Origin of the sequence: Moraxella sp. CTOTU47616, from assembly GCF_032017465.1 — a bacterium.
GTDB lineage: Bacteria > Pseudomonadota > Gammaproteobacteria > Pseudomonadales > Moraxellaceae > Faucicola > Faucicola tetraodonis.
This window is the reverse complement of sequence record NZ_DALZPU010000001.1, coordinates 230,685-461,370: the sequence shown is the minus strand read 5'-3', so window position 1 is coordinate 461,370 and position 230,686 is coordinate 230,685. Positions and strand designations below refer to the sequence as shown.

Here is a 230,686-nt window from a genome sequence, read left to right as displayed (position 1 = left end):
GAAAGCGTAGCAACAGCTAGCGCAAGAGAAGAAATTTTAAATGACATGTGAAGCTCCCTGTTTGATTTTAATCCTCACGTCTAACAGCTAATTTAACAAAAACTTATCAATAAATTAGAATTGACGTAGTACCTTCCTTTGGTTAGGTAAAGAATAATCAAAATTTTAACAATTGACAACCGTATAATCACATTTTTGTAAGAATTTATTGACCTGAGCAGTCACGAAAAAAAGAGGGTGTTAACTCAATGAGTTAACACCCTCTTTTTACTGACTATATCTAGCTAAACAACTATCGACCGCGGTAAGTAATACGTCCTTTCGATAAGTCGTAAGGTGTCATTTCAACTTTAACTTTATCGCCTGTTAAGATACGAATATAGTTTTTACGCATTTTTCCAGAAATATGCGCAATAATTTCATGCCCATTTTCTAAACGCACTTTAAATAATGTGTTAGGTAAAGTATCGACCACTTCGCCTTCAAATTCAATTACATCGTCTTTTTTTGCCATAATACCTATATCTATGAGTCAAATGTATAAATGCAGATTATACGCTGATGCGTGTGTTATCGCAACTTTTAAGCCCTAAATCAATCAATTGAAAAAAACAGCTAAAAGATTTGCGCGCATCGCGCCCTTATTCAGGCAAATTTAGCCAAATAGGGGATAGCCTTGTTGCCGGTAACAGTGATTGAAATTGGGGTGGATATAGCGCGTTGATAAAGTACAGCCCATCGGCAGAAGCCGTCGCTGCCGCAAGTGACCGATTTTTGCTAAGTAGCAATGTCTCAATCCATGCGACTGGCTTTTCACTGCGCCCAATTTCAAATAACGTACCCATAATATTTCGCACCATGTGATGCAAAAAACCATCGGCTTGGATATCCAGTACCAATAGCTCACCATGCTGAATCAATTTGGCAAAATGGACATGGCGCACAGGCTGGTTAGATTGACAGGAAGCGGCACGAAAACTGGTAAAATCATGGGTGCCTTCGAGATAGGTCGCTGCCTGCTGCATCAGTTGGACATTAAGCGGGGCGTATTCATGGGTAATTTGCTGATTGAGTATCGCAGGTCGAAAGGGATGGTTGAGGGTAATATAGCGGTAGCGTCGAGCAATGGCAGAAAAGCGCGCATGAAACTCAGCAGGCATCACTTGTATCCAGCGCACCGCGATATCATCAGGTAGTAGAGAATTTGCGGCACGCAGCCAATTATAAGGCTGACGTTTGGCACTGGTTTGAAAATGGGCAATCATATTTGACGCATGGACGCCGGCATCAGTACGACCCGCAGCGATGACTTCTATGGGTTCATTGGCTATCTTTGATAACGCTGCTTCAACATGCTGCTGAATACTATCAACTTCTTGTTGTCGTTGCCAGCCGCGATAGCGAGTACCAATAAATTCGATGCTGATCGCATAAGTATTTACAGTCATAAAAAAGCCAAATTTGCCAAAACCTACGATAAAAAAGCCTAGTATAACAACTAATCAGTTATTAGGCGACGGTGTGAGTATCTTTTAGACAATGCGCCCAGCGCTGACGGCGGCGAGCAGGGGTATCATAACTGCCAATCAACCAAAGCAGACGAGCAAATATCGCAGGTAAGGTCAATCGTCCCGTCATCAAAACTTCACACTGAGCCAGCCATGCCCCCGCTTCATACGCTTGGCTGACGCCGCCATACGCGCATTGGGTGGTCACTGCGACCAGACAGCCTTGTTTTTTCGCCTGTAATAATTGGTTTTTGATGGATTCGGCATACGGCACATTGCCTGCACCAAATGCCAAAATAATGATGGCATCAGGTTTTTCAGACAATAAATTACCCAAGCGAGCAGCGAGCAAATGCGTATCCACTGGCGTTAAATAGAGTGTGGCAATATTGGCATGGGACAAGCTGTCAAAGACTTGCGGCAATTGACTCAACCGATCTTCTAGCCAAAGTTGATGCTGAGCCTCGGTGATTTTTGAGGTATAGCTATTGGCGGGATAACCAGCACGGTGGTGCCCCACAAACGCCATTAAATCATGGCTATGAATTTTTTGCACCGTTTGGGCAGGCCAATCTTCACCAGAAAAACACACCCGCACCCCAGGCTCACCATGACGGGCTAGTTTACAGGCATCAAATAAATTCTGTGTGGCATCGCTCTGCGCGTCGATAAGGTAATCGGTTAACACATTGCTATCAAGCAAAGGTCTCATCGCCCCTGTCACCACAATACTGATATGACTACCCGCAAAACACTCTGCCAAAAAAGCCGCGAGGTAGCTGAGCGTATCGGTGCCTGTTAGCACCACAAATTGGCGAAGCCCTTGTCCAATGGCTTGTAGTATCAATTGATAAAAATGCGCAAAATCGGCAGGTGTTAACTGGCTACTGTCTTTAATGACATCATTATCCAATATCCGCCAATCCACAGGGTCGTGTGCATGGTTTGGGTAGGTGGCAAAATGGGTCTGTAGTATCTGTGATAACACAGGTAAAAAAATATCAGCATCTAAGCTAGCAAGCGGTTTGCCATAACTGCCAAAAGTGCCGCCCGCGTAGATGATGCCAATACCTGATTTGCTGATAGATTTACTCAATTGAAATTTTACTCATAAGGGTTGGCAATGGATAACTTATCAAGGACAGCGATTTCAATCGCTTCCATTTCATCTTGCTCAGCTTGCCCAAGTTCATGGTCAAAACCCAGTAAATGCAGCATCCCATGCACCAGCAAATGGGTTAGATGCTGCTCTACTGTTTTGCCTTGTTCAGCGGCTTGACTAACCACCACCGCATGGCAAATCACTAGTTCACCTAGCGGCAGTGCGGGCAGTAATTCTAGCACAGCTTCAGGCAATTCACTGGCATAGGATAAAATATTGGTAGCGTAGTCTTTGCCACGCGCATCTAAATTGATGGCGCGAGCTTCCACAGGCTCCGTGACATAAATTTCTAATTCAACCGTTTTTTGAAAGATAAATTCACCCAGTTGACTAGGTATCTCAGTAGTGTCTTGATGGGTTTCAAAATACTGCAGAACTTGTTGCAAAATAGCGACAATCTTGTCTTGTTGGTACAAGGCTTCAAGTTCGCCAAAAGTTGGCAGTTCAAGTAAGTCTTCGGCAAAACTAATTATCACTTGACTCATCGGTACTTGACTCATCGGCGCTTGCGGCAAAGCGCCAGCTAAATCACCTGCTAAATCAATTTGGGTTGGTAAAGCTGATGACATAAGCTACTCCGCGATACCTATATCAATGGGTGCGTTATCAATCGGGGCTTTATCAATCGGGGCGTTGTTATCCGTTACCCCGATAGCCGAGCTTGCGGCTTGTGACTGTGCTTGGCTTTGTTCAAGTAGGCGCGATTGCTTTTTGGCTTCTTTAATCGCTTCTTGCGCTTCATCGTATTTATCGTAGGCTTGCACGATTTTTTGAACCAATTGATGGCGTACCACATCTTTGCTATCAAACCGCGTCACATGAATTTCTTCAATATCCGCCAAGATTTCTAGCGAATGCCGCAAGCCTGACTTGGTGCCGCGAGGTAAGTCGACCTGTGACATATCGCCCGTGATGACCGCACGTGAGCCAAAACCCAAACGAGTCAAGAACATTTTCATCTGTTCAGGGGTGGTGTTTTGTGCTTCATCCAAAATCACAAATGAGTTATTTAAGGTACGACCGCGCATGTAGGCGAGGGGTGCCACTTCAATGACTTGTTTTTCAATCAGTTTTGCCACTTTTTCAAACCCTAGCATTTCATATAAAGCGTCATAAAGAGGGCGTAAATAAGGGTCGATTTTTTGGGTCAAATCCCCCGGTAGAAAGCCCAGTTTTTCCCCTGCTTCTACCGCCGGGCGCACAAGCAAAATACGCTCAATCTCATTGCGCTCTAGCATATCCACCGCACAAGCCACCGCCAAGTAAGTCTTACCCGTCCCTGCAGGCCCTACGCCAAACGAAACATCAGAGAGTAAGATTTTTTTGACATATTGCTGTTGGTTGTAACCGCGGGGGATAATTTTTCCTTTACGGGTTCTCAAACTAATCGGGGTGAATTCAGTGCTATCTGCGCGCTCGCTGCCATTTTCGCTAGCGGCATCATTTTCTAGCGCTAAATCTTGCTCGCGGCTAAAACTGGTTTGCACGAGCAGATGCAAATCTTCTGGCGAGATGACGTCGTTGCTTTGTGCTTCATCGGCAAGCTGTACCAAGATACGCTCAGCACGCGTGACTGAATCGAGTTCACCTGAAATCACAAAATCGGTTTTGCGTTGGTGAATGTGGACTGACAGACGATGTTCAAGGTACTTAATGTGGTTATTGTATTCGCCAAGTAAGGTTTTGAGTTGGTGGGCTTTTAGAGATGATAAATCGACCGTTCTGCTGATGGTATCGCTCAAGAGTGCTTCCTTTTATGGGTTTTTATAGTTGTGATAAATCATAAGGTTGAGAGATTAGGGGAGTATGACAGTAACCAATATAATATTTTGGCACGTTGATACTATTATGGTAAATATATGCAAAAATTCAAGTGACGTTAACGGGTTTTTGTCATTTCAAGTGATTTTGAGGTCGACACGGAGCCAATGCTCAGCCACGACGGGCAAAAAATTAAATTTTGAGAAAATGAAAAAAAATGTGACAAAATGCTTGACGACATAAGGTTAAATACGCATAATATGCACCCCATGACAGGCAAGAAATACTTTCAAAATTGTGCCTAAATCCTGCAAATTTGCCAAACATGGCGATGTAGCTCAGCTGGTTAGAGCGCACGACTCATAATCGTGAGGTCAAGAGTTCAAGTCTCTTCATCGCCACCATATATCCCGCTTATAGCAACGGTTTGCGAAGTGTGTAGCCCACGAAGGTGATTTTCATGGGCTGAGTGGTTTTAGCATAGTTAATAATAACCGTTGGTATATAAGACCTCGCGCTGTTTTTGCAGTTGTGAGGTTTTTGCGTTTATATGGGCTGTAATATGGTCAAAAAATTAAGCCACTCGTTTTGAGTGGCTTTTTTTGTGTGGTGAAATTATTGCAGGGCGTTGGCTAGGTTTTTTATGATGTGGTTTGCATCCTTGGGAATAAATTTGCCATAGTGACGGTGAATCATATCAGTGTTGGTATGTCCAAGCTGATTGGCAAGCCATTCTGCTGTCACTGCACCTGTCGATAGCACTTGGCTTGCATAGGTGTGCCTGCCATTATTGACAGGTCGGTATCTAACCCCACAGGAGTCAAGATGGGCAGTCCATCGTCTTGATAACTGGCTATATGTAAAATGGCTGATCTCATCATACCAAAGCCAAGTGAGCGATTGTGATTTTATCCTTTTGTTGTCGCGGTCTGTGATAGCGATTGTATTTTTGGGATTGTTTTTGACTTGGTTGATTTGTGATTGTAAGGCGTCGATAACTTCGGGCAATAAATCAACTTGGCGTTTGCGGCGGCGGTTTTTTGTTACGCGGTATTGGTCACGAACAAAACTGCGATTGACGAATAAGCAGCCTTTTTCTAGGTCTAAATCTTCGACCGCCAAACTTATCAGTTCGTGGAATGACAATCCGCTCCACAGCATGACTGTATAAAGGTTATGCAGGGTAGGGGTTGTTGGGTGGTTTAATATCCTTGTTATTTCGTCGCGGTCAAATGGGTCGATATCATCTGGGTCAGTTTGTCCTAGTGATATGTACTTGGTTGGGTCGTTGACGGTTTTTTGATGTCTTGCCCAGTAGCTGTAAATTTTTCGCCATAACATTATTATTTCTTTGACTGTTTTGGTCGATAGTTTTTGTAATAGTACGTTATAAACCCATTCCTCTATATCTTCTACCCCAATCTTAGCGATAGGTTTCATGCCCCAATATGGTTCGATGTGGGTTTTGACTTTGCTGTCGTAGGTGTCAAATGATATTTTGGCGACTTTGTTGGTCTCAACTTTTCGCCATTGGTGGATATAGTATCCAAAATAGCGGTCAGCTCTCTTCGATGAGTCGGGGAATACGGTATCACGGTCAAAAATACCCATGCGTAGTTGCTGGGCTATCATGTCGGCAGTGGCTTTGGCGGCGGCAAGGTTGGCATCGGTGGGTGGGCTGTTATGTATAGTTTCGCGGTGACGCTCACCGTCGATTTTCCACCAGATTCTGATGGCGGTTTTGAGTGGTTCAATGCCTGATGATATTTTTTGCATGAGGTATCCTTAATTTCAGATTTGGATAGGTCTTTTTACGCTCGTTTTTGGGACAAACGAAGGGTTAAAAACACGGCTTTTTTGCCGTGTTTCTACCGTGTTTTTTTGGTGGTAAAAAATAAAGGTGATTTGGTGATATTTTTACTATCTTTGGGTTAAAGCGTGCGCGATTGCCCAATCTGCGTGTGATTGCCAATTGGTGATTTTATGGTGATTGCTGGGTGATTTTGGGGTGATACGATACGCCAACGGCAGTTTTAGATAGTATTTTTTATCTTCACGCTGGATGTGTACTTCCATTTTATCTGTGATTCTCTTAATCGCTGTCATGAATTGCTGTTTGGTGTAGTCTTTGGCGTAATCATCGTAAGCAAGGATAGTCTGACCTTCAGCTATTTTGTCGATAAAAATATGCAATAGGGTTCTAGTCTTATCGGCGACAACAGGCACAATTTTGCCTTTAACCCGTATTGATAAATCGTCACCGAAGGTAAAGCCTTCATTACGAGCTTTGTTTTGGTAATAACGGTTTAAGTCGTGTAGGTCAAACAGTCTGCCGTCCATACGAATTAAGGTCTCGCGATCTAATTGCTCAACGCTTTTGAGTGTGCCTGGTTCTGAGATGGCGTTGATGTGGCTGACAACATTTTTGATATTGGCACTTAAAAAGATGTCGCTATGGGATTTGAAGAGCTGCATTTTCATGATGGGTGTCCTGTGAAAGTTTTACTTGGCATTGGTCACAAATAACGCCAATGCCTTGTTGATAGATACAAATATTAGCAGGTCTATAATCGTGACAAACGTCACATTGGCATGGTTGAAACTTTTTATATTCTTTGTCGCCATGCCAGATACTTTTGGGTCTCATTGCCATAACAATGACCATCGCTGTCTTTTGTCAAAGTACTGTTGGCAATCTATACAGCGAGTTACGCCGCCTAATTTTTGACGTTCTGGTGGGATTGGTTCGCCACAGTCTTTACATTCTGTTAACGATGGGCGATTGAATTTTGGGGCGTTGGCAATGGCTCGCTCGATGGATTGTTGGGCGACGTCATTGGCTTGGTCGATAATGTCGGTCATCGTATTTTTCCTATTCAGTGGATTACTTCGGGCATAGCCCTTGTCTTGCGAACGGGCAAAGCGGTGCTTTGCTTATCCGTTCTCAGGTTTAGTAAAAATCCAGCACTTCATGGTTTTAAAGCCATCAATTACTGACATAACGCTGATATTGCTATCAACGAATTTATAACGGCTGCTATTTTTGAGCAGGCGTTTCATTTGGGTGATGTCTGGTAAGTCTTGGTAATTTTCCCTTGCTACCTTATAAAAATGGTTGAGATTGATACCGATTTTTCGACTTTGGTCGTTTATGTTGGTATGACAAACAAACTTGCCTGTTGACATCAAAAACTCGAAGACGCTCCAGAATTTATCAACGTCTGGGTGGTCGGCTTGTAAGCGTTGAACTCGGGTTTGCGCCATTTCAAATAATGCTTGCTTGGCTTGTTCCGCTTGTTGGTCCGTCATCAATCCAGACAGTACATGTGTTTGCAGACAGTCAATCATGGCGGCTATTTGTGCATGATTGAGGGCAATACGAGTATGGGTAACACCAAACTCGTGATAGCGTGCCTCATACATACGGATTCGCTGTTGGTAAGTTTCTAAAATCGCTTGTTCATTTTTCAGTGCATGCGCCATAAAACGACTGGTTAGCTCGATGGGTAACCGGTCAAGGCTGTCGACGATGTGCTTGGTCTCTAGCGTCTGACCATCCCGTGTCAATTTGACATGGATAATACGGGTTAGCATCGCCTCACTGGCTTGGATTTCCTCATTTTGGCTAATCATCACGGCGGCACGAAATGGCGGACTGTAAGTGTCATTGCCATTGTTTTTGACGCCTTTAGAGCGGATGGAGCGACCATTAAACGCGTCTTTGAGTGAGTCCCACTCAAAGGTTTTAAACGACTTGGCTTTGCCGTCTTCGTCGTTACGGTCGCCTTCGATTAGGGCGATAGGTAGGTTTGCGACTTGGGCAAAGTTGCGGTACACCGCCACGCTTGTAGATTTTGATGGGTCGAAACCTTCGTAGTCTTCTCGACCTGAGAGTTTCCACATAAATTCAAGCAGACGTGATTTACCCGCACCTGCTTGTCCTACCAATTCAAAAAACGGATATGAGCGATCAAGTCCGCGGATTTGCTCGGCGAAGTAAGTGCCAAGCCACCAAGCCATGACGATGGTGCCATAAGCACCGCGAACGCGATGAAAGTTATGCCACCAACTAAAATCAGGCTTATCTTTGGTGTTAATGTGCAATACAGGGTCATTGGCCAATGATTTGATTTCAAGGCGACCGATTTTGTAATAGTCTTGGCTGTTTTTGGCGACGACTTTGCCTTTGGATATTGCCACATCATTAAAGATATAGGCTTGGTGCTCTTTGGCGTAACCAATAAAGTCCGTGGTTTTGACTTCTTTTAGCCCCTCCATTTGGTGCTTGGCGATGATATCTAATTGCATAGCTGATCCTGTCCAAAGTACACCCGCAAAAACCGATAACAAACGCGGTTTTAATTTACTGGGACTAGATAACTGGTCGCCTGTGATAGTGGTTTGCTTGTCGCCTTTGTTGGTGGTGACTCGGGTGAAGTACCAGGATTCGTCTGTGACGTCGTTTCGCTGAAAATACAGAGCTTCGAGTTTGGCATTTAAAATCTCATGGGTGGTCGATGTCTGGCGAACAAACTTTGCCATCTGCTCATCTTCCCCTTGAATATCCCCTAACATATCTTCAATCTCATGGGCTTCAACATCAATGAGTTTGGATAGTTTGGCGGTGTCAAGCTCAAACCAGTAAGTGCGATTACCATGCTCAAAGTAAAATTGTGATAGCTTGGTGTGCATATAGCGGATGACCGCTGCGTCGGTCGGTGATTTTGCGGTAAGCAAGTCACCAAAGTAACGGTATTTTTTGAGATACTCGTCTGTTAGTTGCCCGAGTTCGTGCAGGTCGTTCCAGTCAAGCTTTTTGTGTTTGTCATACGGCGGTTGGGCAGCGACACTCTCAAATCCGATTTTTTTGGCTTGTTCGATAAATTGCTTGGTGTAGCGTTGCCCTGCGGCGTCATTGTCAAAAGCCCATACAAGAGTTGGTAATGTTTGGCGTTTTTCATCGTATTTTGCCTTTAATTCGTATAATGAATTTTCTGGGAAATTAACGCAGCTTAGTGGGCTGACAGTGGCAAGCCCATGCTCTGCTAATGCGATAGCATCAAAGATACCTTCACAAATCCATATTTCTTTTGGCATCAAAGCGTTTGATGGGTGCCACCACCAGTAGCCATTAATTTTGTAGCCATATTTGAAGTTGGCTTTTTTGTCAAAACGGTCTACTTGGTCGATAAAACGCTCCCACCAGCCACCGTTGGGTAAGGCAAAACGCACCGTGGCAGTGCCTTGGTTTAGCGAATTACTAAAGTAAGATTCTTGGCTATAGCTACCTTTAATTTTGCTGATATCCAAGCCTCTGCCTTCTTTAAGGTAGGCATCGGCGGCTGCGTTGGGGTTGGTTTCAGTGCGGACGTAGGTTTTTGACCAGTCTTTGAATAGATCGTCAAATAGTTCCTTAACATGGATTTCCAAACCGCATTTATTGAGCCGCCCGCATTTGACGACGCGGGGGCTATGGGCATGGGTGAAAAGTGACTTTTTGCTACAGTCTGGGCATACGCCTTCACGTAGCCATTCGCCGACTTGTTTAAAGCCGTACTCGGATTTCAGACGCGAGACGACTTGGTCATTAATACTCATCGTGGTTGTCCTTTTAGGAGCTGCCCTGTTATTTCAGGTTTTGGGGCAAGGCTTGGTTGGATTTGTCTTGCTATCTCGACATAGACGCTGGCGCTAAATAAGCAATCTGCATTGCGACAAGTGGCTGTCAGTTCTTTTAATAGTTCATTCATCTGACGGTGCCGTGCGGTAGTCATTTTGCTACCGCAATGCGGACATCTGATATATGCCGTTGACATACGACCTCTATTGCTTGGTTGGGTTTAGCACGGTAAAACCACCGTGTGGCAGGTGATATTTCACCGTTTGTTTCATCGCTGACTGTGGGTTATTCTTACGGTGCTCGGCGATGATTTGTTGGCTTCTCTCCACAATCATCTGACGTGCTGCTTTACCCTGGATGGCTAAATCTTGGATGCGCATGGCTTCTAAAAAGTCATTAAGTTCTTTTTGATTGAGGTAGGCATAGATACGATGGTCGCGGATATTTTGATACTGTCTATACGCCACGAGACACCTCCCCATCTTGGGTGATTGATGCCAATGCGGTAAGGGAGTCAGTGACCAAGTCATTAAGAGCGCCTTGGTATTCTGGGTCTTTTGCTTGATGGTCAGCTAGTATCTCATTGACCAATTCTTGGATGCTTGAGCCTTTTTTGTAGGCTGTGACTTTGAGGTAGGTGTGCATGCTTTCAGGGGTACGCACCGCCAACATTTTGGTTGTCATCGTGATTGTCCTTTTTATAAAGGGTTGGTTGGAAAAGGTGTTAAAATGTTTTTGCTAGATTTTTAACAATTTAACAAGGTTTATTTTGACTTATAAAAATGTTTAAGTCAATAAGGTATTTATAAAAATGTTAAACAACGAAATTATAAGTGAGCGACTACGCTCCGAAAGATTGCGACTCGGCTTGAAACAAACGGATGTATTAAAATCGATTGATGTCGCTATTGCCACGCTTTCCAACTATGAAACAGGTAAGCGTTCACCCGACCTTGAATTTTTGCTCAAGTTAGGGGGTTTGGGCTATGACGTAGGTTATGTGGTGACCGGTCAACGGGTCGAAGGTGGGGCAGTGGTATTGCCTCCAGACGAGAACGAATGGCTGGAAATTTATCGTGGGCTTGGCGTTGATGACCGTGAGCGACTTATGAAAATGGCGAAGTCACTGTTGTAAAAAACCCCTGTCAAGTGACAAGGGTTTTTCTGGAACTAACTATTTAGTTGCCTGTTTGAGATGGCATTGGTGGCTTATCATAATTATCGACGAATGGGCAATCATTGTTAATGATGTTTTGCATCTCTGCGTATGCCCAACCTGTGACGTTGGCAATGTCGGCAAAGATGGCTTGTAGTTGGGCGGTGTCAATATCCGCCTTTAAGCCTTGGTTTGCCAGTTTTGCCATGACGGCGGTGTAATTAGTGATGCGGTTAAGCTCGTGACTTACGGTGTGTAATTGCTGGGTCATGATTTAATTCCTTGTATAAAATCGGTGATTTGGTGGATAACATCCCAGACAATTTTGTTTAGATCGTTTGATTGTGCCGTCGTTGGTTGCTCTGTGTTTGATTGGGTCGCCGTCGCTTTTTGTGACATCAGGTCTGCGTATCTGGCTAGTAGTATTTGGGTTGAGCTTAAGGTTAAGGCAATTTCATGTCGTTTGGCGTTGTACGTCCAGTCGATGTTGTCTCTAAATTTACCCTCTTTAATCATATCTTTCAAGGTCTCGACCAATTCATCACGACAGGATTTGTCGTAATCGGTCAGCTCTTCGAGGTGGTCAACAAGGTCAAACAGGTAAACGACAAAACGCCGTTTACCGTTGATTAAGGCTCGTTTGATGGGGAGCTTAGACATTGGCAAGCTCCTTTTCGTAGGCTTTAATGACCGCGTAGGCTTGCCACGGGTCAATCAGGCATTGGTGTTGGAGTGCCATTAAATAGCCGTCCATCATGGTACGTTTGTCACGGTTGTATTGGTCGTGAGCAAGGTAAGCTTTGAAACGATTGATTAAGGCTAAGGTTTCCTCTGACATTATGCCACCTCCGCTAATTGGGCTTTAACTATTGGTTGATTGAGGTTGATTAGCGTGGCGATGGGCAGACGGTAGGCAAGGCGTGGCTCACCTTGACCCGTGGTATCGATTGATTGCTCACTGATAATCTCTGCTTCGACACCACCCAATAAGGTCATGATGGTGCGAAATTCGAGGCTCGTTAAATCAGCTATGGGTAACGATACGTCGTCTAATAATCCACTAATGCGCTCAAATGATAGATAAAGTAAGCCTTGTTTAAGTTGGCTTGGTCGATCGGTAAGCGTAGTTAAATCTAATTGCCCTGCGATGATGGCGTTGTTGATGATGCGCCATAGCGTGCTAACTTGGATGGGTAATGGGGTGTGTAGCCGATTGGTCGGCTTGGTGAGCTGGTCAATGATGGTACGCTGAGACGCCTCGATGCGCTTGGCGGCGTGACGGCGTTGGGGGATGCCATAGATACGGCGTTTGATGTGGCTTAATAGATTTGGCTTGGTTGCCAAGGCGATTGTGGTCATGATGACCTCCTGTTTGTATTTTCTGAAATTTCCCCATTCTGATATGGGGTGCCAAGAGGTTCAGAAGCCGCAAACAGACGGCTGGGATTATTCCCCCGAAGGGTATTGTATTCTCCGCCCTCTCGACGTAAGGTTTTTGACCTGCGTCATTATATAAAATCTGTCATAGGATAAAAATGCAAATCTGAAAATTTCATTTAAGAAATTTTCCTTGCAATCCTAAAATTGCGATGCAATTTTGACGGATTTCAGGCGTAAAAATACCGCAATCTGTCGGGGGCGGTAGTCCGCTGTTTGTTAAGGTTCTGACACCTCTTAATTTCATAGTAAAACTTTCACTGGATTTTTGCAAGGGGTTTTGTTAAATTGTTGACAATTTAACAAGGGTAGATAAATGTGGGTAAATATTTAGTTCTCATTGGTTGTTTTCTATTAGTAGGCTGCGGGGATAAACCTAGTCCGCAAACATCTACAGCTTCTGCCCCTAACGATTATCATGATGATTCACAGACGACAAAATCAAACCCTGATATTGATAAATTGGTGGCGTCGATACCTAATCTTAAACAAGGTTTGAAAGAAAGCCACCTACAAGTTGAGAAAATAGAACACGGTCAATATACCGCTGATGATATAAAGTTGTCCCATGGCGAAATCAAAAAAGGTGATATTAGCTATAACTTCTACACCTCTGCACCCAGCGATAAGCTACCTTGCCCTTTATTGCGTACATTTATGATTGATAAACGAGGGGAGCAATGGTTTCCACGTAATAAAACCGCGAATTATTTAATGACAGGTAATTGTTCTTTACCACCAGAAAATTAAGGATACATAATGAATAAAATATTAATCTCTTTAGTTGCTTTGGTTGCATTTTCTGCCAATGCTCAAAATTATCCATGCTCTGGCAAAAAAGGTGGCGTGGCATCTTGTACCGCAGAAGGCAAATTTATGTGTAATAACGGTACTATTAGTCATTCAAAATTTACGTGTAGTGGGTATGGTGTAACAGGTAAAGTCACTAAAGCCACCCAATCAACTAAATCTACGAATAAAAAAACTGCAAAACCGCAAACTAAAACAAAGAATAATGTTAGTGTAGCGGACAATCCTTTTGCGAAATAATATTAATTTAATAAAAACCCTGCTCAATCGGCAGGGTTTTTTGATAAAAGAAAGCCACCGCTTAATCTGTCGCTAACAGTCAGAGGCGGCGGGCGCATTTTAAATAAAAAATCAAGGCTTGGGGCTGAAATCCGTACACGATGAGACGGCAGTCTTATTCGTCACCGCTACATCACGATGTAGCGGTACTTATCTCGACACACCCAAGCAAGGTTATTATACTATTTTTTTGTTTTTTCGTCTGTAGATTTATCAACAGGCTTTACCCCAAATTCAGCACTAATCGGCGCGGTCAAGTCAAGCTGCGTAGTCAATCCCTGCGATTTGCTATAGCTATGCGTGGCTTTGTCCACTGTCCATTTCAAACTATCAATTTCAACCTTGAACCCCTGAAGCTCAATGGGCGATTCAGTACTAATTGCTGGATAACCAAACGCACAGTTAATGCTAAATTTACCTTGTTCACCCTCGATGCGTTTTTTCTCAGCATTGGCGGCGGCGGTAGCAGTCTTTTCATCCTTAAAATTGCCTTTTAATCTTTTGGGTTTTTGCCCGTCCTTGTCGGTGTTGACCGTTACTTTTTTGGCTTGCTTGGCGTCATGGTAAGTGGCTTGTACGTTATCAACGTCACCTTGTCGGTCTTCAATACTGAAACGGAACTGGTCCCCCTTGTCACGTTTTAGTACAGTCAGCGTAAGCGGTTGCCCAGAGACGGTTTTGTTCTCGTAGGGCTGAAAGATAAGTAACTTACCGTGTTTGACGTTGACGACCGCCCCAAACTGCCAACAAAGCCGAGTTAGTAAGTGCAGGTCGGACTCATCGGTCTGATCGATGTGCCCGACTTCAATGTTCATCAAGTAGTCAGTCATAGCAAGTTCCAGCTCATGACGAGTGGCGACTTCTTTGGCAATTTCGCCCAACTTTTTATCATGATAGCTTTGGGTGCGTCCAGACTTAAGACTGCCTTTCATATCAGCTGATTTGGCTTTTACAGTGATGGTATCGGGTGTGCCACCCCATTCAACGCTATCGACCGTATATGTCCCCATGTCATGGACACCGGCATCGATGTAGCCCATCCAACATTGCAGTTTGACGCCTCGCTTTGGCATAGCAAGTTTGCCGTCGTGATCATCAAGGGTGAGAGAAAGCTCATCGGCATCGCCTGACTTGTTATCGGTAACGGATACATCCATCAAACGTGACATGATGGCGTCGTCGAGTGGCTCGTTGTCGGCTGTTAGGCGGATGATGGGGGTTCTTAGCATGATATCACCTTAATATTGCTGGCTTTCGGGAATATCGGATGATTTGTCCGCTTGGATGCGGTTGTCATCAACCCGTGTCAATTTGAGTGTGCCGTCAACTTTGCGCGGTACACCATTGATTGTCAAAAAGCTACGGTTATCATCGATGCTATCGATAGCAAATACCCCATAAATATAGCCACTGCCATCTATTAGCACATATCCTGCGCCTGTATCTGCCATCTCTGCCAAGTCATCCACGGATTGGCGATTGCCAAAGCCGTGTTCCTGGTATATCAAAAATGGGATAGAGATGGTTTCCTCACCGGTACCAGTAAACTGATATTGCGGGCGACCTTGGGCGATGTCATTGCTGGCGAATGACCAATTGCGCGTGCGCTGTATCTCATTAAACGTGAGCGTGTCGACGCTAAATACAAATTGTCCTAACGATAAAATCATTATGTCCAAGCCTGTGGTAAGTCATATAACGCGGTGTTATTTGTGGTTTGCCCTAGTTTTGCTTTAGCCAGTTCTTGGGCGACTAGCTGGGCAATGTCGGCAGGTGATTGAGTCGGAGCGGCATTCACAATAATAGTAATCGGTGCGGCTGCCTGTGCATTGGCATAACCACCGTTTGCCATTGATGCGGTAATTGGCTTACGGGTGTCAAATTTGATTTGACTGGTATCCATCGCGCTGCGCAAGTTATCTGAGGTTTTAATCATAGAGGCAATGGGCGAGTCATTGGCTAAAATACCTTGACTTAAGCCCTGCATCATAAAATCGCCGTAGCTGGCAAATACCCGAGAGGGCGAATGAATGCCCATCAGGCTAGTAAATGATGATTTGATTCGTGAAGCAGCAGACTGAATACTACCCACGACTGAATCGATGCGGCTTGCAATACCATTGCGTAAACCGTCCATGATTTGACCGCCTACAGTCATCATCTGACCTACCAGTCCACTAAAATAGGCGACAATTCTGCCGGGTATCCCTGCGACATAAGCAATCATATTGGTTGCGCCATTAACAATCGACTGCCACATACTAGATGCGCCTGCCGATATATTTGCCCAGAGTGCCGAAAATTTGGGTCCTAATGTACCCCAGTTCGCCCAAACGTATAAAGCGGCAGCCGCAATAAGCCCGATGATTGCTAAAATAGGGTTGGTCATAAATGCCATGCCTACGGCTCGGATAATCGGGATAAGCCCCATAAAGACGCGCCCAATTAGCCCTACCGCAGAAACCACAGCAGACCCGATAAAGGAAAATGCCGTGATAATGCCGCGCCCCAGGGTAAGTAACCCACTAATCATACCCGCGCCACTGGTCAACGTCGCAATAGATGCGCGAAGCAAGGCTAACGGACCCAATACTGATAAAACCACTGTGGCAATCGTCCCAAACACAGCAAACGCTACCACAATGGCGGTAATACCGATGGCTATGGCTTTGGTGGTGTTGGGGTATTGCTGCATCAGTTTGAGCATACCTTGCATGGCGGATGTGGCGGTCTGCAATGCGCTGGTATACATGGGCAAAATGGCCGTGCCAAGCTCTAGTAATGTATCGTGGAATTTTGCTTTGGCGTCTAGCTCTTGACCTGCTGCTGTGCCTTTGGCTTTGCCGTACAGCTGCTCAATGCCGTCGGCGCCTGCGTTTAATATGGCGTTTTTGTGGATTTGCGCACGCTGCATATACATTTGTGCAAACATGCTGGAGGCAGTCCGGTTGCTAAAGATACTGCCGATAGCGTCCATCACCGCGCTGTCTTCAGTGATGCCTTTGGCGTTGATGGCTGGAATTAGTACTTGTTCCATCCATTTAAACTGGTCTTTTTTAAATAACTCTGCCCCTTTGATGGCGCCAATATCTAAGTAGGCATTTTGCCCTACTTTATCTTCACGCGCCTTTGATTTATCTTTGATTAATCCAAAGCTATCAAGATTATTCATTGCCCGTTTGGTGGTGCGACCTTGATACAGGTTTTGGTAAGCGGACATCATCGCGGTACCAACACGAAAACCGCCCATTTCTTGAACCAGTGGCTCCATCGTGTAGTAAAAGGCTTTGTTGTCCATTTGTTTGGCGGCGACACCGCCAGTTTTAATCACGTTTAGCCATTCCTCGGCTTGAACGCGTCCACCGGTGGCGGTGATCACTTGCTGGATAATGTCGGCTTGTTCTTTAAACGCTTTGTCACTTTTTAAGCCGTTTCGCATTTCGATGACTTTGAGCATGTCCATGAATTTTTTTTCATTTTCATGCCCTTGGTCATTGCCATACATGGCTGCGTTGGCAAATTTCATCTTAGCCAGTAGTGGCGCGGCCATCTGTGCGTGATGTTCATCGGCGAATGCGGTCATGCCATCTCGTACCAACTGCAAGTTATCAAGCGTTGATGTGCCGTAAGTGTTCATGGCTTTGGCGTATTTTAAAGCATCCTTGGTAGCGGCATCACCCAAGCCGAGTGACGCGATACGGGCAGTTTCGGTCTGAAAATGTTTGGACTCGTTGACGGCTTTTGATATACCGTATGCGCCTATTACGCCATACATCGCCGCTGATTGCGCCGTGCCTTTGAGCGAGTTAATAGCAGCTTGTTCTTTAGCGGATTGGGCTTGGATTTTTCGCACGCGATCAAGCCGCTGTTGTTGCCGTGTGAGTTCTCGGTTTGCCTGGGCGATAGATGCGGCAAGGCGTACCTGTTCGCTGGATAACCGATTGGTATTAATACCCGCCGCCTGCATCGCCGCTTTCATTTCTTGGAGCTTGATTGCTTCGTTTTGGGCTTTTGAGCTGATTTTATCAAACGCGGCCTGTGCTCGTTGTAGCTGTGAAGCAAGCTTTTGCGTCGGTACACCGACTTGGTTAATGGTAGTTTTGAGTGAGTCGAGCTTGGCTTTTGCTTGTTGTACTTTTTGGTTGGTTTGCTCAAGTGAGCGTGTTAACTCTTGAAAAGCGGTGATGCGACCTTGTTTTCTTTCCAAGTCATTGAGTGCTGATTTGGCTTTTTTAAAGGCTTGACTGGCCTTGTCTACTTGGCTTTGGATGTTACGCAGCGGTGCAGACATACGGTCAATGAGTTGGAGGGTTGCGGATAAGTCTAAATTGCGCGCCATGTCTGCTCCGGCTGTTAAGTTTATTTTTTGGTTTCTGAGCGTTGTCTTGCTTTGTCATGCCACAGCATTAAGTCTTCAATACTCATGTGATTGCACACGTCAGGCGACCAATGAAACACCACTGCCAAGTCGGCAATGATGTCGTCTACGTCATGCGGTAGGGTTAGTGGTTCTCGGCTTGTGCTTGCTCTTTGATGCGCTCCGCCTTTGGTTGAAAAAAACCGATAATCGCCGAGGCAATATTAAGCAGGTCAACGGGGTCAAGGCTTGCGACCTCCGCTTCAGTCAAAATCGGGGTAGAGACACGTGGGGCAATCTTAATCACGGTATCGACGTCTGACTGTAATAAATCAAACAGTTTAACGTTGCGAAGGCGACCTGCATCGGGCTTGGTAATGGTCACAGTGGTGATGGTCTGCTCACCACGGATAATTGGGGTATCAAGCTCCACGGTTTCGGTGTTTGGGTCTTTAGGTAGTTCTTGCTTCATAGTTTTTTTCTCTGATTTTGATAGTTTATCGGCATGTTCTTGTAAGACTTTTCTGTTGTACTCATTAACTTCATCAACGTGTTCAGCAGAATAAGCTTTCATTAGATGTGGTTCTTGCATCATAAACCCTTATCTTTTCAACAATGGATTAAGGAAATGGGTGATTAATATTCTCTGTATTAATCTGACCATCGTTGCCTTGGTGAGCCATCACCTCACCAACTAGCTAATAGCCACGTTACCCACTGATTGATGATTTATAAGCCTAACAGGTTGTTAATTTCGCTGGTTTTGTCGACGCCGCCGACGTTAAAGATGCCATTGACAATATCAAGCTCTAATAATTCCACACCATCATCTACAACGCGTAAATAAGTGACACTGTAGGTCAAGTCTTGCTCATTGATGTTGCCAAGCTCCTGATCGCCAAGCTGTAGCTTAGTGACTGAACCGCGCATATAGACTTCGCGCACGACATGTTGACAGGTGTCTTGGCGTTCGTAGGCACCAACATAACGAATCGGTAAGGCATCTACAGCACATTCTGAGAGCTGGGCAAAATGGCGGGTATCGATGCCCGTGTAGGTGATTGTGGCTTCAAGCTTTTCAAAGCCCATATCCAAATCAATGCTACCGATCATCCCTGCGCCACGAAATTCCTCAGTGGTTTTTGCAATCTCGGGTAGTGAAAGTGTTTTTGCAACGCCTGCGTAGCTATCACCATCGACAAAGACGTTAAAATTCTTGAGTACGGCGGGAAGTTTTTTTGCCATGTTATATTCCTTAAATGGGCGTATTCGCAACGCCCTAATTTTGGGTTGAATGGTAGCTTATAGTTAAGCGGTTTGGGCGATAAGCTTGCTAAAATCCACCAAGTAGCGATCGGTGATACGCTGGTTCAAAAACAAGTTTTCTAGCGTTGGCACAGGGGTATAGTCGTAGTCGATATACATAAAGCCTTGGCTTAAATCTTGGGGGTTGTTAACCTCTTCGTTGTACCAGCCGCTTGCACCGATGAGCCAACCTTTGGCGACGAATTGACGTAACTTTGCGTTGATACTGTCGATGATGTCACGGGCTAAAATAGGCGTGAGCGGCTTGTCAACGAAGGGGAAACAGCCTGCAATGATGGTATCAAGCAAAAATTGGGCGGTGCGTGTGGTGGTCTCAAAGGCAAAGCGGGGGTCGTCGCTACAGGTGCGATTGCCCCAAAAGCGAAAGCCCTCGTGCTGGATGAGACTGGTGACTTCATTGGCGTTTAAGTAGCCGACTTCAGTGTCTGGGTCTTCCAAGTCCCATGTGCGTGGGTAACTGATGCCGTCCACCGTTGAGATGGCGACATTGCTGATTGACTTGGTAAATGAGGCTGGGTCGGTCTCATCAATTTTTGCCCGTAAGGCGAGGGCGGTAGCGATAATTGGGGTCATTTGGGCTCCTTGGTGTCAAACAAAAAACGGTTAGCAGTACCCATGCCGATTTTGACTAGCTGGGTTTTGGGTGGTAATTGGTGTAATGCGTGCTCGATGCCGTATCGCTCACGTTGATAGCGACAGCAAAGTTGGTCATTATTGATATATGCAAAAATCACATCAGAATTTGCGGTGTTAAAAGCGCGCTTGTCATCTAACGACACACGTGGATTTTGGACATTTGGAAAGTCGGTGATGGTTTGAGATTGACTCACCGTATCGTACCAATACAGTTTTGCAATACCACCTGATACATACGCCAATACAGGCCGCATATTTTGGTCAAAAGCTAAATCAATCTCGGTGATATCTGGCGCGGCTAGTAATGTTTTTGACGTATCTTTTGGCAAATCACTGCGCTGAATATAAATAGCCTTGCTATCCGTCCATGCGCGCCATGTATGCGAGACTAAGCCTTGACTGGTGTCGGATAAGCCAACACCGCCTTGTTCCCATGATTCGGTGAGCGGATAAGCTCTACTACGTGGCGACAGTAGGCTACCATTATCCGTTGACTCAACGGTTGCGAGATCAGTGGCTTGCGGCAACATTACAACGTACCCTCATAGCGACCCCATGAAAACTCGATAGGGATAGATAGTGTTTGGGTGTTAGTTTTGTTAATCGGGCTATCATCAGCGACAGAGCCAAAACGAATTTGCCAACAACCCGTGTATGCTGGCACTGTAATGGTTCTGATGGACTTATTCTCTTGGTCTATAGTTAAAGTTGTCCTAGCCTCCCTTTTATAACTGCCACTTATATAAGAATCTACTACTCTATCGAAAGTAACGTTATCCCCACTACCAGAGGGTTTTGTTGTAATAGCCGATAGGTCACCTGTATTAAAATAGATATAACGAGTGGAGTAATCAATGGGTGTATATCCCGTATTCTCTGGATACCAATAAATAGTAGCTACATTAGCAGGTCTTAGCTTCCAATTATAAGCAACATTACCACCAACACCATCTAAAAGATTAATCTGCCCAGTTTTATCTGTGGTATCGTATACCGCCCATAACTTATAATAAATTTCGAAAATTTCGCCACTTAAAACAGTGATAGTCGTAGGATTCCCTTGACTATCTTTAATTAATGCCCGAGTACAAAGATAATAAGTGGTCGCATTGCTATAAGTAGACGCCAAACCTAATTCGCTAACATTGACATTGTTCAAGCCAGTGAATGAGTATTTTCTTACTCTATTAACCTTATATAGATTCCCGTCGGTTGAGGCGTTGTAATCATATTTAGTTGAAACATTAGAACCACTAACCCCTTTGATAGCAGTATCTAATTTATTTTGCGTATAAACTGGTTGACTATTACCGCTACCAATGACGCAATACGCCATCATGTCCGTGCCGTTGCCATTGCCAAAGAAATCCAGTCCTTGATTTAAAATCAAATTCTTTTGATAACCTGTGTCAATCTTTGTACTGCCATCAGCTCGTTTCACTACAACACGAAATTCACCTGCCATACCCATATTTGCTTGCATAAAATGTCCTTAAACTGTTTTTAATGTGATATCTAGTGGCTTAACTGTTGGTTGATACGCATCACCATCGACACTGTTACTAACCACCACGCGTTTTAACGTGATATCTAGCGGTTTAACCATTGGTTGATAAGCGTCTTTATCATCAACATTCACCCTACTTACGATTGATTTAAGCGTGATATCTAGTGGTTTCACTGTCGGCTGATAAGCGTCTTTATCGTCAACCCGTTTACTTAGCACAATATCGCGCAGAGTGATATCTAACGGCTTAACTGTCGGCTGATAAGCGTCTTCACCATAGCCACGTTTTAAGATATCTTGAAGCGTTATGTCCAGCGGCTTAACTGTCGGCTGATACGCGTCTTCTTTTTCAATCAATGTTGGATAAAGACGGCTGGCATAGACAACACGCTTACCATCTGCTACTTTCCCAGCGGCTTACCCCACTGATTTTCAATCAAATGCAATTCACGGTCGCCAAAGGTATCGCGATATGCTGCAATCTCAGTTTTATCAGTAATCAATGTGCCGTCATCTTTGCGTGGCGACGCATAGACAAAAGCGCGGCGGCGCTTGGCAATGCTGACCAACTTACGCACCACAGCAGGGGTATCAATCTCAGGTGCACCTAGGATTTTTGGTATTACCCCTAAACGAGACTGACAAGCGAGCAGCTCATCTAACACATCGACGTTATCCGCATTACTCACACGCATGACAACCACGGTCGGGTTAGTGATATCACGGATGGTCTGCAATGATGTTTTGAGCGTGCCTTGGGTGCCTGCTTTATCAATATTGTCTTTGGTGATACCTGTTAGTAATACTGGGGTATCAGCTGGGTACATGGTGGCATCGGCATCGGTCGATGTGGCGATTAGACCGATGACGCTGATGTTGGCATTGCGCATGGGCAAAATGCCTTGGGTGAGTTCTTGGGCGGTGATGCCGTGGTGTAAAGCCATGTTAGCTCCTTTTTATGGTTGATAAGTTAATTTAACCGTATTGATTAAAGTGCCGTCGGGTATCAAGCCTTTTGCAAAATCATCAAACGCTTTTTGAGTTAAAACGGTAAACTCAGCTGTCCCTTCGGATGAACTATATCTAGTCATAGCGCATCCTGAGTAAGCATTAATTGGGTTTTGCTCAACAGTGAAGTAGCTAAATGGTTTTTGTAAATTTGAAGGTAAATTCGTCATCACAAGCCCCTGCTGCCCTTCGGTAACTAGGTCGCCTGCTCTGATGATGTAAGGCGAATTATTTTCAAGCACCTTTGGTTCTACTTTTATTTTCCCATTGTTATTTCTGATGTAGATTTGAAATTTTAAGCCGTTGTAATCCATAGTCGGCGCTGGCGGCGCATCACTGACTGTATTATTAATCGCAAGCGGTGCATTGATAGCTGTCTCGACATCGACAGTTGGGTCGTTTAAGACGAACCCCCAATTTAACGTGACAGGGTTATCTACACTGTAATTATCCTGTGGAATTGAGACGAGTAATGTTTTGCCATTATTAACGGTTTTTGGGTGGTTAATATTTGAATTGGTTAAGTGAATGGTGCCGCTTGCATCTGACAAGAAGCTGATTATTTGGATGGGTTGAGTGGCGTTTGTCACGTTTAACCATAGATAAATCGGCGTTTCTTCGCCAATAACTGTGACGCGGTTTAATCCTGCTTCGTCTGACGTGTAATACATATCAAACGTTGGAGCAATGTAGTCATTTGGCAAACGCTTCCAAAATTGCGCCACAATGGCTTTTTGATTCTCAATTTCTGAACCAATTTCAAAAACATTTCCCATCGTTTTGAATTTATTATCATCGGTAGCAATGGTTGAAAATCCAGCTAAAATTTTACTCTGGGCGTAAAGTGCCCAAACGCCATAGCCAAGGTCGGCGTGAACATCTTGACCGTTGGTGTAAAGTTTTGCAGTCGCGTAAATACCACCAACAGCAATCGCCTCAAAAATACGATTTTCAAGAGCAGTTAAGCGATCAAGCATATCCTGATGGTTATGACCAATGGCCGCAAAATTGGCATTGACCCACGACTGTGTGGCTGTGATAGCGTTGGTATCAACGACAATGGATACGCTCGGATTCTCAACCTGTACCACCGCTTTGAGTCGATAATCAACCGCGGCAGTGCTGGTAGCGTCTGGTTTTTGTACCTCTGGTAGACTGCCAACCCACACCAATACGCCATCACTATCAATCAATCCAAACTCACGAATGGTAAAACCACCTACGTCAACAGGGACGACACACACAATCTCGTACTTGTTTGGCGCGACAAGATTGACAGACTCGACCTTGCCTTGGTAACGCTTGGCGACCAAGGTTTGCTTATCCAGGCGTGTGCTGAAGTCGACATTAACGCCTTGTCCCACCGCAAAGTCAGTAATATGCAAGGGTGTCCCACCTGCATTACTGGCGGTAGCAATTTTGGCAGCGCCCGCGTTCGTTAAGAGTAATTGATAGCTCATAGTCGTATTAAGTCGGTTGATTAAACGGTTGGTAAGTCTAGGCCACGGTCACTGAGCACGTATTGACCATTTATCAAGCGCAGCTCAAGGTGGCGTTTTTCGCCAGCCTTGATGGTGAGTGGATAACTTGCGATAAAATAATTGGCTTTGTCTGCATTGGCTTTGGCAATATCAACAATCGGTTGTTTGGCGATATGGATATTGAGCGTAAGCTCTTCGCCACCAGTGTTGTCGACCGCAAATACCATGCTGTCTTGATGGGTGCGTAGAAGCCCGTCATTGACGACCAGTTCGGCAGTGCCTGAATGCCCTGTGCCGTCGATATTGACTAGATTTGGAATAGTCGTTTGTCCGTCTTCTTTGAACTCAATAGGATAAAAAGGCATAGCGGCAGCAAGTGCAACGGCTAAAATAACGCCTTGGGGTTGACATAAGTTTGACATAATAAAGTCCTTTAGTTAGGTGGAAACAGTAAGTTCAACGCCGACCACGGGGACGGCATAGGCAGCAATAACAGCGGGTAAGGTGTAACCTAGATAAACGTCGTAGTGAGCGGATAAGCGTTTGACCGCATCTATCATGGCTCGTATTTGTAAAATATTGTCAGCGATAATACCTGTCGTTGGGTGTACCTCGACGCTAAAAGTACCTGCTTTTCCACGGGGTGATTTTTGAAACCACTCAATGATGCTAGCGTCATAATTCATGGCTGCCAGTGAGCGTTTGACGGCACTAAGTGTTCCTTTACGCTCATGCACCCAAAGACTGTCACGGATGACTTGGCGTTTGGTCTCGGCCGTCCAGTTGTCGTTCCATTCGTCCACGCTCCATGCATAGGCAAGGTAAGGCAACAAACTATCGGGGGCGGTGTCTACGTCCCAGATAGTGTCAAACGGTACGGGTATTGGCTCAAGCTTGGCGGTTGCGCCTGCTAGCGCGTGCTCCAGTGGACGGCTATTGGCGGGGAGTAGCGATTGGTAGCGGTCATTGATAGCGATTGGTGGCTGGGTAGGGTCGGCGGTATAAATCATGTACCCTCCGATTTGGCAATGATGTTGTAGCCTGTGCAATGAGCCACTTCACCAATGGCGGTCATGACATCGGTTTTTGGTTCGTTGAGTTCAATGCGACTAACACCCATCACGTCTAAAGCCCCGATGATACGGCTAGTTGCCACGCGCGCGTTTGGTTTAAAATTGTCTGTCAAATATTGGCGTAATGCTGTCATGCCTTGGCTCAAAATCAACTGTGGGCTAATGCCGTTTTTGACATAGACGACAGCATCGATACGGTAGGCTTTGGCGGTAGCAGAGTTGACACGCACTAAATCCGTTAAAGGTCGCACATCATCGGCGACAAGTGCGTTATATACATCAGTCACCGCTTGGGCTGACACGCCTACAGTCTTGTTTGCTTGCACAAGTACGTCGCCATCAATTTGCCCAGCCAAATAAACATCCACTTCAGTAGGAGCAGGGCTATAGACGGTCACACTATGCACTTCGGCACTGGCTGACAAGGCGTGGAATTCGTAACTGCCTGCAGAACCTGCCATTGTCATCGCTTCAACTGATAGGGCTAGGCGGTAGCGGTAGTCGTCATCTGTCTCGTAAATCGCAGTTATTGGCGGAGTGGCGGTTTTGTCCTCGGCTTGTAATAATTTACGCTCGAGGCGGTAATAGGTTACGCCAATATGGTCAAGGTCTGACCCTATGGCGAATGCCAACATCAAGCTACGGGCTTTGCGATTAATTTCGCTAATCTTTAATACATAGCGGTAGGCGAGGACTTCGATAATTTTATTAATCGGCTCGGACTCTAGCGTTAACGCGGCTTGGATAGGGTGGTCATCGGCAAATTTGGCGGACAGCTCAGCGCGTAAGCGGGTGACTTCCGTCTCAAAGTCAATCGGCTCTAACACATTGGGTAAGGGCAAGCCTGCCAAGTTAATGGCATTATAAACGCTCATGATGCCCCCCGTGCCAGTGTCAAAGTGATAGGCAATTTCGTATTGTCGCTACGGCGCAAATCTAGTAATACGTTAACGCCTGTGTTGCCTGTGTCATTGGTAGCGTCCGCATTCATGGATAATTGGACTTGGCGGACTTTGACCCGTGGTTCCCATTTAACAATTGCAGTGGCAATGGCTGCCATGATTTTTAGCTTTGTAGCAGGGTTTGCGGGTTGGTCAATCAAAAACGGCAATAAACTACCATACTCACGGCGTAGCAGACGGCTACCGATAGGGGTCATCAAAATATCATTAATCGATTGGCGTAAATGCTCGGGGGGCGGTAATAATGCGCCTGTGGTACGGCTCATGCCCATAGCAAAATTGATATCCATCATTGCGGTGCTCCTGTGGTGGAGTTACCGCCCATGACTTTGCCGTGCAAGTGTTTTATAAGACTGATGACGCCAGCAACGATATCTTTTTTAGCATGGATGGATTCATCAACTTCCAAAGTTCCTGTCATCGTAACAGTTGGCGTATCAAGCGTGATACTACCTTCAGAAATGATGGTGGTATTGGTAATTTTGAGAGTAAGGTTGCTATCGTCTGTTTTGACACTGAGATAATCCTGGTCATTAAATTGGACGCGAATTTCGTTTTCATCTGTGCTTGGGCTTGGGTGTTGATTGCTGTAAAGCGATAAAACAGGAATGGCATTGGCAAGCTCACCACTTGGACTGACTAACAAAAATTGTTCACCAACGGATGGGCAACGCCATACACGCACTTGTCCAGCCGCCAAGGCAGGTATAGGCAACCAGTCGGTTTGGTTGTCGCCGACGTCTAGGCGCATGGTTTGGTCGTCTGGGTTGACGTCAAACACAGTGCCAATGGTGACAATGTTATGTAAGCGGCGTTGTTGTTCGGATAAAATTTGCGCAGTCATGGTCGTTTGCCTTGTGATTAGGCAAAGTGTGGCATGACAAACGTAAGGGTAAAATAAGCAAAAGACCGTAATAATAAATTACGGTCTTTCAAAAGTTAGGCGGCGATAAAATTTTGGCAGGTAATTTTATTGAGGCGATCAAGGTTATCTAAGTGTGTATCAATAATGAGCTGCTTAATACGTTCAGCTCTATCGTCATTACTTAATGATTGTGTGGCTACATAAAACAAAACGTCGTAAGTTGAAATGTACAGGTTTGAAAGGCTATAAGGCATTTTATTTTGATTGTGAGACATGGTCACGCTTGAACCATTAATATATAGGGTATATTCATCTGATTTTAAAATTTTCATCGTGTTTGTCCTTTTTTAGCGTCCGATTTCAGGCGGTTGCCGTTGGTTGGTGTAAGGACAGTATCGCTCTGGTGGCACACGATAGCGAGTATTATTTGCATAAAAAACGTGTCGCAACGGACACGTTTTTTATGGTCAAAGTGGGTTAGAAACGGTAAATCATATTGTCTTCATAAGCACGTTCATGATTGACATGGGCTTGAATAGTGACACGCTCAAAACAGCCAAGCCGTTCCCAGTCATCGCCATTTAGTTGTTTGAGATAATCCAAATAGTCCAATAACTCTGACTTGGTAGAACTGAAGAAAATGTACGGTGGACGAGTAAGGCTCATTAAATATAAAAAGTCGACCATTGCAAAATATTTATCTTGATGGTAAGCACCTTGTCCGGTGTAAAGATAAGGTGGGTCCAATAAAAATAGGGTTTTGGGTTTATCTTTATATTTGGCCATCAAAGTTGTGTATGACTCTGTAGTAATGATAAGCCCGTCAAGATAATGAGTAGCAGGTTCATAAGGGTTTTTACGTATGGTGTTGTAAAACGTATTTTGATATAGCTCGTCAAGCGTCTTAACCTGTTTGCCGCTAAACAACACCCAATTGGCGATACTGTGTACGTCGATAAAGCCGTCAAAGTTATTGATGATATCAATAACAGCCTGTTTATCCTGAGCTGATAACACTTTGTGACGAGGCAATGGTGCAAGCTTGGTAAAAATCTGTTGGCGTAACCGCTCGGTATCATCAATGTGGTTAAGCCGCTCGGTATAGCCATCAAAATCGTTGTAAATCACCGTAGCATTGGGCAATAGATGCTTGGCGTTGTGTGCCAATAAACCACTGCCGCCAAATACATCAATGATGGTCCAACCATTACCGTCATCATCAATATGGGTCTGGAGTACTTGTCGAAAAGCTTTGATAAAATTACGTTTTTGCCCGATAAATGATAATGGGGCTTTGCTATAAGGTTTTGTCATGATTTCGTCCAATTTTAGGGCGTTCTGGACGCTCAGGGTTTGGACGCTCGGTGGCATTCTGAAAAGTATTAATAGTCTTACATCGTGGACATTTAACGGCGACCACTGCCTCACCAGTCATGCGAAACAGGAGCTTTTCGCAGACATTGCAACGATAATCTTGCATGATTTTTCAAATATCCTTTTATAAATTCATAAAGAAATTCTCAACTTCTTTGATGATCAGCTGCTCATCCTCAGGGCTGATGCCAACCGTCTCACGCACTGGATAAGCCACGGCTCGCGCATTGGGTGATGGCTTGGCAACTTTACCGTATTGGTGGACTTCCATTACTTTTGCCGTATGGCCAGAGAACCCAACTTCGGCATGGGTAGATGAATACGCTGTCTTAATTAACCTGGGCAGTCGCTGAAACATGGCGCCACGGCGGATTGATCGCTTATGGTCACGTTTACGCGGGGTAAATCTTGCGCCGCTGGGTGCAACCTGTGATTTGATACGGCGTGCCATAGTCTGCTTGAGCCTAATAGCGATGCGCTGGGTTAAACGGCGTTTTTGGCTATCATTGAGTTGCTCATTGATACGTTTTATCCAAACGGCTAGCTCATTAAAATCACTCATAGCTCATCCTGAGCATCGCCAAACACGATTGAGGCTTTAACGAAGGTACCTGCTGTATCTGACCAAACAAGGTCATCGCATAGGTTGGCGGTGCCATCTTCAGCAAAATTAAGTTTGTCATCAAGGCTAATATCTATCTGTAAGTCATAGGTTTCTAAGTCTATAACATCACAATCAAATGCCAGCTTTGGTATAGGTTTACCGTGCTGCTCAAACCATTTACGAATATAGCCTAGTACATCAAACGGATGAGCTATACGGCAATTGAGCAAATAAAATCGGGCGATATAGTGTATGGTTGAGACCTCTTGGGGCAATTCACCATTGATGATTTGGAGCTGGGTGTTGTCGCCTGTTAGCTCGGGGAAACGGGCTAACAGGTCGTTTTTTAGATCGACTAGGTATTTCATGCGTTAAATTGTTTAAAAGCGGCGGCAAGTTTGCCATGATAATTATTGGCTCTGTAGCCTTTGCCATTGTAACCATAGGCAAACGCTGACCAGTCTTTGTTTTTGAGGGCATCAATAAGCTTATTTTGGCGGATAAATCGGCACATGGTGTCAAGTTGCGCGCCTTCATCTTTGTATTGGGCGTTGATAAAAGCTTGTAACGTTGGGTATCCCAAGTCTTTCCAATTAAATCCCATCACTTGCCCCAACCCCCAACTGGCAGACTCGAGCGCAGATTCACGGTGGTATTGACTGGCAGCGGTCAAGCGTTGGTGTTGATAGCTACCTTCAAGACCGTAGGACTTTGGTTTCCATTTTGGATAGCAAAGGTCTGGACGTTCTCGCATCACTTTTGCACGGATATCCAGCAAGCCTTTTTTGGTGAGCTGCTTATAAAAAATATGTGGCTCAAATAAAATCACAGGTTCACCCGTGGATAAAAACCCTTCGCCTTTGGATTCGACTTCATGCACAGCACGCATGGCGGCTAAGGGTATGCCAAGACTATCGGCACTGGCTTTGATTTGGGCTAGGGTTATTTTTTTGTGGGCAGGTGTGCTCATTGGCTCTCCTTAAAAATGTGATTGATACGGTCATTAAATCGCTGGCGACGATAATTTTTACGTTCGCAGTGCAGTAAAAACCATAACAATGCTAATGCCATGGTCAAGGTGGCAAAGCCAGAGCGAATCAAAATCAGGCTCAATGACATCGTAAACCCTGCATCCATGGCGTCATATGCCATATAAACAACGGCAATCAGACTATGGATCAACAAACAGCGCAGTGCCCACCAAAGGATGTCATCATAGCGGCGTGTCAGCCATAAAAACGCTGTTAAGATGGTCATGCTAAGTAGCATTAAGCCGACGTGTAATAGGTAAATCATTTATCCACCCCCATAAATTTGGCAAGCCAATCGGGCAAAATGGCTTTGATACGATCAGAATTGGCAACCGCGATTAATAAACGCAAAATAAAATATCCGCCGACAGCCCACAAAAAGCTAACGAACAAAACCACGTCTTCGCTTGAATTGTTCCGACCCATCAGCTCAAGACTGCCACGGGTAAAGAACAATCCTGCACCCAAACCTAAGAGAACGTGTCCTACGCTAGTGGCAGATGGGGGGAATTTTTTATCTTCGCCGAAGGCAAGGTAACCACCAATGGCACCAATGACAGTGGCAATAAGCATGGCATTGGTAATGGTAGAAATAGGTAATAGCTGTTTATACTCAGCAAATACGGGGTTAATCGTGGCAAGCAGCCAGAGAAAAGCAACAATACTCCATCCAAGCATACAGCCAATGATGTCGAAAATTAGGCTAGATTTTTTTAACATATCAATCCCAAAGTTTTAACCGTTGCTGCACGTTGGCGACGGTTGTCGTAAAAGGTAAAATCACGGTACTCCGCATAGGTAAAATAGCGAGCGGGGTAAATTGTGGGTTTAATTCAACGATTTTTGGTAAGTATGCGTTTGATTGATTACCAAAAAAGCGATAAGCAATAGCGTCGAGCGTGTCAAATTGTTGTGATGCTGTGGTGCGTTGTATTGTCATAACAACCTCACACGGTTACGGCTTTTGCCGGTCAAGTCAGCAATCGCATGGTTGACCAGGCGGCGCAGGGCGTCAGACTTGGTATTTTCGTTATTGCCGCGTGTGATGCCTTGACCAATGGTGTCAAAATCCATGTAGTTATCAGCCATGAGTGCGGCGGCTTCGTTGAGAACCGCGCGCTTATAAGTGCGTTGCCAGCGATGGTGAGTAACCAATTGGGTAAGCGATAAAAATCCGTCAGCCCAGCGGGGTAATATTGACCTGATATTCGATGATAATCGGTGGTGGTGGCTAATCAAAGCAGGGGCAGACTCCCAAACGCAGGTACCGCCCACGACAAAGCCAAACTGGTCGTCATCCAAGTAAGGGATTTGTGCATTAATATTGTCATAGGCATCACTGATGTAGCCTGCAATACGGTCGCTGCCCATTGTCTTATCAATACGCATCATTTGTACCAAGTCAGTCGTTGAGACCGATGGCAAGCCCTTAATCGGATTGGGTACTTCGGCATGATTGATTTGCTGATTGATAAGCATGGTTTACCCAGTTTATTTTTTGGTTTTGGAGCGTTTGCTATTTGAATATTTTTCTTGTGGTGGTTGCTGTTGCTGATATGGTTTTCCGATAGTTCCAATAGTTTGAGAAATACCACTAACACCCATTGAAGCGGCAAATAATGACATTAAAGCGAGTTTTCGATAGTTATTCATATTGGCGTCCAAAATAAAAAGGCGGTAGTTATTAAAAAGGTGCTGGTAAAAGTTAATTCACTTTTCAGACAAATTTAATAAGCCGCCTTACCCGTGGTGGGGTCTGTTAGCCTTGAGCGGCTTTAAGTTTTGATAAGTCGGTTTTGCAACCAACATCGGGGTAAATTGCAATTGCTTTTTCATAAGCAGCAATGGCGTCCGTTGGTTTGTCAGCTTTTAACGCATCACCATAAGCTCGATACAACTTGGCACGTACAGGGTCGGGCATATCGTGGTCGTTGGTGACTTCGATTGCTTTTGCCAGAATGTCAGTGTGTTCGCTTGGGTTATCCGCTTTTTTTGTCACTTCAGATGCCAATTGCTCGGCATATACGGTCGCAACGTCACGGGTAAATGGTTCTGGCATAGCCATGTCGTTGAGTAGCGCAAACTCTGCAATGCGGGTAGCGGTATCAAATTCATGGGTATCAAGCGCCCAGACCATGAGTTGAACTAGCATATCGTTTTGACCGCTCACACCTGCGGCTAGTGTGCCTTCAATCCAAGGTAGGTAAAAGGGTAAAAAGTCGGCTTTTAGTTCGTTCTTTTTGGCCTGCGATTGGATGCCTTGTAGCGACTGCCAGTCATTAAAAAACTTGAGTTCAATAGGGCTTCCTGCATCGGGGTTGTCGTCATCAAGCGGATATTCGCCATCAGGCTGCCCATCAAAAACAGGCTGATTTTGGCGGGTCATGGTGCTGCCTAATGGTCGGTTTAACTGACGACCGCGGGCAGATAGTCGGGGGTCGGAATTGGCTTGACGCGCCGCTTTTTCGGCACGCACGCGTTCAAAATGGTCTCGTAAGCTGCTCATGGGTTTCCTTATGCTTCAATCACTAGGTTTTCGATGTAGGCGCATTTGTCATAGTCTTCGATGACAAAACACTCATTCACTGATTGATAGTCAGAGGTGCGGTTCCATTCCGGCTCATCTTTAATCAGACGACGCATACTGCCACGTTGTTGGTAGATAGACAGATTGTCGTAGCTGGTAATCAACAAACCATTAGCTGGGAAATACGCAGGGGTATCGACTGGCAACGTACCAAGCTGTTTTTTCTGATACAAGGCATTGGCAGCCGCCTGCTCGGTTGGGGGTAAGGTTTGATTGATAAGGTTTTGGTATTTATCCGTGACCAGACCGCGCGAGGTAATGACAACCAAGTCGCTATTGTCGCGGAACTGTTCGGCGATTAGGTCATTGACTGCCATTTCAACCAGCGCATCAATATTTTTAAATTCATGGCTTGCGCCAATCGTCAAATTATCAATATGACGCTCGGGGGCAAAGGCACGAATTTTTTCTAACCAGCCAACGTTGACGTCTTGCAGTTTTGGATACAAGGTCTTGTTGGTGGTCTTCGCGCGGTGAGTACCATTAAAACCAATCATTTGCTTGTCTTGGGCGACCAATTTAATCGCTAAGTTTTGCAAGCGTTTTTGGAAATCGGGGAAAGCACCCCATTGGTCGATGACTGCCCATTGATAGGCGACGTCGTAGTCTGTTTGAGTACAGACGTAATCATCGATATGCTCAAGATTGCCAATCGGCGTCGGACGACGGGGCTGAATGCGGGTGTCGGTATTGCTGGCGACACGTTGGTCACTGCCTAACCCAAGTTTTTCACCTGTCGCTTGTTGCACAGTGACCATGTTGATACGTTTTAAAAAGTCTGTGACCTCTTGGTAACGCTCAATCAAGGTTTGTTGACGAGCAGGTTGCACTTCAATGGTGGTGGCAAAGTTTTCGGCACCGTTGATGGTAGCGATTTGTTGGGTGTATTGCTGTAAGGCGATACGAGTGGCAGCAGATAAAGCGTAACTTCCCATGGGTTTTCCTTGTGTGATTTTAAGGGTGATAAAATTGGGTTAGCAGTCGGCGAGGGCATGACTGACACCTGCAGGGGGTGTGGTCGTCATCGGTACAGGCTCGGTGGACAGCTTGGTTTGTAAGCTGGCAAAACTCTGGTTAAGCTGGTTCACCGTGGCGGTTAATTGGGTGACACTTTCAGCGATTTGGGCAGTGGTCTCGGCATTGGATTCGGCTTTTTCATTTAAGGTATTAAACCCTTGTAATACCATGTCCTGCTCATCTTTAGTCATGCCTGATGATTTGCTGGTAAACATATTTGCCATTTTTTGTAAAAAGCTATCTTCTGCTTTGTGTTGTTGTGGCTCAGCTGGTGGCTGTGGCGTTTGAGTTGGCACGGGCGCTTGTTCGATTGGATCTTGACCTTCGGTAGTAGCGGTGGTTGGTGTTTGGGTTTGGTTGGCTTGGGTAGTCATAAGGATGAGTTCCTGATGTTCAGAAAAAAGGGTGTTATTTGCGGTATTGTTAAATTTAAGCGGTTCTGTGCCACGACTTGCGGGAATGTCGGTCACTGCCAAACCAACTAAGTAAGCTCGGCCTGTTGCGGTAAATTTTGGGTAGAACTCAATGGAAGTAAAAAGTTTTTGGCCTTGTTTGTTGGCTTCGACAAGTTGAGGCAAGGCGGATAAAGTGGCGTATAAGCCCATTAATTGCACGTCTTTACCATCAACTTGATAAGTATCTAACTGTGCATCACAGGCAATCACATCGCCCAATGCAGGAATGGCTGTATTACCTAAAAAATTCCACCCACCCATGTGCTCAACATTGATGCGAGCAGTATATTCAACGGGATCATAGTCTTTTGCCATATCGATAATTTGTTGGCGAGTAATTTCTCTGCCATCAACAGTGACGCCTTCACGGGCGACACGAAAACGTTTAATTGTGCGTTGACCTGCTAAATCTGGCATAGGCATTCCAATAGATTAATCGGCGAAAATGTATCGGCTTATAAATTTGGTTAAGTAGCCCTTAGTTTGTTGGCTGTATAGGTTGTAAGCAATATTTAAAAGACCGCAATCAGCACTTGCGGTCTTTTGCTGTGTGGTGCGGTGGCTGACTGTCTATAAGCTATGCGTATGACTGATACCACCACCAATTCGACTCAAAATCAATCGCTAACTCAAAAACGTGAGCAAGCAAGGCTACTTTACGCCCAAGGCTTAGGCGTAACTCAAATTGCCCATCAGCTCGATGAAAAGCGGGCAACGGTTGCCAGTTGGAAAAAGCGTGATGGTTGGGTACGCGCGGACATTTTTACCGATGTCAATCTAGCCATGAAAGCGCGTTTGTTGTCGTTGATTGGAATGGATAAAAAGGGAAACGGGGAATATAAAGAAATTGACGAGCTGATGCGACAGCTTGAGCGAATCGCCAAAATCCAAAATTATAACGATAGTGGCAACGGGGCAGACCTTAACCCTAAACTGCGTGAGCGTTACAAGTCAGACCGTAAAGAAAAGGTCAAAAACTTATTTACTGAAGAAGAAATTGTGGCGTTGGAGGACGCCTTTAAAATTATGTTGTATCCATTTCAGCAGGAATGGATAGATATTCTTGATGGTAAAAAGGTTAATGGCAAAAAGAAATACGCACCCGCGCGTATTTTTATGATGCTAAAAAGCCGACAGATTGGGGCGACGTATGTCATTGCAATTTGGGCACTCATCAATGCGCTTCGCACCAAAAAAAATAAAATCTTTTTATCAGCATCAAAAGCTCAAGCTTATCAATTTATTGAATATATCAAAAACTTTATCTTTGAAGTACTTGGGAGGCAAATTGGTGGCGACCCGATTGTTATCTCATTCGAGGATAATACCCAAGTTAATTTTTATTACATGGGGACCAATGCATTAACTGCCCAAGGTCGACATGGTGATGTGGTTATTGATGAGTTCTTTTGGATTCGTAAATTCAAAGAATTTCGGGACGTGGCGTCAGGGATGGCATCGCAGAGTCAGTACCAACAGATTTACTTATCAACGCCTAGCTCTGTTATGCATGAGGCGTATAAATTCTGGACGGGTACCGATGGCGTTAATAAGCATGAGATTGATGTTAGCCATGCTACGCTAAAAACACCAACGCTTTGCATGGATGGTAAGTGGCGACTCATGGTTACTGTCCGCGACGCAATGCGGGGCGGTTATGACAAACTTGATATTGATCAGCTGCAACTTGAGTACACACCGGACCGATTTGATAATCTGTTTATGTGCGTGTTTTTGGATGACAGCTCAAGCTATTTCCCGCTATCCATCCTAAGTCCAAATATGATTGACAGCTGGGAGGTGTGGAAAGACTTTAAACCGCTTGGTTCAAATCCTTATAAAAAACCGGTTTGGGTTGGATACGACCCGTCATTTACTGGCGACCATCCAGCTTTGGCCGTTGTCGCACCACCAAGTCGACCGGGTCAACCTTATCGTGTTCTTGAGCGTAAGCACCTTGACCACATGTCACCGCTCATGCAAGCGCAATATATCCAAAAAATCTGTGATCGGTACCAAGTTGAATATCTGGGCATTGATACCACAGGGGCGGGTATTGCAGTCGCCGAACACGTCAAGGCGTTCTATCCTGCCTATACCCCGATTAACTATAGCATTGAAGTCAAAACCCGTATGGCGATGCGTGCCAAAGAATTGTTTGAACGTCGCAAGCTGCATTTCGACGCTGGCTATATTGATATTGTCAAAGCCTTTATTGCCATCAAAAAACAAGTCACCAACGGTGGGGGGCGTATGACATTTGTTTCAAAACGTTCACAAGAAACGGGTCATAGCGATGTTGCTTGGGCAATCATGCACGCTATTGACAATGCGCCGCTTGCTAGTACCGAAAATGTCACCGCCGCCACCAAATCTCGTATATCTGTCCACCGCTAAGGAATCCTATGGAAAACCAAGTATCTAATAAAATTATCATGAGTGGCTTTGGCGAACCCGAACCCGTGCTTGAGGGTCGCCGATTATTTGAGTATGACTATTGCCCCCAAGTCGGCGACTATTACGAATATCCGTATGACATCGCTGCCGTTGCAAGTCTCTACCGTGCCACCAGTCATCATACGTCTGCCCTGGTAACCAAGCGTAACGTACTGACCAGTTTATTTGTGCCAAGCGAAAAACTAAGCCGTCGTGATTTTGAGTCGTTGGTGCAAAATTTTCTGGTCTTTAATAATGGCTATCTGCAGGTACAACGCAGTCGAATGGGGAGTGTACTCAAAGCAACTGCGCGCCTGGCACGTCATACCCGGCGAGGTATTAATGGGAATTACTATCATGTCGATTATTATCACGGCAATCCCATTGAATTTCAGCCTGATGAGATTATCCAGGTTTTCAATCCAGACATTCAGCAGGATATGTATGGTATTCCAGATTATTTAAGTAGTGTTAATGCAATTTTGCTCAATGAAGCGGCTACACTGTTCCGCCGTAAATATTATAAAAACGGCGCTCACGCGGGCTACATCTTATATCTATCCGATGCTTTAACAACTCAGCAAGACGTTGAGAACTTGGAAGACGCAGTACGTGAATCAAAAGGGGCTGGCAACTTTAAGAACCTGTTTATGTATGTGCCCAACGGTAAGCCTGATGGGGTTAAGGTTATTCCACTCGCTGAAGTTGCCGCCAAAGATGAATTTATGAATATTAAAATCGCCAGCCGTGATGACCAGTTGGCAGGGCATCGAGTACCGCCCCAGCTGATGGGTATTGTCCCCAATAACACAGGTGGATTTGGTGATATTAAGAAAGCAGCTGAAGTGTTCTATTGGCACGAAATTTACCCGTTGCAGAACCTACTCATGGACATCAATAATCAAGTCGGCCAAGAGCTCATCACATTTAATGATTACTCACTGACTGCTATAACCGACTCATAAAAAATAAAAAAATATTTTTCTAAAACCGTTCTTGATGAGCGGTTTTTTTGTGTCAGGTGGTCGTCACGGCTCGCGCTCCCTCCCACGCGCATGCTTTATACATAAAAGGCTTATTTTTATGCAGTAAAAAACTAGCGGATGCCAAACAAATCAGCAGTTGTTGCTACTAATCATTGTTGCAGTTTGGTGCAGTTTGCTGCTTGAAATTATAGGAGTTTAAATAACGTAATGATTGATGGGTTGGTTAAAAAAAGGTAATAAGGTGATAAGTACTCAAAAAGTATAACTAAGTAATTGATTTAAATAATAAATTTTTATTACCTTTTAAAGGTGATTTCAGGTGATAAAAAAGGTGATAAAAATAAAAACTTATAAAAATTAATAAGTTGTGAAATAAAATTATCACCTTTTATAAGAGTGATAAATTACCTTAAAATCACTTTTTTATCACCTTTTTATTTTTAGTATTTTTTCATTAATATCATATATTTATATAAATTCTTATAAGATTATCACCTTATCACCTTTTTTTTTGATATGGGTCAAATTTTTGAAAATAGCAGTTTTATACTTAAAAATACTCAAATATTCCTGAAATTGTTTATATTGCGTGGGCTAACTATGGGACTAATTATCTTGGGTAATGTAATGTAAGTTATTGATTTTGATAGCTCATAAATAGAATTTCACTGAAAATAGAGAATTCAAGTCTCTTCATCGCCACCATTTGCAAATAACTTAACGCCCAGGATTTTGAAAAGTCCCGTATTTTGCTAAGCCAAGCATTTTGATGTTTGGCTTTTTTGTTGTTTGTCATTTGGTTGTTTGTCATTTGACAATAAAAAAATGAAAGAGAAAAAAAGGGCGATAGCTGTATCACCCTTTTGTCATTTAAATTGTCATTCAATATTAACGAGCTGCGTTGTAGGCTTTATCGGCATCATCAAAACGTGCCATGACTTTGTCAGACGCGGGCGTTAACAGCGACACCCCATAGATGGCAATCATGCCTAAGATAAAGCCGGGTACGATTTCATAAAGACTACTACCGGTTAATGGTTTCCAAGCGATGACCGTCAACGCGCCTACAAGCATACCCGCCAACGCACCTGTGCCAGTCATACGTCGCCAAAATAATGACATCAACACCACAGGACCAAACGCCGCGCCAAATCCTGCCCATGCATACGAGACCAATCCTAATACTTTGCTGTCTGGGTTTTGGGCGATGACAATGGCAATCGCTGAGACCAAAAGCACCATGAAGCGACCAATCCAAACCAGCTCTTTTTGCGTGGCAGTAGGGCGAATAAAACCTTTATAAAAATCTTCTGTAATCGCGCTTGAGCATACCAATAATTGACAGCTGAGGGTACTCATGACCGCCGCCAAAATAGCAGACAATACTACACCGACAATCCAAGGGTTAAATAACAATTGTGCCAAACCGATGAAGATACGCTCGTTGTTATCTTTTAAAATGGCAGTTTGTTCAGGATGCACCGTCATATAGGCAAGCCCAAAATAACCGACCGCTACCGCGCCTGCTAGGCATAAAATCATCCAAGTCATACCGATACGACGGGCATTATTTAGTGATTTGACCGAATTTGCCGCCATAAAACGCGCCAAAATATGCGGCTGACCGAAATAACCCAAGCCCCACGCAGCCGCACTGATGATACCGACCAATGACGTACCAAACAGCAAGTTACTGTAGTTTTTGTTATTTGCCTGTGCCGCCATACTGACCGCCGCATGGATTTCATCCATACCGCCTAAATTTAAATAAACCATGATGGGCGCGAATACCAGCGCAAAAATCATCAAACTTGCTTGAATAGTATCCGTCCAACTCACCGCCAAAAATCCCCCAATAAAGGTATAGATAATGGTGGCAAATGCCCCTAGCCACATAGCCGTGGTATAGTCAATTTCAAACAAGCTTTCAAATAGCCGCGCACCTGCGACAATGCCTGAGGCGCAATAAATGGTAAAGAAAAATAAAATAATCGCCGCTGAAACAATTTTAATCAATTGATTGTTGGCGCCAAAGCGGTGGTGAAAGTATTCAGGCAAAGTCAGCGCATTGTTATTAAACTCAGTATGCACTCGCAGTCGACCCGCCACTAAAAGCCAGTTAAAATACGCACCAATCACCAAGCCAATCGCAATCCAAGATTCACTCAACCCCGATACATAAATCGCCCCAGGTAACCCCATCAGCAGCCATCCTGACATATCTGACGCACCTGCCGACATTGCGGTCACGAAACTGCCTAGACTACGGCCACCCAAAATATAGTCATCAAAGTTACGCGTGGCAAAATATGCCGCAAACCCGATGCCCAATACCAAAATCAAATACAACGTAAATGTAATATAAACGGGTGTCATCCCATCACTCCTAAGGTCATCCCGATTCAAGGTAATAAAACCACTAAAAATTGATAGCAGTCATAGAGATTTTACGTGGCATCACACGCTAATCGACATCCTGATAGATACCATCTAATAACGAAAAGTCACATTGTAGAAAAATATCAGGCATAAAAAAAGGATAATCGCTTTGATTATCCTGTTTATGGCATAAAATTGTCAACGCGCTAAATTTTGCGATACATAATATCGTAAATAGCGCGACCTTCCTCCATACCGCGTTTTTCAAATTTAGTCAGGGGGCGAAAATCGGGACGTGGCAAAAAGTTACCTATACCTTCGCTGTTTTTGCCTTCGACATTTGCAAACGCGGTTAAACCATCCATGACTTCAATCATCCAGTGGGCATAATGTTCCCAATCGGTAGCAGCATGGAACATGCCGCCTTTTTTAAGCACCCGTTCCACCACCCTCATGCGATCAGCACTGACAAAACGGCGTTTGTAATGGCGCTTTTTTTGCCAAGGGTCGGGAAAATACAACTGCAGCGTGTCAATATGCGCCGCCGGTAATTGCTGCATCAGGGCAATGGCATCGCCACTGATGAGTTTGAGGTTATTTAGACCCAGTTCCCCTGCCAAAAATGCACAGTTACCCAGTCCTGCCTCATGCACTTCAATGCCGACAAAGTTTCGTGTTGGGTCATTTTTTGCCATTTCTACCAAGCTTGTGCCCATACCAAAGCCAATTTCCAGTGTCAAAGGCGCATCAGGGTTTGAAAATAGCTCACGCAAATTGGTTATACCACCGATATCCATTGCTTGTATTGCATCCAAATTGGGCTGGACAAAAAAATGGGCAAAGTCTGACTGTAACCCAGCTTCTGCCTTTTTGCCCACATGGGTTTTGCGCTTCATAAAAGTTTGAATGGCGCGATAGTGCGGGGATGAATCAGGGTTTTCATCATTCGGTTGTGGGCTAGTGGGGAGATTGGGAGAAAGCAATGGTGCATCGGGTTTAGCCGCATCGACTGTCTCAGAAGTTTGGGTATGTTGGGGTGTCATCATTTGCAAAAATCGTAGTTGGTGTGATAAAGGGTGGTTGTGATAAAATTCGGCTATTATAAGTGAAAACCCCAAAAAGTAAAAACCTCAGCAAGTGAAAACAACCAATGGATAATCCCTAATCGCCATGTTATTTCTTGAAAAAACATCACCGCCGCCATTTTGGCAGCCACAGCTAACCGATAAACAGCGTCTGATGTACGACAAAGCCTTTATCGGCAATCGTTCTCAGGCCTATTATCTCAAGCGTTTTGCCCAGTTTGATCAGGCAGGGCGATTGACGGCAAAGTGGCATTGGGCAGGGTTTTTGATGACGTTTCCTTGGCTGTTATACCGTAAGCGATTCTTAGATAGCATTGTCTATTCGGTGGCGGGATGGTCATTTATTCAGCTTAATGTCACCATCATTTTGGTGGCGATAGAGTACTTATTGATACGCAATCTTGATGAAGCAATTCGTATGCCGCTACGTATTGGCATTGGGCTTGCGATTTGGCTGTTTTGGTCGGTGATGGTGGCACGTTGGAGCGATGCTTATTATTATCGGATGGCGCGCCGTGAAATCGCCGATGCGATTGAAATGTATCCGCGGGATGAGGAAAAACAGCTGGCTCATATCCGCAGGCACGGCGGGGTGAGTTTGGTGGGTTTGGCGCTGGCGTTTGGCTTTTATGCGTTTTCTTTGTTTGTGATACAAGTGCAGTTTTTACCGATTTATGCCAAACAAAAAGCCAATGCCACGCTGTTTGAAGTGCTTGATATCGTAGAAAGCGCACAGGGACGAGTCGATGCCATCTACAAAGCCACCGGTCAATGTCCTGTCAATACACCGCTAAGCACAGATAACCAAAAAGTGGTGCTAAAAGTGCTCACGCAAGCAGAAAGCATCCCAACTGACAGTCATTGCATGATTCAAGCAACAGTACGAGGCGTGCCGTTTCCCAATCGCTGGCTTAATGGTCAGACGCTGACCATGTACCGCATTGGTGATAGTAAAGTCGATGGTAGTTGGGGCTGTATCACCTCACTCAATCGCAAGCAAATTCCCAAACAGTGTATGCTTGCCGAGCGCTGATAAAATAGTTGTCCTTACAACCACTAGCCGATGCGATGGCGGTGGTTTTCAAAAAAAACCGAAGCCTAACTAACAGCCTAGGCTTCGGTTTTTGTTTATCAGTTTAATTTTGAAGTCAGCAAAATAACTTACTTCATCAACAACGCATTGACGCGTTTTAGATAAGCGGCTGGGTCGTCTAATTGACCGCCTTCGGCAAGTAATGCTTGGTCAAAAATCACTTGCGCGAGGTCATCGAACTGCTCCGCGCTTTCCAATTTTTGAATGAGCGGATGGTTTGGGTTGACTTCCAAAATTGGTTTGCTCTCTGGCACAGGCTGACCCATTTGTTTGAGCATTTGCATCATCTGTGGCGATAGTTCGCCATCCGCAGTCACTAGCAGAGCAGGGCTATCAACAAGGCGATTTGATACTCGCACATCTTTAGCCCGGCTACCCAACACGCCTTTGAGTTTTTCTACCACAGGCTTGAAGGTTTCTTCTGCTTTTTTGGCTTCTTCTTTTTCCGCTTCATCGGTCAAATCGCCCAAGTCTACCGCGCCTTTGGCGATGTTTTGTAGCGGTGTGCCATCGTACTCAAACATAAAGTTCATTGCCCATTCATCAACCGGGTTGGTCATTAAGATGACTTCAATGCCTTTTTTCTTGAACACTTCAAGTTGCGGACTGGCTTTGGCGGCGGCAAGGTTTTCAGCTGTTAGATAATAAATCGCCTTTTGACCGTCTTTCATACGACCTTTATAGTCGTCAAAGCTGGTGACCACATTGTCATCAGTGGTAGTGGCATAGCGCAATAATTTGGCAATTTTATCCTTATTGCTTTGGTCTTCACCCAAGCCTTCTTTTAAGACGTTGCCAAATTCAGCATAAAACTGTCTATATTTTTCTTGTTTTTCGGCTTCATCGCTATTGGCTAGGCTAGCTAGCACAGTCAATATACGGCGAGCGTTACCATCGCGAATAGATTTGACATCGCGAGACTCTTGCAGGATTTCACGGCTGACATTGAGCGGTAAATCCGCGGTATCAATCACCCCTTTGACAAAACGCAGATACATCGGCAATAACTGCTCGGCATCATCCATGATAAATACACGTTTGACGTACAGTTTTAGACCGTGTTTTTGCTCACGTTGGTACAGGTCAAACGGCGCTTTTTTAGGGATATATAGCAGCTGGGTATATTGTAGACGCCCTTCGACACGGTTGTGCGTCCAAGTTAGCGGTTCATCATAGTCATAGGTAAGATTTTTATAAAATTCTTGATACTCTTCGTCTTCAATTTCTGAAGGTGAGCGCGTCCATAGGGCATTGGCTTGGTTGATGGTTTCCCATTCGTCAGTGGTTATCATTTGACCTTGGGGCATCTCATCTTTGGCAGTTTCGTCCCCTGCTTCTGAATTAGCAGTTTTTTGCGCGTCAGTGAGTTCTTCTTCTTGCCAAACTTCTTTGCGCATTTGGATGGGCAAGCTGATATGGTCAGAATATTTATTGACTAAAGATTTGATTTTTTGGCGGTCAAGGTATTCACTGTGTTCATCGGTGATATGCAAAATCACTGTCGTGCCACGGGTAGGCTTTTCGATGGTTTCGGTGGTGAATTCACCGGTACCGTCTGAAACCCAGCGTACGCCTTGGCTGGCAGGTTCACCTGCTTTACGAGATTCCACCGTGATGGTGTCCGCTACGATAAAACCTGAATAAAAACCCACCCCAAATTGACCAATCAAATTACCGTCTTGTTTTTGTGCATCGGATAATTTTTCTAAGAAAGCTTTGGTGCCGGACTTGGCAATAGTACCCAAATGTTCTACGGCATCGGCTTCATTCATACCGATACCATTGTCAATAAAGCTGATAGTTTTGGCATCTTTATCAATATCAATGCGAATGCGTAATTCACTGTCACCTTCATACAGCGCGTCGTTTTGATTGCCTTCAAAGCGCAACTTGTCACAGGCATCAGACGCATTTGACACTAGCTCACGCACAAAGATATCCGCATTTGAATAAAGCGAGTGGGTGACTAGATGTAATAGCTGCGCGACTTCAGCTTCAAAGCTATGTTTTTTTGGCTCAGGTTTGGTTGAATCTGCCATAATGAGTAACTCCTAAAAGTAAGAATAAAAATAAAAATAATTAACCCAATTTATGATGGTTCGTTGTCATAGTTAGGGTGAGTCTAAAACTATTTCAAGCACAAGCGGCACAATTTTTTAATTTTTAAAAAATGAAAACAATGATGCAAGCAGGGTTTAAATAACCAATAATTAAATGACCAATAAAAAGCCGAGCATACTTATACCCGGCTTTACTTGCCATCTATCCGATACTATATCTCTTTTAAATCTTGGATTCACTAGGATTAGACAGTTGGGGTGAGCGTAACGCTTTGGGCAAGCTAAAGGTCACGTTTTCCAAAATACCTGATAATTCTTCAGGTTTTTCGCCGCCCCAAGACTGTAAGGTATCTAATACTTCTTGAATCAATACTTCAGGCGCCGATGCACCTGCAGTCACACCCACCGTATCCACACCTGCAAACCAGTCTTTTTGCATTTCGCCGGCATTGTCAATTAAATACGCTTTGGCGCCCAAGCGCTCCGCGAGTTCACGCAAGCGGTTGGAGTTAGATGAGTTGGGTGAGCCCACCACTAACACCACTTGACAACGTGCCGCAAGTTCCTTGACCGCATCTTGACGATTTTGGGTGGCATAACAAATGTCATCTTTACGCGGCGCATGGATTTTTGGGAATTTATTTTTTAGCGCATCAATCACTTCTGCGGTGTCATCCATCGATAGGGTGGTTTGGGTGACAAATGCCAAATCAGTATCGGTCGGTAAATCAAGGTTGGCAACATCCACCACATCTTCAATTAAGTGAATACGTCCACCGTATTGTGGATCGAAGCGTCCCATCGTGCCTTCCACTTCTGGGTGACCGGCATGACCAATCAACACCGCATCTACACCTGTTTTGGCAAATTTATTGACTTCGATGTGGACTTTGGTAACCAGTGGGCAAGTGGCATCAAACACCGTCAAATCACGGCGTTCGGCTTCATCTTCCACGGCTTTGGAGACGCCATGCGCTGAAAAAATCACAATCGCCCCATCCGGCACTTCATCCAACTCTTCGACAAATACCGCACCGCGATTGGCAAGGTCTTCCACCACAAACTTGTTGTGTACCACTTCATGGCGCACATAAATAGGCGGTTCAAAGCGCTCAAGGCAGACATTAACGATTTCGATGGCTCTATCGACCCCAGCACAAAAACCACGGGGATTGGCGAGTAAAATTTTCATAACGCAGTTCTTCAGTCATTGATGATTCATGTGGCTAGTTTACCATGAGTTCATACACGCAAAATATGTTAAACGTAAAAAATCAGCGAATCGGTATTGAAGGGCTAAATTACGCAGAAATTGTTAGCAAAAATTGCTAAAATAGCCGATTCAAAAATGGCTACTACTTATTTAATCAAACCCCTAAGGATATGTCATGACCAAAGGCTCATTATTTATCATCACCGCAGCAAGCGGTACTGGCAAAACATCGCTGGTCAAACAGCTGATTGCAACGACCAATGACTTGGCGGTAAGTATCTCGCATTCGACTCGCCAGCCACGTCCTGGTGAGATTGATGGGCAGCATTATCACTTTGTCAGCCGCGAGATATTTGCTGATATGATTAAGCAAGGTGAGTTTTTGGAGCATGCCGAAGTGTTTGAAAACTACTATGGCACCGCCCAGTCCACAGTAGAATTTATGCTGAGCAATGGCTTAGACGTCATCTTAGAAATCGACTGGCAGGGCGCGCTGCAAGTGCAAAAATTACGTCCCGATGCCACGACCATTTTTATCCTACCGCCCGACCGCCAATCGCTGCGCCAGCGGCTTTCCAATCGCGGACAAGACAGTCAAGAAGTGATTGAAAAACGTCTTGCCGGTTCGGTCAATGAAATGTCGCAATACGTGAATTTTGATTATGTGGTGATTAATGACAATTTCGACGTGGCATTAGCGGAGTTAAAATCAATCATCATCGCCAATCGTTTGACACTGGCTAAACAGCAAGAGCGTCACGCTGGCCGTATTGAGCAGCTATTGTCTGAATAAATCATCAATAGCCTATAAATAATTATTAAGCGCAGCGAGCTAATGAAACGCACTAAAAATCTGCTGTCTTAGCCACCCATACAGCGGGTCAACGTGTTGTTGTTGGTGCCAATAGCCGTGTAACTCGATATGAGTCAACTCAATCGGCAAATCCAAAATCTGCCAGCCTTGGGCGGGTGGCAAAAATGTGGTGGCTAACTGGCGCGGCAAGGTGAGCAATAACTTATCTTGTTTTAGCAATTGAAAAGCAGTGGCATAATGTTGGCAACGGATTTTACTCTGCCGCTGCCAACCTGCTTTGGACAATAAACTATCTTCAATCGACAGACCTAGCCGCCGCGATGACACAGTTATATGTTGACTGGCAAAATACTGAGCTTGGGTGATAGTCGGTTCATTCGCCAATTCAGCGGCAAAATTTGGCGCATACAGTACCAACACAAACTCATCTCGCAACAAGGGTTGATGCACAATCTCACTATCCACCACCCGCGCCACATCAATGGCAAAATCCAGCTGTCCAACTTTTAGTTCGTGCGCAAGCGCTGAGCGATTGAGCCGGCTACTGGTGATTTGACAATTGGGCAGGATTTGATGAATTTGGCTGACCAATTTGTTAAACACAATCAATTCAATTTCATCGTGCATGGCAATCGTCAATGTGGCAAAGCTCTGCTGCGCCAGCTCGCCAAGTTTGCTGTCGCTCAATAAATGGTTAGTTTGAAATATTTGTTCGAGATTTTCAAAGCTTTGTTTGACGGTGGGATAAAGCCGTTTGGCATATAGCGTGGGGTGCAGCTCACCTTTTTCCCGATAAAAAAGTTCGTCCCCGAGCGCCTGACGAAGACGACCTAACGCATGGCTAATGGCAGATTGGCTCAAATGCAAAGCTTCTGCGGTATGGGTAAGGTTTTTAAGCTCAAAAATATAAATAAATAGCCTAAGCAAATTTAAATCAAGCTGCTTTAACGGGTTTTTATGCAACATTTGGATACCACTAGACATACCTCAGTTGTATGAATTTTATTCATGGTATTATACTAATTAAAATCATTTTATTCATGATAATAAATCCGTTAAGCTGATTCAATGATTGTTTTAGTCAAAAAAGGACAATGCCTAATGGAATTCCAACTTAGCGATAAAGCAAAAGATTACATCGCCCGTACTAAAGCATTTATTCAAACCGAAATCGAACCGATTGAAGCAGAATTTTGGCAAGCGGGGCATAAGCTTAATCCCACAGGCGATTGGACGACTTGGCAATGGCCTGCCAAACTTGAAGAATTAAAAACCAAAGCCCGTGCGCAAAATTTATGGAATATGTTTTTGCCAGATGAGCAGCTGGGTCAAGGATTAAGCGTGCAAGAATATGCCCATATTGCTGAGTTGTCTGGCAGAAGCCTCATTGCCCCACATGTGTTTAACTGTAATGCGCCAGATAGTGGCAATATGGAATTGATTTGGCGCTACGGTAACGACGCCCAAAAAGCGCAATGGTTAACGCCGTTATTGGCAGGCGAGATTCGCTCCGTGTTTGGCATGACAGAGCCTGCAGTAGCCAGTAGTGATGCCACCAATATGCAAGCCACAGCGATTGTCGAAGGCGATGAAATTGTGCTCAACGGTCGCAAATGGTGGTCATCCGGTTTGGGCGATCCAAACGCTAAACTCATTATTTTTATGGCACATACCCCAGATGAGAGTAAAGATCGCCACCATCAGCACACCATGGTACTGGTGCCTATAGATACCAAAGGCGTCAAGATTGAACGTATGCTCAAAGTGTTTAATGATTATGATGCACCGCATGGACATGGCGAAATGCGTTTTGACAACGTGCGTGTGCCGCTTAGCAATGTCATCGGCGGGGCAGGCGAGGGATTTGCGATTGCCCAAGGGCGCTTAGGACCGGGTCGGATTCACCACTGTATGCGTTGTATTGGTGCTGCAGAAAAATCGCTAGAGCTTGCCATCGATCGGGGGCTAAGCCGTAGCGCATTTGGCAAACCGCTGCTTGATTTAGGGGGCAACCGTGAACGTATCGCTGACGCCCGTGTCAAAATTGACCAAGCGCGTCTGTTAACCCTGTATGCTGCCTATAAAATGGATAAACTCGGTACCAAAGCGGCGTTGACCGAAATCTCAGCGATTAAAGTGGTCGCCCCAACCGTACTACAAGAAGTCGTCGATATGGCGATTCAGCTGCATGGGGGTATGGGTGTGAGCCAAGATACGCTGTTGCCGATGTTCTTTAACCAAGCCCGTAGCCTACGCCTTGCCGATGGACCTGACGAAGTGCATAAAGGCATGATTGCCAAACTGGAAGTGAAAAAACGCCAACAAGCGACGACCAAATAACTAGCAAATAACTAATAGCTAGTTAACAAAAAAGGTAGCTAGCTAACAAAAAAGGCGTAATGTCAGGTTGCGTCATTTTGCTATTTGACCTCGTTAACAATACAAGTTAAAAAACAAGATAAAAAACAAGGATGAAATTATGCTTGATACTGCGAACCCAGTACGCAAAGGCGAAGAGATTGACAGTGACGCGGTCACCGAGTATTTAATGAGCCAAGGCATCGCTTTGCAAGGTCGGCCAGAAGTCACCCAATTTTCAGGGGGCGCATCCAACTGGACATACCGCTTAAAATATGCCAACCGTGATTTGATTTTACGCCGCCCACCCAAAGGTACCAAAGCCAAATCCGCCCATGATATGGTGCGTGAGTACAAAGTGCAAAAAGCACTGCAATCACAATACCCACGCGTCCCCAATATGGTCGCCCTGTGTACCGATGACCGCGTGATTGGTTGTGATTTTTACGTCATGGATCGCATCGAAGGCATTATTCCCCGCGCCAATTTGCCCAAAGCGTTGACGTTAAGCGAACAGCAAGTCAGCGAGCTGTGCCGGCAGGTGGTTGATGCGCTGATTGATTTACACAAGGTCGATTACACCCAAAACCCTGATTTGGTGGCACTTGGCAAAGGCGAAGGCTACTGCGAGCGCCAGGTCATAGGGTGGGATAAGCGCTACGAGCAAGCCCGCACGCCTGATGTGCCTGATTTTGCCGATGTGCGCCAGTGGTTAACAGCCAACACCCCGACTGATGTCAAAACTAGCGTGATTCATAATGACTGGCGTTTTGACAACGTGATTTTAGACCCAAGCAATCCAACCAACATCATTGGCGTGCTCGACTGGGAAATGGCAACGATAGGCGATCCCTTGATGGATTTGGGCTGTGCGTTAGCTTACTGGATTCAAGCCGATGACAATGCGGTGATGAAAGCTACGCGCCGTCAGCCGACCAATCTGCCAGGCATGATGACCCGTGCCGAAGTGGTCGAATATTACCTGCAAAAAACAGGGCTGAAAGTGGACAACTGGCGCTTTTACGAAGTGTTTGGGGTATTTCGTTTGGCAGCGATTGCGCAGCAGATTTATTACCGCTATTATCATGGGCAGACGGATAATCCGGCGTTCAAAGATTTTGGCGTGATTGTCAACGCCTTGCACGACCGCTGTATCGAACTTATCGAAAAAAATAACAATAAATCATAGGGATTCTCATGAAACTCATCAGCCTTGTCCGTCATGGGCAAGCGTCATTTGGCGCAGACAATTATGACCAACTGTCCCCAAAAGGTGTCGCTCAAACCCAATGGCTTGGTGATAGTTTTCGCCAGTCAGGTCGGCAAGTGCACGCGCTGATGTCAGGCAGCATGGCGCGCCAAAAGGACAGTCTCAAGCATTTTTTAAGCCATTATTATGTGACCCGTGAAGGCATTGAACTGACCGAAATCACCCACCATGTGCAAAACGCTTTAAAAAATCAGGCAAATCCCAGTTTGACCATGCCGCTATTGTTGGGTGAAGATAGCAGTTTTAATGAGTTTAATCATGAGCAAATTCTTTATAAAGCGGGGTTGCCATTTGCGGATAAGGCCAGTTTTATGGCGTATTTGTCCAGTCAAACACACCCTGAAATTAGCTTTACTGAGATTTTTACCCAAGCCATGAGCCGTTGGCAAAGCGGTCAGTACGACAGTGATTATGATGAAAGTTGGCAACACTTTTTGCAGCGCACCTGGAACGGTTTTGAGCGTTTGATTGCGCAAACTGGCGAGCATGAACATGCGATGGTATTTACCTCAGGTGGCGTGATTGCCAGTATCATGCAGCAAGTGATGAAACTATCAGATGTCCAAGCTTTTGATTTGAACTGGCATATCGCCAACGCCAGTGTTCACCAATTTCGCGTGAGTGACCAAGGTGTTTTTTTACAGACCTTTAATGAGTTTAGCTATTTGTACCAACAAGGTGAGCAGATGGTGACTTGGCGCTAAGGTTTAGTTTAACGTTTGAAAAAATTTAATAAATAATTAAGGAAGAAACAATGCAAACACTACCGGAATTACTGCAGCAAGTTCAAACCACAATGACACCCCCGAACACTGACTTATCGCCTTTTATCGATAACCAAGTGGGCAAGGGTAAAACCATTTTGATTACTGGTGCAAGCTCAGGGCTGGGGGCAGGCATGGCGACCCATTTTGCTCGCATGGGCTATAATCTGGCAATTTGTGCGCGCCGTACCGAACGCCTGGAACAACTCAAAGCCAACTTATTAGCGGATAATCCGACGATTACAGTCAGTGTCAAGGCACTCGATGTGACTGATTATGCGCAGGTTTTTAAAGTGTTTCATGAATTTGCCCAAGAGTTTGGCAAGCTTGATCGTATCATCATCAATGCAGGGGTCGGTGAGGGTCGCCGTATTGGCAAGGGTAATTTTGAGATTAATCGCAAAACTGCCGAAATTAACTTTATTTCAGGTCTTGCCCAGTGTGAAGCGGCAATGGAAATTTTCCGTGCCCAAAATAGTGGTCATTTGGTGGTTATCTCAAGTATGTCGGCTTTCCGTGGTCTGCCAAAACACATGTCAGTTTACGCGGCAAGTAAATCAGCGATTGCCCAGCTTGCTGAAGGGATTCGCGCCGATATGCTGCTCTCTGAGTTACCGATTAAAGTGTCAACGATATATCCAGGGTATATACGCACTGAGATCAACGAAGGTGCTAAACCGTTACCCTTTGAAGTGAGTGAAGAAATCGGCACCAAAGCATTGGCAATCGCGATTGAAGGCGAGCCTGATGAAGCGTGTGTCCCTGAACAACCGTGGACACTGATGAGTGACTGGATGAAAAACGCCCCACTGACATGGGTCAATGGTTTGGCATAACCCAAAAATTTCTAAAACAACCCAAATGAGACTTTGCGCTGATTTGGGTTTTTTATTGTCTTCACATTGGGTGTCTTGATATAGGGCGTCCTAATATAGAGTATCTTAATATAGCATTGCCAACCTGTATATTTGCCTTTGGTGACAGATTTGACATCACCGAGTAGAAGTCTGTTATAAAAAATAGCGAGTATGAAGGGCTAACAAGTATGAAGGGCTAAATCGTATCAGTCATCATTAACCCTATTGCCATCCTTGTTTATGTTGTGTATTTAACGCCTATAGCGATATTTGCAGTAGGCTAGACAAGGGTCGTAGTGATAAAATCATCCCCTCTTTTATGATTTTTTATTTATTGTTACGAAAACTCAGTGGTACAGGCAACCAAACGATGAAAAAACTTGAAAACGCGCTACAAAAAATTGATAAATACGGTCAGTTTGTGATGAAAAAACTGGTCAATCGCCGCTCATTAGCAGAGCTACAAGGTATCGGTCAAGGCAAAACCGTATTGATTACCGGTGCCAGTTCAGGGATTGGCGCGATGATGGCACGCCGATTTGCTTATCTAGGCTATGATTTGGCAATTTGCGCCAGACGAGAAGAGCGATTAAATGCATTAAAGCAAGACATTGAAAGCAAGTACCCTGTCAAAGTCGCTGTCAAAACTTTGGATGTGACCGACTATAATCAGATTTTTACGGTATTTGATAGCTTTGTGAGTGACTGCAAAACCCGAGGGAAAACGATTGATAAAATTATCGTCAATGCAGGGGTGGGCGATAGCCGCGTCATTGGTCATGGACGCTTTGAGACCAATCGCCATACCGCTGAAGTCAATTTTATCGCAGCGATTGCCCAGTGTGAGGCGGCGATGAAGATTTTTCGCCAGCAAAACAGCGGTCAGTTGGTGGTCATCTCAAGTATGTCAGCGGTGCGCGGTTTACCCCGTCATCTTACCACCTATGCCGCTGCCAAAGCGGGACTGGCAAATCTAGCCGAAGGCATTCGCGCTGATATGATGCAGGAAAAACGTCCGATAACTGTCACCACGATTTACCCTGGGTATATCCGTACCGAGCTCAATATCGGTGCCAAATATTTGCCGTTTGAAAGTACAGAAGAAGAGGGCGTCGAGGCGATTGTCGAAGCGATTGAAGCCAAAGTGAATGAAGCCTTTGTCCCAGCATGGCCTTGGCTGCCGATTGGAATTGGTATGAAAATATTACCGCTCAGGGTGATGACCAAATTTTTATAAGCGCATTTTTAAAAAATTTTAAAGTCTCGGCATAATCAAAAACGCCTTATTAAAAACGCATTGGCAGCTGATGGCTTGTCAAAGCGTTTTTGATATCGTTACCAGTCAACGTGCTACCTAATTGACTGGCTATTTTACCAATGGCATAAGTGCGCCATAGCCTGCCGCTTGCATGTCTGCCAAAGCGATAAATTGTAGCGCATCGCCATTGATGCAGTAGCGTAATCCGCCTTTATCCTTGGGGCCATCATCAAACACATGCCCTAAATGTGAGTTGGCGACCCGCGAGCGCACTTCCGTTCGTGTCATGTTAAAACTGCTATCGGTTGAGGTGGTAATGACGTTTGCGCTAATGGGTTTGGTAAAACTCGGCCAGCCACACCCCGAATCATATTTATCGGTGGATAAAAACAACGGCTCGCCACTGACGATATCCACATATAAACCTTTAGCAAATAAATGGTCGTATTGATGACTAAAGGCGCGCTCAGTAGCTGCGTTTTGGGTGACATCATACTGCGCTTGGGTCAACCGACTTTTTACATTTTTATCGTAGTTTTGATAGCGGGTAGGATTGAGCGCCTCGGTGACCGTCGTGGCAGGCGCTAAGGCTTTGATAACGGGGATTTTTTGATTGGCAAGGCTAATATCAATATGGCAGTAGCCATTGGGATTTTTGCTTAGATAATCTTGGTGATAATTTTCTGCGTCATAAAAATTCGCCAAGGGTTTATTTTCTACCACAATTTTTTGCGGATATTTTTTTGCCAAATCGGCAAGGGTTTTATCAATGATTGGCTTATCATTGGCATCGGTATAATAAATGCCGGTACGATATTGCGCCCCGCGATCATTGCCTTGTTTGTTGAGACTGGTCGGGTCAATCACTCGCACGTAGTATGCCAAGAGGGTCGCAAGATTGGTTTTATCGATATCATAGATAACTTTGACGGTTTCTGCGTGCCCTGAGCCTGCTATCACCTGCTCATAGCTCGGGTTCGCGCTATTGCCATTGGCATAACCTGATATCGCATCGACCACGCCATCCACGCGCTCCATATAGGCCTCTAGCCCCCAAAAACAGCCACCCGCCAGATAGATAGTATGCGTGCGAATCGGGGTTTTACCATCTGCTTGATAATACACACCGTTATGGTTAATCGGAGCTAAGGCTTTGATGCTAGCGGCTTGTTTGCTAGCTTGGTTATTAGCCTGCTCATGAGCTTGGGCAGTCTGGCTATACGGAGTTTTTGCTTGATTCAGGGCTTTGAGTTCTGCAAAGTCGTTGCTAGCATTGTCTGACAAGGCTTGTATTTGTGTTGGGGTAAGATTGCCTTTGACCAGTTTTAATAAATTGCCTTGTTTATCCAAAATCGCAAAACTGGGATAGACTTGCACGCCAAATTGTTTAATCAGCTTGCCATTGTTATCCATAAGCACCGCTAGGTTAGCATAGTCTTTGGCAAGCACTGTGTACCAAGTTTGAAAATCTTGGGAGGATTTTTCACTCAAATGACCTGGACTGACCACGCTGATGACATTCATATCGGGATACTGCTTTGCCCATGCGTCGCTTTCTTGGAGCGTTGCCAAACACAGCGGGCACCAGCTTGCCCAAAATTTCACCACAGTTGGCTTGTTGGGGTCAATCACATGACGACCCATTTTGCCTAATTTTGGGTTGATTTGGCTCAAACCTTGTAAGGTTGCTAACGTATCAGTCGGCAATACATCCGATTTGCTAGCAGCACGCGCAGAGCCAGTGTTTTCTTTGGCATTCATTTTTTGACAACCCAGCAACAGCAGGCTGCTGATTAATAGGGTAATAGTTAAATTCTTAGCACTTTGAGGAAAATTGACCATGGTACATTTCTCATCTATTTGTAAAGCGTCAAAGATAGCTGTAAGTTGGCACTCCAATAAATTTTTGATTAAAAACATAAAGTGAGCCTTTATCTGATTGTAACTGAATCAGCAAATAAGCACACTTTAAAGTTTTAAAAATTAACATTAAAAAAATTATGCCATCATCCATAGGGTTTAAAGAGAAAACTTTTGGTGCATTTGTGGTTATCCTAGTATTGACTAGCCATTGATTTACTTTTGACACGTTAATTCGCTCAAAGTTCGCTCAAAGTTCGCTCAAAGTGCGGCTGCTTCATGCTAAAATCTTGTTTTATGGTTCGTCAAAAGTTTGCCCATGCATCAAGCCATCAACAACGTTGCAAAAGCCCCCATGATTGCTCGCTATACGTGGTTAGCTATTATGGTCGCCGCTATGATTTGTGCCGACCAATGGGGCGTTGCCAAACAGCAAATCAATCATCTACTCACGATTACCATTATGTATGGGGTCAGCGTTGAGCTGACTAAACGCTTAATGGTTATTCGACAATTCAACCCACAACAATATTGGGTCACATTGGCGGGATTTATCGGGGATTTACTGGCGTGGTCAGCCTTTATTTATTATTCGGGTGGCGCCGCTAATCCGTTGATTACCTTATTTTTGACGGTGATTGCAGTGGCGTCTATGGTGATGCGCACCGTGCACATCATCGGCTTGTCGATGCTGTCAGTTGGGCTGTATACGCTGTTATGGTATTGTTATGTGCCGCTGACCCTGAGCCACCATGATCATGCGGTGGGTCAAAAACTCCATTTACTGGGTATGTTTGGGGTGTTTATTTTTGCGGCAATCATGTTAACCGCCTTAACGGTTTATTTTAAACAAGCGATGAGCCGTAGTTATCAGGCGCTTGAGCAAGCGCAGCAAGCCATTCACCAACAACGTCGGTTGCTTGCTATCAGTAGTCTTGCTGCCAATATCGCCCATGAGATGAGCACGCCGATTGCGTCGATGCAATTACTGAGCGATGACATTGCCCAGCAATTAGATGAAGACGATGAGTTATTGGATGACATTAAACTGTTACAATCACAAATCGACGTCTGCCGACAATCGCTGCACAAGCTCAAATCACATATCCAATCCAATGCGCTGCCGCCAGCGCAATCAGAGCCATTGGCATGGGTAACGTCATCAAATTTACAAACGCTACTGCCCAAAATCATCAATGATTGGCAATTTATCAACCCTCATGTTGAAGTAGCACTCAATGTACCACCACAACCGATCGCTGTGCCCTTGAGTGAAGAACAGCTGTATTCTATTATGATGAATATGCTCAATAATGCCATGCAGGCACAAGCCACAAAGCTTGCTATTAGCCTACAGCTTGCTCAAAACGTAATGATTATTATTGAAGACAACGGACAGGGTATCGACAGTAGCATGGTACAGCGTATCCAACACCAAACCGCCATCGAATCTGATCATGGCTTAGGACTTGGCTTGACGATTGCCAAAACGGTTATAGAATATGTTGGCGGACACCTTGAGCTGACCAATAAGCAAAATTCACCCGTGAAAAAAAGGTTAGATGATTCAGGTACGTGCGTAAAGATAACTTTACCAGTAATCGATGCGCTCGCCAGTTTATTGTAGGAGAATAGGTTGCAACATTCACCCCTGTTAACAGAGACATGGCTTATCATTGATGATGATGAGGTGTTTTGCCGTATTTTAAAAAAGTCATTGGAAAAACAGGGCAATCAGGTATTGACTGCCAGCAATGCCGATAGCGCGCTACAACTGGCGAAGAAGCAGTCACCCAAGTTTATTATATTGGATCTCAACATCGGTGATGACAACGGCATTCATCTGATTGAGCCATTACTCGCTATTACGCCCACCGCCAAAATTTTAATGCTTACTGGCTATGCCAGCATTGCTACCGCCGTCAGTGCAGTCAAAATGGGCGCGTACCATTATTTGCCTAAGCCGTGTAGTCTGGACGAAATTTATAAAGTATTGGATATTGTAGCAGCCCCTACAAAGTCAATCGGTAATGCCACAGATGAACGTTTGTCACTTGAACATCACGAATGGGAATACATCCACCAAGTATTAGATGAATGCCAAGGCAATATCAGTGAAGCCGCGAGGGTACTAAAAATGCACCGGCGCACACTACAGCGCAAACTACAAAAAAAACGTAAAGTGGATGCGCAATAACCTTTTTTAACCGCACACAGCAGCCCACAAATTATCGGCCGAGGCAGCCAAAAAGTTGGGTGAGCAAAAGACACAAAAAAAGCGCTTATAATAAATAAGCGCTTTTTTGATAGCTATTTTCTGATATCTAGGCAAATGGCTAATCAATCAATGCAGCGTTATTCACGCCACGCGTTATCAAACCATTTACGATAGTAGGCTTAGCTAACCTTAGATAGCAACGATATTGCTAGCTTGATCGCCTTTTTGACCTTGGGTCACAACGAAAGATACGCGTTGACCTTCGCTCAATGTTTTGAAACCTGAGCTTGCGATTTGGCTATAATGTGCGAAAACGTCTTTGCCGCCATTGTCTTGTTCGATAAAGCCAAAGCCTTTTGATTCGTTAAACCATTTTACGGTGCCGTTTACAGTATTTGACATAGGATTGTCCTTGATTAGATAGATTTTAAAAGTGGTCATCTGACCCTAAAGCTGGAACTAAGCCACAACACGATTCTATTCAGTATGAAAGAATTGCGGCAGTTTTGATACACGATTGACTTAAAATCTAGGACACAAGCGTAATGGAAACGAACTTAGAATAGACTTAATGTAATGCGATTGAAACTTCTGACTGCTTTCTAGCTGTTGTCCAGTATATAGTAATACCGGCAGATAGCAAGGAATATCACAAGAGTTTTGTAAGTGAACGGTGTTAAACCCAACTTTATACCTTTATTTCATGCAAAGGCTGATTCTCATTTAAGCCGGAGGCTGATTCTCATTTAAGCCGGAGGCTGGTTTTCATTTAAGCCGAAGGCTGATTTTCTAAGCCCCTTAAAAAATGGGCAAACCCTTCCTCAGCGCGGGCATCAAGGCGACTGCTAGTCACCACGCGTACCAAATTACTCCAAATAATGGGTAAATTGGCTTGCTCAAATTTTTTCACCAAACCCACATCTTCATGGCAAGTTAATTCATCAAAACCACCCACCGCCAGATAATCTTGACTGGCAAAGCTCAAATTCGCCCCATGAATATGGCGATGATTCATACAATCTTGATAATGGGCGAGGTATTGCTGTTTGGTACTCTCTGACAACGCATCCCAACAATCGACACTCACTACGCCACATATCATAGCTGTGGGCATAGTTGTGGGTTCGGCTTTTAGGTGTTTGATTTGTGCAACTAACCAATCAGCTTCCACTATACTATCGGCATCGGTGCAAGCAATCCAATCAGCCCCTTGTTCAATCAAGTAGCGCACGCCCAAATCCCTGACTTTACCCACGCAGCGAAACTCACAGCGCAGCCAGTCTACGTGGGCGTTTTGCACTTTTGATAAGGTATCATCATCACAGCTATCTAGCACGACCACCGGTTGTACCGCTATGTCGCTTGATAGCTGAGCAATCGCCTGTTTTATCGCATCCAAACACGCGCTGATGCTGTCGGCTTCATTATGGGCAGGGATGACTATGCCGATTTTTTTGGGTAGCCGCTTTGGGGCGGTAGTATTTGCCATGATGCTTTTCTCAGTTATTCCACTAGATTTATTCCACTAGATTTTCTTGCGTGGCAAGGCTTTGGTGATTGGCTTGCCAAATGGTCAACAAAAAATCTTGGTCAATCACATGGCTTTGCTGACGGTAGTGCAGCTGTTGTTGTAAACAGTCGTGGACTGTTTCGCCTGTCAGTTGAAACCCGTCAATCGGATAGCGCCAATGACAAGCTAAAATCACACCATTGTCGGTTAATGCGCTGTTTAGCCAAGCGATGACTTCGGTCAGTGCGTCAGGCGCCAAGTAGTATAAAATCTCACTGACCACAATCAAATCAAATCGCTCACTGGGCAAATCCTGCGGTATCAAGCCTTGCATAACTTGCACATGCGCCTGGTTGTGCAGACGCTCACTGGCAAGTTCGACTGCCTCAAGCTGCCCATCCACACACCGTAAATAATCGCAGCGCTGGGCTAACTGCTCACTAAATACACCATTGCTACAGCCCAGTTCAATCGCCTTGGCAAAATGTGGGTAGGGCAACAATGACAAGCAAATCGCGCGTTTTCGCACTTCATACCAGCGTTTTTCATATTGCCAAGGGTCGCTACTATCGGCATAAATTTGGGCAAAATACGCTGACACATCAGTCATGAAGATATACCTCAAATGGTTGGCTAAGTCTGGTTAACGTGGTATCTGACAAAATAGGCGCTGTTCCCGTTGTTGGGTCAGCATAGATTTGGCTGCTAAAACAGCGCATGGCATAACTTTTTCGCTGCGCCTGCAATTCGCTTAAATCAAATCGCCATGCCTTGTGCCAGGGAATACGGCTATCGCCAGGTTTTGCCCAATGCCATGCCCAAATCAGCACTTGATAGCAGGCTAAATTTAGGCGACTTTTAAACTCATGGGCAAAACGCTGTACCACTTTCCCAGTGCCTTCATGATCGGGATGACCATCGTACGCAAATGGGGTAATTAAAATATCAGCGGGCTGAATCAGCGATGTTAACTTGTCAAAAAAATCCGCTTGTCGCCCAAAAACTTCGCCATCAGGAAAATTCAAATTAGTCATCGACACATTGGGCAAATCCAAACTGCTATCCAGCGTTTCAAGCGCAAGTTGGCTTTCAAGTGCTCGGATTTTTGCCAGTTTGTCGGTCGGATACAGCGCTGAGTTAGGGTGGCTTTTCTCGCCTTGGGTGACGCTAACAATCAATACCTGATTGCCTTGAGCCACTAACGCTTGCAGTAGCCCACCACAGCCCAAAATCTCATCATCTGGGTGCGGCGCAAAAATACACACGCGCCGATGTTTGGGAAAATGGGTCGATATATCCAGTCTGGTGAGACTGTCTAACCCTTGCCACGCTTGCCAGTCTTGTGCAGAGGTGCCGTCGCCTGCAATTAAACGGTCACCCACAATTGGATGCAGTGGGGCGTATTGGGAATCTACAGTTGCCATAATGCCCCTTGTGAATCGCCTAGCTGTTCTGCAGTCAATTTGCCAATCGCTTCACTGTCAAATGCGCCATGGGTTTGACGGATAAATACCGATAAATCTGCCGAAAGCCGTGCGAAATGGGCGTTTTTACAATAAGGCGTTGCGCCCAAAGCTTTACCCACTTTTTCAAGCACTAGCATGGCGGTAGCCTCCACTTGCGCTCTTAAGATACGGATGGCGAGTGCATGACTTTGGCTCGGCTCACTATCAATTAATTGCGCAACTTGATAAAAGTACGCTTGGGTGACACTGAGTGCTTGCGACACTTCGCCAAGATAAAGTGCTTTAAAGGCTTGGGGTTTTTGCTGATAACTGTCCAATAAAAACTGTGCCAACTGGGCTGCTGCGCCATACCAACAAGCCGCTACTCCTGCTGCACCCTGCCAAAATCCTGGGCGGTCGAGATAAGGACTGCTACCTTTGGCAATCGCATTTGATATGATTTGGGTGGCGTTAGCGCCTTTTAGATGGAGCGTGGCTGTCGCCGTGTAGGGCATACCTACCGCATACCAACCGCTGTCATCAATGGTGATTTGCGGTTGCTTCATGGTTAACATCAGCAATTGGGCGTTATTTTGGGCATCTCGGAAACTAACCAAACCATGATCGACAAAGGTCGCACCCGAACACCACAGTTTTTGTCCCGTACATGTTTTGCCATCAAAACGCAGTGGCTCATTACCGCCTTCTGCTGCCCATACGGCCCATAGGCCTTCAGCAATATCGTCCACGCCCAATTCTGCCAAAATCGCCAATGCATCAAGATGCGACTCAAAAAATTTGACCAAGTTCAAATCACAAGCGGCAACCTGTGCCAATACTTGCCAGCGCTGTAAAGTATGACCGTCAGCAGGCAAAGCAATTTGAGCGGACAAAAGCACCAACTGTGACAAAGTTTGCTTTAATTGTGTCACATAAGCGGCATCGCTTAGTTTAGGTGAGGTATCAACCGCTCTGCGAAAGTCTTGCAAAATAGCGGTAATTAATTTACCCAAGTCTGATTGGTGATAGTCGGTAGGTAAAGCATGATCCAACACTGGTGTCATTGTGAATTTCTCATTGGCTGTTTTGTTGTCTATTTTATTATCTGTTTTATTGGGTTATAGAATTTTATCCATGTGGGTCAAATCTGCCAAAAAATGCGCTCGCCACGTGTCAATATCGGTCTCATAAATGCCCTGTAGTAGCGATTGGTGATGTTGTTCCCGTTGTTGTTTGGTCATGGTTAATGCTTGGTATAATCCCTCTATCATGCTGTCGTTGTCAGTAGGGTCGACCAAGATAGCTTGCTGAAGTTGGTGCGCTGCCCCCGCATTTTTAGACAAAATTAAAATCCCTGCGTTTTGTTCATCCTGTGCGGCAATGTATTCTTTTGCCACCAAATTCATGCCGTCTTTTAGCGAATTAACCCAACAAATTTGGCATTGCCTAAATAACGGCATTAAATTGTCATGACTGACGGGGTCTTCTTGATAGATAATCGGTTGCCAACTGGCAGTAGCAAATTGGCTATTAATTTGCTCAACTAGGGTATGCACTTGTTGTCGTAACTGTTGATAAGTCTCAATATCAAGACGGGATGGGCAAGCAATTTGATACAGCTGAATCCGTTCAAGATATTGCGGATAACGCTGCAAAAAGGCGGCAAAAGCTTGTAAGCGTTCGGGAATACCTTTGGTGTAATCCAGTCGTTCCACCGCTACAATCGTGGTGATAGTTGAAGTGAGACTTTTTAACACAGCTAGGTCAGACAGCGGTTGACTGGCAAGCTTATGAATATAGACGGGATTGATACCAATCGGATAGGCTTGTATTAAGGTGGTATGATTGCCATGGGTAATCAGTGTACGCGCATTTGTTTGCGTAATCTGGATGGCGTGGGGGAGTAGCTGCTCAATCACCGCGACACAATTTTGAGCGTCTGGTTGGGTTTGTAATCCAACCACATCATAATCGAGTAATTGATGGATTAAAGTTTGACCATAGGTCAAAAAATCCCATACCCATAACTGGGGAAATGGAATATGCAAAAAAAAGCCAATGCGCTGTTTCATGCCTAAGTCACGGCAATGCCTTGCTACCGCAAAAAAATGATAATCTTGTATCCAAATCATATCGTCAGGCTGCGCTATTTGCTGTAGTTGTTTGGCAAACATACGATTGACAGCTTGATAAACGCTAAAATCTTCACTACTTGATACAATCAAATCCGTGCGGTCATGCATCCCCGCCCAAAGTCGATTATTGGCGTAACCACAATAATACTTTTCATATTGCATGGGTGAAAAAGCCGTCGTGACATAGGTGACCTTGTCATGCTGCTCAGTCGCAAATTGGTTGACGGTATCGGGCATATCGCTGATATTTGTTACTACTTGACCGTTCCAACCGACCCAAATACCGCCATCTTTGGCAAGGGCTTCTTGAAGCGCTACTGCTAACCCTCCTGCTACGGCTTTAGGTGACTGTTTATTAGGTAAATTAACCCGATTCGATAACACAATCAACTTTGACATAGGGTCAATAATCCTTGAAGTAACGCGGTAACGGCTGAGACGTCGCTCACATAATAATGGGCCTGGGTGGGTTCATAACCGACTTTGACACCAATTCCTTTGATATCACTACCTTTCTTATTTGATGTATCACCATAACTTTGTACGGCAATAAATCCTGCTTCATCGGTCACATCATCGCCGATAAATATCGGACGGCAATGAGGGTGATAGTGTTTTAAAACATGGTTAATGGCACTGCCCTTATCGACACCTTGCGGCAATAGCTCATACACACATTTGCCCGCTTTAAGTTGCCAATCATTAAAATCATGCCCAATAGCTTGCATGATAGTTAAAGCGCTATCGGCAAGTTCGGGATGCTCACGAAAATGCAGTGCCACACCAAAAGGTTTTTGCTCAATGCGCCAGTGTGGATGATTACCAGTGGCGTTAACGATACTTTGATTAATTTGTTGTAGCTGCGCTGAATCAATATCCACCAAACAATAGCTATCGATTAGAGTATCGCATTGCAAACCGTGACTACCAATCACAGGCAGTTTTAACGGCGCTGTCAAACGCCTAGCATCAGCAACCGACCGCCCTGTTACTAGCCAAAGGGGTAGATGATTTTGTAACTGCGCTAAAATTGCTAAATTATCATTGCTGATAAAACTTTGTTGGGGATCGGAGTGAAATTCACTAAGCGTCCCATCAATATCTAACAATAGCAAAAAATCACCAACCCCTTGCACAACTTTGGCTAAATTATTGGCTAAAAGTTGTGAGGGGCTAGTGATGGAATGCTTAATCATGGTATCAAGCTGATTAACGCTCATTTTATCATTCTAAATTAACCATGCTAAATCTATCCATGACAAGGTAAAATTACGGTGTCAAAATCACTTTTCGACATTCTTCTTCACGTTTTTCAAAGATTTCATAACCTTTTGCCGCATCCGATAGATTCATACGATGGGTAATAATCGCTTCAGGCGATAAATCCCCATTTTCAATATGTTCCAGCAGTTGTGGCAAGTATTTATGTACATGAGTTTGACCCATTTTAAAGGTTAATCCTTTGTCAAACGCATCACCCATCAAGAAACCATGAATTGGACCTGCATATACCCCAGGAATACTGACTGTACCACCGCGGCGTACCGCTGCCATACACTGACGTAATGCCGCGCCACTTGAGCCTTCGAGTTTGAGCGTCGTCAATACCGTTTCAACTATGCTACCTTTTGATTCAAAACCAACGGCATCAATCACCGCATCGACACCACGATGCCCCGCAGTTTGCTCAATAATAGCTTCTGCCGCATCAACTTTGTCAAAATTGACAGGAATTGCGCCATATGTATCTTGTGCGTATTGCAGACGATAGTCATTGTGGTCAACGATGAATATTTGTGCCGCGCCTAACATTTTGGCACAAGCGGCTGATAGCAAGCCCACAGGTCCTGCACCATAGATAGCCAAAGTCGAACCTTTGGTGACGTTGGCATTCGTCACCGCTTGCCATGCAGTCGGCAAAATATCCGATAAGAACAACACTTTCTCATCAGGCAATGAGCCTGGAACTTTGAAAGGACCAAAATTGGCTTTTGGGACACGCACATATTCTGCTTGTCCACCCGGCACACCGCCGTATAAATGACTAAAACCGAACAATGCCGAAGGTGGTGGGATAAGCTTTTTATTCATCGCCGCGCCGGGACCCTCATTGGTGGTCTCACAGGCTGCCATCAGATCATTTTGACAAAAAAAGCAGCTACCACAGGCAATTACAAAGGGTATCACCACGCGATCGCCTTTTTTTACCGCCGTGACCTCAGCGCCCACTTCTTCGACAATCCCCATAAATTCATGACCAAAAATATCGCCTTCTTCGGTCGCAGGGATTTTACCACGGTATAAATGTAGGTCCGAGCCACAAATGGCGGTAGCGGTGACTTTTAAGATAATATCATCTTTGGCTTGTAATTGTGGGTCGGGAACATTGTCGACTCGAACATCTTTGGCACCGTGGTAGGTTAATGCACGCATGGGTATAACTCCTAGTTATTGTTTTGCTGTTATTGTTTTGCTGTTATTGTTTTTTGACTGTTATCTGACCAAATAATACAGCGCCACTGAACTGTTATGTGGCGTTATCATTTGACGTTTTGCAGAGTAACATGCGCCATGCACGGTTGTTGTCTATTCATGTAGGAGATAGGTTAATGTAATGTAAGCTGCCTTACAATAAACCATTGAAAATATTATATAATTTTAATAACTGTCCATAAAATTTTAGTATCGATTTTTAAATATGGCTTAAACTTTAGTTGGCGTAATTTTTTAAAAAATAACGGTCAAGGTGGCTAATAAAAAATCAAGCCACTACTCCGCTACTAATTTGCTACTAATAAAAGGAAACGCATATCAGCCAACAACAAAACTCAGTCAGTAAAACTGATTAGGTGTACCCCTTTGGAAGTTATATATTAAGCCAAAATTTGTTGATTTATGACTTTATCTACATTTTTATTGTCAATTTTTGATAGGTAGCACAATGAATTCTACAAGCTATTGACCCAAGTGGGGGTTGAAAACAAACCTACATCGCATCATCAAGAAAATAACCATTGACAATTAAAAAAACTTAAAGGTGGATATTGAAACGATTTATCAAAACACCATATCAATTTTAGTTCAAAGCTAATTAGTTTAAAGCTAAAAGGAAAAATAATAATGCAATTTGATAAATTTACTAATGCCTTACAAAACGCGGTTCAGCAGGCACAAACGCTCGCTGTCACCCGTGATCATACCGCGATTGAGCCGATTCATTTATTGTCAGTGCTACTCAATGAACCGAGTAATGCCAATGTGTATGAACAGGCAGGCGCAAACTTAAATCAGTTAAAAACAGACGTGCAACAATCGCTCAACAACCAAGCGGTGATTGGTACACCCACAGGTGATGTCAATCTCAGCCCAAATACGGTTAAGATTTTAAATCTAGCCGAGCGCCATGCGCAAAAAGCCGGCGATCAGTTTTTATCTACTGACTGGGTGCTGGTTGCTCTAGCAGAGACGGGCGATACCGCAAAACTGCTTGCAAAAGCAGGGGTCAATGAGCCAAAACTAAGACAAGTCATTAATTTTATTCGTGGGGGTGATAAAGTGGATACACAAAATAGCGAAGACCAACGTGATGCCTTAAATAAATATACCATCGATTTAACCGCACGCGCCGAATCGGGCAAACTTGACCCCGTGATTGGGCGTGATGACGAAATCCGCCGTACCATTCAAGTATTGTCACGCCGTACCAAAAACAACCCGGTACTTATTGGTGAGCCGGGTGTAGGTAAGACAGCGATTGTCGAAGGATTGGCACAAAAAATCGTCAATGGTGACGTACCAGAAGGCTTGCGCAACAAACGTGTATTATCGCTTGATTTGGGGGCACTGATTGCGGGCGCAAAATTCCGTGGTGAGTTTGAAGAACGCCTAAAAGCGGTACTTAATGACTTAGCAAAAAGCGAAGGGCAAGTCATTTTATTTATTGATGAAATTCATACCATGGTCGGTGCGGGTAAAGCCGATGGCGCGATGGATGCGGGTAATATGCTTAAACCTGCGTTAGCACGTGGCGAGCTGCACTGCGTGGGCGCCACTACGCTTGATGAATACCGACAATATATCGAAAAAGATGCCGCCCTTGAGCGTCGTTTTCAAAAAGTATTGGTTGATGAGCCTACCGTGGAAGATACCATTGCCATTTTGCGTGGTCTAAAAGAGCGCTATGAACTGCATCATGGGGTTGATATCCAAGACAGTGCGATTATTGCCGCCGCGCGGATGAGTAACCGTTATATCACCGATCGTATGCTACCTGACAAAGCCATTGACTTGGTGGATGAAGCGGCTAGCCGTCTAAAAATGGAACTTGATAGTAAACCAGAAGCCTTGGGCAAACTAGACAGCCGTTTGATTCAGCTCAAAATGCAACGTGAAACCTTAAAGCATGAAGATGACGAAGGCGCAAAATCACAGCTAAAACTGCTCGACACCCAAATCAGCGAGCTTGAAAAAGAATACGCAGATTTAAATGAAATTTGGCAAGCAGAAAAAGCCCTCGTTAAAGGTAGCCAACAGCTCAAAGACGAGCTTGATAAAGCACGTATCGCCTATGAAAAAGCCCAGCGTGAAGGTGACTACGAGACCATGTCAAAACTGCAATACGAAACCATTCCACAACTGGAAAAACGTATTAAAGACTCTGACTTGGCTGAGCAAAAAGAGCAAGCAGGGGAAGCGCCAAGCGTCAAACTGCTACGTAATAAAGTCACCGAAAATGAAATCGCTGAAGTCGTTGCTGCTGCAACAGGCATCCCTGTTACCAAAATGATGCAAGGCGAACGTGAAAAAATGCTGCACATGGAAGAAAAACTGCATGAGCGCGTAGTCGGTCAAGATGAAGCGGTACAAGCAGTCGCCAATGCCGTGCGCCGTAGTCGTGCCGGGCTGTCTGACCCCAATCGTCCTAGCGGTTCGTTCTTGTTCCTAGGTCCGACAGGCGTGGGTAAAACTGAATTGACCAAAGCGTTGGCAAGTTTCCTGTTTGATGATGAAAATGCCATGATTCGTATTGATATGTCTGAATTTATGGAAAAACACAGTGTCAGCCGTCTTGTCGGCGCACCCCCAGGCTACGTGGGTTATGAAGAAGGTGGGGTGTTGACCGAAGCCGTACGCCGCCGCCCCTACAGTGTGGTATTGTTTGATGAAGTAGAAAAAGCGCATCCTGATGTGTTTAATATCCTACTGCAAGTGCTAGACGATGGTCGCTTGACTGACAGCCAAGGTCGCGTTGTGGACTTTAAAAACACCGTCATTATCATGACCTCAAACCTTGGTTCGCATAAAATCCAAGAGATGGCAGGCGATAGCTACGAAGAAATCAAAGCGGCAGTGATGAATTCAGTCAATCAGCATTTCCGCCCAGAGTTTATTAATCGTATTGATGAAATCGTGGTGTTCCATCCATTAGGGCAAGAGCAAATGGCGGGTATTGCAGATATTCAACTCTCACGTTTACGCAAACGTCTTCAAGAGCGTGACATGAATATTGTATTGTCAGATGAAGCCATGAGTCAATTGGTCGCTGTGGGTTATGACCCTGTGTATGGTGCAAGACCGCTAAAACGCGCCATCCAGCAGGAAATCGAAAATCCGCTGTCAGTCAAATTGTTATCGGGCGAGTTTGTGGCGGGCGATACCATCAAAGTAGATGTCGATGCCCAAAATAAATTGACCTTTGATAAATTGCGGATGAGTTAATTTTCTCACCAAAAAAAACGGCTCTCACTCGAAAGCCGTTTTTTTTCGCCTATGTGTAGCAAATTACAGTATAATTCTGCCTAAATTTGAAATTTGAGGAAACAAAATGTCGATCAAATCCGACCGCTGGATACGCCAAATGGCACAAGAGCATGGCATGATTGAGCCATTTGAAGCAGGTCAAGTACGTGTGGGCGAGCAGGGACAAAAATTGGTCAGCTACGGCACCTCAAGCTATGGTTATGATGTCCGCTGTGCGCGCGAATTTAAAGTGTTTACCAATGTCCATTCTGCCATCGTTGACCCAAAAAACTTTGATGAGCGCAGCTTTATTGATATCGTGGGCGATGAGTGTATCATCCCGCCCAACTCATTTGCCTTGGCTCGTACTGTCGAGTATTTTCGTATTCCCCGCGATGTATTGACCATTTGTTTGGGAAAATCTACCTATGCGCGCTGCGGTATTATTGTCAATGTCACACCGCTTGAGCCAGAATGGGAAGGGCATGTGACGCTTGAATTTAGTAATACCACCAACTTGCCCGCGCGTATCTATGCCGGCGAGGGCGTGGCGCAAATGCTATTTTTCCAAAGTGATGCCGATGATGTGTGCGAAACTTCCTACAAAGACCGTGGCGGTAAGTACCAAGGTCAAATGGGCGTAACATTACCGAAAGCGTAAATGGCAGACGATAAGCAGTAAGCAGTCATATAGACCCACTTCGGTGGGTTTTATATTTTATGGCGTCAAATTGTTAAAAGTTCGAATTTTACACGAGCTTACAACTGCTTTAAGCTTTCTATTTTTGAATATGTCATACTAACGATGCGCTACCGCTATCGTTTTAACATAATAATATCGCACATAAGAAGGATAACATCATGATTGAACTAAGTAATAACTATGTCGCGCTAAATTTGGCAAAATTCATCTATGAAGAAGAAGCCAAACTCACGCCAAATAAACACCAGCAAGAAAGTGATATCAAAGAATATATTTTTGAATTATATGAAGAGTGCGTTGCTGTCGTTGAAGAAAACGACTCAGCGGATTATGAATATGAAGACTTTGATTTTGATGAAGATGAATCGTTAGCAGATGAGGATGACGATATACTTCGCTAACCTATTAATCCATAAAAAAATCGGCTCAAGTGGCCGATTTTTTTATGTTTAAGTAGGGATTAAGCGATGGTTGCCGCAAAATAATCGCGGTCAAACGCTGTGATGGGTTGGCTCGTTGCTTTTACCATCGCAATATGCGCATCTAAGCGTGGCAACATACGACCGACATAGTAGTCTGCTAATTTTGCTTTGTTGGCATAGAAGTCGCCTTCTTTGCCATTCGCCGCTTCAACCATCAAGCCAAACATATAAGCAAAGCTGACATAGCCAAAGGCTTGTAAATAATCAACCGCACAGCCATTGATTTCGTCTTTATTGACCGCTGCCGCTGCTACCACCGCTTTGGTTAAGTCTTCAAGTTTATCCGCTGATATTAAAATTGCTTGTTTGATGGCATGGTCTGCGTTCATGTTATTGGCAAAATCACGCATTTCTTGCACATACGTTGTCACAAACGCACCACCGTTTTTCACCACTTTACGACCCAACAAGTCAAGTGATTGGATACCATTGGTCCCTTCATAAATTTGCGAGATACGGGTGTCACGTACGATTTGTTCCATACCCCATTCACGGATATAGCCATGACCACCAAAGCATTGCTGTGCATCAATTGACGCTTCAAGACCACGGTCGGTTAAGAACGCTTTAGCAACTGGCGTCAAAAGAGCAACGCGGTCATCAGCGGCTTTTCTTGCTTCGGCATCATCGGTATATTTGTTGGTATCAAGCTCTTTGGCGACATACATCGCGAAGCAGCGTGAGGCTTCACTGATGGTTTTAGCATTTAACAGCATACGGCGAACGTCGGCATGAAATACGATTGGGTCAGCAGCTTTGTTTGGCTCTTGGATACCACTATCGGCGCGACCTTGGATACGGTCAAGGGTATAAGCTGTGGCGTTTTGATAAGCTAACTCAGCGCCACCGATACCTTGTAATCCCATCGTCAAACGCTCATAGTTCATCATGATAAACATGGACGCAAGACCGGTATTTTCTGCGCCTACCATAAAGCCTTTGGCACCATCAAAGTTCATGACGCAAGTCGCTGACGCTTTGATACCCATTTTGTGCTCGATAGAGCCACAGCTTACCGCGTTACGCTCGCCCAATGAGCCATCGGCATTCACATGGAATTTGGGTACGATAAACAATGAAATCCCTTTTGAGCCTGCTGGGGCATCGGGGGTTTTTGCCAATACCAAATGGATGATATTGTCTGCTAAGTCATGTTCACCTGCGGTGATAAAAATTTTGGTACCTGTAATATTGTAGCTACCGTCTTGGTTTGGCACGGCTTTGGTTTTGATGATACCCAAATCCGTACCTGCGTGCGGTTCAGTCAAACACATCGTACCTGTCCACTCACCTGAGTAGATTTTTTCTAAGTAGGTTTGTTTTTGTTCTTCAGAGCCTGCGTTATAAATACACATGCACGCGCCACCTGATAGGTTTGGATAGAGCGCGAATGATTGGTTGGCAGTAAATACCATCTCTTCAGCGAGCATAGTAACCATTTTTGGCATGCCTTGACCGCCATGATTTGGATCGCCGCCCAAACCAATCCAGCCGCCTTGTGCGTATTCGTCAAATGCTGCTTTAAAACCAGTTGGGGTTTTTACTTTGCCTTCACCTAGATATTGTGCCCCTTCTTCATCACCCGAGCGGTTGATAGGCAGTAACGTGTTTTTAGCAAATTTTGACATTTCTTCTAAAATCATATTGACCGTATCACTGTCAACATGGGCTAACTGTTCATTTTTTTGCCAAAAATCGGCTGCATTAAATACATCATTTAAAATGAATTTCATGTCTTGAATTGGCGCATTATAAATAGGCATATTATTTCCTTTTATGGGTTAGCTCGTAATTCGAAATGAGACAAATCCTTAGACAGCTTTTGCTACCTAAGGATTAAATAAAGAATTAAACTATCAATGATTCTATCATAATTTTATTACTACACTGGATAGCTTAGTAAAAAATTAGAATTGGAATTCGTCAACGTCCATGCTCATGTATGGCTCAAGCCCTGTATCAATACGTTTGACGTAAGTTAAGGTGCGAGGCAATAGTTTTGCAAAGTAAAACTGAGCGGTTTTGATTTTCGCTTGATAGAATTTGGTCTCAGTGGTTTCGCCTTGGAGCGCTTGCTGAGCGACTAACGCCATACGCGCCCATAAGTAAGCTAGGGTGATGTAGCCACTATAGTACATGTAGTCAACAGCCGCTGCACCCACTGCATCAGGATTTTCAGTGGCTTGCATACCAATGCGAGCAGTTAAATCGCCCCATTCTTTATTCAGACGTGCCAGTGGACGAATGAATTCACCCATCGCATCGTTGTCTTTGTTTTCTTCACAGAATTGATAAATGACTTTGCTAAAGTTAGCTAGCATTTTACCTTGTGAACCCAATACTTTACGACCTAACAAGTCGAGTGACTGGATTTCAGTGGTACCTTCGTATATACAAGCAATACGCGTATCACGTACGTTTTGTTCCATGCCCCATTCACGGATAAAGCCGTGACCACCATACACTTGCACACCGTGATTGGCTGCTTCATAACCTGTTTCAGTTAAGAAGGCTTTAGCAATTGGGGTTAAAAAAGACAACATTTGGTCAGCGTAAGCTTGTGTTTCGCCTTCACCTTTAGTTACCACATCAGAGAATTGTGATAGATAGTAGACGAGGGCACGGCCACCTTCTGCAAACGCTTTACAAGTTAATACCATGTTACGCACTGCTGGATGGACGATGATTGGGTCAGCCACTTGTTCTGGGGCTTTTGCACCGCTTAATGCGCGCATCGCAAGACGTTCTTTAGCGTAGCTTAAGCCACCTTGGAAAGCCAATTCCGCCGCAGTCAGACCTTGAATCGCAGTACCAATACGGGCAGTATTCATAAAGGTAAACATACAGTTTAGACCTTTGTTTTCAGGCCCAATCAAGTAACCTTTGGCTTTATCAAAGTTTAGTACCGCAGTTGCAGAGGCTTTAATACCCATTTTGTGTTCAATCGAACCACAGGTAACGGTGTTACGCTCACCGATAGAGCCATCTTCGTTGACATTGAATTTTGGTACGATGAACAATGAGATACCTTTGGTACCTGCTGGCGCACCCGGTAAACGCGCTAGTACGATATGGACAATGTTGTCTGCCATGTCGTGTTCGCCGGCTGAGATAAAGATTTTTTGACCGGTGATAGCGTATGAACCGTCTTCATTGGGTTCAGCTTTGGTGCGGGTAATACCTAAATCAGAACCTGCATGTGCTTCGGTCAGACACATGGTACCTGTCCACTCACCGCTGACGAGTTTCAATAAATATTTTTGTTTTTGTTCATCGGTACCGTGGTGTTCTAGCGTACGGATAGCACCTTCAGATAGACCTGGGTACATTGAGAAAGACCAGTTAGCCGTACCTACCATTTCACTGACCGCTGAACCCAATGACAATGGCATACCTTGACCGCCAAATTCTTCATCGGCACATAAAGAAGGAAAGCCTAATTCACAGTATTGTTTATAAGCTTCTTTAAAGCCTTTTGGCGTATATACATTACCATTTTCAAAACGACAGCCTTCTTCATCGCCTGAACGGTTAAGGGGTGACAATTCTGCTTCTGAGAAGCTTGCACCTGCTTCTATGAAACTATCAATCGTTTCTTTATCCGTATGGGCATAGCTAGGAATGGTTTTGTAGTGATCTTCAAATTTTAATAATTCATGCATGACAAATTTCATATCACGAAGCGGTGCTTTATATTGCATACGATATCCTTGATTAGTGTTTTAAAAAGAAAAAAACCTACCCCAATACTAAGGTTTTATATCTCTAAGATAGGAAAATTTGACAAAGGTGACAAGGTACTAACATGACTATAGGGTCATAAAAAAATCTAATTAGTCTAATTTAAACTTATAGCAAATAGTTTGGTTTATAGTTGGCTTTAAGCCACTCAGTGGTATCTTGACTAGACATGGGTTTACCAAAACCAAAGCCTTGAATCGAATCACAACCAAGACTACGCAGATATTCGATTTCTTCACGGTTTGAGACGCCCTCAGCCAATGCTTGCATGGATAACGAGTGCGCCATCTCAATCACTGATTTGACAATCACTTGTTTTTTTCGGTCTTGTAAAATATCTGTGATAAATAAGCGGTCAATTTTGAGCACATCAATCGGATATTTAATCAAATATTGCATCGCGGCAAAGCCTGTACCAAAGTCATCAATCGATATACTAAAACCATACTGGCGCAGTTTTGATAACATCGCTTGCGCTTTTACTTCATCTTGAATGTTGCAGACTTCGGTGATTTCAAAACTGATTAGTTGCGCAAGCCAACTATACTGCTGTATCGTCCCTTCAATAAACTCAATAAATTTGTCACTAATCAATTGGCGAGTATCAATATTGATACAGATGAGGCAGTTATAGCCCATCTCACGCCATGTCAAAATCTGCTCGATACAAACTAACACGATTTTTTCAAATAGCGGCTGCGATGACTTATCGAGCACCTCATCCAAAAAATCGTTGGGATAGAGAAGTCCAAGGGTGGGATGCTCCCAGCGCACCAGCGCTTCAAACATCGGCAAGTCAGGCTGTGCAAACTCTAACTTAGGCTGAAAATAGGGCAAAATTTGCTGTTTTAATAACGCATTTTTAAAGGCGCTGAGCAAATGAATGTCTTTAAAATTGCCTTTTTGCTGGTTGGCATCATACCAAACACAATCTTCATCACTGATAAGCCGCGCATGTTTTAACGCCGTGTCTGCTTGCAATAGCAATGTCTGAGCATCTTGGGTATGGGTTGGGAAAACCGAAGCACCAATCGACAACCTTAGATAAATTGATTGGTCATCAATGCTAAAAGGTAAGTCAAATAACTGTTTGAGCGCTGCCACGTAGTGATGCGCGGCATCAAGGTGTTGTACCGAAATCATCGCCGCAAAACTATCACCCCCAAACCGCGAAAAAGTGACTAAACTGGCACCCGAAATTTTTAAGGATTTTACCCGTTTGACAAAACCTTGAATCAGCGTATTGGTATTTTCAATGCCAAGGCTGATGTTAAAAGACTGCAATTTATCAATATTGATGCGTAGCAATACCCCCATACACTCGCGCTGATTATCGGCTGCCTGATAGTAGTCAATACAGCTTTTTAATTTGTCATAAAAAGTATCGTAATTGGGCAGGCCCGTTAATTCATCATAATTGTAGAGATGTAAGGTGTGGCTAAGCTGCGCATCTTTTTTGGTTAAATTGGTAATTAGCCCTACATACACCACCCGATTATCATCGACTTCACACACGGAGATATCTAGCCAAACCGCCACTTCAGGTGAATTGTGATAAGAAAGCACTAAATTGGTCGAAATTGATTGTCGATTATCCAGTTTGGTAATGATGGCGGCAATCGCTTGCTGTAAGTGTGGGGCGTAGGTCTTATACGGATAAAAATAAAACGGGCTACCTATCACCTGATCGCGTGGCAAGGCGGTAATGTTTAAAAATTGCTGATTGACACAGATAAAACGTAGCTGTTCATCAAGCATAAAAATGCCATCATGGATTTTTGAAAAAACCGAGGCAAACACCGCATTTTGATGTTCAAGCGAAATTTGTTGATCAAAAAAATGGCTATCGACAATAAACCCATACTGACTTAACTCATCATGACGAAACTTGTTAGCACCCGTAAAGCAATCACGATGGTCTATCGGCATGACTGGATCATTATTCGATGACATGATTATTCCTGTGCAAGGGTCAAAGTTTGATGTAGCGTCAACAATGAAGACAATGCGACGACAGGGGCTGTCTCAGTTCGTAGCACACGCTCGCCAATTTGCCAAGGCATAAAATCTCGCTCGATAGCTTGCGTTATTTCTTGCTCTGAAAACCCACCTTCTGCCCCAATTAGTAACCAAAATTGGGCTAAAGTACACTGTCTAAACTGGTTTGTTATATGAGGTAGTGGGTTGGTATAGGGCGTGATGGGTTCAATATCGTTATGCTCAATGTCGTTACCTTCAATTTGATTACAAGGTGGCACTACGCCACTGTCATCAGGAGGAACGGCTAAAATTAATTTGGTCACGTTGGTAGAAGTGGGCACGCCTGCTGGCTCATCAATCCAGTCGCTAACAGCTTTTGGTGCCAGTAAGTTTGGCACGATATTAAGCCCACATTGTTCACAAGCCGATACCGCAACCTGCTGCCAATGGGCGAGCTTTTTATCGGCTTGGTCTGCTTTTAGGCGTACCTCGCCATGTTGGCTTGTGAGCAGTTGAATCGATGACACCCCAAGCTCTGTGGCTTTTTGAATGGCATAATCCATACGCTCGCCACGGCTCATAACCAAGGCAATGTTGACAGTAAATGGTAAAGCTCGGTTGATCGGATTAAAATCGTTGATGGTAACGAGCGCTTGTTTTTTAGTGATATCCGTTAAAGTGACGGTATATTCACCACCTTGACCATCAAAAAACAACGATTGCTCGCCCATACTTGCTCTTAACACTTTACACCAATGATGAAAAATCTCTTCGGTCAAAGGCACAGTGCTGCCAACTTTTAGCGAATTTGGTTGGTTATAAAAAAATCTACGCATAAATCATCTAAGTAAGTTTCAAGATTGAGTTAAGTTAAGTTAGTTAAAATGCCTACATAAGTTAAATATTTTTTGACGATAATCTCATGGATTATACGTTAAATATTAGCAATGTAGGCATAAGCTGTGAATTTTAATACAATTTTTTAGAATGCTGTAAGAATTAAACGTTTGTAACAAATCCTAACTTTTGACGATAAATCATAATAACAAACATTTATTTATAGTCAGTAAATTTCATGAGGCGTTAGTAAAGGCGTTAAGGCAAATCAATGGCTTGAAAAGAGCCTTGGGGTATTTGGGGGATATTGTCACAAAGCTTTTGCAAACAATGATTTAATATGCCAAAGATGTGCCCAATCTCTGCTGGGGTCGTGCAATAAGGCGGAATAAGATAAACATGGTTGCCAATCGGGCGAATCATCACGCCTTGATCAAGGCATGAATTGGCAAATGCTTTGCCCAAATTTTGAGTAAAATCCAAAGTAAAAGCTGCAATCATACCGGTTTGACGTACAAATTTTATGGGTAAATTGGCATCAGCTAATTGCTGTAAGCCATCAGCCATCGCTTGGATAAGGGATTGGTTGTGTAGCAAGACATTATCGCGTTCAAACAGTTCAAGCGACGCCAAAGCGGCGCTACAAGCCAATGGGTTGCCAGTAAAACTATGCGAATGTAAAAAGCCTTTTTCCACTTTGTCATCATAAAACGCTTGATAAACATTATCGGTTGTCATGACGCAAGACATTGGCAGATAGCCTGCCGTTAGACCTTTTGACAGACAGATAAAGTCAGGGCAATAATCGTCTTGTTTATCCGCATCTGCCAACGCCAGCATTTGCTCTACCGCAAACATAGTACCTGTACGACCAAAACCCACGGCAATCTCATCATATATCACGTGGATGTGATAATGGTGCGCAAGTTTGGCAACGCCAAGCAAATAATTAGCAGAATACATCGCCATGCCAGCTGCTCCTTGTACCAAAGGTTCAAGGATAATCGCACAGATATCGCGAGATTTTTCTGCCAAGATGCGTTCTAGTGCATCCAAGCTTTTTTGCTCATGCAGCTGCGCTGGCATGTCGTTAGGGCTGAAAATATGCGCGGGGGAGGGAATACGAATTTGACTGACAATCAAATCTTTGTATTGCTTACTAAACAGCGGGATATCTGTCACCGCGAGACTGCCAACGGTTTCACCGTGATAACCGTGTTCCAATGAGATAAATTTGGTTTTTTGCGTTTGCCCTGATTGCTGCCAGTACTGCAAGCTCATCTTAAGCGCGACCTCCACCGCCCCTGAGCCACTGTCAGCAAAAAAAGCTTTGGTTAGTGGTTTGGGCGTGATGGCAACCAATTTTTCTGCAAGCGTCAGAATGGGCGGGTGAGTGACACTAGCGATTAAAGTATGCTCAAGCGTATCGAGCTGCTGTTTTATTTTTTCGTTGATAAAGGGATGACAATGTCCATGTAAATTGACCCACCATGAGCTAATCATATCGTAATAGGCGTTACCGTGCTGATCATATAATTGATTGCCTTGAGCTTTGACGAGGTGGAGTGGGGGATTGTTTTCAAGGGCTTGCATCTGTGTGCAAGGAAGCCATAACGCGTTATTCATAAGGGTCTCAAAATTTTTTGTCACATTGTAGCACTTTTGACCCAAGAAAAAACGCTTGAAATCGCAAGCCTTCTAATGCTATGAGCGATAATGGTAATGATAATAATACGAACGGTAATTATCACAGAATTTACGTACTATAAATTTTCGATAAAAAATACACAAACATTACCACCCAAAAGTGCATAGAGGCATGCTATGCTTTTATTTTGATAGGTCGATGGTATTTTAGAAATGCTTGCAGGCACAGGAAAAAGACATGGTAGTAAAGCGGGAAGTCAAGAATAAAACACAACCAATGGGTTGGTGAAGGTATCAGCCATATCGAAAAAGCCTTGCAACGGCTTTTTCAACGAAAAGTGCATGATTAGGGAGAAATTGATGGTTAAGCAAAAATTCATGGTTACCGATTTGATAGCACCTCTAAATGTTGGTGAATCGAGAGGTTATCTGGCATTAACTCAATCAGCCTTTCTATCGCATCGCTAGCATCGGGGCAATTTGATAAGTGCATGAGTAATAAGTCAACCTGATCTGAATGATAAATGGCTTGGCTCAAGCGAGCTTCTAAACAAGTGCGCCAAGTGCATAAAAAAGGGCTTTCAGTTTTGCTAAAAAATATGCCGGTATATAATTTGATGGCGGCTTCTAAATAACCTGCATTTAATGATTGTTCAACCCGTAAAAAATCACCATCAATAGGCATTAATAGGCGGTACGGACGAGAACCCAATAAACCAGTAAGCGTATCACGTAACTGCGACATTTCAGTCTTTAGCGTACCTTGTGACACTTTACGCTCACCGTATATCGCTTGGTGTAAGGCATCTAAGCTCATACCTTGGGGACAAAGTGCTAACACTGTCAATATCTCGATTTGCCGAGGGGTCAGCCGCAAGGTTTTGCCATTGAATATAACACTGGGTTCGTTAAATCCTTGAATATACAGATAGTGTCTTTGGCACTCATTCAAAGCGGATTGTAAAATACTGGCACAGCGTTCAGCAGCAAATATGCCAAAATTATTGTGATGCTGCCAAGTGGTGGATAAATCCAGTACGCCAATGACCTGCTTGGTATGCGGTTCAATAATAGGCGTGGCATAACAGACCCATTCATGAACCGAAGGCATATAGTGTTCATTGGAAAAAACACAAGTTGATTGCTGCGTTTTTAGTGATAAAGCAAGCGCATTTGTGCCAACTTGGCTTTCCCCCCAGCATCCGCCTTCGATGAAGTTAACCGCTTCTGCTGCTTTTTGCATAGACTTGCTGGCAGTCGTCCAGATAATGGTACTACCGATATCAGCCACGGCCATCACCATGGAGGATTGCAAGGTGATATGTTGTAATTGATTTTGACAGTAGCCTAAGGCTTTTTTTAGATAATACGATTGATCGCTTTTGGTGGCGTTAATGGGTGCTTGTTGGCGCTCAGTTGGAATGTTAGCACTGTCTGAGCGGTGCCATGACTGAACAATACTTTGTTGAATAAGGTCTGCATTATTATCGGTAAAGGTAATGTTAAAACGCCTCTTATCAATCCGATGCCTTTGCTCTAACAGTCTATTTTTATTCATATTTTAAAATATCCTAATGCACTAACCAATCCTTGGTTTTTAAAATAAGCTATCTTCAATAGTATAATGTACATCCCTTATTGTAAAGGATAATTAAACACCTACCTTTTACCTACCGTTTCTGTAATAATATGAATTTGTAAACCCCAACTGCACGAAGCAGTTTATCTACCAACTGACAAAAGGAAATGTCATTATGCGTTATGCTGACCCTAATACTGACGGTGCTAAAATCAATTTTAAAGAAAAGTATGACAACTTTATTGGCGGCCAATGGGTTGCGCCGGTTAAAGGTGAGTACTTTGATAACATCTCACCCGTCAACGGCAAGCCCTTCGCCAAAGTCGCCAAATCAAGTCCAGAAGACATTGAACTTGCACTTGATGCCGCCCATACCGCTAAAACTAAGTGGAATGCGGCTTCACCCACAGAGCGTTCTAATCTATTATTAAAAATCGCAGATCGCCTTGAGCAAAATATTGAGTTATTGGCGGTAGCTGAAACATGGGAAAACGGTAAACCCATCCGTGAAACTTTAGCTGCGGATATACCACTTGCCATTGACCATTTTCGCTACTTTGCCGGTGCAATCCGCGCGCAAGAAGGCGGTGTTTCACCCATTGATGATGACACCGTCGCTTATCACTTTCATGAACCTCTAGGTGTGGTTGGACAAATCATTCCTTGGAACTTCCCAATTTTAATGGCTACCTGGAAAATAGCGCCTGCACTAGCCGCGGGTAACTGCATCGTCTTAAAACCCGCCGAGCAGACGCCTGTGAGCTTATTGGTGCTTGTTGAATTGATTCAAGATTTGCTACCAGCAGGTATTTTAAATATCGTGAATGGGTATGGGGAAGAGGTGGGTAGTCATTTAGCTAGAAGCCCACGCATCTCAAAAATTGCCTTTACTGGCTCAACCCCTGTCGGTCAGCTTATTATGAAGTATGCGACAGAGAATATTATTCCAGTTACTTTAGAATTAGGCGGTAAATCACCCAATATTTTCTTTGCCGATGTCATGGATAAAGAAGATGATTACCTAGAAAAAGCGCTTGAAGGTTTTACTATGTTTGCGCTCAATCAAGGTGAAATATGTACCTGTCCTTCGAGAGCCTTAGTGCATGAAAGTATCGCCGATGCCTTTTTGGCGAAAGCCGTGGAACGGGTAAAACGTATTAAAACAGGTCATCCATTGGATACGGAAACGATGATTGGTGCGCAAGCCTCTCAGGAACAACAAGACAAAATCTTAGGCTGTATTGCTACAGGTAAACAAGAAGGTGCCGAGCTTTTAACCGGTGGTAATGCAAGACATGAGGTGGGTGAAGGCTATTATATTGAGCCGACGATTTTTAAAGGCAATAACCAAATGAAAATCTTCCAAGAAGAGATTTTTGGCCCGGTATTGTCTGTGACAACCTTTAAAGACTTTGATGATGCCATGCGTATTGCCAATGATACTATGTTTGGCTTAGGTGCTGGCGTGTGGGCACGTAGTGGTAATACTGCCTACCGTGCGGGGCGTGGCATTGAAGCTGGGCGAGTATGGACAAACTGTTACCACATTTATCCAGCCCATGCCGCATTTGGTGGTTACAAGAAATCAGGCATCGGGCGTGAAAACCACAAAATGATGTTAGAGCATTACCAAAATACCAAAAATTTACTGGTCAGCTATTCTGAAAAACCGATGGGCTTCTTCTAGAATTTGATAGGTCATAAACAACAAAAACCGCTCTCATAGAGCGGTTTTTTTATCGAAAATAAAAAGTATCAATATTAAATTCATTCACACTTGCTCAATCAACCACTCATTATAAGCGGTTATTGGGCAATTAAGTTGATAGATTTTAAAGAAGCAAGTGGCGCACTTAGTTTAAAAAACTTGTAGTTTAGCCATAAAATCTTAGCATTTACCAAAATAAAAAAATCCCAAAAAGACGCTGAGGTTGACTATTCACTGTCAGCCTATCAAGTCAAAGTACTAAAATCTACTAAACAATCTCGATTGATATCTTGAATTCGGTTTGCACTGGTCAATGTCATTGCCACGCGCATTTCTTTGTCTATCAAGTTGAGTAAATTGGTCACCCCTGCTTCACCATCGGCGGCTAACGCATAGATAAATGCACGTCCTAACATACATAAATCTGCTCCCAATGCCAACATTCTCACCACATCTAAGCCATTACGGATACCCGAATCGACCAAGATTTTGATATCACCTTTAACAGCATCGGCAATTTTGGGTAGGGCAGTAGCAGTTGACATAACCCCATCAAGCTGACGCCCACCATGATTGGAAACCACGATACCATCAGCGCCAAAACGTACCGCATCTTTGGCGTCTTGTGGGTCAAGAATACCTTTGATGACCATAGCGCCATCCCAAAAATCACGAATCCATTCTAAGTCTTTCCAAGAAATCGAGGGATCAAAGTTATTACCGAGCCAACCGATATAATCTTCTAAACCAATCGCTTTACCAAGATATTTAGAAACATTACCCAAATCATGGGGTCTTCCTAGCAATCCCACGTTCATTGCCCAGTGCGGATGGGTGCATGCTTGTAGATAGCGACGCATCGCGGCATTGGGTCCACTCATACCAGAGTGCGCATCGCGATATCTCGCCCCAGGTACAGGCATATCGACGGTAAACACCAGCGTTGAGCAGCCTGCCGCTTTGGCACGCTCTAGCACATTTTGCATAAACTTACGGTCACGTAACACATACAGCTGAAACCACATAGGGCGATTGATTTTTGGGGTCACTTCTTCGATAGGGCAGACTGATACCGTCGACATGGTAAATGGAATGCCTTTTTTATCGGCAGCCATGGCTGCTTGGACTTCACCACGGCGAGCATACATCCCCGTCAAACCCACCGGCGAGAGTGCCACAGGCAAAGACAGCTGTTCACCAAAAATCTCAGTGGATAAATCAAGCTGCGTCATGTCTTTTAGTACCCGCTGACGTAAGGCAATACTTGATAAGTCTTCAACATTACGTTTTAGGGTGTATTCTGCATACGCGCCACCATCAATGTAGTGGAATAAAAAGGGGGGTAAACGGCGGCGAGCCGCTTCTCGGTAATCATTGGCAGAAGAAATAATCATAATATCCCTATCTTAAGTTATTAATGGTAAAAATAGCCACTGGCACTCAAAACTGTTTACACTAAAATACGTTTATAAAATGCGCCTGCATTAACAGGCATCAGTATTAAAAAGCATCTGTATTAAAAAGCATCAGTGGCCAATCGGGAAACTCGCTGTCTGCGAGCCGTTGCCTCATCAATCTTGGCAACTTGTTTTATCACAAACTCAATATGCTCACCCACGGCTTTGCGAGCTAACTCACTATCACGCGCGATAATTGCATTCATCATCGCCATATGCTGCGTGTGTAGGGTTTCAAAGCCATAATGCTCGGTGTAAATTTTTCGCCGAGCTAATACCACGTTATGTCTTAGCAGGTGAAAAACATTTTTCATCATCTGCAACAATACCGCATTTTGGGAGGCTTCGGCAATCGCTAAATGAAAATTGGCATCGGCAATAGCGGCTTGTTCGGTATCGCCATGTGCCTGACTATTTGCTAACTGCTCGTAGTAAAAGCGGATTTTTTCAATGTCTTGTTTTGTAGCTCTTTTGGCAGCGTACCAGGCTGTACCGCCTTCTAGTACAATTCTTGCTTCTTGCACATCAAGTCGATACAGTGGATCAGCATCCAATAGCGGGGTTAGGGTTTGTAATATCAGATTATCAGACAGCGCTACAAGGGGTTGGTTCTGTTTGATTTTTTGCACATCTTTGACAAACGTTCCCGACCCAATACGACTTTCGGTAATACCGACACTATTCATCTGCTGTATCGCTTCACGCAGTGCGGTACGAGATACGCCTAGTCGCTCACACAAATGGCGCTCGGCAGGTAATCTATCGCCATTTTTTAGCCCTTCACGGTCTATTAGCGAAATTAATTGTTCAATAACCTGCGTTGCAACCTTCATAACTTACCCATCATTATCCGTGTGGAATCATCCAAGGCACGACATACGCTTGTAGCGTGATGAGTGCGCCCATCATAATGGTAAAAATAATACTATGTTTGACGGTAAATCTGAACAAATCTGACTCTTTACCGACCAAACCTGTAGCGGCACAGGCAATGGCAATGGATTGCGGAGAAATCATTTTACCGGTCACCCCACCCGAGGTGTTTGCTGCCACTAACAACACCTCAGGCACCCCAATTTGCTGAGCGGTGGTGGCTTGAAGTGCGGCAAATAACGCATTGGCTGAAGTGTCTGAGCCTGTCAAAAATACCCCTAACCAACCCAAAAATGGTGAAAAGAAGGTAAAAGCTTTGCCCGTGTGCGCCAATGCTAACGCTAATGTAGCAGACAACCCCGAATAATTGGCGATAAACGCAAATGCCAACACCATACCAATAGAATAAATCGGGGTGCGTAGTTCTTTAACGGTCTCGCCAAACGTCGCTAACGCTTCTTTAGGACGCATTTTTAGCATCACGATGGAGATAATCGCCGCGAGCACGATGGCAGTACCTGTTGCTGAGAACCAATCAAATTTATAAATGGCCGCATAGTCGGTAATTTTGGTGACGACTGGGGGTAATTTTTGTACTGCATTGTGCAAATACGGCACATTGATACTCATCACCATATCGACCAACGCCCCATCAGGATGACCATCTTTGCCTTTGACAAACAAATCTTTAAACGGCTTAATGCTCCATAACGACACCATCGCTGTCAAAATGGCAAACGGCATCCAAGCTTTGATGATTTGAGCGGGCGAGTAATGGGTGGTTGGCAACGGTGCTGATACGCTTGTGGTATCACCCATCTGATTTTTGCCATCGACTTGATTTTCAAAACGGAACACATGCTTGGGCTGCCACACTTTAAATAGCAACGTCAAACTAATTAACGAGGCAATAGCAGCGGTAATATCAGGCAACTCAGGTCCAATGTAGTTTGAGGTCAAAAACTGCGCAATAGCAAATGACCCACCACCGACCACAATCGCTGGGAAGGTTTCACGAACCCCTCGCCACCCATCCATAATCGCCATAATCCACACTAATACAATCGGCACAATAAAAGGCAACTGACGGCCGACCATTTGGCTGATGGCATGGGTTTCTACCCCAGATACTTGTCCTGCCACAATGATTGGAATTCCCATCGCACCAAAGGCAACAGGGGCGGTATTGACGATGAGGCAAAGTCCAGCGGCATACAAAGGCTTAAACCCTAATCCGACCAATAACGCTGCTGTGATAGCCACAGGGGCACCAAAGCCTGCTGCGCCTTCCAAAAAAGTACCAAAGGCAAACCCGACCAATAACATCTGTAAGCGTTGGTCTTCGGTCAGCGATAAAATACTGGAGCGGATAATATCAAATTGCCCTGTTTTTACCGTGACTTTGTATAAAAATACCGCACCGATAATAATCCATGCGATGGGCCAAAGCCCGTAGAAGAATCCATAAATCGCGGATGATAACGCTAACGTCACCGGCATTTGATATAAAAATAAAGCAACAAGCAACGCCAAAATAACGGTAATGGTGCCTGCGACACTACCTTTTAAACGAAATACCGCCAAGGCTAGAAAAAAGAAGATAATCGGAATGAGGGCAATGGCACTTGAAAGCCAAATATTACCCATGGGATCATAAATTTGTTGCCAATGTTGCATCATTTCCTCCATGAAATAATTGGTATTACCAAAATAGTCTGAGTGTCAATAATTGGTCAAATAATAAAGAAAATTATGCTTTAATTCAATTGAATTTTAAAAAAACAGCGATATTTATAAGGTTTTTTGTAAATTGGTAATACCAGTTTGTGGTAGTAATGTGATTTATTGTGTAGATAGATACAAAAAAGCTTGTTATTGAAGTCAGCAGAGTTTCAAGTTTTTACTGTCAGGGTGCGTGATGAAAGCTACCCAGTATTTTGCTGTATGGTTGACAGCACAAGCCATGAGGGACGCAAGTAGCGTGCTTTATTTTTTCAAAAGACATTAACTCTAGTAACTTTTTGACTAAGGTAGGTTAATAGTAGGTAGAGCGCATTGGATGACTGAACTAAAATCAAGTCATAGTGATTTTATAAGAATATATTTTATAAAAATATATTAGTACATCCTATCTAGTTGTAATGATGACAAAAAACTAGACGTATGAATAAAATTACTATACACCCCTAACATACAAGATTAAAAGGAATTTAATCATGGCTTATAAGCAAATCTCCGATCAAACCAGTGGCTTTTTTATTCCCTGCGTATCATTATTTGGACCTGGCTGTGTCAAAGAAGTAGGCTCAAAAGCCAAAGATTTAGGTGCTAAAAAAGCGCTTATTGTAACTGACCAAGGGCTGAACAAAGCAGGTGTTCCAGACATCATCATTAAACATTTAAGCGAACAAGGTATTGATAGCTACGTATTTGCAGGCGCAGAGCCAAATCCAACTGACAAAAATGTCCACGATGGCGTCACAGCGTATCAGGATAATGGCTGTGATTTTATCATCTCATTGGGTGGTGGTTCGTCACATGACTGTGCAAAAGGGATTGGTCTAGTGACGGCAGGCGGTGGTCATATCCGTAACTATGAAGGTATTGATAAAAGTAAAGTGCCAATGACACCATTGATTGCTATCAATACCACTGCAGGAACGGCATCAGAGATGACACGTTTTTGTATTATCACCAATACCGATACCCACGTCAAAATGGCGATTGTAGATTGGCGTTGTACCCCTCTTATTGCTATTGATGACCCTCGACTGATGACTGCTAAACCCGCATCTTTAACTGCGGCAACAGGTATGGATGCGTTAACCCATGCGGTAGAGGCGTATGTATCGACTGCTGCAAATCCGATTACAGATGCTTGTGCTGAAAAAGCCATTCGAATGATTCAACAATGGCTGCGTCAAGCAGTAGCAAATGGCGAAAACATTGAAGCGCGTGAGGCTATGAGCTATGCTCAATACTTAGCAGGGATGGCGTTTAATAATGCCTCGCTAGGTTATGTACATGCTATGGCGCACCAGTTAGGTGGGTTCTACAATCTGCCACACGGTGTCTGTAATGCGATTTTGTTACCGCACGTCTGTGAATTTAACCTGATTTCAACACCTGAGCGTTATGCAGATATTGCAGAATTTATGGGCATTGATATCAAAGGCATGACTCGAGCAGAAGCAGGTAAGGCAGGCATCAATGCAATTCGTGAGCTATCCCAAGCAGTAGGTATTCCTACGGGACTTACTGAGCTTGGTGTTAAACAAGAAGACCTTGCCATCATGGCAACCAATGCCCAAAATGATGCTTGTATGCTCACCAACCCACGCAAGGCAAATCATGAACAGGTCGTCGCAATCTTCGCAGCTGCCATGTAAATGTAAAATCAAACTAAAACAGACTCACAGCAGTGAAAAAGGGGACTTTAATAGTCTCCTTTTACATTGAGCGCTGATACAAAGCGCATAAATTTTTGCGTAAATTGATTAAAATATAGTAGCATAAAGGGATGAAACAAAAACTTATCACTCGCTTATACCATTGCCAATGCTTACTGCTAACCCAAGAAAGCTACCCACTTAGTCACTATGCCAAGCCTCATCTAGCACAAAATCTGATAGCAAAAAATCTCGTAGTAAAAAATCTAGTACCACAAATCAGCGATAACCGCATCTACAAGCGAGCCACCGATGGTAGACGCACACTTGACCATTTTAACGCTATGCGTAGCTCTACTATCAAACACAATCCTATCTTTGATAAAACCAGACCGGTTCAACTATCAACAAGTCAATATAATCGCCAATAAAACATCATGACCCATTTAAACAATAAGTTTAATCAATAAGGATATTTATCATGTTAAAAAAGTATAAGCCGACACTCGATAAATTAGCGAAGATCGTAGGGAAGTCTCATGTACTCATCGATGAACAAGATACCCGTCATTATCGACAAGGCATACGTTTTGGTGAGGGAAAAGTGTTGGCTGTGGTATGTCCCGGCACCTTACTTGAACAATGGCAGGCACTACAAACAATTATTGAGGCAGATTGTGTGGTAATTATGCAAGCTGCCAATACAGGACTGACAGGCGGCTCTACACCTTATGGTGATGAATATGATCGTCCAGTCATCATTATGAGTACTCGGCGTCTACAAGGCATTCAAGTGATTTTAGATGGCAAACAAGTGGTGTGTTTACCAGGCGCAACTTTGGATAATCTTGAGCGTACTTTAAAGCCTTATAATCGTGAACCGCATTCTGTGATTGGGTCCTCATGTATTGGCGCTTCAGTTTTAGGTGGGGTATGCAACAATTCAGGTGGCGCACTGGTACGTCGTGGACCTGCTTATACTGAAATGGCGTTGTATGCCCGTGTCAATGCATCGGGTGAGTTAGAATTGATTAATCACCTAGGTATTGATTTAGGCAACACGGCTGAAGAGATACTCACCAGACTGCAAAAACAAGACTATGAAACCGGTCAGGTAACCACCCAAACTAGCCAGCTGGCATCAGACAATCGTTACGCGCATGACGTTAAGCAAGTCGATGCAGATAGTCCTGCTAGATTTAATGCCGATCCGACACGGTTATATGAAGCATCGGGGTCAGCGGGTAAAGTCTGTGTGTTTGCGGTGCGACTCGATACCTTTGAAAAAGTTGAGAGTAAGGTTTTTTATATCGGCTCAAATGACCATGATGACTTAACAGCAATACGTCGTTATTTGCTGACATCGTTACCCAGCTTGCCGATTGCTGGGGAATATATTCATCGTGATGCCTTTAGTATTGGCGCAAAGTATGGCAAAGATACTTTCTTGTTTATTGAGCGTTTTGGCACGGTTAATATACCCAGAGCATTAGCCCTCAAAGATCGCATTGACGGATGGTTGGAAAAAATCAAGATACGGGGGTTGACTGATCAAATTTTACAAGCTATCACTTTTTTCTTACCCAGTCATTTACCGCGGCGCATGCTAGCGTTTCATCAGCGTTTTGAGCATCATTTGATTCTACGAGTAGATGAGCAAAGCGCAGAACAGACACAGCAGTTTTTAAATGAGTATTTTGCCGTTCATTCTACTGGCTCGTATTTTGCCTGTACGGAGGAAGAAGGTCGCAAAGCTTTCTTACACCGTTTTGCTGTTGCCGGGGCGGCGATACGATATCGTGATACCCACCGAGCAGAGGTTGAGGATATTGTCGCATTGGATATTGCGTTACGACGTAACGATAGAGAATGGGTGGAAAAAATCCCCGCAGATCTCGAACAACATATGTTACATAAATTATATTATGGGCACTTTTTTTGTCATGTATTTCACCAAGATTACATTGTCAAAAAAGGCACTAATCCACTGGATATTGAACATCAGATGTGGCAGCTGTTAGATGAGCGTAGGGCAGAATATCCCGCAGAACACAATGTGGGTCATTTATATGTTGCTAAGCCAGCATTAGCCAATTTTTATCGCAAGCTAGATCCTACCAACACCTTTAATGTGGGGATTGGTCACACTTCAAAGTTAAAATACTGGGGCAAACCTAACGCATGACGACATTTAACTAGGTAAGCATCCGACCATCAGGGCAATCGCACGATAAAATTTTATCGAACAGTAGCTGCTCAAGATAAACTATTCCAGATAAGCTGTTTAAGATAAGCGTTATTTTGCGATGCCCCAATTTTACGATGGTAAACAGACAGTTTAACATCGTCATGCTCATTTTTTGTTTACTGTCAGATAGTGGGTAAGTTCTATACGCACTTAAACCAATCCAAGCGCTTCAATCAATTGTTTATTTGGGTTGACTTGGTTCATGCTGTAAAAATGCATTGACGGCACGCCTTCGGCAATCAAACGCTCACAGAGATTGACCATCACTTCAAACCCAAATTGACGAATGGCTTTTTTGTCATCGCCATAGTCTGCAAGCTGTTTACGGATAAAACGTGGAATATCTGCCCCGCAGCCATCGGCAAATCGAATCAAATTTGACGCATTGGTGATGGGCATAATGCCTGCGATGATGGGGAACTCATCTTGTGTCACCCCTTTTTTGGCAAGGGCATCCCGCAGATATAGATAGCTGTCAGCGTTGTAGAAAAACTGGGTAATCGCTTCAGTCGCGCCTGCGTGGTATTTATTGAGCAAGTTTTGGATATCGGCATCAAAGCTTTTGGCTTGCGGGTGCATTTCTGGATATGCAGCCACTTTGATACGAAAATAATCACCGCTATGCTCGCGTATGTATTTAACCAAATCGACAGCAAACGGCAGCTCGCCAAGACCTACCATACCTGATGGCAAATCACCGCGCAGCGCCACCAAGCGATTAATGCCTAACGATTTATAATAATCCAATAACTCGCCAATTTTGGCTTTATCATCGCCAATGCAGGATAAATGCGGGGTGATAGGTGTGTCACTTTTTTCACTCAGTGCCTTAACGATACCTAAGGTGCGCTCACGGGTTGACCCACCTGCGCCATACGTGACGCTAAAATATTGCGGTTTTAAAGCATTTAATTCATCAAAGGTTGCCAATAATTTGGCTTGACCGTCATCGGTCTTGGTGGGAAAAAACTCAAAAGAAAACGGCGTTGTCATGGTGGTCATGAAAGTATCCAAAATGATAAAAAATACCACCATTATAACGGGTATAACAGTAAAAAAAATTGAATTTTTTGGCATAAACAGTGAGTTAAACTGCATAAAAAAGTCATGCACATGGGCATGACTTCGATTGAACCTTTAACAAATAATATTTCTAGCTATTAGTATTTATAGCTATCAGGTTTGAACGGACCTTCAACTGGTACACCGATATAATCGGCTTGTTGCTGCGTCAATTTAGTCAACACCCCATTAAAACCTGCGACCATGGCTGCTGCCACTTCTTCATCGAGTTTTTTTGGCAACACTTTGACATATAAATTGTCCGCTTTCTTATCCGCAGGCAAATCAGCAAATTTTTCTTTGAATAAGTGCATTTGCGCCAATACTTGGTTGGCAAAAGAACCATCCATAATACGTGATGGGTGACCTGTTGCATTACCCAAATTGACCAAACGACCTTCCGACAATAAAAGCAAGTAATCGTTTTCACCTTCTGATCGATAGACTTGGTGTACTTGAGGCTTCACTTCCACCCATTTCCAGTTGTCACGCATAAACTGGGTATCAATCTCAGTATCAAAGTGACCAATATTACAAACCACTGCGGTGGCTTTTAAGGCTTTTAACATATCGCTATTACAGACATGGTAGTTACCAGTGGTAGTGACCACCAAATCAGTGTCTTGCATAAGGGTTTTGTTGACGCCTTTGGCAGGGTCGCCTTCCACAAATGGCGAGACCAATTCATAGCCATCCATACAAGCTTGCATACCACAAATCGGATCGGCTTCCGTCACTCGTACTACCATACCTTCTTGACGTAGGCTTTGAGCAGAACCTTTACCCACATCGCCATAACCGATAACAAGCGCACGACGACCCGCTAACAGCATATCGGTACCACGTTTGATGGCATCGTTTAGGCTATGACGACAGCCATATTTGTTGTCATTTTTTGATTTGGTTACTGCGTCATTGACATTAATGGCGGGTACTTTTAGCGTGCCTGCATTGAGCATTTCAATTAGACGATGTACCCCTGTTGTTGTCTCTTCTGAGATACCGTGAATATTGTCGAGCATTTGCGGGTAGTCGTTATGAATCAGCGCCGTCAAGTCACCGCCATCATCTAAAATAATATTGGCATCCCACAGCTTGCCTGTGGCTTCACCGCCCTCAAAAATCTGCTGGCGAAGACACCATTCGTATTCTTCCTCAGTTTCGCCTTTCCAAGCAAACACAGGAATACCGGCTGCTGCGATGGCGGCAGCGGCATGGTCTTGGGTTGAAAAAATATTACAAGAAGTCCAGCGTACTTCTGCACCCAGCGCCACGAGCGTTTCAATGAGGACAGCCGTTTGGATGGTCATGTGGATACAGCCCACAATCTTGGCGCCTTTTAAAGGCTGCTCGGCTTGGTAGCGTTGGCGTAGACCCATCAAAGCAGGCATTTCAGTTTCAGCCAGTTTGATTTCTTTGCGACCGTAGTCGGCAAGGCTAATATCGGCAACTTTATAATCAGAAAAATTTGAATCAGTAGAATTGATAGACAGGGACACTGCGCCCACTCCTTAAAACCGGTAAAAAAAGTTAAAGTAAAAACGCAGATGCCGTTATTTATTTTGGATTTATTTTGGTTAAAACACAAAAAACGAGCCTAGCAAAGACAAGCAAATATAAATTAAGCCAACCTTAAGCTGCAGCATCTCTCGATAGGTGTATTGTAAAAAAAATTAACATAAAAGTCATTCTCTTAATTGCAACATCAACTTAAGTCTTTTAAAAAAGCAACATTTTTGATAAAATATTACACTTCATCCTATGTAATTACATAAACATATAGAAAAGTTATACAAAATTAAAAGACATTGCTGAAAAATTACGTTTTAATATACCTAAGAGAAACGTAACAAAATATGTCAACTAATTTACTTTTTCTTTATATGTCATTCATCGCTTGAAAGTCTTTTAGATTTTTAAGAGAAATGGTAAATTTACCTTATCCTGTCCTTAGGAGATTTATATGAAAGTTTTGAAATTAGCTGCTATTCCTGCTGCTTTAATCGCAACTTCTGCTTTTGCTGAAACTGTAGTTGTTGATCAACAAGTTGTTGCACAGCCTGTTGCTGTATCTACTACCACCTATGACCCAAACGCAGGTGTGGTACGAAATACGACAACTCAATTGGTTTCTGGTACTAGAACGTTTTTTGATACCGTAACAAATCCTGCTGCTATCAGTGCCGAAGTAGGTACTTTAGGTTATGGTGCCAATATTGGTTGGGCGCTAAACGATAAAACTGAGCTTGTAGCTGGTTGGGCTGGCGGTGATATTGGTGATTTAAAAAACACCATCAAAATTGAAGATGTTAAATATGACTTAGAAACAGATTCAAGCAACCCATATATTGGTGTGAATTTACGTCCAGCTGGAAATTGGTTTACTGTGGGTGTTGGTACCATTTTTGGTGACAATGAAATCACCTTGAAAAAACAAGCGACTGAAACCAAACAAGTTAAAATCAATGGTAACTCTTACTATGGTAACATTGAAGCGTCAGCTGAAAATAAAAACACCATGAACCCATACTTAACTATTGGTTTCCGTCCTAATATCACTAATAACTTTGGTGTATTTGGTGAAATCGGTGCAGCTTATACTGGTGGCTTAAAAGTGACTGATGCTAAAACACGAGTTCTAGATACCAACGGTGAAGAAATTGCAAAATTTGACAATAATCGTTTAAAATCTGACTTACAACAAGATTTGGATGATTCAAATTATTCAAAATGGTACCCAATCGCTAAAATTGGTGCAACTTACCGTTTCTAATTTGTTAGCGTAAGCTGTAGAAAAACGACACTTTTGGTGTCGTTTTTTTTTGCTGAATCATTGCCAAAAGTTTGCTTTATTGATACTATCCGCTATCAATTTTTGAGGCGAGATTTGTTGATGTATAACAAAGATTTAGCTTGCTTGGCGCAAGCAAGTGTGATGGATAGCATTCATTGTAGTGTCAATCTTATCAGTTCACCTATGTGGGATTGGTTGGTGTGGATTTTGATTTGTATTGGTGTGTTTTTCACCGTCATGACAGGGTTTGTTCAATTTCGTTTATTTGGACATAGTGTCAAAAATTTGCTGGCTAGTCGAAGCACCGAACATCACGAGCATAGTGAGAGTATCTCATCGTTTCAAGCGTTTATGACAGGACTGGCGAGTCGTGTCGGTACAGGGAATATCGCAGGAGTTGCTATTGCCGTGAGTGTTGGCGGACCGGGTGCGGTATTTTGGATGTGGTTTATTGCCTTGATTGGGATGGCATCGGCGTTTGCTGAGTCGTCACTGGCACAATTATTTAAGGTGCGAGATGCCAATGGACATTTTCGAGGTGGACCTGCTTACTATATCCGTCAGGGTTTAGGGCAAGGTTGGCTAGGTGTGGCATTTGCCGTGAGTCTGATTTTGTGTTTTGGCTTGGTGTATAACGCAATTCAAGCCAATACCATCGCCCAAGCCGTACAATCAGCCGTCGGTTGTACGGGCGATAATACCTGTGCTTCATGGGGAACGGGTAAGCATGTGGTAGCGCTATTGTTGGTTATCATTTCTGCACCGATTATTTTTGGTGGGATAAAACGGGTTGCCACCATTTCAGAAATGCTAGTGCCTGTGATGGCAGGGGTGTATCTACTAATGGCGTTGTATATTATTGTGACCAATATCACCATGATTCCGCAGGTATTTAATTTGATTTTGACCGATGCCTTTACGTTTAATGCGGCAGCGGGTGGGGCGCTAGGCGGTTTGGTATCGCAGTCGATGATGCTTGGGATTAAGCGGGGTTTATATTCTAACGAAGCAGGTCAAGGCTCTGCCCCGAATGCTGCTGCTGCTGCGGATGTACCTCATCCCGCCACACAAGGACTGATTCAAAGTTTGGGCGTTTTTGTGGATACCATTATTGTCTGTTCTTGTACTGCGTTTATTATTTTATTATCAAAATTGCCCACCGCTGATTTGACAGGGATTCAATTGACACAAGCCGCGTTAGAAAGTCATGTGGGTTCATGGGCGCAAATTTTCCTAGCGGTAGTGCTGTTTATGTTCGCTTTTTCGAGTATTATTGGCAACTACGCCTATGCCGAAACCAATGTGCAATATCTTAAGAATCATCCAATGATTTTAAATATATTTCGTATTTTAGTGCTAGCATTTGTGTATTTTGGTTCTGTGGCTGAAGTGCCTATGGTGTGGGATATGGGGGATTTGATGATGGCGATTATGGCGTACATTAATCTTGTCAGTATCGTTCTGTTGTCAAAATATGTATTTATTTTGGCAAAAGATTATTCCGCTCAAATCAAATCAGGTGTTAAGCATCCTGTTTTTAACATCAATAAATACCCCGCCATAAAAGCCAAAGTCACATCGGGAATATGGGAAAAGTAGCGATTAGACAATAAAAAAAGCCGTTGGTTATCAATGGCTTTTTATTGTTTGGCTAGGTATCATAAGCGATACCAATAAATAGTGCGTTTTTTTATAGGTTTTTAAAACAGGGTTTAGAACAGGCTTTAACACCCAATCAGATGATTGATTTTTCAAATACCTGCCGTAATTCAAAACTGGTATGCACTTGTGCGATACCTTCGATACGGTTTAGACGATGCAATAAAAATTCTTCATAATGCGCCATATCTTTGACCAAAGCTTTGATAAGATAGTCTTCGCTGCGCCCTGTCACTATACTACAGCTGACCACTTCAGGAAATTCTCGTAGTTTTTTTTCAAAATTGCTAAAGCGTTCTGCCGTATGTTTATCCATGCTAATGGCAATATAGACTGACAGTTGATAGCCTAATTTTCTAGGGTCGGTGGTGACACTATAACCCGTGATAACACCTGAATCCTCTAATTGTTTGACTCTGCGCGCACAGGGCGTCGGGCTTAAGTTTACGCTTTCTGCCAATTCAAGGTTACTCATGCGCGCATTTTCTCGTAATAGCGCTAATATTTGTCTGTCTATTTTATCTAATGAAGCCATCATAAATTCTCAATATTAGTGATTTTAACTAAACAATATAATTATAGTAGCCATAAATATCAAATTCTATGTATTTTATAGCAAAATTTAGTTACTTCAACTACAAAAAAATAGATATAATTTCATTATAGAATTTTAAGTAAAATTAAATGTGGAGCATTAGCATGACAATACAACCCAAGAATACGGCTTTTAATCATAAAAAATACCAACCCTTTGCATTTGCACCAAAGATGACCCAGCGTACTTGGCCCGATAAAACTATCACCAAAGCGCCCATATGGACGTCGGTGGATTTGCGAGATGGTAACCAAGCCTTGATTGAGCCGATGAGCATTGAACAAAAAATGCGCTTCTTTGACTTGTTGGTGCAAGTGGGTTTCAAAGAAATTGAGATTGGTTTTCCCTCAGCAGCACAGGTGGAGTATGACTTTACCCGTAAACTAATCGAAGGCGGACACGTACCCGACGATGTGACCTTGCAAGTATTGGTGCAGGCACGCGAACATTTGATTCGCCGTACCTTTGAGTCGTTAAAAGGTGCCAAACGTGCCATCGTCCACGTGTATAACTCAACCTCAAAAGTGCAGCGCGAAAAAGTGTATCAAAAAGATTATGATGATATTATTGCGATTGCGGTTGAAGGCGCAACATTGTTGCGTGATTTGGCAAAAGAATACCCTGAAACCGAATGGATTTTTGAATATTCCCCTGAAAGTTTCTCGCAAACCGAGGTCGATTTTTCGGTCAAAATCTGTGATGAGGTGTGTAAAGTTTGGCGCCCGGACTTAGGTCAAAAAGTAATCTTTAACTTGCCATCAACCGTAGAAAGCTCAACGCCCAATATCTATGCCGATCAGATTGAATATTTTTGCCAAAACTTACCCATGCGAGAGCATGTGATTGTGAGCCTTCACACCCACAATGACCGTGGCTGTGCTGTGGCTGCCAGTGAGTTAGGTTTGATGGCAGGGGCTGACCGGATTGAAGGCACCCTTTTTGGCAATGGCGAGCGCACAGGCAATATGGACATCATGGTCATGGCGATGAATATGTATAGCCAAGGCGTAGACCCACAGCTTGATTTTAGTAACATGAGCGAAATCGCCCAAGTGGTAAGCGAGTGCAATCAGTTGCCGATTCATCCACGCCATCCTTATGTGGGCGAGTTGGTATTTACCGCTTTTAGTGGCTCGCACCAAGATGCCATCAAAAAATCGCTAGATTATAATGAGCAAAATGCCGAAACCACCCAAGGCTTGTGGGATGTGGCGTACTTGCCAATTGATCCTGCTCATATCGGACGCGGCTATCAGGATGTCGTACGTATCAATAGCCAGTCAGGGAAAGGCGGTGTTGCTTATATCTTGCAACGTGACTTTGGCTTTCATTTGCCACGTTGGACGCAAATTGACTTTAGCCGTGTTATTCAGCAAGAAGCCGAAAGCCGCCAGACAGAGTTGACATCAGATGATGTCATTAGCGTGTTTGAAAACACCTATTTGAACCAATCTACTTTGGCATTGCAAGATTATGAAATCAAAAACACGGCTGGCTCAGTAAGCTTTGCAGGCTCTGTGCGCATGGGGGATGATATCATAGACGTCGTTGGTAATGGCAATGGTCCGTTGTCTGCCTTTATCAATGCCATCTCCGCCAAATTGAACAAAAATATTCACGTTATCAACTATGCAGAACATGCGTTAACGGTTGAAAGTCAAAGCCCGCTCACCCAAAACAACAGTGATGCCAATGCCGTTGCTTACTTACAGTTGAATATTGAAGGTGAGATTTATTCAGGGATCGGCACTTGCTCAAGCACTGTATCAGCGATGTTAAAAGCCGCCTTGTCTGCGTTGGCACAAGCACAGATTGCCGATACTGAGCATCATTAATTAGCTTTTATAAAGCGCAAATTTGTCAGTAGCTTTTATCACCAAAAGAGCAATTGCCCTAGTTGCTCTTTTTTTATGGGCTAAGATATAACATGCCCAAGCTAATAGCAAAAGGGGTGCAATTTCAGATAAACCATTTTATGGTATGATAGTGGCACTTTAAATTTTACAGTAATAATAGGGTTGTATGATGCATTGCGATATTTATAAATTTAGCAAAAAAGATGACCTGTATGTGTACATTGCTCGCCCAGATTATCCCAATGACACGGACGAGATTCGTGACTGGTTGTCAGTGTTGCCCAAGGATTTTCGTCAAGCGATTGGGCGCGAAACCTTTGTGATGCATTTGGATTTGGAGAATACGACAAAGCTTGCACGAGTCAATAAAGCAGAAGTGTTAGAAAAACTGCAAAGTCAGGGGTATTTTGTGCAAATGCCGCCTGAAGATGTGCTGTTACGCCAAGCAAAATTGAATATGGCAGAAGCACAGCAGAACAAGTGGCAGTAGCAAAATTTTAACCAAATGAGTTGAATCATGCTAAAATAATCTATCTATTTTTGGCAAGGCAAAATTATGTTTGCATTTTTATCACTCGACCAAATCGGTAATGTGCTAGGCGAAATCATCATTTGGTGGGCGCAGCTGGTTCAAGGTGTGCCGCCAGACAAATTACCCTTATATGCTTATGTGGGATCTTCCATTGTGGTATTACTGCTTTGGATTTTAGTGGTACGGATTTTGCCAAAAACGCTTGCAGGCTTGAGTTGGATTATTCTATTTGCGATTTTGCTCACGCCCACCACTTCCCTTGGCACCCCGCCTGACATCGCACCAGCGAGTATTTCCGTGGTGTATGGGATTTTACTCAAAGATCCAGCAATTATCTTTAATGGGTTGCTACCAATTATGGTTGTCATTACAGTGGGCTGTATTTTGGGTTTTATTTGGCAAATTCTTCGAATGGGCATCGATAAAACCAACAAAAAACATGCGCTAAATAACGCCAATATCAGCCAGCCTAGCCGCTAAGCTATGATAGTGATAAGCCAGCAAGCTGTAACCGCTTAACTTTTTATAGCTTAATCTTTTACAGCTTAACCTTTTACTTATAGCTTAACTTTCCCTAAAACTTATGATAGTCTGAAACTCATTTTTGACGATTATCATAGGTTTTTTTATGTCTGACCATCAGCAAAATGCTGCCATCCAAAACAGCGCAACCCAAAGCAGTTTTGCAAGCACCGATAGTTATATCGCCACTGACAACCTAAAACTTGCCGTCAACGCTGCGATTCAATTGCAAAAACCGTTACTCATCAAAGGGGAACCTGGCACGGGTAAAACGCTACTGGCTGAAGAAGTGGCAAAAAGTTTAGATATGCCACTGTTAACTTGGCACATCAAATCAACCACCAAAGCTGAACAAGGCTTGTATGAGTACGATGCGGTATCACGCCTGCGGGATAGTCAATTGGGCGATGACCGCGTGTATGATATTGCTAACTACATCAAGGCAGGCAAGCTATGGCAAGCATTTACCAGTCCTGAGCGTGTGGTACTGCTCATTGATGAGATTGATAAAGCGGATATTGAGTTCCCCAACGACTTGCTACATGAGCTCGATAAAATGTCATTTTATGTGTATGAAACTGGCGAAACGATTACCGCCGATCATCGTCCTGTCGTTATTATCACGTCAAACAATGAAAAAGAACTGCCTGATGCCTTCTTGCGTCGTTGCTTTTTTCATTATATTGATTTTCCTGACCAAGCAACCATGCGCGAAATTGTGGATGTGCATTTCCCCAATCTACAGGCAGACTTGGTGGATGAAGCACTCAAGGTGTTCTACGGTCTACGAGAAGTCAAAGGCTTAAAAAAACCGCCATCCACTTCTGAATTGGTAGATTGGATTAGTTTGCTGATGGCCGATGATTTGCAAGCGGGCAGTCAAAATGCGATTGAGCGGTTGAAAAATCCAAGCGATAACTTACCGCCTATGGCGGGGGCGTTGCTCAAAAATGAAAATGACTTGAGTTTACTTGAACGTATGGGCTTTATGCTGCGTCGTAGTCGATAGGGGATTGGTGTGTTTATCAATCTTTTTTACACCTTACGCACTTATGGCGTGCCAGTTTCTACCCGTGAATTGCTAGACCTTTATGCCTTACTAGAAACAGGCATTGTGTTTGCCGACCGTGAACAATTCTACGAGCTGATTCGCCTATGTATGGTCAAAGACGAAAAATACTTTGATAAATTTGACCGTGCCATGGCGGATTATTTTGAAGGTATTGATACACTCGACATTGACGAGCTGATGGCAAAATTGGGTAATATCCCTAAAGAATGGCTGGAACTCAAACTTGACCCCAACAATCTCACCGAAGCCCAGCGACGCCTACTCAAAAAATATGGCTCGCTTGAAGCACTCATGAAAGCACTAGAGGAACGGCTAAAAGAACAAAAAGAGCGACACCAAGGCGGTAACAAATGGGTCGGTACAGGCGGCTCATCGCCATTTGGGGCGTATGGCGACCATCCTGAAGGCGTACGAGTAGGGGGTGAAAGCCGAAAACGCAGCGCGGTCAAGGTGTGGGAGCAGCGCAAATACCGCGATTTGGATACGGATAACCAGTTAGAAACCCGCTCCATGCAGATGGCACTGCGTAAACTGCGTAAATTCGCCCGTGATGGGGCGGCTGATGAGCTTGATATTGGCTCAACCATCAAGAAAACCGCGCAAACGGGGATGCTCGATGTGCAGCTGCGTCCCGAACGCCGCAATCGTGTCAAAGTGCTCATGCTATTTGATATCGGTGGTAGCATGGATAGCTATATCGAAGCGTGTGAGCGCTTATTTGCCGCTGCAAAAAATGAGTTTAAGACGCTTGAATTTTTTTATTTTCATAACTGCGTGTATGAGTATGTTTGGACAGAAAATGCCCGCCGTAACGCCAGCGCGGTGCCCACATTAGATGTGCTACACAAATACGGCAGTGATTATCGGGTGATTTTTGTGGGTGATGCCGCAATGTCGCCTTATGAGTTGTTATCTGTCGGCGGCAGCGTTGAGTATATGAGCCAAGATACGGGGCAGGCGTGGCTAAAACGTATCACTAACCACTTTGATAAAGTCGCATGGCTCAACCCTGAGGCACAAAGCTACTGGCAATACACGCAGACTATCGGCTTAATCAAAGATATCATGCAAGGTCATATGTACCCGATGACCTTGCATGGTATTGAAGATATGACCAAGTATTTGGCGCGGTAATATGGTTAAGTCAATTAAAAAAGCATGAATCAATTTCATGCTTTTTTTTGTGATGAACGGCTGATAGTCACTTAAAAGTTGATACTAAGCTAAAAGCTGCTAGTCAGCTAATATTAGTTTGGACCGGCCACACGCTCAATAACGACGTTGCCTGTACCCGTGCTTGCTAAGCCAATTTGTTTGGCGGCGGCATACGATAAATCTAATACGCGATGGCTTGAAAATGGACCGCGGTCATTGACTTTTACCACAACGCTTTTGCCGTTTGATTTGTTGGTCACTTTGATATAACAGTTCATTGGCAATGAGCGATGCGCCGCAGTCAATGAGTTAGAATCAAAAGTATCGCCGCTAGCAGTTTTACGACCTTGAAATTGACGACCATACCAAGAGGCGACACCCGTTTGGCTAAAACGATTGACCGTATTAGATGCAACGGCAGAAAGACGCTCTAACACGTCTGCATCTTTGCTAGCTTGTGAAGTATCTTGGCTGATAAGTTGGCTTTCTAAGGCAAGGTTGCGAGGTTGACGCGCGGATTTGACTAAGTCTGATGCATTGTTGTGCTGGCGGGTTAACTCATTAAGTACGTGATCTAAATTGCTCGTGGCTGCTTGGGTAGTTGAGCTAAGCGCCGTTACGCCACAAAAGCAAAGTAACGTCGCTACATTAGCTAAATTCGATTGACGCTTTGACATAATGACCTCTGAACAATCGCTCTTTACAATGAGCGCCTTATATTTGGGAGCCAATAAGCCTTGATATGTCATGCATACAAATCGCTTATAGGGCACCAAGAAAATTTATGAGATTTAACAATTAGTTTACAAATTTTACTTTGTTTCGGTATGTAATTGCTCAATCTTGATGACCCACAATAAGCAATTACGTGATTAAAATCACGATTTATTTAGATAAACGGTATAAAAAAATAGATAAATGGTAAAAATTATTAAGTTTTACCATAATAATTGTTTAAAACTACTCATAAAAATGATATCTTTTATGCTAACTCTTTTACGTTTTTTACATTTAAAAATACCTATTTACATAAATAGTTACATAAAAAATTGTTTATAAATAGCTTATTTACAAACAAAATAGTTTCGAAAATAGCCTAAGAGTTATTTACCATTATGCGAGGCAATTGACATCACTAAACCAAATCCTGCCATCAAAGTAATTAAAGCGGTACCGCCATAGCTGATAAATGGCAAAGGAACACCGACAACTGGCAAAATACCTGCTACCATGCCGGCATTTACAAACACATACACAAAAAATGACATGGCAATCGCGCCCGAGAGTAATTTGCTATAGACAGCAGTATTGGAGTAAGCAATAAATAAGGCGCGGCATAGAATACAAAAATACAGGAACATCAGTAAACTGACACCAATTAAGCCAAACTCTTCAGAAAAAGCCGCAATGATAAAATCGGTGTGGCCTTCGGGTAAAAAATGTAGATGAGATTGTGTGCCTTGCAAGTAGCCTTTACCTGTGAGTCCCCCTGAGCCAATCGCGGTTTTTGACTGCATGATATTCCATCCAGCCCCCAAGGCATCGCTTTCAGGGTCTAGCAAAGTTAGGACGCGTTTGCGCTGGTAGTCGTGTAACAGGTATTCCCAAGCCACAAAAACAAAGGGAATAAACAGCGCCACCGCAGAGCCAATCATCCACCAAGGCAAACCCGATAAGAACAGCACAAATAAGCCACTAGACGCCACCAATAAAGAGGTACCCAAGTCGGGCTGCTCAGCAATTAGCAGCACGGGAATACCAATCGCCACCAGCGTGATAAGCACTGTCGATAAACTTGGCGGCAAATCGCGTTTGGATAAAAACCAAGCAGTGAGCATCGGCATGCCAAGCTTCATAAACTCTGACGGCTGGACACTACCAAACCCAGGAATACCAATCCAGCGCTGCGCACCCAGTCGCACCTCACCAATAATTTTGACCAGTATCAGTAACGCCACACCACCCACATAAAAAAACGGGGTAAAATCACGGTAAAGACTGGGCGGGATTTGCGCCATGACAATCATCACCACAAACGCGATGGTAAAACTAATGGTTTGACGGATGACCATTCCCATGTCTTGAGTAGAGGCACTATATAAAATGGCTAAACCAAACAAAGCTGTGACAAACAATAGCATCAATAACCAAGGGTCTAAATGCACGCGCTGCCAAAAGGAGGGTAGACTGTCATTACCAAAGTGATGAGCTTGCCTAGAAAAACGGTACTGTCCAATCTTATCTACCATACACACCAAACATCAAATTAACCCGGTGACAATAAGTCTGTAAAAAGACACAAAAATAGGCTCAATAGTTTATATGGCTTAATGTGATTTTGGTAGTCTTAATAATGTAATAGTTTATAACACTTGTTTCATAGAAATAAGTCACTATATTAAGTGAGCTATCAATTAAGCTTAATTATGTCTTAATTATGTAGTGAACATAACTATCAAGTAAAAGTTAAGTGAAAATAATTATCAAGTAGGCATGATTAGCTAAGTATATCAAGCCTACTTTTTTGACAGTTGCTCATAAGTCCGTGGTGTTTTTCCATTTTGACGAAACGTGAATAGGCAGTCCATGACACATCAAAACAAGACCAAAAATAAACCAACCATTATCGAAGACAACGCGCAAACCGCCCAGTATGCCAATGCCAAAAGTGCCAATACCCAGAATATCAACACTACCAAGACTCAGAATACCAAAACCAAGATTCTAACAGGCATTGTTGGCTCAGGGATGATAATGACATTGCTTATCGCGTGTAATCATCCGGTCACACCCATCGATAACCGAAAACCGACTACGACCATCGTTCGTCAAACCCAGCCAGACCCTAAAAATCCTACTGTCACGCAGACTGACAATATGCGCGGTCTTATTCTAAACCGTCAAAACACAAGCCGACCTACAACAGATTATGGCGCACTCAAAAATACCACACGATACAATAGTAACGTTGTCTATACCAATGATGCAGATTTTAAAGATTGGCTGGCTAGCCACAGTTATCAGCAATCAGAAGTGTTGGCGTATCAAAATTATTTGCAAAGCCAATTAGGCAGTATTCCGCCGATGGATCAGTTAATCACGAGTGCCAGAGATGCGCGCCGCTGCGGTTTTGAGCCGTATGAAGTGCCGCCTGCGTCACTATGGCAAAATATCGTGCCTACCCTTCAAATGCTGCAGCAACTGCAAAAACAAGGTTATTTGCCGTATTCGACAGTGATACGCTCCGTGTATCGAAACCCTGCATTGAATGATTGTGCGGGCGGTGCGGGCGAGAGTAAGCACATGACCAATGGCGCAATTGATATTTGGGTGCCTGAAAACGAAGCCAACAAATGGGCAATAGAAAGCACCTTTGATGGGCTTTGCCAGTTTTGGCAGTCCAACGGGCAAGCCTATAGTTTTGGACTTGGTTTGTATCCGACAGGCTCGGTGCATCTTGATACGCAAGGCTTTCGAAAATGGGGCGCGAGCCATAGCTCAAGTTCATCACCCTGCCGTTTTTAACCTAGCGCAAGTGTTATTACCCGTTAAGCTTTAACCTTGGCTATTTAGCGGTTTTTGTTGTGTTTGGCTTGGCGTTACCAACCGTCACAATCAAAAATTTGTTAGGGTCAATGAGGTCTTTATAGCTTTGATTGACTGCGTTAAGGTCGGCGCGCTGCACGCGCGTCACGTAATCGGTCAAGTAACTATCTGGCAGCTGATAAAACCCCATCATACCAACTGTGGCATTCATGGCGGCATTGCTAGCAAAGCTGGTGGGGAAACTGTTGATTAGACTGTCTTTGGTTAAAGCCAATTCGTTTGGCGTTACCCCTTTTTCTAGGGTATTTTTGATGACTTGCTTGGTCGCCTCAATTGCTTCTTGCGACTTTTGGTTACGGGTAGAAAAACGAATGGTATAGCTACCTTGGGCAAGCATCGGCGTGGTGCTGCTATAGATGCCATAGGTGAGCCCGCGTTTTTTACGGATGTCTTCCATCAGTCTGGCTTGAAAATTGCCGCCCCCGACGATTTCATCGGCAATGGCAAAGTTGGTTTGATGCTGTAAGCCTAAGCTATCCGCCACGCGTTTTTGACCCAATTGCCCCATCAATACGGTGGTTTGGGTGCTGTCAAAGGGGATATGAATCGTTTTAGCGGCGCTCAAAGGCTGGGCATCGGCAAGCTTTGGGGCAGCTGTGCCAACAGGCATTTGAGCGGTTAGCTGATTGGCAAGCGCCCGCGCGCGCGCAAGACTGATATCGCCTGTGATGGCAATATTCGCGTTCTTCGCCACCAAAAACTGCTGGCTAAAAGCTTTGAGATCGGTGGCATTAATTTTGGCAATGCTGTCTTCCGTGCCTTGGGTGGGGTGGGCGTAGGGATGATTGCCATAAAGCGCGTTAGCAAAGGCTTTGCTTGCGATGCTATCGGGATCTTCTTTGGCTTGTTGCAGGCTGATTAAATACTGGGCTTTGGTACGCTCAAAGTTTTTGTTTGGAAACGTAGGCTGGGTCATCATATCGCTCATTAAACCAAGCGCAGGGGATAAACGCGCTTCATCAGATAGACTGCGCAAACTCACAATAAACATGTCTTTATAAGCACGGGCAGATAAATCAATCCCAAGCTGCTCACTGGTCTCGGCAATCTCATCTTCGCTTTTATGGCGTGTGCCCTGATCCAGCATACTCGCGGTCAGACTGGCAATCCCAAAACCGCCTTTTTTAATGGCTTCATCACGAGCTGAGCCTGCATTAAAATACACACTGACATCCACAATCGGTAAATGATGGGTTTGTACCAAAGCTACTGGGGTACCCGAATCCGTCGTAAAGTGGATGATATGTGGTAGGGTCACGTTTAACGGCGCTGTGGTTTTTAGACTGGTTAATTTGTCTAAAGCGGCAATGGGCGCGGTGGTGTCAACATTGCCACTACTGTGAGCGTCGCTATGGGTGGCAGGTTCTGCATAGCCCGCTTGCGTGGCAATGGTGGTCATTAGTAATAAGATTTTAGCTAAGCGTGTTTTCATTTTTTCTCTCAACATTCTAAGGATGGTCTGACAGCAGTGAGGGCAAGTCAAGTGCGGGAAATTTAAGTCAGGATAAGTTAAGTTACTGGTTTTATAGTTATTGCGTGGGTTTATTTTCTTTCACCACATTGAGCACGGTTAGATTGTCGTTAACCAAATATTTGCTAGCGGCAGCGTGTAAGTCACTTTCTGTGATGCTATCTAAGGTTTTGGGTAGGTTGAACACCATCCGATCATCAAGCCCAATGCTGTTTAGACTGCCAATCATCTGCGCTTGTCCGCTGATACTATCTTGGCTATATATCAAGCTAGTCATGGTGTTGGTTTTGGCACGGGTCAGTTCACTTTGTGCAATCGGTTGGGTTTTGAGCGCGTCAATCTCAGCAATGATTGCTTGTTTGGCTTGGGCAAGCGTAACGCCATCTCGTGGGGTGGCTTGGATTAAAAATAGCCCATCGCCCCGACTAAAGGCGCTGTAACCACTACCGACTGACGCTAGTAGCTGTTTTTCCCGTACTAGGCGTTTTTCTAGGCGCGCAGATAGACCGCCATCGAGCACATCGGCTAGTAGCGATAGACTATAGGCGGTTTTGGGGTCTTTTGCTGTGGTAAGCGTCGGCACGTTAAACGCCATCATAACCATAGGCACCTGTACCGGCAATTGGGTGGTTTTTTCTTGATAACCACGAAACCCTGGCTGTATCACACTGGGGCGCGTTGGCAGGGTTTGCGGTTTTTTATCGGCAAAGTATTTTTTGACTTCATTGATGGCGTTTGTGGGATTGACATCGCCCACGATTACTAAGGTCGCATTGTTGGGTGCATACCATGTTTTATACCAATCGGTTAGGTCGTTTAACCTAATGGATTCGATTTCTGCCATGGGACCAATGACCGATTCTCCTTTGGGGCTATTGGGGTAAGCCATTTTGCTAAACTGCTCATAGGCGCGGGCGTTTGGGTTATCATCGGTTCGCTGGCGGCGCTCTTCCATCACCACTTGGCGCTCAGCGGTAAAGTCGCTGTCCTTTAGCTGTAAATGGGTCATCCGATCGGCTTCAAGCTCTAGGGCGAGCGCTAAGCGATTGGCAGGGAAAATTTCATAATATGCGGTGTAGTCATAGCTGGTAAAGGCATTATTGCTACCGCCAAATTTGGCAATAAGGCGTTCAAAATCTACTGAGGACACGTTTTTTGTTCCCTTAAACATCATATGCTCAAGCAAATGTGACATACCGCCTAAATGAGTGGGTTCATCCGCAGCACCCACGCGATACCATACTTGGCTTATCACCACAGGAGAGCGGTGATCTTCTTTGATTATCACCTTTAATCCATTATCCAGCGTATATTCATGGCGCGTTGCTGCCCTAGCGCTGTCAAAATCTGTGGGGCTCGGCGTTTGCTGGGTTGTGTCAGTTACCGCGTTAGCAGTTGGATGCGCGTTAATAGGCGTATTGGCTAAAGTCGGGGTAGTTTTAGTCGGCATGGTTTTGGCTGCGATGGTCTGCGCAGTGCTGCAACCTGATACACAGAGCGTATAGGTCAAGGCGGCAGCGAGGAGGGTAAGGTTAAAAAATGTGGGTTTTGACACAGGTTTTTGATTTAACATAGTTTCTCTTTAACTTTTAATCTGGTTTTTTTGATTGTGGGGCAATGGGGTTTGCAGGCATTATAAAAGATAAACCATGATAACGGATGTTGGCATTGATTGCTATTTGAAAGCCCATTGCACGATTAAATCTGAATAAATACCACCTGCAAATTTTTAGCGCAACAAGCTGTGAACGGATAGTTTTTTGCAAGACCATGATTAATCTGAGTGTAAGGGATTGACAGCATGTTTATTTCAAACTGCGAACAAACACTGTTATAATTTTATACATCTCAATATTTTAATGACAAATTTAACCATAGGCGATGATATGAGTAGCAACCAATTTAATAACAATGCTTCTAATAAGGTGGTAATTAATTTTAATAACCAACCGACTAATTTTGATGATGCTACGATGCCCAATCTGCCTGTGCAAGATGTGCCAATTATTGAAACGCCGCGTATCGCTGAAACCGCCCAAACGTCAACGCTGCAAACACCCGTCGTGACCCCTCAATCTGTGTCACCAATGCCGCAAAGCCAACACCAAGGGCAGCCTGCAACCACACAGCAGCCGCCTGCCAATACGACTGCGCCAACCGCAGAACCTGAACAGAAAGGTGGTTGGTTTAGCCGCATGAAGCAAGGCTTGTCAAAAAGTCGTAAAAACTTGACCGAAGGCTTAACCAATATTCTGATTGGTGGTAAAGAAATTGATGATGAACTACTAGAAGAAGTCGAAGACCAACTGTTGGTCGCCGACATTGGGGTGAATGCCACCAATCGCATTATCAAAAACTTGACCGAAGCCACTGCACGCGGCGATTTGATTTATTCGCATTCACTGTATAAAGCGCTACAAAAAGAACTAACCGATATCTTGACACCCAAAGTTGCGCCACTGGTGGTGGATGCTAGCACAAAACCGTTTGTTATCTTGGTCGTGGGGGTCAATGGCGTGGGTAAAACCACCACCATCGGTAAACTTGCCAAACGTCTGCAAGGTGAAGGCAAATCAGTGATGTTAGCAGCGGGCGATACGTTTCGTGCGGCAGCCACCGAGCAATTGCAAGTTTGGGGGGAGCGCAATAATATCCCAGTTGTCGCCCAAGGTCATGGTTCAGACAGTGCCTCGGTGATTTTTGATGCCATTCAATCTGCCAAAGCCCGTGGCATTGACGTGCTGATTGCCGATACTGCAGGGCGTCTACAAAATAAAACCAATTTGATGGAAGAGCTGAAAAAAGTGATTCGCGTCATGCAAAAAGCTGATCCGACAGCGCCGCATGAATCCATGATTGTGCTCGACGCCGGTACAGGACAAAATGCGCTAAATCAAGTAGAAATCTTCAATGAAGCAGTGCCACTGACAGGCGTGACCGTCACTAAATTGGATGGTACGGCAAAAGGCGGCGTGGTATTTAATATCGCTGAAAACACCAACGTGCCGATTCGTTTTATTGGCGTGGGTGAAAAAATTGATGACTTGCGCCCATTTCAAGCTGATGATTTTGTCAAAGCGCTATTTGAAAAAGATGAATAACATGATAATGACGTCTTATCAACTTGCGAAAAATTTGCCAACGGTGACACTTGTGGCGCATCAAGGCTGTTTGATTGCGCTCGATTGGCATACGCAAAAGACCCATGACCTATTAGCTAAGCACAAGGTAAAAGTAGCCGTCATGAATTCGGTAGCATTAAGTCACTCGATTGATGCCGATGCAAAAGTGCTAGTAGAGACTATCAATCAGCTAAAGGAGTATCAAGCAGGTCAGCGACAAGTTTTTGATATTCCCTTAGATTTATCCACAGGCACACCCTTTCAGCAAAAAGTATGGCAAGCATTACGACAAATCCCTTACGGTCAAACAATCAGCTATGCACAGCTTGCGCTACAAGTGGATAATCCCAAAGGCTTTCGCGCAGTCGCGCAGGCCAATGGCCGCAACCCACTAAGTCTCATCATTCCTTGCCATCGCGTGATTGCCAGCGATGGCAAATTGGGCGGTTATACCGGTGGGGTTGAGATTAAGCAAACATTGCTTGATATAGAGCAAGCAAGTTATCAGCGATAAACAATAACCCAATGAGGCGTTATTGTTTGTCATCTGCATCTTTTTCTTCCCAAGTTTCTAAGCGTTCATAAATACGACCATAAACGGTATTTTTACGATACTTGCCTTTTTTGGTCATCTCATCCGGCGCCAGACCCGTCAATAGATACATGGCTTCATTGACATGCTCTACGGCATAGATGGTAAATTTATCTGCCGTCACGCTATCGATGATATCTTGACGCAGCATCAATTGCGCCAAATTGGCTTTGGGTACAATCACCCCTTGTTTACCCGTCAAGCCTTGTTCGACACACGCATCATAAAACCCGGCGATTTTGGCATTGACGCCGCCAACCGCTTGGACTTGACCAAATTGGTTCATCGATCCTGTAACCGCCAAGCTTTGATTGATGGGGGTTTGCGATAAGGCAGACAGCAGCGCGCAGGTTTCGGCTACTGTCGCGCTATCGCCATCGATACCGCCATAACTTTGTTCAAAAGCCAGCGATGCGGTAAAGTTGAGCGTGTGGTCTTCGGCAAACAGTGCTTTTAGGTAACTGCTCATAATCAGCACACCTTTGGCATGGATAGAGCCGCCTAAATCCACATCGCGCTCGATATCAACAATATCGGCGTGCGCGGCACTGTGATGCACCGATGCTGTCAATCGCGCAGGCATACCAAATTCACTATCTGCGTAGCTGATGACCGTCAGCGCATTGATTTGACCAATCGCTTTGCCTTGGGTGCTAATCAGCTGTTGCCCTTTTTCTAGTTCTTGCCAGAACAATTGTCGTAAATAACCCGAGCGGTGACGAATATCCTCAATGGCTTGGCGGACATGGCTAGCGGTTACTGTGTTTTCAGGCGTAAGCTCTGATTGATTGATGAGCGCATGACGATTGGCTTCGAGTAATAGCTGTGCCAATCTGTCCCCATGTAGGCTTAACTCATGCTGGTCTTCTGCTTGCTCGCTGAGATAATCTAATAAACAAGCCAACGCGGTGTTATCAAACGTTAGCAATTGGTATTTGCTTATCATATCAGCAATTTTGGCGGTCATCGCTTGTTCGTTGGCGTGGCTGCGTACCACGCGATCATGAAAATCTGCACGGATTTTGAATACGGCATTAAATTCAGGCTCAAAATCTAGCAGGTCATAATACAAGTCTGGCTCACCGAGTAAAATGACTTTGACATCAAGCTTAATCGGTTGTGGCTCAAGGCTGATACTGCCGGTCAGTGTCAGCATTTGCTCAAGGCTCGACATCTTGATTTGGCGGCTTTGCAGCGCGCGTTTGAGACCTTGCCACGCATACGGATATTCAAGCAAATTAGTTGCTTCAAGCACCAAATAACCACCATTCGCACGATGCAGTGAACCGGCGCGAATCAGACTGACATCCGTTGATACAGTACCTAAATGGGTAATTTGCTCGACATGCCCGAGTAAATTTAAATGGGTGGGTAAGTCTTCAAACACAATCGGTGCGCCTTGATCGGGCGCATGGCTGGCAATCACATTGACAAAATAGCGCGCTGGCAATGGCGAAAAATGGCTGGGCAAAAACTCTTCATCATCTTCATTGATGATTCGCTCTACATGATTGACGATATCGTCATGTACGTCTTGCAAATACTTACGAACCTTTGGTAAGGCTTGATACTTGTCAAATAACGGCTCCATCAATGGTTTTAAGGTACGCCGAGTCAATGAGTGGTGTAGCGCTTGTAGGGTCTGATTGGCTTCATCTTCAATTTGCTCAAGCTCAACGGTCAGTTGGCTCAAGCGTTTTTGCATGTGGTTTTTATCTTGATAATTGGCAACATACGGCGATTTTGGGGTTAAGCCAAAGCTGGCTTGATTGGTTGCGCTCGAGGTATTATTAGAGGCGCTAGTTGTCGTGCTAGACGTTTGATTGGCTTTAAGTGGTGAAACTGTCGCTTTGCCACTGGATTTTTGGCGACCCAATTTATTAGCAGGTTTGATTGATAAATAACCATCGCTTGGCTCAATATCATTGTAACTGTCATTGTCATTGCCATCGGCTCGGTTGTCACTAAAATCCGATTTGATAAAAATCGGTTTATTGTCCGAAGGTCGCAGCGCCAATGCAAGTGAATATTGTTTGCCTTCTTCATGCAGCGCATGATAGACCTGTTCTTCACGAAGGCTAATTTCATTCTTTATGGCTTCTACCTTACTTTGGTAGTGCTCACTGCGAAAACGCTGATTGAGCTGACGCTTGGTGGTTAGCCAAAAGGTTTTGACATCTTCCGCTAATTGCTTGCCCATGCCAGCAGGCAGGTCAAGCGCAATCGGGGTACGCGCATCAACAAAATTATGCACATATACCCAGTCATTGGGTGTGGGTTTTTGTTTGGCGTGTGCTTGTAGCAGGCGAGTGATTAAGGTGCGTTTGCCCAGTCCGTTTTCACCTGCAGCAAAGATATGATAACCATTGGCATTGATATCAAGCGCAGTGGCAATCGCTTTACAGGCGCGCTCTTGCCCAAAGCCAATTTCAAGCGTTTTGGTATGGTGGCTATCTTTTGGCAAGGTCGCTGGGTCGGTATAACGGCGCAAGTGCGAAATTGCAACAGGCTGTAAATTGTTAGATTTGATGGTATCGGTAATGATAGCGGCGGATTTTGAAGTCACAGGGGTAGTACGAACAGATTTTGCAAGGGTATTTTTCATAAAACAAGTTTCATCAACGCATTAAAAAGCGGTAGTGGAAAAGATAAACAATGACAGTGACAGTGACAGTGACAGTTAGAGTGACAGTGCTTAGGGTCTAAGGTTTGAAGTCTGAAATCTAAGGTTTAGGGTCACTTATAGTTAACAGATAGGTTTTGGTAAGTGGTAATAAAGTATCAGTATGATGTGGTTTTTTGTTGATAAAATCAATGGCTATTTTTTCGCGAATCGTTGCCTTAAGGTTTCAGCCGCAGTAATATAAAAGTTGATGGGCAAGTATTTGCTAAGATAACATATTGACGCTTAACACAATCGTTTGAGACAACAACATGGCTAAAACAGAAAACGGATTTATTTTAGCGCTGGATCAGGGCACTACCTCAAGCCGCAGTATCATCTTTGATAACCAATTAACACCCATCGCCATCGCCCAAAAGCCGCTGGGTATCATCACCCCAAAAGCCGGGTTTATCGAGCAAAATGCCAATGACATCTGGCAAACCCAAATTAGTACTGCCCAAGAAGTGATTGCCAAAGCAGGATTATTGGCGACAGATATTTCAGCCATCGGTATCACCAACCAACGTGAGACCACCATAATTTGGCATAAAAAGACGGGTAAGCCTGTCGCACCCGCCATTGTCTGGCAAGATAGACGTACCCATCAGTGGTGCAGAGATTGGCGTGATAAAGGCTTTGATGCCAAAATCCAGCAAATTACCGGATTACGTATAGATCCGTATTTTAGTGCCAGCAAAATCGTATGGCTGTTAAACCAAAACCCTAAGCTCCGCCAGCAAGCGCTAGCAGGTGAGTTGGCTTTTGGTACTGTGGATAGTTGGCTACTGTTTAACATGACAGGCGAGCATAGCATTGATATCACCAATGCCTCACGTACCATGCTGATGTCTTTGCAAACAGGTGATTGGTCTGATGAATTATTGGAATTGTTTGATATTCCCAAAACCATGTTACCTACCATCAAGCCATCGGATGGCGATTTTGGGGTCACCAAACAAGGGATGTTTGGCAAACAAATCCCAGTCACGGCAGTGCTAGGCGATCAGCAAGCGGCATTGTATGGGCAGGGCTGTAACCGAGCAGGGATGGCAAAATCCACCTATGGCACCGGCTGTTTTTTATTAATGAATACCGGCGATAAGCCCTGTGTCAGTCATCAGCAATTACTCACCACTGTCGCTTGGCAAACCACAGAGGCGAATCACACTCGTCAACCTAACCGGCATGAACCTTCAGGTAAATTGCCCAACTTGCTAAAACCTTTACAAAATTTACAACGAAATAAAAAAACAAGCGTCACGCAAACACAATATGCGCTTGAAGGCAGTGTGTTTATGGCAGGTGCCATCGTGCAGTGGTTACGCGATAATTTAGGTATGATAGCGCGCAGTGAGGACATTGAAACCTTGGCAGCAAAAGTACCGGATAGCCAAGGGGTGACCCTGATTCCTGCCTTTACCGGGCTTGGCGCACCTTACTGGCGAGCAGATGCCACAGCAAGACTTATCGGGCTGACACGCGGTACTACCAAAGCGCATATCGCTAGAGCCGCCTTAGAAGCAATTGCGCTGCAAGCTTATGATGTGTTAATCGCCATGCAAAAAGATAGCCCTGTGCCGCTGCACGAACTGCGCGTGGATGGGGGCGCTGCCAATAACAATATCCTAATGCAATTTCAAGCCGATATACTCAATGTCCCTGTGCTGCGACCAACGACCACTGAGAGTACCGCAAAAGGGGTGGCACTATTGGCAGGGCAAGCGGTGGGACTATATGATGACACTAGCATTGGTGAAAGTTGGCAGTTAGACCGTATCTTTGAGCCTAAGATGGCATTGTCTGAGCGCCAAGCCATCGTGGAGCGTTGGCAGTTTTATATCAATCAACTATTAAACGAACAAAATTAAAGCAAGAAAATCATTAATATAGCTCTAAAAAACTAAAAATAATTTAAAAACAAATAGTTAACTATATGAAAAATTTTTTAAAGACTCGACACGAGAGTGATTTTCGTTAGCAATTAAGGTGATTAAGTAAAAAAAAGCACTTTATGCACCCAATTTTTAAACCCTGCTTAAAAATATCAGCAAATTTTGGCTAAAAATAGTGATTTTTTGTGTAGAAATTGAATAAAAAAATGTATAATGCTCCAAAATTCGACACTGTGTTGACAGTGATGAAAGTTACTATGATAAAAGTTACTATGATAAAAGTTACGAAGATGAAAGTCAGGAAATTTTTTGGACAATGTTGCTACAAGCAAGCAGGGATAACTGGTAACTAAACATTAAGGATATGACAGTGGACAATCAATTTGTTATCGCTACGGCAAATTTACTTAACTTTGCACTGCCCAATCGGGTTTTTTACCGAAACCAAGATGCGTATACGCCACAGCAATATCAACAAAAGATTAATGCACTTGCCCCCATTTTTCGGCAATTGCAAGCTGACATCATTGGTTGCCAAGAAATTTGGGATGAGCAAGCACTCATTGACTTATGTCGTGCGGCCGGTCTCAATGACTATCATGTCACTGTACCATTAGCCAGTAATCAGCCAGATAGTCCATTAACCCAAGGACAAGGCGCAATTGGCACCCCGAGCGTAGGCTTGATATCACGTTTTGAGATTATTAACACCCAATTGCTCACGCAGATGCCTGCGATTGCGTTGTTGGACGTTCCTGATGTTGGGCTTTATCAACAATTTAACCGTCCCCCGCTGATTGCCGACATCAGATTGCCAAATGGCATGGTGGTCACCGTGATTGTGGCGCATCTAAAAAGTAAACGCCCTGAGTTTTTAGAAAACGCGCAAGGCGAGCCGTTAGAAGATCGCAATGATCCGCTAATTCGAGTCCGCGCCAAGCTGCGCAGTCTTTGTATGCGGGCAGCGGAAGCGGCAGGCATTCGCCAAGTGGTCATCGAAAAACTGTCACACAACAACCATCCGCTGATTTTGTTAGGGGATATGAATGATGTGATGCAAAGTGTCACTTGTCAGCTTTTAAGCGAATCGGGCGAAGTATTTTATGATAAGTCGATGCGGGATATCGTGCTGTATGATGCCTCTACGATACAAAGCCGTATGCACTGGCTTAAAGATGTGGCGTACACCCATATCCACCAAGGTATGCCAGAAGTGCTTGACCAAATTTTGGTATCTGAACAATTTTTAGCTGATAGTAAATTTAACATCGGTGAAGTATTACAAGTTGATTATTTTAACGATCATCTCAAATTTATTGTAGAACAACGCCCAACCGATCATGGATTGGTACGGGCACAAATTAAACTTTATTCATAATCAGTCGATAGAGAGGAAATATGTCAAGCGCTTATGATGAAAAAATTGAGGATGTGTTGGTGGACTCTGAGCTCGCTCGCCGCTTAGTCCCTAACAAATTCAAGTTCACTAGCCAGCAAGGTCGTTTGCGTCGCCAAAAATTATTAGCCGCTGCCAAAGAGTTGAGCGCGACTCGACCTGTCAGTGAGATTAGTTTGGCTGATGTATGTGAACGAGCGGACATTCCCAGAGCCTCAGCCTATCACTTCTTTCCAAACGTTGAAGCGATTTTTTTGGCATTACGTTTTTTAAATGCGATAGAAATCTTTAACAAGCTTGAAAAAGTCGATGCCAAACAATTTAGTCGCTGGCAGGCTTATATCACCACAGTCATTGAGACAGGCGTTGATATTATTCAATCCGATTTAACGGTTGCCCGTTTGATTTATGAGACCAATACCCCAGATTTTGAGGGCAATGCGTTTGGTAGTGAAATCGAAAAAAGCCTCGCCCAAATGGTGTATGATAAGCTGTCTGAGCATTATAAAATGCCGGCTTTAGAAACCATTCATCAGCAATTGTTAGTCGCATACGGTATCATTAATGGTATTTTTATTTTAGCTTATCGCTCAGAAAAAGAAATTACCGATACCTATCGTCAAGAAGCGATTACAGCGGTGATTGCTTATCTACGTTGTTATTTACCTGAAAATTTGCCAAAAAACGGCTAATTTTATAACCTACTAGGGTTTTAAGCGATAGGCAATACAAGAGGTAATAAAAAACCCATCAGCGAGATGGGTTTTTTTACTTAAACAGAAAATCTACGACTTGATTTTATTTTGAGTATTTTGTGCGGTATTGGTTACTGCGTCACCTGTTTTTGATACGTCTTTACCAAAACCTTTGACTGTATTACAACCTGTGACAGCAAACATAACAGCGATTGATGCAGCGATTAATTTTTTCATTTTAAATTTCCTCAGATATATCCATTATTTTTTAACAGTTTTTAGCTACCAGATTAAATCATGCGACTTTATTGACTTATAAAAGTTAAAATAAAGTAAAACATGCTTGGTAGAGTCATGGTAATGCAGTTTAGTCTAACGTCGCTATAGCGTTAATGTAACCAAAACTATCAAGTTGTAAAAAAAACTTAAATTTACGCAATAAGTATAGGTTTTTTGTAAATTAATCTTCGCATTTAGCGCTTTTTTATTTCAATCTGTTTTATTTTAATCTAATTAGGGATGTCGATATGATTCACGTAGTATTAGTTGAACCCAAGATGCCAAGCAATACAGGCAATGTTATTCGGTTATGCGCCAATACGGGCGCAACACTACATTTGGTTGAGCCACTAGGGTTTGAACTAGAAGATAAAAAATTACGCCGAGCAGGGCTCGATTATCATGAATGGGCAAATGTCAAAGTACATGCCAATTGGCAGGATGCACAGGACAGCCTAAGTCAAAGTGGCGTACAAAGAATCGTTGCCTTGACCACCAAGCTTAGCAAACCTCTATATGATGAAGATTTTGCGCAACTGGCAAATATCGCTTTGGTATTTGGGTCAGAGACGGCCGGGTTACCCGAGCCAATTCGCGCGGCAATTGGGCAAGACAACTGGTTGCGTTTGCCTATGTTGCCGACCTCTCGCAGTTTGAATTTGTCTAACAGCGTGGCAATTACATTATTTGAAATTTGGCGTCAGCAGGGATTTGGCGGTGATAACGGTCACAGTATCGGTTATGACAATCTCGTCCCTTATGACCCAAAATAATCTCAAAATTTATAAGCAATTTGCAGGTTTTGGCAACCCTGCAATGCGGTTGACATGACGCGCCACCAGACCCGTGTTAAACATGGCTTGCAATTTGGCATTATCAACCGCCAATGAAGGCAATTGCTTGGATAAAAACTTGATTAAAGGACGGGTCGTCGGTGGATGGCTGTATAAATCATAATATTGACGCACTGCGTCTATGATTTGATAGTGCTCAGGGGTTAACGTGACATCCAGCGTGTTTGCCAATTGTTGCGCGATATTTGGTGTCCAGGTTTGATGAGCTATCAAATGACCGTCTAGGTCAAGGTCGGGAAGTTGGGTCATAGTATTTATAAGTCAAAAGTGGTATCAAAATGAGGCGCTGTGGTTGGCTGTAGCGATACTTGAGCACACCAATCAAAGTCTGCTGATAGCTTCGCTTGCCATGCTTTTAATCTATCAAAATCCGCTAGCGCCAGCCAAGCAGGCGGCATATCATACATATCAAGGGATGCCAGCATATGGGCAAGCTTGCCCATAGGCTCATCAAGTAGTAAGTTTAGCATGCCATCACCGATAGTCAGCTGAATTTGGTGGTCAAACGCCGCCAGCGCAAACGCCATTGATAAGGCTTCATGACAAAGCAAAAACGTGTCAGCGTAAATATTAATGACAATTTTCATAGTAAACCGCTATCGCTAAACCTATCCCAATTAAAATTGATAAACCGTTTTTGCCCTGTGTAGATGCATGGCTAATTCACCCAAACCGACTAATTCAAAGCCATCTGCCAAATTGTCACCTTGTAGCTGATGCCTAGTCGCATTGTCAGCATCTGTCACCCCGCGAGCCAAAGCGGCACTCACACACACTTGAATGGTTAAATCATGACTTATAGCAAAGTGTTGCCAATTTTTTGCCATATTTTCGATATCATCGGGCAGCCAAATTAATCGGTTGGCCAACATCACCGCATCACTATATAAGAAAATTTTAAAATCGGTACTAGTCAACGAGTTTTGCTCATCGGTTGTTTTACTATCGTTTGCACATAGCGATTGGGCGCATTCAAGCGCTTGTTTGGTGAGCGGATGACTAGGCGCATGTGTCATCAGTATCACAATCGGTGTATCCAACGTCGAAGTATTTGGCATGGTGGTATTATTCGATGTAGTTATCAAATCAGTCATTTAACCATCTATAAGGCATTAATAAGGCATTAATCTATAAAGCTGCATTCTGCTCGCTATTTTAGCAAAATCGACCCCTATTTGCGATGCAATTGTCATCAAACTGTTATCAAATTGACATGAGGTTGTCAATGGCGGCTTATAAGCTTAACCCATACAAAGGATTGATTTAATTTACCGAAACGGCTTTTGTAGTCAAACAAAGCAGTCGGTTGTAATGGTTGATAACATGCTATGAGTGACAATACTGTAAACACTAATTTGTACCAGGCTTCGTCTGACACTCAGACGACGTCAGCCAATCACCAGAGTCCCTCAACTCAAGTTGCAGGCACGCCTTTTCATGACAATAGGCCATCATTGCATATCGCTTTGGTGACTGAAACGTGGTTGCCTGATATCAATGGGGTAGCCTCAAGCGTTTATCAAATCATGCGCGAACTCAAATCGATGGGGCATCGCATCACGTTGATTCGCCCCAAGCAAAGCGATGAAGTCGAACAACATACCCTAACGACAGGGCTTAATACTGCGGCTGTTACCACTGATTTGCAAGTGCCAAGTTTGCCCATTCCTTATTACCCGCATCTGCGCATGGGGCTACCTTGTTACCGATTTTTAACGAAGCAGCTGCGCAAGCTTCGTCCTGATATTGTACATATCGTGACGGAAGGTCCTTTGGGGCTTGCGGCGTTGATTGCTGGCAAACAGCAAAGCATTAAAGTCTCTTCAGGTTATCACACCGCGTTTCATGATTTTAGCCGATATTTTGGCTGGAAAGTTGTCTCATTGCCTTTGCTTGCGTATATGAAGCGTTTTCACAACCATTGCAATGCCACCTGTATTCCAAGCCAGACCACCCAACATCAGCTCGCTGAATTTGGTTTCAAGCATTTGTACCAAGTCGGTCGTGGCGTTGATACAGCGCGCTATGCACCGAGCAAACGTAGCCAAGCATTACGGCAAAGTTGGGGCGTGGGCGAGGGCACCACAGTGTTAATGTGTGTGAGCCGTGTTTCCCCTGAAAAAGGTATGGATACCGTCATTAAAAGCTTCAAAGCGCTACAATTACAGCAGCTGCATCGTCATGTCAAATTAGTGATTGTCGGTGATGGACCATATAAAGAAGCGCTCGTTAAACGGCATGCCAATGATACAAGCATTATTTTTGCAGGCTTTAAAACAGGCGAGGCGCTGGCAAGTTATTATGCCAGTGCCGATGCTTTTGTGTTTGCTAGTCAAGTGGAAACTTTCGGTAATGTCGTCACCGAAGCGATGGCATCGGGGTTACCAATTTTTGCCTATCATGATGCGGCTGCGGCGCTGTTGGTGGATGATAGTTGTGGTAAAACTGTACCGCTTGGGCAAGAACAACGCTTTGTAGCGATGATTAGTGAATTGCCCAAACAACAACAGCTTGATCAGATGCGACTAGCTGCAAGGCACAAGGTGGCTGCTTTTTCTTGGCAAAAACCTGCCCAAGAAATGTTGACCATGTTTTATGAAGTGCTATCAATTCAGACCAATACCCTAACCGCTAGCCCAGTGACACCCACCATTTTGCCTTCTCAATCAATAGCTCAACATCCGCTCGCGGATTTGACAATCGCCCCCACACCTCAGCCAGTTCCGCCGATTGTCGGGGCAAAAAACCACCCACGATATAGTCATTCTCCCCAAAATAGTCACTCAACCCAAAATAGTCACCCAACCCCAAGACCCGCTGAATCTGCCGCGTTTTTCTCCAAAACGTGAGGTTCAAATAGGCAAAAAAAGGATGGCGCCATGAATCACCCCATCAATCAATCCATGAATCAACCCATAAAACAATCCAAACTGTCACTTGCCAATTCAGAACTCACCTGTACCTCTGTTAGCCCTGTCGAAAACTTACCCAATTTAATGCGCAATTATTATCAATTTTTGCACAGTAAACCTAAACTATATCATTTGCAAAAGCGCGTGCTGCAATGGGATACTCGCTTATGTTTACGGGTAAATTTGCTGTCGCAATTGAAGTTTTTTGCGCAGTTCTTCAAAACCATCAGCCGCTTAGGCGATGGTTGGTTTTGGGCGCTATCGACGGTAGTGATGTTAGTAGCGTTATTCTCACAAGGACTGGTCGCTAGTATCGTTGCTATGAAAGTGTGTGCGGTGTTACTCAGCAGTTTTTGCGGTTATTTGCTGTATAAGTATTTAAAAGTACACACAGTGCGTCCACGCCCTTACCAAGTACACCAGACCATTACTTTAGGCGAACGGCCTTTGGATGTATTTAGTTTTCCATCAGGGCATACGCTGCAAGCAGTATTGTTTACTACCATGATAGGTCATCAAGTGCCGATGATGTTATGGGTATTGCTACCATTTACAATGCTGGTGGCATTATCGCGCTTGGTGTTGGGGTTACATTATCCCACCGATGTGTTGGTGGGGGCAGGCATTGGCGCAACATTTGCGACCCTCGGTAGCAAAGTAAGTGATTACTTGGTTGCGTAAAGGATGTCGCCAAATAGTGATATCGCTAACTATTAAGGCAAATGAAAGCCAAACTGTGCACACATCGTTAACCAATCTGTATCCACAGGTGCCGTGATATCAACACGGCGATTGTCGGTCAGTCTATGAAAAGCCAAGGTATGCGCATGTAACATCAATCGATGCACGCCGATATGTTGACGGATGGCGCGATTTTGGTGATGATCGCCATAGCTGGTATCACCAATAATCGGATGAAATACATGCTTCATGTGGCGACGTAGTTGGTGTTTTCGTCCGGTAATGGGCGTCAATCTAGCCAGACTAAAGCGTGAAGTGGGATAGCGTGCGCGCGCTTGAAACGGCTGCTCAGTTGTTGCCAAGCATTGCCAATGCGTTTGCGCAGGTTGCAGTAAGGTTAATTCAGCAGGGCTGCTAAGGACTTCATCAAACATGTCTGTCGAACTAAGCTTTCTTTGTTGCAGCGCCCGCAAACTTGGTTTATCGCCAATTTTATCCAAAATTTGTGTGAGTGGGTAATCAATCAGCCCAGATGTCTGCGCGTTAACTTTCAAATATCCGCGCACGATGGCTAAGTAAGATTTTTGCACTTGCCTGTTTTCAAATTGCTCACACAGTTGCCGCGCTGATTCGCTTGATAAAGCAAACAGTAACACCCCTGACGTCGGTCGGTCTAAGCGATGAATCGGATAAACATATTGACCCAATTGATCGCGTAGGGTCTGCATCACAAACTCGGTTTCATGACGGTCAAGCCAGCTTCGATGAACGAGCATACCCGCAGGCTTATTGACAGCCACACAATGTTCATCTTGATATAAAATTTCTAACATAGGGTTTTCTCAAAAGCCACAGACATAAAAAAGGTCAGAATCTTATCTGACCTTTTCACCACGTTAACCATTATTCATGTTCGTTGTGCATCGGTGGGTGACGCTTAAAACCACCGGTTTTAAATGCCAAGTAAATTATACCGATTACTGCCCAGCCTAAGCCCATTTTGATGGCGATAGGCTCACTTTCTTTCCACATCAGCGCAACACTGATAAAGCCAAGCAGCGGCACAATCAAATACATCAACAAATCATAGGCACTGTGGTAGCGTTTTTCACGGATGATGTAGGTCGCAATCACGGATAAATTAACAAAACTAAACGCCGTCAATGCCCCAAAACTAATCAAATGCGCGATGACATCAAACTCAATAAAACCCGCGGTTAACGCAATCACACCCGCGATATAGATATTGTAGGTTGGGGTCAAGTATTTTGGATGAATATGACCAAAAATACGTTTATTAATGACCCCATCACGCCCCATCACATACATCAAACGAGAGACACCCGCATGTGCAGAAATACCTGACGCCATCACCGTGACAATTGCAAAGCCCAATACGGCGGCTTGAAACGCAGAACCACCCACCAACATTAAAATATCTGGCTGGGTAGCAGCCACATCTGGGAAATATTTGTCAGGAGTTTGTGGGAAATAAATCTGCATAAAGTAAGTGCTAATGATAAACACAATACCTGCAATCAATGCGGTCAAGAAAATTGCTTTTGGTAGGGTTTTTTGCACATCTTTGGTTTCTTCTGCCAATGAGCTTAGTGAGTCAAAGCCTGTGAAAGAGAAACATAAAATGGTTGCACCACTGATGAGTGCCGTCATGTTAGCAATATCACTCCAAAACGGCTTTAAGCTCCATAATTGGTAAGCTGCAGCATTGATAGTGCCGTCCGCATTGGTGCCCGCCATCAATTTGCTATACACCAACCACGTAAATACACCGATAATCAATAGCTGAATAAACACAATCCAACTATTAAAATAAGCCACGACTTTGGAGCCATGCACGTTAATCCAGGTCATAAATCCCGTCAGAATAAATACCCAAATCCATTTGTTGACATCAGGGAACAGCGCTTCAAGATAAATCACCGCTAGGATAATATTCACCAAAGGTGACAATAAATAATCCAACCAAGAAGACCAACCCACCATAAACCCGACATTGGGATGAATCGATTTTTGCGCATAGGTATATGCCGAACCTGCTGAAGGATAACGACGAATCATGCTACCGTAACTTAGCGAGGTAAGCAAAATAGCAATCAATGCAATAATATAAGATGTTGGAACGTGCTGATGACTGGCTTCAGAAACCAAGCCAAAGGTATCAAATACGGTCATGGGCTGAATATACGCCAAACCAATAATGATAATGTGCCAAAGGGCTAAATGACGTTGCAATTTAGCGGGCGAATTAGTCGCAGTGGGGGTATTGTTCAAAGCTACCTTTCTCCTATACCCAGTGGTGTTAAAAACAGTCAGCTGTCAAAAGACAAATGGGCGCTGTTTTTAGCCAGTTGAGAGTAGATTAATGCAGAGCATTTAATCCATGAAAAAAAAGAGCCTATTATAAACAAAATCTAAGAATAAACTATTAACAATTAAAAAATCCTGTTAAAAAAATCATGCATCGTTTGTTTTATGCATGATTTTATAAAATTTAACCTATAGTCAAAATAGCCGTACAATGGTTATTGGTCGCGATTGGCTTTTTCACGTTTTTTGAGTAACACCAACACTGCACCATTGCCACCTTGTGCCGCAGGCGCTGAGCAAAAAGCAAGCACTTCAGGAATCTGACGCAACCAACCATTCACGCAGGTTTTTAAGATACTATCAATGCCTTTGCCATGAATGATTTTCACGCAATTTTCATTGTTTTTTTGAGCTTGCAAAATCAACTGACTCATGGCTTCACGCGACTCTTCAATGGTGGCACCGTGTAAATCTACAGCATCATACCAGCGAATCTTGCCTTGTTTGAGGTCATTAAACACTTTGTTTTGTAGCGTTGCGGTTTTATAACTTAAATAAGCATCGCCAGAAACAGGATTAAGCAGCGCTTGCATATCAGACAATACATGCCCGCTATCATCGTCACCACCGACCGCCGCCGCGCGTTTGGCTAGCGTCGTCGCATCAAGCTTATTGCCAGCGTTGTTTTTATCCGCCAAGTTTTTATCTTTGATTGGCTGCACGCCTGACATGGCTTGCATAAATAGCAATTTATCATCATCAAGATGTTCGCTATTATATTTTTTAACTTGTTTGGCGACTTGTTGCTTGCTCAATAAACCCACGGTTTCAGTCGGTTTGCCGTTTTCATCGGTCTCTTTGGTTTGGCTGCGACCTTTACCCAGTTCGGTTTTAAGCTGCTTTAACTGGTCTTGCATTTCTTTGGAAAATAAATTTGCCATACAATAACTCTATAAATCGGTATAAAAAATAGGGCGTTTATCGATGAAACGCCCTAACATCAATTATTTAACTTGGCTATTTTACGCATTTTGTTGCGATTGTGCCAATAACTTTGCTAATGCCGCGCCTGCATCGCCTGTTTTCATAAACTGCTCACCAATCAAAAACGCATGGATGTCATGGCCCAGCATCAATTTTACATCCTCTGCCGAATGAATCCCGCTTTCTGTCACCAATAAGCTATCTTGTGGAAACAGTGTTTTTAGGCGTAGGGTAGTGTCCAAACTCACATCAAAGTTATGTAGATTGCGATTATTAACCCCATACACGTTTTGGCGATGGGCTGGCAAGCGTAACGCCCGTTCCACTTCTATCTCATCATGACACTCAATGAGTACACTCATGCCAAGTTTTAACGCCAATTCATGCAGCTCAGCGACTTGCGCATCCGATAAACACGCCATAATCAGCAAAATACAATCTGCCCCAAGCGCACGTGATTGCAAAATGTGATACGGCTCAATCATAAAATCTTTGCGTAGCACAGGTAGGCTTACCGCTTGGCGCACTTGCAATAAATACGCATCCGAGCCTTGGAAATAATCGGTATCCGTCAATACCGATAGGCAAGCGGCACCCGCTTGTTCATAGCCGACTGCAGTGGCGACAGCATCGAAATTAGGGGCGATGATGCCTTTGGATGGCGAGGCTTTTTTGACTTCCGCAATGACACGGATACCCGCTTTGCGCAAGCTAGCGGCAAAATCACGGATGTCATCGCGGTTCGTTGCGGCAATTTGCTCAAGGTCGTGCCAAGATTGTTGTTGTTTGGCTCTGACTAGTTCTTGACGTTTGGTGTCGACAATTTTTTGTAATACCGAGGGGACTGCTTGATGAGGCATGGTTTTTCCAATAATTTAATGAGAGGTGAATTGCTGAGTAAAGCTTGCTAATGCTGCCATTTTTTGCAAGGCTTTGCCACTGCTGATGATATCTTGTGCCATGGCTACGCCTTGTTTTATGGTATCTGCTTTACCTGCTACATAGATGGTCGCACCGGCGTTTAAGGCAATCATATCCGCTGCTTTTTTGGCGATGGGGGTTTTATTGGGATTGTTGTCGAGTGCTTCGCGGATGAGGGCTAGGCTTTGGCTTGGACTGTCAATGATTAAGCCTTTAAGCGTTTGCGATTCGATACCAACATCTTCAGGTTCGATATCATACACGCTGACTTTGCCGTCTTTAAGTTCAGCCACATGGGTATAAGTCGCCAGTGAGATTTCATCAAGGTTATCCACTGAGCCGACGACTAGCACATGCTCGGCGCCAAGGTTTTTGAACACATTGGCAAGCGGTTCGCACAGCGAAGGATTAAATACCCCAATCATGGCATTTTTGACGCCCGCTGGGTTGGTTAAAGGTCCCAAAATATTAAACACCGTGCGCGTTTTTAGGGTACGGCGAATGGGCATCGCATGTTTCATTGCCACATGGTGATTGGGCGCAAACAAAAAACCAATACCATGGGTTTTAATCGACTGGGTAATCTGCTCAGTATTTAACGCCAAATTAATACCCGCTTGCTGAAGCAAATCGGAACTGCCAGATTTGCCGGAAACGCCGCCATTACCATGCTTGGCGACATGGCAGCCGGCAACCGCTGCGACCATAGTAGCGGCGGTAGAGACATTAAATAAATTCGCGCCATCGCCCCCTGTACCCACAATATCGACGACATTGGGCACATCCGACAAATCCACTTTAATCGCAAGCTCCCGCATTACTTGGGCGGCGGCGGTGATTTCTTCAATGCTTTCACCTTTCATACGCAGCGCGGTGAGCAGCGCGCCCATCATGGCATCGGGGCATTGACCTTGCATGATGGCTAGCATGACGCCGCGCATTTCTGCATAGGTCAGGTCAATGGTATTGATGGCACGATCCAGCGCGGTGGTAAGTAGTAGTTGGGTTTGCTCTGGGGTTAATGGTTGGTTGTTTTCAATAGCCGTGGTAATGTCACCAAGATAAGGCGTTACAGTATGGGTCATGTCAGTCTCGTATGAGTTTTATGGCTTACACTTTATATATCATTGTACTAGTATACTATAACAAAGCCAGGTTTTAAAGCCAAGTTTTAAAGCCAAACTTTAACCCGCAAAACTCAATTACCCCAGTCTAAGGGTTAGCGTTTTGATAGTTTTAATAGTCTTCATAGTTAGCTAAAAAATTTTTCAAAATCGTATAGCCATGCTCACTCAAAATAGATTCTGGATGGAACTGCACCCCTTCAATCGGTAATGTTTGATGCCTAATGCCCATCACAGTAGTGGATGGCAGAGAATTATTTGGGTGAATATCATCACACCATGCGGTAACCTCTAGACAATCAGGCAAACTGTCTGCCTCAATCGCTAAAGAATGATAGCGAGTGGCGTTAAAAGGCGAGGGAAGCCCGGCAAATATCCCTTGATGGTGATGAAAAACTTGCGACACTCGCCCATGCATAATCGTTGGGCAACGAATGATATTGGCGCCAAATACTTGCCCAATCGCTTGATGACCCAAGCAAACGCCTAATATAGGAATAATGCCGGCACAGTCTTTGATAAAACTCAACGTATTGCCCGCATCGCTTGGCGTGCAAGGTCCGGGACCAATGACCAAATAATCAGGATTTAAACGAATGATGTCTTCACTGCTGCAAGCATCATTGCGCCAGACTTCAACGGGTTGTCCCAATTGCTCAAAATACTGCACCAAGTTGTAGGTAAAACTGTCGTAATTATCAATAAAAAGTAGCAATCCAGAAACCCTATGCTGTAATTGTTGGACAATGGTTATGCAATGAAAAAACTTCACCGTTATTTTAATCAAGCATTTTATCACAACCATTATACAAGTCACTGACAGCAAGTGAATGAAACCGAATAAATGAAGCCGAGTCGGAGAGAGCAATGTTAATGATTTTCACTAAAATAGTTAAACACGTATTTTATGCACCATAAAAGTGAATATTGATAATATTTTAATTAAAATGGTGCAAGTGTTACAGCCCCATAGCGATTTGAAGGTTATCTAGGCAGATAGTCACATCAGTAAACTTCATCAGTAAATCAACCCTCAAATAACTCATTGAATTTGATATAAAAATCTAATCTTTAGCATGATAATGCAAAAGTTGGCACATAACTTGAAGGTTTAACTTCAACAAGCACCACTTTGTTTATCTCTTGTCACAGCACCAAAAAGAGTATAAAGTGGCGTAACGTTTTTTTAATCATTTTTTGCGTAAAAGGAAACGAGCAATGTCGAATAAATTTTTAGATTTAATCAAATCTAGCGAAGCAAAGTGGGTAGATTTTCGTTTTACCGATACTAAAGGTAAAGAGCAACATGTGAGCTATCCAGCTGACAGCATGGACGAAGACATTTTTGAAGAAGGTAAAATGTTTGATGGTTCATCAATCGCTGGTTGGAAAGGCATTGAAGCGTCAGATATGATTTTGATGCCGGATTCCGATACCGCATTTGTCGATCCTTTCTTTCGTGAAACGACAGTTGTTGTGACCTGTGACGTTATCGAGCCATCAACCATGCAAGGTTATGACCGTGACCCACGCTCAATCGCGCGACGTGCTGAAGAATACCTAAAATCAACGGGTATCGGTGATACCGCATTCTTTGGTCCAGAGCCAGAATTTTTCGTATTTGATGATGTAAAATGGTCAATCGACATGTCAGGTGCCCGTCATACCATCTCAGCTGATGAAGCCGCTTGGTCAACCGATAAAGAAATGGAAGGCGGTAACTATGCGCACCGTCCACGCGTCAAAGGCGGTTACTTCCCAGTACCACCCGTTGATAGCTCACAAGATATGCGCGCTGATATGTGTGCTGCGGTAGAAGCGATTATGGGTGAAGGCCGTGTTGAAGTCCATCACCATGAAGTTGCCTCTTGCCAGCTAGAAATCGGTGTATCATTTAATACCCTAGTTCGTAAAGCGGACGAAGTACAACAGTTCAAATATGCGGTACACAACGTTGCACACGAATATGGTAAGACTGCGACCTTTATGCCAAAACCAATGGTTGGTGATAATGGTTCAGGTATGCACGTTCACTTGTCAATCCAAAAAGATGGCAAAAACACCTTTGCCGGTGATGAATACGCAGGGCTGTCAGAAACTGCTTTATACGCAATCGGTGGGATTATCAAACATGCTCGTGCATTAAATGCCATTACCAACCCATCAACCAACAGCTACAAACGCCTAGTACCGCATTACGAAGCGCCTATTAAACTGGCTTATTCAGCGCGTAACCGCTCAGCGTCAATTCGTATTCCATACGTGGCAAGCCCGAAAGGCAAGCGTATCGAAGCACGTTTCCCAGACCCAGCAGCCAACCCTTACCTTTGCTTTGCCGCATTGTTGATGGCAGCGCTTGATGGTATCCAAAACAAAATCCATCCAGGTGAAGCCGCAGACAAAAACTTGTACGACCTTCCACCAGAAGAAGAAGCATTGATCCCAACAGTTGCGGAGAACTTGGAAGTTGCGCTTAAAGCGTTAGAAGACGACCATGAATTCTTAACCAAAGGTGGCGTATTTACCAAAGAAATGCTTGACGCTTACATTGCCTTGAAAAAAGAAGAAGTAGAGCGTTACAACGTATCAGTTCATCCAATCGAATTTGATATGTACTACAGCTGCTAATAAGTTCGCTTTTCAAAAAACCCAACTTCACATTAAGTTGGGTTTTTTTATGTGAAATTTTTAGTTTAATAGGCAAAATTATTTAGGGATTGATTATCAAGCTTGCTAAAATATGCACAATAATGGGTTTTGAGGGGAAGGCTTAAATGATTTTGACAAAATATAGTACCAATAATAATAGCGATTTACGGTATAGCTTGATACTCACGGCTGTCGTGTTATTGTTGTCACAGTTAAGTCATGCTGAAGTGTACAAGACGACCACCTCAGAGGGTCAAGTGGTATATACTGATAATATTAATACCGCTTATCAATACAATAAAAACAGCAAGAGTATCAGCGTATTAGATAAATTACCCACCCAATCACAAGTATCATCGACGACCAATCAATCAACAACGACATCTAATAACTTGAACAATGAAGTTAATAACGCAGTGAGTACGGCTACTGACAATCGCTTGCCTGATAGTTTAGGTGATCGCTTAACTGGTCGCTTATCCACCCAATCCATCTCAGCAAGCCAGCAGGGCGATTATGTATTAAACATTGTATCGCCTGAAGCCGGGCAAACGCTGCGACGGGGTAGTCAACCAATTGAGATTAACGTTGCGTTGACGCCGAGTTTAAAAACAGGCGATAGAATCGTCTATCAACTCAATAACCAAACCTTAGCGACCATAAAAGACACTAGCTATACTATTGCAACTACCACGCTCGATCCTAACCCTTATACCATTACTATAAGTGTTGAAAACGTCTTAGGGGAAGTCGTCGCGCAAGACACTCGCGCTATTAATCTCATCAGTAATAATGTACTGTACCAAAAAAAACGTAAAGCGATTGCGCAAGCACAGAAGAAGAAAGCCAATCAACCTTGGTATAAAAAAATACTTTAATACTTTAAGCTATCGTTAAATTTGCTTATACCATAAGGCACTACCATAACCGATGCAGCTTTATCCAATCAAAGACCATAGCTGGGTGGCTATTGATATTCACCATAATTTGGGTGAACAGGCTACGCTATTAACCCATAAAGCAGCTTCAACCCATAAATCAGGGTCGATGTCTTGTCGTCAATTGCTAAAAAAGCTACAGCGAGCGCTCAATGTGACAGGCGAGTTAATGGATACAAACTTTCCTTATCATTTTATAACAGCTGACGGTTACACTTGGTATGTCAGTTTTAGCCATAGCCGCCAACATGCCGCAGTATTGATTTCGCCCTATACAAATATCGGCATTGATGTCGAAGATAGCGCAATTAGTCATCACGTTGCTTTACGCTTTTTTTCACCCCATGAATATCAATGGTTGAGTCAAAAGCCTGCAGTCAATCAAGCAGTTTTACGAAACCTGCTATGGCGACTTAAAGAATGTTCCATCAAAACCTATCAACATTCCGATAAGCAATTAATCAAAGAATTAAAACATGATGTGCTAGATGAATTGGGCGAAGAGGTTATCAATCAACTCATTGGCGTCGATGAGATAAATGCTAAAAATAAGCCCATACAATGTGTGCAAACCGACGCTAAAATAATTGGCAATTTTAGTAGCAAACCCTGTAGTTTTATTATCGTAAACCGTTAAATAAGGCTAAAAAATCGCTGTTTAAAAAAATAACCAATTCTTACGAAATTACTTTTTTTTGTAAAAAACCCATGCTATGATTGCTATAAGAACAATTTACTATGTAAGCGACATTGTAGAGAAATGTTTTAACAAACTATTACAAACGCTTAACTAGTACATTATTTAGCAGGCGTAGGTAGCGAGTAGCTAAACTTAACTAGGCTTAACTATACTTGGTTAAAAAACTACTTTAAAACCTACCATTAATAGTGTTAAAGGAAGTTATAATATGTCAGTTCGTGAACAAGGCATTGTAAAATGGTTTAATGATTCAAAAGGTTTTGGATTTATTCAACGTAACAGCGGTGAAGATATTTTTGTTCATTTCCGCGCGATTCAAGGTGACGGCTACCGTTCACTTCAAGATGGTCAAAAAGTTGAATTCATCGTGGTTGAAGGTCAAAAAGGTCTTCAAGCTGAAGAAGTTACCAAAGTCGAATAAGTTGAGCCAAAAAGGGGTTGAAGTGTTATTTTTGACCTTTTTGCAAACCAAGTTGATGTAATTAACTTGGTTTTTGTTGTTTCTCATAGCCAATGATTAATTGGTCAAAATAGGTTAAATCTCTGTGTTTCAAACTTTCTCACAATTACCCCTTCATCCAGCGCTCAAACAAGCGATTGACCAACTAGGCTATCAAACGCTGACCCCTATCCAAGCGCAGATATTGCCCAATACGCTCGCTGGGCAAGACGCCATTGGTCAGGCACAAACAGGTACAGGTAAGACAGCAACGTTTTTACTCACCATCATCAATGAATTGCTGAATAATCCTCTAAACCCTGAGGTTGATGGCGATCGTTTTTTGGGTGAAACCCGTGCGCTGGTGCTCGCGCCGACTCGAGAACTGGCTCAACAAATTTATCAAGATTGCCTTGAGCTCACCAAGTTTACCAAGCTGCATACTGTTTGTTTGCTCGGTGGCACAGACTATGACACGCAGTCAAAGCAGCTGCATCAAAAGTTTGTCGATATTATCATCGCCACCCCAGGTCGTCTGATTGATTTTTGCTTTCAGCACCATGTGTATCTCGATCGTCTTGAAATTTTGGTATTAGATGAAGCAGATAGAATGCTGGATATGGGGTTTATACCTGATATCAAACGCTTGATTCGTATGATGCCTGCCAATACGCATCGGCAAACCCTACTTTTTTCCGCTACCTTTAACCAAGATGTGATGAATTTAGCTTATCGCTGGTTATATCAACCGATTTTTGTAGAGATTGCGCCCGAACAAAAAACCAGTCAAACCATCGAGCAGCTATTTTTCACCTTGATGGAATCGGATAAACTGGCGGCGTTACAGCAAATTATTGAAAAAATTTCTCCTAAGAAAATCATTGTCTTTGCCAATCGTAAAGACCAAGTCAAACGCCTGTATGACAAACTTAATCGTCAATATAAAGTAGTGATACTTTCAGGGGATGTTATTCAAGCCAAACGCGAGAAGTATTTGGCACAATTTCGTCAAGGCGATGCCAATATTTTAGTGGCTACGGATGTCGCAGGGCGAGGTATTCATGTGGATGATGTGGCTTGTGTAGTCAATTATACCTTGCCAGACAGTCCTGATGATTACGTTCATCGTATCGGTCGCACGGGTAGAGCAGGCAATAAAGGCATGAGTATTAGCTTTATCAGTGAAAACGACGGATTTAACTTGCCGGCTATCGAACAATATTTGGATGAAACTATCAAAATGCAGCAATGGTCGAATGATACCCATTTTTTAGAGGATTAAATTTTTTAATTGATAAAACATCAAGGGCGCTATCAATCAATAGCGCCCTTTTTACGTTAAAACATAGTGAAAATAAATTTATAATCTAACGATATCGACTTTAGCAAGGCCGTTTGAAAGATTAGCAATTCTACTAAAAGCACCTTTTGACAAATCTAGGGTACGGCCATATTTGCCAAATCCCCCTGTGTCAGTCACGCGTACCACTACACTTTTGCCGTTGGCTTTGTTGGTAACTTTGAGCCGGCTACCTAATTTGTGCACATTGCTGGCGGCAGTCAGTGCATTTTGATTGAATTTCTCGCCAGATGCCGTGGTGCGACCATGATGCTTACCACCATACCATGAAACAACATCAGCATTGGCTTGCTGGGTGGCTAAAGTAGTAACAAACAAACTGGCAATGATATATTTCATCGGATGTTCCTTTTATCAATTAAAGCGGTCAATAATCTGACTGCTTAAAGGTATCAAGGGGCATTTCCCGTGATTTACATAGTAAAAACAAAGTAATATTGTTTAATATCACTTAAGCGGTGTGTATTCTAATTACAAAGTTATGTTATTACAAAGACTTTATTGTAAACAAAATCTTTAATATGGGATGTATTTTGCTAAACATATAAATTATGTAACTATATCAGCTAGTTTTTCTAACCTGTTGATTTTATGTAAAAATGCTATCTTGGATAGCTTATTAGCCATAAAAAATGCAAAAAAAGAGAATACAGTAATCTGCATTCTCTTTTTTATATATGGTGGAGATGGCGGGAGTTGAACCCGCGTCCGCCAGCACTACGCCCATGACTCTACATGTTTAGATTCTGTCTATGGCTTTAATGGTTGGCGAACCGACAGTCAGGATGCCAACCACGAGCCTCTTAAGTTTTGCTCAAATTGGCGAGACAACAATTTAAGCTATCCATCGTGCGTTCGCTTCAAGGAGAGCAACCAGACCAATGGCAATCTGTGCCGTCCCAAGCAGCCCTTAGGCTGCTAGAGCGTAAGTTTCGTCGTTTGCGACTAGTTTAAAATGTATATTTTATTTACGAGTGGACATACTCACTCGACATGCATCATTGAGTTTCATTACCAGCGTCGAAGCCAGAACATCCCCAAATGAACTGTGAATTATATAGGGTTAGTAGCTTAAAATACAAGGCTAAACGTCATAATAGTTAGATAAATTACTAAAAACACACATAGCAACTTAATATCGTCCGGATTATTGTCATGCATTTGACGTATTGAGCTGATAAGCTAAAGTGTTGAAGTAAGTAAAATTTTTTTGGTATATTTTAATCCATGAAACATTAGGCTGAGTCAATTGAATAAGCTAATCGGGTAATTAATGAATGGCAGGTAGCAAAAAAAATTCGCCAAGCATCAGACGGATGTCGCAAAATCAGCTCAAACGCCAGCGTGAATGGGTGTATTTGGCACATTTTTTAGCCATGCTGCATTTACATCCTGCCAAGACCATCTCAGGTACGGATGACGGTAATGAGCCTGATTTTACCTGTATTTTTTATTGTGACAAAGGTGAATATACCATTGGCATCGAATTGACCACTTTGCCAAGACTACGCGATAGACTCGGTAATGACAATTTAATGTTAAAACGTTGGTACTGGCAGTCGCTATTACAACTGTCCACCAAATTTACCCCGACGCAGTTTAATGGTGCGGGCGAGATAGTAGGTATCAAAGCCAATTGGGCCAATTGGGCCAATTGGGCTAATTGGGTCAATTGGCAAAAGATTGATAATCGTAATATTTCAAATATATCGCAGCAATTCATCGAGCCATCGAATGATTTGCCACATCCTACGCTCAGTAGTAAATTACAAAACGGTATTGCCAAAACCATGCGTTGGTTACCCAGTGCGTTTTTTACGGATATGGCAGATGAAAACGAAGATTTACCGATTGATTCCTACATCAATCAAAGTGATATTGATGCGGTGATGAGCAAAAAAGCGCATAAAGTTTCTGCCTATGGCAAAAAAAGGGCGTTGGATGAAGTGTGGTTATTGATTCATACCAATGAACAGCAAGAAAAGGGCTTATTAACTTTTGACACAAGTGAAGTATTGCATCACGGTAGTGAGTTTAATCGCGTGTTTTTAACCTTATATCCCACCACAACACTATTACAAATTGCTAAATAAAAAAGGCTGAATCTACATTTAGCCTTTTTTATGCTGAAAAATTTCATTTAATCATCGAGTTGTTCCATGACATCATCAGTAAAGTTGACGTTGGTATAGACTTCTTGTACATCGTCCAAATCTTCTAGCATATCAATCATTTTCATGATTTTTTTAGCGTCTTCGACATCAGTAACATCCGCCATGGTTGAAGGGGACATAGTCACTTCTGCATTGTCGGATTTTAAACCGGCTTTTTCTAAGGCATCCATCACGTCACCGAAGTTCTCTGGCTCAGTGACCACTGTGATACTATCACCGTTATTTTCAATATCGGTTGCCCCGGCTTCAAGCGCGACTTCCATGATGGTATCTTCTAGCGACACATCGTCAAAGGTAATTTCACCGCGTTTGCTAAACATATAGGCCACTGAGCCTGATGTACCCAAGTTGCCACCATTTTTGCTAAAAGCATGACGCACTTCGCCAACGGTACGGTTGAGGTTATCCGTCATGGTCTCGACAATCACCGCAACACCGCCCAAGCCATAGCCTTCATAGGTGATTTCTTGCATGTTGTCATTATCACCGCCGCCTGCACCACGTTCAATCGCCCGTTTTACAGTATCTTTGGTCATATTAACTGAGTTGGCTTTTTCCACCGCCGCACGCAAACGCGGGTTACTCGCTGGGTCTGGGTCGCCTTGTTTGGCAGCGGAGACCAGCTCACGAATGATTTTGGTAAAGATTTTACCTTTTGCCGCATCTTGTTTGGCTTTACGGTGTTTGATGTTTGCCCACTTGGAATGTCCGGCCATGAGTGTATCCTTTATCTAACTTAACCTATATAACTTGGTAATCTGATTTTCAAAATTTTGCGTGCGCTATTATAAACGAGCAACCCGGATTTTTGATAGGGGGTTGCGCCTATGTCATCGCAGGAAATGTTATTGAAAGTGAAAATCAAACCTAAGGGCGAGGCAAGTCGTCAGGTCGTGGCAATGTCGGCAAATCAATATAGGGGTGTATCAACTCACTTAAATCAATTTTTACCTTTAAATTGACCAAGTTCCAATACTGTCCAGAAATGGTTCGATCAAGCATCATGGTCAGTGGGGCAGGTTGAAAGCTTTGCCAGTATTTAAGCGACTCTTTCGCTTTGGCAATCGCTTGAAAATGGGTTTGGCTGGTGGCAAAGTCATAAGGCGCGTGTTTGGATAAATCAAACAACTGGGTAAAACCATACGGGGTCAAACCAATCTGCAACCAATCGTTATAAAAGTCTGTGGGCAGTGGTTCATCATTGTCTTTTTTGATGCCAATGCTGACCAAATCTTGCTCAAGCGCTGTCACATCACCGCTCAGGCAATGAATGGCAAAGCGTTTGAATAACGCAACTTCGTCATGGCTGTAAGATTTGATACCACCAAAATCGTAGGCAATGACCGAGCCATCAGGGCGAAACGCAAAGTTACCGGGATGGGGGTCACAATGCAGACGATACAGTTTGAACAATTGACCGGCACTAAAGTCAAATAAGCGAGTGGCGATTTTTTGCTTGATGTCATTGTCCCAAGTGGCAGCCACTTCGAGCTTTTCACCCAGTTCTTGTGATAAAGTTAAAATCCGTTTGGTCGAATGGCTATGAAAAACTTTGGGGATAATCAGCCCATCATCATCACTGTGGAAACTGCCAAAAATTGCCAAATTATGGGCTTCTTTGCTGTAGTCAAGCTCGTCATACAGGCTATCACGGATTTCTGCAAAAATTTTATCTTGCAAGGTTTTATCCATATTAAGCACGCCCGTTATCTTAAGCGCCAAGCGAACGTGTTTTAAGTCACTATCGATACTGGTATCAACATCGGGGTATTGCACTTTGACTACGACCGCTTCACCGGTTGGCAACACCGCTTTATGGACTTGACCGATAGAGGCTGCCGCAAAAGGTGATTGCTCAAACTGGGCAAACAACGCCTCAATCGGTTGCCCCAATTCTTTTTCCACCTGCTGTTTGATGACGGCAAACGGCATGGGCGGCGCGTCTTTTTGTAATTTCTCCAGCGCTTTTGAGACTTCAGGCGGAAACACATCTTTATACTGCGAGGCAATTTGACCGACTTTCATCACCGCGCCTTTCATCTCGCCCAAGGTGTCGGCGATTTGCAGCCCTACGGTTTGCAGCATTTCGCTACGGGCTGTGAGTTTATCTTCTTCAGAGCCTGCAAAAGACTTAATAGAATTTTTAGCTGCTTTCCCTGCGATACTGGCAGTCATACCGGCAAGTTTTAAAAAACGTTTTTTTGATGACATAGTGGTTGTCTTATAGCAGAATTTTTTAATTAATTTATCAGTGAAACTATCAGGTAGATTATCAAGTTTTAAGTATTGAGATTAGCAGAAAATGGCTATTTTTGCTATGTACCCTGCTGAAATTTAGCGAATTTTGTGCATAGCTAGGCATAAAAAAATTGGCACAAAAAAAGGCGCCACGATGACACCTTTTTTATCCAAACCGTTAAAAATTATTGTAAAAATAAGCGATAGCCTAAGTTATCGGTGAGGTTTTCGCACTCATAGCCAATGTCTTGCAGTTTGGCAAGTAATTGATCAGCGGTTTGCTCACCCATTTGAATGCCCGCCAAGATACGCCCTTCAGCCGCCCCATGATTGCGATAGTGGAATAAAGAAATATTAAACTGTGAGCCCAATTTTTCAAGGAAGTTGAGCAGCGCGCCAGGACGCTCGGGAAATTCGATGCGAAATAATTGCTCGTCTTTTAATCCCGCGTGTCCGCCGATTAAATAGCGAATATGGGTCTTGGCGACTTCATCATCGGTCAAGTCAATCGCGGCATCATCGGCTTCATTGAGTAACTGGTGGATTGCTTTGCGCTCTTTTTCCCCTTCTTTGAGGGCGATACCGACAAAAATATTGGCAGTGTGATGGGCGTAGTTGGGGTTGGTGTTGATACGGTAGTTAAATTCGGTGATGTTGCGACCTTTGAGTGAGCGGCAAAAATCCAAGAAGGCGCCTGTGCGCTCAGGAATGGTCACCCCAAAAATCGCTTCTTTTTTCTCACCAATTTCGGTACGTTCAGCGATATAGCGTAACCGGTCAAAATTCATGTTGGCACCACATAAAATCGCCACACAGTTTTTGCCCTGTAGGTTATGATCTTCGATGTATTTTTTCATACCCGCGACCGCAAGCGCGCCTGCAGGCTCGACGATGGTGCGGGTTTCATCATACACGTCTTTAATCGCCGCACACACTTCATCATTGCTACAAGTGACCACATCAGGCTCGACCACGGGACCTGAGTTATCGCTTTTTGGCATACGGCAGACGTCAAACGGTATTTCACCCAGCTGGGCGACTGCCACCCCATCGACGAACAACCCCACTTGGGGTAAGCGCTTGCGTTCATTGGTGGCTAAGGCGATTTTGAGACAGGCTGCTTCTTCTGGCTCGACCGCCACGACTTTAACATGTGGTGCGACTTCCCCCAAAAACGCCGCGACACCTGAAATTAAGCCACCGCCACCAACCGCAACAAACACATATTCCATTTTACGCCATTGTTGCACTAGTTCCATGGCAATGGTACCTTGACCTGCGATGACCAGTTCATCGTCATACGGCGGGATAAAGGTCAAGCCATCGGTTTGGGCGCGTTCAATCGCATAGCGGTTAGATTCATCAAAACTATCGCCATATAGCACCACATTACCGCCTAAGGACTTGACCGCACTGACTTTGATATCGGGGGTGGTGGTCGGCATCACGATAATGTTATTGAGTCCCAAGCGGCTAGCAGAGAAGGCGACGCCTTGCGCGTGGTTGCCGGCAGAGGCACAAATCACGCCTTTGGCTTTGTCTGCTTCGCTTAACTGGCTAATTCGATTGTAGGCACCCCGCAGCTTAAAAGAAAACACTGGCTGAAAATCTTCACGTTTAAAACGAATATCGTTGTTAAACCGTTCACTGAGTTTTTTGGCGGGTTCAAGCGGCGTTTGAATAGCAGCATCATACACGGTCGCTTGAAGGATAAGGCGTACCCAATCTGATAACATAATAATGACCTAAGTTTGAAAAATACGTTTGAAGATTTATTTTTACCCTCTGTGTGGTTTTATAACCAAAACAAAGCAAATCGTTAGAGAAGTAAAAAATAAGTGATTAGATTAGGACTTTAGGGTTTAGCTTGCAAGTGCTTTTACGGTAAAATAAGTTGGGTAATTGATAGCATTAAGTTTTCTATCTGTTTTTTTGATAAATTCCTAACAAGGCTGGGTCTATGAGTACGATGAATGCAAGCACGCAACAACAACAAAAACAAGCCGTGGCAGCAGACGCGTTAAAATATATCGAATCAGGCATGATTTTGGGCGTGGGGACGGGTAGTACCGTCAACTGCCTCATTGAATTATTGCCAAAAGTTAACCTAAAGGGCGCTGTGGCAAGCTCAAAGGTCACCGAAGATAAGCTTAAAGCCCTCGGTATTGAGGTGATGGATTTAAACTTCACGGGTGAGTTAGATTTGTATATTGATGGTGCCGATGAAGTAAACGAGCACTTACAGCTAGTCAAAGGCGGTGGCGGCGCTTTAACCCGTGAAAAAATTGTTGCCGCTGCTTCTAAGCAGTTTATTTGCATGGTTGATGAAAGCAAATGGGTGCAGCAATTAGGCGTTGGCTTTCCACTACCGATTGAAGTATTGCCGCAAGCGCGCTCATATGTAGCGCGCGAGTTAGTACAGCTTGGCGGTGAGCCAGTCTACCGTGAAGGATTTGTCACCGATTATGGCAATTTGATTTTGGATGTTTATGGCTTAGATATCGGCTTGGACATTGAGAAGGTAGCAGCGTTTGAAGCAAAGTTAAACAATATCGTTGGGGTGGTGTGTAATGGGTTATTTAGCGCACAGCGCGCTGATATCTTGCTGATGGCAACGGCAGATGGCGTAAAAAAATTGACAGCCAACTAAGTTACTAGCAAGTTAATGGTTATCAGTAATGTTGTCACACAACAAAAAAGACCAAGTCACGATGACTGGTCTTTTTTAGTTCATAACCGATTTAGTTTATAACTGATAATGGCAAGCTTGATGGCAAGCTCATTAGTGCATGTATTGACCGCCATTTACGTTGATGGTCTCACCTGTGATATAAGCAGCGCCATCGCTGACCAAATACACCACGGCAGCGGCAATCTCTTCCGGTTGGGCGATACGACCCATTGGGATGCCTGCTTTGATGCTTTCCATCACTTTTTCCGGCACCGCCATCACCATTTTAGTACCCGTATAACCCGGTGCAACCACGTTAACGGTCACCCCAGATTTAGCGCCTTCTTGTGCCAACGCTTTACTAAAGCCGATGATACCCGCCTTGGTGGCTGAGTAGTTGGTTTGACCAAACTGACCTTTTAAGCCATTAATTGAGCTGATACTCACAATACGCCCAGATTTTTGCTCAAGCATTTTATTAAAAACCGGTTGGGTGACCGTGAATAGTGATTTTAAGTTGGTATCAATCACCTCTGACCATTGCTCATAAGTCATTTTTTTGAAAGTCGTATCACGGGTGATACCTGCATTATTTACCAACACATCAATGTGACCTGCTTTCTCAATTGCATCAAGAATGGCTTTGGTGGCGGCTTCATGGTCAGTGAGATTGGTTTCAACAAAGGTGAAATCGCTGGCATTCATGCCTTCTTCTGTTAACCAAGCTTCGCCGCGGTTGACAGTGCTATCCGCTTTATGGGTGTAGGTTGCAATGATGTGATAGCCAGCTTGGATTAGCGCATGACAAATAGCCGTGCCAATACCACCTAGCGCACCTGTTACGAGGGCAATTTTTTTATTTGCAGTTGGGTTGTCCGTTGTCATCACAGTACGCTCCTTGTTGGTTGTGATTGTTTGTTGTACTAAAAAATTCAATGATTTAAATAGTTTATAATATAAATGTGCTGGTTTTTTTACAATTGAACATGCGGCTAAAATATCACTCACACGCGATTGATATCAGGGTCAAAAAAAACTATAGACCGAATATTCACATAAAGTTATTGACTTTTACTTCCTTGTTTTTTTCATCATATATGAAAATTTGATAACTACCAATATTTTTTACGTTTTTATTCCTATGACAAACATTTTGCTACGCACAAACGAGTATTTATAGGTTTGAGTGCTAAAAAAATTTGCAACAATAGCGGTTTGTGCTAGGCTATAAGGAAAGCTTTAAGCAATGTAAAGTTGAGCAAAATACCCTGTATCAACTGCAGTTAATCAAGCCTAATTGCAAAATCTCCCGCTTGATGGTACAAACTTGGCTTAATTGTACAAACTTGATTGGACGAGATTGATTGTACAAGATTGAGTGTATGAACACGCAAGCGTGAATGCTTAGTACTTATATATACCACGATGAGATGAGTCTGTTTATTTAGTCTGTTTATTTATTTGCCATACGGAAATTAGAATGCCGCAACTCTTACCGACGATAGAACAAATCGCTGTATTACAGCAAGCGAGTAATTTTGGCTATCAGTATTGGCAGACTAAAACAAACGTTGCACAAAGCTTTTTAAAAAGCTATCCGCTTACCCAAACGCTCGATGTCCAACATATCAAAGATTTAATACGCGATTATACGCTGGATGAAGATTACCAATTGGCGGATGAAGCAAGCGTGATGCGGGGGCTGCGTCATCTACGCAATTTGTTGATGGTGCGCTGGATTTGGCAAGATGCATTAAATCTGATTAGCCTAGAGCAGCTGACATGGGAGCTATCAAAATTTGCTGATTATTGTCTCATCTTTGCCAAAGACTATGTGTATCAAGATTTAATCAGTCGCTATGGTGAGCCGTATTTTTTTGATGAAAAAAATAAACCACACAAGGATGATTTAGCCATCATCGCCATGGGTAAAATGGGGGCAGAAGAGCTCAACTTATCAAGCGATATCGATTTGATTTTTGTCCATCAGGGGCAAGGTGAGACGGCGGTTGACCCGTTAAAACAACCAGGGTCAAAAGCGGCTAAATCCATCGATAACAAGAAATTTTTTACCAAATGGGGTCAAGGCATCATCAATCTGCTTGATAAAAACACCCAAGATGGTTTTGTATTTCGCATTGATATGCGCCTTCGTCCTTGGGGGGATGGCAGTGATTTGGCAATTCATTTATCGGCACTGGAAAAATATTTTGCCCAACATGGACGGGCGTGGGAGCGATTTGCTTGGCTAAAAGCCAGAATCGTCAACCCTGTCACCTTTAGCGATAGCTTAAAAGCCCTTATCAAGCCGTTTGTATTTCGGTATTATGTCGATTATAGTGCCTTTGCCGCACTACGTGAGATGAAATCACTGATTCAAAACCAAGTCGAACAACGTCAAGATACCGACAATGTCAAGCTTGGGGCGGGTGGTATTCGTGATATTGAGTTTATCGTGCAGTCGTTTCAGTTGATTTATGGCGGGCGTGTCAGTGATATCAAAGTAAAAAACTGTCTACAAGCGATGAGCCAATTAGAAAAACATGGCTTTATCGATGCTGTGACTCATGAGCAATTGGCACAAGCCTATCGTTTTTTACGCAGATTAGAGCATGGTATCCAAGCCATCAATGATGAACAAACCCAGCGACTACCACAAGATGCCATGCAGCGACATCAGCTTGCCCAAGTATTGGGGTTTGCTGATTGGGCGGCTTTGTTAGCCAAACTCAATGAATACCGCCAAATGGTAAAAATACCTTTTGACGAGCTGGTCAGTGATCGCCAACAGTCTGATGAACAACTGCAAGTGGATCATCAGCACAATTTATCTGAGCTTGAGCAAAAATTAAGCGCTGACAATAAAGACAAATTAAACCAGTTTTGGCAAAGTAAGCTCATCGCAGGGCTTAGTGAAGAAGCCAAGACTCGCTTAAATGCTGCCTATCCGATTCTAATCAATGGGTTGTTACATTCTGATTTAAGCGAAGATGCAATCAACGTGGCGTTACCTAGAATGTTGACATTGCTAGAGGCGGTAAGTCGTCGGTCAATTTATTTGGTCATGTTTGCCGAAAACCCAACGGCAGCCGCCAAATTGATTCCCATGCTGGCAGCAAGCCCTTGGATTGCGAGCGAATTGGTCAGTTATCCTGTGCTGCTAGATTCATTTATCCGCGAAAAATACCGTCATTTACCTGATAAGGCAGAACTTAGTGACATCTTGCGTCAGCAGTTGTTACGGGTAGAGCCTAATGATGAAGAAGGGCTACTCAACGCCTTTCGTTTTTTCAAAAAAACCCAAGTATTGGCAGTGGCAGCGAGTGATGTGTTGGCGGATAGACCGTTGATGAAAGTCTCTGATTCACTCACCTTTATCGCTGAAGTGGTGCTCGAAAAAGCGTTACAACGGGTATTTGGTGAATTGGTAAAAAAACATGGCTATCCTGTCAATGCCCAAGGTGAGCCTGTGAGTGAAGCGCATAATGGCTTTGCGATTATCGGTTATGGTAAGCTTGGCGGGCTTGAGATGAGTTATAGCTCAGATCTTGATCTTGTGTTTATTCATGACATTGATGAAGAAGCGATGACGCTCGGTGAAAAACCCATCAGCGGTATGAAGTTTGCCGCACGCCTTGCCCAAAAACTGATGAATTATTTGACCACCCAAACGCGCGATGGCCGTGTCTATGAGATTGATATGCGCCTGCGTCCTTCGGGTCAAGCAGGTATGATGGTGGTATCTACCCATGCGTTTGAACTTTATCAAATGCACAAAGCTTGGGCGTGGGAACACCAAGCGTTGGTTCGCGCACGTGCCATTTGCGGGGATAACCGCGTGATGACGCGATTTGACCAAATTCGTAAAGAAGTATTGTGTCTGCCGCGTGATAAAGACAGTGTTCGTATCGAAGTATCCACCATGCGGCATAAGATGCAAGACCATTTGGGCAGCAAACCGCATACCAAGCAGCAAGGGTTATTTCATCTGAAACAAGATGCAGGCGGATTGGTTGATATTGAGTTTATTGCCCAGTTTGCTGTCTTGGCGTATGCCAATAGTTATCCTGCGTTGGCAGTTTGGAGTGACAATGTGCGTATCTTTGAAGCGCTTGCCAAAACAGGCATTATCGAAACTGAAATATGCCAACAGCTAACGCACGCTTATCTTCGCATCCGCAGTATGACGCATCGCTTGGCTTTGGCAGAGCAGCCGATACTGGTAGATGAAGCCCAGTGGCATGAACTACGTAATTTTGTTGATGCGCAATGGCATCGTTTAATCGGGCAGCGTCCAGAATAGATGTAACATCAATTTTTATTTCAAACATAAAACTTTTTATTTAAACAAAGCACTTTTTATTTCAAACAAAACACTAGGAGTAATCAATGGCAACAATTCCCAGCATGGCAGACCGTGATGGTTTTATCTGGATGGATGGCAACATGGTAGACTGGCGTGATGCCAAAATCCACGTATTAACCCATACACTCCACTACGGGATGGGCGTATTTGAGGGGGTTCGAGCCTACAAAACCCATGATGGACGCACGGCGATTTTTCGTCTAGAAGATCATACCCAGCGCCTGCTAAATTCAGCTAAAATTTTCCAGCTTGCTGTACCCTATTCGTATGAAGAAGTATTACAAGCACAAAAAGCCGTGGTACGTGAAAATAACCTTGAATCGGCATACCTTCGCCCATTGATTTGGGTCGGTTCTGAAAAATTGGGTATCGCTGCCAAAGATAATAGCATTCACACCATCGTTGCCGCTTGGGTTTGGGGCGCTTATCTGGGTGAAGAAGGCATGGCAAAAGGCATCCGGGTAAAAACCTCAAGTTTTACTCATCACCACCCAAACGTCACCATGTGTAAAGCCAAAGCCGTCAGCAACTACCCAGTATCTATCATGTCAAATCAAGAAGTTACCCGTCATGGCTATGATGAAGCGGTATTGATGGATACCCAAGGCTATGTTTGCCAAGGCTCAGGGGAAAACTTATTTTTGGTCAAAGACGGTGAGCTGCATACCCCAGATTTGTCAGGTGGGGCATTGGACGGCATTACCCGTCGCACGGTGATACAGTTTGCACAGGACTTGGGCATCAAAGTGCATGAGCGTAGAATTACCCGTGATGAATTTTATATTGCGGATGAAATCTTTATGACAGGTACTGCTGCCGAGATTACCCCAATTCGTGAATATGATGACCACGTCATTGGCTGCGGCGCGCGTGGTGAAATCACCGAAAAACTGCAAAGTCTATTTTTTGACGTGGTGCAAGGCAAAAATGATAAATACGCGCACTGGCTCAGCTACGTGGATGAATAATCGGTAAAATTGTAGACAAGTGAAAATAAGTAGATAAGTGAAAATAAAAGGATAGTTATGTTAAAATGACTATCCTTATTTTTTGAAAAATTATCGGTACTTTGGAAGTGACATGACAGCATCGAGTGCAACCACCCCGCTTAAGCAAATTATTTGTATCAAATGGGGCACCAAATATGGCGCAGATTACGTTAATAAACTCTATGGGATGGTAAGCCGTAATATCACCCCGCCGTTTCGTTTTGTCTGCTTTACCGACAATACCGATGGCATCCGTCCTGAAGTAGAATGTCAGGATTTGCCGCCCAGCGATATTGTGATGCCTACCAATACCCTTGGTAAATGGCCTAAGTCACGGCTTTGGAATGCAAAGCTTGGCAATGTCACAGGAACAGTATTATTTTTAGATCTTGATGTAGTCGTAGTGGGTAGCCTTGATGACTTTTTTAGTTTTGGTGATGACGATCAGACGGTGTTGTCTTATAACCCAAGTAACCCCTTAGAGAAGCTAGGTCAAACCTCGTGTTTTCGCTTTAAAGTCGGTAGTTTGGTTAGTTTGCTAGAAAAATTCCGTGCCGATCCACAAGGCGTGGCGGATAAATATCGCTTTGAGCAGCGTTTTGTCACTCGCAATGCCCCAGGTGGTGTTAAGCTTTTTCCCAAAGAGTGGGTGGTGCATTTTCGCCGCAAATGCCGCCAGCCATTTCCGCTAAATTATTTTATCCCGCCAAAACTGCCCCATGATGCACGCATTATTATTTTCCCTGGAGATTTGTATCCGCAAAATGCGATTGCAGGACAATACAACAAAAACTCTGCCGATAATGCCAAAGACCATTTGGCGCAATTATTCACCGCTGAAAAAATCAAAAAACCGATTTCGCATTTACGCCATTTTATTTTGCCGACTGATTGGGTGGCAACGCATTGGCGAGAATAGAGGATAAACTATGGCGAACTTAGACCAACCTATCAAAATTTTTATCGGCTGTGACCCTAATAACAGCGACCTTGAGCAGATGATGGTGCTAGATTATAGCTTGCACAAACATACCAGCGAGCCTGTCGAGATTATCTGGATGCAGTTAAGCCGTGACCCAAGCAGCGTATGGTATTCCAACCCGCAAACAGGCGAAGGCTGGCATACCGAAAAATGGGCGACCCCGTTTTCGGGCTTTCGTTGGGCAATCCCCGAATATTGTGGCTTTAGCGGACGGGCGATTTATATGGATGCCGATATGGTGATGTTGGACGATATCGCTAAATTGTGGCAGCACCCGATATCCGATGAGGCGATTCTTGCGGCTAAAGGCGATGGCGATTTGATGCGACTGTGCACCTGCGTATGGGATTGCCAAAAAGCCAAGGATTATCTTGAGCCTATAGTCCAGCTACAAGCCGATCCTGAGAGCCATAGCAAAATGATGGCAAAATTTAAAGCCAATCCGCAACTCATACAACTCTACCAAGACAGCTTTAATTGTGTGGATGGCGAAGATTTAGCGATTGAGGATATTCGGATTTTGCATTATTCGGACATGGGAACACAGTTTAGCCATAAATATTCCTTACCGCGCTTACAAGCCGAGGGCAAAACGCATTGGTTTGATGGGCAGATTTTGCCGCACCCTCGTCAAGATTTGGTTGAGCTTTTCGATACCTATTATCAAGAGGCAATACAAGCGGGCTATAGTATTGAAAACTATCGCACTACGCCGTTTGGCGAGTTTCCGAAAAAAAAGCATAAACGCTATAAGGGCAATGTCATTACTCGTACACCAAAGGTCTCAAGTTGGTTACAATCAATTTTTCAAAAATCTTAATTCTATATTTGGGTAAATAAGAGCGATATGACAATTTTAAGTTTAGCAGATGTAGAGCTTCACTCTTTTCATTGGGATAACTTTAACCCAGACATTCTCGCCAGTCACAAAAAGCTCATGGCATTTTATGGATTAAATGTACAGTACACTCAAGAAAATATTCCCCATGGTGAATGGCTTACCCGAGTGGTTAGTCAATCGACGAAAAAAGTTATCGGTATTATTGAGCCTGATGTGATACCCTTAACACCTGATATAGTGTTACAAACTGCACAATATGTCTATGAGTATGATACCTTTGTGGGTTGTGCGCAAGTGTCGAACCACAAGCACCCAGCCAGCCACATATTTGCTTCACCCGCGTTCTTTTTTATCACGCCTCCCTGCTATGCGAAGCTTGGAAAACCGTCATTTATGCCGACCCATCGAGCTGATGTGGCAGAAGAACTATCTTATAAAGCAGAAGAAATTGGCATTCGCTATCGTACATTATACCCTACTTATTATGAAGCCTCACCCCCAAATGGCGTGTGGTTACTAGGTTCATATGGCTATTATGGGATTGGCACGGTATTTCATGACAGCGTGTATCATTTATTTCAAAGTCGAAATGCCAAAAATGTTGAATTATTTGTTAAACGGGTAGATGAAGTGATAAATCAAACTTTTAGTACCACAAATTTTCATTGTTCAACTAGCTTTAATACTCCTGAGAAAATGGTAAAACCACCCAAAAAACGAGTATGGTATAAAAACTTTATCAGTAAGCTTAAAGGTAAATAGCTTGTCGGAAACGTAACTTATGCTAAAAAACTACGTCATTAATGTCGCCACCAACACTGAACGTCAAGCCCATATTCAGCAAGAGTTTGGCAAGAAAAACATACCTTTTACATTTTTTAAAGCAGTTACCCCGATTGATACGGACAGCGTTTATCAACAGTTAGGGTTGATAGCAGACACATCGCATTGTACCGCAGGTGAGATGGCGTGCTTATTAAGTCATGTCAGCTTATGGCAACGTTGTCTTGATGAAAACTTATATTATATAGGAATTTTTGAAGATGATATTATACTAGGTGAAAGTAGCCAAAAACTACTTACTCAAATTGACTGGCTAAAAAATCATCAGATGGATTTTGTAAAACTAGAAAAAACTAGTCGCAGAGCATATCTTGCTAAACCAAGTGAGTTTCTATATTCTAATACACATAGGGTGTATGAATTACGCTCTCGTCATATTAATGCCGCAGGATATATATTGTCAAAAGTTGGAGCCACACAATTATTGACATTTGTGCGAGGGTTATCACAGCTAGAAGCGATTGATATTTTATTATTTGATGTCAAAAAATATCCAAAAAACATTATTACCTATCAAATATTACCAGCTATTGTTATTCAAGCCAAAAAAATTGCTACCACTGCTAATCAAGCTTTGATATCTAGTGACTTAAGAAAAGAACGAGGAACTGAAATCAAGAAAGAAAAAACCAGTCTCTAACGTCTTAGTAATGAGATTCAACGTTGGGCAAAACCTTTATATATGACAAATATTACCTTTAGATAGATTACTTTATTGAATAATAGGTAATTAATACCAAAATAATCATTATGATTATACCAATTGCACGGTTTCTTTTACGAATAAGTTGCCGGCGCAGTTTCGGCTGTTCACGGCTGGCTTGGTATTGCTCAATATACACCTCACCGTCATAATCTTTATCAAAAATCTTAATGTAACCCGCATTGAGTGGCTCAACTTTGATTTTGCCTTGAAACTTTGCCATTGCACTGTCAAGACTATCTTGGTCCACTTGCGTGCGTTTGCCGCCAACTTGCTCGGCAATCCATTGCTGAACAAGGGCGTGCGAGGCGTGCGTGTTGTTAAAATACAGCGTACTTGCCAAATAATCATGCGACATATTCGGCAAACCACGAGTGTAATAAAACGCCACATCGATGTCTTTTTCTGCCAACTCGTTAAAATAATTGAGCGGTTTTACCACGCCTGCATCAGCATCCAAATATAAAATGCCGTATTCAGGGAAATATTGCAGACAGCGTAAAATAAAACCGGGCTTTAGTCGTGTATTTGCTTCCCAAAACCCTGCGTCCGCCACTTCCTCAAAATAATAATTGAGATGAAATTTATCCAACGTGCCTCTTAAGCGTAAGGCATGGTCGTGATAGTTGGGGGTAAAAAAACACACTACAATAAATTTATCGGGGCTGTTAAGCTGTTGGTAATTCAATGACATAAAAAAACTCAGAAAATAGTGTTAATCAAAAAAGGGTAAATTTTTAAACAAATCTTTAGAAACTGACGAATGGTTATAAACCATGACGCCCTGCTGCTGATAAACCTTTGCCAATAAATCGAATGATGGCACAATACGGTTACAAATGGCAGGGGTAAGCTTACTGGGGGCAGAATTTTGTACATTTTCATAAAAACGGGGTTCGTGGGCGTTGATTAAATCAATCCCATACAAATGTATCTCGCTAAAGCGCAAATGATACGCCAATTGGGTCGCCACAAATGCCACCGTGCCTGCCTCGACAAAACCGTGACGGATATCCAAACTCACCCCAATCACAGTTTCACCGTGTCGCTCAATCACAAACTGCGGGTGTTTAGCAAAACCCATTAGTGGACGTTTATTATTTTTTCTAAAAAAAATAGCCAAAAAATAATTTGAGGACTGGAGAATCGGGCGTTCCACCGAATAAATCAGGCGTAAATGTTGAACGTATTTTTTAATCAAATTGCGGTCAGTATCTGCCAATTTTTCTAATACTGCTTGGGTTAAATATAGCGGACATTGCCCATGATAACGGTTTTGCAAAATTGCCAAATTATGGCGAATAAAACGGGGGTCGGTTATCACATAGGCAACGGGCTGTTGAAAATCGTATGTCTCCATCAATTCAATGCTGCCATTCACAAAGATACACGGTTGTTGGCTAATTTTATTTAAATTGGCTGAATGAATACTTGAGCCAGAGGCAAGAATATTTACCGATTTTTGTGGCGGTAGGGTGAGGTAAGTATTGTCAAATTCGCTATCGACAATAGCAATATTAATATTATTAGGTAGCTTGAATTGATTATTTGCCACGCGTTGCCCCCACGCACCAATCAGATTCATGATACTGTCGCATCAGAGCAAACGCCGTTTCACCCGCTTGCAAACGGTCAAAAACCGTTAGCAAAAAGTCAGCGGCAAATTTATCGACGTTAGCAAATTTTTCATACCGTTGTCGCATATTGTGCAAGGTGTCGTCCGTACCAAGTCGAAAATGACGCAATCCGTCATATAAGGCTAAATGTTTTTGCTGATAAGCCTGGACTTTATCGGGATTTGGTAAACTATTATCCGTTAGCAAATCCAGTTTTGTTTCATACACTTTTAAGGTATTGATTAAAGTTGGTATATTTAAAAAAATCGCTTGGCGAGTAGGATTGGGGCTAAAATCCACAAAGGTATCCGCTGAAGATACTAACCATCGCAAGGATAAGTTATGCCATAAAAAATCTTGTTCCGACTGCCAAAGCTGTTCAAACGCCTGAAAAACGTTTACGCTATCAAACTTTCGGCGTAACAATACAACCAATACCGCATGGTACAAGCACAGTAAAGGTTGCCCTAAAAATTCATGTTGTAAATTTGTAAAATGACTGTGCAAATCCTTAAACCGTTTCGGCTCACTCGCATTAACCGTAATCTCACTGTCAAAAATCTGCAAATCGGGCGTGATCAGCGTGTCTTTCATGGTCGCCAACGACAAATGCGTGAAATAGGCAAAAATCGGCTCTGCACCTAAGATTTTCTCACTTTTAAATAACAAAGTTGCTTTGCGTTGCCAGCCTGTGGGCTTTTTTATCCGGGAGGCACTCATCGCCAATAATCCCTAATCCAGTTAGTTGGTAATACCTTACGATACCATTTACCGCTTTTACCCATGATGGCATCAGGTGGATTCACTTCCCCATGAAAAATCACCATTTTTGCCCCTTTAGGCAAAATCGGCGGTTTGACAAAACTTAAGGGAAATGGCTGCACACATTGGTATTTAAAGCTCACGCACCAAGACGCATCCCAATATTCAAGGTGATGATGTTCACGCAAATAATTGGATAGATAAGCTTGCTCATGGCGTACTTGGCTACGAATCTTGTCAAAATTTTGCTCAAAATTTGATAACAGATTTGGGTAAGTATGTTGTCCGACTTTAAAGCGATACACCGATGAATTACCCACCATGCGCCACGGTTTTTTCCAATCACGGATAATCACCACACTGTCATCGTGTTGCGCTTGATAAGTAAAAAAGCAATCAATATTATCGACAATCACAATATCAATGTCCAAAAATAACGCCGTGCCTTTTAAATCATATAATTCAGGGCTAAAGGTGGTCAGTTTTTTCCAGCCACGTTCAGGAATATTACTGGGTAAATTGAGCTCAGGAATTGGGTAGCATTTGACGTTGGCATCTATCCCTGTGCTATCATCCGTCAAACATACCATTTGAAACGGTAATGTTAAATGTCTGTTAACCATATTGTACAGGCGATTAACGTACTCAGCACCGTATTTGGTGCCCCATTTCATACAAATAATGTAACGGTTTTCATCGGGCAAAGCAGGCGCTGAAGTATAATTTGGTAAAGTCATAAGTAAATGATTATCATATTAAGTGAATGAATTGATAATATCATGATTGCCAAGTTTTGGATAACGCTGGCGAACCGCTACTGCGATAGATGGCTTGGCATTATAAATAACCGGAAATCCTGGCACACGTTTAAAGCGCTTATAGCCCCACATGTATTGACTGGGGAAACGGCCAATCATCCGCTCGATGGCGTGGTTCATCGCGGTTGTTGCTGTCACCATGTTTTTGTCATACAAAGCGGGGTCAGTTAGCTCATCACAATAAATATCAAAACCTTGTCCATCGTCACGGCGTACACAGGTCAAACCTACCAAGCTACACTTTGTTTTACTGGCTAATTTGCTAGCTAAGGTACTGGTCAATGTCGGAATGCCAAAAAACGGCACCACTTCACCGCCAGATGGGTCAGGGACATGGTCAGGCAATATGATACTAAAACCGCCTGCTTTTAGGGTTTTAAAAATCGCTTTGACCCCAGTGGCATCGGTTGGTACCAAAGTTGCATTTATTCGCTGACGCCCTTGCAGCACAAACTGATTGGCTTGTTCACTTTTCACGGGTTTATACATGATGGTGGGTGCACCAAACTGGTTGAGCCACGCATTCATGATTTCCCATGTTCCCAAATGCGGCACAATTGCAAGCATGCCATTGGGGTTTTGTAAGGCTTGCATCAAAACTTGTTGATGATGCACGGTATGGATTTGTTTAACCGACCACGCAGGTGGCATCGCCCAGCTTTTAGCCGATTCCACCATATTTTTACTTTGATTGGCAATACAGGCTTTGGCAAGCTGGTCACGCTGAGTTTGAGTAAGTTCAGGATAGACAAGTCGTAAGTTAGTATCAACGGTTTTCATGATACTTTTGTCACGACGAAGTGAAATGATAAAGCTTGCGATATGTGCCAACAGATACAGCATCCACATTGGCACATATTTGAGAAGAGTAAAGGCATTCATCTAATTAAAGGGGTGACCTTGATTAAGATTGTGGCGCTTTACTGTCTTTTTCGCGTATACGAATACCCAATTCACGCAGTTGTTTGCCATCCACGGGTGCAGGGGCATCAGTCAGCGGACATTCAGCCGTTTTGGTTTTTGGGAAGGCAATAACGTCTCGAATCGATTGTGAGCCTGTCATTAGCATAATTAACCGGTCAAGACCGAATGCCAAACCACCGTGCGGTGGCGCACCGTATTTTAGCGCGTTAAGTAAGAATGAGAATTTCTCTTCGGCTTCGGCTTCAGAAATACCCAATGCTTCAAATACCGCTTTTTGCATATCCAAAGTATTGATACGCAGTGAACCACCACCGATTTCAGTACCGTTTAATACCATGTCATAAGCGATGGACAGCGCGGTTTCTGGGTTGTTTTTCATCGCTTCAACCGTGCCTTTTGGCTTGGTGAAGGGGTGATGCACCGACGTCCATTTACCCCCCAGCCCATCACCACTGTCGGTTTCTTCAAACATCGGGAAATCCACGACCCAAAGCGGCGCCCACTCACAGGTTAGCATATTTAGGTCTAGACCCAATTTGACACGCAGCGCACCCATGGCATCATTGACGACTTTGGCTTTATCCGCGCCAAAGAAGATGATATCACCGGTTTGCGCCTCAGTACGTTTAATCAGCTCGACCAATACTTCATCGGTCATGTTTTTGATAATCGGTGATTGCAGACCTGATTCTTTATCGACACCGTTGTTGATGTTGCTCACATCGTTGACTTTAATATAAGCCAAACCTTTTGCGCCATAGATGCCGACAAATTTAGTATATTCGTCAATTTGTTTACGGGTAAGGTCGCTACCCTGTGGCACACGAAGCGCCACCACACGACCTTTTGGGTCTTGGGCAGGGGCTGAGAATACTTTAAATTCCACAGACTGCATGATATCAGCCACGTCAATTAACTTCATAGGAATACGCAAGTCTGGTTTGTCAGATGCATAGTCACGCATTGCTTCAGCGTATGTCATACGCGGGAAGGTATCAAATTCAATGTTCATCATGGTTTTGAACAAGTCTTTTGTTAATCCTTCGGCAATGTTCATGATATCTTCATCACTTAAGAATGAGGTTTCGATATCAATTTGGGTAAATTCTGGCTGGCGGTCAGCACGTAAGTCTTCATCACGGAAACATTTAGCAATTTGATAATAACGGTCAAAACCCGCCACCATGAGCAGCTGTTTAAAAAGCTGAGGCGACTGTGGTAGGGCATAAAACTCACCGTTTGACACGCGGCTAGGTACCAAATAATCACGCGCGCCTTCTGGGGTGGCACGGGTCAAGATGGGGGTTTCTACATCTAAGAAACCTTGGTCATCTAGATAACGGCGAATGGTCGAAGTGGCTTTGGCACGAAACTTCATACGCTCTTGCATCTCTGGACGGCGCATGTCTAAAAAGCGATATTTTAGGCGCAGTTCTTCAGAAACATTGGTAAACTCATCATTGAGGGGAAATGGCGGCGTCTCAGAAGTGGCGATTGTTTCGATGTCTTTGGCCAATAACTCCACTTGACCACTGGTCATGTTTTTGTTTTCAGTACCGGCATAACGCTGACGCACACGACCGGTGATTTTGAGCACATATTCAGAACGCGCGCTATCTGCTGTAGCAAATGCTTCTGGGGTATCTGGGTCGATGACCACTTGCAGTAGGCCTTCACGGTCACGCATATCCAAGAAAATAACCCCACCGTGGTCACGGCGACGATGCACCCAACCGCAAATAGTGATGGTTTGGTCGTTTAAGTTTTCGGTGACAAGCCCGCAATAGTGTGTACGCATCATAATGAAGCAATCCCAATATTTTTCGTAATGTACGAAGTAGCAAAAATTTTTATAAACGAATATTATGCCTTGTTTACTTGGATTTCACAATATGAAACACGGTTTATCATGCATCTCTACTAGCCATGCTTGTCACAGGCATTTGGCGAATATTGTGTGGGTAAGCGATTGAAAACAGCAAAATAAACGCTATATAAAACCCATTGTGTGAATTTTTTTGCTTAATTAGAGCCCTTAATTAGAGAATTATTATGCTATTTCAAAATGCCAAACATCCGCTTGAAATGAAAGTCACCCATTTAAATAAAGTCAAAGCCCAGCGCAAACAACAATTACAATTGCAAATGGTGAATGATAAAGGGTTAATATCACTCATCAGCCGCGCATTTACAGACTTGACGAAAAAAGACAATCCCAAAAAAACCTCAAAATTTGGTCTATTCAAAAATAAACCTACCAACAAAAATTGTTTTGTGCTGGATTTTCATGGCGATATAAAAGCCACGGAAGTACAGCAACTACGGGAAGAAATTAGCACGCTATTGACGGTCGCTAAAGCTGAAGATGAAGATGAAGTCATTGTGCGCCTTGAATCTTCAGGTGGCATGGTACACGCATATGGCCTCGCTGCTGCCCAGTTGGCACGTATAAAAGAAGCAGGGCTACACTTAACGGTCTGTATTGATAAAGTCGCCGCCAGTGGTGGCTATATGATGGCGTGTGTGGCTGATAAAATTTTGGCGGCGCCATTTGCGGTGGTGGGCTCGATTGGTGTGGTGGCACAAGTGCCCAATTTTCATGATTTATTAGAAAAACATGACATCGATGTCGAAGTATTTACCGCAGGTAAATACAAACGCACGGTAACCATTTTTGGTGAAAACACCGAAGAAGACAAACAAAAATTCCAACAAGAACTGGAAGAAACGCATAAACTATTTAAAGACTTTGTGCGTAAATACCGTCCAAGTTTGGATGTTGAACAAGTGGCAACCGGTGAGCATTGGTACGGTGAAGATGCGATAACGCGCAATTTGGTCGATGCCCTGCAAACATCGGACAGTTATATCTTAGAGAAGATGACAGATAGCGAATTGTATGCCATTCAGTCTCGCCAAAAACCGACCATCGCGCAGAAGCTTGGCATCTCGCAAGCGGCACAAGCGGTGGTAGCGACAGCAATTGATAAACTACCAGATGCCTTGGCAAAGTTAGAAAGCGCTAAAATGCCGATGGTCAAAAAATAACCGTAAGATAAAATAATAAAAACCTGTGGTGACAAAAACCTGTGACAAAAACCCGTGACGAAAACCTATGTTGGTTCGCAGGTTTTTAAGTTTTAATGGCGACACATTTGGGCGTATAACTATGAAACTATTTATGTTAAAAATCGGGGCGCGTCCCCAAGGACGACTGATTGAACAGCATGATGTGATGTTTGTGATTGCAAATAGCCTAAGTGAAACAATTGAGAGTGTCAATCAGCACTGGCCGGCAGTCAAAAACAACTGGCACTTAGACGCATGGCGAGAAGTGAAGCGGGTGGGTGATTATCAAATTTTGTTGTCGACAGAGAGCTTGTCAAAAGATGGATTTTCAAAAGATAACGCGCTTGCAGATAACAAATTAGATAGTCAGGACAAACAACTTTATTTTGTCAATTTAGGCGGTTATCTACCGGGTCAATTTGAAGAATTTCATTATAAAACACTTGTGATAGCCGAGACGCTAGGTAAAGCAACGGCGCAAGTTAAAAAAACGGCATTTTATCAAGACTATACATTTGATAATGTGGATACCGCCAAAAGCGGCGTGGCAACCAGTCATGTAGATGATAAGTATCAACTCGACTTGGATGATATTCACTGTGTGGCTGATTTACTGCCAAATGACGTGGCGTTAACCATTCAGCCATTAACCGAGCCTGAAAAAAATCAGTTACCTGACGATGCGCTACATATTGGTTATTTAAGTCTCAAGCAAATCAAAACCATGATTGACTAACCCGTGAAGCGTTTGATGGCGTATTTTGGTGCTGTCAATCATTGCCTTTCATAAGCTTTGCCTTTATAGTAGGCTCATTTTTAACTCGCTTTTTTTAACCCCTTCTTTTTATCTACAAAAGCTCTTTATAACCAATGAAACAAGCCACCGCCCTTGATATCCTTAAAACTGGTAAAAATGTATTTTTAACAGGCTCAGCAGGGGCGGGCAAGACCTATACCATCAATCAGTATTTGCATTATCTGCGCGCAAGGGATGTGGCGGTGGCGGTGACGGCAAGCACAGGTATTGCTGCTACCCACATGAACGGCATGACCATTCACAGCTGGGCAGGCATCGGTATCAGTAATGAGTTAACCGCCAAAGACATCGCCCGCATCAAAAAACGCACGGTGGTTGTGGAGCGCATTGAACGCACCAAAGTATTGGTGATTGATGAAATCTCAATGCTGCATCGACAGCAATTTGAGCTGATTAACCAAGTGCTACAAGCCATCAAAGAAAACACATTGCCATTTGGTGGGATACAGCTATTGGTCGCCGGAGATTTTTTTCAGTTGCCGCCGATTGGTGAGCCCCATGAGAGCAACCGCGATAAATTTGCCTTTATGGCGCAAGCTTGGCTGGATGCAGATTTTCAAATTTGCTATTTATCCGAGCAGCACCGCCAAAAAACTGACAAAACAGCGGTGGCAGGCAACAGCTATTATGGTTTGGATTTAAATGCGATTTTAAATCAAATTCGTACCCAGCAGTTTACCCCCCATATCATGCCTGCTTTGACCGCTACGGCCGAGCATGTGCTAGCCGACAACCGTACCCGACTGTTTACCCACAATGTCAACGTGCAAGCCATCAATGAGCAGGAACTTGGTAAACTTACCACAGCGGCGCATACTTTTCGCGCTTGGGGAGAAGGCGATGAAAAGCTGGTCGAGACGCTAAAAAAATCCGTACGCAATACCCCCGAACTCGTGCTCAAACTTGGCGCAAAAGTGATGTTTATCAAAAACAACACCGAGCTCAATGTGTCAAATGGCACCATAGGCAAGGTAGTTGATTTTGTTGCCACTACCCTTAAACAACCAAATAAACAAACAGACGATAGCGCAGTAAAAAACAGCCCATCAAACAATCACCCATCTGAGGCGTTTGATGAACAAGCGCTAGCAGCAGATGCAAGTGCCTTGCTCGATGCCATCGAACAAGAACAACAAGCCGATATGGCAGACTTGCTGGATGAAGCCAATGGCGGTCAATCACAACAAACTCGCCCCAGGGATGAGGAGAGGGATGAGGATGATACCGCCGCGACAGGCACGGCTGATGACAAACTGTCCGAGTTACTTTACCCCTTAGTTGAACTCAATGACGGCCGCAAAGTCATCGCTGAATATGATTCATGGCGTATTGATGATGAAGAGGGTGAAATACTGGCTGCCTATTACCACATCCCCTTGACGCTAGCGTGGGCGATTACCATTCACAAAAGCCAAGGCATGACGCTGGATGCGGCAGAAGTGGATTTGTCAAAAACCTTTGAAAAAGGGCAGGGCTATGTGGCTTTATCACGGTTAAAGCAGCTATCTGGACTACAATTACTGGGCGTCAATGAATTAAGCTTACAGCTTGATCCCTTAGCGCGCGGGGCTGACCAGCGATTTCAAGCGATCAGTGCAGAGCAAGAATGTGAATTTTTGACGCGCAGTAAAAAACAGCTCAATGACCTTCATCGTGAATTTATCATTCAATGCCGGGGTACGCTGGATAAAGAAAAAATCGCTGCGTATGAAAATCGCGCCAAACAACAGCAAAAACTGATTGAAAAACGTCGCCATGCTGTACAGCAGCTGCAATCTTTGGCGGATGATGCGGCAGGCGTTATCACCCCCACGGTGCTGGAAACTAAAGCCTTGTTGGATGAAAGTTTGACCATTGCAGAAATTGCGCAAGCCCGTAATCTAGCCCAATCAACCGTGATGGGGCATATCGAGAAAATTGCTGAGCATTTCCCCCGCGCCAACATAGCGCATCTACGCCCTGAAGACGAATGGCTACAGCCGATTGACAAGGCGTATCAAAAAATAGCCAAACGCGATGACAAACGCGATAAAGATAACGATGGCAAAATCAAAATTCGCGCGATTGTCGAAGAATTAAGAAACGCCTATTCTTATAATGATGTCAAACTTGCCTTGTTGTTTTTAAAACCGCATGGCAATTGAGCACTTGTCTAGTAAGGAATATCCCTGATTGAATGCTTCCACCATCAAACCTTTTAACATTGCTATTAATGGCTTTGGTCGTATTGGGCGCAACGTGCTACGTGCTTATATCGAACGGTTTTGTCAAAATCCTTTACAATTACAGCCGTTAAATATCGTCGCCATCAATGATATTGCTGAGCCAGCAACCCTATTACATCTACTCAAATATGACAGTACCCACGGTCGATTATCGGCGGTCAGTGATATCCATGTTGAATTAAAAACAGTGGATTTGGGGGAAAAACAACAGCATTTCTTGCTATTAAGCCAAGGAGAATTTCGGCAAAAAATTGTATTGATACAGCAGCCCATTGCCAGCAAATTACCTTGGCAAAAACTGGGTATCGACATGGTGCTTGAGAGCACGGGTCATTTTCGCAGCTATGAACAGGCGTCGCAGCATATTATGGCGGGCGCCAAGCAGGTGATGATTGGGGCTGCTCCGTTTGATCATGTAGATGCCAGTATCGTAGTGGGCGTCAATGACCATGAGCTTAGCCGTGATAAAAAGATTTTATCCAGCGTGTCGTGTACCACCCAAGCGCTCGTACCTTTACTATATGTATTGCATCATGCCTATGGTATCGAATCAGCAATGATGACCGAAATCCATGCGGTGACCGCTGACCAAACTGTGCTTGACCAAGTCCACCGTGATTTGCGCCGTGCACGGGCTTCTGGGCATAACATTATCCCAACCACATCAAGTAGTATCGCTGCGGTCAATCGGGTGATGCCGCATATGGCAGGCAAGGTGAATGGGTATTCTATCCGCGTACCGACCATGGATGTCGCGGCAATTGATGTGACATTTACCTTTGACAAAGCCACGGATGTTACCGCTATCAATCAGCTGTTAAAACATGCCAGTGAACAAGATTTATCGGGTATCATGGATTACAGCGATGAGCCATTGGTGTCCAGTGACTTTATCCATGATGCGCATTCATTGGTGATTGATAGCTTACAGACCATGAGCGTGGGGCGGCAATTTAAAGTGTTTGCTTGGTATGACAATGAATGGGGCTACGCCAATCGCATGCTCGATATTTGCCAAACCTTAGCCAAACTCTAAACCTAAGCTCAGCTATAAACACTAACGAAGCTATAAAAAGAAAAAAATTATCAATTAAAAAAGGCGAAACCTAGTCAGTTTCGCCTTTTTTATGCCTAACAAAAATTAATGTCTAAAATGACGCATACCGGTGAACACCATCGCAATGCCATGTTCATCGGCTGCAGCGATGGTTTCGTCATCGCGCATGGAGCCACCGGGCTGAATAATCGCCTTAATTCCCACCGCTGCGGCATTGTCAATACCATCACGGAATGGGAAGAAGGCATCTGATGCCATTACCGCACCCACAGGCGATAGACCAGCGTGCTCAGCTTTAATCGCGGCAATACGTGCTGAGTTGACGCGGCTCATTTGACCTGCGCCTACCCCAATGGTACGCCCATCTTTGGCATACACAATCGCGTTGGATTTCACATATTTGGCGACTTGCCAAGTAAACAGCAAATCATCGAATTGTTGCTGAGTCGGCTGTACTTTTGTCACCACTGTTAAATCATCTAAAGTAACTAAGCCCAAATCTTGCGCTTGCACCAATAAACCACCGGTGACGCGTTTGAAATCAAACTGGGCTTGGCGCTCACTTGGGTTTGGTAATTCACCGCAGACTAACACGCGCACATTTTTCTTGGCAGATGTGACATCGAGTACACCGTCGGCAACGCTTGGGGCGATGATGACTTCAACAAATTGCTGATCCACAATCGCTTTTGCTGTTTTGATATCTAATTCACGGTTAAAGGCGATGATACCGCCAAACGCAGATTCTGGGTCAGTGGCAAAGGCTTTTTGATATGCATGGGTTAAATCAGCATCCACGGCCACACCACAAGGATTGGCGTGTTTAACAATGACACACGCAGGCATATCAAACGATTTCACGCATTCTAACGCCGCATCGGTATCTGCGATGTTATTGTAAGATAGTTCTTTACCTTGTAATTGCTTGGCGGTGGCAATACTGGCTTCTTTTTGACCATTTACCTGCGCTTTTTCGACATAAAAAGCGGCTTGTTGATGCGGGTTTTCACCATAGCGTAAGTCTTGCGCTTTGTCCATTTGCACGTTAAAAGTACGCGGGAATTGGTCAGCCGATTCAAAGCTTTGCAGGCGGTTGCCTAAAAAGTTGGCAATCATACCATCATAATGTGCGGTATGCTCAAATGCTTTTACCGCTAAATCAAATCGGGTGGTATCACTGATGCGACCGTTTGCTGTTAGTTCGCCCAAGATTGCTGCATAATCGTTGGGGCTTGTCACAATGCTAACATGGTCATGATTTTTTGCCGCGGCACGCACCATGGTAGGGCCACCAATATCAATGTTTTCGATGGCGTCTTCTTTGGTGACATTGGGGTTAGCAACGGTTTGGGCAAATGGATAGAGATTGACAACCACCATATCAATACGGTCGATGCCATGCTCTTGCATAATGGCATCATCAGTGCCGCGACGACCTAAAATACCGCCATGAATTTTTGGATGCAGGGTTTTCACCCGACCATCCATCATCTCTGCAAAACCTGTGTATTCTGCGACCTCAGTCACTGCTAAGTCATGTTGTTTGAGTAGTTTGTAGGTGCCGCCCGTTGACAGCAGACGAAAACCGTGGGTGATTAGACCTTTGGCAAAATCCACAATACCCGATTTATCAGAAACAGAGAGCAATGCATAAGCTTGATTCATAATTGACTCGACTCGTTGACAAAAAAACACTGGGTGCAGAAAAAACAAAAAGTCAGTTATGACGAACTGACTGATTGACTTTAATACCCCAACTCTATAAATCCCTAAATATGGGGATATCTTATCATAAAAAAGCGGGTATTTTTATCAATTATAATAATTGGTGGGTTTTGAGTTTTTTCCGCAATGTACCGCGGTTAAGTCCCAAAATCTCGGCGGTTTTGGTTTGATTGCCGCGGGTATGTTCAAGGACGACACTGATTAGCGGTTTTTCAAATTGTGACAACATAAGCTCATACAGCTGAGTCGGTTGTTGTTCTTTTAAATTATCGAAGTACTCTCGCACCACAAGCTCAATGTGATGAGCTAGGCTTGCGCTGGGTGAAGTTTGCGAGGAGGTATGGGTAGTGTATGGATTAGATGGGCTATCTGACATATTGGAATACTTGGCGCGATTTTGTAAAGCAACAGAATTGGGCATAACAGATTCTCAAACTAAATTTGCTGACAAATTTATTGAATGATTCGTTAGGTGATAGATTAAATAAAACTTAAATATAAAGACGAATAATAAAGTTATTAATACTTATACTAAAACAATTATGAGACTGATAGCAAGCTTAAGTTGTTTACAATATGTAAAATTGTGCGATAAATAGTGGGTACTATAGGCTTGGCACGTCAATATTGGAATGAAGCTAAAAAGAAGCTCAATTGAAATTAAGCTAAAACAATTTAATAAACTAGCTCAATATTAGCGGCTTGGACTTGGGTTTTTGGAAAATCAATCCGCAATTTGATGGGTTTTATTTGATGCGGCATCAAATAATTGTTACCGGCTTCCAAATAATGGCTAGGGGTGAGTAGGGTTTGCGCGAGTATGGTATTGCCACTGCGTAGCGAAACCTTAACACTCGGGTAGATAATATTATTGTCTGTGGTATTGGTCAGGGTAAATACCACGTCAGTCTGCCCTGCTTGTTTGGGTGAATGAGCAAGCTTTAGCATCTGCACATCAATAAGCTCGGTATCAGCCAGAGGTAATTGACAGGCTGGTACTTTATGGCAAATAGTTGATAGCAGGGCTGCGTTTGTTTTTGAAGTGATTAAGGTGTTAATGTTAAAAATAATATATTGCGCAGCTAACAAAAAGATTAATACTAAACTGCCTAATCCCCAAACGATGCTCATATTAAAAATTTTTGCATTGAGTGATTGCTGCGAGGAAACTTGTTGCGACAAGCGCTCATCAATCTTTTTTTGATACGCTAATAAATCTGCTTGTTGCTCGCTACTCGTATCAATTGCAATTTGATCAAAAATATCTGTGTTAAATACAGTATTTATGCCTCGCTTGGGTTTGGTGTGGGTGGCGGATGAGTCGTCCATTGCTTCGTTGTCATCCGCTTGCGCCATTAAACTTTGCAGCCAAGCATTTTCATCGCCTGAAGCGTCTTTATCTTGGGCGAGTTCTATCGCTTCAGCGGCATCTTTATCGTCAATGATTGGCTTTTTAGGCTTGCTATCTTTGGCTTTTGGCAGTTGCTCAAAATTGTCTATAATCTCAAAGTCATCTAATTTGCTGGTTGATTTAGCTTTGGCTGATGTGGTCGAAGATTTTGACAAGGCATACGGTGAGGTGGGTTTAACGGGTTCATTGACAATGGGATTACCGGCTTCATCAAGACCTGACTCATCATCAAATAAAATACCCTCAGATTTATCGTCGATGAGCGCCGAGGACGTCTGATGGTTTGGACTTGAGAGTGGATTATTGTTAGCAAATTTTTTTTGTTCTAGTTGTTCAGCGGCTGAGAAAATGGTTTTGCAATAGGAACAACGAACGTACCCATTTTTAACGGCTAACTGTTCATCGTTGATTTTAAATGCATGTTGGCAGTTTGGGCATTTGGCATTGTACAAATTCATCGCAACATCACTTCCCTTTTAGCATTTTTAGTTTGCGTCTCTGATTGTTAATAATGTCGTGTGCTAAATCATTTAATGACGAATAAAAAATAAAGTCAACAAATTTTCTAGAATTTATGTTCACTAGGCTGCTAGCTATGTTACTAGCTATGTCGTTAGGCTGTTACTAGGCTTTGACGGGGAAGAGACGACCTTACCTCCTTGTAAGGCTTTTTATACGAATCGCGACTTGTTTTAATCACGGCGAAAACCCGAGAGGCGATGCCAATGTCTATCTTCTTGCGCGCTAAAGGTAAATTCGCCATCCATCTCAAAATAAGGCTGATAGGCAGCTTTTACATCTTCCACTTGGTTTTCAATCAGACCGGCTAACACAATACTACCTTGAGATTTCAATAATGTCGCAAAATAAGGGGCAAGGCTCATTAGCGGTTTGGCTAAAATATTTGCGGTAATCAAGTCCACGGGCAAAATAGCCTGCTCTTTACAATAGTCACTAAATTGCTCAGGTAAAAATGCCTGAAGCTGATCGGCTACCTTGTTGCGCTCGGCATTTTGATGGGTGGCTAAGACTGCTTGGGGGTCAATATCGACCGCATACACCTGTTTTGCCCCTAGCAAAAGCGCCGCAATGCCCAAAATACCTGAGCCGCACCCATAGTCAATCACCACTTTATCTTGCAGAGGCTGTTCTGTCAGCCAATCAATACAAAGACGGGTGGTTGCATGGTAACCTGTGCCAAATGCCAAGCCTGGATCCATGATGATGTTAATCGCATTGGGGTTAGGGGGGGACATCCATTTGGGCACAATCCAAAGTCCATTGGCACATTCAATAGGATGGTAGTTCTTCATCCACTCACGTTCCCAATCCTTGTCATCCACTCGGCTGGTCCAAACTCGCGTCGCCACCACATCATTGGCGATATCTTGACTCAAAGTTTCCAAATTACAATCGCCATCAAATAGCCCAGTCACAATCACATCATCCCACAGTGGCGATTCACCGGGCAATGGTTCAAATAGCGGTTGGTCACCTGCATCGTCTAAACTGATACTGAGCGCATCGGCTTCTAGCATCAAGGTTTCCGCCAATTCGGCTTGCGATTTTTCGCATTGAATATGTAATTGCTGCCAAGGCATAAAAAGTCCTTAAAATAACAAATAAAATAATGAAACAATAAAATAATGAAACAATAAAAGGCGAGCGCTGGCTTGGTAGTATAAACGCATTCAGCCAAAAATGCGATGTGACTCAAAAATGAAAATGCCCATTTTATTGCTTGGCGTACCCAAGCCAAATCACCTAGCGGTAAGGGTAAGGACAAATAAGAATTTTTACCTTTTTTATCCTTAAAACATTTCTTTAACCGATTTTTCTAACCAAGACTGCGAGCGCGGCGCCGCATTGAGTGGTTGGTTGGTATGGGTCGGGTCGCTGCTATTATTAGCGGTATTGGGGGTATTAGGGTTAGTCTGGGTATTCCCCGTATTAGTCGCCTCATTTTGGTAGCGATTGGCTGCAGGTGGGTTATTGCCAATGGTATCTTCATCGGTTTGTCTGCGCTCAATATTGTCATACCGCTGTTGTTGGCTTTGTCCAAACTCACTCATTGCCTGTTGTTGCTGTGCCGCAAATCTTGCTTCTTGCTCACGTTGATAAATTTGCACCGCACATTCACTACTATCTTGCGGTAGATTGTCGGTATCAACAGGTACATAGATAGCATTTGGACATTTTTCATTGGATAATTGTGATTTGCCGTTTTCCATCCATAGCCATTCGATATTGCCTGGCGCGATGAGATTAACTGGCGTAAGCTTTTGCTGCTTCATAAAATTAATCCACATCGGCAAAGCGCCATTACCGCCACTTAGACCGGTGGGTTTGTTGTCATCTAAACCGACCCAAACAACGCTGACCACATTGCCACTATAGCCTGCAAACCACGCATCGCGATAATCATTGGTAGTCCCTGTTTTACCTGCAAGATTGAGGTTGTCACCGAGCGCTAGCGCCGCTTTGGCGGTACCTTGCTTGATGACCTGCTGCATTGCATAATTGGTGAGATAGGCAGCCGTGGGGTTGATGACTTGCTGATTTTTTTGTTCCATGCCCTGAACCACTCGTCCTTGATCATCAATAATCGTGCGAATGGTATGAATTTCATGACGCAAGCCACCTGTTGCCAGTACTTGATAAATCCCCAACATATCCATGGGCGATAGATTTACCGCGCCAAGCAAGGTAGAAGGATAATTGGGCAATGGGCTATTGATACCCATACGGTACAATTGATTTAAAAAATTGGGAATACCGACTTCCATGCCTACACGCACCGCGGCTTGGTTATAGGAATTGGCTAAAGCGCTGGTGAGGGGGATAATACCATGACTGCCGCCACCGTAATTGCTGGGTGTCCATGTCTTACCATCGGTCATTTTTAGCACAATCGGGCTGTCATCGACACTACTTGATAAATTGTAACGACCCTGCTCAAATGCGGTTAAGTAAATAATCGGTTTGAGTAAAGAGCCAACTTGGCGCTTGGCATCGACGGCGCGATTAAAACCGGTAAAATCACGACTACTTCCCACCACAGCGAGCAGTTCACCGTTGTTGGGATTGGCGCTGACTAGGGCGGCTTGCAAATTAGTGAGCTGTTTGGGATTACTTTTTTTTAACTGATTGACGCTTTGAATGACCGCGCTGGTAGCGGTTTTTTGAACATTGGGATCAAAACTGGTAAATATTCTTAACCCTTCGTTTTTGAGATCGTTGGCATCATAGGTACGGGTGAGTTCTCGCTTGACCACATCGAGATAATCAGGGAAACGCGTTTTACCAATCACAGGATTGTAAGAGATGCTCAGTGGCTGTTGCACCGCTTCATCATATTGCTGTTGGCTGATTTTACCGGTTATCAGCATATTACTCAGCACCACGTTACGGCGTTTTAGGGCAGCATCGGGGTAGCGTAGCGGATTGTACTGGGTAGGACCTTTGGCAAGCCCTACGAGCATCGCCATTTGGTCGAGTCGAAGCTCTTTTAGCGGACGGTTAAAGTAAAACTGCGAGGCAAGCCCAAACCCGTTGATGGAGTGATTGCCATTTTGACCTAAGTTAATCTCATTCATATAGGCTTGCAAAATCTCACTTTTGGTGTAATGCATTTCCAGCAAAATCGCCATCACTGCTTCATTGGCTTTACGTTTGATAGTACGATCTGAGTTGAGATAGAAGTTTTTAACCAGTTGCTGGGTGATGGTGGAGCCGCCTTGGCGTGAACCGCCCATAAAATTGCTATAAATCGCACGTCCTATCCCGCGGATAGACACGCCGTGATGCTGATAAAAACTGCGGTCTTCGGTTGCCACCAGCGCATCAATTAATGGCTGCGGATAGTCATTGATGGTCAAAACGATGCGATCTTCATTGTTGTCTGGATAGATACCGCCAATAAAAATTGGCTCAACCCGCGCCACACCCGATGGATTGGGATGGGTACTTTGTAATTTTTCAATTTGGTTATCTTTGAGCGTGACCTTAATAATTTGCGATGGCTCAGTATCATTGGCGGCAAATTTAAATTCGCGGGTATGAATATAGTACTCGCCATTTTTTTTGCTATAAGTCCCGGCATTGTCATAGTTTTGGTCAGGGGCATAGGTGAGTAAGTTTAACCAATTTTCCAATTCATCTGGGCGAAGGGGCTTACCCACCGTCAACGTTAATGGTTGCGAGTACACTTTTGCAGGGATATTCCAGCGTTTGCCCTCAAATTTTTGGGTGATGACATTATCTTGGCGCACCAAATATAACCCAAGCAACACCAAGCCGCCCAATACTGCCACCACAAAGATAAAGCTTAGGATAAACATCCCTTGTTGGTTTGAGTCATGCTGGAATTTAGGCGAGTTTTGGCGATTTTTAGCGGCAGAGATAACGGTTGAATTCATACAAAAATGCGTCACGATCAAGGGTATAAAAAAGTGCTTTATCATGACCCAAAACACGCCAAAATACAATGTCAACATCGTGCTATTTTGCCACGTTTATACAGGATTTTTGAACTTTAATAGACGGTTTTGGAGTACAATAACAGTCATTTTTGGGTGAGTTAGGGTTTTTGCCCTAGGGGATTTGATGATGCCAAACAATAGCCAATTTGGGGCAAAACAATCGGATATTGACCGGTCGGTTGTGACCGATGCGCCTAGCCTTACGCTTGTTGAAGCAGATAGCAAATTTACTACCACATATCAAGATGTGGAGCTGGTGTTGCCAGAAGAAGGGCATTGTTTTCATTGTGGCGACCCGCTACCAAGCCCGCCATTTTTTACCCATGTATTGGGTGAAGATCGGGCGATGTGCTGTATGGGCTGTCAGCTTGCCTCGCAAAGTATCATCGAGGCGGGGCTTGAGCAATACTATCTTGACCGCAGTGAAATCAATCGTACCGCCAGTCTCCCTGATTCGTTATATCAGCTGCAAGCGTATGACCACGATGATATTAAATCGCAATTTATTTACCATCAGCAAGGGCACAGCGTTGCCGAGCTGTCAATCAGCAATTTGCGCTGTGCTGCCTGTAGTTGGCTGATTGAAACCCAGTTGTATCGCCTTGATGGCATGGATACTTGCCAAGTCAATCTCACCAATCAACGGATGCGCGTGGTGTGGGATGAAAAAAAACTGCCGATTAGCCAAATTTTGGCAAATGTGCAAGCCATTGGCTATGATGCCAAACCCTATCGGCAAGATACCCATGAGGCGATGCTCAAGCGAGATAATCGCCGTATGTTGTTTCAATTGGGTATTGCGGCATTGGGTGCTATGCAAGCGATGATGTTCGCAGTGGCGCTATATTTTGGGGAATATTCAGGTATCGGCGTCAACGATCGGCAATTTTTACGCTGGGTATCGCTGTTTGTTAGTATTCCTGTGTTTTTGATTGCAGGGTTGCCATTTTTTCAATCGGCATGGTCAGCGATTAAAGCCCGCCAAGTCAATATGGATGTGCCGATTAGTATCGCCATTGTCATTACCTTTTTGGCAAGTTTATATGCGACATTGACCAGCACAGGCGAGACTTATTATGACTCGGTTAGTATGCTGATATTTTTCTTATTGGCGGGCAAATTTGTCGAGCACAATGCCAGGCTAAAAGCTGCCAATTTAGCCAATGATTTGGTAGTCGTCGAGCCTGTGTTGGTCGCAAAGCTGGGTCATGAATCGCCGTTAGCGCTAGAGAATATGGATGTCTCACAAGTGACGCTCTATGCCAATCAATATAAAGACCTTTTTTATCAGTCACTTAGTGTAGACCCTGCCAATAGGGGTGATAATGAGCAAATGGTTTCGGCGCAGTCGCTAAAAGTTGGTGATATTGTCCGCATTGATGCCGGTAGCAGTATCATCAGTGATGGTATTTTGCTGTCAGATAGTGCCACGGTGTCCGAAAGTTTATTGACTGGGGAGAGTGACTTAATCGTCAAACGCTTGGGCGATAGCATTGTGGGCGGTAGCCAAAATGACAGTCAGCCGTTTGTGATGCAAATCACCACATTACCCAATGATAGCCAAATGGGCGTGATTGACAGGTTAGTGAATCGCTCGCTCAGTGAAAAACCGCAAATTGCCTTAAAAGCAGACAAACTGGCACGCTGGTTTGTCGCGCGGGTACTGGTGATTGCCAGTATGGTATTTTTGGCATGGTATTTTATCGAGCCCAGTCATGCCATTTGGGCAACGGTTGCCGTATTGGTCGCTACTTGTCCCTGTGCCTTGTCATTGGCCACGCCCATCGCATTAACCGTTTCTACTAATCGATTAGCAAGCCTGGGGTTTTTGGCGACGCGCGGGCATACCATTACCACACTCGCTGAAGTCACCTATGTGGCGTTTGATAAAACCGGTACATTGACGTACGGTCAACCCAATTTAATGGCGATTGAAACGCTGGATATGCCGGATGGTGTTAAACAAAATCCGTCAGTGGATTTTACTGAAGATGACACCAAAAACGAAGATGAGATAAAAAACCATTTTTTAAGTATTGCAGCGAGCCTTGAAGTGGGTAGTCGTCACCCCATTGCTCATGCGTTATTGACAATGACTCGGCAAATGCATTTGCCCACTACCAGCGATTTGGTACACATTCCGGGGGGCGGTCTGCAAGCCACGATTGATGGGCTAAGTTATCGTCTAGGTCATCATGGTTTTGCAGTTCAATCAGGATTAGATGATGAGTTACTACCAAATCTGACCAAACACCAAGCCAGTACCAGTGTGACCTTATCGAGACAAGATAGCCTAAGCAAAAAATGGCAACCACTGGCGCATTTTTATTTTCATGATAAAGTCCGTGAAGGCGCTTTAGCTACCATTAAACATCTCAAAGACCAAGGCGCGCAGGTGTTGATGCTCACCGGTGACCCAAGTGCTCAGGCGTTTGAGGTAGCGCGCGAGCTTGGTATTGACACGGTTTATAAAGGTCTTACCCCAAATGATAAGGTACAACATTTAAAAGCGCTGCAGCAGCAAGGACACATCGTGCAAATGGTCGGTGATGGGGTGAACGATGCGCCGGTACTTGCCGCTGCCAATATCTCAACTGCTATGGCGGGTGCGGCAGATTTGGCGCAAGTCTCCAGTGACTCTTTAGTGCTCAATGGTCAAATCCAAGTCGTGGCAAAAGCACGTGAGGTGGCGTTCAAGACCGATCGCATTATTGCCCAAAACTTCAAATGGGCACTAGGGTATAACTTTATCGTACTGATACCCGCTGCGTTAGGTTATGTGCCGCCTTGGTTGGCTGCGATTGGTATGTCATTGAGCTCACTATTTGTAGTGCTTAATGCGTTACGTCTCAAACGCGCTTAATGGATTATTTGACCAAAGGTTTATGCTTTTGGCTTACTAAAATCATACGCCGTGACTATTTGCGCGTTTTTGGCAAAATCGATGAAATAATAGAAGTATTTATCATTCTCATCAATCACCCGATCGCCGTTGGTATCGGCTTGGGTTGAGAAGTAAAAACGCTTGCTCTCAGGCAGCCATTTATAATGTTTAAAATATTGATTATTGGGCGTGAGTTTCAATAAATTTTTGCCATTTAAATCACTTAAATACAAGGTAAGCTGTTGGTCGAGATTGGTTTTATTGTCATTATCATCCGCTATCTCTTTGACTTCATAGATAAAATAGCCCAGCAGTAAAGTATTGCCGACTTTGACTGCCAATGGGTTGGTTGCTTCTTTAGCGGCTTGCGGTTGGGTAGGCGCAGTTTGCGGGATGGCAGCTTTCTTCGGCACTGTTTTGTCATCTTGGCTTAAATCTACCAAGGGCGTGTGCACCGCTCTTATCACAAAGTTATCGTGTGGAAACAGCCGGTGTACTTGCCCGGTTTTTAACCCTTCAAACACAATATTGTAAACACTGCTTTGAAAATCATAGGGCGCAACTTCTTGAAAGTAACTAACGGGTGATTTTTTAGCATCACTGGCATCGCTTTCAGCTTTGCGATTGATGGGCACTGACGGAATAATCGGATGCAGTAGGCTTGGCACACCTGCCAAATACACCGGAAAATCCATGCGTTTTAACCCGACTGTAGCAGGTGGGATACTGGCTGGGGTTTGTGCAATGATGACTTCAGGTACATTAGCGGTTGAAGGGGCAGTGTCGCTCGCTCGGGTATTTGTCTCAGGGGTGGGTTGGCAGGCGGCAAGTCCCAAGCCTAGCCCCATAGCGCTCAAGGTGCTCAAAGTGATATGTAATGGTCTAAAAAAATTCGCATCACGCCATTGGTTAACAAAAGACATAGGGGTCTCCATTACAAAGATAATCAAATATACTACTAAAATGATAAGACATGTACAATCTTTGGTTATATCATCGCATTCAGCGCTATAATGTTACTGACTGTTTTTGTCTTGAGTGTTTTAAAAGGTAAATAAGAAAGGTAAGTAAATTTGAAATAACCCAACACGGGGCAAAAGGCGCGTGAGTAGCTATTTCATAAATTTAGGTTATAATAGTCAAAATTTAGTTAGACGCTTTATTTTTTGCTTTTAAACTTTTAAGGATAGGGCGGCGAACTGGGCAGCACTATGTTTGCCGACCTATATTTATAGTGGTTTATGATTTATTTTCAAAAAGCGATATCTTACCGATTGCGAGTGCATGAATGTCGGAACAATTAAGTCTAAACTTAAATATCAAGCAGTCCGCGAGTATCAGTGACTTTAGTGGTCCAGGCTGGGTATCAATCATCGATGTGGTGCGCCAAATGCATGTAGGACTGTTGACGCAGCTGTATCTATACGGCGAGCGCGATACAGGTAAAACCCATCTACTCAACGCTATCTGCGAATCTTTCCGTGATATCGACCAATCTGTTATTTATCTATCGCTGCGTGAGCTCATAAACGCCAATATGGATGCCATGGTGTTGTCATCGCTAGAGAATACCACAGTGATTGCGCTTGATGATATGGATGCAATTCAAGGTCATCCTGAATGGCAAGAAGCAGTTTTTCATCTGATTAATTTATCGCAAGAATACGGCAATAAAATTATTTTTGCCAGTCGTTTGCCTGTCAAAGCGTTAAATTTTGAGCTGCGAGATTTGCTATCAAGGCTTGCTCGAGCCGCGACTTTTCAATTGCCAACGGGCAGTGATAGGCTTGATAGACAGCTGATTTTGGAATCGGTATTACGCCGTCGTCATTGGCACTTTGACCCGCGCATCATCGACTATTTGCTCAATGAAGGTCCACACCGCATCGGTGCGATGTTAGCAGTATTAAACGAATTGCAGCCATTATTTTCTAACATGGAACGCACCCCATTAAACAAAGTGAGCAAAGCCAAAATTCAAGATGCGATGAACATCATTGATAATTTAACGCTGAATTTTGAATTGGCGGACTTTGATGAAATTGCAGAAAATGAAAATTTTTTAGATTTTTGACCGGGTTTGTCATAGGAATTGCGTGATAAATGGGTTAGAATCCATCAACAGTTTGATGTAAAACAACAGGATATCCTATGAATAAACAGTACTTATGGACGGCTGTCGCGTTGACTGCGGGCGTGTTAGCAACCACACAAACATTTGCCCAAGTCACCTTGAATGTTGCTGATAATACCGTGGTGACTGCTATTAATGGTCAAGAAGTCAAAAACGGCTTGCTTTCAAAACCGCAAAAAACCTACAAACTTGAGCCAGGCAAACATGTGATTACTGCCAAGTACAATCGGTTGTACGAGCTGCGCGGTGACAATCACGATGTGTTACGTTCAAGCAATATTAGCGTTCCAGTAGAGCTTGCCGACAATCAAACGTATGTGTTAGATATGCTAGGTCAACCAGAAGACTATAATGCCGCCAAAGAATATGTCAAACAACCCACACTAGCGGTGCTACAAGGCAAGCAAGTTATTGCAAGTCAGCAAGCTACATCCAGCAGTAGTTCAAGCATTTTTAGCGGCTTGGGTAATGCGTTAGGCGGTGTGTTTGGTGGTAGCTCAAAAGCGGTTGAAGCCAATCAACAAACCATCAATGCCTTAGGACAATCAGGGGGTGCGATTCCCGCTATCAATCAACCTAGTAATCAATATGGCAATCAAGCTGTTGTGACCACGGTCAGTTCATCGGATAGTCTCGATCAATTTATGCAGTTATGGTTGAGAGCAACGCCAGCAGAGCGTGATAAAATCCGTCAGTGGGTGCAAAAATAATCAGCCAATGCGCCCCCATGCGCTAAAATAACGATGCCAAGTGCATCGTTTTTTATGGTCTTTTACCATTAGTTAATAGATAAGACAGATTGTACTTCAAGCTTATCGAGGGCTGGTTGGTTGATTTGTAGTTGCTGGATGCGGATACCTTGTTGTTCAAACTGATTAAGTATATTGGTGATTACGCTGGCCTGCGCGTGACTAAAGGCCACTTGGATAGTATTGCCATTCTCGACCACTTGCGCATTGACAATACCTGATTGGCTAAGTATTTGTTTGATAGCATCGGCTTGACTGACTTGTTGGGTTTGGTTGGGATTGATGTTACCTGCTTGACTGCGTAGCCAAAACACATCTGCCATGGTTTCATCGTATTTTTTTTGTGCTTGGTTGGCTTTGCTATGCAGCGTCCAACCACCGACACCGACCACAAAAAAAAGCAAGAACATTGCCAATATCAGCAGCGCAATCTGATCACGACGTGATAAATTTTGAAAGGCATGACCCAGAGGCGTGGTTAGTTTTTGCAGGGATTGGCTCAGTGAGGGGTGCGGTTTCATAAATTCATCTCAGTCGTGGGTTTATTCTGCCAATTCAATATCTATCATGGCAAGGGCACTGCCAGCAGAAGTTGGCGCCACTGCACTGGAAACCGCACTGGCAGTATTCGAAGACATCGCAGCGGGTATCGCGGCATCGACAGACCCTAGTTTTGCTTTTATCCCTTTGTTTACCATGTCATTGACGGCTTTGTTTAACGAGTCGGCGCTTGATGATAAAAGCTGCAGTTGTAAGTGATTATTTTGAAAATTAAGCTGCTTGGCGGTCAGTTGGTATTGCTGTAATACCGGCTGTATGGATGATAATGTCTGAAGTACGTTTGGCGTGGCTGATTGCTGGGTGGTTAATTTGCCAGATAACTGTCGTTGTAGCGTAAGTTTGCTACTAAGCGGCTCATTGGGGAACCACTGGGTGTATTGCTGCGCCAGCAAAGTTGAGGCTTGTTTTTGTGCTTGGTTGTAATAATACCAACGAAGCGCATCCACCACAAAGGCTGTTAGCAGCGCACAAACACTGACTAGGGCGATGACTTTGGCATAAGGCGCAAGTGTCGTTTTACCTTTGATTGTGGCAAAGTTAAAAAAATGTCTGACCGGGTCTTTGATTGGGGTAGGCAACAACTCAGATGATGCAATGGATAAATTAGGCATACTGGCTAACTGCTGGGCAACGGTTTCATCGTGAAAACCCGTTAAATATAGCGTTTCTAGCATGGGTAATTTGGTGAGTACCAGCGGTAAAAAACTAACCGCCATGCCGTGATAAGTATTTAGTTTTAATAACTGGGTATCTGCATCTTGGTAGTAGACCGCGCTTGTGGTAGATATAGCCCTAGTATTCATACTAGTATCTATTCTAGTATCTATAGTCGGCAGCAATAAAAAATCTGGCAATAAAGCGACTATCTCAATACCCGCCAACGAGGCAGCATTGATCCATGAATGAATATCGGCAGCATGAAGCCCAAATAATGCAGGTAACTCGCTGTTGGTGGCGGTCGGCTGGATTTTGACTTGTAAATCTTCTACCGACCCAATGCTGATATCTTCAAATAAATAGCGCCTGCCGGTGTCGCCCAAAGTGTTGAGCTGGCTTGCTGAGAGGGTAGGCTGGATTGTTAATAAACTGACACTAGGAAAATAGAGACAGGCTTGCAGCTTGGCTGATTGCGTGGTTTGCAGATTGGCAAGGGTCGCAAGCGTTTGCCAATTGTCAGCCGTTTGCCAAGTCTGGGTGGTTTGTTGCCATAAACGTAAGGCAGCATGCTGAGTTGGCAACCAAATATGAATCACAGAAGTGTCCTACACAAAATTGACAAATTAAATCACCTAACAGGTGGGAACAAAACGTTTGATCTCAGCGGCAAGACTGGGTGCCAATATACCCATATCATATACACGCGCTTCAGCCAGCGCAAAACTCTCTAGTGGTTCATCCGTGAGAATATGGGCGATTTTGGCAATGATATTCATATGACAAACTACCACCATGCAGTCGCCAACCAATTCGCCTAGTGCATCCACAGCAATGTCTGCATCGTTATCGGGGGTGATGCCCTCATACGTGGTCACAGGGACATGGGGAAAAAATTGCTGGATTTGGGCTAGGGTTTGCTGGGCGCGGTTGTAAGGACTTACGATAAAATGATCGGGTTCAAAGTTATCGGCAAGCCATTGTGCGGTCTGTGACGCTTGGGCTTGACCCAGTGCTGATAAATTTCTTTCATGGTCTGGCAGGGTATAAGTGCCTGCATCGCCATGACGAACTAAAATTAATTGCATGTATTTACCTAAAAATGTTTAAAAATGGTGTTTTTCAGTTATGCGTTGGCTGTACTTGATGCGGCATGACAAATTCCACATCACTTCTAAATCCTGCTTCCATTAAGTTTAATGCAACCCCAAGCGGCGCTTTGTCTTCATAGATAATATCGTGCAAGGCATGAGTAATCGGCATATAAATACCCTCTTTCATGGCTTTTTCATTCACCTGCTGGATAGTATTAATCCCTTCAGCGGTTTGCCCCAGTTTTTTGATGGCTTGGTCAAGGCTCATGCCACGCCCAAGCATATTACCAATCTGGTAGTTACGGCTTAAGGTCGATGAGCAAGTTGCATACAAATCACCCACGCCCGACAACCCCAAGAAGGTCAGTGGATTAGCCCCCGCTTGGACACCAAATCGGCTCATCTCAGCCAATGCGCGGGTTAAAATCATGGCTTTGGTGTTTTCCCCGATGTCATAGGCAGCGGCCATGCCCATGGCAATGGCATAAATATTTTTAAGCGCGCCGCCGAGCTCCACGCCAATTAAATCATCACTGGCAAACACGCGAAAAAACGCACTGTGCAGTGCTGTCTGCACGGCAAGCCGTAGCGCTGCAGATTGGCTGGCAATCACGGTGGCAGACGGCATATTATTCATGATTTCTTTGGCTAGGTTGGGACCGCTCATCACGCCAAAAGCCACATTGGGTAATTCATCTGCGATCACATCACTCATTAGCGCAAAGGTATCTTTTTCCATACCTTTGGTTAAAGACACGATAGCTTGAGCGCTGATAAAAGGCGCAATTTTTTGTAAGGTTTCGCGAAAAGCAGCACTAGGCACTGCCACAAAAATCAAATCTTTGCCTTTGACGGCTGCTTGCAAATCATGGGTAAATTGCAGGCGCTCATCAAGCTTATGGTCGGGCAAATATTTTTTGTTGATATGGGTTTTTTGCATCGATTTGACGCTGCGTTTATCGCGTACCCAAAGCGTGACTTCGCAGCCATTTTTGGACGATAAATTTGCCATTGCCGTACCAAAACTACCACCGCCCAGCACGGCAATTTTGAGGGGCGCAGGTTGGTTGGCGAGCTGATTGTCTAAGTCTGTCTCTAATACCGCTGGGGTGTCAGGCTTAGACTTTTTGACCGCTTTTTCAATGACGTCGGCAAACAGCTTGCTGGCTTTTTCACGATTGACATTCAGCTTTTCTAAATTTTCACTTAGATTGGTTGCTAACTGGGGTTTTTTCATTGAAAATCCTTGAATCCACTTGTCCTGCAAATACTGACAACAGGGCACCCTTTACATGAGCAAAATATAAAAACGGCTAGCTTAGCCGTTAGTTTGTGCCATTATCATAAACAATAAATGGTGTGACGTCTATCTTAGAACGCGGTGGGATGGTCGACACGGCTGTGCCAACATAGACAAAAGCAATGACTTGGTTATCAGCGGTCACATTAAACAGTTGTTTGATTGCAGGCGCATTGGCAAGTGGACCGGTGCGCCATACGGTGGCAAACCCTTGTGCCGACAAGGCAAGCAGGAGATTTTGTACCGCACAACTACTTGCCGCTATTTGTTCCCACTGGGGGACTTTATCATGGGGTTTAAAATCGGTCACACACGCGATAATCATCGGCGCACGCAGCGGCATGTTTTCGGCTTTGGTGAGGGTTTTCTCGTCAGTTTCTCCTTGTGCTATCGCCGCATTTTTTAACGCCGTGCCTAAGTTATTGAGCGCTTGGTTTTCAAGTACGATAAAACGGTACGGGTTTAAATCCTTGTGATCGGGGGCAGATAGGGCGACTTCAATCGCTTGTTCGACTTGCTCGCGGTTGGGGGCAGGGGCGACAAGATTGCCGATTGAACGGCGCGATTTGATAAAGTCTAAAATTTCTGAATTTGTCATTGTTATTCCTTAAAGAGGTGATTGATTAGCGTTGCCATATTATCCGCCGAAGCTGATTGCAGTTGTGTTAAACCGTCAATCACGCCTTGCTGATTATCCAAGGTTTTATTTTGGCTAAGTTTAAATTTGGCTTCAAAATTATGAATGGTTAACTTAACCCCCACAATCGCGCGGCACATGGCGTTGATGTAGTCACTTGGCGCATCACTTAAAGACCAAGGCTCATGACTGGGGTTGGTTTGTTTAAGCTCATGTTCAAAAAAATCCGTCATCGTCGCGACAATCTGCTGGATTTGAGTTGCGTCTGTGATTAGCTGCGGTGTCACCGAAAAAATCACCGATTGATAATTCCACGTCGGCACTTCTTTATGGGTCATCGCCTTGGTAGGATACCAATTTGGGCTGATATAATGACCTTGGCTGGTGAAAACAACTTTCCAGTTTTTAGTGTCAATCTTTACAATCGGATTTACTTTTACCACATGACCCATCAAATAGCCAAGCGGATTTTGTTCATCTACTTGCCAAAGTAGCAAAGCAGGGCAAATTTCAACCGAATCGCCGGTTAATGCCATTATATTGGCTAATGGCGACTGAGCAATAAAATCTTTAACGGCTTCAAAATCGGTTTGGGAAAAATCTTTGGGAATATACATCGTTAAAGCCACTCACCTGCATAACAATTAAGGCTTTGGATTATTTAAATGGCCATATCTTCTTTTTTTATCTCATCCAAACGATGTTCCGCTTTGAGATATTCTTCTGATTGCATCTCTAACAGCCGTGAACGCGTACGCTCAATCTCAAACGCCAATTTTTGCCCTTGATACAATTCCAAAATCGGCTGTTCTGCACGTACCAAAAGCTTGACGCGGCGATCATAAAACTCATCGACGAGGTAAATAAAGCGCCTTGTCGGGTCAGCGATAATATCGTTGAGTATAGGCACATCGTCCACCAGCACCGTGCTAAACTCATTGGCGATTTCAATAAAGTCACTGGCTGAGCGCGGCTGCATACATAACGCCCGAAAATCAACGTACAGGGTGTTTTCGGTGCGACCTTTGATGGCGATATCACGACCATTGATATGAATGGGGTCTTGGATAATGTGTTGGTTGTTGCTTAGCGCGGTAAAGCGGTTGGCAAGCCAGTGGATGTTTTCTTTGGTCAACGGAGACACGTAAAGTTCGGCTTGCTGCAATACGCGCAGACGGTAGTCGATGCCACTGTCAATGTTCATGACCGTACAGTTTTTTTCAACTTCGGCAATGGCAGGTAAAAAACGGTCACGGTGAATACCGTTTTTATATAAGCCATTTGGCGCGATATTTGATGTGGCAACCAAGGTGATGCCTTTTTTAAATAGCATGGTAAACAAATCGCCCAAAATCATCGCATCGGAGACATTGGAGACAAAAAATTCATCAAAACAAATCACATCTGCTTCATTATGGATGATATCGGCGACCTTTTGTAGCGGGTCTTGTTGACCTTGTAGCTTGTTGAGCTCGGCGTGCACCCGCTTCATAAAGTGATGAAAGTGCTGGCGCATTTTGCTGTCGGCGGGCACCGACTCAAAAAACATATCCATCATCCAAGTCTTACCACGACCCACGCCGCCCCACATATATAGCCCTTTGGGCGGCTCAGTACGTCTTAAAAAACTAAATAGCCCACGTTGTTTGGCGCGGTTGTCCATGATTTGTTCATAGACATTGTCCAAATAAGTCATCGCAGCGCGCTGCTGTGCATCTTCGCTAAACTCACCAGATTTTAGCGCAAGCTCATAGCGTTGTAAGGGTCGTAAATTTGAGTTGGGCATGTTATCTCTCAGCGTAAATTAAAAAGTTGTCAAATTTTCATTTCAACGTGCTTTGACGTAGGGGTATTCAATAAATAGATGCGATTAAATAGACGGCATTAAGGTGCCAGATAGCTCACGATGTCAAATACAGCAAAAATTTGAATCAAAAACACCCATCAAAAACACCAATCAGAAACTAGGATAAAATAAAAACTGCGTTATTTGCTACTTAACGCTTCAAGTAGCTGTTTTAATTCCCCTAATTTACCATGAAAAAAGTGCCCTGTATCGTCAATGATGTGCGTTTGAATACCAAAGTTTGCCCCAAATTGTTGTAGCGAGCTTGGCGTAATCACTTCATCATTCGCACCATAAATCATAAAGGTTTGTGCGGTGGGCAGTAGCAAATCTGAGGTGTCGTTTTTTTCAATAGAAGGGGCAATCAATGCCAAATCCGTGATGTCAAAATCATCGACTCCCAAAAATGCGCCTTGTTCATTGACAAGCTGAGCAAGCTTGGCGGCGACAAATCCGCCAAACGAAAATCCGCCAATCCATAGCTTGCGCGCCTCGGTTTGGCTATGAATCCATTGCAGTACGGTTAACGCGTCTTCGATTTCACCTGTCACATTGCCATACTCGCCCGTTGACTGACCCACACCGCGAAAATTAAAGCGTACCACGTGCATTTTTTGGTCGCGGGCAAAACGATACATGGTGGTCACCACCTTATTCATCATCGTGCCTTCTTGCAATGGGTTTGGGTGACAAAGAATGGCAACACGCTCAACCGACGCGGCGTTTGGGTTAGCAACACCCGTTGAGTCAGCTTGCCAAAGCGCGTCAACTTCAAGCTTACCGCAAGGGGCATCTATTAATTGCAAATGGGTTAATTGTGAATGGGCAGGTGAGCGCATAATCGTCCTAATCTCAGCAAAAAACTTTAAAAAAACCACCCATCATGCTAACCAATTTCACCCAAAATAGCTAGTTTGAAAATCAACAAAGCAGCCAATTGTTGCGCGGATTTTATGATTTGTAAGACCACTTGCGATGGCTCACTTTTTACCACACACTAATACAAGCCACCGACCAGATTCTATTGTTGAAATGGTGAGTTTGCCTGGATTGTTGATAATTGATGACAAACTTAACACCGCTATTGAAAAGGGACAGCCTGCAGATCATGAAATCATCTCTCAAACCGTCTTTATTAAAAATCACCCCATTAAAAATCACCCCATTAAAAATTACAACTATCGCGCTGTTAGCAGCAGTGAGCTTATCTGCTTGTCAAAGCACACCCACTAATTTACCCGTGCTACAGCGCGCCAACAACACATTAGAAACCACGGGGTTAGGCAAAAGTAAAAATATCGCCAAAGTAAATGCGTTACATATCGCAACCGAGCAGTGCCGCGGAAAATCGCCCATTGTGTTGACCGATAGCTACCAGTATAATGGCGTGTTGGATGAAAACATGGGACGCGCGGCTGACCAAGCCATAGGTATGATTGGCAGCGTGTTTGGTAGCAAAAAAACCCTTGCCCGCGATGATGATTACGAATATACCATCACCTTTAAATGTCCCTAATTGTCATAGTCAAATCATCTATCAATAAAAAAAGGTTAGGAACGCTCCTAACCTTTATTGTTTTTGTGTCACTGGCGATTTAACAAATGCTGATTGAGCTGTGCAATCACCGCTTTATCGCCTAACTGATTGATACTGTCACGAATTTTTGGAATCGGCTCGGCAGCAATCGGCTGACTATCAAATAGCTTTAACAACCGCAGTTGTAAGGCTGGCTCACCTTGCTCAATGACAATATCTACGAGGGTAGGCACGTCAAAGGGCAAATCCGAAGTTGACTGTGCCATTGCTACCGCATGATAAGCGCCATGTGGGTCTTGGTCGGTTATGATACGGGTATTTACGGCTCTATAAGCTTTTTCTGAAGTACCGCCTAAGACATTGATTTTGTGTAAACAGTTAAGCGCAGAATTATCTTGTAATTGTGCAATCGCAATGATGTCTTCAGCCTGCTCCTGCAAATAGGCGCGTTTTTGTGCCAGTGCCTGTAATTGCTGCTCAGTCAGTGGCTCAGCGTTTTCGGTTTTTTTTAAGTTGGCATTAAATTGAATTTCTGACATGGCTATCCCCTTATTTATATGGTTATTAGATAAGGGTTTTTTTTATAAAATCAAATCCACCGGTTAAACGAGCACATTTTAATGACAATCAAGCTATTTAATCACAACCCAGTTATAATGAATCAAAATGACAAAAGGGCGTGCTATGTTAGTGTTAACGATAAATGCTGACCATATCAGTGTGACGTTGCAAGATAACCTATGGGACATTGGGCTTACGCTAAACGTAATTGCAGAGACATTGCACGCATTGCCACCCACCGAATTGGCATGGGAAACGGCAATTATGCGCATAGAAGATGCTATTTCACTGCTAAAACCTAGATTGCCCAAAGATGAATTATTAAAGGTGATAGGGGCAGAGGATTTACGCTTGCTAGCGTTTGAGCAAGATGACAATGGCGGCTATATTCGCGCTGAGATGCTAGAAAAAGCTTTTGCAGTGCTGGCGGGCTATCGCTCGCTGCGAGATTTGCCTGCTATGCCCAATGACCTAGCGTTTTATGCCAAGGTATTGCTATTACGAGAATGGGTACACCATTTGGATTTTGATAAGCTTTATTTGGGTTAATTGTCATCAATAAAACAATCGCCAATAAAAAACGTCAATAAAAAAATCGCCAGTACACAACCAGCGATTTTTTTAAATAGGTAATTTAAGGCTGTTTTGAATACTTACTAACCGGTATTTCTTAAGCCTTGGGCAATACCATTGATAGTTAAATGAACCAAGTTAAGCGCTGCGGTATAAGACGCTTCATTATCGCTCGTCGCTTCATTGGTGGTTTCAGTGCTAGTGGTTTCAGCGGTAGACGATTCATCAGTAGTCGCTTCGCGAAGTTGTTTTAATAAAGCGACTTGCAACCAGTTCAAGGCATTCAAATATGGCAAGCGTAGCGCAAGTGAGCGTGCCAATGTACGGTTATCATCTAGTAGCGTTTCTTTATTGGTCAGTGTCAGCAAGGCTTTAAGGCTGCGGTGATATTCTGCAGTAATAAGTGCAAAAATAGCGCTGGCTTCAGTGGCATCGTTGGCGAGCTCAACATAGGCTTGGGCGATTTCGATATCGGTTTTTGCCATCACCTGTGCCATATTTGATAACATGGCTTGCATAAAGGCGCTGTGTTGGGCGTTGTGTTGCAGTTTTGCTAAGTTTTCTGGGTTATCTGCAATCAGTTTTTCGACTGCGGTGCCAAAGCCATACCACGCTGGTAGCATCAAGCGATTTTGCATCCAAGAAAATACCCAAGGAATCGCACGCAAATCTTGAATACGCGCCAAAGACTTGCGACTAGCAGGACGTGAGCCAATATTTAAACTGGCAATTTCTTTGACCAAACTTGTCTGCAAGAAATAATCAATAAAATACGGCTGAGTGATAAGCGCGCGGTAGCAATTAAAGGCTTCATGCGATAATTGATTCATTAGGTCGCTATCAGGGCTTTCGCTATGGCTTGGCAATAGGCTCGCTTTGAGCGTTGCCGCAATCAGCGTCTCAAGGTTGCGTTCTGCGTTGCCAGCATCGGCATATTTTGCGGTAATAACTTCCCCTTGCTCGGTAATGCGGATTTGACCATCCACTGAGCCTTCTGGTTGTGCCAAAATCGCTTCAAATGACGGACCACCACCACGACCCACGCTACCACCACGACCGTGGAATAGACGCAGTTGAATGGCATATTTTTCTGCCATTTCCACCAGCTGAATTTCAGCTTGGTATAGCGACCATTGACTGGTGACATAACCGCCATCTTTGTTACTGTCTGAATAACCGAGCATAATCTCTTGCAGATTGTCACGACTGGCTAGCACCGATTTGTACCAAGGTTTATCCAGTAATTCACTCATGATACGGGTACTGTTTTGCAGCGCCTCAATGGTTTCAAACAAAGGTACGATATTGATACGGCTCACGGGTACGCCATCTTTGACCAATAATAGCCCTGATTCTTTCAATAGTAACGCCAATGCCAACAAATCACTCACTTGTTCGGCATTGGAGATAATGCTTTGGGTAATCGCTTTGTCACCAAAGCGATTTTTGATATCGGCTGCGGCCTGAAAAATCTCTAGCTCGCGCTGGGTTTGTGGCTCATAAGTGATATAGGGGTTGTATAAAGGGCGCGCAGTTGCCAATTCACGCAGCAGCACACGTTGACGCGCGGACTCAGACAAAGAAAGATAGTCTTCTAAATCGGCATGTTTGAACAAATCATGGACGGTTTCGGCATGAATCCCTGAAAACTGGCGCAAGTCCAATGGCATCAAATAAAAACCAAATACTTCTACCGCGCGGATGATATCGGTGAGTCGTTCATTAGCCAGTAACTCACTGCCATTATCTACCAATGACTGATAAACGACGTACAAATCATCTAAAAACTCGTCACAATCAGCGTAGGGCTCACTAAGTCCAAAGCGACAACCGTAAGACAAATCAAACGTATGCGAGGTAGCGACTAAACGTGATGAAATAAACCCGATGGCGCGGCGATAAGGCTCTTCTTCTCTAGAGATATTATCTTCTTTGGATTGCTCGGAGAGTGCCAGTACCGCATCACTCACTTTCACATGGCGGATAGATAGCGGCAACTCTTGGTACAGCTTGCCCAGTTGGTCACGATAAAAGTAAAACACCGTTGCCGCTTGGCGTTTGAACGCATAGCGAAGGGTATCGGCTGACACAAACGGATTGCCATCACGGTCGCCACCGATCCAACCACCAATATTAAGTAAGTTTGGCATGTCAGTGTCGGGGAAACGCTCTTTTAACTGATAATCTAATTTGCGATACAAACTTGGCAGGGCTTCAAAAAAACTTAAATCGAAATAGGCAATGCCATTGTCGATTTCATCTTTGACAGTAATTTTAAAATGGCGGGTTTCATTGGTTTGCCACTGCGACAATAACGTAGCTTCTAGTTGCTGCTCGATACGCTGACGTTGGTAGCCAATCGCGGTGTGGTATTGCTCAAGTAAGGCACGGATTTGACGGCGCAGTGATAAAATCGTTTGACGCTGTACTTCGGTCGGATGCGCGGTCAATACCGCACTGATAAAGGTATCATCAAGCTGTGCTTGCAACTCATCGCTGTCAATCCCTTGGGCTTTTAATTCATCAACCACATGGGCAAAACTACTTTTTGAGGCAGATTCGTCTTGTTCGTGGGCAAGGCGGCGGCGCTCATGGTGCATGTCTTCGGCGATGTTAAACACTTGCGCAAATAAGCCGCAAGCCCGAATGAGATTCTTGCGCTGTTGATGGTTGAGCGTTGGCAAAATGGCTTGAATAGTCTGCTGGGGGTCTTCGCCATTTAACAGTTTATTAATGGTTTGTTTGACCGGTTCTGAGGTTTGCTGCTCAACGACCGTTATCAGCACACGGCTAAGTAACTGGGTGTCCGCTAGCAAAGGAGAGTCTTTATCATTGTCGATAAGCTCAACAAGTGCCGTATTTGACGGATGCGAGTTTAAAGGGGTTAAGCTTAAAACGTGAGGCGGTGCAAGGCTTTTTTCATTTTCAGCTGGGTTGGCGTTGGTCTGGCTCATGACTTTTCCCTTATTTGCTTTAGTCTAAAAAGTGTAACAGGACAATTATGTTAGCACAAACTATTATCACTATAAGAAATACTAATCGTTAAAAATCCGAAATATAAACAGCGCTAAAATTATTTTGGCAAGGCTTGACGTTAGCAAGTCTATTTGCTATATTCAAAACGATACAAAACGTATCATTTGAGTTTATAAAATGAATTCAAGGAGTGAATTCAAAGAATGAATGCAATGATAGGCTTTGCTAAGCAATAAGATATTTTGCCAACCTCTGAAAACCAAACCTGCAAGCGACTTTCACCATCCGTTAAGATTCTAGCTAAGGACAGCCAATGAGTTTCTCTGACTTATACAATCAATCCATCAACGACAAACAAGCCTTTTGGGGCGAGCAAGCCAAACGAATCTACTGGCATCAGCAACCCACCCAAATTTTAGATGATAGTAAGCTGCCCTTTGCCAAATGGTTTGTCGGTGGGGAAACCAATTTGTGTTACAACATGGTCGATCGCCACCTTGAAAACCGGGCAGAGCAAGATGCCTTTGTATGGGTGTCTACCGAAATCAATGCTGAAATGATTGATAATTACCCCAATATTCAGAAAGCTTTTAAGGCACTGGGCAACCCTGTTGAACTGTATACCGACTATGCCAAACGCCGCTTAACGTACAACGATTTATACAAAGAAGTAAACTATTTTGCCGATGTGCTAAAACGTCATGGCATCGACAAAGGCGACCGTGTTGTCATCTATATGCCGATGATTTTGGAAGCAGCGTATGCCATGCTCGCTTGTGTGCGTATCGGGGCGATTCATTCGGTAGTATTTGGCGGATTCGCCTCGCATAACCTTGCCATACGGATGGATGATGCCGAAGCCAAAATGGTGATTACGGTCGATGCAGGGCTGCGCGGTGGTAAGCTCATTAATTATAAAAACTTGGTCAATAAAGCAGTCGAAGAAGCCAAAGTCAAACCCCGTGTGCTGGTGATTGACAGGGGTATCATGCCATATACAGCAGAGCCACAAGACATCGACTATGCCACTGAGCGGGCAATAAGTGCCGACAACAATGCCAAAGTCGATTGTGTTTGGCTAGAGTCCAATGCGCCATCGTATCTATTATATACCTCGGGCACGACAGGCACACCCAAAGGCGTACAGCGCGATACAGGCGGTCATGCGGTAGCCCTAGCCACCGCGATGGATTTTGTCTATAACGGTAAGGCTGGCGAGACGTTTTGGGCGATTTCGGATATCGGTTGGGCAGTGGGTCATTCGTTTAGCATCTATGCCCCCTTACTGACCGGCATGACCAGTATCATATATGAAGGCTTGCCGACCACGCCAAACCCGGGGATTTGGTGGCGAATTGTCGAAGCCAATAAAGTCAATATTTTGTTAACCGCACCGACAGGCGTGCGGATGCTACGTAAACAAGACGAAATGTGGATGAGCCGTCACGATATCTCAAGTCTAAAATCATTCTTCTTGGCAGGTGAGCCACTCGATGAGCCAACGGCACAGTGGCTAACAGGTCACATGGGCGTGCCAATCATTGACCACTATTGGCAAACTGAATCGGGCTGGCCCATCCTAAGCCATGCCCCAAAATTTGCAGACAATCCCGACCACAAGCCACACAAACAAGGCACACCCGGCTATCCGATGTTTGGATATGACGCCAAAGTCATCAATGAAACCACAGGCGAACCTTGCCAAGCCAATGAAAAAGGCATGCTGGTGTTAGCCGCACCTTTACCACCCGGTTGTTTGGCCACCGTTTGGCGAAATGACGAGCGTTTTATCAATGGCTATTTTTCACTACTCGATGGCAAACAATACGCAACATCAGACTATGCCGTGATGGATGAATACGGCTACTACTATATTCTAGGGCGAACCGATGATGTCATCAATGTGGCAGGTCACCGTTTGGGTACCAAAGAAATCGAGGAAGCCATCGGTCATCACCCCGAAGTCGCCGAATCAGCGGTTGTTGGCATCCATGACGAGCTTAAAGGTGAGTTACCCATTGCCTTTTGCATCCTAAAAAATCATGACTTAGTAGCAGAAACCGAAAACCGTTTCCGCATTGAGCAGCAAATCGTGGGTGAAGTCGCAAGACAGTTGGGCGCCCTTGCTAAACCTGCGGCTATTTATTTTCCCAAAGCTTTACCCAAAACCCGTTCAGGCAAAATCTTACGCCGCTCTATCAAGGCACTGGCGGAAGGCAAAGAAACAGGCGACATGAGTACGCTGGATGACCCAACCGCGATTGAGGCGGTCAGACAAGCGATGGCGGATTATTAATGGCAATCAATAAGTTGTCAGTTAATAAATGGTTAGTGCTTAAAAATCAGGGGTGATGATGGTCATGGAGAATTACGCCTTACTGGCTTTTAGGCACGCCCCCACGCCGATAGTGGTATTAAGCTATCGGCGTATCAAAGCACTCAACGATGCCTTTGCCAATTTGTTCGGTTATGCGCACGATGAGCTACTCAATCAATCGATGCAAAAATTGTTTCCCAGTGTCGAAGATTTTGAAAAAATTGGCAAAGAAGCATTAACAGGTTTGGGATTACAGACCAATAGGCATTACTGCGATGAGCGCTTTATGCGTCACAAAACAGGGGAAATATTTTGGGCAACCACCCACGGACGCACCTTAACCCCAGATGACCCATTTAAACTGGCGATTTGGCATTTTGAAAAAAAACCGCAAGTATTGTCCGAATCGCAGCTCACCGCACGTGAAGCCCAAATCGCCCAGTATGTGGTCAATGGCTATACCTGTAAAGAGATTGGTAAGTTACTCGGTTTATCCCCCAGAACCATTGAAGTGCATAAAGCCAACTTAATGAAAAAACTGGGTGCTCGCAGCAAAGGTGAGCTAGTCTCAAAAATTATTGTCATTAACCCTATGGCAACCGCCCAGCAAAACCACTCTAGCAAAACTACTCCAGAAAAAATACTTAAGTAATTAAGTATTATTGACAGTACCCCCCCAACTCATTCACACTGTTTTGCAACGCGTTTAACGCTATCTAACGCTATACACCCAACACGGTAAAAACAAGGATTGTTACGATGACTACCCAAACTGTAAAACAACTCATCAACGGCGAATTTGTCGAATCAACCACTAGTGAGTGGATTGACCTGAGCAACCCAGCTACCCAACAAGTGATTGCCAAAGTACCCCAAACTACCCCCAATGAAATTAACCAAGCTGTCGCGGCGGCTGCAGAAGCGTTCAAAACTTGGCGCAAAACCCCAATCAACACCCGCTCGCGCATCTTCTTAAAATACCAACAACTGATTCGTGACAACATGGACGAGCTTGCCGCCATGCTCACCGAAGAACAAGGCAAAACCCTAGCCGATGCCAAAGGCGATGTGTTCCGTGGTCTTGAAGTCGTCGAACATGCCTCAGGCATTGGCAACCTGCAACAAGGCGCATTTATCGAAAACGTGGCAACTGGCGTGGATATGTATAATATTCAGCAACCACTTGGCGTGTGTGCGGGTATCACCCCGTTTAACTTCCCCGCCATGATTCCACTTTGGATGTTCCCAATGGCAATCGCCACCGGTAACACCTTCGTATTAAAACCATCAGAACAAAACCCGATGGTCACCATGCGCTTGGTAGAGCTGGCGCTCGAAGCGGGAATCCCAAAAGGCGTACTCAATGTGGTGCATGGCGGCAAAGACACCGTTGATGCCATTTGTGACCACCCAGATATCAAAGCCATCTCATTTGTGGGTTCTACTGCCGTCGGCACACACGTCTATAACCGAGCCAGTCAAGCAGGTAAACGCGTGCAATGTATGATGGGGGCTAAAAACCACGCAGTAATCCTACCCGATGCCAATAAAGAACAATGCCTAAACCAACTAGCCGGTGCAGCATTTGGTGCCGCAGGTCAGCGCTGTATGGCATTGTCGGTAGTTATTTTGGTCGGGGAAGCCAAAAACTGGGTGGGTGACATCGTGGAGCGTGCCAAAAAATTGGTGGTGGCAGCCGGTAAAGATGACAAAGACTTAGGACCTGTTATTTCAAAAGCGGCCAAAGCGCGTGTTGAGCGCTTAATCCAAGCGGGCGCAGATGAAGGCGCACAAGTCCTGCTCGATGGTCGTGGTATCAAGGTGGAAGGCTTTGAAAACGGTAACTTTGTCGGACCGACTATTTTAGATAACGTCACCACTGACATGACTTGCTACAAAGAAGAAATCTTTGGACCAGTGCTTGACATCATGTACGCCGATAGCCTAGATGAGGCCATTGCCATCATCAATGCCAATCCAAATGGTAATGGCACGGCTATCTTTACCCAATCAGGTGCGGCAGCGCATAAATTCCAACAAGATATTGATGTGGGTCAAGTCGGTATTAATTTACCCATTCCTGTGCCACTACCGATGTTTTCATTCACCGGTTCTCGCGCCAGTAAACTGGGTGACTTAGGACCGTATGGCAAACAAGCTGTACAGTTTTATACCCAAACCAAAACCGTCACCGCCCGTTGGTTTGATGATGAAGCCAGTAAAGGGGTGAACACTACCATTTCATTAAAGTAACTACACGTTAACAATTAATATTTCGTGATTAAGACTCATTGAATTGGGCTATCAGGTTAAAAACGTTATAGCCAATATAGCCAAGCGTCGCGATTTTGCATTAAGTTAAAGCGACGCTTGGCAACGACTGATGGCATGGATGTAATTTAGCCATAAAAAGGAATTTACCATGAATTTTTCTCTTACCGAAGACCAACAAGCCTTTGCCGATTTGGCTGCCCAATTTGCCGCCAAATCGCTAGCACCCAACGCTGCCGAATGGGATGCCACAGGCTATTTTCCCAAAGAGGTGTTCAAAGCCGCCGGTGAACTGGGCTTTATGGGGCTTTACACCAACCCTGATTTTGGCGGACTGGGCTTGCCGCGCCTTGATGCGGCAATTATCTTTGAAAAACTGGCGTATGGCGATACCTCAACCGCCGCATTCATGACCATTCACAACATGGTCGCTTGGATGATTGGCGAGTTTGCCAAGCCCGAGGTTGCCGAAAAATACTTGCCTGAATTATTAGCGGGCGAAAAATTGGGTAGCTACTGTTTGACAGAGCCCAATGCTGGCTCAGATGCGGGTTCATTAAAAACCAAAGCCGTCAAACAAGGCGACTATTACCACATTACTGGGCAAAAAATGTTTATCTCTGGGGCAGGGGCGACCGATGTGCTTGTGGTGATGGCGCGCACCTCGGACAATGGGGCAAAAGGCGTGTCTGCCTTTATCGTCGATGCCAACAGCGATGGCATCAGCTACGGCAAAAATGAACATAAAATGGGCTGGAAAAACCAACCGACCGCCGCGGTACATTTTACCGATGTCAAAGTCCCTGCCGAAAATCTACTGGGTGAAGAAGGACAGGGCTTTACCTTTGCCATGAAAGGCTTGGATGGTGGGCGTATCAATATCGCCACTTGCGCGGTGGGTACGGCTCAAGCTGCCCTTGACCGTGCCGTGCAGTATGTACAGGAGCGTAGCCAGTTTGGTAAAACCCTCGACCAATTCCAAAATGTGCAGTTTAAACTTGCCGATATGCTCACCCATCTGGTGTCGGCTCGGCAGATGGTGCGATTGGCGGCGTATCATTTGGATAGCAAATCGCCCGATGCCACGGCGTATTGTGCGATGGCAAAACGCCTTGCCACGGATTTGAGTTTTGATATCGCCAACCAAGCGTTGCAGCTACACGGTGGCTATGGCTATCTACAAGAATATCCGCTAGAGCGTCATGTGCGCGATTTGCGCGTGCATCAAATCCTAGAAGGCACCAATGAAGTGATGCGGATGATTGTGTCTCGCAAAATGATGGAAGATGGGGCGTTGGCAAGATTGCAATGAATTTAAAGGCATTTTAAAAGGAATTTACCATGTCAAATTACACCAATTTAAAATTAACAATCGACAATCACATTGCGGTTTTGACGCTCAATAATCCGCCTGCCCACACTTGGACAAAGGACAGCTTAGCCAGTTTAAAGCAGCTTATTAGCGACTTAAATGCCAACAAGCAAGTCACCGCTTTGGTAGTACATGGCGATGGCGAAAAGTTTTTTTCCGCAGGGGCGGACTTGAACAGCTTTGCCAGTGGTGACAAAGGTCAAGCAGCGGAGATGGCAATGGCGTTTGGTGAAGCGTTTGAAGCCTTGTCCAATTTTCGTGGCGTGTCGATAGCCTGTATCAACGGCTATGCGATGGGTGGTGGGCTTGAGTGTGCGTTGGCGTGTGATATCCGCATTGCTGAGAGCCATGCCCAAATGGCACTCCCTGAGCTATCGGTTGGCTTATTGCCGTGTGCAGGCGGTACGCAAAATTTGCCGTGGCTGGTGGGTGAAGGCTGGGCAAAACGTATGATTTTATGCGGTGAGCGTATCAAGGCAGATAAGGCGCTGCAAATTGGTTTGGTGGAAGAAGTCGTGGAAAGTGGCAAAGGGTTAGAAACGGCTTTAGAATTGGCTCAAAAAGTGGCGAAGCAATCCCCCGATGCGATTGCGTCGAGTAAAACCTTGATTATGTCGGCACGTTATCAGCCACCAAGTTTTAACTGGATAAAGGAACGTGAGTTATTTATCAAGTTATTTGATGGCGATAACCAACAAGAAGGCGTCAATGCGTTCCTTGAAAAACGCTCGCCAGAGTGGAAATAAACAAAAACTATTTATGAGTGAAATTCAACTATTCTTCATAACCGATATTACCAATTTAGTTTTTGCATATGAGCACCCATTAAATGAAGAATGGGAAAATAAATTATTAATAAAAAATCATTACACTTATATTGATGATAAATTACTTAGATATTTAGCCGATAGTTTAGCATGGGTTAACTTTAGTGTTGATGATAAAGACGTGGTTTATCAAGGATTAGATTTTGAAGGTGTGAATACGCTTTATCCAAATCAAATCACTAGTTTTAAAAAGTTAATTTTGGCTTGGATTGTACTTTTTGAAAATGCAAACCAAACATTTGATTTAAACCGTTTTAACCAAACTCAAACTTTTGATAAATCCACTGTTTTAACGCAACTTTATCAATTAGTTGAGTTTTGTCAAATTGTTGAAAATAACCCAAATAAATGCTTAGTACATATCGGACTATAATAGGAAAATAAAAATGAGCGAGGAAAATCAACAACCTGTAATATTTGAAACGATAGCCACCCACTGCGGTCATCACATCGGCACGATGACATTGAACGACCCGAAAGCCCTAAACGCCCTAAGCGTTGATATGTGCAAACTGATGGCAAATCAGCTTGCAAAATGGGCAACCGATGACAACATCGTCGCCATTTTGCTAAAGGGAAGTGGCGACAAGGCGTTCTGTGCAGGGGGCAATATCCGCAAACTGTACGACAGCATGATCGACACTCCGCCCCAAGTGCCTATGCAGCAGCCTAATCCGTACGGGGTTGAATTCTTCGAAAACGAATACAGCCTATACCGGCAAATGCACTTTTACCCAAAACCGATTATCTTGTGGGGTAACGGTATTGTCATGGGCGGTGGTATGGGCTTGATGGCGATGTGTAGCCATCGTATCGTCACCGAAACCACCCGTTTTGCCATGCCAGAGATTACCATCGGCTTATACCCCGATGCCACAGGTTCGTGGTTTTTGGCGCGTATGCCTGCCAAAATTGGGCTGTTTTTGGGCTTGACAGGGGCGAACTGTAACGCCAACGATGCGATTTTCTCTAGCCTTGCCGAGTATGCCGTGGCAAGTACAGAATATGACAAAGTGCTTGACGCGCTAAAACAAGCCAATTGGCAAGCTGACAACAATTTACATGATATCGCAAGCCAAGCCTTAGCCAAAATTCATCATACCGAGCATTTAGCAGACAGTCATTTGATGATGCATTTTAATACCATCCAAACGCTAGTAAACAAAGGCTCAGTGCATGATATAGATGCAGCGTTGCGCGATGACAACTTTACCAAAGTCAACGGCGAAGCGGATAAATGGCTCACCAAAGCGGTCGAGACTTATCAGCACGGGTGCCCTGTTAGTGCGGCATTAACGGTTGAGATGTTTAAACATGCCAGCAAATTATCGCTTGAGCAAGTGCTATATATAGAGATGAATGCGTCGCTACATTGTGTTAATTACCCCGATTTTCGTGAGGGTGTACGCGCGTTACTGATTGATAAAGACAAATCGCCAAAATGGCGTAAAACCCTTGATGAATGCGATGCCCGCTATATCCAGTCACATCTTGCGCCAGCTTTTCCCAATAGCGAACATCCATTTGAGGCTTGGTTGGGTAGCGATTCGCTCTCAGCAAAATTAGCCAAACTTGCTGTATAAAGTTTACAAACACCACAACATACAAGGAATGTATATGCCAAATAATCAACAAACAGCCATTAAAAAAATTGCTTTTATCGGGCTTGGTAATATGGGCAAACCGATGGCAGAAAATCTTATCAAAAATGGCTTTGCCCTCAACGTATTTGACCTAAACACCGCCGTGCTAAACGACCTTGCCAAACAAGGGGCAAACGTGGCGACTTCACCTGTGGACGCAAGCAAAGAGGTAGATATGGTCATCACCATGTTACCTGCAGGTCAACATGTCAAAGAGGTATATCTGGGTAAAGATGGTAATAAAGGCTTACTCGATGTGGTGAGTAAAGATACCTTGCTGGTCGATAGTAGCACCATCGCAGCGAGTGATGCGCGTGAAGTTGCGCAAGTCGCGGCAGAAAAAGGTATTCAGTTTATGGATGCGCCCGTATCAGGCGGTACGGCAGGGGCAGCAGCAGGGACACTCAGCTTTATTGTGGGCGGGCAAGCTGAGCAATTTGAGCAGGTCAAACCCGTTTTAGAGGCGATGGGAAAAAATATCTTTCACGCGGGCGAGGTCGGTGCAGGTCAAGTCGCCAAAATCTGTAATAACATGCTGCTTGGCGTGATTATGACAGGGACAGCCGAAGCCATGAATTTGGGCGCCAAAAACGGATTAGACCCAAAAGTCTTAGCCAGTATTTTGTCAGCCAGCACCGGTCGTAACTGGGCGCTGGAAGTGTGTAATCCGCATCCCGATGTTGGTGATGCCATGCCATCAAGCCGTGGTTATACAGGTGGATTTATGAGCAAACTCATGCTCAAAGACATGAACCTTGCCAAACAAACAGCCAATGATACCCAGGTGGTGACACCAATGGCTGACCAAGCGACGGCTCTGTATAGCAAACATAGCGAGCAACATGGAGATAAGGATTTCTCAAGCATCATGGCGCATTATGATGCGAACGTTCTGCAATAAGTTTTGGCGTTTAGTAAAAAGCTAGGATTTTTTTCTGGCTTTTTTCTAGTCGTTAATTCAAAAGTTAACCCAAAAATAGGGTAGAATTAGCGTCAATCCCAATTTATCGCATCAGTTTTATTATGTCTAAGCCAACAGCACGCCCCAAAAAACCGAAAATTGTCTTTTTTGATATTGATGACACGTTGTACATCAAGCAGCAAGAAAGGGTGCCGCAATCCGCGATTGAGGCACTTAAAAAATTAAAGCAGCAAGGCATTATGGTCGCTATCGCCACCGGTCGGGGTCGTGCGGTATTTCCCAAAGCTGTGTATGAGCTCATTGAAACCGTGGGTATCGATGTGCTGGTCACCATCAACGGTCAATGCAGTCACCACCAAGGTGAATTGTTAGCGCATTATCCGATGACCACTACGCAAATTAAACTGATTACCGATTATCTTGAATCAAACAATTTATCCTATGCCTACATGACCGATACGGAAATTATCGCGTTAGCGGAAGATGATGCGCTGTCAGAAGCTTTGAATTCGCTTAAAATAGCTTACCGTACTGCCCGTCATGATGACATTGATCTATCGATACCTATTTATCAAGTTGTGGCATTTCATCCTGACAACACGCAGGTAAATTTTGAATTTCCCTCGACTTTAAAAATCATGCGCTGGCATAAAAACGGTATCGATATTCTAGATGCGACAGGCTCGAAGGCGCGCGGCATTGCGCAGGCGCTCAATAAACTGGGTCTGGATTTTGAAGATGCCATGGCATTCGGCGATGGGGTGAATGATATCGAAATGTTACAGACAGTCGGCTTTGGCGTGGCGATGGGGAATGCTCATGCCGATGTGAAAGCGGCGGCTGACTATGTATGCCCGACTGCGTGGGAAGATGGCATCTATCAAGGCTTACAACATTTGGGTTTGTTGCCACATGGATGAGCCATCAAATAACTAAGCCCCACCATGCTATATACAATTTATGAGTAAAAGTGCTTTGGGCGTTTTAACGTTACCTTATCAAAAGTGCCAAAGATAACCTTTAAATTTGCCCAAAAAACGCATCACGAATATCATCGGCAGCCTTTTGCATATCAGGTACAAACCCAATCAAGTCCTCGACGGATTTGCGCGTTTTAGGTGCGGTTGTATAGAGTGAGCCGATGTAACGACCTTGGGTGTCATTGATTGCCACAGCAATTGAAACCGCTTGGGCAATATACTCTTCATCAGAAATTGCATAGCCCAGCTTGGCTACCTGCTCAAGGCTTTGATTGAGTACATCCCTATCGGTAATCGTGGCAGGGGTGATAGCGGTTAACGATAAATTTTTTAGTAGCGTCACCCTATCATCCTTTGTGAGCGTGCTGAGATAGATTTTACCAGCCGCCGTACACCAAATGGGTGCTTGCGAATCAGTGGGCATATACACTTGTAAGGCAGAAGGACAAGGTACGCGGTCGGTATATACCATGTTGACGTAATAGGGTACCGCCATGCCACAGGTTTCACCGATTTTATCGACCAGTCTTTGCAAAATCGCAAACCGCTGAATCGCCACTTGCTGGCTTTGCCAAAGATGAATCGCCATATGTCGCGTACGCGATGCAGGCACAATCGTACCATTGATATCGACCCGCACAAAGCCTTCTTCTTGCAGCTGCTGTATCAGTCGGTGCATGGTCGGTTTTGGAATATCCAAAATCTCAGACAAATCCAGCGGGGATAAAGGACGCTGTGCCGCAGACACGGCTTCGATGATTTTTAAAACACGGGTAATAGAAGAAACTCGAGCCATTATATTGTCTTTTTAAGTCTAGGGTCAGCACGTCGCCAGAAAAAATTGAAAAAATATTTTGCAAAGTTGGCAGTGATTAAAGTGCAAGGTTTTTTGATTATACCAAAATTTTTTTAAACTTCACCTGCTATTTGCGCGTTCGTCCTGCATAACCTCAGTGTTGCAGAGCCAATTTGCTTTCAAATTGAGCTTGCGGGCAATATCCGCTAATATAGTCGGCATTTAACGCTTAACCAAGCCACATTTATCAATACCAAGCCACATTTATCAATACCAAGCCACATTTATCAATTTGGGGAAAACACATGCCGCGTTTTGTCAGTTTTAATATCAATGGATTGCGGGCGCGCCCACACCAGCTTGAAGCCATTCGCGATATCATCGCACCCGATGTCATTGGGCTACAAGAAACCAAAGTACATGATGATGCATTTCCGCTACAGAGCGTGCAGCAATTGGGCTATCATGTCGAGTTTTTTGGGCAAAAATCTCATTATGGCGTGGCGTTATTATCACGACAAAAACCTATTTTTGTACAAAAAGGCTTTCCAACCGATAGCGACGACGCGCAGCGACGATTTATCCATGCGCGCTATGATTTTAATGGCAAATATATTGATGTGCTTAATGGCTATTTCCCGCAAGGTGAAAATCGCAAGCATGAAACCAAATTTCCGATGAAGCGCAAATTCTATGCCGATTTAACCGACTATATCTTGCAGCTTAAAGCAGAAAATCGCAGTATGATTTTGATGGGGGATATGAATATTGCGCCGCTTGATTTTGATATTGGCATTAGCGAGGATAGTGTCAAACGTTGGCTAAAAAATGGCACGTGCTCGTTTTTGCCAGAGGAGCGAGAGTGGTACCAAGCCCTGCTAGCGACAGATTTGCATGATACTTATCGGGCGTTATATGCCGACGGTCAAGCCTTGAGCTGGTTTGATTATCGCAGCAAGGGATTTGACGATGAGCCAAAGCGTGGGCTGCGCATTGACCATATCTTGATGACGCCCGATTTGGCAGATAAGCTCAACGGTGCAGGCGTCAGCTATGATTTGCGTGCCATGGAAAAACCCAGCGACCATGCCCCGATTTGGGCAGATTTTTTGGATTAATCAATTAAACAACAGTAAGGAGCGCTCTCATGCCAGTTGGCAATGTTGAACTTGTAAAATTAAACCCAGTGAAAGGGATAAAAATTGGCATCACCGAAGCCCACGTGCGCTATGCAGGGCGCAAAGACTTAACGGTTTTTGACATCATAGCCGGCGCAAATACCGCGGTTGTCACCACGCAAAACCAATTTTGTGCCGCGCCTGTGCAGTTGCTGCGAGAATTTATCGCTAAAGACAGTCCCCGTTATTTGATTGTCAACACAGGCAACGCCAACGCTGCCACGGGTGAAGACGGTAAACAGCGTGCCAAAACAACGTGTGTGGCATTGGCAGAAAAAACTGGTGTCGCAGCCGAGCAAGTATTGCCTTACTCCACCGGGGTGATTGGGGAAACCTTGCCGGCGGATAAAATCATCGCGGGGTTAGACAGCGCCTTAGCCAATTTAAGCGACGATAATTGGCTTGGCGCCGCCCACAGCATCATGACTACCGATACCACACCAAAAGGACATAGCGAACAAGTCACGATTGATGGCGTCACCTATACCGTGACAGGTATCTCAAAAGGAGCGGGCATGATTCGCCCCAATATGGCGACTATGCTTGGCTTTGTGGCAACCGATGCCAACATTGAAAAATCATTGCTACAAAATATCTTGACCGACACGGTGAATCAGTCATTTAACCGCATCACAGTGGATGGCGATACCTCGACCAATGACTGCTGTACGTTGATTGCCACAGGACAAGTTGGGGATGTGATTGACAGCGAAAATCACCTGCATTATCAAGCGATTTATGAGGCAATTAAAAATGTGATGATTCGAATCGCTCAATTGATTGTACGCGATGGTGAAGGGGCAACCAAATTTATCACGGTCAAAGTGACAGGCGGTGAAACCTCTGAAGAATGTGCCAAAATCGCGTATGAAGTGGCGCATTCACCGCTGGTAAAAACCGCATTTTTTGCTAGCGACCCAAATTGGGGGCGTATTTTGGCAGCGGTAGGCAAAGCGGGCGTACTGCTTGACCAGTCAAAAGTGGCGGTATCACTCGATGATGTGCGTATCTGCGAGCGCGGCGGCTTGGCACATGACTATACCGAGGCGCGTGGTAGTGAGGTAATGAAGCGTCCTGAAATTACCATTCATATTGAATTGGGTCGTGGGCAGGCGAGTGATACCGTCTATACCTGTGATTTATCATACGAGTATGTCAAAATCAATGCTGATTATCGTTCTTAAAGTCAATCTTAAAGTCAATCTTAAAGTCAATTAAAGGTAACGAATGAAAAAACTAACCACCCTGCTTTTTTTGCTGACTACCGCTGTTATCTTACAAGGGTGTGTGCATAAAATTGTCACTGTCCCTGTCAAAGTTGCCTATAAGACCACCAAAGGGGTGGTCAAAGGCACGGTAGCCGTCGCTAAAGCGGTGATACCAAGCGATAGTGACGACAAAAAAGACTAAACACAGGCTGTCTAGTCATTTATTTATGTCGCACTCGTTCATTGATGGCAATCATGTATGGCAATCATGCGTAGCGTCTTTGCCGTAACATTTCATACAGACACAGTGACCCTGCTATCGCCACGTTTAAGCTTTCTTGACCATTGGGCTGTGGTAGGGCAATCGGGGCAGATTGACTAAGTAACCTCTCATCGACGCCTTGTCCTTCATGCCCCATAATCAAGGCTAGCGGTTGTCTCAAATCAGTCTGATAAATAATATGATCGGTATGTGAGCTCGTGGCAAACATCGGCACTTTGACCTTCATCAAAATCTCATCTACGCTGATGCCTTCATAAATCGTTAAACTAAAATTTGCCCCCATGCCCGCTCGCAAGGTTTTGGGCGACCACGCCGATGCGGTGCCCATCGTACAGACAATGGTTTTAATTCCCACGGCTGAGGCGGTGCGTAATAGCGTGCCTAGATTGCCATTGTCTTGGACACCATTGATGATTAAGCAATCGCTGGTAATGGGCTGATTAAAGTCTAAATGCGGCATATCAATCATCGCCATGATGGGCAGGCTCTCGCCCAGCGTGCGAATCTCTTTATAAAGATTATCGCTAATCGTTAACGTTTTAACATTTTCAAGTCGGTTTAATAAGGCATTGATTTCGTCATTGTGCAAACCGCTTTCACTGACAATCACGGTTTCGGGCGTGAGATTGGCGTTGAGGTACGCTTCAAGCAAATGCGTGCCTTCAATCACGGTTTTCCCCAGTTTTTTACGCTGGCGCGACGCAGTGAGAAGGGCATGGGCAGTTTTAATGGTTGGGTTGTCTTTTGAAGTGATAAGCATTATTTGACTTCTTCATGCAGCTTTTTGACGTAGGTCACTTCGTTTTTTGCCCCCAGTACCACAGGCACCCGTTGGTGGATACTGGTCGGCTCGATATCCAAAATACGATTGATAGCATCGGTACTCATACCACCCGCTTGCTCAATCAGCAAGCTCATCGGATTGGCTTCATACATCAGACGCAGTTTACCCGGTTTATCAGGGTGTTTGGTGTCAAACGGATAGCTAAAAATCCCCCCACGGCACAAAATACGGTGAATATCGCCCACCATCGCCGCCACCCAGCGCATATTAAAGTCTTTACCGCGCACGCCAGTTTTACCTGCCGTAAACTCATCAATGTAACGCTGCATCGGTGGCAACCAATAGCGATAGTTGGAGGCATTAATCGCATACTCTTTGGTGTCTGCGCTAATTTGCACTTGGTCTTTGATTTGCACAAACGCTTTGGTGTCTGGGTCAAGACTGAACATGGCGACACCCTTACCAAGCGTGATTGACATCACAGTTGAGGTGCCATACAAAATATAACCCGATGCCAACTGCTCAGTCCCTTTTTGCAAAAAGTCCTCATCCGTCGCAGGGTGACCTTGGCGGTGGTAGGGTAAAATCGAGAAAATTGTACCGACTGCCATATTAATATCGATATTGGATGAGCCATCAAGCGGGTCAAACAGTACCAACACGTCGCCATCTTGATTGGCAGGGGTGGCGTTATCTAATTCTTCAGAGGCCACACCCGCGCAGTGTGGATTGCTGCTCAAAGCGTCTAGTAACAAATCATTGGCAATGACATCGAGCTTTTTTTGCTCTTCGCCCTGCACGTTTTGGTTACCCGCTTCGCCCAAAATATCTGCGAGAGCGCCGCGTTTGAGCAAATCGCTAATTTGAATACCGACTTTGGTAATGGTGGTAATGATGTCGGCAATGGCAGGTTGGGCGTTTTGCGCGGCAAGATAAGTTTCAAGATTTGACATAAGTAGACCTTATTATAAAATTATAAATTAACAACCTAAGCCAATCATATACGATTAAGCAAGGTGAATTTAGACCTCATGAATTAAAAAAAATATAGACAATTTGCCGCAAATTGTAGCACTTTTTGAGCCGTCTTATCAGCGATAATCGCAAAATATTGGCGTATTTATTCCAGCCGATTTACGGTAAAATAGGCAAAATTTATACAAATAACAACAAATCTAGGTGGCTGATGAATATTTTAAACACCCAAACTTTATCCAACGAAGCGCTACAGAGCAAGCTTGATCAAGCGATGGCAAAGCCAGAAATGAACGAAGCAGGTGATTTGCGGCATTTTATCGGCGTAGAAGGGTTATCCAAAACGCAGCTGATGGCCATCATCGAAAAAGCCAATGGTTACTTAACCGACAATGCCGGTCGCCCCAACAGCATTCGCAATAGTGATGAGCTTGAAGGCTGTACGGTGATGAATTTGTTTTTTGAAAACTCTACCCGTACCCGCACCACCTTTGATGTGGCTGCCAAACGTCTTGGCGCTAGTGTCATCAGTATCGATATTGCCAAATCCAGCACCCAAAAAGGCGAAAGCTTACGGGATACGCTGTGGAACCTTGAAGCGATGACAGCGGATATCTTTGTGGTGCGTCATTCATCGAGTGGGGCTGCGCATTTTATGGCAACCGAAGTCACCCCAAACATTGCCATCATCAACGGTGGTGACGGCTGGCACGCGCATCCGACCCAAGCGATGCTCGATATGCTCACGATTTATCGTGAAGCGCCAAGACCGTTTGAGGAATTAACGGTAGCGATTATCGGCGATATCAAGCATAGCCGCGTTGCCCGTTCAGACATTGCAGCACTCAAAACCTTGGGAGTTAAAGAAATTCGCGTTGTGGCGCCCAAGACATTATTACCAAAAGGCATTGAGCGTTATGGTGTCAATGTCTATAACGATTTGGACGCGGCGGTAGTTGACTGTGATGTCATCATTGGTCTACGTATTCAAAATGAGCGTATTGGCTCGCCTTTGTTGCCATCGACATCCGAGTATTTTAAAGCGTATGGCATCACTACCGAACGCCTTGCCCTTGCCAAACCTGACGCGCTTGTGATGCATCCAGGACCGATGAATCGCGGTGTTGAAATCTCATCAACTGTTGCCGATGGTGAGCAATCAGTGATTTTAAAACAAGTCAATAACGGCATTGCGGTACGTATGGCGGTGTTGGCACTGGCCATGCAAGGGCAACGTGCCGCACGCAGCGCATCTTAAAATTTAGCAAAAAAAATGACAAAGTAGGCAAAACCAAAGTAGGCAAAACCATGACGCTTCAAAATCTTTTACCTGCCAACTGGCAATTTGATACCACGCAGCTTAACCCTATCGACAGCGATGGCAAATGGCTATTACCGCCGCTGGTGGATTTATGTGCGCGTTTGCGTGAACCTGGGCACCAGTCGCATGGTACATTAAAATCAGAAGGCGCCGCGGCTCGAAAAAACGGTTTTTTGCATGTCGTTATACCACCTGATACCAACCCAGTACTTGAGAATGGCTCGTTACTAGCAGGCTTGCGAGAGCGGGCTTATCAAGATGGTGGCATCTATCTGCATGTGCTAGGGGCGATGACCGCAGGTCTTGAAGGTGAAAAACCCGCCAATATGCTTGGGCTGAAGCAAGGTGGCATCATCGGGGTCAGCAATGCTCGTCGCAAATTCGCCAATGATGACGTACTACTGCAAGCACTGGATTATGCAGCGACTTATGACATCAAAGTATTTTTTTACCCTGATGAACCCAGTTTATCCAAAAACGGCGTCGCCCATGATGGCTACATCGCATCTTATCATGGCTTGGCAGGGATTCCTTGGATTGCTGAAACGGTGGCGTTATCCAAGCAGCTGTTGATTGTTGAAGAAACAGGCGTATCGGCACATTTTGGTCAGCTGACCACCAAATCATCGATTGATTTGATTCGCTGGGCGAAACAAAGGGGCTTGCCCGTGACCTGCGATGTGGCGATGCACCAGTTACATTTAACCGATGATGCCCTGATTGGTTTTAATGCCTTGGCGTATGTGTTGCCGCCCCTGCGTTCCAATACAGACAAAAAAGCGCTGCAAGAAGGCTTGCAAGATGGCACTATCGATGCGATTTGTAGCCACCATGAGCCATTGGCAAAAACCGCTAAACAAGCGCCATTTGCGGAGTGTAAACCCGGTATTAGCAACTTTGATACTTTTATGGGGCTAGCTTGTCAATTGGTCAAAGAAGGTATTTTGACCCCAGAGCAGCTAGTAGAAAAAATCGCACTCAATCCTGCTAAAATCGCTGGCATTGAAGCTAGCTATCATCAAACGGGCGGGGCGGTGCTGGTTGACCCTAGTTTGACTTGGACGGTGACAAAAGAATCGATGATATCGCAAGGTAAAAATACGCCATTTATCAATAGTGAACTGACAGGGAAAGTCGAGCAAGTCTATTTTTAGGCTTGTTTTAAGTTTGTTTTAAGTTTGTTTCAAGATTGGATACGGTAATGAATCATGCCAAAGGCGTTTAAGCAGATAGCCCCGACAGTGCCTAATAGCCATCATGCCAAGAACGCCATCATTATGGTCGCTATCTATGAGCTGGTAAAAGGATTGGTAGCGCTAGGGGTGGCGGCTATTATTTTTGTAGGGCATGATAAATTGCAATGGATTGCGCGGGTGGTTTCACAGGCGCTGCATCGTATCATGGGCATGGCACTGCATCACCAAATAGAGGCACTAAATCACTATGCTTGGGTCGCCAACCAAAATTGGCAAAAAGCCTTTTGGATAGTCGTGGGCTATGCGCTGCTGCGTTTTGTGGAAACCTACGGTCTTTATCGAGATAAGATATGGGCGTATTGGTATAGTGTTTTGGGCTATGGCGTGTTTTTGCCGCTTGAAGTTTATGAGTTATTTAGCCATCGGTTTAATTGGCTTAATATTTTAATACTGCTAGTCAATATCGTCATTGTGGTGGTGGTCTATCGCAATATGCGCGCCAAAGGGTTATTGGGTAAAAAGATAACACAGGCTTAAGCTATTGATAAAAAAAGGGCAGAATCTGCCCTTTTTTACTCGCAAAACTAGCTGTCTGGTTTAGCTATCTGGTTTATCTTTTTCGGTAATGATACGCGGGGATTTTTTGCTCGCATTGGCTGCAATTTTTGATTTGATAAAGTTAAAAGGATTGTATGGGCTGTTAAGTACACTAGCCGGGACAATCTGACGAATTTTAGCCATTACCGCTGTATTATCACCTTTCGCTTTGTCCTCATCCGCTAGGATTTTTGACTCGACTGTTTGGGTGGTGGTAATTTCATTGCTAAAACTCGTATCGTCTAGGTTACTGATGTCCCAACGCATATTGTCAAAATTATTGGCATTCAAATAATTATCAATCGCAAATTTATGCTCGTCTGTGGCATTGCCATTTTGTGTAGATGAGAGAATCGCTTTGTTTTCGCCATGACTGTCGTATTCACTGTTACTTTCTTCAAGCGTTTTTAGTGGACGTTTATCATCTCTCTCATCATTTGACAAGCGTGTCTGATTATCATGACCTTGCTTAGCAACTGAGGATTCATGTGATAATTCATCCGATAACTCATCGTTATTTAAGGCATTAAAATCACGCGGTTGATTCGATAAGCTACCCTGACCTTTAAAGTCAAGCGTACCATCAAAGCCAGTCGCTTGCTCGGCGTCAGTTTCTTTGATGCGTTTATCTTCATTGACCACGTCACTGACTTGACCGCCTGATAGCCCTGAGCCTTCACGTTGACCGGCTAGTTTGTTACCTTTCCCTTTATCTTTTTTTCCTGTATCTGGCTCGATGTCTTCGGCATTTGGGGTCTGACGCGGTGCGATACTATCAAAAATACTTGCCATCGATATATCAAAATTATATTTGAGCATGGCTTCACCACGGGCTAAGGTATTAATCCATTGCACAGTCCAAGGGGCGTTATTTTTAAGTTTTCGCAAATCCTTTTCATGCGGTAAAGGATAGGGCATATTTTGATAAAAATCCCAAAAACTATAATCATCGAGCGAGCGTTTGAGCACATATTCATCTTTGTCACTGGTGGTGATGAGATTGTTATCTTGTAAAAAGCTAATATAAGTGTACCAATTTGGCATCTCTTGGCGACCTAGCACATCACGCAGACCGGCTTCCGTGACGACATTACCTTTTTTATGCTCACGATATAACACATTTAGCATATCCATCAAGCTAAACAAGGCGTGACGCGGGAAGATTTCTTTGGTCTCAAAAATGGTCAAACAGTAGCTGATTTGTACGCCAAGCAGGATAATATTCCAAGAAATATAAATCCAAAGTAAGAACAACGGCAAAATCGCAAACGCCCCATACACCGCTTTATAACTGGTAAAGTTGTCAACAATTGCGCCAAAGGTGAGTTTTAGGATTTCAAAGATAATCCCAACCACGACACCTGCAACCAGCGCATGTTTAAAACGTACTTGGCAGCGTGGTACAAACCAATACATGGCCACCAGACCCATCAGCATAATTGCAATGGAGCCGATTTGTACCCAAATCGCCCAGTCAATCCCATAACCACCAATCTTTTGGTTTAAAAAACTCAAACTTTGAACGGTACTCGAGACAATCATTGCTACGGCGAGCACAATAGGCAACAGGGTGATAATCACCCAATAACGCACAAGATTGAGCCAACTGGTCTCTTTTTTTTCAACGCGCCAAATTTGGTTAAACGCGGTTTCAATCGTCATTAAAGTGGAAATGGTGGTAAAAAATAAGATACCCACACCGATGATGGTTAAATTGGAGGAATTACTGGTAAATTGGTTGAGATACTTGGTGACCTGTAATCCGGTACTGGGCAAAATATTGCTAAATATTAAGTTTTGAATCTGCTCACGCGCTTCTGCTAACTGCGGAATGGTGGAGAGAATCACCACCAACAAGGTTAAAATCGGCACAATAGACAGCAGCGTGGTATAAGTCAATAATGCAGCTTTTTGACTACAATTATCATCAATAAAATTTTTGATAAGATACATCAAAAACTGCACCCATTTATGTTTAAAAATGGATAATTTTTTTAGTTTGGCAATGAGTTCATTCATAGTAGTTCTTATTGATAAAAAATTTCAAAGTTTGACCATCAAATCGGCGAAAAAGGCAGTGATTGTATGGCAGTATGGTATCATATTCAAAAAAATTGTTTATTGAATTACTGTGAACAGTTTTGGTGTTTTGCAATTGGCAATCTGGCTAGTAAATTGCCTTGACCCTGCCATCAAAATTCATTCATCAAAATTTATTCACCCAAACTAGCTTGACGTAACAATTATCAAAATTGATGTGAGAAAAAACCATGAGTCAACCTTATATTTTAGTCTTGTATTACAGCCAAAATGGCTCTACCAAAGATTTGGCGTATCTGGTCGCACAAGGTATTGAAGATAGTGGCACAGGCATAGCCGCTCGGATTCGCACCGTACCCAAGGTCAGTAGCGAGACTGAAAAAGTTGCGCCAAGTATTCCTGATGAGGGTGACCTGTACGCCACCATGGATGACTTAAAAAACTGTGTGGGATTGGCACTCGGCAGCCCCACCCATTTTGGCAATATGGCAGCATCGATGAAGTATTTTTGGGATAATAGCGTCACAATTTGGCTCGCGGGGGATTTGCAAAACAAACCAGCATCTGTATTTACCAGTACGGGCACCATGCACGGTGGGCAGGAGACGACATTAACTAGCATGATGACGCCGCTACTGCATCATGGCATGGTGATTGTGGGAATTTCATACAGTGAGCCTGCGCTCAATACCACGAGCCAAGGTGGAAGCCCGTATGGTGCAAGCCATGTCAGTGGCGCAAAGCATGACCACATCATGAGCGCGGATGAAAAAACGTTAGCCATCGCCCAAGGCCAACGTCTAGCCAAAATTGCCAAGGCATTACAAGCGTTGTGAGAAAACAAGCGTTATGAGAAAAAAAGCCACGCACTCACTATCTGCGCCAAAACCCGTATATCCCATCCACCGACGCTTAACCATAGTCTGGTGGCTTTGGCTGGGGTTTCGATTGCTGGCAGTACCGCTATTGACACATTGGTTGGCAAGTGCAAAGCCTACTATGGTCGGCGGAATTGCTTGGCAAGCTTTGTGGTTGATACCCGCGCTCTTATCAACGCCTTATATCGTCAAAGGCAAAAGCCCATACGCGCTATTGCTTTTAAGTATGCTCACTTTTGTATATTTGGGGGGCAGTGGTATGGTTGCACTAAAATACGGCTATCAAAATCATTGGGGATTGATGGCGGTTTGGTTGGTGGATTTTGTTTTATTGGGTTTGGTGAATTATTGGTTATTTATCTTACTCAAACGATTACCAAAGATGAATGGCTAATTGCCAAAAGAGCGTACCTAAGTCAGGTACGCTCTTTTTTGGCTAAAAAATTATGCTAAAACATCGTTAGGCCAACACATCATTTAGCCATTTACCGATAATTTTGAGTTGCGGCATACACACTTGGTGCGCCATCGGATAGCTGTAAAACTGCGGCTGATAACCTTTTGACTCAAGCCATGCTTTGGCTTCTTGCCCAAGCTGTACTGGGACAACAGGGTCTTGTGTGCCATGATGAATGGCAATGTTTAGATTTTTATTGGCATCACTTAAAGTTAGGCTGTCTTTGGTCGCTAAATAAGTCGACAGGGTTAATAGTCCGGCTAATGGTTTGTCATAGGTTAACGCGGTTTGATAGGCGACCGCACCACCTTGCGAAAATCCAGCAATTACGATATGCTCAGGTGCCACGCCTCGCTCGGCTTCACGCTTGATTAATTCTCCAATCGCGCGGGCGGATTGTTCAATCTGTGCGGTGTCGATTTTGCGGTCCAGTGACATTTCTAAAATATCATACCACGCTGGCATCACATAGCCTTGGTTGATGGTTACAGGAATGGCGGGAGCATGCGGAAACACAAACCGTATGCCATGGTTGCCATCGAGTCCTAAGTCAGGGACGACCGGTTCAAAGTCATGACCATTTGCGCCCAGTCCATGTAGCCAAATCACGGCTCTGTCAATCGGCAAGTTATTAGGGTTGTGAATGACTTCAACCGTTTTTAATAAACTCATAAATTCTCCTTTCATGTGAAACACAAATGTCATAAAAATTAATTGTCATAAAAATAATTAGCCGATAGCTTAAAAATAGGGATAACGCTTGATTTTAGCTTATTCATACCACATTATCTAGGCAATGTTTACCATAAGAATAGCCTAAGTGAATGAAAGAACTTATATCGACTGCTGTACCATTAAATGATTATCAACCAGACAAGCCCCAAACAGACAAGCACCATGGTGTAAAATTACCTGTCATGGCAAAAGACAGCTATTATCTGTCACGCCTTGCCCAACAATTAAAACAAATCAAAGACAAAGAAAGCGAAGACTATACGTCAAGATTTGACCGTTACCAAAAACAACTCAAACACTCGCAAGACAGGGTGCAAAGCCGTATCGCCAGTCTGCCAACCATACATCTCAACGAAGATTTGCCTGTCAGCCAACAAGCCGATAGACTCATCAAAGCCATCCAAGACCACCAAGTCATCATCGTGGCAGGGGAGACAGGCTCAGGCAAAACTACCCAATTACCTAAGATTGCCATGCTCGCCGGGCGAGGGGTAACAGGGCAAATCGGACACACACAGCCAAGACGCTTAGCGGCGCGTAGTGTGGCAAATCGCATTGCTGAAGAATTAAGAGAAACACTCGGACAGACAGTCAGCTTTAAAGTGCGTTTTACTGAGCAAGGCTCAGCCGATTCTATTGTCAAACTGATGACCGACGGTATTTTGCTTGCCGAAATGGCGCATGACAAGTTTTTGAGCCGCTATGATACCATTATCATTGATGAAGCCCACGAGCGCAGTCTTAACATCGACTTTATCATGGGTTATCTCAAGCGTCTATTGCCAAAACGTCCCGATTTAAAGGTGATTATCACATCGGCAACGCTCGACACAGCAAGGTTTAGCCAGTATTTTTCTAGCGTTGATGGTAAAACCAAACAAGCGACGCCCGCGCCTGTATTTGTGGTTGAAGGTCGCAGTTATCCTGTGGAAGTGCGCTACCGTCCGTTGACGGAGGAGATTGTCACAGGTTCGGATGATGACAGCTTTGATGATGTTGAAGAAAACTTGCCCCGAGCGATTACCGCAGCGGTGGAAGAGTGCTACCAAGACGCTGCCAGCAAAGGGCATGCTGACCAAGCGGATATTTTGATTTTTGCGGCAACAGAAGCGCAAATTCATGATTTGGCAGATATTTTAAACCAATATGCGCCCCGTCATACCCAGATTTTGCCGTTATTCGCCCGTCAAAGTTTTGCCGAGCAGCAGCAGATTTTTCACCCGACAGGCGGTCGCCGCATTATCATCGCCACCAACGTTGCCGAAACCGCCTTGACCGTGCCCAATATCCGCTACGTCATTGATTTGGGGTTTGCTCGGATGTCACGCTATGACTATCGCTCGCGGGTACAACGTCTGCCGATTGAAGCGATTAGCCAAGCTGCCGCCAATCAACGAAAAGGTCGCTGTGGACGTATCGCGGCGGGCGTGTGTATCCGTTTATATTCAGAAGAAGACTTTACCAGCCGTCCGGAATTTACCGAGCCTGAAATTCTGCGTACCAATTTGGCGTCGGTGATTTTGCAAATGGCAAACTTGGGTCTGGGCGAGGTAGAAAACTTTGATTTTATCCAGCCCCCCGACAATCGACTGGTCAATGATGGGCGTAAACTGTTAGAAGAATTGGGTGCGATTGCCACCAAAAAACCTGAAAATAGCCTAAGCATAGCTAATGACAGTAACAATGGCAAAGGCAAAGGTCAATCCAAACGCCATCCCAATCAACTCACCAAAGTCGGTCAAATGATGGCAAAAATGCCCATAGACCCTCGTTTGGCACGTATGCTGATTGCAGGTGAGCAATACGGTTGTCTCAAAGAGCTATTGGTGATTGTATCGGGCTTGTCAGTGCAAGACCCTCGAGAACGCCCGAGCGATAAGCAAACCCAAGCCGACCAAAAACACGCATTATTTCGCCAAGCCGACAGCGATTTTTTATTTTATCTCAGTCTTTGGCAGGCAATTCATGGGGCTTTATTTAAAAGCAGTGGATTTAAAAGCGGTGGATTCAAAAGCAGTGGATTTAAAAGCAGTGATCTTGACCGTCAAAAAAATGCAACGCTAGAGGATGAAGCCACACCAATCGCGCAAAGCCCGTATGAAAACGACAAATTAACCAACAGCCAACGTAAAAGCTTTGCCAAAAAACATTTTTTAAGCTCGCCGCGTTTACGTGAATGGCAACAAACCCATAGCCAGTTGTTGCAAATGGTGGATGGCTTAAAATTAACCATCAACCAAGAGCCCGCCAGTTATGTGCCTATTCACCGAGCATTGCTCACGGGTCTGCTATCGTTTATTGCCCAAAAAGTCAATGATGTCGACAAAAGCGGCAAGCTAATCAAAGCCAAACGCGGCGAGTATGTCACCGCGCGTCAGCACAAAGCCAAGATTTTTCCTGCCAGTACTTTGTTTAAGCAAAATCCGCTATGGGTGATGGCGTTTGAGGTGGTTGAGACCTCGCAGGTGTTTATGCGTACCGCTGCCAAAATTGAGCCAGAGTGGATTTTGGCGATGGCAGGGGATTTGCTCAAATACCATTATTTTGAGCCGCATTGGTCAGCCAAAACGGGGCATGTCAAGGCATACGCCCAAATCAGCCTATTTGGTCTGATTGTGGTACACAAACAATTGATGAATTATGAGCGGGTCAACCTTAGCGAGTCTCGAGAAATCTTTTTGCGAGATGCCTTGGTCTTAGGCAATTTAAATGCCCCGTCTACAGGCGATGGTAAAAAGGGCAAGTTGCCGCCATTTTTGCAGCATAATATAGATAAAGTCGCTGATGTCTCGTTGATTGAAGATAAGCTGCGACGTCGAGACTTATTAGTTGATGAAGAGCAATTATACGACTTTTATGCCAAGCGAGTGCCTGAGCATATCGCTAGTCGCAAAGTATTTGAAGATTGGCGAAAAGAAGTAGAAAAGACGGAGCCACAGTTTTTATTTTTTAGTGATAAAGATGTACTGAACGAACAAGCACCCGCTACCCAAGCTTTCCCAGAAACGTGGCAACTGGGCAATCTGAAACTACCGCTGTCGTATGTTTTTGACCCGACCAGCGACGATGATGGCGTGACCATTAAAGTCCCGCTCGTTGCCTTACCACAGGTTGATGCGGTTGAATTACTGTGGGGTATTGCAGGGTGGCGCTATCAGCTAGTTTTGCAGCTATTAAAGACGTTGCCCAAAGATATTCGCCGTCAAATTGTGCCCGTGCCCGATACCGCCAAACAAATTTTTGACATGCTAGAAAAAAACCACCATGGCGGACTGCTAAAGCAACTGTGCGATGCCTTAAACCAGCGCGGCGTACGTGGGGCAAACAATCAATTTGTAGCGCCAAAAGACTTTAACCCAAGCGAGGTTGAAACCTATTTGCAGCCACAAATTGCGCTGGTGGATGACAAAAACCGCCTGATTGAAAAAGGGCGAGATATTGACGCATTAAAACTGCGTCATCAAGTCACCACAAGTCAGGCTGTAGCCAGTGGCAAAGGCGTACATAGCGAGTTTCCCGAGCATTTTAACTTTATGCAAAACCGCCACAGTGCAGGCGTGATGATCAAGCAGTTTTCGGCACTGGTTGCCGATGGACAGCCGAGCTATAGCGATAAAAACGCTGTGTCTATTCAGCAATTTACCGATGTCAGTGTGGCACTCAACAAACACCGTCAAGGCTTGCTTGCTTTAATCGGCAATGAGCTCGGAGCAAAAGCCAGACAGCTTACCAGCCAAATTGATAAAAACTTTAAACTTGCCTTTGCGCCGCTTGGTGAGCTTGATAGACTCAAAGATTTGCTGATTCATGCCACGCTTGATGCCACTTTTGAAAAATTTGTTGCAGAGTTTGACCATGAAAAATTCACGGCAGGGATTCATGATAAAGAGTTGGTGATTGCCATCAATCAGTTGCCTTTGACGTTAGATGAATTTAACCAAGCCAAAGCCGTGGTGCTTGCCAATTTCTTGAGCGTTGGGCAAAGTGTACTAGCCCAGCTAAAATCGGTGTATGAGCAGTGGCAGCAGGTTCGCCAAAAACTGCTGTTACTTGACCGTGATATTTTTGAAGAAAGTATCGAAGATATCGAAGACCAGCTCGATGATTTGAGTTTGTCGGACTTTGTGTACCGCATGAGTTATCAAGATTGGCAGCAATATCCGCGTTATTTGCAGGCGTTGTTGGTGCGTCTTGATAGGCTTGAGCACAATTTGGATGCCGATCTTGATGCCGTGTATCAACTTGATAAACACATGGAAAGGCTATCTGTTAAGGGTAATGATGAGACAATTATGCCGTATCGTTGGTTGGTTGAGGAGTTTCGGATTCAGCTGTTTGCCCAGCCGATGAAAACCCGCGTGCCTGTATCAGATAAACGCCTAGAAAAATTGTGGGATGAGTTGAATATTTAAAACAAAAAATCCGTCAAAATTTGGCGGATTTTTTATAAAATATTGATTTAAAATAGTTTTTCTAAAATTTGTTTGAACTAAAATCATCATCAATAGTGTTTTTTCAGGGTATGGTTCATATTGAATAGTCATGATGGGGAGTGCTACAGTTGATAGGGACTTTACGAACAATAGGTTATGAACAATAGATTGATTTTTTTAGCATTTGAAATTTTTACCTATACAGTTAATTTGAGTCGATGAAAAATTAAAAAGTTGATTTGGTAAAAACAGCAAAACTTAGTAAAATAGTCAGATTAAATTTTTTAAAAGTGAAAGTCATGCCAAGCCAACCGCAAGTTTTTAATCCCCAAGCTACCAATAAACCCGCCACCCACCACCAAGCCAATCATAATGAAAACCGTACTGTAGGTCAAAGCGCCAGCCAAACGGCGCACCAACTGGCTCAAGATATAGCAACGACAAAAGCGCCTAAGATTGGTTTTGTGTCGCTTGGCTGCCCCAAAGCCTTGGTCGATAGCGAGCGCATTATCACCGAGCTTAGCCGTGATGGCTACCAAGTCGCCAGTGACTATGATGGCGCAGATTTGGTGGTGGTCAATACTTGTGGCTTTATCGAATCTGCGGTGCAAGAGTCGCTTGACGCCATTGGTGAGGCGATTACCAAAAACGGCAAGGTGATTGTCACCGGCTGCCTTGGCAAAGATGCCGAAAAAATCAAAACCATGCACCCAGCCGTGCTTGCGGTGACTGGCGCACATGCCTATGAAGAAGTCGTCAATGCCGTGTCGCATTATGTGCCAAAACCCGCACCATCAAAAACTTACGACCCAAAAATTGACCTAATCAATGATGCGGGCATTAAGCTTACGCCAAAACATTATGCGTATGTCAAAATATCCGAAGGCTGTAACCACCGTTGCACATTTTGTATTATCCCAAGCTTTCGTGGTGACCTCGTTAGTCGCCCGATTGACAGTATCATGACTGAAGCGGCTGCGCTCAAAAACGCAGGCGTCAAAGAGCTATTAATCATCTCGCAAGATACCTCAGCCTATGGGGTAGATCTTAAATATAAAACCAGTTTTTGGAATGGCATGCCCATCAAATCCAAATTTTACGATATGTGCGAGGCACTCAATCGACTGGGCATTTGGGTGCGTTTGCATTACATCTATCCTTACCCGCATGTCGATGCTGTGGTGAAACTGATGAGTGAGGACAAGCTACTGCCATATCTTGATATCCCATTCCAACATGCCAGCCCCAATGTGCTCAAAGCCATGAAGCGCCCCGCGCATAGCGAAAACGTACTGGAGCGCATCAAAACTTGGCGCTCGATTTGCCCCGATATTGTCATTCGTTCCACCTTCGTGGTGGGTTTCCCTGGGGAGACAGAAGAAGATTTTGAATATTTGCTTGACTGGCTCAAAGAGGCGCGATTAGACAGAGTAGGGGCGTTTACCTATTCAGAAATAGAAGGCGCGGTGGCAAACGATTTGCCGAACCCTGTGCCAGAAGCTATCAAACAACAACGCTATGAACGACTGATGGCGCTACAGCAACAAATCAGTGCCGAAAAACTGGCTGAGAAAGTCGGTAAAACCTTAAAAGTGCTGGTAGATGAGATTGATGAAGAAGAAAATATCGCCATTTGCCGTAGCTATGCCGATGCGCCAGAAATTGACGGTCACGTGTATGTAGATAATATTGATGCATCGGTTAAAGTCGGTGAATTTTTGACCGTCACCATTGATGAAGCCAATGAGTATGACCTTTTTGCCAGTTTTACAGGTGAATTGTTATAAAGATAAGGATTGTCATGTCTCAATCAATGTTAGCGTATGGTCTTTTAGGGATTGCGATTGTCAGTGAGGTTACTGGTTCAACTTTTTTGGCGAAATCAGAGGGATTTAGCAAACCCTTGCCCACTATCACCACCGTGATTTGTTTTGGCATTGCTTTTTATCTTCTTTCACAAGTCATCAAAATCATACCACTGGGGATTGCTTATGCCATTTGGTCAGGGGTAGGTATTGTGTTGACCGCTATCATTGGTTATTTTATTTTGGGTAACAAACTGGATTTACCTGCTATCGTGGGTATGAGCCTAATTGTATTGGGTGTGATTGTGATTAATCTGTTTTCTCATTCAGCCACGCATTAATAATCTACACATTAATATAGCGACTTGATAGTTTGATGACTAAAGCCGATTGAATTTTTAAGGTTAGAATAAGGTAAAAATTAAAATGACTGTTGAAATTATCTTTACACTATCTAAAAACCGTTAATTTTGTTAAAATTTCGCCATTTGCATTATTTGTTATCCAACAGCCAACAAGAGGTCAACCATGTCTGATAAAGCTCCCCGTTACCAACGTATTTTGCTCAAACTCTCTGGCGAGGCCCTGGCAGGCAAAAATGATATGGGGATTGATTCAGGCGTATTAGACAACATGAGTCTTGCGATTGCCCACTTGGTAGGATTGGGTGTGCAAGTGGGTATCGTGGTCGGTGGTGGCAATTTGTATCGTGGCGCTGCGCTACAAAAACAAGGCTTGGTGGGCCGTGTCACAGGCGACCAAATGGGTATGCTTGCGACCGTGATGAATGGCTTGGCGATGCGTGACGCCCTAGAGCGCCGTAATATCAAATGCCGTTTGATGTCAGCCTTGCCAATTGGTGAAGTGACTGAAAACTACAGCAGCCGCAATGCCATTCGCTATTTAAAAAACAATGAAGTGTGTGTGTTTGTCGCAGGTACCGGCAATCCGTTTTTTACCACGGATACCGCAGCATGTTTACGTGGCATCGAGATTGAAGCCAATTTAATCCTAAAAGCCACCAAAGTCGATGGCGTGTATAACAAAGATCCAAATAACCATGACGATGCCGTCAAATACGACGAACTCACCTTTGACCAAGTGCTAGATCAAAAATTGGGGGTGATGGATTTGACTGCGATTGCGTTGCTGCGTGAGCATAACGTACCGCTGCAAGTATTTGATATGGCAAAACCCAACGCGCTGCTTCATGTGGTGATGGGCGAGGCAGAAGGCACCAAAGTTATCAATTACTAATTTCTAAATTTGACATACAGAGTTTTAAAAGGATGCAACATGATTAACGATATTAAAAAACAAGGTGAAGACAAAATGAAAAAGGCGATTGAAGCCTTGGAAAATGCCTTTAGTAAATTACGTACAGGGCGCGCCCATCCTGGTATTTTACAGGGTGTGATGGTGTCTTACTATGGCTCTGAGATGCCACTTAATCAAGTGGCGAGCATCAACGTTGAAGACTCGCGTACCCTGTTAGTGCAGCCTTTTGACCGTAGCATGGTGCAGGCAGTGGACAAAGCAATCCGTGAATCAGATTTGGGTCTCAACCCAATGAGCGCAGAAGTGATTCGGGTACCACTACCCGCATTGACAGAAGAAACCCGTAAAGATATGCAAAAGTTGGCACGTCATGAAGCCGAAGAGCGCCGTGTATCTGTGCGTAATGCCCGCCGTGATGCCAACAATGCCTTAAAAGCCTTGGTAAAAGACAAGCAAATCTCAGAAGATGATGAACGCCGCGCCAATGACGACATCCAAAAAATGACTGATAAATACATTGATAGCATTGATAAAATGCTCTCTAGCAAAGAAGCAGAGTTAATGGCCGTTTAATCGTTATTTATCCAATAAAAGAACCAATTCATAAGAAGTAGGTCATGGTTGAGTCAAAGGTAGCAATGCCACAACATATTGCCATCATTATGGATGGCAATAACCGCTATGCAAAAGCACATGGGCTACCAAGCGGTGGCGGGCATATTGCCGGCAAAGATAATTTAGACCCTTTGGTTGAGCATTGCATGGATATTGGTATACGTGCGTTGACGGTGTTTGCTTTTTCTAGCGAAAATTGGCAGCGCCCAGCCAATGAAGTGGCGCTATTAATGAAGCTGCTTGAGCAAACCGTCCATGACCAATTACCGCGGATGCTGCGTCATCAAATTTCTTTGCGCTTTATCGGCGATAGGGATGCCTTGACGCCGCATTTACGCGCGATTATGCAAGATGCAGAAGAGCAAACTGCCCATTTTACTAAAATGAGTTTGGTGATTGCTATCAGCTACGGCGGTCAATGGGACATCGTCAATGCCTGCCGCCAAGTTGCCAAGCAAGTCGCACAAGGCGCGCTTACTGCCGATGCCATTACCCAAGACGATTTTGCACGCCACCTGTCACTATCGGATTTACCAGCCGTTGATATGTTAATCCGTACAGGGGGTGATTACCGCATTTCTAATTTTTTACTTTGGCAATGTGCGTATGCTGAGTTATTTTTTACCGAAACGCTTTGGCCAGATTTCAAGGCGGCTGAATTAGACCAAATGATTGATGTTTTCATGGGTCGTGAGCGTCGATTTGGTAAGACCAGCGAGCAATTATTAGGTTTGGGCTTTTAATTAATCAATAGGAATTGTCATGTGGGAACGCATTAGAACCGCCATTATTTTGTTAGTGATTGTTGGCGTTGCAATGTTTGCTACCCGCGAGCCTATTTTGATGTTGCCGCTATTGTTAGTCGGTGCAGGTTTTGGGGCTTTTGAGTGGTCAAAGCTCATGCCGTCGCTTGAACAAAATCCCGGCAGTTATGTGCCGCCTACCACCCAAATTCCCACCAAACCTGCCAAACCAATCGATTATATGTATACCCTTTTAATGCTAGGGGTTGTCAGTGTGTTATTGGCGATAGCAAAGCTGACTGGCAGTATAGCCTCTTGGGTGTTTTTTTGGATGGTTGCGGCGCTGATTTGGTTGGTAGCGATTGGCTGGATTCGCCGTTATCCCAACAATACGCAAGCTTGGTATGGTAAGCATTTATACGTCATCGGTATGATTATACTGTCATCTGCCATTACTGCGATGTATTATCTGTGGTCACTTTCAGCTTGGTGGCTGCTATATGTGTTTGTATTGGTGTGGTGCGCGGATAGCGGTGCTTATTTTGTCGGACGAAAACTTGGTAGACGCAAAATGTCCCCGCACGTCTCACCCAATAAAAGTGTGGAAGGCTTACTTGGTGGACTTGCCACGGGTACGCTTGTGGTGATTGGCGTATCGTTTGGGTTGTTAAACGATTGGTCGATGACGGCTATTGGATTGTTTTTGCTGTTATCGTTGCTCACTATCATCATGTCCGTGTTCGGTGATTTATTTGAAAGTATGCTAAAGCGCCATGCAGGCGTCAAAGATGCCGGGGCATTATTACCAGGGCATGGGGGCATTCTTGATCGTATTGATTCGCAGCTTTCAGCCGTGCCAATTTTTGCGTTGGGATTTTGGGCGATGAAATTTTACGGCTTAATTTAATGCTACATTGGGTTTAGCTTTCAAAAATTTTCACATCTGCTTAATATTAATCTGTTCAATACCAATCTAGCCAATATCAATTTGTTTAATTCACTAATCAATGCAAGCTTGTGTTTCATTCAATCTTTTTTTGCGCAACTGCTTGTCGATTGATGCTTAAAAATCTTCTCGCGTGTTAATATGCTTATCACAGTGGCAATTTGCCGCTGTAAAAGCAAAATGTTAGGTTTAACTGCCGTCTGCCCGCAACTTACTAGGTCTTTGTAATGCTATCTTCAACTCACACTATACCGCAAAAAAACATTGCTATTATGGGCGCAACAGGCTCTATCGGCGATAGTACGCTATCGGTCGTTAGCCAGCATCCTGATTTGTATAACGTGGTCGGGGTGACAGGGTTTTCACGGCTGGATAAACTGCTGAGTATTTGCCAGCAATTTAAGCCAACGTATGTTTGTGTTGCTAAAGAAAAGGAAACAACATTTGCGCAGATGCTCAGCGAGGCTCAGCTAAGCTGCAAGATTTTGATTGGTGAGCAAGGTCTGGTTGAGCTTGCCACGCTAGCAGAAGTGGATATGGTGGTTGCGGCTATCGTCGGCGCTGCAGGCTTGCCATCAACGCTGGCAGCGGCTAACGCGGGTAAAACGATTTTGCTTGCCAATAAAGAAGCGTTAGTCATGGCAGGTGAGCTGATGATTAAAGCCGTCAAGCAGTCAAATGCCAAATTGCTCCCAATTGATAGTGAGCACAATGCCATTTTTCAATGTTTGCCTACTGCGGTGCAACAACAGCGCAATGCCATTCATGATGATAACCATGGTATTAAAAAGCTTTGGTTAACCGCCTCAGGTGGGCCATTTTTACACAAAACACTCGATGATATGAAACGCGCCAGCGTTGCAGAGGCTGTCAAACACCCTAACTGGTCCATGGGTCAAAAAATATCAGTAGATAGTGCCACCATGATGAATAAAGGCTTGGAGCTGATTGAAGCAAGTTTTTTATTTGATATACCAGTCTCTGAGATTGAAGTGGTCATTCATCCGCAAAGCATCGTGCACTCTATGGTTGAATACAACGATGGTAGTTTTTTAGCGCAGCTAGGCAGTCCCGATATGCGTACCCCAATTGCCCATGCCATGGCATACCCCAATCGTATCAGCAGTGGGGTGGAGCGATTAGACATTTTTAAGTTAAGTAATTTAAATTTTGTCCGACCTGATTTAGCAAAGTTTAAATGCCTAAGGTTGGCCTATCAAGCCATGCAACAAGGTAGCTATGCGTGTATCGCCTTGAATGCCAGTAATGAAATAGCCGTTCAAGCGTTTTTAAATGGCGAAATCCGTTTAACCGATATTGCTGATATCAATGAAAAAGTGCTTTTGCAAGCCGAAAAACAGCCGATTGGGTCATTGCAAGCGATTTTGGCGGTCGATAAACTAAGCCGTGAACAAGCACACCAATGTATTGCCGATTTAAACGCTTAAGCTTAAACAGTGCTTAAAAAAGGCTTAAAAATAGTGGGCAACACTGGTTGATAATCGTTAAAAATGACTACATAACTTATTAATATACCGATAGTTAAATTATTTTTAGCCTGTGATTTTGTCAAAAGGATACCCATGAATTTCATCTTGACCGTTTTAGCTGCGATTGTGGTACTAGGACCTTTGGTTGCGCTACATGAGTGGGGGCATTACATTGTTGCTCGGCTATGCGGTGTCAAGGTATTGACCTATTCAATTGGGTTTGGTCCAAAGCTGCTAAGCTGGACAAGTAAAAAAACGGGGATTAATTACGCTGTCTCTGCGATTCCGCTTGGCGGCTATGTCAAAATGCTCGATGAGCGAGAAGGCAAAGTTAACCCGGCCGAACGTCATTTAGCCTTTAATACCCAACAACCTTGGAAAAAAATCGCCATCGTCGCAGCAGGTCCGGTGATGAACTTACTGATTGCGATTTTTTTGTATTGGCTGTTATTTATCACCCCAACCCAAGTATTGGCGACCAAAGTCGGCAGTATTTTGCCCAATTCACCCGTCAGTCAAACCAGTCTCACAGTTGGTGACGAAATTGTTGCGGTTGATAATAAACCCATCCAAAGTTGGCAGGATATTAACTATGCGTTAGCCGATCGCATGGGCGAGTCGGGGCAAGTTAATTTAACGGTGAATGGCGCGCAAGGTCAAACCAATGTCGCCGTGCCGATACAGCGCTTTATGAAAGCAGAAGCGGGTAAAGCAACCAATCCGATTGATAGTCTAGGTGCGATTCCGTGGCAACCAAAAATTCCGGCGGTGGTCGGTGAAATTGTCCCAAATAGCGCTGCTGCCCGTCAAGGTCTGCAAGTCGGTGATACCATCACCCGTGTCAACGGTCAACCGGTGAGCGATTGGCTGGCGTTTTCACAGGTTGTCAAATCAAGCCCCGAGCAGTTATTAACCCTTGAAGTGCAGCGCCAAGGCAAAATCATCACCTTACAAATCATGCCACAAGCAAAAAAAGATACCATGGGCAATCGATTTGGACAAATTGGCGCAGCTGCAGCGGCATCTAAGATTACGCCGCCACCTGAGTATATAAAAACCATTCAATATACCCCCATCCAAGCGGTCGAAAAATCCGTGCATCAAACTGTCGATTTAAGTGCCATGACCCTCAAATCAATGGGTAAAATGTTGACGGGCACCATTGGGGTTGAAAACCTATCAGGTCCCATTACCATTGCCAAAGTCGCCAATCAAAGTTTTAGCATCGGTTGGGAAGCGGTATTGTCATTTATGGCGATTATCAGTTTAAGCCTTGCTGTGCTCAATTTATTACCCGTACCTGTGCTTGATGGGGGTCATATTGTCATGTATGCCTATGAGGCTATTTTTGGTAAACCTATGCCTGAAAAAGTACAAATGATGGGAATGAATATTGGTTTAGTTTTGCTTGCAGGTTTCATGCTGTTGGCGATTGGTAACGATATCTCACGCTTGTTTTAACCGACCCAAATTTGGCTAAAATATTGATTTGTAGTTTTGTTTTTTCGCTAGACTTTACGCAAAATTTAGCTTACCTTATGCCAGTAAAATTTATTTACGGATCTCTTGTACTTTGATAATACAAGTTACCCATCAAAGACAAACTATTACTAGAAGTTTAATCAAGTCACCCTTTTTGATAGCAGTTGTCATTTTTAGCGAACTAAATTTAGATTACCAAACCTAGATACAAACCTAGATAAATACCTTTGGCTAACTAATTTTGGATACCTAAAAGTGACAGGTTTCATGCATTATCTTTGGGCAGTCGTCAATTCGGAAACAAGTTATATGCGAAATTCAGCGTTATTTTTGGTTGCACCGTTAGCACTCGTTACCTCGTATGCACAAGCGGCAAATTTTACCGTGAGTGATATTCAATTTAATGGATTGACACGGGTATCCGCTGATAACCTCTATCCCGTGCTTGCTGTCAATACCGGTGAAGTAGCAAACAATGCCAATATCGCAGCTAGTATCAAAGCCCTCTATGAAACGGGTAATTTCTCAGACGTTAAAGCCTCCCAATCAGGCAATAAGTTGGTATTTGACGTGGTAGAGCGCCCAATTATCGCAAATGTCACTTATGAGGGTAATAAACTCATTCCAAAAGAAGCATTGACCGAAGGCCTAAAACGTATTGGCATCGTAGAAGGCAATGTATTAAAACAGGCGACAGTTGAGCAAGTGCAAAATGAGTTAAAACAGCAATACAATCAGCAAGGTTATTATAATAGCGAAGTTAAAGTGACCCAAACGCCTTTAGATAATAACCGTGTCGCGCTTAAATTTAATTTTGTTGAAGGTAAAGCGGCGCGTGTTGTCGATATCAAGGTAATTGGTAACAAACATTTTAGCGACAAAGAAATCAGACAGGCGATGAGCATCAAAGAAAGCTCATGGATCAATGTGATTAGCAAATCTGACCGCTATGCCAAAGAAAAGCTTGCGGCAAGTTTAGAAAATGTCACCGCCATGTACCAAAACGCGGGCTTCGTCAAATTCACCATCAATGATGCCACTATTAATTTAAGTCCAGAAAAAGACAAAGTGTTTATTGAGCTCAATCTTACTGAAGGTGAGCAATATAAATTTGGTAATGTCAACTTTATGGGTACGCCCAACTACGATACCGACAAGCTTCGTAAGCAAGTAGCATTTAAGCCAGGTGAGCGTTATTCACAACGTCAAATGACGACAACTTTACAAAATCTTGGCACACTGTATGGTAACGATGGCTACTATTTTGCCCAAATCCGCCCAGTGCCCCGTATCAATGAGGACACTCGCACGGTAGATGTCGATTTCTTTATTGATCCTGTGCGTCCTGTGTATGTGCGCCGTATCAATTTTACCGGCAATAATAAAACCGCAGATGAAGTATTGCGCCGAGAAATGCGCCAAATGGAAGGCGCATTGGCCGCCAATGAAAAAATCGATTTGTCGCGCACGCGTTTGATGCGTACAGGCTTCTTCAAAACTGTCAACATGGATGTCAAACCTGTCCCCAACACCCCCGATCAGGTAGATATCAATGTCGCAGTAGAGGAGCAGCCATCAGGTACCAGTACCATTGCGGCTGGTTATTCACAAAGTGGTGGTATCACTTTCCAAGCAGGTTTAAGTCAATCCAACTTTTTGGGTACAGGTAATCAAGTCAATATTTCGTTATCGCGTTCTGAGACGTTAGATAGTTATAATTTGGGCTATACCAACCCGTACTTTACCCCAGATGGGATATCGCAAAGTGCCAGTATCTATACACGCAAAACCAAATATGACAGAAAAAACATTTCAAACTATGTAACAGACTCGTATGGTGGCACCTTAGGTTTTAGCTACCCGATTGATGAAAATAAGAGTTTAAGTGCTGGTCTCACACTTGATAGTACCAAAATCAAAGCAGGCGCTTTGTTAGCGGTATCAAACTATCAATACTTAAAAGACGAGGGCAATCTTGAAATAGGTTCAGACTCCGATGGCAATGAATCATTCGAATCAGACCCATTTAATACCGCGAGCCTAAATTTAGGCTGGAATATGAACACGCTTGACCGTGGACGTTTTCCAACCAAAGGTATGTCCCATAACGTCAATTTAGAACTGGCCTTTGGCGATGCCACTTACCAAAAACTGGTCTATCAAGGAAACTACTATCGCCCATTCCTAAAAAATACCGTACTACGCGGTTATACCAAGTTAGGATATGGTAACGATTTACCTTTCTGGAAAAATTTCTTCGCAGGGGGTTATGGCTCAGTGCGTGGTTATGAGAATGCCACTTTAGGTCCTACCAGTAATCGTTATTACCCAGTGAAGAATTATAATGGGGTCGATAATTACCCAGAAGAGATTGGCGGTAATGCACTCGCGCAAGTGGGTACTGAATTAATCTTGCCGATGCCGTTTAAAGGCGATTGGGCATACCAAATCCGTCCCGTGTTATTTGTTGAAGGGGCACAAGTGTTTGACACCACCAATAAATATGACCAAAAAGTCACAGTGGGTGGCAATCCCGTATCGCTATTAAATGAAAAAGACAATGACATGCGTTTTAGCGCGGGTGCAGGCTTCACTTGGATTACCCCAATTGGTCCAATCTCATTAAGCTATGCCGTTCCGCTCAACGATAAAGATAAAGATAAAATCGACAATGTACAGTTCGAAATTGGACGTACATTCTAAAAGGTCTATGTATATGAAAATAATGACTCAGTTAGCCACAGCGAGTATTTTGAGTGTATTGGCAATGCCAGTGTTTGCCAATACCGTTGCGGTTTGGAATTCCCAAGTTGCCATCAACAATACTAACATCGCCAAAACCAAAATTGGCGTGGTGAAAGCGGCGGTCAAACCAAAGCAGCAGCAGCTTGACAGCTATAAAGCGACCATTGAGCGTTTGCAAAAACAATATGCCACGCAAAACGCTCAGATGACCCAAGCACAAAAGGATGATTTGCGTAAGCAAATTCAAACCAACCTACAAAACTATGAACAGGTTGCCAGTCAAATCCAGTCCATCATTGATGCCAATGAGTCAGAAGTGATGCAGCGAATTGTCCCCAAAATCCAAGCCATTAAAGAAAATATTGTGCGTCAAAAAAATATTGATGTGCTCATTGATAATCGTGATAGAACCGTTAGTTATGTCAAACCTGAATGGGATGTAACGGCAGATTTTACCAAAGCGATTAACGATCAAGTAAAATAATATTTTTTAAGCGCAGAGGTTTTATCAAAAACGCAATATTCGACTATTGCGTTTTTTATTTTGTGTGTAAAATTAAGGCAAATTTTAAGCAAACGATTGGAGTAATCAAATGGCGTTCACCATCGCACAAATTTTGGATTTTTTAGCTAGTGACGTCATTGACCAAGGGGATGCGCAAACCGACCAAAATTTGCAGAAACAAATTTCCAAAATCGCCTCTCTTGAGGATGCCACCGACAGCGATATCACGTTTATCGCCAATCCTCTATTTGAATCAAAATTGCAAACCACGGGCGCTGGTGCCGTGCTAGTCCCCGCATCCTTGCAGGAAAAATGCCCAGACCATAGCATTGCCATCGTGGTCAAATCACCTTATGCCGCGTATGCCAAACTGACGGCATTGTTTGAACCGACGCAAGCGTATCATCAGACAGTCAACCCTAATTTATCCGCTAGTTTGATTCATCCGACGGCTATTTTGGGTAACAATCTGCAATTGGGCGACAACGTGCGTATTGGGGCGTATAGCCAAATTGGTGATAACTGCGTCATTGGTGATGGCGTCAAGATTGATGCCCAAGTCAATATTCAGCCCAATGTCGTGATTGGCGAAGGTAGCTTAATTGCGCCGCATGTCTATATCGGGCATGATTGTGTATTGGGTAAACATGTCAGCTTGCACAGTCATGCCAGCATTGGTAATGACGGCTTTGGCTTTGCGCCTAAAGGCAGTACAGATGAAGCAGGTTGGCAAAAAATTCACCAATTGGGGCGAGTGATACTGGGCGATCATGTCAGCGTAGGCAGCCATACCTGTATCGATCGTGGTGCGCTGAATGATACGGTTATCGGTAATCATGTCATTATCGATAATTTGGTGCAAATTGCCCATAATGTAAAAATTGGTGCTGGCACGGCGATTGCAGCGTGTGTGGGGATTGCTGGCAGTACAGAAATTGGTAAACGCTGCATGATTGGCGGGGCATCAGGTTTTGCAGGTCATATCAAAATTTGTGATGATGTCACGATTACTGGCATGACGATGGTAACCAAATCGATTCACCAACCGGGGGTATATTCTTCAGGCATGCCAGTGATGCCCAATAGCTTATGGAAAAGAGCGTATATTAATTTTAAGCAACTTGGCAAACCAAAAAGTTAATCGTTACCTTTATCCATCAAATAATTTGAGAAAACAACTGTAAACTCAATCTTAAAACCGTTACAATAGCTATTTCTCACAAATCTATTTTTTTGATAAAGATGATTTAAAAGTATAAAGGATATATCCATGGATTTTGATAAGTTGATTGATGAAGACATCGCTGGCCTTGCACAGATTGGGGTGACATTACCTCTCAATGCCGTTGTGTTACGTGATTATCTGCCTCACCGTTATCCTTTTATGCTATTAGACAGAGTCACTGCGGTAAAACCCAATGAGTGGATTACCGGTGTTAAAAACATCACCATTAACGAGCCTTTCTTTAATGGTCATTTTCCTGAAGAGCCTATCATGCCAGGCGTGTTAATGATTGAAGCCATGGCGCAGGTAGCGGGTGTACTGGGTTTTATCAGCAAAAATGTCAAACCAAGAGATGGTTATATTTATCTGTTTGCTGGGGTCGATAAAGTACGTTTTAAACGTCAAGTCATCCCCGGTGATCAGCTCATTTTACGCGCCGAAAAGACCATGGAGCGTCACAGTATCTATAAATTTAGTTGCACAGCGTGCGTGGGTGATGAGTTGGCAGCCAGTGCCGAAATCACCATTGCAGAGCAGCGTACCCAATATCACCAGTCATGACTTTAACATCATTTTTACATGGCTTGAATAAGGCGCGTTTGGGTAAGCTATACCGATAAAATCTGTTTAAGTTAAGCAAAATCCTTGATAAAAATGGCATACTTTAGTAAAAATGCTATAATGTCGTTTTTATTTTAACCTGCTGTTTATAGTTAGCTTTGCCTATGGTCTCAGCTAAACCTGTATTTTTAGTTCTCCTTGAATAGTGGGCTGGTATAAGGATTTTTCATGACGATTCACCCAACGGCGATTATTGATGCCACTGCAACGATACACCCGTCGGTCAAGATAGGGCCGTATTGCATTATTGGTGAACATGTCACAATTGGGGCGCAGACCGTGCTTCACCCCCATGTCGTCATTAGCAAGTTTACCCGTATCGGTGAGCGCAACCAGATTTTTCAATTCGCTAGCATCGGCGAAGACTGCCAAGATCTCAAATACCAAGGCGAGGAGACGTGGCTAGAAATTGGTGATGACAATCGCATTCGCGAAGCCTGTAGCATTCATCGCGGCACGGTACAAGATAAAGGCATCACACGCGTTGGTAGCCGTAATCTGTTTATGGTCAATACCCATATTGCGCATGATTGCGTGATTGGGAGCGACAACATTGTGGCTAATAATGTGGGGATTGCGGGGCATGTCCGCATCGGTAACCATGTGATTGTCGGTGGTAATTCAGGTATTCACCAATTTTGTAGCATTGATGATTATAGTTTGATTGGTGGTGCAAGCTTGATTTTAAAAGATGTTGCGGCTTTTAACATGGTATCGGGTAACCCTGCCAAAAGCCATGGTCTTAATATCGAAGGCATGCGCCGCAAAGGTTGGTCAAAGCAAACCATCGATTATCTGCGCCAAGCTTATCGGGTGATTTTCCGTTCAGGATTGACCAAAGAAGAAGCCATTGTCGCGGTGAGCGAGCAACTGTTACCCCAAGAACCTTTGGTACAATTGCTATTGGATTCCCTGATTCATAGTGAACGTGGTTTAGTCAGATAACGTGGTAAGATAAGGTTGTAAGAAAGGATAGCGTTGCTATTTAGCGTATTTTAGCGTATCAACAGCAGCATCTGAAAAGTAAAAAAGAGCCAAATCGGCTCTTTTTTTTAGGTGGTTTTTAGGTCAAATGCAAATCAGATTTTGGTAAGTTTTGCTGCTGATAAAAAGTATCGACAAACGCATCAAACTTATCATCTTCAATAGACTGACGAATATCTGCCATCAAGCGCTGATAGTAACGTAAATTGTGTATGGTGCCCAACTGTGCCGATAGCATTTCATTGCACTTGAACAAATGATGCAAATAGGCGCGGCTAAAATTCTGACAAGTATAACAATCACACGCACTATCAAGCGGACTTTGGTCAAAACGGTGCACCGCATTTTTAATTTTAACGGCGCCAAAAGTGGTGAAATAATGACCGTTTCGTGCATTACGTGTTGGCATCACGCAATCAAACATATCAACACCGCGGCGTACCGCTTCCACGATATCTTCAGGCTTACCCACGCCCATCAGGTATCTGGGCTTGTCGGCGGGCATATCATCGGGTAAGTAATCAAGCACCGCCATCATTTCTTCTTTTGGCTCACCGACTGACAGTCCACCAATGGCATAACCATCAAAGCCAATAGCGAGCAACCCTTCTAGGGACTTTTCGCGAAGGTTGCGATACATACTGCCTTGGATGATACCAAACAAAGCATTCTTGTTACCCAGTTTTTCATGCTCATTTTTACAGCGCTCGCCCCAACGCAGTGATAGTTCAAGCGATGTATCCGCTTCGATAGGCGTCGCAGGGTAAGGCGTGCATTCATCAAACTGCATGACGATGTCTGAGTTCAGTGAGTATTGAATTTGCATCGATATTTCGGGGGATAAAAACACCTTTGCGCCATCAATGGGCGAGCGAAAATAGACGCCTTCTTCTTTGATTTTACGCATTGCACCCAGACTAAAGACTTGAAAACCGCCGGAATCGGTTAAAATCGGCTTGTTCCAACCGATAAAGTCATGTAAGCCGCCAAATTTGTCAATGACATCGGTCGTTGGGCGCAGCCACAAATGAAAGGTATTTCCTAAGATGATTTCGGCACCGATTTCGTGGATATCCCGCGGCAGCATGCCTTTGACGGTGCCATAAGTACCGACAGGCATAAAGGCAGGGGTTTGCACATCGCCATGAGCGAGATGAACCGTACCACGGCGAGCACGGCTCTCGCCTACAGCGGTTTTGTGTAAGGTAAATTGCATGGTAGATTTTCTTAAAAATAAAATATTATAGCATTTTATTCAAACTAATAATCAAAGGCTTAATTTTAGTTTTTAAGTTTTCTCTAAACAATACAACAAAATTTATGCCTTCATAAAAGCATAATTTTAGAGCATATGAAAAACCTAAATATGGATAAACTTCTAAAAACTGATAGTAAAAAATTTCTTGATTAGAACCTTTCTTTTCAACATGATGAAAGTTTCTTTCTATCACTTTTCTTGTGTTTTCTAGTGACTGGTTAATTTCTATTGAGTTGTTTTCATCTAGGGAAACAAGTGACGCATTGTAATCAGTAATTTTTCCTAAGAATACCTTATTAAATTCAAAAAAATACAAAGCCCTTGCTATGGCTTGAATGCTGTTAGAAATCCGAGTGTCGTCGATATTAAAAGCAAATGTTGGTTTTAGTTTTCCATTTTTTTCTTCATCAACGTAAACTACACTCGCATTCTTTGCAAGTTCTTTCATAAACTTTCGATTTCTGCGAATACTCGCCACACCTTTTTCTGTTCCTAAGTTTTGCCCCTTTTCATTAGCTAAAATTTGTATTGAAAGCATTTGAAATAAATATTCATCATCATTTGATTTTCCAGAATTATGCAAGTGACAGGATGGAACAGTGATAAGGTTATCTCTATCGGTATTAGGGAAAAAGACTTTGGGCGGAACGTGTTCTTTTGTTAAGGTGTTAGGTTGTAATTTAATACCGCAGTAATAACAAACATTTGGTAAATATTGATACATTTCACACCTTAAAAAACTTTAATTGAATCAATGAGCATCGCATCACCGTAACTAAAGAAACGATAGCGTTGCTCGATGGCGTGTTGATAAGCCTGTTTGATAGGCTCACTGCCTGCAAAAGCTGACACCAGCATCAATAGCGTGGATTTTGGCAAATGAAAATTGGTGATGAGCTTATCAATCACCCCAAACCTAAATGATGGATAAATAAAAATATCGGTGTCACCTGACCAAGCCGATAGCACTGGGTTTTCAAAGTTAGCGGTTTTTTGAAACGCCGTTTCTAGCACCCGTGTCACCGTGGTACCGACTGCAATCACTTGCCCGCCACGGGCTTTGGTTTGGTTAATCAAATCGGCAGTCGCTTGGGGCAACTCGGCATATTCTGAGTGCATTTTATGGCGCAAAACATCCTCTGTCTTGACAGGGGCAAATGTGCCTGCACCGACATGCAACGTGACAAAGGCGGTATTAATGCCCTTGGAATTGAGTGCAGCCAATACGTTATCATCAAAATGCAGGCTTGCTGTCGGTGCGGCTACGCTGGCAAGTTTGGTTGGGTCATGAAATACCGTTTGATAGCGGGTTTCGTCATTGTCATCGGCATGGCGCTCAAAATAGGGCGGAATTGGCAGTTCACCATAGTGTTCAAGCACAGGCAATATCGGTTGGTCAAATTCTAGCAAAAATAAATTGTCCTCACGCCCCATTACCGTGGCATGAATGTTACCATCGGCAAGGCTCAACGTTTGCCCCTCTTTTGGGCTGCGGCTGGCGCGTACATGACACAACGCTGTGTGCTTTTGGCTGCTAGTAGCATCATCGGGCAAAATACGCTCAACCAATACTTCGACCGCGCCGCCACTGGCTTTTTGCCCAAACAGCCTTGCTTTCATGACCTTGGTGTCATTAAACACCACCAAGTCACCACTATTTAACAACTCTGGCAAATCCACAAATTGTTGGTCTTTGGGTTGACCATGGGCAGGCAAATACAGCAATCGAGAGGCGGAGCGCACCGCTAACGGATAGCGGGCAATAAGTTCATCGGGCAGTTGATAATCAAAATCATCTAAAGTTAAAGGCATTTGTGGGTTACTCGGTGATAGCAGAATCTTTGGCAAAGTGGACATTGGCTTTAGGAAATGGGCGGATTTTATCGGCGTCTGACCAAGCTTTGACCCAGTCATCAGGTGGCATATTGATATCTTTATAATCCAATGCGCTGAGCACTTGCTCAGTCGGCAAAACCTTGCCAGTCACGATGTTGGTGATACCGGTGCGCAGCAGCGCAGAGCAAGTCGGCTGACCTTTGACCCACATGCTTTGCTCAATATAAAACCAGCGCTCATCGACTGCTATCAGTCGGGTTTTGATGGTGACCTTATCAAATAAACGAACACGCTTACGATATTGGATGGTGCTACCAGCGACCACCAGCCCCCAGCGATGCTTGAATAATTTTTTGGCAAGCCCAGAGCGAATGGCAAGATCATTTCGTCCCAAATCAAACAGCGTAAAAATACGCCCGTTGTTCATTTCAAAAAAATTGTCAATGTCGTTGATATTAGCAGTCAAGGTGATTTCGCTGGTATCGGTTAATTGAAGCGAATGACCTTGCTTTTGTTTAATCGCACTTTTGATGGCATGGGTGCCAAGTCGTAAAAAAGGATACATGGTTGTTCTCAATCTAAATTTGTGCCACATTATAGGTAAATCGCGCTTGTTTAGCAAAATTTGTCACTATCATTACCCAACAAGTCACTATAATTACCCTACAAAAGGAAAGCAAATGACCAATCAATCACAGGTAGCAGCGCAACCCTTATCAGCGGACGCTAAAAAGGTATTAGATTTTTGGTTGCAGGAAAATACTAAGCCATTTTGGTTTGCCAAAGATGAGGATTTTGATAAAACTGTAACGGCTAAATTTTTAGCCACACTTGAGCAAGCCAAACGAGGCGAGTTAGGGGATTGGCGAGCCAGTACAAAAGGGCGATTGGCAGAAATCATTGTATTGGACCAGTTTTCGCGCAATATTTTTCGAGATTCTTCACAAGCTTTTGCCCAAGATGGCATGGCGTTAGTATTGGCGCAAGAAATCGTCAGACAGCCAGATTTTGACAAGTTGAATCAAGACGAACGCAATTTTGCTTTAATGCCTTTTATGCATGCAGAATCGGCAACCATTCATCAGCAGGCGTTGCCACTGTTTAAAAAATACGCCAGTAACGATACATTAGCGTTTGAATATAAGCATCAAGCCATTATTGAAAGATTTGGGCGCTATCCGCACCGCAATGCGATTTTGGGTAGACAATCCAGTGATGAGGAAATCGCCTTTTTGCAACAACCCAACTCGTCATTTTAACTTTTATTAAGTTGTTGCTGGATCGCCCAATCAATATGTTCTTGTGTGTTTTCGCTTAGCATTGGGCGTTTTTGTTGCAGTTTGTCAATAATTGCTTGGCTAAACGGTGCATTTCCCAAGGCTACCGCCACATTGCGCATAAAATTGTCGTAGCCCGTGCGGCGAATCGGCGAGCCTTCAGTTTTTGTCAAAAAATCCTGTGCATCCCATGCCCATAACTCAAGTAGTGACATCTCATCTAAACGGTGACGCGGATTAAAATCCTCAATCGTCGCTAATCTGGCAAATTTATTCCAAGGACAAATCAACTGACAATCATCACAGCCAAAAATGCGATTGCCAATTTTGGGACGAAGTTCTACAGGGATTTTGCCATCTAATTCAATGGTTAAATACGAAATACACAGCCGTGCATCGACATCATAATGCCCGGTGGGTGTTTTGCGGATGGCATGGGTAGGGCACACATGAATACAAGCCCGGCAACTGCCACAATGCGATAATGTGGTTTCGATTTGCTTTTTATCCTCTGCCAAAGGCAAGCTGGTGAATAATTCCCCCAACACAAAAAATGACCCCGCTTGTGGATGAATCAGCAAAGTGTGTTTGCCTGTCCAGCCCAAACCTGCTTGCTCAGCCAACGCGCGCTCAAATATAGGCGCGGAGTCGCTAAAGGGACGAAATACAAAGTCGTTGGCATATTGCGGATAATCGGTGGTTAGTTTGTCTTGAATCAGTCTGGCTAGGGTTTTTAATAACCCTCGCATGGTTTTATGATAATCACGTCCTCGAGCATAGCGGGCAATAATCGCTGAGTTGGGGCGCTCGTTGTCTGGTACACTGCGTTTGGGCGGCGGCGTGACCAAATAATCTAAACGCACACTAATGATACTTTGGGTCTTGTCAACTAACAACGCAGGGTTAGCACGTTTATCATGATTGTCTTCAAAAAACAGCATATCCCCATGTTTACCTTGTGCTAACCAAGTTTGCAAGGCATCAAGCTGTTTTACAAAGATGGGATTGGCGGGATGGACAAAGCCACAATCAGCAAACCCCAACGCCTTGGCTTGCGCCTTTATCCAGCCCTTGAGTGCATTGAGTTCGTTTGTAGTGTCCAACATGCCAACAACCAGATAAAATTAAAATGCTATTATAACAAAATAAACATTTACCACATCATTGGATCATCTTATGCAAAGTAATGCACAGACGGATAAAAATACTGTGATGCAAAACGCCACTGCCTTATATAGCCCCAAACAAATATATGACATTGAAAAAAACTGGTTTAGCAAAAATGACAGTTTTGCCTTAATGCAACAAGCTGCATGGCAACTTGCACACATCATCAAGCAGGAAAGTAGCAATCAAAAAGGCAGTCCCCCTCAAAAAAGCAATCACCTTCAAAAAAGCAGTCACCCTCAAAAATCGGTATTGGTAGTAGCCGGCGCTGGTAATAATGGCG

218 protein-coding genes, 1 tRNA gene and 1 other RNA gene (2 of these 220 only partly in view) are annotated in these 230,686 nt (G+C 44.0%); 93 read left to right on the top strand and 127 right to left on the bottom strand.

The features are described 5' to 3' along the window. The 6 genes from RTS10_RS02050 to RTS10_RS02025 form a co-directional block, all read right to left on the bottom strand. A protein-coding gene (locus RTS10_RS02050; protein WP_312538984.1) for an outer membrane protein transport protein crosses the window boundary here: on the bottom strand, positions 1 to 47 show its start. 1,468 nt of this gene lie to the left of the window's left edge; 47 of the gene's 1,515 nt are visible here — the first part of the coding sequence; its start codon is at positions 45 to 47; its stop codon lies off the left edge, out of view. Positions 48 to 292: 245 nt separating this feature from the next. Next, positions 293 to 514, bottom strand: coding sequence for a translation initiation factor IF-1 (infA, locus tag RTS10_RS02045; RefSeq protein WP_007116282.1), 222 nt, complete (start codon positions 512 to 514; stop codon positions 293 to 295). A 127-nt stretch (positions 515 to 641) separates the two neighbouring features. After that, positions 642 to 1,448 (bottom strand): tRNA pseudouridine(38-40) synthase TruA, encoded by an 807-nt coding sequence (gene truA, locus RTS10_RS02040; RefSeq protein ID WP_312538983.1) that lies wholly within the window; start codon positions 1,446 to 1,448, stop codon positions 642 to 644. A gap of 61 nt (positions 1,449 to 1,509) precedes the next feature. Then, on the bottom strand, positions 1,510 to 2,604 hold the full coding sequence (locus RTS10_RS02035) for an asparaginase (RefSeq protein ID WP_312538982.1): 1,095 nt from the start codon (positions 2,602 to 2,604) through the stop codon (positions 1,510 to 1,512). Between the two features lie 8 nt (positions 2,605 to 2,612). Next, positions 2,613 to 3,239: an rRNA maturation RNase YbeY gene (gene ybeY, locus RTS10_RS02030; RefSeq protein ID WP_312538981.1), complete on the bottom strand. Its 627-nt coding sequence runs from the start codon at positions 3,237 to 3,239 to the stop codon at positions 2,613 to 2,615. A gap of 3 nt (positions 3,240 to 3,242) precedes the next feature. Continuing rightward, positions 3,243 to 4,412, bottom strand: coding sequence for a PhoH family protein (locus RTS10_RS02025; RefSeq protein ID WP_312538980.1), 1,170 nt, complete (start codon positions 4,410 to 4,412; stop codon positions 3,243 to 3,245). Between the two features lie 346 nt (positions 4,413 to 4,758). Here RTS10_RS02025 and RTS10_RS02020 point away from each other — a divergent pair. Next, positions 4,759 to 4,835: transfer RNA gene (locus RTS10_RS02020), tRNA-Met, on the top strand. A gap of 211 nt (positions 4,836 to 5,046) precedes the next feature. Here RTS10_RS02020 and RTS10_RS02015 read toward each other — a convergent pair. The 7 genes from RTS10_RS02015 to RTS10_RS01985 all read right to left on the bottom strand — a co-directional run bounded on the left by RTS10_RS02015 (position 5,047) and on the right by RTS10_RS01985 (position 10,735). Then, positions 5,047 to 6,207, bottom strand: coding sequence for a tyrosine-type recombinase/integrase (locus RTS10_RS02015; protein WP_312538979.1), 1,161 nt, complete (start codon positions 6,205 to 6,207; stop codon positions 5,047 to 5,049). 144 nt (positions 6,208 to 6,351) lie between these two features. Continuing rightward, positions 6,352 to 6,912 carry a glutathione S-transferase family protein gene (locus RTS10_RS02010; protein ID WP_312538977.1) on the bottom strand — a complete coding sequence of 187 codons (561 nt, stop codon included), beginning with the start codon at positions 6,910 to 6,912 and terminating at the stop codon, positions 6,352 to 6,354. Positions 6,913 to 7,074: 162 nt separating this feature from the next. Further along, entirely contained in the window at positions 7,075 to 7,293 is a 219-nt protein-coding gene (locus RTS10_RS02005; protein ID WP_312538976.1) for a TraR/DksA C4-type zinc finger protein, read from the bottom strand. Positions 7,294 to 7,365: 72 nt separating this feature from the next. Continuing rightward, positions 7,366 to 10,029 carry a toprim domain-containing protein gene (locus tag RTS10_RS02000; protein WP_312538975.1) on the bottom strand — a complete coding sequence of 888 codons (2,664 nt, stop codon included), beginning with the start codon at positions 10,027 to 10,029 and terminating at the stop codon, positions 7,366 to 7,368. Then, positions 10,026 to 10,247, bottom strand: a complete 222-nt coding sequence (locus RTS10_RS01995; RefSeq protein WP_160002107.1) for an ogr/Delta-like zinc finger family protein — start codon at positions 10,245 to 10,247, stop codon at positions 10,026 to 10,028. The genes RTS10_RS02000 and RTS10_RS01995 overlap by 4 nt, the downstream gene beginning before the upstream one ends. A 7-nt stretch (positions 10,248 to 10,254) precedes the next feature. Further along, positions 10,255 to 10,518, bottom strand: coding sequence for a hypothetical protein (locus RTS10_RS01990; protein ID WP_312538973.1), 264 nt, complete (start codon positions 10,516 to 10,518; stop codon positions 10,255 to 10,257). After that, complete coding sequence (locus tag RTS10_RS01985; protein ID WP_312538972.1) at positions 10,508 to 10,735, bottom strand: hypothetical protein; 228 nt, start codon at positions 10,733 to 10,735, stop codon at positions 10,508 to 10,510. Before RTS10_RS01985 ends, RTS10_RS01990 begins: the two co-directional genes overlap by 11 nt. 127 nt (positions 10,736 to 10,862) lie before the next feature. Between RTS10_RS01985 and RTS10_RS01980 the strand changes: the two genes are divergently transcribed. Then, positions 10,863 to 11,186 carry a helix-turn-helix domain-containing protein gene (locus RTS10_RS01980; protein WP_312538971.1) on the top strand — a complete coding sequence of 108 codons (324 nt, stop codon included), beginning with the start codon at positions 10,863 to 10,865 and terminating at the stop codon, positions 11,184 to 11,186. Positions 11,187 to 11,229: 43 nt separating this feature from the next. On the opposite strand, the gene RTS10_RS01975 is transcribed toward RTS10_RS01980, so the two are convergent. From RTS10_RS01975 to RTS10_RS01960, 4 genes are read right to left on the bottom strand one after another with little or no spacing between them, the layout of a single operon-like run. Continuing rightward, positions 11,230 to 11,478: a hypothetical protein gene (locus tag RTS10_RS01975; RefSeq protein ID WP_312538970.1), complete on the bottom strand. Its 249-nt coding sequence runs from the start codon at positions 11,476 to 11,478 to the stop codon at positions 11,230 to 11,232. Beyond that, positions 11,475 to 11,867, bottom strand: a complete 393-nt coding sequence (locus RTS10_RS01970; RefSeq protein ID WP_160002102.1) for a hypothetical protein — start codon at positions 11,865 to 11,867, stop codon at positions 11,475 to 11,477. The genes RTS10_RS01975 and RTS10_RS01970 overlap by 4 nt, the downstream gene beginning before the upstream one ends. Then, positions 11,860 to 12,045, bottom strand: coding sequence for a hypothetical protein (locus tag RTS10_RS01965; RefSeq protein ID WP_312538969.1), 186 nt, complete (start codon positions 12,043 to 12,045; stop codon positions 11,860 to 11,862). Before RTS10_RS01965 ends, RTS10_RS01970 begins: the two co-directional genes overlap by 8 nt. Next, complete coding sequence (locus RTS10_RS01960; protein WP_312538968.1) at positions 12,045 to 12,566, bottom strand: hypothetical protein; 522 nt, start codon at positions 12,564 to 12,566, stop codon at positions 12,045 to 12,047. The genes RTS10_RS01965 and RTS10_RS01960 overlap by 1 nt, the downstream gene beginning before the upstream one ends. A gap of 396 nt (positions 12,567 to 12,962) precedes the next feature. On the opposite strand from RTS10_RS01960, the gene RTS10_RS01955 reads away from it, so the two are divergent. Together RTS10_RS01955 and RTS10_RS01950 are read left to right on the top strand one after the other, a co-directional pair. After that, positions 12,963 to 13,394 carry a hypothetical protein gene (locus RTS10_RS01955; protein ID WP_312538966.1) on the top strand — a complete coding sequence of 144 codons (432 nt, stop codon included), beginning with the start codon at positions 12,963 to 12,965 and terminating at the stop codon, positions 13,392 to 13,394. 9 nt (positions 13,395 to 13,403) lie between these two features. Further along, positions 13,404 to 13,694, top strand: coding sequence for a YdcA family protein (locus RTS10_RS01950; protein WP_312538964.1), 291 nt, complete (start codon positions 13,404 to 13,406; stop codon positions 13,692 to 13,694). 221 nt (positions 13,695 to 13,915) lie between these two features. On the opposite strand, the gene RTS10_RS01945 is transcribed toward RTS10_RS01950, so the two are convergent. From RTS10_RS01945 to RTS10_RS01800, 31 genes are all read right to left on the bottom strand, one after another. Beyond that, complete coding sequence (locus RTS10_RS01945; RefSeq protein ID WP_312538962.1) at positions 13,916 to 14,962, bottom strand: contractile injection system protein, VgrG/Pvc8 family; 1,047 nt, start codon at positions 14,960 to 14,962, stop codon at positions 13,916 to 13,918. A 9-nt stretch (positions 14,963 to 14,971) separates the two neighbouring features. After that, on the bottom strand, positions 14,972 to 15,403 hold the full coding sequence (locus tag RTS10_RS01940) for a phage tail protein (protein WP_312538960.1): 432 nt from the start codon (positions 15,401 to 15,403) through the stop codon (positions 14,972 to 14,974). Beyond that, positions 15,403 to 18,072, bottom strand: a complete 2,670-nt coding sequence (locus RTS10_RS01935; protein ID WP_312538958.1) for a phage tail tape measure protein — start codon at positions 18,070 to 18,072, stop codon at positions 15,403 to 15,405. The genes RTS10_RS01940 and RTS10_RS01935 overlap by 1 nt, the downstream gene beginning before the upstream one ends. Before the next feature lie 20 nt (positions 18,073 to 18,092). Beyond that, positions 18,093 to 18,200 (bottom strand): GpE family phage tail protein, encoded by a 108-nt coding sequence (locus RTS10_RS01930; RefSeq protein WP_312538957.1) that lies wholly within the window; start codon positions 18,198 to 18,200, stop codon positions 18,093 to 18,095. Positions 18,201 to 18,235: 35 nt separating this feature from the next. Next, entirely contained in the window at positions 18,236 to 18,685 is a 450-nt protein-coding gene (locus tag RTS10_RS01925) for a phage tail assembly protein (RefSeq protein ID WP_312538955.1), read from the bottom strand. Positions 18,686 to 18,819: 134 nt separating this feature from the next. Continuing rightward, a complete protein-coding gene (locus RTS10_RS01920) occupies positions 18,820 to 19,335 on the bottom strand; it encodes a phage major tail tube protein (protein ID WP_312538954.1) in 516 nt (171 codons plus the stop codon). Between the two features lie 63 nt (positions 19,336 to 19,398). Continuing rightward, a complete protein-coding gene (locus RTS10_RS01915) occupies positions 19,399 to 19,989 on the bottom strand; it encodes a phage tail sheath C-terminal domain-containing protein (RefSeq protein ID WP_312538953.1) in 591 nt (196 codons plus the stop codon). Next, positions 19,986 to 20,582 (bottom strand): hypothetical protein, encoded by a 597-nt coding sequence (locus tag RTS10_RS01910; RefSeq protein WP_312538952.1) that lies wholly within the window; start codon positions 20,580 to 20,582, stop codon positions 19,986 to 19,988. Before RTS10_RS01910 ends, RTS10_RS01915 begins: the two co-directional genes overlap by 4 nt. Further along, positions 20,582 to 21,535 (bottom strand): hypothetical protein, encoded by a 954-nt coding sequence (locus RTS10_RS01905; RefSeq protein WP_312538951.1) that lies wholly within the window; start codon positions 21,533 to 21,535, stop codon positions 20,582 to 20,584. The genes RTS10_RS01910 and RTS10_RS01905 overlap by 1 nt, the downstream gene beginning before the upstream one ends. Positions 21,536 to 21,544: 9 nt before the next feature. Next, positions 21,545 to 21,916, bottom strand: a complete 372-nt coding sequence (locus RTS10_RS01900; RefSeq protein WP_312538950.1) for a hypothetical protein — start codon at positions 21,914 to 21,916, stop codon at positions 21,545 to 21,547. A gap of 44 nt (positions 21,917 to 21,960) precedes the next feature. Continuing rightward, positions 21,961 to 22,503 carry a phage tail sheath protein gene (locus RTS10_RS01895; protein WP_312538949.1) on the bottom strand — a complete coding sequence of 181 codons (543 nt, stop codon included), beginning with the start codon at positions 22,501 to 22,503 and terminating at the stop codon, positions 21,961 to 21,963. A 12-nt stretch (positions 22,504 to 22,515) separates the two neighbouring features. After that, a complete protein-coding gene (locus RTS10_RS01890; protein WP_312538948.1) occupies positions 22,516 to 24,027 on the bottom strand; it encodes a phage tail protein in 1,512 nt (503 codons plus the stop codon). A 20-nt stretch (positions 24,028 to 24,047) separates the two neighbouring features. After that, entirely contained in the window at positions 24,048 to 24,470 is a 423-nt protein-coding gene (locus RTS10_RS01885) for a hypothetical protein (RefSeq protein WP_312538947.1), read from the bottom strand. Positions 24,471 to 24,485: 15 nt separating this feature from the next. After that, a complete protein-coding gene (locus RTS10_RS01880) occupies positions 24,486 to 25,058 on the bottom strand; it encodes a phage tail protein I (protein WP_312538946.1) in 573 nt (190 codons plus the stop codon). Beyond that, positions 25,055 to 25,996, bottom strand: a complete 942-nt coding sequence (locus tag RTS10_RS01875) for a baseplate assembly protein (protein ID WP_312538944.1) — start codon at positions 25,994 to 25,996, stop codon at positions 25,055 to 25,057. Before RTS10_RS01875 ends, RTS10_RS01880 begins: the two co-directional genes overlap by 4 nt. After that, positions 25,993 to 26,376, bottom strand: a complete 384-nt coding sequence (locus RTS10_RS01870; protein WP_312538943.1) for a GPW/gp25 family protein — start codon at positions 26,374 to 26,376, stop codon at positions 25,993 to 25,995. The genes RTS10_RS01875 and RTS10_RS01870 overlap by 4 nt, the downstream gene beginning before the upstream one ends. Beyond that, positions 26,373 to 26,927, bottom strand: coding sequence for a phage baseplate assembly protein V (locus RTS10_RS01865; protein ID WP_312538942.1), 555 nt, complete (start codon positions 26,925 to 26,927; stop codon positions 26,373 to 26,375). The genes RTS10_RS01870 and RTS10_RS01865 overlap by 4 nt, the downstream gene beginning before the upstream one ends. 95 nt (positions 26,928 to 27,022) lie before the next feature. Next, positions 27,023 to 27,280 (bottom strand): hypothetical protein, encoded by a 258-nt coding sequence (locus RTS10_RS01860; protein WP_312538941.1) that lies wholly within the window; start codon positions 27,278 to 27,280, stop codon positions 27,023 to 27,025. 145 nt (positions 27,281 to 27,425) lie between these two features. After that, entirely contained in the window at positions 27,426 to 28,262 is an 837-nt protein-coding gene (locus RTS10_RS01855; RefSeq protein ID WP_312538940.1) for a DNA adenine methylase, read from the bottom strand. Beyond that, on the bottom strand, positions 28,246 to 28,428 hold the full coding sequence (locus tag RTS10_RS11000; protein ID WP_409455567.1) for a Com family DNA-binding transcriptional regulator: 183 nt from the start codon (positions 28,426 to 28,428) through the stop codon (positions 28,246 to 28,248). The genes RTS10_RS01855 and RTS10_RS11000 overlap by 17 nt, the downstream gene beginning before the upstream one ends. Before the next feature lie 18 nt (positions 28,429 to 28,446). Beyond that, positions 28,447 to 28,884, bottom strand: a complete 438-nt coding sequence (locus RTS10_RS01850; RefSeq protein WP_312538938.1) for a phage virion morphogenesis protein — start codon at positions 28,882 to 28,884, stop codon at positions 28,447 to 28,449. Then, positions 28,881 to 29,294 carry a phage tail protein gene (locus RTS10_RS01845; RefSeq protein WP_312538937.1) on the bottom strand — a complete coding sequence of 138 codons (414 nt, stop codon included), beginning with the start codon at positions 29,292 to 29,294 and terminating at the stop codon, positions 28,881 to 28,883. Before RTS10_RS01845 ends, RTS10_RS01850 begins: the two co-directional genes overlap by 4 nt. After that, a complete protein-coding gene (locus RTS10_RS01840; protein ID WP_312538936.1) occupies positions 29,291 to 29,896 on the bottom strand; it encodes an N-acetylmuramidase family protein in 606 nt (201 codons plus the stop codon). The genes RTS10_RS01845 and RTS10_RS01840 overlap by 4 nt, the downstream gene beginning before the upstream one ends. Beyond that, positions 29,893 to 30,222, bottom strand: a complete 330-nt coding sequence (locus RTS10_RS01835; RefSeq protein ID WP_312538935.1) for a hypothetical protein — start codon at positions 30,220 to 30,222, stop codon at positions 29,893 to 29,895. Before RTS10_RS01835 ends, RTS10_RS01840 begins: the two co-directional genes overlap by 4 nt. Then, the gene (locus RTS10_RS01830) at positions 30,219 to 30,677 is read right to left on the bottom strand and encodes a hypothetical protein (protein WP_312538934.1); all 459 of its coding nucleotides are present in this window, start codon (positions 30,675 to 30,677) and stop codon (positions 30,219 to 30,221) included. Before RTS10_RS01830 ends, RTS10_RS01835 begins: the two co-directional genes overlap by 4 nt. Before the next feature lies 1 nt (position 30,678). After that, on the bottom strand, positions 30,679 to 30,897 hold the full coding sequence (locus RTS10_RS01825) for a tail protein X (RefSeq protein WP_312538932.1): 219 nt from the start codon (positions 30,895 to 30,897) through the stop codon (positions 30,679 to 30,681). Continuing rightward, on the bottom strand, positions 30,894 to 31,436 hold the full coding sequence (locus RTS10_RS01820) for a head completion/stabilization protein (RefSeq protein WP_312538931.1): 543 nt from the start codon (positions 31,434 to 31,436) through the stop codon (positions 30,894 to 30,896). The genes RTS10_RS01825 and RTS10_RS01820 overlap by 4 nt, the downstream gene beginning before the upstream one ends. A 12-nt stretch (positions 31,437 to 31,448) precedes the next feature. After that, the gene (locus RTS10_RS01815) at positions 31,449 to 31,610 is read right to left on the bottom strand and encodes a hypothetical protein (RefSeq protein WP_312538930.1); all 162 of its coding nucleotides are present in this window, start codon (positions 31,608 to 31,610) and stop codon (positions 31,449 to 31,451) included. A 106-nt stretch (positions 31,611 to 31,716) separates the two neighbouring features. Beyond that, on the bottom strand, positions 31,717 to 32,463 hold the full coding sequence (gpM, locus tag RTS10_RS01810) for a phage terminase small subunit (protein WP_312538929.1): 747 nt from the start codon (positions 32,461 to 32,463) through the stop codon (positions 31,717 to 31,719). An 8-nt stretch (positions 32,464 to 32,471) separates the two neighbouring features. Then, a complete protein-coding gene (locus tag RTS10_RS01805) occupies positions 32,472 to 33,479 on the bottom strand; it encodes a phage major capsid protein, P2 family (RefSeq protein WP_312538927.1) in 1,008 nt (335 codons plus the stop codon). 39 nt (positions 33,480 to 33,518) lie between these two features. Further along, positions 33,519 to 34,433, bottom strand: a complete 915-nt coding sequence (locus RTS10_RS01800; RefSeq protein WP_312538926.1) for a GPO family capsid scaffolding protein — start codon at positions 34,431 to 34,433, stop codon at positions 33,519 to 33,521. A 168-nt stretch (positions 34,434 to 34,601) separates the two neighbouring features. Between RTS10_RS01800 and RTS10_RS01795 the strand changes: the two genes are divergently transcribed. Further along, on the top strand, positions 34,602 to 36,413 hold the full coding sequence (locus tag RTS10_RS01795; RefSeq protein ID WP_312538925.1) for a terminase large subunit domain-containing protein: 1,812 nt from the start codon (positions 34,602 to 34,604) through the stop codon (positions 36,411 to 36,413). A gap of 65 nt (positions 36,414 to 36,478) precedes the next feature. Next, positions 36,479 to 37,417: a phage portal protein gene (locus RTS10_RS01790; protein ID WP_312538924.1), complete on the top strand. Its 939-nt coding sequence runs from the start codon at positions 36,479 to 36,481 to the stop codon at positions 37,415 to 37,417. 909 nt (positions 37,418 to 38,326) lie between these two features. Here RTS10_RS01790 and putP read toward each other — a convergent pair. Together putP and trmB are read right to left on the bottom strand one after the other, a co-directional pair. Then, entirely contained in the window at positions 38,327 to 39,814 is a 1,488-nt protein-coding gene (gene putP / locus RTS10_RS01785; protein WP_312538923.1) for a sodium/proline symporter PutP, read from the bottom strand. Positions 39,815 to 40,023: 209 nt separating this feature from the next. After that, entirely contained in the window at positions 40,024 to 40,860 is an 837-nt protein-coding gene (trmB, locus tag RTS10_RS01780) for a tRNA (guanosine(46)-N7)-methyltransferase TrmB (protein WP_409455574.1), read from the bottom strand. 127 nt (positions 40,861 to 40,987) lie between these two features. On the opposite strand from trmB, the gene RTS10_RS01775 reads away from it, so the two are divergent. Continuing rightward, positions 40,988 to 41,935, top strand: a complete 948-nt coding sequence (locus tag RTS10_RS01775) for a pilin (RefSeq protein WP_050324205.1) — start codon at positions 40,988 to 40,990, stop codon at positions 41,933 to 41,935. A 128-nt stretch (positions 41,936 to 42,063) separates the two neighbouring features. Here the strand turns inward: RTS10_RS01775 and htpG are convergent, their stop codons facing one another. Both htpG and ispH read right to left on the bottom strand, forming a co-directional pair. Beyond that, positions 42,064 to 44,034, bottom strand: coding sequence for a molecular chaperone HtpG (gene htpG, locus RTS10_RS01770; RefSeq protein ID WP_312538919.1), 1,971 nt, complete (start codon positions 44,032 to 44,034; stop codon positions 42,064 to 42,066). Between the two features lie 244 nt (positions 44,035 to 44,278). Beyond that, a complete protein-coding gene (ispH, locus tag RTS10_RS01765; protein WP_312538917.1) occupies positions 44,279 to 45,247 on the bottom strand; it encodes a 4-hydroxy-3-methylbut-2-enyl diphosphate reductase in 969 nt (322 codons plus the stop codon). A gap of 196 nt (positions 45,248 to 45,443) precedes the next feature. Between ispH and gmk the strand changes: the two genes are divergently transcribed. Next, the gene (gene gmk, locus RTS10_RS01760; RefSeq protein ID WP_312538915.1) at positions 45,444 to 46,061 is read left to right on the top strand and encodes a guanylate kinase; all 618 of its coding nucleotides are present in this window, start codon (positions 45,444 to 45,446) and stop codon (positions 46,059 to 46,061) included. Positions 46,062 to 46,100: 39 nt separating this feature from the next. On the opposite strand, the gene RTS10_RS01755 is transcribed toward gmk, so the two are convergent. After that, the gene (locus tag RTS10_RS01755; protein ID WP_312538914.1) at positions 46,101 to 47,048 is read right to left on the bottom strand and encodes a LysR family transcriptional regulator; all 948 of its coding nucleotides are present in this window, start codon (positions 47,046 to 47,048) and stop codon (positions 46,101 to 46,103) included. Between the two features lie 135 nt (positions 47,049 to 47,183). Here RTS10_RS01755 and RTS10_RS01750 point away from each other — a divergent pair, with 135 nt between their 5' ends. From RTS10_RS01750 to RTS10_RS01730, 5 genes are all read left to right on the top strand, one after another. After that, positions 47,184 to 48,422 carry an acyl-CoA dehydrogenase family protein gene (locus RTS10_RS01750; protein ID WP_312538913.1) on the top strand — a complete coding sequence of 413 codons (1,239 nt, stop codon included), beginning with the start codon at positions 47,184 to 47,186 and terminating at the stop codon, positions 48,420 to 48,422. A 139-nt stretch (positions 48,423 to 48,561) separates the two neighbouring features. After that, the gene (locus tag RTS10_RS01745) at positions 48,562 to 49,629 is read left to right on the top strand and encodes a phosphotransferase family protein (protein WP_312538912.1); all 1,068 of its coding nucleotides are present in this window, start codon (positions 48,562 to 48,564) and stop codon (positions 49,627 to 49,629) included. A gap of 8 nt (positions 49,630 to 49,637) precedes the next feature. Then, positions 49,638 to 50,414, top strand: a complete 777-nt coding sequence (locus tag RTS10_RS01740) for a histidine phosphatase family protein (protein WP_312538911.1) — start codon at positions 49,638 to 49,640, stop codon at positions 50,412 to 50,414. 92 nt (positions 50,415 to 50,506) lie between these two features. After that, a complete protein-coding gene (locus RTS10_RS01735) occupies positions 50,507 to 51,310 on the top strand; it encodes an SDR family oxidoreductase (protein WP_312539014.1) in 804 nt (267 codons plus the stop codon). Positions 51,311 to 51,755: 445 nt separating this feature from the next. Further along, on the top strand, positions 51,756 to 52,568 hold the full coding sequence (locus RTS10_RS01730) for an SDR family oxidoreductase (protein WP_312539013.1): 813 nt from the start codon (positions 51,756 to 51,758) through the stop codon (positions 52,566 to 52,568). 129 nt (positions 52,569 to 52,697) lie between these two features. On the opposite strand, the gene msrAB is transcribed toward RTS10_RS01730, so the two are convergent. Beyond that, complete coding sequence (gene msrAB, locus RTS10_RS01725) at positions 52,698 to 54,431, bottom strand: bifunctional peptide-methionine (S)-S-oxide reductase MsrA/peptide-methionine (R)-S-oxide reductase MsrB (protein WP_203171696.1); 1,734 nt, start codon at positions 54,429 to 54,431, stop codon at positions 52,698 to 52,700. A 337-nt stretch (positions 54,432 to 54,768) separates the two neighbouring features. Between msrAB and RTS10_RS01720 the strand changes: the two genes are divergently transcribed. Then, positions 54,769 to 56,076 carry a sensor histidine kinase gene (locus tag RTS10_RS01720; protein ID WP_312538910.1) on the top strand — a complete coding sequence of 436 codons (1,308 nt, stop codon included), beginning with the start codon at positions 54,769 to 54,771 and terminating at the stop codon, positions 56,074 to 56,076. A gap of 9 nt (positions 56,077 to 56,085) precedes the next feature. Continuing rightward, the gene (locus RTS10_RS01715; protein WP_312538907.1) at positions 56,086 to 56,646 is read left to right on the top strand and encodes a response regulator transcription factor; all 561 of its coding nucleotides are present in this window, start codon (positions 56,086 to 56,088) and stop codon (positions 56,644 to 56,646) included. 210 nt (positions 56,647 to 56,856) lie between these two features. Here the strand turns inward: RTS10_RS01715 and RTS10_RS01710 are convergent, their stop codons facing one another. The 8 genes from RTS10_RS01710 to RTS10_RS01675 form a co-directional block, all read right to left on the bottom strand. Beyond that, a complete protein-coding gene (locus RTS10_RS01710) occupies positions 56,857 to 57,069 on the bottom strand; it encodes a cold-shock protein (RefSeq protein ID WP_007116258.1) in 213 nt (70 codons plus the stop codon). Between the two features lie 367 nt (positions 57,070 to 57,436). Next, positions 57,437 to 58,156 (bottom strand): glycosyltransferase family 2 protein, encoded by a 720-nt coding sequence (locus RTS10_RS01705; RefSeq protein ID WP_312538906.1) that lies wholly within the window; start codon positions 58,154 to 58,156, stop codon positions 57,437 to 57,439. A 28-nt stretch (positions 58,157 to 58,184) separates the two neighbouring features. Continuing rightward, positions 58,185 to 58,787, bottom strand: a complete 603-nt coding sequence (locus RTS10_RS01700; RefSeq protein WP_312538905.1) for a class I SAM-dependent DNA methyltransferase — start codon at positions 58,785 to 58,787, stop codon at positions 58,185 to 58,187. Continuing rightward, complete coding sequence (locus RTS10_RS01695; RefSeq protein ID WP_312538904.1) at positions 58,780 to 59,601, bottom strand: PIG-L deacetylase family protein; 822 nt, start codon at positions 59,599 to 59,601, stop codon at positions 58,780 to 58,782. The genes RTS10_RS01700 and RTS10_RS01695 overlap by 8 nt, the downstream gene beginning before the upstream one ends. Next, positions 59,589 to 60,686, bottom strand: a complete 1,098-nt coding sequence (locus RTS10_RS01690) for an acyl-CoA dehydrogenase (RefSeq protein ID WP_312538903.1) — start codon at positions 60,684 to 60,686, stop codon at positions 59,589 to 59,591. Before RTS10_RS01690 ends, RTS10_RS01695 begins: the two co-directional genes overlap by 13 nt. Before the next feature lie 54 nt (positions 60,687 to 60,740). Next, positions 60,741 to 62,156, bottom strand: a complete 1,416-nt coding sequence (locus RTS10_RS01685; RefSeq protein WP_312538902.1) for an alpha,alpha-trehalose-phosphate synthase (UDP-forming) — start codon at positions 62,154 to 62,156, stop codon at positions 60,741 to 60,743. Continuing rightward, a complete protein-coding gene (gene otsB, locus RTS10_RS01680; RefSeq protein ID WP_312538901.1) occupies positions 62,144 to 62,977 on the bottom strand; it encodes a trehalose-phosphatase in 834 nt (277 codons plus the stop codon). Before otsB ends, RTS10_RS01685 begins: the two co-directional genes overlap by 13 nt. Before the next feature lie 49 nt (positions 62,978 to 63,026). Beyond that, positions 63,027 to 64,190 (bottom strand): zinc-dependent alcohol dehydrogenase, encoded by a 1,164-nt coding sequence (locus tag RTS10_RS01675; protein ID WP_312538900.1) that lies wholly within the window; start codon positions 64,188 to 64,190, stop codon positions 63,027 to 63,029. Between the two features lie 687 nt (positions 64,191 to 64,877). Between RTS10_RS01675 and clpB the strand changes: the two genes are divergently transcribed. From clpB to RTS10_RS01660, 3 genes are all read left to right on the top strand, one after another. Beyond that, positions 64,878 to 67,475: an ATP-dependent chaperone ClpB gene (clpB, locus tag RTS10_RS01670; protein ID WP_312538899.1), complete on the top strand. Its 2,598-nt coding sequence runs from the start codon at positions 64,878 to 64,880 to the stop codon at positions 67,473 to 67,475. A gap of 106 nt (positions 67,476 to 67,581) precedes the next feature. Beyond that, positions 67,582 to 68,157 (top strand): dCTP deaminase, encoded by a 576-nt coding sequence (dcd, locus tag RTS10_RS01665; protein ID WP_007116249.1) that lies wholly within the window; start codon positions 67,582 to 67,584, stop codon positions 68,155 to 68,157. A 200-nt stretch (positions 68,158 to 68,357) separates the two neighbouring features. After that, positions 68,358 to 68,600: a hypothetical protein gene (locus RTS10_RS01660; protein ID WP_312522451.1), complete on the top strand. Its 243-nt coding sequence runs from the start codon at positions 68,358 to 68,360 to the stop codon at positions 68,598 to 68,600. Positions 68,601 to 68,659: 59 nt separating this feature from the next. Here the strand turns inward: RTS10_RS01660 and RTS10_RS01655 are convergent, their stop codons facing one another. From RTS10_RS01655 to RTS10_RS01630, 6 genes are all read right to left on the bottom strand, one after another. Beyond that, positions 68,660 to 70,444 carry an acyl-CoA dehydrogenase C-terminal domain-containing protein gene (locus RTS10_RS01655; protein WP_312538898.1) on the bottom strand — a complete coding sequence of 595 codons (1,785 nt, stop codon included), beginning with the start codon at positions 70,442 to 70,444 and terminating at the stop codon, positions 68,660 to 68,662. A gap of 144 nt (positions 70,445 to 70,588) precedes the next feature. Further along, positions 70,589 to 72,382, bottom strand: coding sequence for an acyl-CoA dehydrogenase C-terminal domain-containing protein (locus tag RTS10_RS01650; protein ID WP_312538897.1), 1,794 nt, complete (start codon positions 72,380 to 72,382; stop codon positions 70,589 to 70,591). Positions 72,383 to 72,530: 148 nt separating this feature from the next. Continuing rightward, complete coding sequence (locus RTS10_RS01645; protein WP_312538896.1) at positions 72,531 to 74,375, bottom strand: putative bifunctional diguanylate cyclase/phosphodiesterase; 1,845 nt, start codon at positions 74,373 to 74,375, stop codon at positions 72,531 to 72,533. Between the two features lie 2 nt (positions 74,376 to 74,377). Next, on the bottom strand, positions 74,378 to 75,238 hold the full coding sequence (locus tag RTS10_RS01640) for a 16S rRNA (uracil(1498)-N(3))-methyltransferase (RefSeq protein WP_312538895.1): 861 nt from the start codon (positions 75,236 to 75,238) through the stop codon (positions 74,378 to 74,380). Positions 75,239 to 75,497: 259 nt separating this feature from the next. Beyond that, positions 75,498 to 76,889 carry an adenosylmethionine--8-amino-7-oxononanoate transaminase gene (gene bioA, locus RTS10_RS01635; RefSeq protein WP_312538893.1) on the bottom strand — a complete coding sequence of 464 codons (1,392 nt, stop codon included), beginning with the start codon at positions 76,887 to 76,889 and terminating at the stop codon, positions 75,498 to 75,500. A gap of 379 nt (positions 76,890 to 77,268) precedes the next feature. Further along, a complete protein-coding gene (locus RTS10_RS01630) occupies positions 77,269 to 78,444 on the bottom strand; it encodes a sigma-54-dependent transcriptional regulator family protein (RefSeq protein ID WP_312538892.1) in 1,176 nt (391 codons plus the stop codon). A 196-nt stretch (positions 78,445 to 78,640) separates the two neighbouring features. Here RTS10_RS01630 and exaC point away from each other — a divergent pair, with 196 nt between their 5' ends. Then, a complete protein-coding gene (gene exaC / locus RTS10_RS01625; protein ID WP_096488733.1) occupies positions 78,641 to 80,152 on the top strand; it encodes an acetaldehyde dehydrogenase ExaC in 1,512 nt (503 codons plus the stop codon). Between the two features lie 266 nt (positions 80,153 to 80,418). Here the strand turns inward: exaC and lldD are convergent, their stop codons facing one another. The 3 genes from lldD to lldP all read right to left on the bottom strand — a co-directional run bounded on the left by lldD (position 80,419) and on the right by lldP (position 84,150). Continuing rightward, the gene (gene lldD, locus RTS10_RS01620) at positions 80,419 to 81,567 is read right to left on the bottom strand and encodes an FMN-dependent L-lactate dehydrogenase LldD (protein WP_138019086.1); all 1,149 of its coding nucleotides are present in this window, start codon (positions 81,565 to 81,567) and stop codon (positions 80,419 to 80,421) included. Positions 81,568 to 81,689: 122 nt separating this feature from the next. Next, positions 81,690 to 82,463, bottom strand: coding sequence for an FCD domain-containing protein (locus RTS10_RS01615; protein WP_312538891.1), 774 nt, complete (start codon positions 82,461 to 82,463; stop codon positions 81,690 to 81,692). Between the two features lie 13 nt (positions 82,464 to 82,476). Beyond that, positions 82,477 to 84,150, bottom strand: a complete 1,674-nt coding sequence (gene lldP / locus RTS10_RS01610) for an L-lactate permease (RefSeq protein WP_409455427.1) — start codon at positions 84,148 to 84,150, stop codon at positions 82,477 to 82,479. 569 nt (positions 84,151 to 84,719) lie between these two features. On the opposite strand from lldP, the gene mdh reads away from it, so the two are divergent. The 3 genes from mdh (at position 84,720) to dld (ending at position 88,077) form a co-directional block, all read left to right on the top strand. Continuing rightward, positions 84,720 to 85,892: an iron-dependent methanol dehydrogenase gene (gene mdh / locus RTS10_RS01605; protein WP_312538890.1), complete on the top strand. Its 1,173-nt coding sequence runs from the start codon at positions 84,720 to 84,722 to the stop codon at positions 85,890 to 85,892. Positions 85,893 to 86,023: 131 nt separating this feature from the next. After that, positions 86,024 to 86,323, top strand: coding sequence for a hypothetical protein (locus RTS10_RS01600; protein ID WP_219331083.1), 300 nt, complete (start codon positions 86,024 to 86,026; stop codon positions 86,321 to 86,323). A gap of 50 nt (positions 86,324 to 86,373) precedes the next feature. Further along, positions 86,374 to 88,077 (top strand): D-lactate dehydrogenase, encoded by a 1,704-nt coding sequence (gene dld / locus RTS10_RS01595; RefSeq protein ID WP_312538888.1) that lies wholly within the window; start codon positions 86,374 to 86,376, stop codon positions 88,075 to 88,077. 213 nt (positions 88,078 to 88,290) lie between these two features. Here dld and metF read toward each other — a convergent pair whose 3' ends face one another. Beyond that, positions 88,291 to 89,133 carry a methylenetetrahydrofolate reductase [NAD(P)H] gene (gene metF / locus RTS10_RS01590; RefSeq protein WP_312539012.1) on the bottom strand — a complete coding sequence of 281 codons (843 nt, stop codon included), beginning with the start codon at positions 89,131 to 89,133 and terminating at the stop codon, positions 88,291 to 88,293. 167 nt (positions 89,134 to 89,300) lie between these two features. Then, on the bottom strand, positions 89,301 to 90,689 hold the full coding sequence (ahcY, locus tag RTS10_RS01585; RefSeq protein WP_312539011.1) for an adenosylhomocysteinase: 1,389 nt from the start codon (positions 90,687 to 90,689) through the stop codon (positions 89,301 to 89,303). A gap of 476 nt (positions 90,690 to 91,165) precedes the next feature. Between ahcY and RTS10_RS01580 the strand changes: the two genes are divergently transcribed. Together RTS10_RS01580 and RTS10_RS01575 are read left to right on the top strand one after the other, a co-directional pair. Further along, on the top strand, positions 91,166 to 91,975 hold the full coding sequence (locus RTS10_RS01580) for a hypothetical protein (protein WP_312538887.1): 810 nt from the start codon (positions 91,166 to 91,168) through the stop codon (positions 91,973 to 91,975). A 162-nt stretch (positions 91,976 to 92,137) separates the two neighbouring features. Beyond that, positions 92,138 to 93,595, top strand: coding sequence for an alanine/glycine:cation symporter family protein (locus tag RTS10_RS01575; RefSeq protein ID WP_312539010.1), 1,458 nt, complete (start codon positions 92,138 to 92,140; stop codon positions 93,593 to 93,595). 136 nt (positions 93,596 to 93,731) lie between these two features. Here the strand turns inward: RTS10_RS01575 and RTS10_RS01570 are convergent, their stop codons facing one another. Then, complete coding sequence (locus RTS10_RS01570; protein WP_099808595.1) at positions 93,732 to 94,190, bottom strand: Lrp/AsnC family transcriptional regulator; 459 nt, start codon at positions 94,188 to 94,190, stop codon at positions 93,732 to 93,734. Between the two features lie 164 nt (positions 94,191 to 94,354). Here RTS10_RS01570 and leuA point away from each other — a divergent pair, with 164 nt between their 5' ends. From leuA to RTS10_RS01545, 5 genes are all read left to right on the top strand, one after another. Then, on the top strand, positions 94,355 to 96,085 hold the full coding sequence (gene leuA, locus RTS10_RS01565) for a 2-isopropylmalate synthase (RefSeq protein WP_312538886.1): 1,731 nt from the start codon (positions 94,355 to 94,357) through the stop codon (positions 96,083 to 96,085). A gap of 190 nt (positions 96,086 to 96,275) precedes the next feature. Further along, a complete protein-coding gene (locus tag RTS10_RS01560) occupies positions 96,276 to 96,596 on the top strand; it encodes a YcgL domain-containing protein (protein WP_076774249.1) in 321 nt (106 codons plus the stop codon). 66 nt (positions 96,597 to 96,662) lie between these two features. Continuing rightward, positions 96,663 to 97,118, top strand: coding sequence for a hypothetical protein (locus tag RTS10_RS01555; protein ID WP_007116910.1), 456 nt, complete (start codon positions 96,663 to 96,665; stop codon positions 97,116 to 97,118). 148 nt (positions 97,119 to 97,266) lie between these two features. After that, the gene (locus RTS10_RS01550; RefSeq protein WP_312538884.1) at positions 97,267 to 98,169 is read left to right on the top strand and encodes an AAA family ATPase; all 903 of its coding nucleotides are present in this window, start codon (positions 97,267 to 97,269) and stop codon (positions 98,167 to 98,169) included. A 9-nt stretch (positions 98,170 to 98,178) separates the two neighbouring features. Then, positions 98,179 to 99,366 carry a vWA domain-containing protein gene (locus RTS10_RS01545; RefSeq protein WP_312538882.1) on the top strand — a complete coding sequence of 396 codons (1,188 nt, stop codon included), beginning with the start codon at positions 98,179 to 98,181 and terminating at the stop codon, positions 99,364 to 99,366. Between the two features lie 113 nt (positions 99,367 to 99,479). Here the strand turns inward: RTS10_RS01545 and RTS10_RS01540 are convergent, their stop codons facing one another. Both RTS10_RS01540 and rodA read right to left on the bottom strand, forming a co-directional pair. Beyond that, positions 99,480 to 100,064 (bottom strand): septal ring lytic transglycosylase RlpA family protein, encoded by a 585-nt coding sequence (locus RTS10_RS01540; protein ID WP_099833790.1) that lies wholly within the window; start codon positions 100,062 to 100,064, stop codon positions 99,480 to 99,482. Between the two features lie 426 nt (positions 100,065 to 100,490). Beyond that, positions 100,491 to 101,636, bottom strand: coding sequence for a rod shape-determining protein RodA (gene rodA / locus RTS10_RS01535; RefSeq protein WP_203171722.1), 1,146 nt, complete (start codon positions 101,634 to 101,636; stop codon positions 100,491 to 100,493). 337 nt (positions 101,637 to 101,973) lie between these two features. On the opposite strand from rodA, the gene RTS10_RS01530 reads away from it, so the two are divergent. Beyond that, the gene (locus RTS10_RS01530) at positions 101,974 to 102,912 is read left to right on the top strand and encodes a D-Ala-D-Ala carboxypeptidase family metallohydrolase (protein ID WP_312538881.1); all 939 of its coding nucleotides are present in this window, start codon (positions 101,974 to 101,976) and stop codon (positions 102,910 to 102,912) included. Positions 102,913 to 102,952: 40 nt separating this feature from the next. Here the strand turns inward: RTS10_RS01530 and RTS10_RS01525 are convergent, their stop codons facing one another. Together RTS10_RS01525 and RTS10_RS01520 are read right to left on the bottom strand one after the other, a co-directional pair. Continuing rightward, on the bottom strand, positions 102,953 to 104,425 hold the full coding sequence (locus tag RTS10_RS01525; RefSeq protein ID WP_312538880.1) for a M16 family metallopeptidase: 1,473 nt from the start codon (positions 104,423 to 104,425) through the stop codon (positions 102,953 to 102,955). Between the two features lie 97 nt (positions 104,426 to 104,522). Beyond that, complete coding sequence (locus tag RTS10_RS01520) at positions 104,523 to 106,037, bottom strand: M16 family metallopeptidase (protein ID WP_312538878.1); 1,515 nt, start codon at positions 106,035 to 106,037, stop codon at positions 104,523 to 104,525. Between the two features lie 313 nt (positions 106,038 to 106,350). Between RTS10_RS01520 and ftsY the strand changes: the two genes are divergently transcribed. After that, on the top strand, positions 106,351 to 107,565 hold the full coding sequence (gene ftsY, locus RTS10_RS01515; RefSeq protein WP_409455566.1) for a signal recognition particle-docking protein FtsY: 1,215 nt from the start codon (positions 106,351 to 106,353) through the stop codon (positions 107,563 to 107,565). Position 107,566: 1 nt separating this feature from the next. Further along, complete coding sequence (locus tag RTS10_RS01510; protein ID WP_312538876.1) at positions 107,567 to 108,100, top strand: methylated-DNA--[protein]-cysteine S-methyltransferase; 534 nt, start codon at positions 107,567 to 107,569, stop codon at positions 108,098 to 108,100. Between the two features lie 19 nt (positions 108,101 to 108,119). Here RTS10_RS01510 and RTS10_RS01505 read toward each other — a convergent pair whose 3' ends face one another. Continuing rightward, positions 108,120 to 110,783, bottom strand: a complete 2,664-nt coding sequence (locus RTS10_RS01505; protein ID WP_312538875.1) for an AAA family ATPase — start codon at positions 110,781 to 110,783, stop codon at positions 108,120 to 108,122. A gap of 329 nt (positions 110,784 to 111,112) precedes the next feature. Between RTS10_RS01505 and glpK the strand changes: the two genes are divergently transcribed. From glpK to RTS10_RS01490, 3 genes are all read left to right on the top strand, one after another. After that, the gene (glpK, locus tag RTS10_RS01500) at positions 111,113 to 112,711 is read left to right on the top strand and encodes a glycerol kinase GlpK (RefSeq protein ID WP_312538874.1); all 1,599 of its coding nucleotides are present in this window, start codon (positions 111,113 to 111,115) and stop codon (positions 112,709 to 112,711) included. A gap of 388 nt (positions 112,712 to 113,099) precedes the next feature. Then, complete coding sequence (locus RTS10_RS01495) at positions 113,100 to 114,113, top strand: endonuclease/exonuclease/phosphatase family protein (protein ID WP_312538873.1); 1,014 nt, start codon at positions 113,100 to 113,102, stop codon at positions 114,111 to 114,113. 20 nt (positions 114,114 to 114,133) lie between these two features. Further along, positions 114,134 to 114,823, top strand: a complete 690-nt coding sequence (locus tag RTS10_RS01490; RefSeq protein ID WP_065252496.1) for a TetR/AcrR family transcriptional regulator — start codon at positions 114,134 to 114,136, stop codon at positions 114,821 to 114,823. Positions 114,824 to 114,916: 93 nt separating this feature from the next. Here the strand turns inward: RTS10_RS01490 and RTS10_RS01485 are convergent, their stop codons facing one another. Continuing rightward, positions 114,917 to 115,063, bottom strand: a complete 147-nt coding sequence (locus tag RTS10_RS01485) for an entericidin A/B family lipoprotein (protein ID WP_060994912.1) — start codon at positions 115,061 to 115,063, stop codon at positions 114,917 to 114,919. A 290-nt stretch (positions 115,064 to 115,353) separates the two neighbouring features. Between RTS10_RS01485 and RTS10_RS01480 the strand changes: the two genes are divergently transcribed. Then, entirely contained in the window at positions 115,354 to 115,878 is a 525-nt protein-coding gene (locus tag RTS10_RS01480) for a tRNA (cytidine(34)-2'-O)-methyltransferase (protein ID WP_312538872.1), read from the top strand. A gap of 9 nt (positions 115,879 to 115,887) precedes the next feature. Here the strand turns inward: RTS10_RS01480 and RTS10_RS01475 are convergent, their stop codons facing one another. The 3 genes from RTS10_RS01475 to tusD are packed head-to-tail and all read right to left on the bottom strand — an operon-like array spanning position 115,888 to position 117,017. Continuing rightward, a complete protein-coding gene (locus tag RTS10_RS01475; protein WP_312538871.1) occupies positions 115,888 to 116,208 on the bottom strand; it encodes a TusE/DsrC/DsvC family sulfur relay protein in 321 nt (106 codons plus the stop codon). 5 nt (positions 116,209 to 116,213) lie between these two features. Beyond that, the gene (locus RTS10_RS01470) at positions 116,214 to 116,546 is read right to left on the bottom strand and encodes a hypothetical protein (protein WP_312538870.1); all 333 of its coding nucleotides are present in this window, start codon (positions 116,544 to 116,546) and stop codon (positions 116,214 to 116,216) included. Between the two features lie 30 nt (positions 116,547 to 116,576). Then, positions 116,577 to 117,017: a sulfurtransferase complex subunit TusD gene (gene tusD / locus RTS10_RS01465; protein WP_409455573.1), complete on the bottom strand. Its 441-nt coding sequence runs from the start codon at positions 117,015 to 117,017 to the stop codon at positions 116,577 to 116,579. A 270-nt stretch (positions 117,018 to 117,287) separates the two neighbouring features. On the opposite strand from tusD, the gene RTS10_RS01460 reads away from it, so the two are divergent. Then, on the top strand, positions 117,288 to 118,808 hold the full coding sequence (locus tag RTS10_RS01460) for a glycosyltransferase family 4 protein (RefSeq protein ID WP_312538867.1): 1,521 nt from the start codon (positions 117,288 to 117,290) through the stop codon (positions 118,806 to 118,808). A gap of 147 nt (positions 118,809 to 118,955) precedes the next feature. After that, on the top strand, positions 118,956 to 119,552 hold the full coding sequence (locus tag RTS10_RS01455; protein ID WP_099808600.1) for a phosphatase PAP2 family protein: 597 nt from the start codon (positions 118,956 to 118,958) through the stop codon (positions 119,550 to 119,552). Positions 119,553 to 119,584: 32 nt separating this feature from the next. Here RTS10_RS01455 and truC read toward each other — a convergent pair whose 3' ends face one another. The 6 genes from truC to RTS10_RS01425 form a co-directional block, all read right to left on the bottom strand. Then, positions 119,585 to 120,385, bottom strand: coding sequence for a tRNA pseudouridine(65) synthase TruC (truC, locus tag RTS10_RS01450; protein ID WP_312538866.1), 801 nt, complete (start codon positions 120,383 to 120,385; stop codon positions 119,585 to 119,587). Between the two features lie 70 nt (positions 120,386 to 120,455). After that, complete coding sequence (locus RTS10_RS01445; protein WP_284033881.1) at positions 120,456 to 121,844, bottom strand: APC family permease; 1,389 nt, start codon at positions 121,842 to 121,844, stop codon at positions 120,456 to 120,458. A gap of 251 nt (positions 121,845 to 122,095) precedes the next feature. Next, positions 122,096 to 122,821 (bottom strand): Smr/MutS family protein, encoded by a 726-nt coding sequence (locus RTS10_RS01440; protein WP_144917500.1) that lies wholly within the window; start codon positions 122,819 to 122,821, stop codon positions 122,096 to 122,098. 81 nt (positions 122,822 to 122,902) lie between these two features. Beyond that, positions 122,903 to 123,724 (bottom strand): indole-3-glycerol phosphate synthase TrpC, encoded by an 822-nt coding sequence (trpC, locus tag RTS10_RS01435; RefSeq protein ID WP_312538864.1) that lies wholly within the window; start codon positions 123,722 to 123,724, stop codon positions 122,903 to 122,905. A 15-nt stretch (positions 123,725 to 123,739) separates the two neighbouring features. After that, positions 123,740 to 124,870 carry an anthranilate phosphoribosyltransferase gene (trpD, locus tag RTS10_RS01430; RefSeq protein ID WP_159676146.1) on the bottom strand — a complete coding sequence of 377 codons (1,131 nt, stop codon included), beginning with the start codon at positions 124,868 to 124,870 and terminating at the stop codon, positions 123,740 to 123,742. A 151-nt stretch (positions 124,871 to 125,021) separates the two neighbouring features. Further along, positions 125,022 to 125,624, bottom strand: coding sequence for an anthranilate synthase component II (locus RTS10_RS01425; RefSeq protein WP_312538863.1), 603 nt, complete (start codon positions 125,622 to 125,624; stop codon positions 125,022 to 125,024). A 503-nt stretch (positions 125,625 to 126,127) separates the two neighbouring features. Here RTS10_RS01425 and glnA point away from each other — a divergent pair. The 5 genes from glnA (at position 126,128) to RTS10_RS01400 (ending at position 130,917) form a co-directional block, all read left to right on the top strand. Then, positions 126,128 to 127,537, top strand: coding sequence for a type I glutamate--ammonia ligase (gene glnA, locus RTS10_RS01420; RefSeq protein ID WP_036604344.1), 1,410 nt, complete (start codon positions 126,128 to 126,130; stop codon positions 127,535 to 127,537). 146 nt (positions 127,538 to 127,683) lie between these two features. Further along, on the top strand, positions 127,684 to 128,436 hold the full coding sequence (locus RTS10_RS01415) for a DUF4124 domain-containing protein (protein ID WP_312538861.1): 753 nt from the start codon (positions 127,684 to 127,686) through the stop codon (positions 128,434 to 128,436). A gap of 52 nt (positions 128,437 to 128,488) precedes the next feature. Then, positions 128,489 to 129,133, top strand: a complete 645-nt coding sequence (locus RTS10_RS01410; RefSeq protein WP_312538858.1) for a 4'-phosphopantetheinyl transferase superfamily protein — start codon at positions 128,489 to 128,491, stop codon at positions 129,131 to 129,133. A gap of 271 nt (positions 129,134 to 129,404) precedes the next feature. After that, entirely contained in the window at positions 129,405 to 129,617 is a 213-nt protein-coding gene (locus RTS10_RS01405) for a cold shock domain-containing protein (RefSeq protein WP_007116878.1), read from the top strand. A gap of 118 nt (positions 129,618 to 129,735) precedes the next feature. After that, complete coding sequence (locus RTS10_RS01400; RefSeq protein ID WP_312539006.1) at positions 129,736 to 130,917, top strand: DEAD/DEAH box helicase; 1,182 nt, start codon at positions 129,736 to 129,738, stop codon at positions 130,915 to 130,917. A 78-nt stretch (positions 130,918 to 130,995) separates the two neighbouring features. Here the strand turns inward: RTS10_RS01400 and RTS10_RS01395 are convergent, their stop codons facing one another. Next, the gene (locus tag RTS10_RS01395) at positions 130,996 to 131,334 is read right to left on the bottom strand and encodes a septal ring lytic transglycosylase RlpA family protein (protein WP_282849317.1); all 339 of its coding nucleotides are present in this window, start codon (positions 131,332 to 131,334) and stop codon (positions 130,996 to 130,998) included. Between the two features lie 339 nt (positions 131,335 to 131,673). Next, positions 131,674 to 132,034, bottom strand: a transfer-messenger RNA (tmRNA) gene (gene ssrA, locus RTS10_RS01390). Positions 132,035 to 132,272: 238 nt separating this feature from the next. Between ssrA and RTS10_RS01385 the strand changes: the two genes are divergently transcribed. After that, on the top strand, positions 132,273 to 133,088 hold the full coding sequence (locus RTS10_RS01385; RefSeq protein WP_312538857.1) for a hypothetical protein: 816 nt from the start codon (positions 132,273 to 132,275) through the stop codon (positions 133,086 to 133,088). Positions 133,089 to 133,135: 47 nt separating this feature from the next. Here the strand turns inward: RTS10_RS01385 and RTS10_RS01380 are convergent, their stop codons facing one another. The 3 genes from RTS10_RS01380 to ilvA form a co-directional block, all read right to left on the bottom strand. After that, entirely contained in the window at positions 133,136 to 133,885 is a 750-nt protein-coding gene (locus tag RTS10_RS01380; protein ID WP_007116874.1) for a YebC/PmpR family DNA-binding transcriptional regulator, read from the bottom strand. Positions 133,886 to 134,036: 151 nt separating this feature from the next. Continuing rightward, the gene (locus RTS10_RS01375) at positions 134,037 to 135,380 is read right to left on the bottom strand and encodes an ABC1 kinase family protein (RefSeq protein ID WP_312538856.1); all 1,344 of its coding nucleotides are present in this window, start codon (positions 135,378 to 135,380) and stop codon (positions 134,037 to 134,039) included. Between the two features lie 212 nt (positions 135,381 to 135,592). Continuing rightward, positions 135,593 to 137,143 carry a threonine ammonia-lyase, biosynthetic gene (gene ilvA / locus RTS10_RS01370; protein WP_312538855.1) on the bottom strand — a complete coding sequence of 517 codons (1,551 nt, stop codon included), beginning with the start codon at positions 137,141 to 137,143 and terminating at the stop codon, positions 135,593 to 135,595. Positions 137,144 to 137,367: 224 nt separating this feature from the next. On the opposite strand from ilvA, the gene rpiA reads away from it, so the two are divergent. Beyond that, complete coding sequence (rpiA, locus tag RTS10_RS01365; protein ID WP_312538854.1) at positions 137,368 to 138,057, top strand: ribose-5-phosphate isomerase RpiA; 690 nt, start codon at positions 137,368 to 137,370, stop codon at positions 138,055 to 138,057. Positions 138,058 to 138,189: 132 nt separating this feature from the next. On the opposite strand, the gene phbB is transcribed toward rpiA, so the two are convergent. After that, positions 138,190 to 138,963, bottom strand: a complete 774-nt coding sequence (gene phbB / locus RTS10_RS01360; protein ID WP_312538853.1) for an acetoacetyl-CoA reductase — start codon at positions 138,961 to 138,963, stop codon at positions 138,190 to 138,192. Positions 138,964 to 139,558: 595 nt separating this feature from the next. Here phbB and glnE point away from each other — a divergent pair. The 6 genes from glnE to RTS10_RS01330 all read left to right on the top strand — a co-directional run bounded on the left by glnE (position 139,559) and on the right by RTS10_RS01330 (position 146,739). Then, on the top strand, positions 139,559 to 142,381 hold the full coding sequence (gene glnE / locus RTS10_RS01355; RefSeq protein WP_312538852.1) for a bifunctional [glutamate--ammonia ligase]-adenylyl-L-tyrosine phosphorylase/[glutamate--ammonia-ligase] adenylyltransferase: 2,823 nt from the start codon (positions 139,559 to 139,561) through the stop codon (positions 142,379 to 142,381). A gap of 86 nt (positions 142,382 to 142,467) precedes the next feature. Next, positions 142,468 to 143,412: a branched-chain amino acid transaminase gene (locus RTS10_RS01350; RefSeq protein ID WP_007116868.1), complete on the top strand. Its 945-nt coding sequence runs from the start codon at positions 142,468 to 142,470 to the stop codon at positions 143,410 to 143,412. 112 nt (positions 143,413 to 143,524) lie between these two features. Continuing rightward, entirely contained in the window at positions 143,525 to 144,352 is an 828-nt protein-coding gene (locus tag RTS10_RS01345) for a glycosyl transferase (protein ID WP_312383316.1), read from the top strand. Between the two features lie 10 nt (positions 144,353 to 144,362). Beyond that, positions 144,363 to 145,235 (top strand): glycosyl transferase, encoded by an 873-nt coding sequence (locus RTS10_RS01340; RefSeq protein ID WP_203171746.1) that lies wholly within the window; start codon positions 144,363 to 144,365, stop codon positions 145,233 to 145,235. Positions 145,236 to 145,262: 27 nt separating this feature from the next. Beyond that, positions 145,263 to 146,018: a hypothetical protein gene (locus RTS10_RS01335; protein ID WP_219331118.1), complete on the top strand. Its 756-nt coding sequence runs from the start codon at positions 145,263 to 145,265 to the stop codon at positions 146,016 to 146,018. A 19-nt stretch (positions 146,019 to 146,037) separates the two neighbouring features. Continuing rightward, positions 146,038 to 146,739: a glycosyltransferase family 25 protein gene (locus RTS10_RS01330; RefSeq protein WP_312538848.1), complete on the top strand. Its 702-nt coding sequence runs from the start codon at positions 146,038 to 146,040 to the stop codon at positions 146,737 to 146,739. Between the two features lie 67 nt (positions 146,740 to 146,806). Here the strand turns inward: RTS10_RS01330 and RTS10_RS01325 are convergent, their stop codons facing one another. From RTS10_RS01325 to aspS, 6 genes are read right to left on the bottom strand one after another with little or no spacing between them, the layout of a single operon-like run. Then, entirely contained in the window at positions 146,807 to 147,496 is a 690-nt protein-coding gene (locus RTS10_RS01325) for a DUF273 domain-containing protein (RefSeq protein ID WP_312538847.1), read from the bottom strand. Between the two features lie 21 nt (positions 147,497 to 147,517). Beyond that, positions 147,518 to 148,357, bottom strand: coding sequence for a hypothetical protein (locus tag RTS10_RS01320; RefSeq protein ID WP_312538846.1), 840 nt, complete (start codon positions 148,355 to 148,357; stop codon positions 147,518 to 147,520). After that, positions 148,347 to 149,138, bottom strand: coding sequence for a hypothetical protein (locus tag RTS10_RS01315; protein WP_312538845.1), 792 nt, complete (start codon positions 149,136 to 149,138; stop codon positions 148,347 to 148,349). Before RTS10_RS01315 ends, RTS10_RS01320 begins: the two co-directional genes overlap by 11 nt. Next, entirely contained in the window at positions 149,135 to 149,917 is a 783-nt protein-coding gene (locus tag RTS10_RS01310; RefSeq protein WP_409455421.1) for a glycosyltransferase, read from the bottom strand. Before RTS10_RS01310 ends, RTS10_RS01315 begins: the two co-directional genes overlap by 4 nt. An 18-nt stretch (positions 149,918 to 149,935) precedes the next feature. Further along, on the bottom strand, positions 149,936 to 150,880 hold the full coding sequence (locus tag RTS10_RS01305; RefSeq protein ID WP_312538844.1) for a lysophospholipid acyltransferase family protein: 945 nt from the start codon (positions 150,878 to 150,880) through the stop codon (positions 149,936 to 149,938). A gap of 22 nt (positions 150,881 to 150,902) precedes the next feature. Then, positions 150,903 to 152,723, bottom strand: a complete 1,821-nt coding sequence (gene aspS / locus RTS10_RS01300; RefSeq protein WP_312538843.1) for an aspartate--tRNA ligase — start codon at positions 152,721 to 152,723, stop codon at positions 150,903 to 150,905. A gap of 251 nt (positions 152,724 to 152,974) precedes the next feature. Here aspS and sohB point away from each other — a divergent pair, with 251 nt between their 5' ends. The 4 genes from sohB to RTS10_RS01280 all read left to right on the top strand — a co-directional run bounded on the left by sohB (position 152,975) and on the right by RTS10_RS01280 (position 158,069). After that, complete coding sequence (gene sohB / locus RTS10_RS01295; RefSeq protein WP_312538841.1) at positions 152,975 to 153,970, top strand: protease SohB; 996 nt, start codon at positions 152,975 to 152,977, stop codon at positions 153,968 to 153,970. Positions 153,971 to 154,091: 121 nt separating this feature from the next. Continuing rightward, a complete protein-coding gene (locus tag RTS10_RS01290; protein ID WP_312538840.1) occupies positions 154,092 to 154,727 on the top strand; it encodes a DUF1543 domain-containing protein in 636 nt (211 codons plus the stop codon). Between the two features lie 134 nt (positions 154,728 to 154,861). Continuing rightward, complete coding sequence (locus RTS10_RS01285) at positions 154,862 to 156,952, top strand: AAA family ATPase (RefSeq protein ID WP_312538839.1); 2,091 nt, start codon at positions 154,862 to 154,864, stop codon at positions 156,950 to 156,952. A gap of 28 nt (positions 156,953 to 156,980) precedes the next feature. Beyond that, positions 156,981 to 158,069, top strand: coding sequence for a type I glyceraldehyde-3-phosphate dehydrogenase (locus RTS10_RS01280; RefSeq protein ID WP_312538837.1), 1,089 nt, complete (start codon positions 156,981 to 156,983; stop codon positions 158,067 to 158,069). Between the two features lie 105 nt (positions 158,070 to 158,174). Here RTS10_RS01280 and purH read toward each other — a convergent pair whose 3' ends face one another. From purH to mrcB, 5 genes are all read right to left on the bottom strand, one after another. Beyond that, entirely contained in the window at positions 158,175 to 159,755 is a 1,581-nt protein-coding gene (gene purH, locus RTS10_RS01275; RefSeq protein ID WP_050324297.1) for a bifunctional phosphoribosylaminoimidazolecarboxamide formyltransferase/IMP cyclohydrolase, read from the bottom strand. A gap of 151 nt (positions 159,756 to 159,906) precedes the next feature. Further along, the gene (locus tag RTS10_RS01270) at positions 159,907 to 160,236 is read right to left on the bottom strand and encodes a helix-turn-helix domain-containing protein (protein ID WP_227713353.1); all 330 of its coding nucleotides are present in this window, start codon (positions 160,234 to 160,236) and stop codon (positions 159,907 to 159,909) included. 254 nt (positions 160,237 to 160,490) lie between these two features. Further along, positions 160,491 to 161,684, bottom strand: a complete 1,194-nt coding sequence (locus RTS10_RS01265; protein ID WP_312538835.1) for a DUF3426 domain-containing protein — start codon at positions 161,682 to 161,684, stop codon at positions 160,491 to 160,493. Positions 161,685 to 161,918: 234 nt separating this feature from the next. Further along, complete coding sequence (prmA, locus tag RTS10_RS01260) at positions 161,919 to 162,827, bottom strand: 50S ribosomal protein L11 methyltransferase (protein WP_312538834.1); 909 nt, start codon at positions 162,825 to 162,827, stop codon at positions 161,919 to 161,921. Positions 162,828 to 163,037: 210 nt separating this feature from the next. Continuing rightward, positions 163,038 to 165,644, bottom strand: coding sequence for a penicillin-binding protein 1B (mrcB, locus tag RTS10_RS01255; RefSeq protein WP_312538832.1), 2,607 nt, complete (start codon positions 165,642 to 165,644; stop codon positions 163,038 to 163,040). Between the two features lie 190 nt (positions 165,645 to 165,834). Between mrcB and RTS10_RS01250 the strand changes: the two genes are divergently transcribed. Next, a complete protein-coding gene (locus RTS10_RS01250; protein WP_409455572.1) occupies positions 165,835 to 168,570 on the top strand; it encodes a heavy metal translocating P-type ATPase in 2,736 nt (911 codons plus the stop codon). 20 nt (positions 168,571 to 168,590) lie between these two features. Here the strand turns inward: RTS10_RS01250 and RTS10_RS01245 are convergent, their stop codons facing one another. Continuing rightward, the gene (locus RTS10_RS01245) at positions 168,591 to 169,514 is read right to left on the bottom strand and encodes a hypothetical protein (protein ID WP_312538829.1); all 924 of its coding nucleotides are present in this window, start codon (positions 169,512 to 169,514) and stop codon (positions 168,591 to 168,593) included. A gap of 365 nt (positions 169,515 to 169,879) precedes the next feature. On the opposite strand from RTS10_RS01245, the gene RTS10_RS01240 reads away from it, so the two are divergent. After that, complete coding sequence (locus RTS10_RS01240) at positions 169,880 to 170,665, top strand: DnaA ATPase domain-containing protein (protein WP_065252535.1); 786 nt, start codon at positions 169,880 to 169,882, stop codon at positions 170,663 to 170,665. 77 nt (positions 170,666 to 170,742) lie between these two features. Continuing rightward, entirely contained in the window at positions 170,743 to 171,435 is a 693-nt protein-coding gene (locus RTS10_RS01235) for a DUF2057 family protein (protein ID WP_050324303.1), read from the top strand. A gap of 68 nt (positions 171,436 to 171,503) precedes the next feature. Here the strand turns inward: RTS10_RS01235 and gspM are convergent, their stop codons facing one another. The 8 genes from gspM to RTS10_RS01195 all read right to left on the bottom strand — a co-directional run bounded on the left by gspM (position 171,504) and on the right by RTS10_RS01195 (position 178,405). Then, entirely contained in the window at positions 171,504 to 171,995 is a 492-nt protein-coding gene (gene gspM, locus RTS10_RS01230; protein ID WP_312538828.1) for a type II secretion system protein GspM, read from the bottom strand. A 21-nt stretch (positions 171,996 to 172,016) separates the two neighbouring features. Further along, positions 172,017 to 173,288 carry a type II secretion system protein GspL gene (gspL, locus tag RTS10_RS01225; RefSeq protein WP_060995136.1) on the bottom strand — a complete coding sequence of 424 codons (1,272 nt, stop codon included), beginning with the start codon at positions 173,286 to 173,288 and terminating at the stop codon, positions 172,017 to 172,019. A 36-nt stretch (positions 173,289 to 173,324) separates the two neighbouring features. Further along, positions 173,325 to 173,777 carry a phosphohistidine phosphatase SixA gene (gene sixA, locus RTS10_RS01220; RefSeq protein ID WP_312538826.1) on the bottom strand — a complete coding sequence of 151 codons (453 nt, stop codon included), beginning with the start codon at positions 173,775 to 173,777 and terminating at the stop codon, positions 173,325 to 173,327. 34 nt (positions 173,778 to 173,811) lie between these two features. Then, a complete protein-coding gene (locus tag RTS10_RS01215; RefSeq protein ID WP_312538825.1) occupies positions 173,812 to 175,020 on the bottom strand; it encodes an NAD(P)H-dependent glycerol-3-phosphate dehydrogenase in 1,209 nt (402 codons plus the stop codon). Between the two features lie 88 nt (positions 175,021 to 175,108). Further along, positions 175,109 to 175,681 carry a nitroreductase family protein gene (locus tag RTS10_RS01210; protein ID WP_312538823.1) on the bottom strand — a complete coding sequence of 191 codons (573 nt, stop codon included), beginning with the start codon at positions 175,679 to 175,681 and terminating at the stop codon, positions 175,109 to 175,111. A 2-nt stretch (positions 175,682 to 175,683) separates the two neighbouring features. After that, on the bottom strand, positions 175,684 to 176,337 hold the full coding sequence (locus tag RTS10_RS01205) for an FMN-binding negative transcriptional regulator (RefSeq protein ID WP_312538821.1): 654 nt from the start codon (positions 176,335 to 176,337) through the stop codon (positions 175,684 to 175,686). 44 nt (positions 176,338 to 176,381) lie between these two features. Continuing rightward, positions 176,382 to 177,506: a cell division protein ZapE gene (gene zapE, locus RTS10_RS01200; RefSeq protein WP_312538819.1), complete on the bottom strand. Its 1,125-nt coding sequence runs from the start codon at positions 177,504 to 177,506 to the stop codon at positions 176,382 to 176,384. Between the two features lie 200 nt (positions 177,507 to 177,706). Continuing rightward, complete coding sequence (locus tag RTS10_RS01195; protein ID WP_312538817.1) at positions 177,707 to 178,405, bottom strand: alpha/beta hydrolase; 699 nt, start codon at positions 178,403 to 178,405, stop codon at positions 177,707 to 177,709. A gap of 269 nt (positions 178,406 to 178,674) precedes the next feature. Between RTS10_RS01195 and RTS10_RS01190 the strand changes: the two genes are divergently transcribed. Continuing rightward, positions 178,675 to 179,082, top strand: a complete 408-nt coding sequence (locus tag RTS10_RS01190; protein ID WP_312538815.1) for a hypothetical protein — start codon at positions 178,675 to 178,677, stop codon at positions 179,080 to 179,082. A 68-nt stretch (positions 179,083 to 179,150) separates the two neighbouring features. Here the strand turns inward: RTS10_RS01190 and RTS10_RS01185 are convergent, their stop codons facing one another. After that, positions 179,151 to 179,642, bottom strand: coding sequence for a hypothetical protein (locus RTS10_RS01185; RefSeq protein WP_007116834.1), 492 nt, complete (start codon positions 179,640 to 179,642; stop codon positions 179,151 to 179,153). Between the two features lie 145 nt (positions 179,643 to 179,787). Here RTS10_RS01185 and RTS10_RS01180 point away from each other — a divergent pair, with 145 nt between their 5' ends. Next, a complete protein-coding gene (locus RTS10_RS01180; protein WP_312538812.1) occupies positions 179,788 to 180,213 on the top strand; it encodes a hypothetical protein in 426 nt (141 codons plus the stop codon). A gap of 107 nt (positions 180,214 to 180,320) precedes the next feature. On the opposite strand, the gene ppc is transcribed toward RTS10_RS01180, so the two are convergent. Continuing rightward, positions 180,321 to 183,191, bottom strand: coding sequence for a phosphoenolpyruvate carboxylase (gene ppc, locus RTS10_RS01175; RefSeq protein ID WP_282840954.1), 2,871 nt, complete (start codon positions 183,189 to 183,191; stop codon positions 180,321 to 180,323). A 335-nt stretch (positions 183,192 to 183,526) separates the two neighbouring features. On the opposite strand from ppc, the gene RTS10_RS01170 reads away from it, so the two are divergent. The 9 genes from RTS10_RS01170 (at position 183,527) to RTS10_RS01130 (ending at position 193,485) form a co-directional block, all read left to right on the top strand. Continuing rightward, a complete protein-coding gene (locus RTS10_RS01170; RefSeq protein WP_312538810.1) occupies positions 183,527 to 185,509 on the top strand; it encodes a propionate--CoA ligase in 1,983 nt (660 codons plus the stop codon). Between the two features lie 64 nt (positions 185,510 to 185,573). After that, on the top strand, positions 185,574 to 186,182 hold the full coding sequence (locus RTS10_RS01165; RefSeq protein WP_312538809.1) for a LuxR C-terminal-related transcriptional regulator: 609 nt from the start codon (positions 185,574 to 185,576) through the stop codon (positions 186,180 to 186,182). A 107-nt stretch (positions 186,183 to 186,289) separates the two neighbouring features. After that, positions 186,290 to 187,783: a CoA-acylating methylmalonate-semialdehyde dehydrogenase gene (locus RTS10_RS01160; RefSeq protein WP_312538808.1), complete on the top strand. Its 1,494-nt coding sequence runs from the start codon at positions 186,290 to 186,292 to the stop codon at positions 187,781 to 187,783. A 169-nt stretch (positions 187,784 to 187,952) separates the two neighbouring features. Further along, entirely contained in the window at positions 187,953 to 189,113 is a 1,161-nt protein-coding gene (locus RTS10_RS01155; RefSeq protein ID WP_007116828.1) for an acyl-CoA dehydrogenase family protein, read from the top strand. A 29-nt stretch (positions 189,114 to 189,142) separates the two neighbouring features. Beyond that, entirely contained in the window at positions 189,143 to 189,919 is a 777-nt protein-coding gene (locus tag RTS10_RS01150; RefSeq protein WP_312538806.1) for an enoyl-CoA hydratase, read from the top strand. Beyond that, entirely contained in the window at positions 189,882 to 190,373 is a 492-nt protein-coding gene (locus RTS10_RS01145) for a hypothetical protein (RefSeq protein ID WP_157797661.1), read from the top strand. Before RTS10_RS01150 ends, RTS10_RS01145 begins: the two co-directional genes overlap by 38 nt. A gap of 13 nt (positions 190,374 to 190,386) precedes the next feature. Then, entirely contained in the window at positions 190,387 to 191,583 is a 1,197-nt protein-coding gene (locus tag RTS10_RS01140; protein ID WP_312538804.1) for an enoyl-CoA hydratase/isomerase family protein, read from the top strand. Positions 191,584 to 191,617: 34 nt separating this feature from the next. Then, complete coding sequence (gene mmsB / locus RTS10_RS01135; protein WP_312538803.1) at positions 191,618 to 192,544, top strand: 3-hydroxyisobutyrate dehydrogenase; 927 nt, start codon at positions 191,618 to 191,620, stop codon at positions 192,542 to 192,544. Positions 192,545 to 192,666: 122 nt separating this feature from the next. Then, entirely contained in the window at positions 192,667 to 193,485 is an 819-nt protein-coding gene (locus RTS10_RS01130) for a Cof-type HAD-IIB family hydrolase (RefSeq protein WP_312538802.1), read from the top strand. Positions 193,486 to 193,585: 100 nt separating this feature from the next. Here RTS10_RS01130 and RTS10_RS01125 read toward each other — a convergent pair whose 3' ends face one another. Next, on the bottom strand, positions 193,586 to 194,341 hold the full coding sequence (locus RTS10_RS01125) for an IclR family transcriptional regulator (RefSeq protein WP_312538801.1): 756 nt from the start codon (positions 194,339 to 194,341) through the stop codon (positions 193,586 to 193,588). Between the two features lie 305 nt (positions 194,342 to 194,646). On the opposite strand from RTS10_RS01125, the gene xthA reads away from it, so the two are divergent. From xthA to RTS10_RS01110, 3 genes are read left to right on the top strand one after another with little or no spacing between them, the layout of a single operon-like run. Further along, positions 194,647 to 195,459, top strand: coding sequence for an exodeoxyribonuclease III (gene xthA, locus RTS10_RS01120; RefSeq protein WP_007116821.1), 813 nt, complete (start codon positions 194,647 to 194,649; stop codon positions 195,457 to 195,459). A gap of 29 nt (positions 195,460 to 195,488) precedes the next feature. Continuing rightward, positions 195,489 to 196,703: a bifunctional glutamate N-acetyltransferase/amino-acid acetyltransferase ArgJ gene (argJ, locus tag RTS10_RS01115; RefSeq protein WP_312538800.1), complete on the top strand. Its 1,215-nt coding sequence runs from the start codon at positions 195,489 to 195,491 to the stop codon at positions 196,701 to 196,703. 43 nt (positions 196,704 to 196,746) lie between these two features. Further along, positions 196,747 to 196,929 carry an NF038104 family lipoprotein gene (locus RTS10_RS01110; RefSeq protein ID WP_312538799.1) on the top strand — a complete coding sequence of 61 codons (183 nt, stop codon included), beginning with the start codon at positions 196,747 to 196,749 and terminating at the stop codon, positions 196,927 to 196,929. Between the two features lie 64 nt (positions 196,930 to 196,993). Here the strand turns inward: RTS10_RS01110 and RTS10_RS01105 are convergent, their stop codons facing one another. Beyond that, on the bottom strand, positions 196,994 to 197,770 hold the full coding sequence (locus tag RTS10_RS01105) for a TrmH family RNA methyltransferase (RefSeq protein ID WP_312538798.1): 777 nt from the start codon (positions 197,768 to 197,770) through the stop codon (positions 196,994 to 196,996). After that, a complete protein-coding gene (locus RTS10_RS01100; RefSeq protein WP_312538797.1) occupies positions 197,770 to 198,747 on the bottom strand; it encodes a class 1 fructose-bisphosphatase in 978 nt (325 codons plus the stop codon). Before RTS10_RS01100 ends, RTS10_RS01105 begins: the two co-directional genes overlap by 1 nt. A gap of 296 nt (positions 198,748 to 199,043) precedes the next feature. Between RTS10_RS01100 and RTS10_RS01095 the strand changes: the two genes are divergently transcribed. The 3 genes from RTS10_RS01095 to RTS10_RS01085 are packed head-to-tail and all read left to right on the top strand — an operon-like array spanning position 199,044 to position 201,823. Further along, a complete protein-coding gene (locus RTS10_RS01095) occupies positions 199,044 to 200,027 on the top strand; it encodes an aspartate carbamoyltransferase catalytic subunit (protein WP_409455571.1) in 984 nt (327 codons plus the stop codon). Positions 200,028 to 200,077: 50 nt separating this feature from the next. Further along, the gene (locus tag RTS10_RS01090) at positions 200,078 to 201,244 is read left to right on the top strand and encodes a dihydroorotase (RefSeq protein ID WP_179286532.1); all 1,167 of its coding nucleotides are present in this window, start codon (positions 200,078 to 200,080) and stop codon (positions 201,242 to 201,244) included. Positions 201,245 to 201,298: 54 nt separating this feature from the next. Next, complete coding sequence (locus RTS10_RS01085; protein ID WP_312538795.1) at positions 201,299 to 201,823, top strand: DUF2127 domain-containing protein; 525 nt, start codon at positions 201,299 to 201,301, stop codon at positions 201,821 to 201,823. 60 nt (positions 201,824 to 201,883) lie between these two features. Here the strand turns inward: RTS10_RS01085 and RTS10_RS01080 are convergent, their stop codons facing one another. Then, entirely contained in the window at positions 201,884 to 203,902 is a 2,019-nt protein-coding gene (locus RTS10_RS01080) for a YihY/virulence factor BrkB family protein (RefSeq protein WP_312538794.1), read from the bottom strand. A gap of 251 nt (positions 203,903 to 204,153) precedes the next feature. Between RTS10_RS01080 and wrbA the strand changes: the two genes are divergently transcribed. Together wrbA and RTS10_RS01070 are read left to right on the top strand one after the other, a co-directional pair. Then, on the top strand, positions 204,154 to 204,759 hold the full coding sequence (gene wrbA / locus RTS10_RS01075; RefSeq protein WP_076775979.1) for an NAD(P)H:quinone oxidoreductase: 606 nt from the start codon (positions 204,154 to 204,156) through the stop codon (positions 204,757 to 204,759). Positions 204,760 to 204,772: 13 nt separating this feature from the next. Then, a complete protein-coding gene (locus tag RTS10_RS01070) occupies positions 204,773 to 205,195 on the top strand; it encodes a hypothetical protein (protein ID WP_312538793.1) in 423 nt (140 codons plus the stop codon). Between the two features lie 66 nt (positions 205,196 to 205,261). Here the strand turns inward: RTS10_RS01070 and RTS10_RS01065 are convergent, their stop codons facing one another. Next, positions 205,262 to 205,930 (bottom strand): alpha/beta hydrolase, encoded by a 669-nt coding sequence (locus tag RTS10_RS01065; RefSeq protein WP_312538792.1) that lies wholly within the window; start codon positions 205,928 to 205,930, stop codon positions 205,262 to 205,264. A 245-nt stretch (positions 205,931 to 206,175) separates the two neighbouring features. Here RTS10_RS01065 and hrpA point away from each other — a divergent pair, with 245 nt between their 5' ends. From hrpA to lpxA, 14 genes are all read left to right on the top strand, one after another. After that, complete coding sequence (gene hrpA, locus RTS10_RS01060) at positions 206,176 to 210,405, top strand: ATP-dependent RNA helicase HrpA (RefSeq protein WP_312539004.1); 4,230 nt, start codon at positions 206,176 to 206,178, stop codon at positions 210,403 to 210,405. 320 nt (positions 210,406 to 210,725) lie between these two features. Next, positions 210,726 to 212,213 (top strand): 30S ribosomal protein S12 methylthiotransferase RimO, encoded by a 1,488-nt coding sequence (gene rimO / locus RTS10_RS01055; RefSeq protein WP_312538790.1) that lies wholly within the window; start codon positions 210,726 to 210,728, stop codon positions 212,211 to 212,213. A 14-nt stretch (positions 212,214 to 212,227) separates the two neighbouring features. Then, complete coding sequence (locus RTS10_RS01050; protein WP_312383404.1) at positions 212,228 to 212,572, top strand: SMR family transporter; 345 nt, start codon at positions 212,228 to 212,230, stop codon at positions 212,570 to 212,572. 187 nt (positions 212,573 to 212,759) lie between these two features. Then, positions 212,760 to 213,488, top strand: coding sequence for a UMP kinase (pyrH, locus tag RTS10_RS01045; RefSeq protein ID WP_095355537.1), 729 nt, complete (start codon positions 212,760 to 212,762; stop codon positions 213,486 to 213,488). 39 nt (positions 213,489 to 213,527) lie between these two features. Then, complete coding sequence (frr, locus tag RTS10_RS01040; protein ID WP_007116803.1) at positions 213,528 to 214,082, top strand: ribosome recycling factor; 555 nt, start codon at positions 213,528 to 213,530, stop codon at positions 214,080 to 214,082. A gap of 44 nt (positions 214,083 to 214,126) precedes the next feature. Further along, the gene (gene uppS / locus RTS10_RS01035) at positions 214,127 to 214,867 is read left to right on the top strand and encodes a polyprenyl diphosphate synthase (protein ID WP_312538788.1); all 741 of its coding nucleotides are present in this window, start codon (positions 214,127 to 214,129) and stop codon (positions 214,865 to 214,867) included. A 19-nt stretch (positions 214,868 to 214,886) separates the two neighbouring features. Further along, entirely contained in the window at positions 214,887 to 215,774 is an 888-nt protein-coding gene (locus RTS10_RS01030) for a phosphatidate cytidylyltransferase (protein ID WP_312538787.1), read from the top strand. Positions 215,775 to 216,040: 266 nt separating this feature from the next. Further along, on the top strand, positions 216,041 to 217,261 hold the full coding sequence (gene ispC / locus RTS10_RS01025; RefSeq protein ID WP_312538786.1) for a 1-deoxy-D-xylulose-5-phosphate reductoisomerase: 1,221 nt from the start codon (positions 216,041 to 216,043) through the stop codon (positions 217,259 to 217,261). A 135-nt stretch (positions 217,262 to 217,396) separates the two neighbouring features. Beyond that, the gene (rseP, locus tag RTS10_RS01020; protein ID WP_312538785.1) at positions 217,397 to 218,764 is read left to right on the top strand and encodes an RIP metalloprotease RseP; all 1,368 of its coding nucleotides are present in this window, start codon (positions 217,397 to 217,399) and stop codon (positions 218,762 to 218,764) included. 330 nt (positions 218,765 to 219,094) lie between these two features. Further along, entirely contained in the window at positions 219,095 to 221,488 is a 2,394-nt protein-coding gene (gene bamA, locus RTS10_RS01015; RefSeq protein WP_312538783.1) for an outer membrane protein assembly factor BamA, read from the top strand. 13 nt (positions 221,489 to 221,501) lie between these two features. Further along, the gene (locus tag RTS10_RS01010; RefSeq protein ID WP_312538782.1) at positions 221,502 to 222,014 is read left to right on the top strand and encodes an OmpH/Skp family outer membrane protein; all 513 of its coding nucleotides are present in this window, start codon (positions 221,502 to 221,504) and stop codon (positions 222,012 to 222,014) included. A gap of 109 nt (positions 222,015 to 222,123) precedes the next feature. Then, entirely contained in the window at positions 222,124 to 223,176 is a 1,053-nt protein-coding gene (gene lpxD / locus RTS10_RS01005; RefSeq protein WP_312538781.1) for a UDP-3-O-(3-hydroxymyristoyl)glucosamine N-acyltransferase, read from the top strand. A gap of 129 nt (positions 223,177 to 223,305) precedes the next feature. Continuing rightward, entirely contained in the window at positions 223,306 to 223,821 is a 516-nt protein-coding gene (fabZ, locus tag RTS10_RS01000; RefSeq protein WP_203171797.1) for a 3-hydroxyacyl-ACP dehydratase FabZ, read from the top strand. 228 nt (positions 223,822 to 224,049) lie between these two features. Continuing rightward, the gene (gene lpxA, locus RTS10_RS00995) at positions 224,050 to 224,826 is read left to right on the top strand and encodes an acyl-ACP--UDP-N-acetylglucosamine O-acyltransferase (RefSeq protein WP_007116793.1); all 777 of its coding nucleotides are present in this window, start codon (positions 224,050 to 224,052) and stop codon (positions 224,824 to 224,826) included. Between the two features lie 118 nt (positions 224,827 to 224,944). Here lpxA and tgt read toward each other — a convergent pair whose 3' ends face one another. The 4 genes from tgt to RTS10_RS00975 are packed head-to-tail and all read right to left on the bottom strand — an operon-like array spanning position 224,945 to position 228,524. Then, the gene (tgt, locus tag RTS10_RS00990) at positions 224,945 to 226,081 is read right to left on the bottom strand and encodes a tRNA guanosine(34) transglycosylase Tgt (protein WP_312538780.1); all 1,137 of its coding nucleotides are present in this window, start codon (positions 226,079 to 226,081) and stop codon (positions 224,945 to 224,947) included. Positions 226,082 to 226,106: 25 nt separating this feature from the next. Continuing rightward, positions 226,107 to 226,847 carry an HNH endonuclease gene (locus RTS10_RS00985; RefSeq protein WP_312538779.1) on the bottom strand — a complete coding sequence of 247 codons (741 nt, stop codon included), beginning with the start codon at positions 226,845 to 226,847 and terminating at the stop codon, positions 226,107 to 226,109. Positions 226,848 to 226,855: 8 nt separating this feature from the next. Continuing rightward, on the bottom strand, positions 226,856 to 227,935 hold the full coding sequence (gene queA, locus RTS10_RS00980) for a tRNA preQ1(34) S-adenosylmethionine ribosyltransferase-isomerase QueA (protein ID WP_312538778.1): 1,080 nt from the start codon (positions 227,933 to 227,935) through the stop codon (positions 226,856 to 226,858). Between the two features lie 7 nt (positions 227,936 to 227,942). Beyond that, positions 227,943 to 228,524: an acyl-CoA thioesterase gene (locus RTS10_RS00975; protein ID WP_065252575.1), complete on the bottom strand. Its 582-nt coding sequence runs from the start codon at positions 228,522 to 228,524 to the stop codon at positions 227,943 to 227,945. A 115-nt stretch (positions 228,525 to 228,639) separates the two neighbouring features. Between RTS10_RS00975 and RTS10_RS00970 the strand changes: the two genes are divergently transcribed. Continuing rightward, on the top strand, positions 228,640 to 229,218 hold the full coding sequence (locus RTS10_RS00970; RefSeq protein ID WP_312538777.1) for a DUF924 family protein: 579 nt from the start codon (positions 228,640 to 228,642) through the stop codon (positions 229,216 to 229,218). Here the strand turns inward: RTS10_RS00970 and queG are convergent. Next, positions 229,215 to 230,342: a tRNA epoxyqueuosine(34) reductase QueG gene (queG, locus tag RTS10_RS00965; protein WP_312538776.1), complete on the bottom strand. Its 1,128-nt coding sequence runs from the start codon at positions 230,340 to 230,342 to the stop codon at positions 229,215 to 229,217. The genes RTS10_RS00970 and queG overlap by 4 nt on opposite strands. Before the next feature lie 70 nt (positions 230,343 to 230,412). Here queG and RTS10_RS00960 point away from each other — a divergent pair, with 70 nt between their 5' ends. Next, a protein-coding gene (locus RTS10_RS00960; protein WP_312538775.1) for an NAD(P)H-hydrate dehydratase crosses the window boundary here: on the top strand, positions 230,413 to 230,686 show its 5' end (the start). It continues 1,403 nt past the right edge of the window; only the first 274 of its 1,677 coding nucleotides appear in the window; its start codon is at positions 230,413 to 230,415; its stop codon lies off the right edge, out of view.

Coding starts and splice junctions, on each gene's coding strand:
- infA (WP_007116282.1), bottom strand. CDS start 514: ATGGCAAAAAAAGACGATGTAATTGAATTTGAAGGCGAAGTGGTCGAT.
- truA (WP_312538983.1), bottom strand. CDS start 1,448: ATGACTGTAAATACTTATGCGATCAGCATCGAATTTATTGGTACTCGC.
- ybeY (WP_312538981.1), bottom strand. CDS start 3,239: ATGTCATCAGCTTTACCAACCCAAATTGATTTAGCAGGTGATTTAGCT.
- RTS10_RS02015 (WP_312538979.1), bottom strand. CDS start 6,207: ATGCAAAAAATATCATCAGGCATTGAACCACTCAAAACCGCCATCAGA.
- RTS10_RS02010 (WP_312538977.1), bottom strand. CDS start 6,912: ATGAAAATGCAGCTCTTCAAATCCCATAGCGACATCTTTTTAAGTGCC.
- RTS10_RS02005 (WP_312538976.1), bottom strand. CDS start 7,293: ATGACCGACATTATCGACCAAGCCAATGACGTCGCCCAACAATCCATC.
- RTS10_RS02000 (WP_312538975.1), bottom strand. CDS start 10,029: ATGAGTATTAATGACCAAGTCGTCTCGCGTCTGAAATCCGAGTACGGC.
- RTS10_RS01995 (WP_160002107.1), bottom strand. CDS start 10,247: ATGTCAACGGCATATATCAGATGTCCGCATTGCGGTAGCAAAATGACT.
- RTS10_RS01985 (WP_312538972.1), bottom strand. CDS start 10,735: ATGACAACCAAAATGTTGGCGGTGCGTACCCCTGAAAGCATGCACACC.
- RTS10_RS01980 (WP_312538971.1), top strand. CDS start 10,863: ATGTTAAACAACGAAATTATAAGTGAGCGACTACGCTCCGAAAGATTG.
- RTS10_RS01975 (WP_312538970.1), bottom strand. CDS start 11,478: ATGACCCAGCAATTACACACCGTAAGTCACGAGCTTAACCGCATCACT.
- RTS10_RS01970 (WP_160002102.1), bottom strand. CDS start 11,867: ATGTCTAAGCTCCCCATCAAACGAGCCTTAATCAACGGTAAACGGCGT.
- RTS10_RS01965 (WP_312538969.1), bottom strand. CDS start 12,045: ATGTCAGAGGAAACCTTAGCCTTAATCAATCGTTTCAAAGCTTACCTT.
- RTS10_RS01960 (WP_312538968.1), bottom strand. CDS start 12,566: ATGACCACAATCGCCTTGGCAACCAAGCCAAATCTATTAAGCCACATC.
- RTS10_RS01950 (WP_312538964.1), top strand. CDS start 13,404: ATGAATAAAATATTAATCTCTTTAGTTGCTTTGGTTGCATTTTCTGCC.
- RTS10_RS01945 (WP_312538962.1), bottom strand. CDS start 14,962: ATGCTAAGAACCCCCATCATCCGCCTAACAGCCGACAACGAGCCACTC.
- RTS10_RS01940 (WP_312538960.1), bottom strand. CDS start 15,403: ATGATTTTATCGTTAGGACAATTTGTATTTAGCGTCGACACGCTCACG.
- RTS10_RS01935 (WP_312538958.1), bottom strand. CDS start 18,072: ATGGCGCGCAATTTAGACTTATCCGCAACCCTCCAACTCATTGACCGT.
- RTS10_RS01925 (WP_312538955.1), bottom strand. CDS start 18,685: ATGATGCAAGAACCACATCTAATGAAAGCTTATTCTGCTGAACACGTT.
- RTS10_RS01920 (WP_312538954.1), bottom strand. CDS start 19,335: ATGGCAAAAAAACTTCCCGCCGTACTCAAGAATTTTAACGTCTTTGTC.
- RTS10_RS01915 (WP_312538953.1), bottom strand. CDS start 19,989: ATGACCCCAATTATCGCTACCGCCCTCGCCTTACGGGCAAAAATTGAT.
- RTS10_RS01910 (WP_312538952.1), bottom strand. CDS start 20,582: ATGTTGCCGCAAGCCACTGATCTCGCAACCGTTGAGTCAACGGATAAT.
- RTS10_RS01905 (WP_312538951.1), bottom strand. CDS start 21,535: ATGCAAGCAAATATGGGTATGGCAGGTGAATTTCGTGTTGTAGTGAAA.
- RTS10_RS01895 (WP_312538949.1), bottom strand. CDS start 22,503: ATGGCTTTACACCACGGCATCACCGCCCAAGAACTCACCCAAGGCATT.
- RTS10_RS01890 (WP_312538948.1), bottom strand. CDS start 24,027: ATGAGCTATCAATTACTCTTAACGAACGCGGGCGCTGCCAAAATTGCT.
- RTS10_RS01885 (WP_312538947.1), bottom strand. CDS start 24,470: ATGTCAAACTTATGTCAACCCCAAGGCGTTATTTTAGCCGTTGCACTT.
- RTS10_RS01880 (WP_312538946.1), bottom strand. CDS start 25,058: ATGATTTATACCGCCGACCCTACCCAGCCACCAATCGCTATCAATGAC.
- RTS10_RS01875 (WP_312538944.1), bottom strand. CDS start 25,996: ATGAGCGTTTATAATGCCATTAACTTGGCAGGCTTGCCCTTACCCAAT.
- RTS10_RS01870 (WP_312538943.1), bottom strand. CDS start 26,376: ATGATGGATATCAATTTTGCTATGGGCATGAGCCGTACCACAGGCGCA.
- RTS10_RS01865 (WP_312538942.1), bottom strand. CDS start 26,927: ATGACTGCGCAAATTTTATCCGAACAACAACGCCGCTTACATAACATT.
- RTS10_RS01860 (WP_312538941.1), bottom strand. CDS start 27,280: ATGAAAATTTTAAAATCAGATGAATATACCCTATATATTAATGGTTCA.
- RTS10_RS01855 (WP_312538940.1), bottom strand. CDS start 28,262: ATGACAAAACCTTATAGCAAAGCCCCATTATCATTTATCGGGCAAAAA.
- RTS10_RS11000 (WP_409455567.1), bottom strand. CDS start 28,428: ATGCAAGATTATCGTTGCAATGTCTGCGAAAAGCTCCTGTTTCGCATG.
- RTS10_RS01850 (WP_312538938.1), bottom strand. CDS start 28,884: ATGAGTGATTTTAATGAGCTAGCCGTTTGGATAAAACGTATCAATGAG.
- RTS10_RS01845 (WP_312538937.1), bottom strand. CDS start 29,294: ATGAAATACCTAGTCGATCTAAAAAACGACCTGTTAGCCCGTTTCCCC.
- RTS10_RS01840 (WP_312538936.1), bottom strand. CDS start 29,896: ATGAGCACACCTGCCCACAAAAAAATAACCCTAGCCCAAATCAAAGCC.
- RTS10_RS01835 (WP_312538935.1), bottom strand. CDS start 30,222: ATGATTTACCTATTACACGTCGGCTTAATGCTACTTAGCATGACCATC.
- RTS10_RS01830 (WP_312538934.1), bottom strand. CDS start 30,677: ATGTTAAAAAAATCTAGCCTAATTTTCGACATCATTGGCTGTATGCTT.
- RTS10_RS01825 (WP_312538932.1), bottom strand. CDS start 30,897: ATGACAATACAACGCACCACAGCATCACAACAATTTGACACGCTCGAC.
- RTS10_RS01820 (WP_312538931.1), bottom strand. CDS start 31,436: ATGCTTATCAATCAGCAAATCAATCATGCCGAAGTACCCAATCCGATT.
- RTS10_RS01815 (WP_312538930.1), bottom strand. CDS start 31,610: ATGAATAACTATCGAAAACTCGCTTTAATGTCATTATTTGCCGCTTCA.
- gpM (WP_312538929.1), bottom strand. CDS start 32,463: ATGAGCAGCTTACGAGACCATTTTGAACGCGTGCGTGCCGAAAAAGCG.
- RTS10_RS01805 (WP_312538927.1), bottom strand. CDS start 33,479: ATGGGAAGTTACGCTTTATCTGCTGCCACTCGTATCGCCTTACAGCAA.
- RTS10_RS01800 (WP_312538926.1), bottom strand. CDS start 34,433: ATGCCAGATTTAGCAGGTCAACGCACAATTAAACGTTTTCGTGTCGCC.
- RTS10_RS01795 (WP_312538925.1), top strand. CDS start 34,602: ATGACTGATACCACCACCAATTCGACTCAAAATCAATCGCTAACTCAA.
- putP (WP_312538923.1), bottom strand. CDS start 39,814: ATGACACCCGTTTATATTACATTTACGTTGTATTTGATTTTGGTATTG.
- trmB (WP_409455574.1), bottom strand. CDS start 40,860: ATGACACCCCAACATACCCAAACTTCTGAGACAGTCGATGCGGCTAAA.
- RTS10_RS01775 (WP_050324205.1), top strand. CDS start 40,988: ATGTTATTTCTTGAAAAAACATCACCGCCGCCATTTTGGCAGCCACAG.
- htpG (WP_312538919.1), bottom strand. CDS start 44,034: ATGGCAGATTCAACCAAACCTGAGCCAAAAAAACATAGCTTTGAAGCT.
- ispH (WP_312538917.1), bottom strand. CDS start 45,247: ATGAAAATTTTACTCGCCAATCCCCGTGGTTTTTGTGCTGGGGTCGAT.
- gmk (WP_312538915.1), top strand. CDS start 45,444: ATGACCAAAGGCTCATTATTTATCATCACCGCAGCAAGCGGTACTGGC.
- RTS10_RS01755 (WP_312538914.1), bottom strand. CDS start 47,048: ATGTTGCATAAAAACCCGTTAAAGCAGCTTGATTTAAATTTGCTTAGG.
- RTS10_RS01750 (WP_312538913.1), top strand. CDS start 47,184: ATGGAATTCCAACTTAGCGATAAAGCAAAAGATTACATCGCCCGTACT.
- RTS10_RS01745 (WP_312538912.1), top strand. CDS start 48,562: ATGCTTGATACTGCGAACCCAGTACGCAAAGGCGAAGAGATTGACAGT.
- RTS10_RS01740 (WP_312538911.1), top strand. CDS start 49,638: ATGAAACTCATCAGCCTTGTCCGTCATGGGCAAGCGTCATTTGGCGCA.
- RTS10_RS01735 (WP_312539014.1), top strand. CDS start 50,507: ATGACACCCCCGAACACTGACTTATCGCCTTTTATCGATAACCAAGTG.
- RTS10_RS01730 (WP_312539013.1), top strand. CDS start 51,756: ATGAAAAAACTGGTCAATCGCCGCTCATTAGCAGAGCTACAAGGTATC.
- msrAB (WP_203171696.1), bottom strand. CDS start 54,431: ATGGTCAATTTTCCTCAAAGTGCTAAGAATTTAACTATTACCCTATTA.
- RTS10_RS01720 (WP_312538910.1), top strand. CDS start 54,769: ATGCATCAAGCCATCAACAACGTTGCAAAAGCCCCCATGATTGCTCGC.
- RTS10_RS01710 (WP_007116258.1), bottom strand. CDS start 57,069: ATGTCAAATACTGTAAACGGCACCGTAAAATGGTTTAACGAATCAAAA.
- RTS10_RS01705 (WP_312538906.1), bottom strand. CDS start 58,156: ATGGCAAATACTACCGCCCCAAAGCGGCTACCCAAAAAAATCGGCATA.
- RTS10_RS01700 (WP_312538905.1), bottom strand. CDS start 58,787: ATGACTGATGTGTCAGCGTATTTTGCCCAAATTTATGCCGATAGTAGC.
- RTS10_RS01695 (WP_312538904.1), bottom strand. CDS start 59,601: ATGGCAACTGTAGATTCCCAATACGCCCCACTGCATCCAATTGTGGGT.
- RTS10_RS01690 (WP_312538903.1), bottom strand. CDS start 60,686: ATGACACCAGTGTTGGATCATGCTTTACCTACCGACTATCACCAATCA.
- RTS10_RS01685 (WP_312538902.1), bottom strand. CDS start 62,156: ATGTCAAAGTTGATTGTGTTATCGAATCGGGTTAATTTACCTAATAAA.
- otsB (WP_312538901.1), bottom strand. CDS start 62,977: ATGAGCGTTAATCAGCTTGATACCATGATTAAGCATTCCATCACTAGC.
- RTS10_RS01675 (WP_312538900.1), bottom strand. CDS start 64,190: ATGCGTGCATTAACCTACCACGGTGCCAAAGATGTTCGAGTCGACAAT.
- clpB (WP_312538899.1), top strand. CDS start 64,878: ATGCAATTTGATAAATTTACTAATGCCTTACAAAACGCGGTTCAGCAG.
- dcd (WP_007116249.1), top strand. CDS start 67,582: ATGTCGATCAAATCCGACCGCTGGATACGCCAAATGGCACAAGAGCAT.
- RTS10_RS01660 (WP_312522451.1), top strand. CDS start 68,358: ATGATTGAACTAAGTAATAACTATGTCGCGCTAAATTTGGCAAAATTC.
- RTS10_RS01655 (WP_312538898.1), bottom strand. CDS start 70,444: ATGCCTATTTATAATGCGCCAATTCAAGACATGAAATTCATTTTAAAT.
- RTS10_RS01650 (WP_312538897.1), bottom strand. CDS start 72,382: ATGCAATATAAAGCACCGCTTCGTGATATGAAATTTGTCATGCATGAA.
- RTS10_RS01645 (WP_312538896.1), bottom strand. CDS start 74,375: ATGTCATCGAATAATGATCCAGTCATGCCGATAGACCATCGTGATTGC.
- RTS10_RS01640 (WP_312538895.1), bottom strand. CDS start 75,238: ATGCGTAGATTTTTTTATAACCAACCAAATTCGCTAAAAGTTGGCAGC.
- RTS10_RS01630 (WP_312538892.1), bottom strand. CDS start 78,444: ATGAATAAAAATAGACTGTTAGAGCAAAGGCATCGGATTGATAAGAGG.
- exaC (WP_096488733.1), top strand. CDS start 78,641: ATGCGTTATGCTGACCCTAATACTGACGGTGCTAAAATCAATTTTAAA.
- lldD (WP_138019086.1), bottom strand. CDS start 81,567: ATGATTATTTCTTCTGCCAATGATTACCGAGAAGCGGCTCGCCGCCGT.
- RTS10_RS01615 (WP_312538891.1), bottom strand. CDS start 82,463: ATGAAGGTTGCAACGCAGGTTATTGAACAATTAATTTCGCTAATAGAC.
- lldP (WP_409455427.1), bottom strand. CDS start 84,150: ATGGGTAATATTTGGCTTTCAAGTGCCATTGCCCTCATTCCGATTATC.
- mdh (WP_312538890.1), top strand. CDS start 84,720: ATGGCTTATAAGCAAATCTCCGATCAAACCAGTGGCTTTTTTATTCCC.
- RTS10_RS01600 (WP_219331083.1), top strand. CDS start 86,024: ATGAAACAAAAACTTATCACTCGCTTATACCATTGCCAATGCTTACTG.
- dld (WP_312538888.1), top strand. CDS start 86,374: ATGTTAAAAAAGTATAAGCCGACACTCGATAAATTAGCGAAGATCGTA.
- metF (WP_312539012.1), bottom strand. CDS start 89,133: ATGACAACGCCGTTTTCTTTTGAGTTTTTTCCCACCAAGACCGATGAC.
- RTS10_RS01580 (WP_312538887.1), top strand. CDS start 91,166: ATGAAAGTTTTGAAATTAGCTGCTATTCCTGCTGCTTTAATCGCAACT.
- RTS10_RS01575 (WP_312539010.1), top strand. CDS start 92,138: ATGGATAGCATTCATTGTAGTGTCAATCTTATCAGTTCACCTATGTGG.
- RTS10_RS01570 (WP_099808595.1), bottom strand. CDS start 94,190: ATGGCTTCATTAGATAAAATAGACAGACAAATATTAGCGCTATTACGA.
- leuA (WP_312538886.1), top strand. CDS start 94,355: ATGACAATACAACCCAAGAATACGGCTTTTAATCATAAAAAATACCAA.
- RTS10_RS01560 (WP_076774249.1), top strand. CDS start 96,276: ATGCATTGCGATATTTATAAATTTAGCAAAAAAGATGACCTGTATGTG.
- RTS10_RS01555 (WP_007116910.1), top strand. CDS start 96,663: ATGTTTGCATTTTTATCACTCGACCAAATCGGTAATGTGCTAGGCGAA.
- RTS10_RS01550 (WP_312538884.1), top strand. CDS start 97,267: ATGTCTGACCATCAGCAAAATGCTGCCATCCAAAACAGCGCAACCCAA.
- RTS10_RS01540 (WP_099833790.1), bottom strand. CDS start 100,064: ATGTCAAAGCGTCAATCGAATTTAGCTAATGTAGCGACGTTACTTTGC.
- rodA (WP_203171722.1), bottom strand. CDS start 101,636: ATGGTAGATAAGATTGGACAGTACCGTTTTTCTAGGCAAGCTCATCAC.
- RTS10_RS01530 (WP_312538881.1), top strand. CDS start 101,974: ATGACACATCAAAACAAGACCAAAAATAAACCAACCATTATCGAAGAC.
- RTS10_RS01525 (WP_312538880.1), bottom strand. CDS start 104,425: ATGAAAACACGCTTAGCTAAAATCTTATTACTAATGACCACCATTGCC.
- RTS10_RS01520 (WP_312538878.1), bottom strand. CDS start 106,037: ATGTTAAATCAAAAACCTGTGTCAAAACCCACATTTTTTAACCTTACC.
- ftsY (WP_409455566.1), top strand. CDS start 106,351: ATGAGTAGCAACCAATTTAATAACAATGCTTCTAATAAGGTGGTAATT.
- RTS10_RS01510 (WP_312538876.1), top strand. CDS start 107,567: ATGATAATGACGTCTTATCAACTTGCGAAAAATTTGCCAACGGTGACA.
- RTS10_RS01505 (WP_312538875.1), bottom strand. CDS start 110,783: ATGAAAAATACCCTTGCAAAATCTGTTCGTACTACCCCTGTGACTTCA.
- glpK (WP_312538874.1), top strand. CDS start 111,113: ATGGCTAAAACAGAAAACGGATTTATTTTAGCGCTGGATCAGGGCACT.
- RTS10_RS01495 (WP_312538873.1), top strand. CDS start 113,100: ATGACAGTGGACAATCAATTTGTTATCGCTACGGCAAATTTACTTAAC.
- RTS10_RS01490 (WP_065252496.1), top strand. CDS start 114,134: ATGTCAAGCGCTTATGATGAAAAAATTGAGGATGTGTTGGTGGACTCT.
- RTS10_RS01485 (WP_060994912.1), bottom strand. CDS start 115,063: ATGAAAAAATTAATCGCTGCATCAATCGCTGTTATGTTTGCTGTCACA.
- RTS10_RS01480 (WP_312538872.1), top strand. CDS start 115,354: ATGATTCACGTAGTATTAGTTGAACCCAAGATGCCAAGCAATACAGGC.
- RTS10_RS01475 (WP_312538871.1), bottom strand. CDS start 116,208: ATGACCCAACTTCCCGACCTTGACCTAGACGGTCATTTGATAGCTCAT.
- RTS10_RS01470 (WP_312538870.1), bottom strand. CDS start 116,546: ATGAAAATTGTCATTAATATTTACGCTGACACGTTTTTGCTTTGTCAT.
- tusD (WP_409455573.1), bottom strand. CDS start 117,017: ATGCCAAATACTTCGACGTTGGATACACCGATTGTGATACTGATGACA.
- RTS10_RS01460 (WP_312538867.1), top strand. CDS start 117,288: ATGAGTGACAATACTGTAAACACTAATTTGTACCAGGCTTCGTCTGAC.
- RTS10_RS01455 (WP_099808600.1), top strand. CDS start 118,956: ATGCGCAATTATTATCAATTTTTGCACAGTAAACCTAAACTATATCAT.
- truC (WP_312538866.1), bottom strand. CDS start 120,385: ATGTTAGAAATTTTATATCAAGATGAACATTGTGTGGCTGTCAATAAG.
- RTS10_RS01440 (WP_144917500.1), bottom strand. CDS start 122,821: ATGGCAAATTTATTTTCCAAAGAAATGCAAGACCAGTTAAAGCAGCTT.
- trpC (WP_312538864.1), bottom strand. CDS start 123,724: ATGCCTCATCAAGCAGTCCCCTCGGTATTACAAAAAATTGTCGACACC.
- trpD (WP_159676146.1), bottom strand. CDS start 124,870: ATGACCCATACTGTAACGCCTTATCTTGGTGACATTACCACGGCTATT.
- glnA (WP_036604344.1), top strand. CDS start 126,128: ATGTCGAATAAATTTTTAGATTTAATCAAATCTAGCGAAGCAAAGTGG.
- RTS10_RS01415 (WP_312538861.1), top strand. CDS start 127,684: ATGATTTTGACAAAATATAGTACCAATAATAATAGCGATTTACGGTAT.
- RTS10_RS01410 (WP_312538858.1), top strand. CDS start 128,489: ATGCAGCTTTATCCAATCAAAGACCATAGCTGGGTGGCTATTGATATT.
- RTS10_RS01405 (WP_007116878.1), top strand. CDS start 129,405: ATGTCAGTTCGTGAACAAGGCATTGTAAAATGGTTTAATGATTCAAAA.
- RTS10_RS01395 (WP_282849317.1), bottom strand. CDS start 131,334: ATGAAATATATCATTGCCAGTTTGTTTGTTACTACTTTAGCCACCCAG.
- RTS10_RS01385 (WP_312538857.1), top strand. CDS start 132,273: ATGGCAGGTAGCAAAAAAAATTCGCCAAGCATCAGACGGATGTCGCAA.
- RTS10_RS01380 (WP_007116874.1), bottom strand. CDS start 133,885: ATGGCCGGACATTCCAAGTGGGCAAACATCAAACACCGTAAAGCCAAA.
- RTS10_RS01375 (WP_312538856.1), bottom strand. CDS start 135,380: ATGTCATCAAAAAAACGTTTTTTAAAACTTGCCGGTATGACTGCCAGT.
- ilvA (WP_312538855.1), bottom strand. CDS start 137,143: ATGTTATCAGATTGGGTACGCCTTATCCTTCAAGCGACCGTGTATGAT.
- rpiA (WP_312538854.1), top strand. CDS start 137,368: ATGAGTACGATGAATGCAAGCACGCAACAACAACAAAAACAAGCCGTG.
- phbB (WP_312538853.1), bottom strand. CDS start 138,963: ATGACAACGGACAACCCAACTGCAAATAAAAAAATTGCCCTCGTAACA.
- glnE (WP_312538852.1), top strand. CDS start 139,559: ATGCCGCAACTCTTACCGACGATAGAACAAATCGCTGTATTACAGCAA.
- RTS10_RS01350 (WP_007116868.1), top strand. CDS start 142,468: ATGGCAACAATTCCCAGCATGGCAGACCGTGATGGTTTTATCTGGATG.
- RTS10_RS01345 (WP_312383316.1), top strand. CDS start 143,525: ATGACAGCATCGAGTGCAACCACCCCGCTTAAGCAAATTATTTGTATC.
- RTS10_RS01340 (WP_203171746.1), top strand. CDS start 144,363: ATGGCGAACTTAGACCAACCTATCAAAATTTTTATCGGCTGTGACCCT.
- RTS10_RS01335 (WP_219331118.1), top strand. CDS start 145,263: ATGACAATTTTAAGTTTAGCAGATGTAGAGCTTCACTCTTTTCATTGG.
- RTS10_RS01330 (WP_312538848.1), top strand. CDS start 146,038: ATGCTAAAAAACTACGTCATTAATGTCGCCACCAACACTGAACGTCAA.
- RTS10_RS01325 (WP_312538847.1), bottom strand. CDS start 147,496: ATGTCATTGAATTACCAACAGCTTAACAGCCCCGATAAATTTATTGTA.
- RTS10_RS01315 (WP_312538845.1), bottom strand. CDS start 149,138: ATGAGTGCCTCCCGGATAAAAAAGCCCACAGGCTGGCAACGCAAAGCA.
- RTS10_RS01310 (WP_409455421.1), bottom strand. CDS start 149,917: ATGACTTTACCAAATTATACTTCAGCGCCTGCTTTGCCCGATGAAAAC.
- RTS10_RS01305 (WP_312538844.1), bottom strand. CDS start 150,880: ATGAATGCCTTTACTCTTCTCAAATATGTGCCAATGTGGATGCTGTAT.
- aspS (WP_312538843.1), bottom strand. CDS start 152,723: ATGATGCGTACACACTATTGCGGGCTTGTCACCGAAAACTTAAACGAC.
- sohB (WP_312538841.1), top strand. CDS start 152,975: ATGCTATTTCAAAATGCCAAACATCCGCTTGAAATGAAAGTCACCCAT.
- RTS10_RS01290 (WP_312538840.1), top strand. CDS start 154,092: ATGAAACTATTTATGTTAAAAATCGGGGCGCGTCCCCAAGGACGACTG.
- RTS10_RS01285 (WP_312538839.1), top strand. CDS start 154,862: ATGAAACAAGCCACCGCCCTTGATATCCTTAAAACTGGTAAAAATGTA.
- purH (WP_050324297.1), bottom strand. CDS start 159,755: ATGAATCAAGCTTATGCATTGCTCTCTGTTTCTGATAAATCGGGTATT.
- RTS10_RS01270 (WP_227713353.1), bottom strand. CDS start 160,236: ATGCCCAATTCTGTTGCTTTACAAAATCGCGCCAAGTATTCCAATATG.
- RTS10_RS01265 (WP_312538835.1), bottom strand. CDS start 161,684: ATGAATTTGTACAATGCCAAATGCCCAAACTGCCAACATGCATTTAAA.
- prmA (WP_312538834.1), bottom strand. CDS start 162,827: ATGCCTTGGCAGCAATTACATATTCAATGCGAAAAATCGCAAGCCGAA.
- mrcB (WP_312538832.1), bottom strand. CDS start 165,644: ATGAATTCAACCGTTATCTCTGCCGCTAAAAATCGCCAAAACTCGCCT.
- RTS10_RS01250 (WP_409455572.1), top strand. CDS start 165,835: ATGCCAAACAATAGCCAATTTGGGGCAAAACAATCGGATATTGACCGG.
- RTS10_RS01245 (WP_312538829.1), bottom strand. CDS start 169,514: ATGTCTTTTGTTAACCAATGGCGTGATGCGAATTTTTTTAGACCATTA.
- RTS10_RS01240 (WP_065252535.1), top strand. CDS start 169,880: ATGTCGGAACAATTAAGTCTAAACTTAAATATCAAGCAGTCCGCGAGT.
- RTS10_RS01235 (WP_050324303.1), top strand. CDS start 170,743: ATGAATAAACAGTACTTATGGACGGCTGTCGCGTTGACTGCGGGCGTG.
- gspM (WP_312538828.1), bottom strand. CDS start 171,995: ATGAAACCGCACCCCTCACTGAGCCAATCCCTGCAAAAACTAACCACG.
- sixA (WP_312538826.1), bottom strand. CDS start 173,777: ATGCAATTAATTTTAGTTCGTCATGGCGATGCAGGCACTTATACCCTG.
- RTS10_RS01215 (WP_312538825.1), bottom strand. CDS start 175,020: ATGAAAAAACCCCAGTTAGCAACCAATCTAAGTGAAAATTTAGAAAAG.
- RTS10_RS01210 (WP_312538823.1), bottom strand. CDS start 175,681: ATGACAAATTCAGAAATTTTAGACTTTATCAAATCGCGCCGTTCAATC.
- RTS10_RS01205 (WP_312538821.1), bottom strand. CDS start 176,337: ATGTATATTCCCAAAGATTTTTCCCAAACCGATTTTGAAGCCGTTAAA.
- zapE (WP_312538819.1), bottom strand. CDS start 177,506: ATGCCCAACTCAAATTTACGACCCTTACAACGCTATGAGCTTGCGCTA.
- RTS10_RS01195 (WP_312538817.1), bottom strand. CDS start 178,405: ATGCGCTCACCTGCCCATTCACAATTAACCCATTTGCAATTAATAGAT.
- RTS10_RS01190 (WP_312538815.1), top strand. CDS start 178,675: ATGAAATCATCTCTCAAACCGTCTTTATTAAAAATCACCCCATTAAAA.
- RTS10_RS01185 (WP_007116834.1), bottom strand. CDS start 179,642: ATGTCAGAAATTCAATTTAATGCCAACTTAAAAAAAACCGAAAACGCT.
- RTS10_RS01180 (WP_312538812.1), top strand. CDS start 179,788: ATGTTAGTGTTAACGATAAATGCTGACCATATCAGTGTGACGTTGCAA.
- ppc (WP_282840954.1), bottom strand. CDS start 183,191: ATGAGCCAGACCAACGCCAACCCAGCTGAAAATGAAAAAAGCCTTGCA.
- RTS10_RS01170 (WP_312538810.1), top strand. CDS start 183,527: ATGAGTTTCTCTGACTTATACAATCAATCCATCAACGACAAACAAGCC.
- RTS10_RS01165 (WP_312538809.1), top strand. CDS start 185,574: ATGGAGAATTACGCCTTACTGGCTTTTAGGCACGCCCCCACGCCGATA.
- RTS10_RS01160 (WP_312538808.1), top strand. CDS start 186,290: ATGACTACCCAAACTGTAAAACAACTCATCAACGGCGAATTTGTCGAA.
- RTS10_RS01155 (WP_007116828.1), top strand. CDS start 187,953: ATGAATTTTTCTCTTACCGAAGACCAACAAGCCTTTGCCGATTTGGCT.
- RTS10_RS01150 (WP_312538806.1), top strand. CDS start 189,143: ATGTCAAATTACACCAATTTAAAATTAACAATCGACAATCACATTGCG.
- RTS10_RS01145 (WP_157797661.1), top strand. CDS start 189,882: ATGCGTTCCTTGAAAAACGCTCGCCAGAGTGGAAATAAACAAAAACTA.
- RTS10_RS01140 (WP_312538804.1), top strand. CDS start 190,387: ATGAGCGAGGAAAATCAACAACCTGTAATATTTGAAACGATAGCCACC.
- mmsB (WP_312538803.1), top strand. CDS start 191,618: ATGCCAAATAATCAACAAACAGCCATTAAAAAAATTGCTTTTATCGGG.
- RTS10_RS01130 (WP_312538802.1), top strand. CDS start 192,667: ATGTCTAAGCCAACAGCACGCCCCAAAAAACCGAAAATTGTCTTTTTT.
- RTS10_RS01125 (WP_312538801.1), bottom strand. CDS start 194,341: ATGGCTCGAGTTTCTTCTATTACCCGTGTTTTAAAAATCATCGAAGCC.
- xthA (WP_007116821.1), top strand. CDS start 194,647: ATGCCGCGTTTTGTCAGTTTTAATATCAATGGATTGCGGGCGCGCCCA.
- argJ (WP_312538800.1), top strand. CDS start 195,489: ATGCCAGTTGGCAATGTTGAACTTGTAAAATTAAACCCAGTGAAAGGG.
- RTS10_RS01110 (WP_312538799.1), top strand. CDS start 196,747: ATGAAAAAACTAACCACCCTGCTTTTTTTGCTGACTACCGCTGTTATC.
- RTS10_RS01105 (WP_312538798.1), bottom strand. CDS start 197,770: ATGCTTATCACTTCAAAAGACAACCCAACCATTAAAACTGCCCATGCC.
- RTS10_RS01100 (WP_312538797.1), bottom strand. CDS start 198,747: ATGTCAAATCTTGAAACTTATCTTGCCGCGCAAAACGCCCAACCTGCC.
- RTS10_RS01095 (WP_409455571.1), top strand. CDS start 199,044: ATGGCAAAGCCAGAAATGAACGAAGCAGGTGATTTGCGGCATTTTATC.
- RTS10_RS01090 (WP_179286532.1), top strand. CDS start 200,078: ATGACGCTTCAAAATCTTTTACCTGCCAACTGGCAATTTGATACCACG.
- RTS10_RS01085 (WP_312538795.1), top strand. CDS start 201,299: ATGCCAAAGGCGTTTAAGCAGATAGCCCCGACAGTGCCTAATAGCCAT.
- RTS10_RS01080 (WP_312538794.1), bottom strand. CDS start 203,902: ATGAATGAACTCATTGCCAAACTAAAAAAATTATCCATTTTTAAACAT.
- wrbA (WP_076775979.1), top strand. CDS start 204,154: ATGAGTCAACCTTATATTTTAGTCTTGTATTACAGCCAAAATGGCTCT.
- RTS10_RS01070 (WP_312538793.1), top strand. CDS start 204,773: ATGAGAAAAAAAGCCACGCACTCACTATCTGCGCCAAAACCCGTATAT.
- RTS10_RS01065 (WP_312538792.1), bottom strand. CDS start 205,930: ATGAGTTTATTAAAAACGGTTGAAGTCATTCACAACCCTAATAACTTG.
- hrpA (WP_312539004.1), top strand. CDS start 206,176: ATGGCAAAAGACAGCTATTATCTGTCACGCCTTGCCCAACAATTAAAA.
- rimO (WP_312538790.1), top strand. CDS start 210,726: ATGCCAAGCCAACCGCAAGTTTTTAATCCCCAAGCTACCAATAAACCC.
- RTS10_RS01050 (WP_312383404.1), top strand. CDS start 212,228: ATGTCTCAATCAATGTTAGCGTATGGTCTTTTAGGGATTGCGATTGTC.
- pyrH (WP_095355537.1), top strand. CDS start 212,760: ATGTCTGATAAAGCTCCCCGTTACCAACGTATTTTGCTCAAACTCTCT.
- frr (WP_007116803.1), top strand. CDS start 213,528: ATGATTAACGATATTAAAAAACAAGGTGAAGACAAAATGAAAAAGGCG.
- uppS (WP_312538788.1), top strand. CDS start 214,127: ATGGTTGAGTCAAAGGTAGCAATGCCACAACATATTGCCATCATTATG.
- RTS10_RS01030 (WP_312538787.1), top strand. CDS start 214,887: ATGTGGGAACGCATTAGAACCGCCATTATTTTGTTAGTGATTGTTGGC.
- ispC (WP_312538786.1), top strand. CDS start 216,041: ATGCTATCTTCAACTCACACTATACCGCAAAAAAACATTGCTATTATG.
- rseP (WP_312538785.1), top strand. CDS start 217,397: ATGAATTTCATCTTGACCGTTTTAGCTGCGATTGTGGTACTAGGACCT.
- bamA (WP_312538783.1), top strand. CDS start 219,095: ATGCGAAATTCAGCGTTATTTTTGGTTGCACCGTTAGCACTCGTTACC.
- RTS10_RS01010 (WP_312538782.1), top strand. CDS start 221,502: ATGAAAATAATGACTCAGTTAGCCACAGCGAGTATTTTGAGTGTATTG.
- lpxD (WP_312538781.1), top strand. CDS start 222,124: ATGGCGTTCACCATCGCACAAATTTTGGATTTTTTAGCTAGTGACGTC.
- fabZ (WP_203171797.1), top strand. CDS start 223,306: ATGGATTTTGATAAGTTGATTGATGAAGACATCGCTGGCCTTGCACAG.
- lpxA (WP_007116793.1), top strand. CDS start 224,050: ATGACGATTCACCCAACGGCGATTATTGATGCCACTGCAACGATACAC.
- tgt (WP_312538780.1), bottom strand. CDS start 226,081: ATGCAATTTACCTTACACAAAACCGCTGTAGGCGAGAGCCGTGCTCGC.
- RTS10_RS00985 (WP_312538779.1), bottom strand. CDS start 226,847: ATGTATCAATATTTACCAAATGTTTGTTATTACTGCGGTATTAAATTA.
- queA (WP_312538778.1), bottom strand. CDS start 227,935: ATGCCTTTAACTTTAGATGATTTTGATTATCAACTGCCCGATGAACTT.
- RTS10_RS00975 (WP_065252575.1), bottom strand. CDS start 228,524: ATGTATCCTTTTTTACGACTTGGCACCCATGCCATCAAAAGTGCGATT.
- RTS10_RS00970 (WP_312538777.1), top strand. CDS start 228,640: ATGACCAATCAATCACAGGTAGCAGCGCAACCCTTATCAGCGGACGCT.
- queG (WP_312538776.1), bottom strand. CDS start 230,342: ATGTTGGACACTACAAACGAACTCAATGCACTCAAGGGCTGGATAAAG.